This window comes from Chitinophaga oryziterrae (assembly GCF_009758125.1).
GTDB classification, from domain to species: Bacteria; Bacteroidota; Bacteroidia; order Chitinophagales; family Chitinophagaceae; genus Chitinophaga; species Chitinophaga oryziterrae.
Window position 1 is genome coordinate 173,015 of sequence record NZ_WRXO01000010.1, and the last position, 176,684, is coordinate 349,698.

The window sequence follows — 176,684 nt, forward strand, 5'->3', positions numbered from 1 at the left end:
TCGCTGGGTTGGCAGGAAAATAGGCCCACCGCGATAAATAGCAAGCCCGCCATCAATAATGATCTTTTTTTCATAGTCAAAAGTTTAATTGAGATTTACAAATAACATGCTAGAATGAAGATTATTGCACATAATTAATTGTTAATCAATCAAAACAGTTGAAATATTCAACCATTATCTGCAAATCCGGGGTACAAGGTCATGCCCCCATCAATGAACATGGTTATACCATTTACATAATCACTCTCATCGCTGGCCAGCCACACCGCTGCCTTGCCAATATCATCTGCCTCCCCTATTCTGCCATAAGGAATCAGCTCTAATAATTTTTTCTCATCCTCAGGAGTATCCCATGCGTCTTTATTAATCCGCGTCCTGATTGCCCCCGGAGCCAGGCTGTTCACCCTTATCTTAAGTGGCGCCAGCTCCTGCGCCATAGACTGCATCAATAATTTCACGCCGCCCTTACTGGCTGCATAGTTCACATGCCCCGCCCAGGGAATCACTTCATGCACACTACTCATGCAGATAATCTTCCCTGCGGCCTTAGAACGTTCCGGTATCACACCCCTGCGTTTAAACTCACGCGCGGCTTCCCGCGCGCAAAGGAACTGCCCGGTAAGATTAGTACTGATCACGGCATTCCATTGTTCCAGTGTCATATCTAAAAAAGGGGCATCCTGTTGAATGCCTGCATTCGTCACCACAATATCTACAGTTCCAAACTGGGAAAGAATCTCCGCAAACATCTTCATCACATCCCCTTCCTCACTAATATTACACTGGTGAATCACCCCATTGGCACCGGCATTTTTAACCTTCTCCAACACCTCTTCCGCACCTGTAAGACTCTTATCACTGTGATAGTTGATAATCACTGTGGCACCGGCTTCCGCGAATGCAACTGCGATGCCCGCTCCTATGCCGCTACTGCTGCCGGTGACCAGTGCTATCTGTCCTTCCAGTTGTTTTCCCATAGAGATATTTACAGTTAATGTTCAAAAAGCATACCTGTGAAAATGAAAAAGGAGAAAAGCTATAACGCCCTTCTCCTTTTTATAAGCTGATGAGAAATATACTAATTCAATACATTCTTCTCCTTCACTGTTTCCAGTCCTTTTGTCTCCTTCATATTATTATATCCACCCTCTACATTACGCAGATTATGAATGCCTTCCCTCTTCAGCATTGAGCAGGCAATAATACTACGATATCCACCCTGGCAATGTACGTACAGGTTATGATGATCATCAAAATCTGCCATCGTACCAGGATCCACCATATCACTTAAAGTAAGATTGATCGCATCTTTAATATGCCCGTCGGCATACTCTGCGGGTTTACGCACATCCAGTACTATCAGGTTCGGATCATGCGGAAGATCCATCGCCAGTTCATCCGGTTCTACCGTAATGATCATATCGATCTTTTCCCCTGCAGCAACCCATCCTTCATAACCACCTTTCAGGTAACCAGCCACATGATCAAAACCAACACGCGCTAAACGAACGATGGTCTCTTCTTCCTTTCCGGCTTCTGTTACAAGAATAATTTCCTGATCGAATGGTAACAGGCTACCGGCCCATTCCGCAAAACGGCCTTCCAGGCCAATACTCAGAGAACTGGGTACAAAACCCTCAGCAAATGTTGTTGCAGGACGGGTATCCAGTACCAGCGTTCCTTCTTTGATCTTCTTTTTAAAATCAGCTACGGATAATGCTACATTACTCTTTTCCATTACGGCTTTGAGTGTATCATATCCTTCCTGGTTTATTTTAGCATTGATAGGGAAATAAGAAGGAGGCGTACTGAGACCATCCGTTACTTCAGAGATAAACTGTGCTTTATCAGTAGCCAGCAAAGCATAGTTAGTGCTTTTCTCTTCTGCCAGGGTACTGGAAGTATTGGGACCCAGGTTTTTACCACAGGCAGAACCAGGACCATGTGCCGGATAAACAGTTACATTGTCCGGCAAAGTTTTGATCCTGGTATTTAAGGAATCGAACAGCATACCGGCCAGTTCTTCTTTGGTATGGTTACCGCTGAAAAGGTCCGGACGGCCAACATCACCAACAAAGAGCGTATCTCCTGTAAATAAGCTGGCGGGAATTCCGTTTTCATCATATAATAAATAACAGGTAGATTCCATGGTATGCCCTGGTGTATGTAATACTTCCAGGGTCAGTTTACCTATAGTGAACTTCTCTCCGTCTTTGGCAGGATAGATCGGGAAACTGGTAACAGCTTCCGGCCCGAATACAATAGGAGCTTTTGTAACAGCAGCAAGATCAAGGTGACCTGATACAAAGTCTGCATGAAAATGTGTTTCGAAGATGTACTTAATGGTAGCGTTCCGTTCTTTGGCAAGGTCAAGATAAGCTTCGATATCTCTCAGTGGATCTATCACAATAGCTTCTCCTTCTGACTCTATAAAGTAGGCAGCTTCTGATAAGCAATTCGTATAAAGTTGCTTGACGAACATCGGTTTTTGATTTCGTGCAAAATTACGAATTAATCAGCGGACGAATGTATGGGAGAAGTCATAATATGATACGACTTTTAACGTCAAAATTACACACACGTACAAACACGAGTCCTGTTATTATATATAACGGGAAATATGCAGGTAATAAAATACTACTCAATTGAGTAGTATAATTTACATTAATTGTAACCTTGGCAAATCAAAAATTGGAGCCTAACCAAAAGCAAAAATCCCTCAGTTAGGCCCGAATAATTTCTTTGTACTCAGATGACCAGTCATCCAAAACCAGATTTAGCCTACCAGCTCTTCCACAAATTTGGCAACTTCAGCTATACGTTGTTTGTTGATCGTATAGTGAATGAACTTACCATCTCTTTCTGTGATTACAATGCCGGCACGACGCAGAATAGCCAGGTGCTGTGATGCAACCGACTGCTCCAGACGCAGCTTAACGTAGATTTCAGTAACTGTCATTTTTTTGTGATCTTCCAGCAACTTAATCATTTGCTGGCGCAGCTTATGGTTTATTGCACGCAATACCATCGCAGCCTTCTTAACAGCAATGTAATCCAATTTAATTTGGTCTTTTTCATTGGTACCTCTAGAAATAATAAGAGTATTAGAAGAGGTAGTTAATAATGTTTTTTCCATCGCATAATAGTTTTTAAAGTAATGATGAAATGAAAGGGATCAACGGACAGTAAACCCACAAATTGTTAGAAAACAATAACCGGGTATCGATTTATACAAAAATATAATATTAGTCGTAATAAAAAAAACTTCTATACCTTATTTTTTAATATATAGATGGCCATTACGTGCCAATTAAATGTAATTTGACAGTTCTATGACATAATTATGTAATTGGTTCGAAAAAATCCCTATTTTTTGGGAGTAGAATGGAAGGGTTTGAGGTAAAAAGGACTGAAATATGCCACATCAGCGAAGTCCTGACGGTCAAAAGCTGCATTAGAAAGTAATGACAAATGAGCTGCGCTCATCTCATAGGGTACAAATAAGGCGTTTTGATGACCATTTAGTAGTATTTGCCATTTTCCACTGCCATCACCAAAGAAATACGTTTTTTGATGATCCAGCTGCGCCGCAAAAGCATCAGGAGTAAGAATGAGCGCCTGCGGTGCGATTACAGTTGACAGATCTGCATTATATATGGCCGTATACACTTCCATACGGCGTGCATCCAGCATCGGGCAATAGAAAGCTGCATTATCCTTTAATTGCATATACAATCCCTGAGCCATCATCTGTAAAGTAGAAATAGCTATCAACGGCTTATTCCAGGCATAACACAACCCTTTGGCTGTGGCCACGCCTACACGTAAACCGGTATAAGAACCAGGGCCTGCGCTTACAGCGATTGCATCCAGCTGCGCAGGAGTGACCCCCTGCGTTCTCATGATCTCCTGAACAAACGGGACCATCGTGGCGGCATGGTCCTTTTGCTGGTCGTTGACCAGGGTCTGTAAAGGCTGCCCGTCTTTAGAAAGACAAACAGAACCAATTTTCGCAGCAGTATCTATGTTGAGTATTAAAGACAATCTATTTTACATTTGATGTTTGCGCCTCTCTGATTAACAGCGGGCTTACCTTATATCTTTCACTTCGGGTGGCAGCATATACAGATGATAAAACATCACATACATGCTTTATGCCTATCCTTTCACACCACTCAAACGGTCCCAGCGGGTAGTTGGTCCCCAGCCGCATGGCCGTATTAATGTCCGGTCTGGAAGCGATCCCCTCCTCAGCAGCCATGTATGCTTCATTAATGATCATACATACTACACGGGGCGTGACCATTCCCACATTATCTTTCACCACTTCATACTGCCAGCCCAGTTGCCCCATGATCTCCTGTAATACCGGCAATTGCTCCTCATCTATTACAGAGACCTCCGTCACCGGCATTTCAATAAACCCCGGCAGCCAGTTGCATCCTATCAGGTTAAACCCCTGACTGAACGCATAGTTACCCATTACAGCCCCAAGAGACGTCTTTACGATGCCTGCCAGCACCGGTACTGCCGGGAACCTGGCGTACAGTGTTGCATGCTCCTGGTGATCATCAAAGACCAGGTCTATCACCAGCTGATAATCTGCCAGTGAATCAATCCTGTCCGGCGTGCTTACCTGCTCCACCTGATGCCCGTTTAAACCGCCTTTCAGCAGCAGGGCTGTATAATGTTGCGCATCTCCTATTACCAGGACCTTCATGAGCAAAATTTTCGCAAACCTATTAATTAATAACTAATAATGCTGAATTAAAAATTCCCTGTAATTTTACAACTATGGAAAAACAGATCATCAATACTACAAATGCTCCTGCTCCTATTGGTCCTTATAATCAGGCCATTAAAGCAGGTAATATGTTGTTTGTTTCCGGACAGATCGCTCTTCACGCAGAAACAAACCAACTGATGCTGGAAGATATTATCACTGAAACACACCAGGTAATGCACAATCTGAAAAACATCCTGGTCGCTGCCGGTATGGACTTTAGTGATGTATTAAAGACCACCATCTTTATTACAGATATGAAGAACTTCTCGCAGATCAATGAAGTATATGGTAAGTACTTCAGCGGCTACTTCCCTGCCAGGGAAACCGTAGAAGTATCCGGTTTGCCCAAAGGCGTAAACGTAGAGATATCAGTGATCGCATGTAAATAAAATATTAAAGCCAGGACGATGATCGTCCTGGCCTTACATTTATTTCTTTTTGCCAAACAGACTGGCTGCCAGCTGTGCATCGTGCCCATACACATCATCCCTGAAATTCAATCTGCCCTGGTCATCCACAAATGCCGTAAAATATCCAATAAACACCGGCACCTTTTCTTTTAAAGACACAACATTCTCCTTCCCGCTATTCATTGCATCCACTATCTTTTTCTTTGTCCAGGAAGGATCTTTGCGTAACAACCATTCTGCCAGGTGCTGGGGTTCGGCTATCCTGATACAACCATGACTGAAAGTACGTTTGTTCTCTCCGAACAATCCTTTGGAAGGCGTATCATGCAGGTAGATATTGTACTCATTGGGGAAAAGGAATTTCACCTTACCCAATGCATTCGCTCCACCCGGCTTCTGCCGGATAATGTAAGGGAAACTGGTCCCGCTATACTTGTTCCAGTTGATAGAGCCTATACTTACAGGCTGCCCGGAATTAGTCACAACTTCCATATTCTGACGGGCCAGATATCCTGGATTACGCTTCACAGCAGGTATCACCTCATGAGCTATAATTGAAGGGGGAACATTCCAGTAAGGACTAAACACTATAAACTTCATCTGGTTGCTGAAGATAACAGTGTTAGTACCAGGCTTGCCCACTACTACATTACAGCTCCAGTCTACCTTGTAATCATCATATACGTAAAGCTTAAATGCAGGAATATTCACAAGCAGGTATTCTGCCGGCAATGAAGCAGGCACCCAGCGCAAACGCTCCATATTGACCATCACCTGCTCAATACGTTTACGTGGAGATATGTTCAGCGCGTTCAGTAAAGGTTGCTGGATTGTACCATCTATTTTTAAACCGGTACAATGCTGGAAACTGCGGATAGCGCTGTCCAGCAGGGGCGTAAATACAGGGGAAGCATCCGCAGCAGGAAGATCTCCCAATAAATGCAGACGCTCTTTTACAGCAACAATGATATCCGCAGAATCATTCTCTTTATATATTTTCTGTGTAGCTTTTAAAGAGTCCCAGGGCATTTTTGAAAGGGCATCCAGTTGGTGCAGTTTACCGCGTAACAATTTGTATTGGATGTTTACTGGTTCTTCAAACGTATTCGCAGGCCTGCTGACCATAGAATCCAGTAAACTCTGCATATTTATTTTCTTACGGGGAATAAACCATTCCAGGTCTTTTGCATTATCGGAAGTCATGCCGCCCCATACTTTACTGCCATAGGCGAAGAATTGAGCTGTTAACTGTAGCTCTGCCTGCGGGATGGATTTATCGCCGGGTTTCAGTTTATCACCTTCCAGCATCAGCGTATCATTCAGTTCACGTAATGGTTTGCTGATGATCCCTGTATCATTCAGGCCATATGCCGCGTCGGTCTTCATGAGGTTAATGAAGTTGCCAGCTTGCTCTGTCAGTTTCCCATCGCCGTCAATCCAGGCATAGTGGTAATCACGTTCACGGTAGAAATCGCGGATATATCCTGCATAGGCAGTATCCTTTTGCAGGAAGTTGTTGACGACATTGCTATCCAGTTTCTGATCAATGTATTCCTGTTGGGTATAATTGGAGGTATCCCTTCCCATATGTGACCCTTTCTTTCCTCCTGAACGGCAGGCAGCCAGCAAAACTACGAACAACAACAATTTACGTACGGACATATGCGTGATCTCATTTTTATGAACCTCGTAAAAATATACTAAAATATTGAAGGAGTTGAGAGAGGCTGTTGCGTCACAAATAACTGATGCTGGTATGCCGGTAAAAACAGAAACGCTTAACGTTCGATGACGTTAAGCGTTTCTGTTTAAAACAATATCTTATAATTTAATTTCTTCTTCGTTGGCGTCGAAAAAGCGATATTCAGTAAGGTGGTAATTAGAATCTGCCTTTACCTTAACCCATTTCTTATACTGGAAATACCATTTCCATTGGCGGGAGGTTAAGAATCCTTTGGCTAGGAAAGCATAAAATATAGGATGAACTCTGATGGTAAGTCCTTTATGCTGATGATTTATCAGGTATTGAAGGTTCTTTTCAACCTCATCTATAATTAATACGGAGGCGCCTATTTTTCCGGTACCATGGCAGGTTGGGCAATCTTCCGCCACGGAAATCGTTACTTCTGGTTTAACACGCTGGCGCGTTATCTGCATCAGCCCGAACTTTGAGATCGGCAGAATAGTATGTTTGGCTCTGTCTTGCGCCATGAATTTCTCCATAGCTTCGTACACTACCTTTTTGTTCTCAGGCAGCTTCATATCAATGAAGTCAATGATAATAATGCCCCCAAGATCACGCAACCGGAGTTGGCGTGCTATTTCTCCCGCAGCTTCCAGGTTGGAGGCAAGCGCATTTTGCTCCTGATTGTTACTGGAGCTTTTATAACCACTGTTTACGTCTATGACGTGCAGGGCTTCCGTGGCTTCTATGATCAGGTATACGCCGCTGTCGAGGTTCACTGTTTTACCAAATGAAGCCTTCACCTGCCGGGTAATCCCGTAGTGATCAAAGATAGGAGCGCCATTATGATAATGATGAACGATGTCCTGTTTCTCCGGGGCTATCTTACCGATATAAGCCCTGGTATCAGTGTACATGTTCTTATCGTTAATGACGATACGGTTAAAGCTCTCGTTCAGGAGATCTCTTAATATGCTGGTGGTTTTGGCCTGTTCGCTCAGCACCTTTTGCGGAGGTGTTCCGCCGCGCAGGTTCGCCTGAATGTTTTTCCAGGTTTCAACCAGGGTAGTAAGGTCCTCGTGCAGTTCTGCGGTTTTCTTTCCTTCTGCGGCCGTACGCACAATAACACCGAAGTTCGGTGTCTTGATCGCTTCCACTATCTTTTGCAGTCGTTTTCTTTCTTCGGAAGAGTGTATCTTTTTAGATACAGCTACAATGTCATTAAAGGGTGTTAACACAATAAACCTTCCGGGTAATGAAATTTCGCAACTAAGACGCGGGCCTTTTGAAGAGATCGGTTCCTTTAGTATTTGCACCAGAATGTTAGGCTTACCGCCCAGCACATCTGTAATCTTACCGGTTTTAACAATTTCCGGTTCATTCTTAAACTTTGTAAAATCAAAACCCTCTGGGGTTTTGTCGGTAATAGCCTGCTGGGTAAATTTAAGTATGGAGCGTATGTAAGGGCTTAGATCTGTATAATGCAAAAAAGCATCCTTTTCAAAGCCAACATCCACAAACGCTGCATTGAGGCCCGGAATGAGTTTTTTCACTCTCCCCAGGTATAAATCCCCTACCGAGAAATTGGGATTGCCACTTTCGTGATGCAATTCGACCAGTTTCTTATCTTCCAGCAACGCTATTTCCACACCAGTAGGTGCCGCATTTATAATAAGTTCCTTGTTCAAGCGTCCAAAATTTTAACCATTATAACTTCACCTTAGTGTTATGCACAGCTATTTAATAACAGCTTACTGCATACCAGATTACACCTAACAATATGTCAGTATACGTGATGATGGATTGCTTAAGGGTTCAGCGATCTGCAGGTAATATCCGGAATACTAAGCGGGATTTGTGGAAAAACCTGCATGACTTCAGCAATTTAAGAATAATCGCTAAAATCATGCAGGATATATCAAAATTTTTGTCCGATCACCGCGCCGCAAATAAAACCTGGTTAGTATAAATGGCGGGAAACAGGAGAAAACTATTTTTTACCTTTCTTATGCCGGTTCTTTCTCAATCGTTTTTTACGTTTATGAGTGGCAATCTTATGTCTTTTTCTTTTCTTACCGCAAGGCATACGCTAAAACGTTTTTAAATGTTTAAAAAATGAAATATTATCTAATACTTTTAATATAGTTGTCAATTTCCGCTTTCAGACCCGGATCTTTCAGCAGTTTTTTACATTGCTCAAATATCTCAATGGCCTTCCTGGTATCTCCTTTACTACGGTAGGCTTCAGCCAGTACAAACATTGCTTTCGCTTCGTCAGGATGTTTCTGCAAAAGCGTTTCCAGCCTTTCGATAGCTTTGTCATACTGACCGGATTGAATAGCCAGATTTGCCAATGTTAATTGAGCTTCAATATTATCAGGATTAGCTGCCACCACATCCCTGAGTTTTTGAACACCCACCATAGGCTCGCCGGTATTCATATACAGCAGCGCCTGTTTTATTTTCAGAGAATCATTTGCAGGGCTAAGTTGTATAGCCCGATCGAGCAAGGTAATAGCCTGTTGGCTCTCCCATTTCATAACTGCAGGATCCTGTGCGTGTTCCAGGTGTTCTAAAAATAAATTGGCTGCAAAGGTGAGACTTTTTTCGGAATTTTCCAACTTGGCTGCTTCGCCAAGATAATAGGCAGCTACGGGAAGTTGGTTTAGACTATCCCAGGTGACATACAATTCTTTGTAAGCGGCTATTTGCTGATTTTTTACATCACCCCGCACAACCTTGTTTTCCAACGTAGTGATAGAAAGTAATTTTCCTGCGGGAACTTTTTGCTTGGCTGCCGCCAGCAATTCGTTGAAGGCAATAGGTTTTTCCTCCTGACCACTATGCATGTGAGTGTCAGTTGGCATCGCTTTTTTGTCCGAATGTGGTATGGTGCGGCCAAAGGCTACCAATACTATAAGTAATGCCGCAGCGGCACCTACCAGGAGAACTTGTTTTTTCTGCACGCCTATAAGATTAGGCTGCGAAATTAAGAACTTTTAAGCTTCTTTACTTCCGCAACGAATTCTTTTGACGGTTTGAACGCCGGAATAAAGTGCTCAGGAATCTCAACTGCAACATTTTTCTTAATGTTACGGCCGATCTTCGCAGCCCTTTTCTTGGTAATAAAGCTACCGAAACCACGTATGTAGATGTGCTCGCCATTAGCCAACGCTTCCTTGACCTCCTTAAACATGGCCTCTAGTGTTACTAACACGTCTACTTTAGGTATGCCGGTTTTTTCAGCAATATTGTTAATTAAGTCAGCTTTTCTCATAATTGAAGCGAAGGATTACTTGTCCCAAAATTATCTATTTTTTTTTAATTGCTGAATTTTAAGCAAATAAATTTTATCTTTTTTTCTTATACCTTACTTTTTCTTAATATTTCCCAATGCAAGTCATTAACTATGAACCTCTAGGTAAAATGTTGGGCAATGGTGAGGAAAAAAGATTTTTATGCTTTTGACCACTACATGTTCATTTTTATAGGTATGACAGGCAAATTTTCACTAAACCACTCATTAACGAATATACAAAAAATAATATTCATTTCACCTTTTTTTTCTGCACTTAAGGGGGAAATATGTGTCCTAAATAGCTGAAACAGGTGATCAAATGCTACTTTAATATAACGCATATCTTGCTATATTCGTCTATTTTTCAATAACTTCAGATATAAAACTGCTCATTTAAGTAACATAGAAATATACCTTTAACTGCTTCAAAACATGACTATATCGGCTTCTGAACAGGTTTATCTTACGTTTATCCTCCGTCTTTTAACGTAGGATAAACGTAAGATAAACCTGTTTCACTCCTGTTTTATTCCTGTTTTGAACCAATTCACACAGGTAATTCTCCCTCTCTCCTTCAACACTTGTCCTGTTTATCCCCTCACAAACATATATTTGCATTAAAATTCCAAGCCGCTCCTTCACAGGATCGTCCCGTTTATAAAAAATGAAGCAATTCTTTACCCCCGCTCTTCTTGAATGGAACCAAAATGAGAATTCCCGCTCCATGCCCTGGAAAGGTGAAAAAGACCCCTACCGGATATGGCTGTCTGAAATTATCCTCCAGCAAACACGCGTTGAGCAGGGTTGGGCATATTATGAAAACTTCATACAGGCCTATCCTACCGTGAAGGACCTGGCCGCCGCTCCGGAAGAAGCGGTCTTCCGTCTCTGGCAGGGACTGGGTTATTACGCCCGCTGCAAAAACATGCTGGCCGCTGCCCGGCAGATTGTGGATCAGTTCCATGGTCACTTCCCCAATACGTACGATGCTATACAATCGCTGAAAGGCGTAGGACCATACACCGCTGCCGCTATAGCATCATTTGCCTTCAACCTGCCACATGCAGTATTAGACGGTAACGTTTTCCGCGTACTGTCCAGGTACTTCGATATAGATACCCCCATAGACAGCACCACCGGTAAAAAACAATTCACCGCACTGGCCCAGGAACTCCTGCCACATGCTCAGTCGGCAGCCTATAACCAGAGCATCATGGACTTTGGAGCGGTGATATGCAAGCCACAGCAACCGGCCTGCTCCATCTGCCCCCTGTCTAAAAAATGTAAAGCATTACAACTCAACCTCGTTGGCCTGCTACCGGTAAAAACAAAGAAGCTCGTTATCAAAAAGAGATACTTCTACTACCTGGTATTGCAGTACAAAGACAACATCTACATACGCAAACGCACCGAAAATGATATCTGGCAAAACCTGCACGAATTCATTTTAATAGAAACACCGCAACCTGCAGATATTCCCACATTACAGGCAATGCCCGTGTTTAAAAGCACGTTTGTTGATATGAGTTACAACATAAATGGGACTTCAGCTGCATTTAAGCAGCAGCTTACACACCAAACAATTTACAGTCAATTCATCTTCATGTCAGTTACAAAACAACCGGAGATGCCCGGCTACATTGCTGTTCCACGTACACAGCTGGACGGTTTCGCATTTCCAAAAACAATTACAGACTTTCTGAAAAAAAGGGAGCTGAGCCTGTTTTGACCCGGGATTCCAGGTGGGGTCAATTGCTCTTAACTTGCTGCGGCAAGGTATTTGAAGCTAAAAGTATGCCCTAAAATTTTCCCTGCCGATTGGAAAAAAATATTAACTTTAAGAAGGTAGTTTATTTAAGAAGAAGTATATTTTCAATAGTTTAAAATCAATAGATTAAAACCTGCAACAATGAGAGGTGTTAATAAAGTAATCCTGATTGGCAATTTGGGTAGAGATCCGGATGTACAATTTTTAGAAGGTAATATTGCAGTAGCTAAGTTCTCACTTGCTACCACAGAAACATTCAAAGACAGAGCCGGAAAACTGATATCCCAAACAGAATGGCACACAGTAGTATTGTGGAGAGGACTGGCAGAACTGGCGCAAAAGTACCTGCACAAAGGTAGCCTGGTATATATTGAAGGCCGTTTACGTACCCGCAGCTGGGAAGATAAGGAAGGAAATAAAAAATTTGCTACCGAAGTGGTCGGTGATAACCTTGTTATGTTGGACAAACGGATGGATCTCAATAACTCTGAAAGCGCTATCCATCACAGTAACACCGGTAGCTCCACAGGAGACAATTTTCCCAATATGGAGATTCCACCCCAAATGAACGACGCAGCGGACGACCTACCCTTTTAACTATCCAAATAAAATATTAATTCTTTTTAATTGATAATCCTGTAATGGGACATTACTTATATTTGCATATAGGGAAAGTTATTCAATTTAATACCTGAATTTCTTTCCCTTTTTTTGGAACCTGCTTTGTAGTGTAAAGACTCAGGTTTAATATTTATCACGTCAAAGTCGTACAATTTGGACATCTATCCGGCAAGCATTCTATTTGGTAAGCTTACCCTGTTACAAGCCGCAGCGCCGATTGCCACCCCCAATGTGGCAATTTACCTCCTTGTAATATTTATATTACTATTACTGGCATTTATCGTGTCCGGAGCAGAAGTCGCCTTCTTCTCCCTCAACTATAAAGACCTCAATGCCCTTAAAACAAGGCAAAATACCAGCGGAAAGCTGATTACCAAACTGTTGGAAAAACCGCGCTCCCTGCTGGCTTCCCTCCAGATAGCAGGTATCCTCCTGTCCCTGGCATTTATACTGGTCACCAACTATCTGATCACCCAGATGGAAGACCTCCAGACCCTGCCCGTAGTATCCTTTGTAGTACGTATCGCGATCATCACCTTCGTACTCCTCTTCTTCGCACAGGTACTTCCCCGCGTATGGGCTGCCCAGAATAACATTCGCTTCGCTACCTACTTCGCCTGGTTCGTCAGCATTATACATGCTACCCTCGAACCGGTAAGCGACTTCTACGTAAGCGTCAGCGAAAACATAGAAGCCAAATTCTTCCACAGAGGCAGCGGCGCTGTCAACTACCAGGAAATAGACGAAGCCATCGAAATGAGCGTAGACCCCACCGCTTCCCAGGAAGAAAAGAATATCCTCAAAGGAATCCTCAAATTCGGCAATATCACCGTAAAACAAATCATGCACACCCGCCTGGATGTGTCTGGTATTGAATATGACGATACTTTCCCCACCGTGGTAAAACATGTGGCAGATCTTCATTATTCCCGTTTACCGGTGTATAAAGGTAACCTCGACAACATCGTAGGCGTTATCCATACTAAAGATCTCCTTCCTCACCTCGATAAAGGCAATGCCTTCGACTGGCACACCGTTATGCGGCAGCCATTCTTTGTACATGGCCATAAACTGATTGAAGACCTGCTCTCCGAATTCCAGACAAGACGTATGCACTTTGCCGTAGTCGTGGACGAATTCGGCGGTACTTCCGGTATCGTTACCCTGGAAGATATCGTGGAAGAAGTAATAGGCGATATCAAAGACGAGTTCGATGAAGAAGAATTCAACTACAGCAAAGTGGACAACTCCACCTATGTATTTGAAGGTAAAACTATGCTCAACGACGTTTGCCGTATTATGAACATTCCTCCCGATACCTTCGAAGTGGTAAAAGGAGAAAGCGACTCTATCGGCGGTCTGATCCTGGAACTGGCGGGTAAATTCCCCGAAGAAAACAGCGTGATCAGCCTCGAAAAATACGATTTCACCGTACTGGAAGTAAGCAAAATGCGTATTCAGAAAGTACAGGTGAGCATCCGGCAGAATGCAGAAGAGGAATAAAATAATAACCAGCCTGTAATGAAATTCAAAGGGAACAAGAACAGCCTTATACTGCCTGCTTATAGCTGGTTGCTTACCATTCTATTATTTACAACTGCCTGCGAACAGACATTCACTCCTAAACCACGCGGATACTTTGAAATAAAGTTCCCGAAACGGGAATACCAGGTCTTTGATAAACCAGGATATCCCTACACTTTCGAATATCCCGTGTACGCAACTATCGTGAAGGATAGCCTCTTCTTTGGTGAAAAAACCGAAAACCCTTACTGGATAAATGTGGAATTCCCCTCTCTGAACGGGAAAATATACATGAGCTATAAGGAAATAGGGAAAGGAGAGAATAACTTCCAGCAGCTGATCAACGATGCATTCAAAATGACCTATAAACACACTTATAAGGCTGAATACATCAATGAAAATGTAATCGCTACCCCCAATAATGTACACGGACTTTTCTACGATGTAGGAGGTAATGCGGCTTCTGCCAAACAATTCTTCGCTACCGACTCTGTCCGTCATTTCCTCCGTGGTGCTCTTTATTTCGATGCTGCTCCCAATGCAGACTCCCTGGCACCGGTGAATCAGTTCCTGCAAAAAGACCTGTTACACCTTGTTGAGACCTTAAAATGGAGATAACAGGTAAGATTGTTGTAAATTTGCCGGTATTGGAATAGGTGTGAATATAGATGCTAACTAACAATGATCATAATAGACGATAAATACATCAGCGATGAATTGATCGAAGAACAATTCGTTTGCAACCTGGGCGCCTGCAAAGGGGCCTGTTGTGTAGCCGGTGATTGTGGGGCTCCACTGGAAAAAGAGGAAGTGAAAATCCTCAAAAAGATCTACCCGAAAATAACTTCCTACCTGCGACCGGATGGTATTGCAGAAATAGAAAAAACCGGTACCAATACCATCGATGATGAATATGGCTACGTAACACCCATCGTTAATAAAGGGATCTGTGCCTATGCTACAATAGACGATCATGGGATTGTGGGTTGCGGTATAGAAAAAGCATACAACGACGGAGTAGTGGATTTCAAAAAACCCATCTCCTGCCACCTATACCCCATCCGGGTAAAGAAATACGAAGCTTTTGAAGCGCTGAATTACGATCGCTGGGACGTTTGTAAACCTGCCTGTAAAAACGGGAAAGCTTTACGTGTACCAGTATACCGTTTCCTGCGCGATGCGATTACCCGTAAATACGGTAAAGATTTCTATGAAGTGCTGGACAAAATAGCACTGAAGAAATACAAAGCAGAGTAGGTTTACCACCCTGATGCTATCCCTGCAATTCCCTATCTTTACTAACAGTTGTTTAGCAAAGCCACTAAACCGGAAACCGGTATGGGTTTTGCAATTCGGAACCACGAATTCAATTACGTATGCATCAGAACGCATCCACTTTTTTGGCAGACAGCGAAAAGAAAGTGGCCGATATCGGCCACCGGAATACTATTAATCATAACATCGGTAAATATAATACCGCTGTTAAAGCCGGTAAACTACAGTTTGCCGACATGCAGACTGCGCGCGAACGAGCCAAAAATATCAAGTGGAGAGCCCTGGAACATCTCGATAAACACCTGGAAGACTTTGAATCCAATTTCACACGCCGCGGCGGAAAAGTAATATGGGCAGAGAACGCACAACAGGTCCTGGAAGAAATCCTGGCCATCTGTGAAGCCAAACAATGTAAAAGCATTGTGAAAAGTAAGTCCATGGCTACCGAAGAAGTACATCTCAACAGCTTCCTCGCCAAACATGGTATCGAATGCGTGGAAACTGACCTCGGAGAATACATACAACAACTCGACGGCGAACCTCCTTATCATATCGTTACACCGGCCATGCATAAAAGCAAGGAAGATGTGGCCCGCCTGTTTGCTGAAAAGCTGGGTACTCCTCCCAACCTTACGCCACAACAACTGACACAGGTTGCACGTGAAAAACTGCGTCAGAAATACCTGGATGCGGAAATCGGTATCACCGGTGCTAACTTCATCCTGGCTGATATTGGCGCTGTTGCGGTTACAGAAAATGAAGGGAATGCGCGCCTTAGTACTGCCTTTCCTAAAACACATATCGTCCTCGTAGGCATAGAAAAGATGCTGCCGTCTATTAATGATCTGGCACTCTTCTGGCCTCTCCTGGCTACTTATGGTACCGGGCAGCAGGTAACGGTGTACAATTCTATTTTCAGCGGACCAAGACAGGAAGGAGAAGTGGATGGTCCGGAAGAAATGTATGTGATCCTGATGGATAACGGACGTACTAACATCCTGAAAGATACAGAGATGCGTGAAAGCCTGTACTGCATTCGTTGCGGTGCCTGCCTGAATGCCTGCCCTGTTTATAAAAATATCGGCGGTCACACTTATGGTACTACGTATAGTGGCCCTATTGGCTCCGTGATTACGCCTCACTTGCAGGGAATGGAAGAGAATATGCATCTCAGTTATGCTTCTTCCCTCTGTGGTAACTGTACGGAAGTATGCCCCGTACGCATTAATATCCACGAATTACTGCTCAATAACCGCCATAAAGCAGTGGAAGATAACCTCACTTCAGGTGGTGAAAAAATGTCCTGGTTTGGTTGGAAACAGGCAAGCCTGAGCCGCCGTATGATGAACCTTGTAGGCGGGAACACTAAGAATTTCTTTATGAAGAAGTTTTTTGCTGATGCCTGGGGAGATAACAGGGAACTACCCGTTTTTGCTCCTAAATCATTCAACCAGATGTGGAAAGACCGAAAAAAATAGTATCTTTTTATTTTAACCCTATCTTTTAACATTAAACTGTTGGTTCCATGATGCTGATAGCAATCCTTCTGCCCTGGCTATCTTTTTTCCTTAGAGGAAAAATCCTGACCGGCATTGTATGCCTTTTGCTGCAAATTACTTTGATTGGATGGCTGCCCGCTGCGATATGGGCTGCATTATCCCTGAACGATAGCAGAGAAAACAGAAGAAACAGGAAACTGATTAAGGCGATTAAACAGAGCAGGGGATAGCATGATGATAGCATTTAAGGGGCAAAAGGAACATCCACCTGCGCTCTTGTACTCCTTCCATCTGAAGCAGGTATCCACGCCGGCCCTTCTTTCACCACACGGATCGCTTCTGCATCACAATCCGGCTGCAGTGTACGGAGTATTTTAAAATCTTCCAGTGTGCCATCTGCATTTACAGTGAAAGCAACCCTTACAGTTCCCTTCACACCACCCGCAGATGCAGGGTAACGGACATGCTTTGCCAGATATTCTTTATAACGATCTAATCCTTCTCCTGGCTGAGGTGGCTGGTAAACAGCTCTTTTTGCCTTTTTACGACTATATCCAACAACCACTACCTCCTCATTTAAAGATTGCCTGTTCTCTGGTAATGCTATTCTAAGATTGTTTTCCTCATTGCTTACTGTCACTTTTTTGCTGGCCCACCCCACTGCTGCTAAATTCAACTGGACCTTGGCAATACTGTCAACCGCGATTGCAAAATTTCCGTCTTTGTCTGTGAGTGCGCCCTTATTCGTACCGTCAACCGCAACAGATACACCCGCCAATCCGCTGTCATTGCTCATCGCTGTTACCTTCCCCTGCAACAACCGTACTTTGCCCGGAAACAGCGTTACATTATTCCGGTTTTGAGTAATATTAACTCCCGACAACCGGCCTGCAAGCGCCTTGGAAGGACTGGACGCAGAGACGAACGCTCTACTCTCATCCGCAGTAACCTCTTTCTCAGAAGCCATGTCTGCCGATACAGGTACTACAACAGGCTTTTCAGCTACTGCGACTGATCCCGGAGCTGGTACTGAGGCTGCCTGTATAGATACAGGTGCTGGTTTGGGTGCAGTCATTATAGTACCTGGTGCCGCTTTTGATGCTGCAATACCCATTGCCGTAACACTATCACTCTGATTATACGTTCCGCGAGCCGCAGGGGACGCATTAACAATACCCGGCGCTGATTGTGGTTTTTCCTGCACAGCCGGCTGGTGGCTTTCTTTTTTCAGTTTTAAGTCCGGTATTGCTGTCGGGTGCTGCTTGTCTGCTCTTGCAGCCAGGGATTGCCCGCTTTCATCTGTAATACCACCAGAAGCAACGGAGTCATGTGCAACTTTCACATTGGCAATCTCCTGTTTCACCGGCGCCTGCCATAACTTCATTACTCCAACACCCGCCACTATCAGTACAGCAGCCGCTGCTGCCCAGCGATAGTACACAAATATCTTCCGTTCCTTAGCACCAGCTACACGCTTGTCCAGCCTGCGATCCAGATCGTCCAGGTTAACAGTCTGGTCAGCAGCATACCCGGTAAATCCATCCAACGCTTCCGCCAGGAAAGGATCTTCCAGGGCCTGCCGTTCGAGGATGTGCATAGCTTTGTCATCCAGCTCGCCGGCAAGGTAACGGCGGATCTGTTCAGGATCCACCCCGTGTTTAATATCGTTATGCTTGTGAGGCATGTTGTTGTTCCATACAAATTTTCAGGTTCCGCTTCCCGTTCTGAATATAGCTCTTCACTTTATTCATCTCATATCCCGTCATGTCTGCCACTTCCCGGTAGCTCTTTTCCTTCAGGTAAAACAGATCTACACTGCGTTTCTGCTCTTCCGGTAATGTTTCCAGACATCTCTCCATATCCTGCAAATGAGCTTCTACACTCACTCCGCTCTCATGATGTTGAAAAGAATCGTTTTCCATAAGATCTATAGAGATCACCCTCCCTTCCCGGTTCTTCATAGACCGCAAACGCATCAGGCAGTAGTTACGTGTAAGAACATGCAACCAGCTCTTAAAGTTCTGGACCTCATGCTGTTTCAGCTTTGCTATCAGCTCCTCAAAGATTTGCATCACGGCATCCTTACTGGTTTCCTCATCAAAATAACGCAGGCACACTCCATATACCAGGTTCATGTAACGCTGGTAAAGGGCTGCAAGGACATCCAGCTTACCGGAGTGTTTATACTCCTGTATCAGTGCCGCATCATCCTCCTCCTTCATGATATTGTGATGTAAAAAAGCCATAATTGCAGCCTGCAAGTTATAAAAAAAGCACCGGCATGAACCGGTGCTTTTAAATATTGTGATCTGTAACAGTTAGTGTCTGAAATGACGCATGCCCGTCATCACCATCACCATACCATTCTGTTTGCAGAACTCAACAGAGTCATTATCACGAACAGAACCACCTGGCTGTATTACGGATACGATACCTTCTTCATGAGCAATGCGTACACAGTCATCAAACGGGAAGAACGCATCAGAAGCCATTGCAGCACCTTTCAGATCAAACCGGAACTGATTGGCCTTTTCAATAGCATGACGTAATGCATCTATACGGGATGTTTGTCCGCAACCTTTACCAATCAGCTGCCTGTCTTTCACCAGCGCAATAGCGTTGGACTTTAAATGTTTACATACGATATTGGCGAACTCCAGGTCGGCCTTCTCAGCAGCAGTAGCTGGTCTTGCACCGGTTTCATTCCACTCTTTGTAGCTGCCTTTGTCGCTTTCCTGCAAGAGCACACCATTCAGTACGTTCTTGTATACATTAGCCGTTACTACAGGTTTCAACTGCTGTAACAGGATCCTGTTCTTCTTCGCCTGCAATACCGTGAGCGCATCCGCATCAAAACCCGGAGCAATCAGGATTTCGAAGAAGATCTCGCTGATAGATTCTGCGGTGGCCTTGTCTACAACAGTATTGGTCACCAGTACACCACCAAATGCGCTTTCTTTATCACCGGCCAATGCCGCTTCCCATGCTTCTTTCAATGTACTTCTGCTGGCAATACCACATACGTTCGTATGCTTGATAACAGCAAAAGTAGTCTCGGCAAACTCCTGGATCAGCTGACAGGCAGCATCTACATCCACCAGGTTGTTATAAGACAGTTCCTTGCCATGCAGTTTGTTAAATATCTCAGACAGATCGCCGTAGAATACCCCGCGCTGATGCGGGTTTTCTCCATAACGCATTACCTGGCCTTCCGCAGCAGATACCTGGAAGTAAGCAGCAGGTTCGTTATGCAGGAAATATTGTGCAATTGCAACATCATAGTTGGCACATACTTCAAAAGCCTTTGCAGCAAAAGCCCTGCGGTCTTCTATACTTGTGTTACCGTTATTCTCTGTCAGTACTTTTTCCAGGTCGGCATACTGATCTTTCGATGCCACGATCACTACATCTTTGTAGTTCTTACCCGCAGCTCTGATCAGAGATACTCCGCCGATATCGATCTTCTCGATGATCGTCTGTTCTTCCGTAGTACTCTTCACCGTTTCTTCAAATGGATAGAGGTCCACAATTACCAGGTCCAGCTCCGGAATCTCATATTGTTTTAACTGTTCAAGGTCCTGTGCATTCTCACGACGGGCCAGTATCCCACCAAATACCTTAGGATGTAGCGTTTTTACACGGCCACCCAGGATGGAAGGGTAAGCAGTCAGTTCTTCCACAGCCACACATTTTACACCCAACTCCTCAATAAACTTTTGTGTACCACCCGTTGAATAAATGGTTACACCCTGTTCACCTAATTTTTTAACGATGTTCTCCAGATTATCTTTATAGAAAACGGAGATCAATGCTGATTTGATTTGCTTTTGCATGTATAGAAAAAATTAGAAATTTACGACATAAGCTCCCTGGTCCGGAACCGAAAAGAAGCGCAAAGTTAGCGCGTAACAATCACTTTTCCATTTTCGAATGTTCTTAGACGTGTTGGAAGCATCAAATATTAGCATCCCTATTCCATACAATGAATCCAATTGTTTGATATCCACATGAGGATTATGTGACAGTAAAAGATAATCTGTCTGTAATTTTTTTCCTTCATGTTGTATGGGTATCCGCACATCTGAACTGTCGATCAGCAGCAGACGCTTGTTACCTATCATAATATAGCCCGATGAATACCGGCAATAACGGGTGATTTTATAATATGCTCTTGCTGTTTGCAGATAAGATGCATCCGGCTTATCTCCCAGGAACTGCACACTACGTCCATATATCACATCAACAGCCGTATGCGCAGGAATGTTGTAGACAATTAGTCTGCGCTGCCGCTGTGCCTGTAAATTATCTGCCATATCCCATGCAGCCCACAACAAGCCACAGACCATTGCCAGCATTACTCCTTTAGGCCAACGGTGCAGCCACCAGCATAAAAGACCCGCAATTATTCCGTAACAGCAAAACGTGCCGTACAACGTTATATGAATCTCTGTTATCAGCGCCCCCGGTAAATGCCCGATCCACGCTACAGACGTATTCATGTAATATATCAGCCACTTCAAAACTGCCCCTGTAAAATGAAGGGGCATCACCAGTAACAGGATTTCCGCATAGAGAATGACAGTTGATAAAGGCACAGCCAACAAATTTGCGGGCAGGAAGTACAATGGAAACTGCTGGAAATAATACAGGCAAACAGGGAGGGTAAGCACCTGCGCAGATAATGTAAGCGCTGTCGCTTCCCATATTTTATCCAGCCAGCGGTTACGAACATACAACAGCTGGTAAATTGGTCTGAAACAGATAAGTATACTCAATACTGCCAGGTATGATAACTGGAAACCAGCATCTGTCAGCAAATAAGGGTCATAACATAACAACAGGAAAGCGGAGCCCATCAGCGTGTTGTAGATGTTTGAGTGACGGTCCAGTGCAAACCGGCCTACGGTAATAAAGGAAAACATTACGGTAGCTCTCAGCACAGATGCAGACGCGCCGGTAAGCCATGTAAAAGCCCAAAGAAAAAAGAGAATAATACTGGCCTTGAGTATCTTCGATGGCAAATATTGCAGCAACCATAACAGACTCCCGTAAATAAGCGCCAGATGCATTCCGGAAATCGCGATAATATGCACGATCCCCGTATTCGTATAGTCCTGCACCATGCCTTTATCCAGGTCATAGCGGTAGCCTATCAGTAAAGCTGCTGCCAGTCCGGCCTCCGGCTCTCCTATATGCTGTTTAAGGATACGCAGGCAGTAATTCCTTATTATTCCTGTCTGGCTGTTTAAAACCAATTTCCACTCTCCTTCCTGCAAATAGACCTGCTGATAGATCTGCTGTGCGGCACAATACCCTCTGTAATCAAACCCGCCAGGGTTACCACTGTTCTGTATATCCCGCAACTTATTACACAGCAACAGCTGATTACCACATTGCAAAGCCCCTGCACCTTTCTCCTTTTCCAGGTATACCAGCAGCTTCCCCTTCACTGGCAACAGGCTGTCCCCACGAACGATACCATCCACCCGTACAACCGTTTTATAAGACCGTGGCTTCTCCTGCAAAGGCTCCTGCACCGTTACAAGCAGCAGGTCGGAAAAGCCTGATAAACCGGCATAATAATGCCTGCTATGCCGGATATCTGCATAGCAGGTAACAAGACAGCCCACTGCTATAATCAGCAGGTGAATGACCACTCCTTTTATCCAGCCATAAGTAAACTGTATCCATAAAGGCAACCGGGATAAAGTCAGCAATATCATCCCGGACAGGCTACATCCCACCCATAATACGACCGGTAATAAAGGCGTATATGATTGTAATACAATGCCTGTAGAAAATGGAAGGATCAAGCGTACAAAAGGTGCGCGTTTTAAAAAGGCAACAAACATAAATGGTCAATTGAGGACTACAAATATAAAACAGATGAGCTCGCGGATTTCAGGAACTTGATAAGTTTTTAGGATGAAATGTATTTCTGCAATAAGATCGATTTTAAATATCTATAAATTTTACAATTGTTATATCAATGAAAAACAGTAAATTAGTAATAACGATTTTATTGATCTGTTATTGATTAGTTAACATCTTTTTAATATTTAATATTTATAGTAAACTGCACTACCGGTCACGCTATTTATGCAAATAAATAGACGTGTCTTTAATGGTTATTTTGAGGGAAAAGAAAGAGCCTGATCTTCATCAGGCTCTGATCTTTTAATACAAGACCGCAATATTATCGCTTTGATATAAAAGTAAAAGGCCTTCCGGATGGAAGGCCTTTTACTTTTATAATATGCTTGCACCTATTTGCTCAGGTACATGCTTTTCTCTTTATATAATGTTCTGAAATAAGGATCACGCAAGTCTTTAATAAAGCGGATCGCTTCACCGGTAGACTTCATCTCAGGCCCTAATTCCTTGTTCACTCCGGGGAACTTGTTGAAAGAGAACACCGGCTCCTTGATAGCAAACCCTTTCAGGTTCTTCTCTATCGTAAAATCCTTCAGCTTTTTGGCACCCAGCATCACTTTGGTTGCAATGTTCAGGTAAGGTACCTGGTAAGCCTTGGCTATGAACGGCGTTGTACGGGATGCACGTGGATTTGCTTCAATCACGAACACCTGACCATTCTTAATGGCAAACTGGATGTTGATCAGTCCGCAGATATTCAGTGCGCGTGCTATCTTCTCCGCATAAAACTCCATGGTAGTTACTTCCAGCGGAGTAAGGTTGAATGATGGCAGCAATGCATTACTATCCCCGCTATGAATACCAGCAGGCTCTATATGCTCCATTACACCCATCACGTGGAAATCATCCCCATCAAAAATACCATCTATCTCAGCCTCCTGACAACGATCCAGGAAGTGGTCAATCAGTATCTTATTACCTGGTAAATGTTTCAGCAGGCTCAGTACAGATGTTTCCAGTTCTTCTTCGTTGATCACGATCCTCATACGCTGGCCTCCCAGTACATAAGAAGGACGGACCAGCACTGGGTAACCTACCTCTTTTGCTACTTCTATCGCATCATCTGTATTGTAAGCAGTACCATAATTAGGATAAGGGATACCCAGGTCTTTCAGCAGGTCTGAGAAACGGCCCCGGTCTTCTGCAATGTCCATGTTATCGAAAGAAGTACCAATGATCTTTACCCCTTTCTCTTCCAGGCGTTTTGCCAGTTTCAAGGCTGTTTGCCCACCTAACTGTACAATCACCCCTACTGGTTTTTCCAGCTCTATGATTTCCCACAGATGTTCCCAGAACACCGGTTCAAAGTACAGCTTGTCTGCCATGTCAAAGTCTGTAGACACCGTTTCAGGGTTACAGTTTACCATGATAGCCTCGTAACCGGATTCCTGGATCGCCTGCAGGCCATGGGTACAGCAGTAGTCGAATTCAATACCCTGACCAATACGGTTTGGACCAGAACCCAATACGATCACCTTCTTCTTATCGGAAGGCTTGCTTTCATTCTCTGTATCAAAAGTGGAGTAGAAATAAGGGGTCTTAGCTTCAAACTCTGCGGCGCAGGTATCTACCATTTTAAAGGTACGGGTAATGCCCAGCGATTTACGCTTTGCATATACCTCATCTTCCTCACAGTCCAGCAGGTGCGTCAGCTGCATATCAGAGAAGCCCATCTTCTTGGCTTCAGACAGCAGATCGTTCGGAACGGTGTTAAGATCAAATTCCAGCAGTTGCTTTTCCAGTGTAACGATATCGTTGATCTGGTTCAGGAACCACTTATCTATGTAAGTCATCTGGTGCAGATGCTTAACAGAAACACCAGCCATCAGGGCATCCTTAATACGGAAAATCCTGTCCCAGGTAGGTGTCTTCATTCTTTCCAGTAATTGCTCACTGCTCATCAGCGACTTGCCATAGTAACCTAATCCCAGGGCATCATTCTCCAAACTCTGACAGGCTTTCTGCAGCGCTTCAGGGAAAGTACGGCCGATCGCCATTACTTCTCCTACAGATTTCATCTGCAGGCCCAGCGTCTGATCAGCGCCTTTAAATTTATCGAAGTTCCAGCGTGGCATCTTTACTATTACATAGTCCAGTGCTGGTTCAAAGAAAGCGGAAGTTGTTTTGGTGATCTGGTTTTCCAGTTCATCCAGTGTATAACCAATAGCCAGTTTAGCAGCTATTTTGGCAATCGGGTAACCGGTAGCTTTGGAAGCCAGTGCGGAAGAACGGCTTACACGTGGATTGATCTCGATAGCGATCAGTTCCTCATTAGCCGGGTTCTGTGAAAACTGTACGTTACAACCACCGGCAAAATTGCCCAGGTCGCGCATCATCATGATCGCCTTGTTACGCATATCCTGGAAGGACGTGTCGCTGAGGGTCATGGCTGGTGCTACTGTGATAGAGTCCCCTGTATGGATACCCATAGGGTCCAGGTTCTCTACAGTACAAATGATCACCACGTTATCATTACTGTCGCGCAGTAATTCAAGTTCATATTCTTTCCATCCCAGTACAGCTTTTTCAACCAGTACTTCATGGATAGGGGACGCCTGTAATCCGCGTTGCAATGCTTCATCCAGTTCATCTTTGCTGTGTACAAAACCGCCACCGGTACCTCCTAATGTAAAGGAAGGACGGATAACCAGGGGGAATCCTATTTCCTGGGCAAATTCCTTCCCTTCCAGGAAAGAGTTAGCCGTTCTTGCAGGAGCCACAGGAACACCCAGTTGTATCATCCACTGGCGGAACTGCTCACGGTCTTCTGCTTTATCTATTGCTTTAATGTCCACACCTATCAGGCGCACATTATATTTCTGCCATATTCCCAGCTCATCTACTTCTTTACAGAGGTTCAGCGCTGTCTGACCGCCCATGGTAGGCAATACGGCATCTATCTGATGTTCTTCCAGTATCTGTTCTATACTTTCCACCGTAAGGGGCAACAGGTATACCTTATCGGCCATCATGGGATCCGTCATGATAGTAGCCGGATTAGAATTTATCAGCACCACTTTGATTCCTTCCTCGCGCAGCGAACGTGCTGCCTGGGAACCGGAATAGTCAAATTCACAAGCCTGACCAATAATAATAGGACCAGAACCAATAATAAGAACAGATTTGATAGAGGAGTCTTTAGGCATTTGCGTTTTCTATTGTAAAAATTAAAAACCAGACGATTTTAATACCATTCACCAGACAAAAAAATCGTGCAAAAGTACGGGTTTCGCAGTGTATTATGACAATAAAATTTTCCGCTGAAAACTACCCTTGCACCTAAACCCTTCACAGACAATAAAAAGACGACACGAATAATAATTATACATATATTATTTCTCCCCGTTCCGGTCACCCGTTATCAGATATTTTTCACATACCCCTTTTTCATAATTTATTAACACGCAATGAAGATATGTCCCTTGCAAATCACTCTTGCGTTAAAGGAAAAAGGCCGCGGATCGTGTGATCCGCGGCCTTCTTTTTTAGTTCTTTATCTTCCCGCTCATCAATGCTATACACATTCCCATCACCGCTATTATAGAGAACGAAATTCGTAAACTCGTTGCCTGCGCTACAAACCCTATCAATGGTGGTCCCAGCAGAAATCCCAGGTAACCGATCGTAGATACAGCTGCCAACGCCACGCCGGGAGACATTGTCCTGCTACGCCCGGCTGTACTGTACACCAGCGGAACAACAGAAGATACCCCCGCCCCTACCAGCAGGAAGCCGAAAATGGCTGTAGCGAAATAAGGTAATGATACAGAAATCAGTAATCCTCCGGCTGTCAGCGCTCCACTCATCTGCAACATCCGCTTTACACCAAACCGTGTGGTCAGCCAGTCGGCAATAAAACGGAAAGAAGCCATCGTACTCATAAAAGCCGTATAACCAATGCCTGCAATACCTTCCGGTGAATGGATCACCTTTCTGAAATATACACCACTCCAGTCGAACATTGTTCCTTCACAGATCATAGAACAAAATGCGATGATCCCCAGTATAAGTATAGGCATCATCACCCGTATCCTTCTTTTAAAAAAAGAGAACGCAAACTGCCTGCCCGTCGTTGTCTTCAATATCAGTAACCTGCGTGTCATCCACGGGAACAGGTACTTTATCCCTTTCCCTCCTTTCTCCTCATCTACTTTGACATCATGACGAACAGCCCATTTTATACTAACTCCTACAATGATAATCGCCATTACCATAATTATCAGGAAATGCTGATAAGGGATTACTTTACCGGCAGACATCGCAGTTCCGATCGCAGCGCCGGTAAATCCGGCCAGGCTCCACAACCCATGAAAAGAGGCCATGATAGAACGGCCATACATCGCCTCTACCAGTACTGCCTGTGTATTCACAGCTATATTAGCCATGTTACCACAAAAACCAAACAGCATCAGACAGGGAAATAACTGCCAGGATTCACCTACCAGTCCGAGCGTAGGTAACACTCCCGCATACAATAACCCAGCAATCATCACTACCTGACGGCTTCCATATTTGCTCACCAGCCATCCTGCCACAGGCATAGACAACATAGAACCTATCGGCAATGCCAGCAGCATCCCTCCCAGTTCCCCGTCACTCATATGCAACTTCTGCTGAATAGCAGGAATACGGGATGCCCAGCTTGCAAAGCAGAGCCCTGTTAAGAAGAACAATGCACTTACCGCAATACGTGCAGATCTTTTCTGAGAATAGTCTAATGTAAGTTCCATATTAGATCACTTTTATGCCTAGCTGCAGATAAGGAGTTGCCAGTGCAAGCCCCGCAGCGTCTGTAATAATGGTATCCATCTCTGTAATATCACACACCTTATAAGGTTCGGCTGTTCCCATCTTATCGCTGGTCACCAGGGAGATGACCCGGTTTGCTGATTGCACCATTACATTCTTTACGGCCGCTTCTTCCATATCCGGACCAGTAACCCCTACTTCTGTATGCAAACTGCATACCCCCATAAAACAGATATCCGCCCTTACCTTTTCCAGCATACGAATAGTATCCAGCCCTGCCGTCACCTGCGAGCTTTTGAAAATACGCCCGCCGGTAAGGATCACTTCTATTCCCGGATGCTCCATCAGCTGCATAGCAATAGGAACACTGGGAGTAATCACCGTAAGTTCTAATGAGGGAGGAAAAAGTTTTACCAGGGCATATGTTGAAGTCCCCCCGTCTATAATAAGTGTTTGTCCGTTTTCCAGGAATGACAATGCCTTGCCTGCAATCGCTTTCTTATCGTCTTCATGAATACCAATGCGTTCATTAAAAGTATAAGGATGAGGAGAGTGCGGAATAGCACCACCTCTTACTTTAATTAACAGGCCATTTTGTGCCAGTACTTCCAGGTCGCGGCGCACAGTGTCTTCAGACACCTGCAGATCATTACTCAGCTCCGTATGTAATACCTTATGATCGGTCTTTAACTTCCTGAGTATATAATCGAAACGCTCCTCTTTCAGCATGTTCTTGCAATTTTATGCAATATTATGAAATAATTTGCAACAAATGCATAACTTTGCACAAAACAGCAGAATATGGCAAGGATTGCAATAGACATGGATGGCGTTATGGCAGATACTGCACAGCAGTTCATCAACTACTATGAGCAACGTTACGGCGTGAGAATAGACAAGGAGACATTAAATGGCCATCCGGAAACAGGCGGATTCCCCCATGAAAAAGGAATCATCCGTAGCTTCCTTTTCGAACCAGGCTTCTTCAGGACCAAACCGGTAATAAAAGACAGCCAGGAAGTAATAAAAGCATTACAGGAGAAATACGAAGTATTCATAGTATCCGCTGCAATAGAATTCCCTGGTTCTTTAACAGAGAAAATCGAATGGCTGCAGGAACACTATCCTTTCATCAGCTGGCAGAATATAGTTTTCTGCGGATCGAAGACGATCGTACAGGCAGATTACATGATTGATGATCATATCAAAAACCTGCAGCATTTTAAAGGAGAAGCACTGATGTATACAGCGCCGCATAATATTAATGTGACGGACTACAAACGTGTAAACAACTGGGAAGAAGTTGGTCAACTGTTATTATAGATCAATACCGGCAACGTTATTGATACTATTGAACTCATAAAATCCGGGGTCTGTGGCATAGCCTTTTAAAACAGGCTGGTACAAAAGGTCGTAGGCGCAGCGTTCAAATGCTACCGCATCAATGATCAGCTCCTGAGAGAGGTTAGTCCAGGTACAGTTTACACCTTCAGCCACGTCACTGTCTTCCAGCTCTCCTGCAGTAGTATCCCGGAATACCGGCCACCACATTTCCAGTGATAAAGCAACTTCCCGCACGATAAGATGTATTGCATCCGGAAGAATAGTGTATTCTTCCACCTTTATTAATGCGTTACGCTGATCCCGGTTCAATCTTTTCGCAAGGATTTCACGGTTACGCTTTTGTGTAAGTAGTTCCGACGCGCCGTTAATCTGCATTCCAATATACCATATGGGAGAATCAAATGCGTTTGGCAAAAAATCCATGTGAAGTAGCTTTATAATATTTAGCAGTAGATTATACACATTATGATACTACCAGTATCCTTATGGTAACACTAGTGAAATTATAATAATTTTATGATACAATGAAAAAGGAAAGTTTCATTTCATAAGCTACAGAGTAATAAAATACAACAGGGAAGATCGATATAGGTACAATGCTCTACCGGGTAATAACCCTACTATCAGATCAGGTGCTTTTTTTAGAACGGACCTGCTTACGTAACTGGATGATATCTTTCTTTGCCAGCTCCAGCGCTTCCTTTAAGGAAGAATAACTTTTCAGTAACTGGTTATGCTCTTCCAGCAATTTGTAATACTTCTCCCGCATAGCCAGCATCTCATCATTATCAGCCTGCCTTGCATCTTCCAGTACTCCTGGGTACAGGAATCCGGCAGTAGTCATTTCCAGTGCCCTGGATACACGCTCCAGTTCTTCAGCACCAAAAACCTCCTTTTCAAACAGGTTATACATCGTTCTGCGGCTCATGCCCAGTCGTTTTGCTAACCTCGTTTTGTTAAGGCCCCGTTCTCCTATCAGTTCCATCAGGCGGCTCCCATGGTGCAAAACTGTATGCTCTCCTGCCTTATCTCCGCTGTTTACAGGTACACTGTTCCATTCATAGAATTCTTCCGGTGTTACATTGATTAATTCACAGAATTTTTCGAGCGTGCGTCTTTTCATATCGCTCTTTCGTAAATGGTAGTGGGCTATCTGGTTTGTAAAACCGGCCAGATCGGCAAAATCTACTATCTTTATTTTCTTCTGCTTTAAAATTTGTTTCAGGCGCTGGCCCATGTGGATTAACCTGGACATGTATACTTTAGATTAGTTGATAGCTTCAGTGTGTTGTGCAACTCATACAATATAATAATAATTTCCATTTCATTTTATCAAATGAGAATTTCATATAGACAATGTGGTTATTATAATGCTGATCAGGTGATTTTTCAGATGAGATAAAATTGTCACATTGCACACTTTACATCAGCCTAAAAAGTTGACAAAAATCAGAACGGACCAGACACCCACCTTCCACAACCCTTACTGGTAGCAGGTTTCAAAATTTTCATATATTCTTAAAAATATATGTGCATTTTTTGGGACAGCAAAATAAATATAAATATATTTGATTATAAGTAACCATAATGATAAATACGACAGTACTATTCTCTAAAAATTCACGTTTCCCAAAAAGCATACAATAACAACTATTAATATGAAAAAATCCATGCCATCCACACCGCCGCCCGTAAACGTGTTACAGGACGTACATTCAAGAATGATCAACCTCCCTATTTATTTCAGGGAAAGAGTTTGTGAAGAATGTGCCTGGAGTGTACCAACGTTCTACCGCAAAATGCGTAGTGTTAACAAACCCGGAGGTCTTGATAAAGACAAGATCATACCTTCGCTCAGCAACGCTGAAAAAGAAAAAATTATTGCGGTAATGGATGAGGTCTACCAGGGCTTCTGGAATTACTGTGATAAATACCGTAAGAAACCAGGCAAATAACCAGTTGGTTTTACTTCTCTCTCTCTTCAGATTTCTCTCTTTAACCCCTAATTCCTTTCCCCTACGAAATACCCCCAGGTTATCCAATTAAAAGACATAGATAATAGTCTGTCACTATTAATGCTTACTATTCCCCAATTTTATTAAATTTAAGCCGCAGATTGATATCACGTTACTCACTTAAACGACCAACAAAAAACTGATTGCAGCTATGGCTTATCCGTACCAGATCAAAAGCTTAGAAGAGTACCAACAGAACTATCAGCAAAGTGTAATGGACCCCGAAGGGTTCTGGGCTAATATAGCTGATCATTTTTACTGGCGCCGGAAATGGGATAAAGTGCTGGAATGGAACTTTAAAGACCCCAATATCAAATGGTTCGTAGGCGGTAAACTTAATATTACCGAAAACTGCCTGGACAGACACCTTGCCACAAACGGAAACACCCCCGCCATCATCTGGGAACCCAATGATCCGGAAGAACGTCACCGCATTATCACCTACCGCGATCTATACAATAAAGTATGCCAGTTCGCTAACGTGCTTAAAAACAATGGCGTTAAAAAAGGCGACCGCGTATGTATCTATATGGGTATGATACCGGAACTCGCCATCTCCGTACTGGCCTGCGCCCGTATCGGTGCCATCCACTCCGTTGTATTCGGAGGCTTCAGCGCACAATCCATCGCCGACAGGATACAGGATGCCCAGTGCAACCTCGTTATCACCTGCGACGGCGCCTTCCGCGGTAATAAAGATATTCCTCTCAAATCAGTAATAGACGATGCCCTCATCGCCTGCCCTTCCGTAAAAAAAGTGATCGTATGTACCCGCACCCGTACTCCCGTGAGTATGATCAAAGGCCGCGATCTGTGGTGGGAAGATGAAATCAAACAGGTGGAAACAATGGGCAACCCTCCCTGCCCGGCAGAAGAAATGGATGCCGAAGACATGCTCTTCATCCTCTATACTTCCGGCTCCACAGGTAAACCTAAAGGTGTTGTACATACCTGCGGCGGATACATGGTATACGCCAACTATACCTTCGTAAATACCTTCCAGTACCAGCCCGGCGAAGTGTACTTCTGTACAGCAGACATAGGCTGGATAACCGGTCATAGTTATATCGTATACGGCCCCCTCAGCGCAGGTGCTACCACACTGATGTTTGAAGGTGTACCTACTTACCCGGATGCAGGCCGCCTGTGGTCTATCACCGATAAGTTCTGTGTTAATACCCTCTATACCGCACCTACGGCTATCCGTAGTTTAATGAGCTACGGCCTTGGCCCGGTAAATCATAAAGACCTCAGCTCCCTCAAAAAACTGGGCAGCGTGGGTGAACCAATTAATGAAGAAGCCTGGCATTGGTTTAAAGATAACATCGGTAAAGGACGCTGTCCTATCGTAGACACATGGTGGCAGACGGAAACCGGTGGTATCATGATCACTCCCATCGCCGGCGTTACCAAAGAAAAACCAGGTTTCGCTACCTTACCGCTCCCCGGCGTACAACCAATACTGGTAGATGAAACAGGAAAAGAAGTAACCGGCAATAATGTGAACGGAAACCTCTGTATCAAATTCCCATGGCCAGGTATGTTACGCACTACCTACGGCGATCATGAACGCTGCCGTACTACCTACTTTGCCACTTACGATAACCTCTACTTTACCGGCGACGGATGCCTTCGCGATGAAGATGGCTATTATCGCATCACCGGCCGCGTAGATGACGTTCTTAATGTAAGTGGTCACCGTATCGGTACCGCCGAAGTGGAAAACGCCATCAACATGCACGCTGGTGTTGTGGAAAGCGCCGTAGTAGGATTCCCGCACGATATAAAAGGACAAGGCATCTACGCTTATGTGATCACAGATCGCATGACACACGATCCCGAACTCACTAAAAAAGATATCCTGCAAACAGTATCACGTATCATTGGCCCTATTGCCAAACCAGATAAGATCCAGTTCGTAAGCGGACTGCCAAAAACACGCTCCGGCAAAATCATGCGCCGCATCCTGCGCAAAATAGCAGAAGGCGAAACAGATAACCTGGGCGATACCAGCACACTCCTCGATCCCGCCGTAGTAGACGAGATCAAACGTGGTAAAATATAACTGACTATAAGGGCTGACTACCATTAGTCAGCCCTCTTTATTTTTGCTCATGAAGCTGTTGAAACGTCTCCTCTATTTTCTCCTTATACTCTTCCTGCTGCTGAACATCATCGCAGCGTTCCATGCATGGAAATTCACTCACTTCTATCCCCCCGGTACCTTTAAAAACAAAAAGCCGGAACAGATGAATACCTGGGAAAAAGTGAAGACGGTAACATTAGGTGTACGCCTGTCTAAATCCGTAATAAGACTACAACCAAACGTGCCTTTTGAAACAGTACTCCTTCATACCAAAGATGACCTGAGACTGGAAGGATGGTATATCCCCACACCCAGGGCCATAGGTACCGTTATATTATTTCACGGCTACAATGCCTGTAAAGACGGTTATCTCCCGGAAGCATATTACTTCCGCCAGCTAGGCTACAACACATTCATGATAGACTTTCGCGGCAACGGCAACAGTGAAGGTAACACCTGCACAGTTGGTTACAAAGAAGCAGAAGATGTGAAACTGGCCTACGAATATGTAAAACAAAAAGATAAACATATCATTCTCTGGGGCATGAGCATGGGCGCTGCTGCTATCATCAGAGCTGTGCCTGCCTATCAGTTACACCCGGACAAAGTGATCCTGGAAAGCTCTTTCGCTACATTAACAGATGCTGTAAAAGGAAGAATGAGAGCCGTACACCTTCCCGGTACGCCCCTCGCCCAGATGCTTACCTTCTGGGGCGGCGTGGAACAGGGCTTCTGGAGCCTGGACTTTAAACCCGAAAGAGATGCCAGGCAGATAAACATGCCGGCCCTTGTATGCTGGGGCTCCCATGATACAAGAGTAAATAAGGAAGAAACAGACCTCATATACCAGCACCTGAACAGCCGTAAAAAACAACTGGTAATATTTACAGGATCTGGTCATCAGTCCTTCTGCCGTCATGAACCGGCTAAATGGAAAAGCGCCATAAAGGAGTTTCTGCAATAAAAATGAAAAAGCACGCTCCACAAAATGAAGCGTGCCTCACAAGACCAATACCCGCTTTATGATAGTTCATGGCACTATCGTAGTACCACTACAATGCTCCGCTGTCAACAGCAGCACGGGAAAAATAATATCGGAGATTAACAGACTTCAAAGATACTCGTGAAGACTGCTACGGGAATGCTGGTTAATGTAAACTAACGTCTTATCACGACTGGTGTACCCACCTTTATGATTTCATATAACTCGGCTACATCCTGGGTTTTCATACTGATACAACCCAGTGTCCAGTTAATACGGTTCTCTACATAATTATCACGGATACCTGAGTCATATTCCACCCCATGAATACCTATCCCACCACCAATACTCGCATTAGCAGGTAACATACCTTCAGACTGTAACTGGTGAAATTTTGTCCACGAAACTTCATTCGGATAGTCCAGTAACATGAAACGGCTCCAACTCTTGTCAAAACGTTTGCTCTGGATATGAAAAGTGCCCTCAGGAGTACGGTGGTCACCTTCCAGTTGTTTGTCCGACTGATCACGGCTTCCGAACACAACTTTGTATACCTTACGCAAGGTCACATCCTCATACAGGTATAACCTGTAATCACTCTTATCGATCAGAAGAAACACCTTATCCGGATCAATGTTATCACGAGTTACCTTCACTGTATACAGGTCCTCTTCTCTTTCAGCATTTAATCCTGGTACTGAAACGCCCAGCAGCAGGAACAGCAATAAGCAATAGCAACGCATTTTCACAGGGATTTTGCTCAATCTTAACGTTGGCATTCAAGCCTTTATTGTGAAAGATAACGAAAAAGGAGAAAGAGCAACATGCCCTTTCTCCTTTCCATTTAATATTTTACTGGTACTAGTAACCGAAAATTTCCTCCAGCGTTACTTTCTTCACATCACCATATTTCTTCAGGTTATCCAGACTGATTTTCTTTTCAGAAGCCAGGATACAATAAGTGTATGGCTTGCCTGCAATATTCTGATCATGAAATAATTTCACATTATCAAAAGTGATCTTATCAATATTCTCATATACAGTTTTGCGGTAGTCTGTCGTTAAACCCAGCTTCTTGGACGCCAGGTAAGTAAAGATGATCCCGTCCTGCGTAATACGCTCTGTTTCAATATCCTGTTTCTGGCTCATCCTGGATGTTTCAAACAGTTTGTCGGAACGTGGAATATCATTCAATAACTCATTCATACCTGTAATAGCATCATCCATTTTATCTGCCTGGCTACCTACGTAAGCAACCACAGAATAACGCTCATCTTTCTTGTCTGGAGATGCATAATAGGCATAAGTAGAATATGCCAGCGCTTTGGACTCACGGATAGTCTGGAATACAATAGATCCCATACCACCACCGAAATAATTATTGAACATGCTGATAAGTGCCGTATTCTCTGGTTTATATACAGATGAATTCCTTACCCAGTTTACTTCAGACTGTACCATATCATAATCTGCAAACAGTACATTGTTCTTTGTCTGATCAGCTTTCGCAAACTTGATGGCAGCCGGGGCTTCCTTGAAAGTTGCCGGTAAAGTATGCTCTTTCTTTATAGAAGCTACAGCAGCTGTCAGTGACTGAGGACCATAATAGATCACTGTATGTTTGTAATCAGGCAGGGAATGCAGTATATCTACGAGATCCTTTGCCGTAATTGCATTCAGATCTGCATCACTCAACTGGTTATTAAAAGGATTCTTCGCTCCGTACATCCCGTAATTCACAAGCCCTTTCAGGATAGCGCCTTTATTCAGCTTATTATCTGCACGCCCTTTTTGTATACGCCCTTTTAAGGTAGCCAGTATCTGTTCGTTAGGCTGACAGTTTCTCAGCAGGTGCTCAAACAGAGATGCTGCTTTATCAAAATTTTCCTGTAAACCGGAAATAGTAATGACCGTGTTTTCTGTACCCGAACTTACACTGAAATTACAGGCGATATTGTAAAACTCTTTACTGATCTGCTCAGTAGTGTACTTGTCTGTACCCAGGTATTGCAGATACTGTGATGCCAGCGGTAATAACTTGTTATTCCAGCTTCCCATATCAAAACGGTAGTAAAGACGGAATAAACCATTATCCTTATTCTGTACATACAATACATCAGCGACCCCTGTTTTTCCTTTCTGGATATCCTTATCGAAATCCAGCCACTGTGGTTTTACCGGTGTAGCAGGAATAGCGTTTAATTTCTGGAGGAAAGCCGATTGAGCCTCGCGGTTCACTTCCACCGGAGTGATAACAGGCTTTTCTACCTTTTCGATATTCTTATCTTCCCCTTTACGTTTATACAACAGTACATAGTTGTCTTTCAGGTACTTATCAGCGAAATCTACGATCTCCTTTTTAGTGATCTTACCCATATCATCCACAGCAGATACGTCTGTCAGCCAGTTTTGCCCCCTGTGTTTAATAAAGCCGTCCATCATCGCACTTGCACGGTTGTTATTATTGTCCAGCCCCTGCAGTTCAGCCAGTTTGGCGTTGTTTACAATCGCCTTTACCAGTGTTTCGTCGAACTCTCCTTTCTTCAGAATTTCCAGCTGTCCCAGCAGCAGGTCTTTGACCTGCTCCAGTGTCTGGCCCTGCTTAGCTTTGCCACTCAGGCTAAATACGGTGTAGTCTTTCCATTGCATTAAACCGGCGCTTGCGCCCTGCACTTTCTGCTGTCTGTTAATGTTCAGGTCAAGCAATCCGGCCTTCCCATTTTCCATTATCTGTGAAAGGACGTTCAGTATAGTAGACGACTTAACGTCCAGTGCTCCAGGCATACGGAATGCAATCGTTACATTTTCAGCATCCGGCCCAAACACTTCTCTTACAATAGGAGCAGTGATAGGTGCTTCTACAGGAGCTTTATACTCCGGTACGGGCTTAGGCTGCATATAAGCGAAACTGCTGTCGATACGTTTGATCAGGTAATCAAAGTCAAAATCGCCCGCCATTACGATGGCCATATTGTTAGGCACGTAGTAAGCATCGTAGAACTGACGGATGGCTTTGAGAGAAGGATTTTTCAGGTGTTCAATAGTACCGATAGTGCTCTGTTGTCCGTAATTATGAGTAGGGAACAGGGTCTTCAGCATCAGCTCATAAGACTTGCGACCATCATTATCCAGTCCTCTGTTCTTTTCTTCGTACACAGCTTCCAGCTCTGTATGGAACAGGCGGAAAACAGGGTCCCTGAAACGTTCTGACTGCACCGCCAGGAATTTATCTATCGCATTGGAAGGAATATCTTCTTCATAGATAGTCTCTTCTGTCCAGGTGTGTGCGTTCGTCCCCTGAGAACCCATGCTGGCCATTGCCTTGTCATACTCGTTGGCGATGGCATACCTTGCTGCCAGCCCGGATACACTGTCTATCTGGTGATAAACAACTTTTCTGGCAATGGGGTCGGTTGTATGGTTGTAGTTATCATACAATCCTTCGATGTTGTCCAGGTAAGGCTTTTCCTTTGCCCAGTCAAGAGAACCAAACTGTTCGGTACCCTTGAATAACAGATGTTCCAGGTAGTGGGCAAGACCTGTATGGTCCTGTGGATCATTATTACTACCTGCTCTTGTTCCGATCAGCGTTTGGATACGTGGATCTTTCTTGTTCACGCTGAGAATTACAGTAAGGCCGTTCTTTAACGTGTAAAAGCGTGCCTTCATGGGGTCGTTGGTGATATACCGGTACTTATAGCCCCCGGACTCTCCCTCCTTCCATTCATACTTTTGCTGCGCCGATGTGGTGTTCATCAGGGCACAGGTAAACAGCAATAAACTAATTGCTTTTTTAATGAGGTTCATGTGTTGGTTTTTGACAAATAAAAAAAACATCACCAAATATAATGGTAATGTCCGGATGTCATGCAACAGGAAAATGTTAAAAGGGGCAATAAAATGAGCAGCGGAGAACTTTCTCTAATCAGGGTAAACTCTTCTGGCACTGATGTTTATAGTATCCAGATAGACTGTATGGACATAGTGAGCGTAAAGGACAGGCGAAGAACGGACCGTGTCTAAACGCAGTATTCCCTGTTTGTAAACAGGTTGAACATCAGATTCATGAGCATAGGCTTTTACCCCCACAATCCTTGTGTCACATGAATGAGCCCAGATGATAAACCCCGTACAGGCCAAAAAAGCAATAACAGAACGCATAACTAATTTAGATTATGTACACCCCAAAAACGTTAAAAACCATTAAAACGTATACCGATAGAAAATGGATATTGTTCAAGACCGTAATCATGTAATGGCGTTAAGGCAAAATTACCATACAGTTTGAATGGTCCGTAGCCGATGTCCCCTGTCAGGCTAACCTTCCATTTATTGAGGTTAAAATCGTCTACCTTCTTCACTTTCCCCCTTTCTTTACTTATCTGTTTGGTGCGTGCTTTTACAAGATATCCCCCCATTACGCCCATACTCATCTTAAATGCTTTCGACGGACGGGCAGGATTGCTGTTAAAATTTAACATAAGCGGTACGCTCAGGTATTCAGCAAAAAGCTTGTTTTTGGAGAAATTAATGGAATCCCGTATGATTTCGGTTGGATAGCCGGGTACATAGGTAATGTTCCGCGCAAAACGGTAATTATTCATTTCTATACCCAGCGAATATATAAGGTTCAGTTTGTGTCTGTAAAGATTCAGGCGTTGCTGGAACAACCAGATATTTACATTCACAGACTTCCCTGTTATCAGTTTGAATTCAGAAGGAGTCAATGGCGTACTCCCGGTACGGGGAGCCAGTGTATTCAATCCCGAAGCAGAGTAGGTATAAGACCTGTTGATATCTGCCAGATAAGGATTCGTAGCTGAATAATAAGCATAGGAAACCGCTCCTGTATAATCACTACGGTCTATATAGTTGTTGAAACCTAAGTCAAATACAAACCATTTTGTTTGCAGGTTTTTCCTGAGTTTGGTACGGGCATAGGCTGTGTCGTTATAGATCTTAAAAACACGTTTCCCTTTTGCATCTTTGCCCTGTAAGATCACCAGTCCTTTTACCTGGATCTTAACCAGGGAGTCCTTTTCCTGGGCACGTACACCCACACTTGCCAAAAGCAGCAATAATAGCCAGCGTAAAGCTTTACACTTCATATAATATATTTTCAATCTCTTACCGGTCATTTAACTCCCGGTATAACTGTTACTTTTTCTTCTTTGAAAAGAATCTTGCCACATTGGCTACACCGTTCAATAGCTTGCTGTCTCCGTTCATTGTCACTGACACGACCAGTTCTCCCTGTACAGGGGCAGGGGCCGTTACTATTTCAGATACTTTATTACTATTGGTATTGATAGCTGTTGCATTGGCCAGCACCGGAGCTTTCTGCACAGGGTTGGCAACCGCAGCGGCTATCTGCTCCTGTTGTTCATTCATCTTATCCTGCAATTGCTTCACCACTTCTCCCGACGTAGTTACCGGCTGCGCCAGTTTACTAAGTCCCGGATTGCTGTTATCGGCAACTGTTGGCTTATTGCCCGCACCGTTTATATCTGCTGCTTGTTTACCATTTACAAATACGCCCGCTTTACTGTTTGCTGCCAGACCTTCCTTAACGTTTACAGACACTCCCGAATTACTATTTACCGTAGTGGCCGGCCTGCCGTTTACAGATACACCTGGCTTACCATGCTCCGCAGGTTTTGCATTATTACTTGCCAGTAGCTCTTTCGTTGTTGCTCTGCCAGGCTGTTGCCCGTTAGTTATTGACTGGTTATTAAATGTTTGTGTCTGACTACCAGTACCTGTTTGCGCCAGACTACCTGATTGTTCGCTATTATCAGCGTCCTGATTAGCCGTTAATTGCTGGTTTGTGTCTGCCTTCCTGTTATTCACCCCACGCTCCGTGGTAACCTTGTTCACTGCCACCTGCACACTTTCTTTACCCGGCAAAACCGGTAATACCCATATCGCTACTCCGGCAACAACTGCCGCGGCGGCACTCCACCACCAGACAGGAAGTATTGTACGCCGGTTATGCCTGTAAAGTGTTTGCTTATTTCCGAACTGAAGGTTTAGATCAGGCTGTAACCTTGCCTGCTGTAATAAATTAAGCTCTTTAGATAAATACACATCTCCACGGATCAACTCTTCAAACGCCAGCTTCTCCGCTCCGTGTAACTCATTATCCACGTAATCCAGCATCTGTACAGACTCGTGATATAACTCGGTCTTACCATCAAACTGTATCCCCGTATCAGGTGTCAGCTTCACAGATTCCAGCAAAGCCATCTCTTCCCTGATATGCGGATGCTGCTCCATGAACAGCTCCAGCGCCACCATCTCCTCTCTGCTTAGTTCCCCGTCAAGGGCACTTAGCAGATATTCCTCATAGTTCGATATGTTAATATTTATCTCCATTAAATAACGTTCTCCATTTTCACCAGGTATTGCTTTAAAGATATCCGTGCCCTATGTAAGTAAACCTTCACCTGGGAAGGGTTCAACTTCATAATCTCCCCAATCTCCTCATAACTGTATCCCTCGTAATCCTTTAATAAAACCAGGGACCGTTGTACTTCCGTTAACCTTTCCAACGCTTTCTCCAGCACCTTCTTTGCATTATGCACCCGCTGCTCCGATATCTTCACTTCTTCCTTAAACTCATCCACCAGTGTAATCCGCTTTATCTTCCGGACATGATCTATCATATTGTGGTAGCCTACTGTAAACAGATAGGACTTGGCCTTTTCAAAAGGCACATCTGTACAGTGCTTCCACAATATTTCAAACGCATTCTGTACTACATCTCTTGCATCTTCTGTGTGGTCTAAGTTTTTCACAATAAACCGGAAGAGATTGTCTGAATACAGATCCACGCATTTGTTATACTCCTTTTCGGTCATCCGGATTCTGCGTGATTTTAATGCTAATGTCCGACAATTACTTTTATAACGCTTTATATCTCTTCTCTTTATCTCCCCAACAGCTACCTGTACAATATTCCTGCTCAATGATTCCGGATGATACCGCGACCACAAACTCAGGGTCCAGACATTACTATGACGCAGACCTGCTGCCAAATGTTACACTCCCGTCAAACTTTTTACTTACTTGCTATAAAACCGCGTACACCTGCCCGAATCGTAATACATTTATTCATATAACTTTGAACCAGGTTACAAAAAGCTGTCATTTATGAACGAAAAATTCGTTACCCGTCTGCAAAAGGAACTGGAAGAGATCCAAACTGCAGGTCTTTTTAAGAAGGAAAGAATCATTACTTCCGCGCAGGGAGCTGAAATTCAGGTTGGAGGAAACACGGTTATTAACTTTTGCGCGAATAACTACCTTGGCCTCTCCAGTAATCCGGAAGTCATAAAGGCAGCCAAAGATGCTATTGATACCCATGGGTACGGAATGAGCAGCGTTCGCTTCATCTGCGGGACCCAGGATATTCACCGCGAACTGGAACAGAAACTGGCACAATTCCTTGGTACAGAAGATACTATCCTCTACGCAGCTGCCTTCGACGCCAATGGTGGTGTATTCGAACCCCTGTTCAATGAAGAAGATGCTATCATCTCCGATGCCCTCAATCATGCTTCTATTATAGACGGGGTACGCTTATGTAAAGCACAGCGCTTCCGCTATGAACATAATAATATGGCCGATCTGGAAGCAAAACTCCAGGAATCTGCATCTCTCCGCAGCCGTATCATCGTTACCGATGGTTCCTTCAGCATGGACGGCACCATCGCCCAACTGGACAAGATCTGCGATCTGGCCGATAAATACGATGCCATTGTAATGACAGATGAAAGCCACTCCTCCGGCTTTTTAGGTAAAACCGGCCGTGGTACCCACGAATACAGAAATGTAATGGGCCGTATAGACATCATCACCGGTACCCTGGGTAAAGCCCTTGGCGGTGCTTCCGGCGGTTTTACCAGCGGACGTAAGGAAATCATAGATATGTTACGCCAGCGTAGCCGCCCCTACCTGTTCTCCAACTCTGTAGCTCCCAGCATCGTAGGCGCTTCTATCGCCGTATTGGACATGCTGAGCGCTGCCACCACCCTTCGCGATAAACTGGAATACAACACCAAATACTTCCGCAGCAAAATGACCGAAGCCGGCTTCGACATCAAGCCCGGAGATCATCCGATCGTACCCGTAATGCTGTATGATGCCCTGCTGAGCCAGCAGTTTGCCGACAAACTGTTAAAAGAAGGCATCTACGTTATCGGGTTCTTCTATCCGGTAGTAGCAAAAGGACAGGCCCGCATCCGTGTTCAGCTTAGCGCTGCCCACGAACAGGCCCACCTTGATAAAGCTATTACCGCCTTTACCAAAGTAGGTAAAGAATTAGGCGTGATAAAATAAACCAACCTTAAAGAAGTCCGGCCGGGGTTCCCGGTCGGGCTTCATACTACCCTCCTTCATGTCTCCTTCATGTCTCCTTCATACCTGAAGCATGGTTTAAGCATGAAGCCCGTATGAAACATGCATACCCCATGCATGATCATACTTTATACCACCTAAAAAGCTACTTTTGCAGCATCAAAAAAAGATCTGCAATGAAACTCACCGGCTGGATGCTCTTCCTGGTTGCCATACTGGCAAATGCCTGCGCACCAAATAATGTTAAAGTACAACCGTCCTGGGAAAAGTATTTTACCCAATACAAAGTAGAAGGATGTTTTATGCTGTTTGATAACGGCAAGGGCACATTTGGCGTATACAACTTGGACAGAGCAAAAGAACGCCTCCTCCCCGCCTCCACTTTCAAGATCTTCAACTCTCTGGTAGGGCTCGAAACCGGCGTCATCAAAGATACTTCCATGGTAATTCCCTGGGATGGTATTGTCCGCTCACGCGAAGAGTTAAATCATTCTCTCAGCATGAATCAGGCATTCCGCCTGTCTTCACTCCCCTATTTTCAGGAAGTGGCCCGTCGCATTACAAAACCAGTGATGCAGAAATGGCTGGATACTGTTAAATACGGTAACATGAAGATCAGCAAGATAGATACCTTCTGGGTAGATAACACCCTGCAGATTTCCCCCGACGAGGAACTTGGCTTTGTCAAGAAACTCTATTTCGACCAGCTCCCTTTCCATAAACTGACCATGCAGACCGTACGTAGCGTAATGCTGATGGAGAAAACGCCTCAATATGAACTGAGCTACAAAACCGGCTGGGGCATAGTAGGAAAGAAACAGATCGGCTGGATAACCGGTTGGATAGAAAAAAATGGCCTGCCTACCTTTTTCGTCCTGAACATAGAATCAGAAAATCCGGATATCGACATGCGCTCCATTAGGATGAATATCCTCAAAAGCATTCTTACCGAAGCCGGATATATAGAATAATATTAGAATAGCTCATAGTTGACTTACGCAACTATGGGCTATTCTACTGATACTAAGTTAATTGTCCCGGTCAACTATTTCCCGGAAACCCCTTCTACGTTAAAAAACTCCTAAATCCCAACCTTTACATACTGTAAAACGTACTAAAAAATTTATATTTGATCTTTGTGTTTCCTAGAAGACACATTTTGAAACCTGAATAGGATGATGTTACGCTTTCAGCATAGTGAATATTTATGGGCACTGGCATTGTTGCTGGTATTACAACTCGCATTTATCAGTATTTCCTGGTGGAAACGCCGCTCTGTACGTAAACTGGGAGACCCGATACTGGTAGAAAAACTCTTTACCGGCTACTCCCGACGCCGCTTTGTCCTCCGCTTCCTGCTTGTTTTCCTTGCATTCTTCTTCGGTGCATTGGGATTGGCCAATATGCAGAAAGGCAGCCGCATGGAAAAAATTACACGCAAAGGAGTAGACGTGGTCATAGCCCTGGACGTAAGTAAAAGTATGCTGGCAGGAGACGTGAAACCAGATCGTCTCACCCGGGCTAAACAACTAATTTCCAAGCTGGTAGACAAACTCGATAACGACCGCGTAGGTCTCGTTGTATTTGCCGGTAACGCTTACCTGCAAATGCCGCTCACCATCGACTACTCCGCCGCAAAAATGTACCTCACCACTGTCAGCCCCGATATGATCCCTACTCAGGGTACTGCCATCGGTCAGGCTATCCAGGTCAGTGACGACGCATTCAATAAAAAGGAACGTAAACATAAATCACTCATTATCATCTCCGATGGGGAAGATCATGACGAAGCTGCTATATCCAGGGCAAAGGCCGCTTTTGATAACGGCGTAGTGATCAATACAATAGGGATTGGCTCCCCTGCCGGTTCCCCACTCCCTGATCCGGAAACCGGTACCTTTAAAAAAGATAAAGAAGGTAATACCGTTATCTCCAGGTTGAATGAAGAAGAACTGAAATCCATTGCCTCCGCAGGCAGAGGTATCTACGAACACCTGGATAACAACACAGAAGAAGTAGTGAATTCCCTGGTCCGCAAAATAGACAGTATGGAACAGAAAGAATTCGGCGAGAATATTTTCACAGACTATAACAGCTACTACCAGTATTTCCTGGCTATAAGCGTCCTTTTACTGGTAGCAGAGTTTTTTATTCCGGAAATCAAACGCAGCACCCGTGTAAACGTTGTTACAGCTACAGAAAAACCATGAGTACACTACAATTAACTTATAAGACTATACTGGCAGGCACCTTATTATGCCTGGGAAGCAGCGCTTTTGCTCAAACCGGCAATAAATATATCCGTAAAGGAAACGAACTGTATCAACAGAAACAGTACACCGATGCGGAAGCCAATTATAAAAAAGCATTGGAAGTAAACCAGCAGTCCGTAGAAGGACGATATAACCTGGGGAACTCCCTCTATGAACAAAAACGGTATGACGATGCCCGCACCCAGTACGCAAACAGCTTCAAACTGGCTCCTAATAAACAGGAAAAGGCAGACGCCAGCTACAATATAGGCAACACCTTCATGGAAGGAAAGAAATGGGAAGAGAGTATCAAAGCCTATAAAGAAGCCCTGAAAATGAACCCTGCCGACGAACAGGCCCGTTATAACCTCGCCTATGCGCAGGCTATGCTGAAAAAACAGCAGCAAGGCGGCGGGGGAGATAACAAGGATAATAAAGACAAGAACAAAGACCAGAAAGATAAGGACAAGAACAAAGACAATAAAGATAACAAGGACCAGAAAGACAAGGATAAACAGGATCAGAACAAGAATAAAGATCAGCAGAACAAGGATAAACAGGACCAGGATAAAAATAAGGATAAAGACAAAGACCAGCAGGACCAGAAACCAGAGCCACAACCTAGTAAATTAAATAAACAGGAAGCTGAACGTTTATTACAGGCATTGGGCCAGGAAGAAAACAAACTGCAGGATAAAATGAAAAAGGCAAAAGGCCAGGCAGTACAGGTAGAGAAAGATTGGTAATTCAATTCGTTACCTTTGCTCCATAATATTTTCGAACATTATTTATGCAGCTATACAGTAATTCATTGACGGAATATAAGCGGTTGGCCACTTTAGAAGTAAAAGTAGGAGATCTGCTGATAGGTAATTTCAATCCTGTTCGTATACAAACCATGACCACCACGGATACCATGAATACCCTGGGTACCGTGGAACAAGCTATCCGCTGTATTGAAGCGGGGGCAGAACTGGTCCGCATCACCGCTCCCAGCAAAAAGGAGGCAGAAAACCTGCTCCCCATCCGCAATGAACTACGTAAAAGAGGATACACCACTCCCCTGGTGGCAGATATCCACTTTACACCCAATGCAGCCGAAATTGCAGCCCGCATCGTGGAAAAAGTACGTATCAACCCGGGCAATTACGTAGACAAAAAGAAATTCGAAACACTTACTTATACAGATAGTGAATACCAGGAAGAGATAGAGCGTATTCACAAACAGTTCACGCCTCTGGTAAAAATATGCCAGGAGTATGGGACTGCCATGCGTATAGGTACCAACCATGGCTCTCTCAGCGACCGTATCATGAGCCGCTATGGAGATACCCCTATGGGAATGGTAGAAAGCGCTATGGAATTCCTGCGTATCGCAGAAGATCTCAACTACCGCAACATCATATTAAGTATGAAGTCCAGCAACCCGCAGGTAATGGTGCAGGCCTACCGCCTTCTCATTCACACCATGCAGGAAGAACTGGGTCACGCTTATCCGTTGCACCTGGGTGTAACAGAAGCTGGCGACGGTGAAGACGGCCGTATCAAATCCGCCGTGGGCATCGGGACCCTCATGGAAGACGGTATAGGCGATACCATCCGCGTATCCCTCACCGAAGATCCTGAATTCGAATTACCCGTATGCCGCGACCTCGTAAAGAGATATACTACCCGCGAAGGACATATGCCCATCCCTCCGGTAGATCTGGTCCCTTACTCTCCCTTTGCTTATAAACGCCGCGAAACACTGGCCGTAAATAACATTGGCGGTAAACAGGTGCCCGTAGTAGTGGCCGATCTCAGCGACCTGGAGAACATTACTCCGGATCACCTGAAAGCTGTTGGTTATACCTATAATGCAGATACCGATAAATGGAACATCGCTGACGCTGCGGCCGATTATCTCTTCACAAATGAACTCCTTCCCTTCGCATTACCCGGTACATTAAAGGTTATAGTGCCTTATATAATCTGGCAAACGTCGGAGGATAAAGAGAAATACATGCCTATTCTTTCTCTCATGGAATACCTGAAGGAAAAGGATAGATCCCCCATTCTAAATTTCATCGACTTTAATACCGCTGTTGAATTTCCGGAACAGATCCTGTCTCAGCTGAAAACAGATACTACTGCTGTCCTCTGTCTGAACTCTTTCAATGCGCATGCCATGCCGGAAATCCGTCGGGCCTTCATTACATTGCTGGACAACAACATTCAGACACCCTGTATCCTGGAATGTTTTGCATCAGATGAAACAGCAGATGAACAACTGATTCATGCAGCTACCGATACCGGCGCTTTACTGCTGGATGGTTTTGGTGATGGCCTCTGGCTGGTAAATACCGCCAATGGATCGGAATCCACAGATTATAACTTACTCAATAATATTGCCTTTGGTATCTTACAGGCTACCCGTACCCGTATCTCCAAAACAGAATACATTTCCTGCCCTTCCTGTGGCCGTACACTGTTCGACCTGCAGGAGACTACCGCCAAAATCCGCGCTGTTACCAATCATCTGAAAGGCGTTAAAATCGCCATCATGGGTTGCATTGTGAATGGCCCCGGCGAAATGGCTGATGCCGACTTCGGTTATGTAGGCAGTGGCGTAGGAAAAATCACGCTCTACAGAGGAAAAGAAGTAGTAAAACGTGGACTGAGCAGCGATGTAGCTGTAAATGAACTGATAGATCTGATTAAGGAAAACGGTATGTGGGTAGAAACTAACTAAAAAATTAAGGGCTGTTGTTTCCAACAGCCCTGTAGCAGCAGTGTGCTTTTTGAGGTTAACGGACGACTAAATGATTCAATAAAGGGGTTATATAGTATCAGACAATCGAATTGTTATTTTATATATTATACCTAGTAGAGAAATATCATTGTTTAATTGTGCGATACAAAGGTACATCGGGACACTAGTCCTTGTCAAGCGTATTTATACGTAAAATACCTGCGGGAACTACGTTTTAATAACCTGTAAACCAGCGAATTGCAACACGGCTATAAATAACGCGTTTCTACTACAGCTATAATCGAAAAAAGTCTTAAATTTTCAGTAAAATCAATTGATTATGAAAAAATTCCTCACAGGAATGTTCGCATTGTTAATAGGCGCTTCTCTGTCTATGGCGCAAACTCCTGCCGCTCCTGCAAAACCTGCAAAGAAAGAGAAAGCAAAAACAGAACAAACAGCGGCTACACCTGCTCCTGCTACCGCCTCCGCTTCTAAAATGAAGAAAGATGGTACACCAGACAAACGTTTCAAAGAAAACAAAGCTGCCGCATCAGAAGGTCCAAAGAAAAAAGATGGTACTCCTGACAAACGCTACAAAGCAAACAAGGCTCCTGAGAAAAAAGCATAACCCCTAAGGGGAAATTTTTAAAGAGGCTGACAAGAAGATCCGTCAGTGCTTCCAGACCAACACGTCAGAAGCCCTGCACTGGCTTCCTCGTCAGCCTCCACTTTTTTATTTCGTACCTTTAACGCATGTTGGATTTCAGGCTAAAAGTTTTTTATACCGTTGCCAGGCGACTCAGCTTCACCAAGGCTGCTGAAGAATTATTCATCTCCCAGCCCGCTGTTACCAAACATATCCATGAACTGGAACAACAGCTTGGAATGGCAATGTTTGAACGAATCGGTAACCGTATCAAAATAACCCGCGCCGGTCAGATACTCCTGAAACATGCCGATGATATCTTCACCAGCTACCGCAACCTGGAATACGAGATCAATCAGCTGAAACATGCCCAGGGCGGCCTCCTTCCCTTGGGCGCCAGTACAACCATAGCACAATACTTCATACCGCCCGTGCTCGCACAGTTTAACCTGCGTTACACAGATGTAACAGCGTCGTTAATGAGCGGTAATACAGAACAGATAGAACAGGCCCTCTTTGATAAAACAATACAGCTGGGTCTCATCGAAGGACGTTCCAAAAATCCGGTACTGAAATACGTGGAATTTGCCAAAGATGAGATAGCCCTCATCGGCAATGTAAACTATACTTATGGGGATAATATGCCCCTTACGGCTGCTACCTTAAAAACCATTCCTCTTCTCATGCGGGAACAAGGCTCAGGTACACTCGAAGTAATTACGGATGAACTCAAACGCCTTAAGCTCAAACTGACGGATTTACAGATCGCCATGTACATGGGCAGTACTGAAAGCATAAAATCATATCTCCACCATGCCCCCTGTGCGGCATTCCTCTCTTTACAGGCAGTAAAACGGGAATTGGAAGCCGGGGAATTCAAGATCCTTCCTGTAAAGAACTTCCGCCTGGTACGTAAGTTTCATTTCATTCATTTACAGGGCCAGCAGGATAAACTGGCACAGCTATTCATGCGCTTTGCCCGCCAGAACGCTGGCACCGTAACGCAAAACGCTTAATGCCCCATGCTGTTGCATGAAACATTAAGCGCTTTGAACAGATACTGATATATTAACTGCGCTGCAGCGTATAAATAATAGCACCAGTCTTATCCTCATAATTCACACTGGCCTTCCACTCCATGGTAGTATTGCTCAGAGAACTGATTTCAACTCTGTAACCATCAGTTACGTTCTTCGCTTTCAGACCGGTTCCCACTTTCTTGAACTGGAACATGTCTACACCATTCTGTTTATATAAAGACCATACAATTGGCTGTGTAGCAGTGCTACAACCATCGTCGGTAGAAGATAACGTATAAGAACCATTCGCATTGGATGGTAATACCCACTGGCTGCCTTTAAAACAACCAAAAGCTGCCTGGTCAAAAACGGTCACTTTAGAATGTGCCGGAATACCTTCAAAACGGATATCGGTTACAATCCAGTTCCCCTTTACTGAGCCTTTGCTGATGCTTTGTGTAGTGCTGGCTGCGGACTGCGTCTTGCAGGATATGGTAAATAATGCCGCTACCAGGCATAACGTAGCAAGTGTAAGATGTTTCATGTACAAAATAGTTTGATGTTTAAGTAACCGTTTACCGGCGCAAGATGTGAAAAGACAAGAAATGTACCAAAATAGACTTCTTGTTATTTAACAACTGGGTGGCTTTTAGGTTCTGAGGTAGGATATATTTGTAGCAGACGCTGCTCCAGTTGGGAATATTTCCGGTAAAAATAAAAAGTACTGGCCATTAATGCCATGACAATTACACATAAAGCTATAAAAGCACAACGCCACCAGATACTGATGGTCATAGTCCTGTTCTGTGCCTGTATAATGTATGTATGACCCTGATTTTGTTTTTGTTTGGTGCCGGTTTTAGTGGAGACCTCCTCCCACTGAATACGTTCTGCGATCCTGTTCCACACCTGTGCGGGAGGTGCAATGCCCCCCTCTTCCCCTAATTTTTGCAGTTTGTATTCCATAGTCGCAATTTCCCCGTTCAACTGAGGATAAATATTGCGCATACGCTCAAACATCACTACCTCTTCGCGGGTAGCGAGACCAAGCAAATAGCTTTCAATAATGCCACTTTCTATGTAATCTTCCAGGTCCAAAATAGTATTGTAAATATATTGATGGTTATAATTGAGTATTCAGGTCAACTCCTTCTCCGCAGTAATCAGCCTTTCAAATGTCAAATTAACTTAATTCATTTCCAAATAAAACTCAACATTATTATGCAAGGTTTTTTATCAGATTGATTATTAATAGATTATTGTTACAACAATTAATTACTACCAGCTGTTCCTCGTTTGTATAGAAGTCATTTTGTGGGAATACGATATTCTGTCTGCGAAGAAGATTGCGCTGATTTTTCCTGCGACTGCTGATATTTGAGGTAATAATAGATAGCCGCAAACAGGCACACTTTAGACACAATGAATACCATGATAAAGAAGAGCTTCCACCACTTATGTACCGTGATATAGTCCTGATTCCTGGACTGTATATTGATGAAAGTATAGTTCGACTTATCCTTTTCCTTAGTATCTTTTTCCTCGTCCCAGTTAATACGCTGAAAAATCCTGTCCTTCAGTTTTGAGGGGGGTTGTACTCCCTCTGTTAAAGCAACCATCTCCATTCTGCGCTCCACCATACGGATTTCCGTATTTAATTCCGGATATAACTTTCTCATATGCTGCAATTCCTCTATTTCGGATGCAGTAGCAAGCCCCAGCGCGTAGCTTTCAATAATGCCACTTTCTATGTAGTGATCAAGTTCCAACTAGTTATTTAAGAATTTTCTAAATGCGATCATTGCTTCTCTCAACTGACTGGCAACTTCTTCGGGCTGAAGTCCTAACATGCGGGCTACGGCTTCTTTGGATAGTCCTTTATAGTAACATAACCGGAATACTGTCTGTATTCCTTCGGGTAAGCCCATTGTAAAGCGAAGCAATAAGCTACCGCTATTCATCATTGTTCCGTTGTCTCCCAACTCCCCGACAGCAACCTTTAAAGCCATCTGCCGGGCAACTCTCCTCATCCAGCCAAACAGGGTAATATCACCTGATTCTCTGTATGCGACAGCATCGTTGAAGATATATACGAAAACCTGGGTAAGCGCGTTTTCTGCTTTTTCATTATCTGCAATAACCTCGAGAATTATATTGTAAAGTGCAGGACCGTAATGATCATATATTAATTCCCTGGCCACGGGGTCTCCGGCCATCAAACGCTCTGTAAGTATATAATCGTCGATATGAACAGCTGATTGCTGCAAATTGTTATAGGTTTAACGCTAACTAAGATAATATTAAATCATGAATGCCATGCCTATTTGAATAATTCATTCACCTGCTGTTTCCTGTACTCAAAAATATCATCCAGCTGCTTTTTTACGAATAATCTGCGTGCAAATTGTCCTAATATGCCAAAGGGGATCTCATAATGAACGATATCGGTCATTTTTACCCCATCTGCTACAACTTCAAAATGATGCTGGTGATGCCATAGTTTATAAGGCCCTCTCCGCTGCTCATCAATAAAATACACTCCTTCCTTTACATGCGTAATCTCCGTCATCCAGCGTAATGGAATCCCCAGCACCGGCCGCACCTTATAGGTAATGATCTGACCCGCATATACCGGCTTCCCTGTTTGGGGAGATGTAACATCAAAACGCATGTAGGACGGGGTGATACGCTGCAGGTTCTCTGCTCCTGAAAAGAAGCTCCATGCCTCGTCCAGACTGGTATTTATCACCTGCACATACTCTAAACGATAGATTTTTCCCATAACTTTATACGACTTGCATTTTCAAATATAGTCATGTCTACAGACCAATACGAATATCATCCTCCGGAAGTATACAATTTACCGAAACAACCTTTTGTCCGTAAAGTCCTGACAATCATGCGCTATATTGCCTGTGAGCTGGACACGCCTCACAGCGGGGACGATCTGCTTTTCTCTATTTTACACTTTGATTTCTATAACATTCCTGCAGAAGAAATAGCCAAAGTAAGCCGGCGGGTAACGGAAAGAGCTTATAAGGATAAGACCTCGCTCCGGCAATACCTGAAGGAATGGCATAACTCCCACGGCCTTACCATGTTCACCCCCGTGGCAGAACAAACAATGATGGAATTCAGCCCTTTGCTGGAAAGCTGGATACGGGCGGCTCAGCAGGTTTCCCTGCAACAGCTGTTTACCATCATTATTAACGAAGAACACATAAGCCGCTCACCTGAAATAAATGAACACTATTTACCGGGAAAAGAGCTTCTCAGCGCATTTATTGCTGAAGAAGTCCTGCGGGAGCCCGGTCTTACACTCATCAGCTTTATAAATAAAATAGATGAAATAGAGAGGGCGGATGATACATTACCGTCTCCCTCTCCTTCTCCGGAAATTCCGGCGATGGATCCGCTTTTCATAAACCAGCTGCTGTCAGGCTTTATGATGAACGTAACTGCGCTTAACAATTATCTGGACTGCCCCCTGGGCTTCTTCTATAAAAACGTCATCCGTGCACCTTATGGCCGCTCCGAAAGCATGGAGTTCGGCTCTGCCGTACACCACGCGGTAGAAAAGCTGTTCCAGAAGATGCAGGACAACAACAACACCTTTCCATCAACAGAAGAATTCATCGAAGATTTCTTACAATATATGAGCCGTAACCGGGAATCATTCACCAGAGAAGCTTTTGAACGCAGACTGCAATACGGTAAGGAAATCCTTACCAACTATTACAACACTTACATCAACCAATGGAATAAAGTGGTAAGCGTAGAACGCAACATCCGTAACGTGCTGGTAAGCGGTGTTCCCCTGAAAGGAAAAATCGACAAACTGGAATTTGACGGCAACAAAGTAAACCTGGTAGATTACAAAACCGGTAGCTATGAGAAGGCCACTATAAAGCACCACAAATTCGATCCCCCGGGTGAACACAACCCAAATGGAGGTGATTACTGGAGACAGGCTGTCTTCTACAAAATCCTGCTGGACAACTACAAGCAAAAGAACTGGCAGGTAATCAGCACAGAATTCGACTTTATAGAACCTGACGCCCGGAACATCTACCGGAAAGAGAAAGTCATTATTACTCCCGCAGATGTAACCACCGTTACCCAGCAAATTATTTCCACCTGGAACAAAATCCAGGAAAAAGACTTCTATACCGGCTGTGGCAAGGCAAACTGCCGCTGGTGCAACTTTGTAAAAGAGAACAATCTGTATATTAACCTGCACAATAAGTAAAACAGGACAAAGAAAGATGCTGCAATTGACATAGCCATCTCTTATAAGAAGCAAGGCTATGATCCGGATTTGGATTTTACTGTTTGGAATTTGATCTTTGGTCCCGGTTTTCGGAATAATAAAATGAAAATGAAGCAGAACTTTCGTGCCGGGATATCCTGGTTGTTAATAATAGGTGCCTGTATCCTCTTATTTCCCCGCTGTGCCAACATAGTACCTCCCAGCGGTGGCCCAAAGGACACAACACCACCAAAGCTGGTAAATGCCAGCCCATTGGATTCAACCCTGCATTTCAAAAGTAAAAAGGTAGTCCTTACTTTTAATGAATATGTAGAGTTAGACAACATCTTTGATAAACTGATCGTATCTCCTACGCTCAAACGTACCCCCACCATAACAGCAAAACTGCATACCGTGACAATGGTAATCAAGGACACACTGGCTCCCAACACTACTTACACCTTTAACTTCTCCGATGCCATCAAGGATATCAACGAGCGTAATCCCATTCAGGAATACTCATACGTAGTTTCCACAGGAGACTACCTCGATTCCTTACAGGTAAAAGGTTATATTATAAATGCCGAGACCGGCAAACCAGACAGTAACGTATCCGTAATGATATACCGCCACAATGAAGACTCCGTAGTCTCCAAAGAAAAGCCGGTATACTACGCACGTTCCAAAGGAAACGGTAGCTTCTGGTTCAAAAATATGGCTCCCGGCGATTACAAACTCTTCGCACTCAAAGAAGAAGATAAAGACCTTCAATACAATCAGCCAGGAGAACTCATCGCGTCCGTAGACAGTCTCATACATCTGCGGGAACAAAATATCAAAGACGTTACCATGTTGCTCTACCTGGAAAAAGACAGTACCATAAACGCGCCGGGAGAAATGGGCAATGAACCCCCGCCAGAAGTAGAGCATAAAGAGAAAGACAAGGATAAAGAGAAAAAGAAGAAACGGCATATCACGGTCGCACCTACCCTCTCTGATAATCATCAGGACCTGGGCCTGCCTCTGCTCCTCACATTCAGCGGACCGGTAAAAACAATGGATAGTACAACGTTCCTCTTAACACAGGATACTATTAATACGCCAGTAAGGTTCTCGGTCTCCTTCGACTCCACCCGTACCAAACTCTCTGTTCAGTACGCCTGGAAAGAAGGTACACCATACAGGCTCGTCCTTCCTAAAGAATCTATCACAGATACGACAGGACTGTCGCTGGCAAAAGCAGATACCATCAAATTCGTTTCAAAGAAAGAATCTGACTACGGCAGAGCTATGGTAACCCTGCACCTTAGCGACAGCGCCAAGGCACAGATAAATGATTCTGTGCACTTTGTGGTACAGCTGATCAAAGACAAAGAGGTCAAATATTCAGGCACCCTCGTCAATGGTACCTGGGTAAAAAAACTGATCCAACCGTCTGAATATGAGGTAAGGATCCTGCTGGACAGCAACAATAACGGGAAATGGGACCGCGGTGTATACTACGGCACACCTAAAAAACAACCTGAAAGAGTAGTCAATTTCCCTAAAAAAGAAAACATAAAAGCCAACTGGGGAGTACCCATCCGCCTCACGCTTTAACAGCGGATTTTTATAACTTTGCGATATGATCTTTTCTTCAGCCCTGATAGAAAATGCGGTAAATGAATTTGCCCGGTTGCCGGGCATCGGCAAGAAAACAGCATTAAGACTGGTATTACATCTCCTGAAACAGGACCCTACCCAGGTACAATTATTTGGAGAAGTGGTAACACGCATGCGGCAACAGATCAAATTCTGTAAGAACTGCCACAATGTGTCTGACGAAGAAATTTGCAGCATCTGCGCCAGTCCTTCCCGTAACAAGGCCATTGTATGTGTGGTAGAGACCATACGGGATGTAATGGCCATAGAAAGCACGCAGCAATTTAATGGCGTATATCATGTATTGGGTGGTATTATCTCTCCGATCGATGGTATCGGACCCGAACAACTGAATATCTATTCCCTGGTAGACAGGGTACAGCAGCAGGGTGTAGAGGAAGTAATTATGGCATTAAGCCCTACGATAGAAGGGGATACAACCATTTATTATCTCTCTAAAAGGCTGAAGGAATCTCCTGTAAAAATCACTACAATAGCCCGTGGTATTGCCTTTGGCGGTGAACTGGAATATGCGGATGAAATGACCCTGGCCAGGTCTATCTCCAACAGGCTTCCACTGGAAAGTTATGTACAAAAATAAGCTGAATGCTTAATACGGGGGCGTATTACTCATTCAGCTCAAAGAAGAATACGGATGTTAAATAACACCCGTGTGTGTTTAACCTGTAATTCCACGTTATGAAAAAGGTAAAAACGGTTGGTTTTTAATTTATGTCTCTTAATGGTGTTAGCTCATCCTGTTCCCCCTCTTTCTCCTGTAACTCTCTCCAACGCTGCATCTCAGTATGGTTCAAAAAACAGATCTTAAAGATTGCGGGCTCTTCACTTACAGTCTCCTCCGGTACCGGGAACAACCCAAATTGCGCCAAGTGTTTCTGTAAGCTGTGTACATGCTTAGAAATACTCATAGTAATTAATTTGAAAACAAGGTTAATCAACTAAGCGGGCAATGGTGGGTGCACCTTTTAATTATAACAGCACTGACAATACGTGTTTCTTTGCATGGCAATTTTCTATTACCCTACAAATATAGTAGACTTTTAGGTTCTAAACAAAATTTTAGTTTTCCTCTGATAATTGTAAAATTGGGGAATAACAGTTCTGTGCAGCGTATACAGCTAATTTATAGTCAATTATTAAGTACCTTTGCAGTGCTTCCGCGGGTGGATTTGTTTATTGTTCGACCTCCGGTAACATAAACAGTAACTAATAAACGCATTAAACATATGAAATCATTATCCCAGTGCGCAGCAGAGCGCATTTTGATTATTGATGGGGCCATGGGGACCATGATCCAGCGCTACAAGCTGGAAGAAGAAGATTACAGAGGGGAACGATTCAAAAACCATCACTCAGATGTGAAAGGTAATAATGACCTGCTCTGTCTTACACAACCCCAGATCATCGAAGACATACATAAAGAATACCTGGAGGCAGGGGCGGATATCATTGAAACCAATACCTTCAGCAGTACTACGATTGCCATGGCCGATTACGACATGCAGCATCTTGCATTCGAAATGAATGTCGCCGCCGCACGTATCGCCAAAAAAGCAGCCGCTGAATATACCCTTAAAAACCCCGACAAACCCAGGTTTGTAGCGGGGGCCATAGGGCCCATGAATAAAACATTGTCCCTTTCTCCGGATGTAAACAATCCAGGTTTCCGCTCTGTTTATTTCGATGAAGTGGTTGCCGCCTATTACGATCAGATAAAAGGACTGCATGAAGGTGGCGTAGATGTTTTGCTCATAGAAACCATCTTCGATACACTCAACAGCAAAGCCGCCATTTACGCCATTAAGAAATACTTCCGCGATATTAACCAGCCGGAATTGCCTGTTATGATATCAGGTACCATCACGGATGCATCAGGAAGAACCCTGAGCGGACAAACATTGGAAGCTTTTTACATTTCAGTGATGCACATAAAGCCTTTCTCCGTTGGTCTTAACTGCGCATTGGGCGGAGCCCAGATGCGGCCACATATCGAGGAACTGTCGCAAATAGCCGCATGTAATGTAAGCTGCTACCCCAATGCAGGCTTACCCAATGCCTTCGGTGAATACGATGAGACTCCTGACGAAACAGCACATATCATAGAAGATTTTGCCAAAGAAGGTTTTGTAAATATTGTAGGCGGTTGTTGTGGTACAACACCAGATCATATCCGCCACATCGCAGAACATGTAAAATCGCTGAAACCAAGACCGTTGCCGGTACTTGCTACAGAACTTGTGTAAAAAGTAACTACTCCTCATAACTACCTCAGCAACAAATGAGCGAAACATTAACTACTGAAGATACTTTAAGGGATCAGGACGATAAAAAGGTGATTCAACCTTTCCTGCGCCTGAGTGGACTGGAACCTCTCGTGGTAAGACCGGAAACAAACTTTCTCAACATCGGTGAACGTACCAACGTAACCGGTTCTAAAAAGTTTGCCCGTCTTATACGTGAAGGATTATATGAAGAAGCGCTCTCTGTTGCCCGTCAGCAGGTGGAGAACGGTGCGCAGATCCTGGACGTGAACATGGATGACGCTCTCCTCGATGGAGAAGTTGCCATGACCACCTTCCTCAACTTACTCGCTTCCGAACCGGATATCTCCAGGATCCCGGTAATGATAGACTCCAGTAAATTCAGCATTATAGAAGCCGGCCTCAAATGCCTTCAGGGTAAATGTATCGTGAACTCTATCAGTCTTAAAGAAGGTGAAGAGAAGTTCATAGAACATGCCATGATCTGTAAGAGCTTTGGTGCTGCCGTGGTGGTAATGGCCTTTGACGAACAGGGACAGGCAGATACTGAAGAGAAAAAAGTGAGCTTCTGCCACCGCGCCTACAAGATCCTTACAGAAAAAGTAGGTTACGATCCACAGGATATCATCTTCGATCCAAACATATTTGCCATCGCTACCGGTATAGAGGAACATAACAACTACGCAGTAGACTTTATCAATGCTACCCGCAGGATCAAGCAACTGATGCCCCTCACCAGTATCAGCGGTGGTGTAAGTAATATTTCCTTCTCTTTCCGTGGTAACGACGTTGTGCGCGAAGCCATGCACTCCGCATTCCTGTACCATGCCATCAAAGAAGGCATGAACATGGGTATCGTGAATGCAGGGATGCTGCAGATCTACGATGAAATAGAACCTACCCTGCGCGAACTCTGCGATGACGCAATCCTCAACCGCAGGGAAGACGCCACGGAACGCCTCATCAACTACGCTGAAACCGTAAAGGCCAAAGGCAAAGTGATAGAGAAGGATGAAACCTGGCGCCTCGGTACAGTGCAGGCAAGACTCAGTCATGCACTGGTAAACGGTATCACAGACTACATTGAAGCAGATACAGAAGAAGCCCGTCAGTTATATCCACGTCCCCTCGATGTGATCGAAGGGCCGCTGATGGATGGAATGAACATCGTGGGAGATCTCTTCGGTAGTGGTAAGATGTTCCTGCCACAGGTCGTAAAAAGCGCCCGCGTAATGAAAAAATCGGTAGCGGTACTCACTCCTTTCATCGAAGAAGAGAAGCTGAGATTAGTGGAACAGAATGGCGGTAAAGTGAAGGCTGCGGGTAAAATACTCCTGGCAACCGTAAAAGGAGACGTTCATGATATCGGTAAAAACATCGTAGGTGTAGTGTTAGGCTGCAACGGATACGACATTATAGATATGGGCGTAATGGTCCCCGCAGATAAAATCCTGCAAACCGCCCGTCTGGAAAACGTAGACATCATTGGCCTGAGTGGGCTGATCACTCCCAGCCTGGACGAAATGGTACACGTGGCCCGTGAAATGAAACGTCAGAACTTTAACGTTCCCTTGTTAATTGGCGGTGCTACCACTTCCCGTACCCATACCGCTGTGAAAATAGCGCCTGAATATGAACATGGCGTAGTACATGTGCTGGATGCTTCCCGTAGCGTAACCGTTACCGGCAGTCTGCTTAACAAAGCGCTTAAAAAGAACTTCCTGGGAGAAGTAACAACCGAATACGATAAACTCAACGAGAGTTTCAAGAATAAAAAGTCTACCAAACAATTCCTCTCCATCGCTGATGCCCGCAAGAATAAAGCGATCACCGACTGGACCGGCTTCGTTCCTGTAAAGCCTAAAGAGCTGGGTGTACAGGTATTCCATGCATATGACCTGGCAGAGATTGCTCAGTATATCGACTGGCAGCCTTTCTTCATTTCCTGGGAACTGCACGGTAAATTCCCGCAGATCCTGACAGACGAGATCGTAGGTGTAGAAGCTACACGCCTCTACAATGATGCAAAGGATATGCTCAAACGCATTATCGAAGAGAAATGGCTCACTGCAAACGCAGTAATAGGGCTGTTCCCTGCCAGCAGGACCGCAGACGACACCATCACGGTAGAATCTCCTAAAGGTGGAAAGGTAAACCTGGAATCTATCAGACAGCAGGTGAAGAAAGCGCCGGGACAACCCAACTACTCCCTCGCCGATTTCATTGCGCCCGCAGAATCAGGTATCCAGGACTATATGGGAGGCTTTGCCGTAACAACCGGTAATGACATAGAAATATGGCTGGAAAGATTCAAACAGGACCATGATGATTATAGCAGCATAATGCTGAAAGCCCTGGCAGACCGCCTGGTAGAAGCATTTGCTGAACTGATGCATGAACGTGTAAGAAAAGAATGGTGGGGATATGCAACAGAAGAACATCTCTCCAAGGAAGACCTCATCAAAGAGGAATATCTTGGTATCCGCCCTGCACCAGGTTATCCTGCATGCCCGGAACATACTGAGAAGTACAAGCTGTTCGACATGCTGGATGCCACTGAAAACACAGGCATTTCATTAACCGAATCTCTCGCCATGATGCCCGCTTCCAGTGTAAGCGGCTGGTACTTCGCCAATCCTGCTGCCAAATACTTCGGTATCGGTAAGATCGAAAAAGACCAGGTAATAGACTATGCCGAACGTAAAGGCTGGACTGTGGAAGAGGCGGAGAAGTGGTTACGCCCGGTGCTGGAATATGATATGTAATTCCCACATTATTTAATACTGATCATGAGAATTGTTTCCTATAACGTAAATGGCCTGCGTTCCGCAATGACCAAAGGTTTTACCGATTGGTTGCGTACAGACCCTGCTGATATCATCTGCCTGCAGGAGATAAAAGCCCATAAAGACAATGTAGATCATCAGCAGTTCGACGAACTTGGTTACGAACACTACTGGTATCCGGCGCAAAAGAAAGGCTATAGCGGCGTTGCCGTGCTGACTAAAATCAAACCTACCAACGTCCAGTATGGAAACGGGTACATGCAGAGCGATGCAGAAGGCCGTGTCATCCGTGTAGACTTCGGAGATGTTACCCTTATCAATACTTATATTCCTTCAGGTACCAGCGGAGACGAACGTCAGACCTACAAATACCAGTGGCTCGACGAGTTCTACGGCTACCTGGAAGAGTTGAGGAAAACAAAGCCTAATATAATTGTATGTGGCGATTACAACATCTGTCATAAACCCATTGATATCCACGATCCTGTTGGTAATAAAAATTCTACAGGTTTCCTTCCTGAAGAAAGAGCCTGGATGGATAAACTGTTTAATAATGGATTTGTAGATACTTTCCGGCAGTTTCATCCGGAACCGCATCAATACAGCTGGTGGAGCTTTCGTGCAAACGCAAGGGCTAATAATAAGGGATGGCGCATAGATTACATCAATGTTACAGCTCCTTTACAACCACGTCTGCTGCATGCACAGATATGGCAGGATGTTAAACATTCCGATCACTGCCCCGTTTTTCTGCAATTAAGTCAACCATGATTATCTATAACGTAACTACTAAAGTAACCAACAATATCAACGAAGAATGGCTCCGGTGGATGAAACAGGAGCATATCCCCATGATAATGGCGACTGGCCTTTTCCACGATTTCCGCATCTGCAGATTGCTGGAACAGGATGATCAGGATGGTCCAACCTACTCAATACAGTACTTTACTGATACACTGGAAAACTACCAGACTTACCTCTCAGAGCATGCTCCGGCGCTAAATCAAACGTCGTATCTGCTCTTCGGAAGCCAGTTTGTATCATTCAGAACTGTGATGCAGGTAGTATAACTACCTAAACTTATCCACAGGAAATCCACTGTTTATAAGGGGTTTAGACTTTGGTACAATACTTGGATACATACAGCGTTTATTATAATTACCATGGCAAACACTCTATAGTGGCCGATTTCAGAATGCGACAGGGTAATACCCTACGTTACCATGACAATGGTGAATCTTCTGGAACCGTTACCTGTAGGCGTTTTCAGCCGATAGTTTTTTGTTTAAAAATAATTCAAAAAATTTGGTAATCTGATAAAACGCGCTATATTTGCTCACATCAAACATTTTAATTAACTAGTTAAATCTTACTAGCTATGAACAAAGCCGAATTAATCGACAAGCTGGCAAAAGACGCCGCGATCACTAAAACCCAGGCTAATGAAGCCCTGGATTCTTTTACTAAAGCTGTTGCTGATACCTTGAAGAAAGGTGGAAAAGTAACTTTAGTAGGTTTTGGAACTTTCTCTGTTTCTAAACGTGCTGCACGTAACGGTAGAAACCCACAGACTGGTCAGATCATCAAGATCAAGGCTAAGAAAGTTGCTAAATTCAAAGCTGGTAAGGCTCTGTCCGACAAGCTTTAGTCTGTTAGCTTAACTTATTCAAGCAAGGAACACTTCTGTTTCTTGCTTTTTTTTTGCCCGTATACAGGCGGAGAGTAGTATGAATTAAGCGAATTAGCGTAATTTGCGTGAAATTAGCGGACTTACGTCCCTATAGTATTAAACGTCAACAAAACTATTAACAATGGGTAGAGGTGATATCAAAACCAAAAAAGGTAAGATTTTCAGTGGTTCTTTCGGCAAGTCAAGACCTGCCAAACCAGCTAAGGCTGCCGCTGAAAAGAAAGCTGCCGCTGCTGCAAAGCAAGCTTAAAACATTTTGAATGATCAATTACTGATGACCAGTAATTGATCATTCGTAATTATTATCAGGGAGCGAGACGCTCAATCTTCCAGCTATTCCCTTCCCGACTGTACAATAAACGATCATGCAGGCGATTACTACGTCCCTGCCAGAACTCCATCTTCACGGGCTTTACAACATAACCACCCCAATACGCAGGACGCTCCGGTTCTACCAACACATATTTCTCCGCCAGTATCTGCACCTGTTCTTCCAGGAAATTTCTGTGTGGAACTACTTTACTCTGAGGAGAAACGATCGCACTCAATCGGCTACCGGCCGGCCGGCTGTTATAATATTCATTACTCATCTCAGCAGATACCTTACTAACTACACCGTCTATACGCACCTGTCTTTCCAGCTCACGCCAGAAGAACAACAACGATACATTCGGGTTAGCTGCCATTTCCTGCCCCTTACGGCTTTCGTAATTGGTAAAAAACACAAAACCATCTGCATCAAAACTCTTCAGCAGCACAATACGCGCAGACGGATATCCATCCGGAGTACTGGTTGCCAGCGTCATGGCATTGGGTTCATCCACTTCACTGGTGGTAGCTTGTTTCCACCAGCGATCAAACTGTTCTAGTGGTTCCGGAGCAACATCATGCTCATCCAGGGAGGCCAGGCGGTAATCTTTACGCAGGTCTGCAACTTGTTTATTCAACATGGGCCTATAATTTTCTGTTCCGCAAAGATAGTAGATGCAATGCAATTCTGCCGGCATGTCCCCCCTTCCTGAATATGATATTCGACGCCCTGTAACATGATTATCATCATATTCAAATATTAATATTTAGTACTTTTATAACATGAGAACTATCCTTTTTGCTATTACCTGTTGCGTCTTTATGTCCTGTGGCAGGCAAACCAAACATCATAACTCAGTAACGTTACCAAACTTTACCACCACGCCTTATTACTATGTACACCTAAAAGGTAAACTCGGTGACCAGGCAGTAACAATGGACCTGCTAAAATCCGGGCCCTGGATGTACAAGGGGTTTTATACCTACGACGGAATAGGAGAACCTATAACAATATGGGGAAGTCTTAATAACAACGGATACATTGTGCTGAATGAAAACACGGACCGGGATGATGAAAGGTTCTTTACAGGGCAGCTTGATAGCACTGGCACTTTTAAGGGCATTTGGCGGGGCAATAAAACGTCCCATCCATTTACCTTAAAGCCCGATTTTGACGACGCTATAGGGCTGGATGTGTATTATGCAGCCGATTCCGTAAAGTTGCTGCCAAACAATCCGGCTACACCGACAGGTGAGGCCAGTAACTGCATCTTATGGCCAACGGCATCAACGGAAGAACCTTTGGCAGACTTTATAAGGAGAAGCTTTGCAGACGGTAAACAGGTCAATAACGTAAGGCAGTTTATAAAAAGAGATATCGATTCCTTCCTCCTTACCTATAAAACAGGTGCAGCAGACATGGATACAACGGACGGCATTCCGGCTACCGCTAACTGGTCTGCAGATGCCGATATGAAAGTAGTCTGGAATCACTACCCGATCCTGTCTGTTGAATATTTCAATTACGAATATACGGGAGGGGCACATGGTAATTACGGAGCCTGGTACCAGGTACTTGATCTGGAAAAAAAGAAGATCCTCAAACCAGAAGATATTTTCAAACCGGAATATAAAACAGCGCTGGTCCCGGAACTGGCAAAGTCGTTCCGTAAGGCTTTTAAGATGCAGGAAGATGATTCGATAGAGAGCATGTTGTTGCAGAAAGATATCAAACCTAATGACAACTTTTATCTCACAGACAAAGGCGTTGCATTCAGCTATACACCATACGAGATAGGCCCTTATGCACTCGGACAGGTCACATTGTTCATCCCTTTTAAGGACATCAAATCGTTATTGAAATAGGCATAAAAAAAGCGGAATACAAAGTATTCCGCTTTTTTTATATCAATGATTTAACGTAAAGTTCAGCCGGTTACTAACGTACCCACATTTTTACCCATGATCACCTGTAACAGGTTACCTACTCTGTTCATATCGAACACGATGATAGGCAGTTTATTCTCCTGACAAAGCGTAAACGCTGTCATGTCCATTACGTTTAAAGACTTCTGGTATACTTCGGAGAAAGAGATCGTTTCATAACGGGTAGCGGTAGGGTCCTTTTCAGGATCTGCCGTATAAATACCGTCTACACGGGTTCCTTTCAGAATCACATCTGCCTGTATTTCTATGGCACGCAGAGAAGCGGCGGTGTCTGTAGTGAAATACGGGTTACCGGTACCGGCTCCGAATATTACCACACGGCCTTTCTCCAGGTGACGGATGGCACGGCGACGGATATAAGGTTCAGCGATCTGCTCCATTTTGATAGCAGATTGCAGACGGGTATACAACCCAGCCTTTTCCAACCCGCTTTGCATAGCCATACCGTTGATTACCGTTGCAAGCATCCCCATGTAATCTCCCTGTGCTCTTTCAATACCGGTTTCTGCTTCATTCATTCCCCGGTAAATGTTCCCGCCACCAATTACGATGGCTACCTGAACACCCAGGTCTGTTGCAGCTTTGATATCGTATGCATACTGCGAGATCACTTTGTGATCGATACCATAATTACCATCTCCCATCAGGGATTCCCCACTCAGTTTGAGTAAAATACGTTTATACTTTGGCAACATGATTATTGAAAAATGATATTGAGATTGTAGTTAGAGAATAGATTACTGGGCCCGAAGATACAAAAAATGCCGAACGCTTCGTGCTTAATACAAGCCGCTCCGTATAGGCACAAAAAAAAGGAGAGAACTAAATGTCTCTCCTTTTCTTACAGGTAAGTGAATTACCCTAATGCGATCCTGGTAAAACCTGTTACCTTCAGATCTGCGCTAACAGATTTCAGGTAATCAGCTACAGACTTATTGTTATCCTTAACAAAAGCCTGCTGTAACAGGGTATTATCCTTATAGAACTTGTTAATCTTGCCTTGTGCAATCTTTTCCGCCATTTCAGCTGGTTTGCCTTCAGCCTTGATCTGGTCAATTGCGATATCTCTTTCACGGGCAATCAGTTCAGCTGGTACGCCGTCTGCATCAACTGCAATCGGGTTCATCGCTGCGATCTGCATAGCTACGTCTTTACCTACTTCTTCAGATACAGGCTGGGAGAAACCAACCAGTACACCCATGCGGTAAGTACCGTGGATATAAGAAGTAACGGAAGCAGCAGTGATTTTTTCAAACTTAGCCAGGGTGATCTTTTCACCGATCTTAGCTACCTGATCATTCACTTTATCTGCAACGGTTGCTCCATCCAGGGAAGCGGCACCCAGTTCTTCAACTGTGTTAACACCTGTGCTGATAGCGAGATCAACTATAGCCTGAGCAAATTTGATGAAGTCTTCGTTCTTAGCCACGAAGTCAGTTTCACAACCTAATGCTACTACAACACCAGATTTACCATCTGCCGCAGTTTTAGCAATGATCACACCTTCTTTAGTTTCACGGTCGGAACGCAGCGCTGCTACTTTCTGTCCTTTCTTACGCAGGTAATCCACTGCTTTTTCGAAATCACCATCACTTTCAACCAGTGCTTTTCTGCAATCCATCATACCTGCTCCGGTTTGCTGACGCAGTTTGTTCACATCAGCGGCTGTAATTGTTGCTGCCATAAATTATAATGAGTTTAAATGAATGAGGTTTTATTGTTTATCCATTCTAATGATCAATTGCGAATCACGGATCAAAGATGTCCACGACTCGCAATTGATTATTTCTAGATTAATCAGAATTATCTTCCGCCACCAGGTCTTGGACCACCACCGGAACCAGCTGGGCGACGTTGTCCGCCTGCACCACCGCCACCGGGTCTTGTACCGCCACCACCGGGACCACGGCCAGGACCACCAGGTCTGTTACCGCCGCCGCCACCGGGCCTGTTACCACCGCCGCCGCTGCCGCCACCGGGACCACGACCAGGTCCACCAGGACCACGACCAGCGCCGCCAGGACCACCACGACCAGGACCACCTGGTTTACGACCTCTCTCTCCACGATCATCACCACCTTCCAGCTCAAATTTCAGTGCCTGGTTGTCTGCTTCTTCCTCTTCTATAACGTCGTCAGTTTTTTCGCTAGCTCTTTCAGCCAAACCTTCTGCAATTGCTGCAGCAATATAGTTGGTGATGATTGCTATTGATTTAGTGGCGTCATCATTTGCAGGAACTGCAAAGTCAACTTTGGTAGGATCTGAGTTAGTATCTACCATACCGAAGGTAGAAACACCCAGACGACGGGCTTCTGCCAGTGCAATGTGCTCATGGCTGATATCCACCAGGAATAATGCGGCAGGAACACGAGCCAGCTGAGCGATACCGCCCAATACTTTCTCCATTTTTTCCTTATCGCGCGTTAATGTCAGACGTTCTTTCTTAGTAATGCTATCGAATGTTCCGTCAGTCAGCATCTTTTCAATGCTCTGCATTTTCTTAACACTCTTACGGATAGTAGCGAAGTTGGTTAACATACCACCTAACCACCTTTCGGTAACATAAGGCATGTTCACACGTTTTGCAGCTTCTGCTACGATTTCTTTAGCCTGTTTCTTCGTGGCCACGAACATGATCTTCTTACCACTCTTCGCGATAGATTTCAGGGCAGCTGCGGCTTCCTGTAAACCTTCAACTGTTTTGTTAAGATCAATGATGTGAATACCTTTCTTTTCTGCGAAAATATAAGGCAGCATCTTAGGATTCCACTTTTTCTTCAGGTGACCGAAGTGTACACCTGCCTCCAGTAATTGCTGCTGTAATGAGGTATTATTTTCCATGTTATTGTAATCTGTTATAAAGGATCAATGTTAATAATCTGCGATCAGCGCTTAGCCTTACGCATTCACCACAACTAGCGTTTAGAGAACTGGAAGCTTCTTCTTGCCTTACGTTTACCTGGTTTCTTACGCTCAACGCCTCTAGGATCACGTTTCAGCAAACCAGCCGCTTTCAATGCAGGACGGAACTCAATGTTCACCTCGCACAATGCACGCGCAATACCCAGTTTCACGGCTTCTGCCTGACCTTTGATACCACCACCGGCAGCATTAACCTTTATATCAAATTTATCCAGTACGTCTACTGTTTTCAACGGAAGTTCAACCTGGTTCTGCAGGTAAACTAACGAGAAGTATGTTTTATAGTCCTTGTCGTTGATGATAACGTTACCAGTACCCTTGCTGATATAGATACGGGCAACAGCTTCCTTACGACGACCAATGGTATTTTTTTGCTTTTCCATGTATCAGAGAAGAATTAGAAAGTTAAGGATTTAGGTTTCTGCGCTGTGTGCGGATGTTCAGCACCGGCATATACAAATAATTTTTTGTACATAGCACGTCCCAGGCGATTCTTAGGCAACATACCCTTTACAGCCCTTTCTATTACTACTTCTGGTCTGCGGTTGATCAGCTCCTTAGCAGTTTCTGCTTTCTGGCCACCTGGATAACCGGAATATGTAAGATATTCCTTGTCATGCCACTTATTACCCGTTAACTGCACTTTTTCAGCGTTGATAACGATAATAAAATCACCACAGTCAGTATGAGGTGTGTAGTAAGGTTTGTTCTTACCTCTTAAAATGGACGCAATCTTAGCGCTCATCCTGCCCAATGTCAGGTTGGTAGCGTCTACAATGTGCCAGTCACGCGTTACGGTTGCGTCGTTGGCCGATTTAGTCTTAAAGCTTAAAGTATTCATTATAGTATATAATAAAATTTATACGTCTTACAAACTATCCCAAACAATTTGGGAGGGCAAAGCTAACTTTCTTACTTTGAATAACAATGAATTTTGGAGACTTTTTTACAAGCACCCTCACAACAGATTGATTATCAATAAATATTTTGACGATTAGTTATTAACACACATCCCCACTATTTAAAGTATACTATTTTCATACTGATAAATAAGGCTTAACACATTTATTATATACTATATGCAAAAGCCGGAAGCATAACTGCCTCCGGCCCTGATCTGATAAATATCCTAATCGCGGTGCCGGGAACCACCCATATATATTAATATATATTGAAACAAGGTAACCACAGATGCCAGCGCTGCTACCACGTAAGTCATGGCTGCCCACCACAAAGCATCCTTGGCCTTGTCATGCTCCTCCCGCTTCATCAGGTTCGTACTGTCCAGCCAGGCCAGCGCCCTGCGGGAAGCATCAAACTCTACAGGCAGCGTAATCAGGGCAAATACCGTTGTTACTGCAAACAGGATAATCCCGCCCAACAACAGTGTCGGAAATACATTGATCAGCAGGATACCGCCCAGCAATACCCATTGCACCAGGTTAGAACTAAACTGAACCGCCGGCACCAATTTAGAACGCATTGATAACCAGGGATATGCCCGGGCATGCTGCACGGCATGACCGCACTCATGCGCGGCAACTGCTGCGGCAGCCACATTGGCCCCACTATATACATCAGGACTGAGATTCACTGTTTTATTGGCCGGATCATAGTGGTCGGATAGGAACCCATCCACGGAAACCACCTGCACATCGTAAATCCCGTTCTCCTTCAGCATCTTCTCGGCAACTTGCTTACCGGTAAGACCAGACGAGGTCGGAACCAGGCTGTATTCCCTGAATTTACCCTTCAACCGCAAACTAACCAGCATGCTGATACCTATAAATATCAGCGATACGATCATAATTCCAGGTGTCATAATTATCGAATAAAGGTTTATTAACTACAAATCTACAGGTAGTAACATCAAATAAACATCCAATCCCCCCTCCTTCCAATCATTTGTGATTTCCTTAAGAAACGCCCCTTTTTTCTCTGCCAACCTGAAAATTAACACTGCCAATATGTCCTTAAAAGAAAATTACAACCCTTGTTTCCGGCCTTTCTGACAGATATAAATTATGTCACTATTAGAGATTTTTCATATATAAATCTAGGCTTCATCATTCCTATTTATCAACCTTTTACGAACTTTAATTGAACGTATTATTAAATGCTTTTCTGCCCTGAAACATGCTATGGGAGCCGATCTGTCATACCCCTACCACCCATCAAAAGTTATTAACATCTATTAAATAAACTTTTTTATTCTGTAGCCATTTAGTAATTTAGACCTGAATTTAATGGGTTAGTAAGTAGAAAGAGTCAGCAGAAAATTCTGTTGGCTCTTTTCTTTTTTACTCATTTTCCTTCTCCCACATTTTTGCAACAGATCCACGCATTTTTTTCAATCACAATTACTTTTTTCACCAACTTCTTACAACGAATTGCTTATAGTGAAAAACTTAACTTCGCGTCATGAAAATAAAAACCGCTTTTTTTTGTCAGCATTGCGGATACGAATCAGCTAAGTGGACAGGCAAATGTCCAAGCTGCGGACAATGGAATACTTTTGTTGAAGAGAAAGTGCAAAAGGATATTCCATTACGTAATATCAGCTGGCAGGAAGAAAAAGAAAATACCCGTTCCAATAATATTGTTAACCTCTCTGACGTAAGCGGTATTGAAGAAGAAAGATTATTAACGCCTGATGGAGAACTGAATCGTGTATTAGGCGGAGGCATCGTCCCGGGCTCACTGGTACTGGTTGGCGGCGAACCAGGTATAGGTAAGAGCACGCTCTTTCTGCAGAACGCGCTGATGCTGAAAGATATAACAACACTCTATATCAGTGGTGAAGAAAGTGCGCAACAGATTAAAATGCGCGCAGATAGATTACAGATAAAAAATGATAATTTCTTTCTGCTTACAGAAACCTCTACGCAAACCATTTTCCAGGAAATAAAAAAACTCCGTCCGCAATTAGTGATCATCGATTCAATACAAACATTGCAATCACCACTCATTGAGTCTGCTCCCGGCAGCGTATCACAAATAAGAGAAACAGCAGCAGAGATGCAACGCTTTGCTAAAGAAAGTCATACCCCCGTTTTCCTCATCGGACATATCACTAAAGACGGCTCCATTGCGGGTCCTAAAATACTGGAACACATGGTAGATACTGTGCTGCAGTTCGAAGGCGATCAGCACTATGCCTACCGCATATTACGTACCATCAAGAACCGCTTTGGCTCCACCGCAGAGTTGGGCATCTATGAAATGACCGGGCAGGGACTGCGGCAGGTAACCAATCCTTCCGAGATCCTGATCTCCCAGCGTGAAGACATGCTCAGTGGCGTGGCGATTGCTTCCACGATGGAAGGCATGCGCCCTATGCTCGTAGAAGTGCAGGCCCTCGTTACACAATCCGTTTACGGTACTCCGCAACGTACCGTTACCGGCTTCGACCTGCGCCGGTTACAACTGCTGCTTGCCGTACTGGAAAAACGCGGCGGATTCCACTTCGGCATGAAAGATGTATTCCTCAACATTGCAGGTGGTATCAGGGTGGAAGACCCCTCTATAGATCTCTCCGTATTATGCGCCTTACTATCCTCTTACGAAGACATTGCTATTGGGAGTAACATCTGCTTTGCAGGTGAAGTAGGATTAAGTGGAGAGATCCGTGCAGTGAACCGTATAGAACAACGCATAGCAGAAGCAGAGAAACTGGGCTTCGAAAAAATATTCATCAGTCGATATAATAAGAAAGGCGTAGACTTCAGTAAGTTCAATATTGAAGTGATAGCGGTAGGCAGGGTAGATGAAGTGTACAAAGGATTATTTTAATTCGTACTTTCAGCAGGTTAATCAATCCATTGTTGAAATGAGAAGCCTGCTGTCTTCTTTACTGCACTTATTCTATCCGCATGCTTGTGAGGGTTGCGGTACAGATCTTACATCTTCCGAAGAAATACTTTGTCTTACCTGCCAGGAGAAATTACCCCGCACCGGCTATCAGCATTACCCCGCCAATCCGGTGGCTAAAATCTTCCGCGGAAGGGCAGATATCTCTCATGCAATGGCGGCCTATTACTATAGGAAAGCATCCCTTTTGCAATCGCTTATCTACCAGTTCAAATATCACAACCGCAGGGATGTTGCGCTGCAACTGGGAAGGCAAACCGGGTACATGCTTTTGCAAAGCAAATGGTTACACGAAATCAACTGTATCATACCCGTGCCACTTAGCAAAGCAAGGGAACGCCACCGTGGCTATAACCAGGCTGCATTACTGGCTGCCGGCATTGCTGCCGTCATAAAAAAACCGGTGATTTCCCATGTGCTTACCAGGGAAAGCTACCGCTCATCCCAAACAAACAAGAACAGGATACTGAGATGGGAAAATGTAGAAGAAGCATTCTCACTGCAGCAGGCTCACGTTATCAGGAATCAACATGTACTGTTGGTGGATGATGTAATCACCACCGGGGCTACAACAGAAGCCTGCTGCCAGGTCTTATTACAGGAAAAAGTAAATGTGAGTATATGTTGCCTTGCTTACGCTAATCACTCTTAACATCTTCTATTCATTTATTTACTTAATTTTAATAACAACACATTCACCTTTACAAACCACGATAAAATTTATCCATATGTTAAAAACATTGCTCATTTCAATGCTGATATTCATGAAAGCAGGTGCTATTTATGATTTTAAAGTAGATGCTGTTGATGGCGGCAAGATCAACTTCGCTGATTATAAAGGCAAAAAGATCCTGATCGTAAATACGGCTTCCATGTGCGGGAATACGCCACAGTATGCTGAACTGGAAAAACTCTACAAAAAATATGAAGGCAAACTGGTGATCATCGGTTTCCCGGCTAATAACTTTGGCTCACAGGAACCAGGCACTAACAAAGAGATCCAGGAGTTCTGCACAAAGAAATATGCAGTTACCTTCCCAATGGCAGCAAAGATTTCTGTAAAAGGATCAGATATCCATCCTATATATAAATGGTTGCTGGAAGAAAGTAAAGCAAAACATTTTCAACCAGAGGAAGTAACCTGGAACTTCCAGAAATATCTCCTGGATGAAAAAGGTAACCTGGTTGCTGTGTTTGCCCCCAAAACACAACCTTTCGCTCCTGAGGTAATAGCTGCGATAGAAAAGAAATACTAATTACTTAAAATACCAGATTTAAAAGCAATTACGGGAGTATCCTGTAATTGCTTTTTTCATTTCTCCTTTTCTCCGTTAATTTGCACCTATGCTTTTTTCCAACATCATAGGCCAGGAGGATATTAAGGAACAACTGATCAAATCAGTAGTGCAGAACCGCATGAGCCACGCAATTGTGTTGCTGGCTCCGGAAGGGACCGGCGGCCTTCCGTTGGGATTAGCCTTTGCACAATACCTTGTATGCGAAGATAAACAGGCGGATGATGCCTGTGGCAAATGCCAGGCCTGCGTAAAAGCGGCTAAATACATCCATCCGGACATTCACTTCTCTTATCCGGTAATTCCCCGTAAACCAGGAGATAAACCTGTAAGTACCGACTATGCTGCTGAATGGAGGGAGTTTATTGTAGCCCAGCCTTATGGGAATGCTTACGACTGGCTACAGTTTATCGGGGCAGAAAACAAACAGGGGAATATCACGGCTACAGAATGCCAGGACATCATTCACAAGCTCAGCCTCAAGAGCTTTGAAAGCCAGTATAAGATCTTACTAATGTGGATGCCCGAGTATCTGGGGAACGAAGGGAACAGATTATTAAAGCTGATAGAAGAGCCACCAGCTAATACCCTTTTCTTATTAATAGCAGAGAACCAGGAACAGATCCTGGCCACCATCCTCTCCCGTACACATCTGATAAAGGTAAACCCCTTACCAAAAGAAGTAATGGTAGAGGCGTTGATCTCACGCGCCCAGATACCACCTGCCAAAGCCCGGCAGGCGGCAACGATTGCTGCGGGTAACTACCGGGAGGCATTGTACCTGTTACAGAACTCAGACGATGATTACCATGAGCTTTTACGCAACTGGCTCAACTATATCTTCACGAATAACCGCCCTGCCCTGCAGGAATGGGTAGACACCGTCGCTAAAATGGGGCGTGAAAACCAGAAACAGTTTCTCCGTTATTTCATCAACCTGCTGGAACACACCCTTCGCCTTAAATATATTGATAAGAGCCAGCTGGCATTTTCTGAAGAGGAAACAGACTTTGCTACAAAACTGCAAAAACTGGCCAACCTGCAACAGATGGAGCTGATCATGCAGGAGTTAGACAGCGCCTGTTACTATGTTGAGCGCAATGCCAACGCTAAATTATTGTTCCATGCGCTCTCTATCAAGCTACAGTACATCTTTAAAAAGAGGCCCATTCCAATGATGTAAAAGCGCCTCAGCCGCATTTCCGCGGCAACACCGCACTTTAGCACAATTTCCGCTATCTTTGTCACTTACGTCCCTTTTGTATTACAAAGGGAAAGACGTACTTTAAAGCCGCCCGGGACAGATACCGGAAGCATATTCATTTAATACTTTAAACTAATTAATATGGCTTGTGCCGGATGTGGTACAGGTGCAGAGGGGAAGCCGTCAGGATGCAAAAGCAATGGAGGTTGCAGTACTGGAGGCTGCAACAGGCTTAATGTATTTGACTGGTTGGCCAATATTCCCTTAAGTGACAGCTTAGCACCATTTGATATTATTGAAGTAAGTTTTAACAACGGTAGCCGCAAGGATTTTTTCCGCAATGTCACCAAGCAGTTTCTCGACAAGGGAGAAATGGTTACAGTAGAAGGAGTTAGCGGTTTTGATGTTGGCCAGGTGACCCTCACCGGAGAACTGGTAAAACTACAGATGAAGAAACGTCGCATAGAAGATACCCCCGAGGTGAAAAAAGTGCTGCGTCGATCTACGAATGAAGACCTTAACCGCATGGGCGATAACAAAGCCCGCGAAAAAGAAGCCCTCATCAAAGCCAGAGCAATGGCCCGTAGTATCGGTCTTGAAATGAAACTTGCAGAAGTGGAGATTCAGGCAGACGGACGTAAAGCTACTTTCTTCTACACCGCCGATGACAGGGTGGATTTCCGTGAACTGATTAAATTATACGCCGGCGAATTCAGGGTAAAGGTGGAAATGCGCCAGATAGGTGCCCGCCAGGAAGCCGGTAAAGTAGGTGGTATCGGAAGCTGTGGAAGGGAACTTTGTTGTTCCACCTGGTTAACAGACTTCAAAAGCGTAAATACTACTGCTGCACGTTACCAGAATCTCTCTATCAACCAGGCCAAACTTTCCGGCCAGTGCGGACGTCTTAAATGCTGTCTGAACTATGAGCTGGATACTTACCTGGATGCGCTGAAAGAATTCCCGGAAGATGCAGATAACATTGAAACGACTAATGGTGTTGCTTCCCTCCAGAAGAGAGACATCTTTAAAAACCTGATGTGGTATTCCTACGGAGACAGTAATAAGCAATATCCGCTTACTATTACCCGTGTAAAAGAAATACGTCAGCTGAACAGGCAGGGTATTAAACCCGAAGACCTGAAACCGGTAGAGGTTATTGCCGGTAAACCAAAAGAAACTGACCTTGGCTTTGCTGATGTAGTTGGACAGATCAGCCTTCGCTCTCTGGAAAAAACCTCTCAGAAACGCAAGCATAAGGACAAGGAAAAACAAAAGCACAAACAAAAATCCCAGGATCAACCGCAGCAGCAACAGCCGCAACAACCTGGTAAAAAAGCTGATGGTAAGCCGGATGCCCGCCCGCCACAACAACAAAGGCAGCAGGAAAACAGACAGCAACAACCACAAAAGCCTAAACAGGAACAGCGTAATAATCCAAACCCAAGGCAACAGGGTCAGGGACAACAAGGCCCCGGTAACAACCCAAAAGGACCAAGGCCACAAGGACAGGGAGGAAATAACCGCCCGCCTAAACCAAGGCAAAAACAACAATAGTACATCTCATTCATAAAAAAGAGGCCATCCTGATCGGATGGCCTCTTTTTTCATGCAAACACCTGAAAAACAAAAAGGCCGTCCGAAAGAACAGCCTTTGTTTAACAATTGGTTTTTGCTTATGAAAAAAAATTTAATCGATTACGTTTCGTTCTCGAATAGTAATTTATAGTAAGACATGTTGGTAGCTTCATCAAATCCCCGTTCTATCATCTCCCTGTCACCATGGATATAGATATGGAAATTCCTATCCAGCTTCAGTACGCTCTTGAATACTTTTTGCTGCTTCTTCACCGCGGGTGAGGAAATATCAAACTCGTCAGGGATCTGCTGCTGAGACTCATGCTGAAAGTGATCCCGGTACTCCTTAAATGAAGCAATCGCTTCCGGATTCCCTAATACTTCCTGTGCAAAATCATCCAGCTGAAACTGCTCCTTTTCCTTAAAATACGCGGCTGATTTATTGAGCAGGTCTACCTGGTCCACTCTGCTGATCTCATATTCACTGGGCAATTTATCATGTATAAACTGCTTACACATGTTCACCGCAAGCTCTGTCTGATGATAACTGTCATCCCTGCGTTGAATCTGCAGAAACGAATCTTTCCAGTATACCGCCTCATTTTGCTTGCTGATGCTGTCTATAACACTGACTTTGTACCCATTCTCTTCTTCAGTGTTGTATACAAGACACCCTTTATCCAGCTTGTTTATATTGATCCCATCATCGTAGTTTACCTGGTAGCTCTCATTGGCAAGGAATACTTTCAGGTATGTGTCCCGGGTCTCTGATTTGAAGATCCCCAATGCTTCAACATCTTCCCCATCTACCTGGCATTTACTAAAGTACGCTATGTATAGTTCTCCCCCTTTTATCTTCGGATGAGTGGAATGCTTATAGAGATGTTTTGCTATATTGACTGACTGCTCATGAAAATTGTCCCGATTCTCAAATATACGACGGCAATACTGAAATATTTCATTTAATTGTAAATCAGCTTCATGGAAAAAACGGAAATATTCAGCACTGTTGGTAAATGGCTGAATGAAATAAGTTAAAAGCAACTGGCTGATCGTTTCATCCTGCAATTCAAGCGGGGCCTGCGAGCATATCAGGGCTTCTTCCTGCGAAGGGTTACCTACCTTATGTATAGATAGTAACTCAAGATCTTTAAATTCAGAAACATGTATCATGGCGGGGCGAAAATACAGATTCCCCATATCTTTTCTTAACTTGATACTTCAACGTCAATATTTTTATCATGAAACAACATATCTGTTTATTACTGGCTGTAACCGCAGGCTACACAGCTATGGCACAGGTAAAGACTTCAGAGCTGTACAAAACACAGGACCTTACCAAAGAGAAAATGTTTTCAGTGAATATCGAAGGCCCCAACTTTGACAAAGCCGGCAACCTCTATGTAGTGAACTTCCTGCGGGATGGTACAATAGGGAAGATCAGCCTCAAAGACGGCAGCGGTGAAATCTTTGTGAGCCTTCCTGATAGCAGCATAGGCAACAGCATCCAGTTTAACAGCAAAGGGAACATGTATCTCCCGGACTTTAAAGGGCACAACGTCCTTGAAGTAAATCCCAGGACCAAAAAAGTAAGTGTATACGTACATTCAGATAAATTTCACCAGCCTAATGACCTCTGCGTAAACAGCCGTGATCAGGTATATGCTTCTGACCCCGACTGGAAAAACAACGGCGGACAGTTATGGCGTATTGATAAAGGAGGAAAGATGGTTCTCCTCGAAGGCAATATGGGTACTACCAATGGTATCGAACTTAGTCCGGATGAAAAGACCTTCTACGTAAACGAAAGCATTCAGCGCAAAATCTGGAAATATGATGTTGATAAAGCCGGGAACATCAGCAACAAAAAACTCTTTGCAGAATATCCTGATTTTGGATTTGATGGGATGAAATGTGATAAAGCAGGTAACCTCTATGTTGCCCGCTGGGGTAAAGGCACTATCGTTGTCCTCTCCCCTGCCGGTAAAGAGATCAGAGAAATTCCCCTTACAGGTAAACAGTGCAGCAACTTAACCTTTGGTGGTAAAGACGGTAAGACCGTATTTGTAACTCTGCAGGATAGAAAATGTATGGAAATGTTCCGCGTAGCAATAGCCGGCAAACGATACTAAAAAAGAGAAGGTCGGTGCAAATGCACCGACCTTCTCTTTTTATACAAAACGCTTAGATTAGATATTCAATCCACCACAGGCACTGATCACCTGACCAGTTAAATAACCGCCCATGTTAGATGCCAGGAACAGACATACATTCGCGATATCCTCAGTAGTACCGAAACGACCCAAAGGAATCTTCTCTATATAAGCTTTCGCCCCTTCACCATCTTTCAGGTAATTCGTCATATCAGTTTCTACGAAACCAGGCGCCACCGCATTACAACGGATATTACGGCTACCTAATTCTTTTGCTATAGACTTGGTAAATCCGATAATACCTGCTTTAGAAGCAGCATAACTGCTTTGTCCTGCATTACCGGTGATACCTATAATTGAACTCATGTTAATGATAGATCCACTCTTTGCTTTCATCATAGGGCGTATAACATGTTTGGTCATATTAAATACGCTCTTCAGGTTGATGTCCATCACGTCGTCCCACTGGTCAGGGCTCATGCGCAACAAGAGATTATCTTTAGATATCCCTGCATTATTTACACAGATATCAACAGCGCCAAATTCCTTTACCACATCATTCACTAACGCTTCACAATCTTCATAGATCCCGGCATTGGATTTAACTGCTTTTGCCTTTACACCTTTAGCCTGCAGTTTCTGCTCCAGCGCTTTGGCTTTTTCATCTGAACTGAGATAGGTAAAGACCACATGTGCGCCATGTTCTGCAAATTTTTCTGCAATAGCTTCACCTATACCCCGGCTGGCTCCTGTTACAATAGCTACTTTGTTCTCCAGTAATTTCATATAAGCGTGATAGTTGTTTGTTTGCGAATCAGATTACACCGGTAACACCGGCAAATTTCAGAATATCTTCCACATACTGCCTTTCGTTATTCAAACGGGGAACTTTATGTTGTCCTCCCAGTTTGCCTTTACTTTTTAGCCATTCGGTAAAAGTTCCCTTAGGCAATACATGTATAACCGGACGGCGAAGCGCCATATCCTTATAACGCTTGGCTTCGTAGTCGGAGTTGATAGATTTAAGGGTACTGTCCAGGACATCTATAAAATGTTCCACATTGTCCGGCATCACATCAAAGTCCAGCAACCACTCATGCCCACCCGATTTATTCTCACTGAAATAAATCGGAGCAGCGGTGTAATCATTCACCACGGCGCCTGTCTGCTCACACGCTTTTGCAATAGCCATATCAGAGTTCTCTACGATCAGTTCTTCACCAAAAGCATTGATGAATGATTTGGTACGCCCACTCACTCTTACACGGTAAGGCGCCAGAGATACGAACTGTATGGTATCACCTACCAGATAACGCCACAGCCCTCCGTTGGTACTGATGATAAGTGCATAGTTCCTGCCCATCTCCACGTCCTGCAGTTGTAATGTCTGCGGATTCTCTTTACCATATTCCTCCATAGGCATGAACTCGTAGAAGATGCCATGATTCAGGAATAACAATAATCCTTCTTCTCCTATTACATCCTGAGCGGCAAAGAAGCCTTCAGAAGCGTTATAGGTTTCCTGGTAGAACATGTCCGGCTTGTTGATCAGTTGCCTGAATCTTTCGCGGTAAGGCGTGAAGCTCACACCACCATGCATGTACAGTTCCAGGTTAGGCCATACATCTGCCAGATTATCTTTTCCGGTGATTTCGAAGATACGTTTGATAAGCACCAGCGTCCAGGTAGGAACACCGGCGATAGAGGTTACATTTTCATGTATTACGGCATTCGCCATACGTTCGATCTTCTCTTCCCATTCGTCCATAAGGGCGATAGAAAGATCAGGCGTACGTATCATGTTACCATAAAAAGGCATGTTCTGTAACATCACAGCACTAAGATCTCCAAAATAAGAATCACTTTCCGGGGCCAGTTTATTTACCTGGTGGCTGCCGCCTATTACGAGCGACTTCCCGGTCAGTAAACGGGATTCAGGGAAGTTATTATAATACAGGGAAAGTACATCACGACCAGAACGGTAATGACAATCATCCAGGCTCTCTACAGATACCGGGATGAATTTGCTCTTATCAGCAGTAGTACCACTTGATTTTGCAAACCATTTGATGGGCGTATTCCACAAAATATTCTGCTGGCCTTCCATCGAACGCTGGATGTAAGGCTTAAGTGTATCATAATTATGTATCGGTACACGCTGCTTGAACTCCTCTATCTTATAGATCTGCGAAAAGCTATACTGCTTGCCAAACTCTGTGTACTGAGCTGCGCTGATAAGGTTTTGGAATACCTGCTGCTGCACCTGCAGGGGATACTGCATAAAATACTCTATGCGTCCCATGCGCAAACGCGCCAGTTGTGATATTGCAGGACTTAATATTCTCATAATAGGATTAGGAACGTAGTAGTTAGTATTGTGGCTTCGCTGCTTCGTCCAGGTAATTTTTACGGCGTAAAATGAAATTCTGGCCAAGATACACTTTTCTTACCTGTTCATCTTCGGCTAACTCTTCTGCAGTTCCGGCTTTAAGTATTTTACCCTCAAAAAGCAGGTATGCTCTGTCCGTGATGGATAATGTTTCCTGTACGTTGTGGTCCGTAATCAGGATACCAATGTTCTTATATTTAAGTCGGGCAACGATAGACTGTATATCCTCTACCGCAATTGGATCAATCCCCGCAAAAGGCTCGTCCAGGAGGATAAATTTAGGGTCTACGGCAAGGGCACGGGCAATTTCCGTACGGCGGCGCTCTCCCCCGCTCAATACATCTCCCGGACTTTTACGCACGTGCGTCAGGTGAAACTCTTCCAGCAGGCTTTCCAGCTTTTCCTTTTGCTCTGCCTTTTTAAGGTCGGTCATTTCAAGCACCGCAGAAATATTATCCTCTACACTCAGCTTACGGAATACCGACGCTTCCTGCGGTAAATAACCGATGCCCATCTTGGCTCTCTTGTACATTGGCAGTTTGGTTATATTCACCTCGTTGAGGAACACCTGTCCATCATCCGGCTTAATTAACCCCACCACCATATAAAAGGTAGTCGTCTTTCCTGCACCATTAGGTCCCAGCAATCCTACAATCTCTCCCTGTGTAACTTCTACAGATACATTGTTCACCACGGTTCTGCTACCGTAACGTTTAACCAGCTCTTCTGTATGTATTTTTAATGCCATATGTTTAAACTTAGCAAAAATAAGCAATTCATTTAGCTTTCAACGGATAAGTGTCCATAACTGCTGGTTTCAACCATTCTGCTATGGATTTTTTCTGTAAAAGAGCGATGTAGGATACAATTATACGGACTATTCACTAATAAATAGATGATAATACTAAGAGATATACTATTTTTGCTCCGCACAAACTTAAGCTCACTTTTATTTTACTATGAAAGTCACAGAACATATTGCACAGGCAAAAGATACACTTATATCTTTTGAAATCCTTCCTCCATTAAAAGGAAAGAGTATTGAATCTATATATGAACATCTGGACCCTTTAATGGAGTTTAAACCGGCTTTTATTAATGTAACATACCACAGAAGTGAGCATATGTTCAAGAAAAAAAGCGACGGTTCCTTTGATAAAGTAGAGATCCGTAAACGTCCGGGTACGGTTGCTATCTGCGCGGCGGTTATGAATCACTACAATGTAGATGCTGTTCCTCACCTTATCTGCGGCGGTTTTAGCCGGGAAGAAACAGAGAATGCACTCATCGATCTCAATTTCCTTGGTGTAGATAATGTACTGGTATTACGTGGCGATGCTCCAAAGAACGAAGCTTCCTTTGAACCAGAACCTCATGGACACCGGTATGCCGATGAACTGCTGCAACAGGTAGTACATATGAATAATGGAATTTACCTGGAAGAAGACCTGCAGGGTGGTGTTAAAACCAAATTCTGCATTGGTGTTGCCGGTTATCCTGAAAAACATTTTGAAGCCCCCAATATGCAGACAGATATGAAGTATCTGAAGCGTAAAGTGGAAAACGGTGCGGATTACATCGTTACACAGATGTTCTTCGATAACCAGAAGTTCTTCGACTTTGTGGCTAAATGCCGGGAAGCAGGTATTACGGTCCCTATCATTCCGGGATTAAAACCTATCACTTCCCGCAAACAGTTAAATATTCTGCCAAGGACATTCCATGTAGATATTCCTGCTGATTTCTCTAACGAGATCTTAAAGTGTAAGACAGATAAAGATGTAGAAGAACTGGGCGCTCAATGGCTGATCCAGCAGTCAAAAGAACTGAAAGCCTTCGGCGTTCCGGTACTGCACTATTACACCTTAGGTAAACCCAACGTAATATTGAAAGCCATACAGGCAATATCATAGGCAAAAGTTTTATTATAAAGGAAAAGGGATCATGGCATTGCTATGATCCCTTTTCCTTTATAATAATGCCATCACGTGGAAACGCAGTGGCATGTCCGAATAACTGTCACACTTTTTGTTTTGTCTATGCATCTATAAGACGGCAACAGCTATTCTTACCCCTATAAGGACATAAAAAAAGCGGCCATCCGGGTAAAATGGCCGCTTATATATTTTCTTTACCCTAATAATCCTCTCTGTTCAGCAATATGCCGATACTTATCCCCAGATAACTGTTCTTGACCTTATAAGCAGCAGAATTGTCAATATCTACCATGCCGTAGCTATAATTCGCACCAATCATTACCATACTGTTAAGTTCCACACCCAACGTTGTATTTAACCCCGCATCCCAGCGGTTCAGGTACATCCCCGGAGTAACTACATTGTCTTCTTCCTCAAATGCCAGGGAACGCATGCTATGGCTTACCACTTTCCCATTGGATATCATATCTGTATTATAATTTCCGCCCAATCCATAAGCTACATAAGGGCCTCCCCCAACACATAGCTTGAACCCGGGGAAACGGAATTTGTACAACAGATTTACCGGCATCTCAATATACCGCACCTTGATCCTATTGCCGGATTCCCCATCTGAATGGGATGCCGCTGGTTCCAGGAAAGTGCCCTTTGTAATATAACGGAATGCTGGTTGCAGGTATACCCCCCCCTGCACTGGTATGTTCAGCAGAAGGTCGGCCTGTAAATTTTTTAGCTGACTGCCACTTCCTATTCCCCCGCTCTTCTGTCCGGAGGCAGATTCAAACTTCATGGCAGATAAATTAAAGCCTCCGCGTATACCTATACTAACCTGTGCATAGATTCCAGGAGACATAAAGACAATACATAAGAATAGGAGTAGAAATTTTTTCATGCATTAGTGGTTAAAGAACAGTGAAATAACCCGAAATTTTAGTTTTAAGAATACTAGTTCTAATTCAAGCTACGACAGACTCTGCACCAAATTAACGTACAAAAACAACAAACGGTTTTATTAATTTTTTTTTTGGGGAAAATGGTAGGATATACCTATAATACAAAAGGATGGACAACATTTGTCATCCATCCTTTTGTAATAAGATTATGTTACTATTTAGAACTTATAACCTAAAGAAACACCAAATGAAGTGTTCTTGAAACTTCTGTCGTTATCAGTTTTGTCATAGGCGTTCACCAGACCCAGGTCTGCATTCAGTCCAAGGTATAAACCTGCATTAAATTCATAACCGGCAACAACACCTATACCAGCATCAAAACGTTTCAGTTTCAGATCTCCTGATTCATCATCAAATGCTTTGTACTCGGCAGTAACATTCCCAATAGTTGCTTTGTTCTTACCACCAATACCATAAGCAATATAAGGGCCGGCTCCCAGGTTAAGTTTACCAGCACCTACTTCCGGTTTAAACAGGAAATTAACAGGTATCTGGAGATAAGATAATGTTGTTTTAACATCGCTGTTATCTTTATTCTTCCCTCCTTTACCTGCATATAATAATCCGGTACCGATGTAGAATTCATCTGCCAGTTGCAGATCTGCGATCACACCTGCTCTTAATCCCACAAGTAGATCACTGGTTTGCTTACCACTACCTGCAATCGTATTTTTTGATGTAATGCTTGAAAAGTTGGGACCTGCAATAATACCTACTTTAGTTTGTGCGAATGTAATACCGGCTGTTAAAAGAGCCGCGGAAAATAATAATATCTTTTTCATATCAGTTTTTTTATAAAAAGCATAGCATCCTACAGGCGTTTGGATGCTATACAATTAAAATATTCTGCGTTGCCTGTTTACGCGTTACTCGTGCTTATATACAAAATGGATGAGCAGATACTAAAACAGAAACCCTGCTGAAAGACTGAATGTGCGATTCTTGTTCTTATCATTACTACCATTATCTGAACCAGAGTTGATCTTAGCAAAACCAAGTCCATACTGGGCGGAAAGAATTAATCCGTGAATTTCAGCACCTGCCATCAGGTTACCACCATAATCAAATCTCTTATACTTATCAAAACCCTGGTTAGCATCACCTGAATTAAACGGGGTATCATCATCCCATTTAATATTGGTTTCAGTAGTGGTGGTTACACCACCTAATGAAGAGATGACTTTATTCTTACCGGCTACACCAAACGCGATGTAGGGACCGATACCAGCAAATAACCTGGTGTCTTCGCCAATGGGAATTTTACCCACGAAGTTTAAAGGGATCTCTATGTATGAAGGAGTGGTTGTGTACTTCCTGTATACAGAAGCGGAATTATTTGGATCTCCTGATACGAGTTTTGAGCCTTTAGTAGTATAAAATACTCCGGGTTGGAATGACAGAATCCTGGGTACCAGAGGTAAATCAGCTATTACACCGATATTAAATCCTGATAACGATTTGTCCTTATCAACGGAGCCATCATTACTAACTGAAATTGATGAAAGGTTCCATCCACCTTTAACACCTACACGAGCCTGAGACATTGCACCAAATGAAATCGCAAGGGCAGCAAATGAAAGGATAATCTTCTTCTTAGTCATAACCTACAAATTTTTGATTACAACATGAACTTTCCAAAGACTATGCCAAAGGCTAGTGCCACAATTATATCTATCTGGTAATAAATAAGTTATAATGTATTTTTTTCTAAACTACGCATGCCTACTTTTGTGCAGTCCCACCTCGTGCTTCCATTTTATCGATGAATTCGTTGAGCTGTTCTACTCCAAGTCGTTTAGCCACGATCTTCTTTTTTTCATCTAACAGATATACTACGGGAGTGCTGTATACATCATATAATCTGCGGAAGTTACTTTGGGCATCCGGGTCCCAGGCATGAATCCAACCGTTGAGCTTATACTGTTTGATAAAGTTCTGCCACTCTTCTTTGGTACCTTCTGTTTTAAAACCAATCATTGCTACGCCCTTGCTTTTCCAACTGGCTTTATAAGCGGAGTCTAAACGGGGAACTTCAATTTTACAATGTCCACAGGTGGGGTCCCAAAAAACAAGAACAGTATATTTTGCTTTGGTCGTATAGAGTGATACAGGTTTTAATGACGAGTCTTTTACTTCCAGTGGTGGTGCTTGTTGTCCTATCAGATTAGGCGCAATAGAATATGCACGCGAGATAACTTTATTCAGTTGTTCATCATTCAGCCAGAATGCATCTCCGGCTACATAATACTTTTCCACAAGGTGTACAAACACCGCATCCATTCCCATGTACTGCGATGTCTCATAGTTGTATGTAAGCCACCACACCACATATTTAAACACCTCTTTGTTTTTACGTGTTTGTGCTATCAACTGATCACACTCTATGTTCACAGAATCGGGATGAGGAGGTACGAGTTGCGTAAAATATTTATGCAATTTATCCTCAAGTATAGGCGTATATACAAGTCTGTCATCACCAAGGTCTACGTTGTCCCAGTAATGTGCTTTATAATAACGGTAAGCGAAAGTAGAATCTTCCGGGTTGGGATTGGTCGGGATCTCTGGTTCTTTCAATGCTTTAAACATACTACTGAGCAAACTCTGTGGATGTTTGGCAACCACATCATTGCGGTAGTCCTGTAACTTCTTGCGCAGACTTGTTTCCAGGGTCCTCAGTTCTGCGCTGTCTGCAGCTGTACGGGCAGTAGCCTGTTTAGCCTGTAACTGGATACTGATAGGGCTTATTTCATTTGTCAGGAACTTATTATATCCCAGGAAAAGATCATTTTCGGGAGAGTTCTTAAAGATCGTTTTTTTGATAAGGTCTGAAGTATCAGCGATAATACTGAACTGCTGTTGTTTATTATCCAGTAATAATTCAAAGTAACGTTGTTTACCAGGCAACAGGATCATGTAAATACCGCCAGGTAATGCCTGGGGCCCTTTTATTACGGCAATACCCTCCTCATTCAGTAAAGCAGAATCCGACATGTATTTATTTTTTCCCATGTGATGGGCCAGGTAAACCTGTCCTCCTTTATACTGCTTTAATTGAATGGTAATCTGGTACCCCTGTGCCTGTAACTGAAACTGGGATAATAGGCAGGCTAAAATGATAATTAGTTTTTGCATAGGACATCGGTTAATGTAAATGTAGCAAGGAAATGGGAAAATGTAAAATCTCAGGGTGAAACAATCCCCCGGAAAACTAAGGTTTACGTATGGCTTACAGCTTGTTGCTTGTAGCTAAAATCCTACCTTTGCACCCGTGAGGAAAAAAAATGTTATTCTGGAAAAAGTACCGGTTAGCGCTTATGCCGCAGAAGGGAAAGCACTTGCCCGTATTGACGGAAAGGTGATATTTATAGAAGGGGGTGTGGTTCCCGGGGATGTAGTGGACGTAAGGCTCGGTAAAAACAAAAAAGACTGGGCAGAGGGAAAGGCCATACATATTCATAGTTATGCGGCAAACCGCGTAAAGCCCTTTTGTGAACATTTTGGAAACTGTGGAGGCTGTAAATGGCAGATGTTGCCATATGCCCAGCAGCTGGAATATAAACAGCAGCAGGTAGCAGATAACCTTCAGCGCATCGGAAAACTGGACTTACCCCCCATGCAACCTATCATGGGCTCCCGCTTTTCTACTCATTACCGCAATAAACTGGAGTTCACCTTCAGCAACAAAGCTTATCTGCTGGCAGATGAGATCGGAGAAGATGGTGTGATCCCCCGGCGTAATGCCCTGGGATTCCACGTACCTAAGTTATTCGATAAAGTACTGGATATAAATACCTGCTACCTGCAGGCAGAGCCGGTAAATGCCATCCGCAATACCATTAAGGCATATGCACTGGCAAATGACCTCTCCTTTTATGATATCCGCGCCCAGGAAGGGTGGCTGCGCAACCTGGTAGTCAGGATCTGCACCACCGGCGAGGTGATGGTAAACCTGGTGATCCGCCACGAGAACAAAAAAGACAGGGAAGCCCTGCTGGACCACCTCCTGGCAACAGTACCGGGTATCACGACCATATTATATACTATCAACCCCAAAGGGAACGATACCATCTTTGACCTGGACCCTAAAATATATTACGGAAAAGGATATGTGGAAGAAAAGCTGGAAGATTTTGTATTTAAAATAGGTCCCAAATCGTTTTTCCAGACTAATACCTACCAGGGAGAAGCATTATACCAGGTTACCCGGGATTTTGCAGGATTAACAGGAACAGAAATTGTTTATGATCTGTATTGCGGAACAGGCAGTATTGGTATTTTTGTATCTCCACAGGCAGGAAAGGTAATAGGGATAGAACTGATAAAAGAGGCGATAGACGATGCCGTTGAAAATGCCGCAATGAATAGCGTGAAGAACGCTACCTTTTTTGCAGGCGATGTGGTGGATATTTGCAACGATGCGTTCTTTGCACAGCATGGGCAACCAGATGTGGTGATTACAGACCCGCCAAGGGCAGGAATGCACGAAAAGCTCGTAAACAAATTACTGGAAATTGCAGCTCCCCGTATTGTATATGTAAGCTGTAACCCGGCAACACAAGCAAGAGACCTGGCTTTACTGGACCAGTTATACGTTGTAAAAAAGATACAACCAGTGGATATGTTCCCGCACACCCATCATATAGAAAATGTGGTGTTGCTGGAAAAAAGGATTAATCATTAATAGAATCAGTTAATAAATGAGTGAGTTCAGGCCCAGCAGATTTGAAATTCTTCCCACCGTGATCAAAAACCTTCTGATCATAAACGGTTTGGTATTCCTTGCACAATACACGCTGGGTGCAAGTCTGGACCATAAAATTGAAGACCTTTTTGCCCTGCATTACTGGGGTTCGGACCTATTCAAGCCTCATCAGCTGATCACTCACCTGTTCATGCATGGCTCTCCGGAACACCTGTTCATGAATATGTTCACCCTGTGGATGTTTGGCTCTACGCTGGAAAATCTCTGGGGACCTAAACGTTTCCTGATATTCTATGTGGTTTGCGGCCTGGGTGCGGCTCTCTGCCACCTCGGTGTATTAACATATGAGAATATCTCACTCAACAGGGACGTACAGGCATTCCTCTCGTCCCCTTCTGCTACTAACTTCGTATTACTCCAACATAAATACGACCTTACTTTCGGTCAGTACGAATTAAGTTATCCGACCACTCCGGAACAAATGGAAGCTGCGAAAGTATTCTTACAACAGTATGTAAGTGAATACCGCGATACCGCTACCCTGGGAGCTTCAGGTGCCGTATTCGGGATCCTCTTTGCTTTTGGATACCTCTTCCCGAATAATCTTTTATATCTCTACTTCCTGTTTCCGATCAAAGCCAAATATTTCATTGGCTTCCTGATAATACTTGAACTGATATCCGGTATCCAGAACTCTGCAGGCGATAACGTAGCCCACTTCGCCCACCTCGGCGGAGTGCTGTTCAGCTACCTTTTATTGAAGACATGGAACAGAAAGAACCGACAGCACTTTTATTAACATACAATTTTATGCCATGCATCAGGAGGAAAACAGAGGAATAACACAGCTGTCACTGGGAGACCGGAGGAACATGGTTACACAGCTGTTGCTGGTAAACATTACCGTGTTCATGCTCTTGTTCTTTACACAGATTATTTACAACATTGAAGGCAATACAACCGAAAGATTTAACAGAGAAGTACTGAGCAGGATAATTTTATCAGGAAGTTTCCAGCAGGTATTACACAGCCCCTGGAGCATTATCACTTCCCTCTTTGCACATAACAGTTTCTGGATGATATTCAGTAATATGATCTGGTTATGGGGCTTTGGCTCCTTGTTACAAGGGCTGGCTGGTCACAGACGCATTCTTCCCCTGTATATCTACAGCGGTCTTTGTGGTGCTGTGTTTTATCTTTTAGGTATGCAGCTGATCCCCACTTTCCGCGAGCTACAACCTTATGCAGCCATGACAGGGGCTTCTGCCAGCATCATGGCACTGGCGATAGGGGCTACTACCATCGCCCCAAACTACCGCATCTATCCCCTGTTATCCGGGGGTATTCCGCTGTGGGCAATTACCATCCTGTTTATCATTATAAATGTAGGCACACATGTGGTTACACAACATGATATGACTTACCTGCCGGCATTATTCGGCGGCGGTCTTACCGGTTTTATTTATATGCAGCAGTGGCGGAAAGGCAATGACTTTGGCTCCGGCTTTAACCGGATTCTTTATAAGATCACACACTTTTCTCATCCTAAAGGACCTAACAGCCTTAACATGGTAAAATAAATATAACAGAGAAACATCCGGAATACCCGGATGTTTCTCTATTTTAATTAAGCCTTAAACCCCTACCAGTGTCCCCATTCAAACGTCGTGCGCTATATTATGCACATGTGCTGATAGCCTTCACACTTATCCTCAGCTCCTGGCTACCACATATCAATCCACAGTCAATATGGCTCAGTGGCGTCATTGGTCTACTGTTTCCGTTATGCTGGTGTCTTAATTTCCTCTTCATTATTCTCTGGATAATTTATAAGGAGCGGTTTCTTTGGATAGGTGTGTTTGCGCTCGCATTATCATCCCCTTCACTATATGTTAGTGTTGGACTACACCCGGGATCCGGCATAGCAGCCGAAGGCAGGAAGCAGTTCACCGTAATGACTTTCAACTCCAGCAGCATGGGATTGAAAAATTACAAAGAAGATATTTCTATTAAAAACAACATCTATTATACTATAAAAGAAAGCCAACCGGATATCCTTTGTCTCCAGGAGTTTTACACCAATAACAGGAGCGGGTATACAGATCATATATCTGATATACGGGAACAACTACATTACCGGTATTTCTATTTCACCTGTGATAAAACACGCTGGTATACCTGGCAATATGGGATCATCCTGTTCTCTAAATATCCAATTGTAAACGCTTCTGCCATCCCCTGCGGCCATAGTGCTGTTGGCAGTGGCAGCAGTATACTCCAGGCAGATATACTCATGGATGGCGATACAGTGCGCATTCTCACCGCTCAATTACAGTCCTATATGTTTAAATCAGCAGATTACTCCTTCATCGAAATGAAAGACCCTGCCGTGGGAGAAGGCAAAAATCTGGCAGGCAAAATGCGCCGTACTATTTACAAAAGAGCAGAACAGGCCCGACAGCTTGCTTCCCTGGCAGATGCAAGTCCTTATCCGGCAATTGTTTGCGGTGATTGCAATGATACACCGGTATCGTATACTTATAATACCATCAGTAATAATATGCAGGATGCTTTCCTGCGTCATGGTTTTGGATTGGGCAGGACTTTGTCCTTTTTATCTCCAACGCTACGCATCGACTATATCTTTGCCCAACCTTCTTTTAACATCCTGGACTACCGTACTTTTAAGAAGAAAGGCTTTGAACATTTCCCTGTAATGGCCACCTTCTCTCTAAAAAGAAATTAATTTCTCTCTTTCTACTATCTTTAAGCAAAATGCAATAGCAGTTGAGATTTTTGAAGCTTTTTACAAAAGGTTTTTTTCTGACAGTGAACGTCATTGTATTGCTGCTGTTCCTGGTAGCATGCCTGGCTCCTTATGTCTCTCCCGAACAGTGGTGGCCTATCAGTTTTATTACACTCCTGTTCCCTTTATTACTGCTTGCGCTGATACTCTTTTTTATCTGCTGGCTCATATTCGATTTTAAATACTGCCTCTTATCTTTACTGGCGATCGTTATCGGGTGGAAATCCATTGCGGCGTTCATTGCATTCAACTTACCTTCTGCTAAAAAACAGTTTGCCAATCCTGAAGGAAGTATAAATATCATGAGCTACAACGTAGCCCAGTTCGGACTTTACAAGGAGAAAGACAGTAAATACAACCGTCAGGCCATGTTTGCTTTGATCAATAAACAAGACATGGACATCGTTTGTTTCCAGGATTTTTATACTTCGGAGAAAAAGAATGATTTCAATAACCGGGAAGACATTTCCCGGGAAATGAGACTGCCCTACCGTTACTTTTCAAGCGATTTTAACCGGGATGGGATGCAACACTGGGGATCAATCATTTATTCCCGTTCCCCTATCATCAAATCCGGCAAGCTGAAGATGTCTACGGGGCCACTAAGTGAAAGCCTTATTTATGCAGATATTGTTAAAAACGGAGATACCATCCGCGTCTTCAATATGCACCTGGCATCCTACCGGTTCAATGAAAGGGATTACCGTTTTATAGAAAAGATAAAAAAACAGGAAGATACCGGCCTGGTGGCTACCCGCAACATTATGGAGAAAATGAAGGACGCGTATGTGGGCCGTAGCCGGCAGGCAGATATTGTAGCTGCTTTTATCAAAACAAGCCCCTATCCAACAATTGTATGTGGCGACTTTAATGATACCCCGGCCTCGTACACCTACTTCACCATCAGAGGGACTATGCAGGATGCTTTCCTTACCAGGGGCAGCGGCATCGGCCGTACCTTTGCCGGATTAGCACCGACCCTGCGTATAGACTATATATTTACCGATAAATCATTCACTATCAACTCTTTCAGAAAAATAAACTCCGATCTGTCTGATCATTACCCTGTTATTGCTAACCTGACCCTCCTGGGACATTAACCGGTTCATTTGCTTTTTCAATGGTAATGTCACTGACGAAACAATAATTATCTTTGCAATCCAACAAAAGCCGAGGAAGGTTTTTGCTATTCGAAATTATCTGATATGTCTGAGCTTAAAATATACAATTCGCTACAACGGCAAAAGGAAGTATTCACATCTCTGTATCCCGGTCACGTTGGTATGTACGTATGCGGCCCTACCGTATCGGGGGAGTCACATCTGGGCCATGCCCGTCCTTATATCACATTTGATGTTGTTTTCAGATATCTGCAACACCTGGGCTATAAAGTACGCTATGTAAGGAATATCACAGATGCCGGTCACTTCGAGGAAGAAGGTCGTGCCGCTGAAGATAAAATAGCCAAAGGTGCCCTGCTGGAAAAGCTGGAACCAATGGAACTGGTACAAAAATATACAAACCTCTACCATTGGGCCATGCACCAGTTCAACTGTCTGGAACCAAGTATAGAACCTACTGCTACCGGTCATATCATCGAACAGATTGAAATGATTAAAAATATCATGGGTAAAGGTTATGCCTATGAGAAAAACGGCTCTGTATATTTTGATGTAAAGAAATATGCGGAAACGCATGACTATGGTATTCTCAGCGGCCGCATATTAGACGACATGCTGGAAACTACCCGTGAGCTGGAAGGTCAGGATGAGAAAAAAAATAAAGTAGATTTTGCCTTGTGGAAAAAGGCGCCACCGGAACACCTGATGCGATGGCCTAGCCCCTGGAGCGATGGTTTCCCCGGCTGGCATATAGAATGTTCTGCTATGAGCAGCAAATACCTGGGTAAACAGTTTGATATTCATGGTGGTGGTATGGACCTGCAATTCCCTCATCACGAGTGCGAAATAGCACAGAGTGAAGTGGCGCATGGTGAGATGATGGCGCGTTACTGGATGCATAATAATATGATCACCATTAACGGCCGTAAAATGGGGAAGGCGTATAACAATACCATCAAACTGACAGAGATGTTTGCTGGCACCAACCCCTTGCTGGATAAGCCTTATAGTCCTATGACCATTCGCTTCTTCGTATTGCAGACACACTACCGTGGTACCCTGGACTTCTCAAACGAAGCATTACAGGCTGCCGAAAAAGGTTTGCAACGTCTGTGGGCTGCATATGAGGTATTGCTGAAACTCAACTACGACGGAGCGAAAGGTGTTCTCAATGAAGAACTGGACAAGCAGGTACGTGAATGGTGCCACGAATGCCAGGAGTTCATGAATGATGACATCAATACCGCTAAAGTGTTGGCGAATCTTTTTGAACTGGCACCCGTGATTAATTCATTGAAGGGTGGTCAGATTAAAATGCATGAGATCAGTGAAGAGACTTTCACGCTTTTACAGAAAACATGGAATACTTATCTGATAGAGATCCTGGCGTTGAAACCAGAGACTTTATCAACCGATGATAATACGCTTGATGGTGTTATGCAGTTACTCATTGAGATGAGGAAAGAAGCTAAAAGCCGTAAAGATTATGCTACTTCCGACAAGATCCGTAATCAGCTTTTAGCTGTAGGTATACAGTTGAAAGATGAGAAGGATGGTGGCGTGAGTTATAGTATCCAATAATAAACAGTACTCATTTTTATATGAATAAAATCATCAGCATTTTTACAGGTATGGCACTGTTTGCATGTGCCTGTAATCAATCAACAAACAAGAACCAGAACAATAATGCGGACAGCGCCGGTCAGCAGGTTACTACAGCGGCGAAAGTACCCGTTTTCAATGTAGACAGTGCGTATGCATTTACGGCAAAACAGGTGAGCTTTGGCCCACGTATTCCCAATACACCTGCGCAGCCTAAATGTGCGGAATGGCTGATACAGGAATTAAAACCTTTGGCCGATACGGTGTATGTGCAGCGTACTACCGTGATGGGACCTAAGAACCAGCCACTTCCCTGTATAAATATCATTGCTACTTTTAATCCGGACGCGAAACAGCGTATACTTCTTTTATCGCATTGGGATACACGTCCGCATGCAGACCAGGATGCGTTTGATAAAACCAAACACCTGGATGGTGCGGATGATGGCGCGAGTGGTGTTGCGGTATTATTGGAAACAGCCCGCGAATTGCATGCGCAGAAACAAGGTGTTGGTGTGGACCTTTTGCTGACAGATGTGGAAGATTATGGGATCAGTGAAGAGGAAAACAGCTTTTGCCTTGGTACGCAGTACTGGGCGAAGAACCCACATGTGAAAGGCTATAAAGCTAATTACGGTATCCTGTTGGATATGGTTGGCGCCCGCGGCTCACAGTTCTTTATGGAAGCAGGCTCCCAGCAGTATGCATATGGTCCTATGAAGATGTTCTGGGATGTGGCGAATCGTCTTGGGTACTCTGATTATTTCAGGTATGAGAATAATGGTTCTGCTATTACGGATGACCACGTATACGTAAATACGATGGCGAATATTCCTACTTTTGATATTATTGCATTGCAGCCTAATGGTAATTTTGCACCCCACTGGCATACGCAGAATGATAACATGAGCGTTATCGACAAACGTACACTACAGGTAGTCGGGCAAACCATTCTGCAGGTGATTTATGCACAGCCCTTCGAGTATTAGTATGGCCGGTCCTATTCTCAATACACGATAAGTAACTTAAATAACGATGCTCCTGAGCAGGCAAATATTCCTATTTTTGCTTTCTCAGGAGCATCCTGTTTTTATACCCTGGTTATGACTCAACCTTCAGAAATTTACCTGCTTCACTTAGGTAAAGACAAAAAGTTTTTACCGATCATGGCTAGTCCTCTTCCTCCTTTAGCAATCCGAAAAAACATCACTATCCGGCTGATAGCTTCTATCATGAGCCAGCAGTTAAGTGTAAAAGTAGCGGAGGTTATTTACAAGCGTTTCCTTGCTTTATATGATGGGAAAGAACCCGCTCCGCAACAGATTCTCGATACTCCTCCGGAAACCTTGCGCAGTATAGGTTTATCTAATGCTAAAGTAAGTTACGTTCACAATGTTGCGCGCTTTACGGTAGAAGAAAAACTGACTGATAAGAAGCTGCAAAAGATGGATAATGATACCGTGATTGCTTATCTCACGCAGATCAAAGGTGTAGGCCGCTGGACAGTAGAAATGTTGCTGATGTTCTATCTTGGAAGGGAGGATGTATTTGCGATAGATGATCTGGGGATTCAGCAGGCGATGATCAAATTATATAAGCTGGATAAAACAGATAAAAAAGCATTCAGAGAAAAGCTGTTAAAGATCTCTGCCAAGTGGTCTCCTTACCGGACTTATGCCTGTAGATATTTATGGGCCTGGAAGGATATGAAACCAACAGCCTAAGCAGTAAAACATTTCCGGGTAATCCTCCGGTCATTCATTCTGGCAAAGGTTAAAATATATTCCTTTTGTATAAAGGACGCTTTTCTGCAATACACAACAAAATAAAAATCCCCACCTTAAAAAAGGCGGGGATATAGGTAATACTAACTAACCCAATTGCTTATATCTAAAACTAAAACAACTCTAATTAAGAAGCGGCTTCCAGCTGCTGTGCTGCAATCTTCGCTTTGATCTTCCCTTCAATCTCATTTGCTACTTCCGGATTGTCGATCAGCAACTGCTTCACGGCATCACGGCCCTGGCCCAGCTTGTTGGTATCATAACTGAACCAGCTGCCGCTTTTTTGTACGATGCCATATTCAACACCCATATCAATGATCTCACCTACTTTGGAGATACCATGTCCGTAGATGATATCAAACTCAGCCTGGCGGAAGGGAGGTGCAACTTTATTTTTTACAACTTTCACTTTCACACGGTTACCCACAGCTTCATCACCATCCTTGATCTGTGCCATACGACGGATATCCAGACGTACTGATGCATAGAATTTCAGCGCGTTACCACCGGTAGTTGTTTCCGGGTTACCGAACATAACGCCGATCTTCTCACGCAGCTGGTTGATGAATATGCAACAGCAATTCGTCTTTGAAATGGTAGCGGTCAGCTTACGCAGCGCCTGAGACATCAAACGGGCCTGTAAACCCATCTTGCTATCTCCCATCTCACCTTCCAGCTCACCTTTTGGTACCAGCGCAGCTACGGAGTCAATTACCACCACGTCTACCGCTCCTGATAAGATCAGACGGTCCGCAATCTCCAGACCCTGCTCTCCATGGTCCGGCTGTGAAATCAGCAATGAATCAACATCCACACCCAAACGCTGGGCATAAGTACTGTCAAAAGCATGCTCAGCATCTATTATAGCACAGATACCGCCTTTCTTCTGCGCTTCTGCTATTGTATGAATCGCAAGTGTCGTCTTACCGGAAGACTCAGGGCCGTAGATCTCTACGATCCTGCCTTTAGGAAGACCGCCAATTCCCAGCGCAATATCAAGACCCAGAGAGCCTGTAGATATTACTTCCATGGCAACCACGCCCTTCTCTCCCATCATCATCACAGACCCTTTACCGAAATCCTTATCGATCTTGTCCATGGTAAGGCGCAGTGCCTTCAATTTATCTGCATTGGCTGTAGACATATTAGTAAGTGTTTTTTTACAAATTTAATGGTGTGCTAAGTTATGATCTAATTTTTAACTTTCCCAAATTTTTTAGCATTTTCACCAAAAATGCTAAATCCTATAGTAAAGAGTCCAACCTTTCACCGAATCAGAAAAAAAAGTTTAAGGGTTAACTCACAACGGTAACATATGTCAATGTTCAAATAACACTACAAAGATGGGCCACCTTTACGCACTGAATGTGCGTAGTGAAAAAAGAAAGAAAAATAATCTTACCCTACTATACCATATGCTATCCATTGCGATAGAATACCGATAATAAAACCGGTGTAGATCTCTGCGGGAGTATGCGCGGAAAGGATCAAACGGGCCGTTGCTACAACACCGGCTACGAGGAAAGTGACCACCAGCGGAAAACTTACATTCATATGCATGCCGGTCATCAGCATCAGTAAAAGACCGATTACCCCGCCCCAGCCAGTTGTGTGCATACTGATCTTCGCATAGGTATTTCCCACCATAGACAATACCACTGCTAAAAATACCCCCAGGAAAAATGCATTGAAAAAAGGAGGTGTGACCCCTTCCCTTTTAAATGCATAAAATGCCCAGAAATAATAAATGGTACAGGCTACATATGGAATAATACGATCGCGCTGCGTATGCATCTGTATAGATTCTACAAACTTCAGGGAACGTGCCAGCAGTAAAGTTAATACCGGGAAAAATATGCTGATGGTGAGTACGCGGATATAAAGCGTATCATACTGAAAACGCTTGCTGCTATGGGCAAATGCCACAAAATATTCCGGCAGTGCCCTCACGGTCAGGAACGTAATAATTAACGGTATAAATAACGGATGCGTGATATAGGAAATAACCGTTGCTACCGCACGCAATGCGGGTGAAAATACCGGACGGTTATCTGTTGTAAGTGTTGCCTGTTCCATTCAATGCCCCCTGAATATTGATTTTTTAAAGCTCTTTTCTAAGCCTTGCTACTGGTATATTTAATTGTTCCCTGTATTTGGCCACCGTACGGCGGGCAATATTGTACCCCTTATCCTGGAGCATCTTCGTCAGGTTCTCATCACTCAGCGGTTTACGCTTGTTCTCCCCTTCTATCAGATCAGACAAAATCTTTTTTACCTCACGGGTAGATACTTCTTCCCCGCTATCTGTAGATAATGATTCACTGAAAAAGAACTTGAGCTTAAAAGTACCAAACTCCGTCTGCACATATTTACTGTTCGCTACACGGCTTACAGTAGAAATATCCAGCTGGGTAATGTCCGCAATGTCTTTCAGGATCATTGGTCTCATGGTCGTTTCATCCCCTGTAAGGAAAAACTCCCGCTGATAACCCATGATAGATTCCATCGTAGACAACAACGTATGTTGCCTTTGCTTGATGGCATCGATGAACCATTTGGCTGCATCTATCTTCTGTTTGATAAACAGTACCGCTTCTTTCTGACGCTTGTCTTTCTTATCTCCACGGTCATAATCCTTTAACATGTCCCTGTAACCTTCAGAAATCCTGAGGTCAGGTGCATTCTTTGAATTAAGGGACAATTCCAGTTTACCGTTATTATTGAGAATGAAAAAGTCAGGTATTACATAACTTTCTGCCTTGTTCAGGGTAGCATAATTACCACCTGGTTTTGGCGTAAGACGGATAATCTGCCCGATGGCCTCCTTCAGCGCTTCATCACTCATATTCAATCCCTTCTGGATCTTCTCATAGTGCTTCTTGGTAAACTCATCAAAGTAGTTCTCCAGGATCTGATAGGCGCCCATCACTCCGGGATCATCCTGTATTTTGCGCTTCAGTTGCAATAACAGACATTCCTTCAGGTCTGTAGCACAGATACCCGGCGGATCAAACTCCTGGATCTTTTTAATCAGGTCCCTGATCTCTTCCTCATCTGTAGATACATTCTGAGAGAAAGAAAGGTCATCCACGATCGCGCTGATCTCTCTTCTCAGGTAACCATCATCGTCAATGCTGCCAATGATCTGTTCTGCAATGCTGGTCTGCCTCTCATCCAGTGCCAGCATACCCAGTTGTGCCAACAGATGCTCATGGAAAGATGTTTCCACTCTTACCGGGATGGTTTTGTTCTCATCCGGGTCAGGGTAGTTATCATCCCGCAATCTGTAGTCAGCTATGTCATCATCTCCTTCACTTACGTATTCGGAGATATCAATATTATCGTATTCATTCTCGCTTCCATCAGGCTCAAAATCATCCTCCTCTTCAGGGGCCGTGTATTCTTCCTGCGTTTCCTTAAATTCATCCTCCTGTGCTTCCTCTCCATATTCCAGGGCAGGGTTCTCCTCCAGCTCTTCCTTGATACGTTCTTCAAGAACAGCCGTGGGTACCTGAAGCAGCTTCATTAACTGAATCTGCTGAGGCGACAATTTTTGTAATAGCTTCTGCTGTTGTGTCTGCTTTAACATAGTCTGATCCTATCCAATGGCAAAAATAATAACAATAGTTTTAAGTATTCAACTTCCGCAGGCGGGAAACCTTATTCCACAGGTTCGTCGGCAAAATCCAGGTCCATCTCCTCTGGTAATAACCGGAAAGATTTACGGTGATAAGGACTATCTCCATATTCCCGGATTGCATTACGGTGATATACAGTAGAATAACCTTTATTCTCATGCCAGCCAAAATGCGGGAATTGCGCATGCAGGGACTGCATATATTCATCCCGGTATGTTTTAGCCAGTACAGATGCTGCTGCAATAGAAGCATATATCCCGTCCCCTTTAATAATACAGGCATGTGGGATATCTCCATACGGAACAAAGCGGTTGCCATCTACCAGTATATAACCGGGCTTTTGCTTCAGCTTTTCCAAAGCTAAGTGCATCGCCCTGAAAGATGCCTGCAGGATATTGATCCTGTCGATCTCCTCATTATCTACACTGGCAACGGCATAACATACTGCTTCTCTTTCTATTACCACCCGCAGTGTATCGCGGTTTGCCGCTGTCATCAGCTTTGAATCATTCAGGAGCTTGTGCCGGAACTTAACCGGCAATATCACCGCGGCCGCAAATACCGGCCCTGCCAGACATCCCCTTCCGGCTTCGTCACAGCCGGCTTCAAACGCAATTTTCTTTTGATGGTACGAAAGTAACACAGCGTGATAATGATTGTTGCCTGGTAAAGTTAGTTATTTTAGATTAGCCCCCACAGACCGTTACAAATTCTTAATTTACTGGAACAGATCCTTAAATTCCTGCTTGAATTCCGTCCACTCCCGGTCTGATTTCTTAAGCAGGGTATCTGCTCCTCTGCGGGTTTCCTCCCAGGTAGATGCACTGCTGTTCTTTACATCTTCCAGTTCCCTGTTGATCTGATCCCGCAATTCCAATAATTGTTTACGGGCTTTTGTACTCTTTTCTGAACCGTCTTTTTTAAGCTCTTTCATTTTCAGATCTATCTCATCCTTACGCTCCTGCAGGTCATCACGCACTTTTTTACGCTGTTCGTCCAGGTAATCTCCCGCATCTTTGGCAGTTTCCTTAACATCTTGTCCAATTTTCTCCACACCTTCTTTTAACTCTTCTTTCTTCTCCTGCTGTTTTCCACTCTCCTGGCAGGCAGAAAAGGTAGCGGCAGCAAGCAAGTACAGCAATATTCTCATAAGCAGGCTTTTAAAATGATGTTTAGTGATAATAAACGTCCCTTACAAATGCCATTCCAATTTTATAAGATACCCGCCCGTGCTTCAATACAACCACTCAGCACAGTCAATATGGCACTTAATAAAAAAAAAGCTAGGTTTGAGGTCCTTTACAAAATAGAATATTAATTATGAAGAAAAATGTATTACTCCTCCTTTTACTGCTGACGGTTAAATTTGCCCGGGCAGATGAAGGTATGTGGCTGCCATACCTATTAGGACAGCAAGTATACAACGACATGGTTAAAAAAGGTTTGAAATTAACCAAGGATCAGTTGTACAGTATTAATAAGGCCTCTTTGAAAGATGCCATTGTAATATTCGGAGGAGGTTGTACAGGTGAGATAGTGAGCAGTCAGGGATTAATATTCACCAACCATCACTGTGGTTATGATGCCATTGCTACAGCCAGTTCCATGGAACATAATTACCTGAAAAACGGTTTTTATGCCCTGAACAAACAACAGGAAATTCCTTCAAAAACATTATCCGTACAGTTCCTCGTAAGAGTGGAAGACGTTACCGCAAAGGTAGAAGAAGCCCTGAAAGGACTTTCCGGTCAGGAAAGAGTTACACAACAACAGAAAATTACGGCTGATATTATTAGTCAGACCATCGCTAATACCAACTATGAAGCAAAGGTACTCCCTATGTTCAAGGGTAACCAGTTCCTGCTTTTTGTATACGAGCGCTATAAAGATATCCGCCTGGTAGGGGCCCCGCCGGAAAGTATCGGCAAATTTGGCGGTGATACCGATAACTGGGAATGGCCTCGTCATACCGGCGACTTCTCCATTTTCCGTGTATACGTGAGTAAAGACGGCAAACCTTCCGAATATGCGGCAGACAATGTGCCTTTAAAACCCAAATACTTCTTACCCGTTTCTATAAAAGGTATCAAAGAGAATGATTACGCGATGATCTTTGGTTACCCCGGTGGTACCAACAGATACGAAAGCGCTGAAGGGGTGAAGCTGAAAATAAATGTGGAAAACCCTTCTGTAGTGACTCTCCGCGCTGTTCGTCTGAAATATATGTTTGAGCAGATGAAGAAAGACCCTGCCATTAAACTGAAAATGGCTTCTTCTTATGCCGGTATTGCCAATTACTGGAAATTCTTTGACGGGGAAACACAACAACTCCTGAAATATAAAGTACAGGAAGAGAAACAACAACAGGAAGCTGCTTTCGAAAAATGGGCACAGGGCAAACCTGAATTTGAAAATATCTTTAAGGATTATGCGAAAGCATACCAGGACTGGACTCCTTACGCTAAACATCGTATTTATATCAATGAAGGCATCTTAGGTTCCCCGCTGGCTGCTTTTGCAGCTAGTTTACAGGCGGTGGAAAAAGCAATGGTTACTCCAGGTACAGCATCTGATGTGATCAAACAGAGTATACAGGCTGCTGATAAAGCCCGTACAGCTTTCCTGGCACAGGAAGATAAAACCAGCGATCAGAAAATCCTCGCTGCTACCTGCCGTCTTTTCTACACGGATATCCCACAGGCACAACACCCTATCGGGTTCTACGATGCTGTTAAAGCTAAATTCGGGGCTTTGGATGATGATAATACTTATCGTCTCTGGTCTTCTGCGCTCATGTCCGGATCTATGATCCTGAATGATGCACGCTGGAAGGCTTTTATTGCTAATCCTGATGCAGTGACCCTTCAAACAGATCCTGCTTTTGCATATTCCAGCGCATTTATCAAGAACTTTGTAAGCAAATACATGCCGATCTATAATCAGTTCGTTACACAGAATAATGACCTGGGCCGTGTTTATCTGAAAGGTTTGTTACAGATGGAGCCAAATAAAAAATGGTATCCGGATGCTAACTTCTCTATGCGCCTTACTTATGGACAGGTGAAACCTTATTCTCCCCGTGATGCGGTGTCTTATGATTATGTGTGCACGATGAAAGGTGTGATGGAAAAATATAAAGCAGGAGATTATGAGTTTGATTTACCGGATAACTACCTGGATCTATATAAGAAGAAAGATTTTGGTCAGTATAAGGACCTCAGGAAGAATGATATTGTTACTTGTTTTATCACAACGAATGATATCACAGGTGGTAACTCCGGTTCTCCGGTATTGAATGCTAATGGCGAACTGATAGGTCTTGCTTTTGACGGTAACTATGAAGCATTGAGCCACAAAATCCAATTTGATCCGGTATATAACAGGACGATTTGTGTGGATGTACGTTATGTACTCTGGTGTATTGATAAATTAGGTGGGGCTCCTAATATTGTGAATGAGCTGAAGCTGATAAAATAATTTATTCTATTTAGAAAGGCCCGGTAGCATAACTACCGGGCCTTTTTTATTGTAATCACTTTTATTGTGCCCGCTTCTTATTTCTGCGACTCTTTATCCATCGCGCCAAACATCAGTATTATCTTGCTGCTATCGTACAACTGTAATGTCTGATCTGCTACATCAAATGTATAAGCGTGGTCTGATAATAACCGGAGAAATATTGACTCCCTTTCATTTGCGTCCTGATCTACACAAGCCATGCGGGTACTGATGACCTGCCGGAAAGTGATCACATCTCCTGCCAGGTTATAGGCTCCGGCCAGTTTGTTACAGCCGCCGTTGCCACTGATGCGATGTGCGGTGGTATCAAACTCCAGCCATATGGGAGATTGTTCCTGCAACTGCCCATTCATCTGTAACAGTTTCCATCTCTTCAGTTGTATGTAATGCCATACACTTCCTGTTAAGTTCACTTCTTTCACAGCATCCTTCACAGAAGGTACTTTCGTTGTTTCTTTTGTTGTAGCAGGCGGGTTACAGGCGATTGCCAGCATTACAGCTAAAGTGAGGGTGAGTTTGTAAAACATGATTATAGGTTTAGTAAGGTATTAGTTCAAAAATCAAACCACCGGTTATAAGAAGCGGATCTGTCTGGCTAAACAATCTTATCAACACCTGTTTCTACGCAGCAAATCCACACAACAGCCCACTCTTCCGGCCTTATAACTGCCTGATCCTTCTGATCACCTCTCTGTAATAAGCCGGTTTGTCCTTTGCTTCAATATCAATCACCTTCACATCATTGGCTGCCAGCATATCCAGTTTGAATTTTGCGCCTTTTACAAATTCCGCCGGAATATAATAATAGAGGGCATTCCTTACCGGAATAGTATTCTTCTGAAATTTCTGACGTGCACGGTAAGTCAGTAACCACCACAAATCAGTTTCTACAAAATCCAGCGACAAGCCGAATATATGAATATCCTTTGTGAAGAACAGGTCCAGCCAGGAATCTTCCCTGATGGGTTCTTTCAGGTGCATACGTCTTACCAGGGATAACTTAGGCGTCTGCGGACTGGAATAGGTAGTGCCGGACACTACATAGTTCCTCATCTGTTGCAACTGCCCGCCATAATGTTCAAATCCCAGATTAATGCTTAAAGGGTTCTGACAATCCCCATGGATATGCCAGTAGTGAATGTTATCTACTATGTATTTTCTGAAAATACTGAACACCCTTTCCGTAATGATCCCATCATAGGCAGTTGGTATAACTCCTTCAAGCGTAAACTCATAATTGGTAGTGAGAATATGTGCCGGTCTTAGACTACGGATCTCTGCATGGATTTCATTAGACTGTATGGCTAGTGTTTTTTTTGCAATAAATGTTTTTAAATCAGCTTCATTGATATGTGCTTGCCGGATGGCGGTAAGGAAGATTTCTTCGTATAACAACGGGAAAGGCTTCCGGTCGTCCAGTTGCACACTTCCTTCGGGCAGGCAGAAGTTTACGATATCCTGCAACAGTTCTTTCCAGCTCTGGCCTTTGGAAATGTTGTTGATATCATTGCCTATCAGCAATATCGGATTCCTCATGTCTTAATAGTTTTGGTGTTAACAAGGTCTTTCAATATAACAAATGTAGGCATTGGATACGCATTCAATATACGCAGGAGATAAAACAAAAAAACCGTCCCGGCTTACGCCGGGACGGTTATATCTTAAGGAAGGATTGATTAGCCTACGCTATCAGCCTTCATTACTTTTTGTTGTCTTTTACGTTCTTCTTCGTCCAGGATGGTTTTACGCATACGGATGTTGTTTGGCGTAACCTCGATACACTCATCATGCTGGATGTACTCCATACATTCTTCCAGTGTCATCAGGGTCTTAGGAGCAATGCTGGTAGCACCATCAGTACCACTTGCACGCATGTTGGTCAGTTTCTTTCCTTCATTAGGATTCACTACCAGGTCACCAGGTTTATTGTTTTCACCGATGATCATGCCTTTATAAACTTCTTCTCCCGGATCTACGAAGAAGAAACCTCTGTCCTGCAGTTTATCAATAGAGTAACCGGTAGTAGTACCGTTTTCTTTAGCGATTAACACACCGTTGTTACGGCCGGGAATTGGTCCTTTCCATGGTTTGTAGTCATTGAAACGGTGCGCCATTACTGCTTCACCGGCAGTACCGGTCAGCATCTGTGTACGTAAACCGATCAGACCACGCGAAGGAATTTCGAATTCCAGATGCTGCATGTCACCTTTGGTTTCCATGATCAGCATTTCACCTTTACGACGGGTAACCAGGTCGATCACCTTACTTGCAAACTCCTGAGGTACATCTACCACCAGTGTTTCATAAGGCTCACATTTCTTACCATCTACTTCTTTCAGGATTACCTGAGGCTGACCTACAGTCAACTCATATCCTTCACGACGCATAGTTTCGATCAATACACCTAAGTGCAGGATACCACGACCATATACCATGAAGCTATCTGCACTGTCTGTATCCAGCACACGCAGCGCCAGGTTCTTTTCAGTTTCCTTCATCAGGCGGTCACGCAGGTGACGGGATGTAACGAACTTACCATCCTTTGCAAAGAAAGGTGAGTTGTTAATGCTGAACAGCATGTTCATCGTTGGCTCATCCACCGGAATGATCGGCAATGCTTCCGGTTCGTCGAAATCAGCAATGGTATCACCAATACCGAAATCTTCAATACCTACTACTGCACAAATATCTCCTGCTAAAACTTCTGTTACTTTCTTTTTACCCAGCGCTTCGAATACATACAGTTCACGTACACGGGTCTTCTTGATAGTACCATCTGCCTTCATAAGAGAAACAGGCTGGTTTTCCTTGATAGAACCACGTGCTATTCTTCCTACAGCGATACGGCCAAGGAATGTAGAGTAATCCAGTGATGTGATCTGCAATTGCAGGGTACCTTCAGCGATCTTAGGTTCCGGAACATATTTCAGGATACCATCGATCAGTGGGGTAATATCTTCGCTTTGTGTTAATGAATCGTTGAACCAGCCATTCTTACCTGAACCATAATAGGTTGGGAAATTAAGCTGTTCTTCTGTAGCATCCAGGTTGAAGAATAATTCAAATACTGAATCGTGTACTTCGTCAGGACGGCAGTTTGCCTTATCCACTTTGTTGATAACAACAATTGGTTTCAGGTTCAGTGCTAATGCTTTCTGCAGAACGAAACGGGTCTGAGGCATTGGGCCTTCAAAGGCATCCACCAGCAATATTACGCCGTCTGCCATTTTCAACACCCTTTCAACCTCACCGCCGAAGTCGGCGTGACCAGGGGTGTCTATCACATTGATCTTCACACCTTTGTATTGAACAGAAGCGTTTTTACTGAAGATGGTGATACCACGTTCTCTTTCCAGGTCATTACTGTCCATTATCAGCTCACCTGTTTCCTGGTTATCACGGAAAACGTTAGTGTGATGGAGGATCTTATCAACCAGGGTAGTCTTACCGTGGTCTACGTGCGCAATAATTGCTATGTTACGGATATTCATAAATCTTGTTAAAATGATTCTGGCTGACGACGAAACGTCAGGCCAAAAGAAGGCGCAAAGTTACAACAAAATGTGGAAAAAAGGGGGATAAGATCTTAAATAATTGTGATCAATGTGTTAACGCGGAAGTTTATCATTCAATCTGCTGATTAGTAATGGATTATATAATTTATCGGTAGCGTCTGCTTTGACCGGTACTATATTAATCTCCATAAATCATGACCTGAGTTACTGATATAGTCTTGAACAGGAACAAAACAGGTTTATCCTCCGTTTATCCTCCGTTAAAAAACGGAGGATAAACGGAGGATAAACCTGTTTTGTTCCTGCTTTGTTCCTGTTTTGAAGCCGGTAAGGTACTATCCTTATTGTTTTATCAAATGCATCACACTATCAAATAATTGCTGATTCGCGGGATTATCCAGCGCTCCTGCAATATCTATCTTTTCCCTGGACGTAAGGTGCAGGCTCAATGCTGCCGACCTATCTTCCTTCTGCGGTACATACTGGAAAATGATCCGGTTTAACTTCCCGGGGAAATACCCCTGCAGGTAGGTCAATTCATTATCCTGTACAAAATCCTGCATAGCACTCCAATGCTGCTGCATGGTGAATAAAGGGTCAAACATCATATCACTCAGCTGCATGGTCTGTTTTATCCCCCCGATATCATTTTTCCTTGTATCCCTGATCTGTATATACACGACACCACTGGTATTCTCATTAATCCAATCCCGGAATGTATGCAGGAAACGCATAGAGGTCTCCTGTCCAAAGTTATCACGGATTCCCGCATCCATTACGTCCACAATAGGATCGCTGGGCAGGAAAACATTGGGTAATACATAAGGGAAGGTAGCGCACATACGGATAGCGCTGGTCACCCGCATATTCATGGCCCCCTGACCGGCAAAATATTCCCCGAAATCCACGCCGTCCACATCCTGGAACCCTGGCTTGGCGGGACTATACTCCGGCGCACACAAGTAACTCACCGGCTGGGGAGAGATAATCAGCCTGCGCCCGTCTGCATTAATAGTAGCCGTCCATATCAGCATCGGAATGATTGCTTTCTGCTCCGGTTCCATGTAGTAGCCCAGTGTTTTGGCCAGCACATTATCCGTATTGGTATTCAACTGCATTTCAAATGCATATCCCCGGTCTTTTGCGTACCGGTTATCCCCTATCTTAAAACTCCTGAAAGGCGTGATAAAATCATTTACTGCAAGAGAGGTAAATACAGGGTTCAGCAAATCCCTTGCCGTTCGCTCTGTATAAATGCTATCATGTAAGTTGATCTGTTTCCCCTGTTGTTTTTCAAGGTAAAGCGCCCTGAAATAAGAAGCCCCTATCATTCCCCCGGAAGCGCCCGTCATCAGAAAAGTATGATTCATCAGGTCGCCATGCATCAGCGTATCCAGACGCTGCAATACGTTCATGCTCCAGGTGGCGGCACGTAACCCTCCACCGCTGCAGTTAACAACGATCAGCTTAGGCTTTTTCCCTGCCGGGAAACGGGCCTTCCAGTTTTCAAGGATCTTCAGCGTCTCCAGTTTGTCTTTAGCAGCGCGTTCTAAGGTGAAAAACTGTTGCAGAGACGTTACGCTATAGGAAGGCCTGCCACTCTTTTCCTGGTAATTAAGCCCGTAGCCTTTATTGCGATTATCTACAAGGTTATGCTTCACCATCCAGTTAAGTCCTAACAACATTACCAGCACCATTGGTATTGCCCAGCTTTGCAACAGGTAAGCGTAAGCGCCTGCCACTCCTATCAGGAACGCAAAAAAGATCATCACATTCGCCCCTGCCGGAATACGGAAAAAGGAATGGTCCATCATATAAGCCAGGAAAACGAGGAACAACAATGCGCAGCCTACTGTAATCATGGCGGCAAAGTGATGTTGTTTCAGGATACTATCGAGGTAATGCTTGTTGTAATGCTCCACATTCCTTGCCCGGCGCATTTTCCAGGGGGAATTAAAGTAATTATGCACCGTCAGGGCGTTCTCATCTTTCTCCTGTGTGGGCTTAAGGACGGTACGCACGAAATTGCGGGTATTCCCGAATTTCTTACCCAGCCGGCGACCGATGTTCTTATCTGCATTAAAGAAATAGAAAAAAGAGAAGACGATGACGAACAGGTATCCGCAGATAAACCCTTCCGCCAGTAATAATATTTCCGGCACTGTACTTAGCTGCTGATAACGCTGGTACTCCCAACCCCGGTATATCAGGTTCCCCATGAAAGCAAGCGGGAAAATAGAGTTATTGAGACAATATTTGAAGAACGGCTGAGTCGTAGTAGCCAGGAATTTGAAACGACCGGTATGCAGGATGAAGGTGGTGATATTCCAGCTCATGGCAAACAGCCCTGTAGACAACCCCAGAATAGTAGTGCTGTAGAAATTTACTTTACCCAGGTATTCCGGCGCCAGAAAGAGCGCATCACCTCCAAATACCTTAGCAAAGTTGCCGTTCACTGTACTAAAAAGTATCGCCCAGAAAATAAGCAATACCTGGTACTTGCGAAAATGCAGCAATAACAGTTGTATCGGGAAGGAATAATAGATCTTTACCAGCAGAAGTTTCACTTTCATCCGTAACGCAATTACAACTAAACTTACGAAAAATTGTAATATGCGACTGGCCGGAACTAATTATCTTACGCGGGCACGACTGAGAAATAAAGTCCATAAGAGCGACAGTAGCAGCATCATACCAGTAAACTGATGTAAAATTGCGAGCAACATCGGAATTTTCACCTGACTGCCCAGCAATGTCAGCACCCCTAACATTACCTGTAATAATACCAGCATCAAGGGTAAGTAACGGACCCTGTGTAAAAGACTATGTTCAGGTGTTTCAGCAGCTTTCCACCACCAGATGGTTACCAGGATGGCAATAATATAGGCCAGTCCGCGGTGAATGAATTGTATGGTGATCTGATTTTGGGTGATGTTCCACAGGAAACTGTTATGCGAGAACATATTGCCTGGTACCCACATTCCATTGATATCCGGCCAGGTATTGGCAGCCAGCGCAGCATGCAGTCCGGCCATAAAAGCGCCATATATCAGTTGTAATGTAAGCAGCCCCAATATCCATATGTTCAAACGGGCCAGACGCGGCCGGGATAATATTTCAGTTCCGGGTGTACTTAATTTAAGTGCAAACCAAAGTGTATAACAAGCGAGGATAAGGGCTGCAATAAAATGGATTGCCAGCTTAATATGATCTACATACAGGTTTTCAATGTTTAGTCCGCTCTTCACCATGTACCAGCCAATAACACCCTGTAATCCACCCAGCAGAAACAGTATGATCATAGGTTTCACCATGGTACGGTCAATCATCTTCCTCATCAGGAAGTAAACGAACGGTACAGAGAACACTACACTCAATGCCCTTGCCCACTCGCGGTGCAACCATTCCCAGAGGAAAATCCCCTTAAAATCAGAGAGCGTAAAATGATTGTTCAGAAACTTGAACTGTGCGATCTCTTTATAACCGTCAAAAGCCTTTTGCCAGGCTTCTTCACTCATTGGAGGCAGCGCCCCCATCAGCGGGTCCCATTCTGTAATAGACAATCCTGAACCGGTCAGCCTGGTAATTCCCCCAAGTAATACCTGGATAATGATCATTCCCACTCCTACATAGAGCCAGATTGCTATCAGTCGTTGCTTTTGTAATGTTGAAGTTCCCATAAACGCCAGCAAAGGTAGGGAATGTCAATTAATCCTTTCTTAACATGTCGGTAATATTCAGTTAACCTTAGGCATAGATCTTTGCGGCGAAATAAGGAACCATTGTATTAGCTAATACGGCCCTAAACATCAAAACATAATCACACAAAAAAACTTTGTATGAAACACATACTGGTATTGGTAGCTATCCTGCTGAGCCTCTCATCCGTTAACGCCCAGGAAAACACATATGCTTACAACGAAAAAGCCTCTTTCATTAAGGATGAAACGCCTGTTGCAGCAGCATCTTTCAAACTGGAAATTGCCAAATTAGATCAGGAAGACCTCGTTTTCCGCATAACAGTTGAAAATCCCGGATCAGAAAAGGTGATCCTCAGCATAAAAGATGCAAACAATGTAGTACTCCACCAGGAGTCCCTTCCGGCTACCCTTGTTTACAAGGCTAAGTTCAACCTGCAGGGACTGGAAGACGGTAACTATACTTTCGAGATCAGGAAAGGGAAAACTAAACTGGCAGAAAAATCAATAGACATAAGAACAGAAACAAGTATTAACCGAACAGTATCCGTACAGTAAGATATTAATACTAAAAAAATAGCGCCAGGTGAATGGCTTTTACAGCATATTTCACCTGGCGCTATTGACTATTTAAGCCTTATTTACCTTTCTCTATCGCTTCATACAACGTTTCCATCATATTCTCCCGCACATGCATACTGCCTAATTTCTTGTTATCCCCACCGGCAGGACATACCCTGTTGCTCAGGAAAATGAATACCAGATTCGATTGAGGATCTACCCAGATACAGGTGCCTGTAAACCCGGTATGACCATAAGTAAGCGGCGAAGCGCTCTTACAGGGATAAGGATCTCCGTGTTTGCCGTTATCCTTTTCCGGTTTATCGAAGCCCAGTCCGCGGCGGCTTACATTGCTGTTATACCCGGTGAATAACTGCAACGTTTCCGGTTTGATATATTGCTTTCCATTATAAGATCCTCCGTTCAGCAACATCTGCATCAGGATGGCCAGATCTTCCGCATTGGAGAATAATCCGGCATGCCCCGCAACACCTCCAAACATAGCGGCTCCCGGATCATGTACATCTCCGCGTATCCACTGCATACGGAAAATACGTTCATTTTCTGTTGGGGCCAGCTGTGCTAAAGAGAAACGCTCCCTTGGCTTAAAGCCGGTGGTGGACATACCCAGAGGCTCATAGAATGTTTCACGTACATAATGATTCAGTTTCTTACCGGTGATCTGTTCTACCACCTCTCCCAGGAAGATAAAGTCATTGTCACTATATACATATCCCTGCTGTGGTTTCAGCGGGCTTTCCAATATCCGTTTGAACAGCGTATCCGTATAACTGCTTTTCAGGTACAGGTGTTCTGCTACCCTTACAGAATACAGGGAATCTGCATAACTGTGATAAAGTGCAGTGTCTGGTACTACGCCACCGATCAGTGTTTCCTTATAAAAGGCGATGAAAGGTACCAGTCCGGCCTGGTGTAATAATACATCCCGTATACGCAGTCCGGCTTTATTACTACCCTTCACCCAGGGCAGATAATCTCCCAGCGTGGCATCCAGGTTCAGTTTGCCCTCATCATACAAATGCATTATGGACATTGTTGTAGCACAAACCTTTGTTACAGAGGCCAGGTCATATATAGATTGGGAAGTAACCGCTTCCCGCTTGCCATAATCGTATGCGCCAAAGTTTTTGTCATATACGATCTTACCATTTTTCATTGCCAGGATCTGGCAACCAGGAGCCGCCCCCTTCCTGATCATTTCATTCGCCAATACATCTATATGTTGTAATACCTGGCTGTTCATACCTACTGCTTCCGGTTTCACATGCTGTAATTCCAGTTGTACCGGCGGCGCTGGCGGCGGAGCCACAATGCCCGTCCCATAAGGGAAGTTAGGGCATACGGTTACCGGTAATGTCCCCATTGGCGGAAGCTGTCCGAATAACAGCCTGGCAGCTTCCCGTTGTGTATTATCATCATCTTCGTAGGCTGCCACAATCGTAGGCGCATCGCAGAAATACTGGATAGCGTAAGGGTTCCCGAATACTACCGTCGCGGTTGGCATCTCCTGCTGCAATTGCTGGATCAGCAATCTTTCAGCTGTGCTGATGTTAAAGTTGTTGGCCGGACGGCGGCTATAATTATGTAAACCAATAATCACCGCCTGGTAATCCCTTTTCAGCCGTTCCACTACCTGTCCTACCTGGTTCTCCGGTTGACGGGCAGTAAAAATGTAGGTAGCCGCATCCGGGCGTAATGCTTTGATCGTTTGTAAGAACGCGTTATTCACATCTGCACCTACAGCTATTACCGCTACTTTACCCGGTGTATGTTCATTAAAGGGTATCAGGTGATTATCGTTCTTTAATAAAGTCAGCGCTTTTTCAGAGATTCTTTTGGTTAAAGAGTCTGTAGCTGCATTCAGATCATTGGTAAGATTAGTGGTATCTATTACCTGTGGCTTGTTTAGCCCCATCTGATATTTAGCATGCAATACCTTTTTCACACGCAGGTTCACCTCATCCCAGGTAATCAGGTCTTTTCTGATAGCACGTTTGATAGCGTCCACACTCCCTTCTGCCGTAGAGGGTAACATCAGCATATCATTACCTGCCAGCAGTGACTTTGCAGATTCTTCTCCGCCTGTATAAAACTTGGCGATCCCTTTCATTTCCAGTGCATCGGTAATAACGATGCCTTTATAACCCAGCTCCTGCTTTAGCAGTTTGGTAATAGTATTATAAGAGATAGAGGTAGGTGTATTAGGGGTACTGTCTATAGCCGGAACATACAGGTGTGCGATCATGATGGATCCTACGCCGGCAGCGATGGCCTGTCTGAAAGGATACAGTTCCAGAGAATCCAGTTGCGCCCTTGTTTTACGAATAGTAGGCATATCCAGATGGGAGTCCACATCAGTATCTCCATGACCCGGGAAGTGTTTGGCACAGGCCCATACGCCCTGGTCCTGCATTCCTTTGATGGTCTGTACCCCCATTCTGGCCACCTGGTATTTATCCTGCCCGAAAGAGCGGTCATTAATAACCGGGTTATTGGGGTTGTTATTCACATCCATATCAGGGGCATAGTCCATATGGATGCCCATCCGGCGGCATTGTTGCCCCAGGATCTTACCGGCATCATAGGCCAGGGTGCTATCCTTTACTGCGCCTATCATCAGGTTGCGGGGCAGGCTGATAACACTATCCAGCCGCATACCCAGCCCCCATTCTCCATCAATGGCTATCATCAGCGGTGTCTGGGAAACAGACTGGTAGTAATTGGTGAGTAGTGCCTGTCTTACAGGTCCTCCCTGGAAAAAGATCAATCCCCCCACCTTATTTTCCCGAATATCATCAACTATTTTCTTAACATGATCCGGCCCCAGGTTAGAATGTGCCCTGATCATAATCAGTTGTGCAATACGTTCTTCGGAATTCAGTGAAGCAAAGACACTGTCTACCCAGTGGTCTTCCGGGTTTTCTCTTTTGACTACCCGGGTTTTGCTTTCTTGAAGTGGTTTATCAGGTCCTTTCTTGTCCGGATTACTTGGATTTATCCTGGTTGATACTCCCGGAACACTGCCCGCCAGGAATAACCCGGAGAGCCCTAAAATCAGTAATTGCTTCATAATCATTGGCTAAACTTACGAATTAATTGTTTTTTTACATATTTCATAATTTCCCGATTGACGTGGTCCGGCAGTGTAAACAACTACTTTTACAGTAAAGTTCATAACGTTCTTTCCATATCTGTATCTATAAAATTTTTTAAGCCCCCTTAAAAATAATCCATTATTTACAGCATATCATTGAATGATATCTATTAAATTTCTTAAATATTTTACATTATTCAAGCAATATCAATTTTAGTTACCTATACATTCAATTGTTTATTATATTTGTACTCTTGCTAAAGATTTTATAAACACATGGTCAATATCATTTTATTTGGCCCTCCCGGTAGCGGTAAGGGTACACAAAGTGCTAATCTTATTGAAAAATACGGACTTATCCACCTGGCCACGGGAGATTTACTACGTAGTGAAATAGCGGATAAAACACCTTTGGGCATGGAAGCCAAGAAAGTAATAGATCAGGGCTTACTGGTTCCGGATGAAGTAGTGATCGGCATGATCAGTTCCAAGCTGGATGCCAACCCGGAAGCAAGAGGGTTTATTTTTGATGGTTTCCCACGTACAACTGCCCAGGCAGAAGCGCTTGATAAGCTGTTATCATTGAAAAAAACATCTATATCCAATGTACTGGCACTGGAAGTACCGGAAGATCAGTTGATTGCCCGTTTACTGAACAGAGGCGCAACTTCCGGCCGCAGCGATGATGCCAATGAGGATGTGATCCGTGCACGTATTGTGGAATATCATAACAAAACGGCTCCTGTTGCTGATCATTATGCCAAATATGGCAAGTTTAAAAAGATCAGGGGAGAAGGTGAAGTATCCGAAATATTTGACCGTTTAAGCAAAGAAATCGATAGCCTGATAGAAGAAAAAGTATAACAGGCAACCGCATATATTTTAAACGCAAAGATTGTAAGTATGTATTTTACTTAGTAAAATGCCTGAACTTAACGATCTTTGCGTTTTTACGTTTTATACGAAGCGTTGAAAAGCACGCAAAAATTATAAACATTGGAAAGAGGTAATTTCGTTGATTATATAAGAATATCTGCCAAGTCAGGCAAAGGTGGGGCTGGAAGTGCGCACTTTATGCGCACCAAATACAACCCCGAGGCTGGTCCGGATGGTGGTGACGGTGGCCGTGGCGGACATATCATTTTAAAAGGTAACTCGCAGTTGTGGACACTGCTGCACCTTCGCTGGTATAAGAACGTAGTGGCAGAAGACGGCGCAAACGGACGTGATAATAACAGTACCGGCCACAACGGCGCAGATGTGATCATCGAAGTCCCCCTGGGTACCCAGGCCTTTGATGAGGAAACCGGCGAAATGGAAGTGGAGATCCTGCATGATGGCCAGGAAGTGATATGGGTTCCCGGCGGACAAGGCGGCCGTGGTAATGCCTACTTCAAATCTGCAACCAATCAGGCACCTGAATATTCTCAGCCTGGTATGCCGGGTAAAGAAGGCTGGAAAGCCCTGGAACTAAAAATGCTGGCCGATGTAGGACTGGTAGGCTTCCCCAATGCAGGTAAATCTACCCTCTTATCTACCATCACAGCAGCTAAACCTAAAATTGCAGATTACGCGTTCACGACCCTTACCCCTAACCTGGGTATGGTAGCTTACCGCAACGACCGCTCCTTCTGTATCGCGGATTTACCAGGAATTATAGAGGGTGCACACGAAGGTAAAGGTCTGGGACATCGTTTCCTTCGCCATATAGAACGTAACCCTGTGTTATTGTTCCTGATCCCGGCAGATAGTCAGGATCACCGCAAAGATTTTGATATCCTGTTAAACGAGCTGGAGCAATACAATTCCGAACTGCTGGATAAGAAATTCATACTCGCGATCAGTAAAAGTGATATGCTGGATGATGAACTGAAAACAGCTATCGCGGAAGAACTGCCAACGGATATACCGCATGTGTTCATTTCTTCTGTAACCCAACAAGGGTTATCCGAACTGAAAGACCTGTTATGGCAGGCATTGAATACTAAGTAATCTCATATTCATATAATAGAAAAGGCGAAGGATATCCTTCGCCTTTTCTATTATCAGGCTATATCTCTAATGGGAATATTTTATTATTTTGTGAAAATTTTATCCTGTGAAATACATTATCGGCGCATTTTTATTTATCACATTGTTTAGCAGATGTAAATCATCTACCCACGAACATACCACATACAATATGACCGTTTTCCCCGACGCAGAAAAAGCAAGCGCGAAAGGTCTTTATAAAGGTGATTTCGCGGGGGACCCTATTTACCTGACCATTAATTTCGCCAGTGGCAAACACGTAGCCGGTTATAATGTCCACAAAGGATTACGTCGCAACCTGAGTGGTACCATGCAGCAAACCGCTAATGGCTGGGAACTGGTGATCAATGAACCAGGAGATCATCCCTTTGATGGTATATTTAAACTGGTATTTGACAGCGCCTTCACTTCCGCAAAAGGAGAATGGAAACCGTTAAATGTCCCTTCCAGCCTCAAAGAAAAAAATTTTACTCTCGCCCGCATAGAGATGCCTGACAATGGGGCTGACGGCTTATATCATGATGTACTGAATGGAGATCATTCTGATATCACTTTCCAGGAAGATGGCAACTGCATATTCAACTACTATGACAAAATCAACGATTCTACATTTGCAGAGCAGATGAATACCGTAAGAGGAACCTGGGAGAAGAAAGATACCACATTGTTGGTAACCTGGCATAAAACAGCACAATGGGATAAGGATAAAAGTGTTTTTGCGATCATGTTAGATGGCTCGTCTATCACGATTGTTACAGGAGAAGGATACGAGTTCACCACTCCTTTTTAATAAAACACCTGTCAGCAAATACAACAATGCGGATCTTCGATCTCACAAGCGCTAATATTAACCGGTGATTAAACGGATCTTACTTTATATACTGGCAGGTTTAATACTGTACGCCTCCTGGCTGATGCTGTTATTAAGCCTGCCTTATACTTCCTTCAAACCACATGTGGATTTCCTCATGACCAAACAGCTGGTCTACCATCTCCGGCTGTGGAGAGTGAGCTTTTACACACATGTATTTGTCAGTATTCTTGTACTCCTCACAGGTCTTTTGCAGTTTAACTGGTATCTCTTAAAAAAATATCCCGGCGTGCATCGCACATCCGGGAAAATATATGTTCTGATCGTCTTATTATTCAGCGGCCCCAGTGGCCTGATAATGGGCTTTTATGCCAATGGCGGATTACCGGCCCGTATCAGTTTTGTAATACTGGCAACCCTCTGGATGGTGTTTACCTATATGGGATGGCGTTATACCCTCCAACGTAACTGGCAAAAACATGCGGCCATGCTTATACGCAGTTATGCCCTTACACTATCCGCTCTCACCCTCCGGTTCTACGCATTCCTGATCGGCACCTTCCATATCCCCCTGCATCCTGTTAACAGGTATATTCTTATCTCCTGGCTGAGCTGGACATTAAACCTGCTGATTGCTGAAGCCATCATAAAATGGGGCTTCGAAAAAATCAACCGTTCATTCCCAGCAAAATCTGCTGCTTAACAAAATGCCCGTCAGCGGTAATAGAATAAGTCTCCTTATCAATCTCTTTTGATTCGAGTAACTTATTATCCTCATATCCTGCCGTATCCGGGCTCTTCTCGTATACCTGTTTGAACAATCCTATCTGGATAGTTCCGTTCTGCTGTATGGTCGCTACTTTAAAAGGTTCGTCCAGTTGTTTCTGCCCGCCAATCAACAGTTTATCAATCAGTTTACCCAGCTTATCAAAACTTACAATATAATATTGTGCTGGTGCCGATCCTTCCATTATTACATCTTTCACTGCATAGATCAGTGTTTTTACACTGTCGCTGTTTTTAACAAGTCCTACGTGATAATATTCACTTCCAACTTCACGGGAAAATTGTGCGTTCCTCATTTCAGGAACAAAGCGTTCGTAATCATATGAAATATAATCATCCCCCAATTTATCTGCATATTGCATATCCAGGGAAACAGGGAAACTCAATGGTTTAAACTCATGCCAGAAAAGGTTCCACTGTAACTTTTCGGGGTCAGTTGCACCGCTCAGGGCAGTTGTAACCACACTGCGAAATTCAAACTCATTATCTTTTCTCAATGCTTCGAGGTCCTTATCCGCAAAGATATTTTTCACATTACTATACCCGAATTCTATCGCAGATACCAGGTAATATTTAGCCCATTCATTATCACCCAAACGGGAATACGCGCAAGCCATATTGTACAGCACCTTATGTAATGGTTTATAATCCAGCAGTTCCGCTATACCATATGCCTTAATAGCCTCTCTCAGTTCCTGCTTATCAAACAAGGCGTTACCCAGTTCGTAATAAGCTTTGGCTTGTGGCTTCAGCAAAATGGATTGCTTAAATGATTCAATCCCACCATCAGGGTTTTTCTTGTTCCTGTATTTGTCTATCCCTTCAAGGAATAACTTATCTGAAGCACCGTTTTTTTCAGCAGCGCTATGTGCTATCAACAATACAGTATCCTTATCATACAGATTACCAGCGCTTAAATGAATGGCATCAACAGTAGCTGTTTTCTTTGAAGAGGGGGTACACGCAAACAAACAGGTACCGGCAATAAAGAGAAATAGATATCGCATAAGTTAAAGATAACACCAATTATCATAATGTGATAATCCCTGAGGTAGCCACATAAAAAAAGCATTCATAACCTGGTTATAAATGCTTCATACTGAGCCAACCAAGGGGCTCGAACCCTCGACCTACAATTTACGAAACTGTTGCTCTGCCAGCTGAGCTAGGTTGGCGTTATGTCTATGATAAAAATAACGTATTATACCGCAGTCCTAGAACAGTCCACCTAATCCGCCCATCATACCACCGGCAACTCCTTTCATTTCATTTTCCCAGGCATTCTCAGCATTTTTCAGGGCACGGTTCAGTGCTGTGATCACCAAATCTTCCAGTTCTTCTTTGTTGTCTTTTTCCAGCAAACGTTCTGCAATGTCTATGCTTTTTACTTCGCGGTTACCGCTAACGGTTACCTTCACGGCGCCATCTCCGGCCTCTCCGTCTACAGTAATCCCGGCAAGACGGAGCTTACTGTCTTTCATTTTTTCCTGCGCTTCCTGCAGCTTACCAAAAAGATCTCCAAACATGGTATGTCGATTTAAAGGCGCGAAGATATTCCACTTTTCTTATCTTAACACTTTAATTGTATAGGAATGTTAGAAACCAAAGTATGTATCGTTGGGGCAGGACCCGCAGGAACAGCTGCTGCGCTTCAACTGGCCCAACTGAATATCGATTGTATCATTGTGGATAAAGCAGTATTCCCGCGCGATAAAGTTTGTGGAGATGGATTGAGTGGAAAAGTAATCACTGCCCTTAACCGTATAGACCCAGCCATTGCAACCCGTCTTAAGGAGGCCAATTTCAAGTTGAACAGCTGGGGGGTTACATTTGTATCTCCTGCCCGTCATAGCCTGGATGTTGGTTATCGCCCGGACTATAACAGCAAAGATGGCAGTCATAAGGAAACTCCAATCGGGTATGTATGTAAACGCATGGACTTCGATAATTTCCTGGTAGATGAAGTGAAACGCCGGAAAGAAATACAACTGCACGAAAATGTTAACATTGAAAGCTACGAACTGACCAGCGACGGATATATCGTTACCGGTAACAAAGGCAGCTTCCAGGTGAAAGCCCAATTGCTTATTATCGCTAATGGCGCTCATTCTTCCTTTACTAAGAATGTTGCTAACATAACCATAGAACATAAACATTATGTAGCCGGCATCCGTGCCTATTACAAAAATATAAGTGGTAATAATCCTGATAACTTCATTGAACTGCACTTCCTGAAAAGTCTCTTACCTGGTTATTTCTGGATATTCCCCTTGCCAAACGGGGAAGCCAATGTAGGTGTGGGTGTACTAAGCGAAGCGGTACGCAAAAAGAAAATGAACCTGAAGAAATCTATGCTGGATATCATAGAGAATGATCCCGTTTTTAAGGAACGTTTCAAAAATGCGGAATTGACCAGCAGCATAGAGGGATATGGACTTCCTCTTGGCAGTAAGAAAAGAGTGATCTCCGGCGAGCGTTATATGCTGGTTGGTGATGCCGCTTTCCTTATAGACCCTTTCACAGGCGAAGGTATTGGCAATGGGTTGTACAGTGGCCGGCTGGCTGCCTTAGAAGCCGCAGAAGCTATCAGGGCAAATGATTTTTCAGCGGCGAAACTGGCTCACTATGATGCTGAAGTATACCGCATTATGGGACCGGAACTCAGGTTGAGCCACCGTTTGCAAAAGCTGGTCAACTTCCCATGGTTGTTTAATACGCTGATGAAAGTAAGCAGTCGTAATAAACAACTGCAGGAGTTATTATCCTGTATGTTCTATGAGGTAGACCTGCGGAAGAAGCTGGCCAAACCGTCTTTTTATCTGAAACTGCTTTTTAACAGATAACCAGTGAAACGAACATTAACACTATCCGTTTTAACCTGTTTACTTATGCCCGCAGCATTTGCGCAACAGCCACTCTACACACACAATAGTGCCGGTAACCTGGAACTTACGGTACAGGGTGCCGCTCACCTGGCCCAGTTACCGCTAAGGTGTATGCAACAGGAATTCCCTTATAAAACAGGGATCGTATTTACAGATACATCCCTGGTAACAAATCCCAGAACATACCACCCGGCGTTCTATGGCTGCTACGACTGGCATAGCAGTGTTCACGGGCACTGGATGCTGGTACGCCTGCTGAAATCATTCCCGGACCTACCACAAACAGCAGAAATCAGGACCAAACTGTCACAGAACCTGACAGCAGAACATATCCAACAGGAGCAACTCCTGTTCAACAACAAAGAAAACAGAGGGTTCGAACGCATCTATGGCTGGAGCTGGCTGCTGCAACTGCAACGCGAGCTGCTTACCTGGAATGATCCTTACGGACAACAACTGGCCGCCAATGTACAACCACTGGCCACACAGTTCTCCAAAGCATACATAGACTTCCTGGGTAAACTGATGTACCCTATCCGGGTAGGAGAACATACCAACCTTGCCTTTGGCCTCTGCCTGGCATGGGACTATGCAGAAACCGCAAAAGATGCCGCCTTACAATCGGCTATCCGGCAGGCAGCCATCCGCTTTTATGCAGCAGACAAAAACTGCCCGGTATCCTGGGAACCCGGTGGATATGATTTCCTCTCTCCCTGCCTGGAAGAAGCAGACCTGATGTGGCGTATTCTGCCTCCCGCTGAATACCAGACATGGGTACAGGCATTCATTCCGGAACTGTTCAAAAAAGACACGCACATTTTTAAAGTAGCAGAGGTAAAAGATTATACAGATGGCAAACTCGTACACCTGAACGGGCTTAATCTGAGCCGTGCCTGGTGCCTCTATAATATTGCCCGGCACAGTAAAGTAAACGCAAACAATATCCTGAAGATGGCGAACGAACATCTGGAAGCAGCCATTCCTCATGTTGCCAGCGGAGACTATGCCGGTGAACACTGGCTGGCTTCTTTTGCTGTATATGCCCTTACTACAGAAAATAAATGAAAAAGGCCGGTGTAACACCGGCCTTTTTCATTTAAATAGTTTCGGAATCAAAGATCACTACCTTTTCCCACAGGTGCTTGCAGTTCTCTATAAATGCCAGGTGTAAAGGGTGTTTCTGATATACATCGTGGCCTTCCAGATCGTTAAATATAGCCAGCTCACAGTAACTGTAACTCCTGTCAATAACAGGACGGTCTGTAGAGGCAGGTTTACCCACATTATATAATACCAGTGTCTCAATGGCGCCCAGAGAATTAGCGCTGTCTTCAAATTTTTTGATATCAGCAGCTGAAAGGCCGGCTTTCAGATAAAAATTAACAACGTGTACAAACATCTTTCAATATTTAATAAGGATACAAAATTAACTGATCTCTCCTACATACTTCCGCACATTCAGCAGGTTCACGATGTATACCAGTAACACTACCAGTATAGCGGCGCCAAATGTAAAAACAGACAACATAGGCGCAACAAACATATTATGGGTAGCCAGTATACCGGATGCCCACCATTGTAAACCAGCCAGTACCAGCAAGGCTGCAATGCCCGTCACAATATACAGCGGAATGAACTGACGCATCAGGTAACGGCGCAACTGACGGGGAGCTGTTCCCAGTGTTACCAGCAACTGGATCTCACGTTTGCAACTCGCTATTACCAGTTGAATGAACATACTGAAAACCAGCAATGCAAACAGTAATAATATAACGCCGAAGAATCCTATCACAGATACGATCGTTTGCACGATCATCTTTGTTTTGCTGTATTTTATTTTATCCTGGTTGGTCGTATACCCTTTATCATCCAGGTATTGCACCAGTATGGGATTGGAAGGGTCTTTTGTTTTGATGATCACCCGTGAAGGAGCTGCTATCTCTCCGTTACCGAATTTCTGATTGGCCCATTCCATGAAATTACCAGGCACCAGGAAAGAGGAAATACGATCAGAGAAGCCAACAATACGCCCTGTAAATTCCTGCGTGATCAGTCCTTTGGATATCGTGATCTTCATTGGCAATGCTTTCACTGTTTCCTGGGAAATCTGTGGCAGGTCCTGACTCAATGCAAATCCAAAGTTATACAGGTTCAGAAAATCATTCGGCAGGATGATAGGGATGGTATTATCACCGGTATTCCATTTCCAGTCTTCATTCTTTACATCGATAAAAGCATCTGGTACGGATTCAAAAAACATATCTGTATAGAAATGTAGTTCACCGGGAGCGGCAGCTGTTACCTTAAACTGGTTAGAGGTAATATAACCGAATGCATCTGTGAATGATTGTTTTTTAATATCGGCAATCTCCTCTGGGGAGAACTCACTTTTAGTTGGTTGCCCCATCATTGCATTGGTGATCTTTTTATTGATCACTAAAAAGTCGGCGCTTTCATTCTGGTTCTGCTGGCTATGCAGCAGCTGGTCAAAATCCGTATGTGCCTGTATCGCCAGCAGCAATAGCAGCATCGCGATAGCAAGCCCCAGTGTGGCCATCAGTAAGCGGGTTTTGCCAATGCCGGTTTGTATGATCTTCCTGAGTAAGCCAAAAAACGATTGCATCATAAGTTATAGTGTGTGTCATACGCGAACCTGGTATCATTATCCAGGTCTGTTAAAATAAAACCGGCGCCACGGGCACGGCACTCTTCTCCTATCAGGTCAGCTGCACGTTGTGCATTCTCATTATCGAGGTGACTGAATGGTTCGTCCATGATCAGCCATTTAAAGGGCTGTACCAGTGCGCGTATGATAGCGATACGCTGCCGCTCTCCGTAGGAAAGGGTTTTGCCGCTTTGAGACAGCACATGGGTAACGTTGAGGCGGGCGGCCATCTCTTTTACCTTTTCGGTTGTACAGTATGGCTGGGATATCATCACCCGTTTCAGTTCAATATTCTCTTCTGCGGTCAATTGTTCAAAGATGCGCAGGTCCTGGAATATTACGCTCACCTGCTGCTGGCGCATGGTGGCAATCACTTCTTTATTGTAAGACTGCCACAACCTGCCATCCACCAGCACCTGGCCGGTATAATCATACCTGATATGATACAGGTAATGTATCAGCGTAGTTTTACCTGTACCGGAAGGCGCTTTTATCTTAACAAAATGTCCCGGTGTAAAGGTTACTTCCCTGTTCCAGATGTCTGACGACCGCTGCAATACTTTATCCCGCAGTGGAACAGGCACCAGGTTCTCTAACTGTATCTGCATAACTGTAATGTATAAAAAACCCGGCTTCTTACGAAGCCGGGCCATATTAAAGTTTGATAAAGATTAGTGGACTATTGCAGCAGTGGTATCTGCTGTTATGGCTTCCGCTGCTTCTTTCTTCTTTTTATCCTGCATGTATTTGGCAACATTTGTTCCCAGGTTCACCAGTTGCACCAGGCTGTTCTCGTTTTCATTTTTGAAGTTCAGTACCATGTGAGAGCGTTGTACCTTACCATCAAATTTTTCAGAAAGAATAGTGGCATCTTTCAGCAGGTTCTTAAACTGAACAGCCAGTTCTTTACCGTCTGCGGGAACTTCTTCATCAGGAATATTGTTGACGATCTTTTCCACGTTTACATAACCTCCTAACGGATTACCTTTTATTTTACTTACGAAACTGTTATCCAGTCCGCCGGCTTTTGATTTACCATCCAGGTACTGTGTCAATACATCGTTATCAGATGCAACGGTCACCAGCTTGTCTGTAATAGATACAGATGGCACACCTGGCATCTGCTGAGTCATTACATAATGATCACCCTGTTTGGTGAACATACCGCCTAACATAGGAGACGCCATTACTTTATTGAAAGCAGTTTTATCGCCTACTTTCATTGCAAAGATCCATTTGGCAGAAGGGTTGGTGATGCTGTCTTCCGGGAAATAAGGGTTAGGTTTTTTGCTTACGGCAAAGTCGGATGCCACAAATACCATCTGTCCTTTAAAAGCTGCCAGGATATCGTCCATGGTGAGTCCTGAGCTGTGCAGGGTCATGTTTACGATACCGTCCATACCGGTGCTTTTTATGATATCACCCAGCATGCGGAAATCGAAACCATATACCAGGAAACCGGTAATGTTGCTGGAAGGGTATTTTTCCAGCATATCCAGGTCTGCTTCCTGCGTACCATATTTCTTGTATATAGCAGCCAGTTCTTTACCCACATAAGAGGAACCTTCCATTACGATCTTTCCTTTATCAAAGTTCACAGCACCGGTATAATAACTACCGGAGATGATTTCTTTAAGATTGGCAGGGATCATGGTAGCCTGTGTGCTATAGATTGGCTCCGGATTCATGTATACGCTTACATCAGCATCGCCTTTCAGCAGGTCTTTGAAAGCTTCAATAGTACCGGCAGTTTCCTCTTTTTTCAGGTGAAACAGGTGATCAGTTTCTGCTACCCATGTATCTTCTTCAGCGCTGGCAACAGAGGTTACCACGCGGGCCGGGGCCGCAACAGCAGAATCTACTGCTTCTGCGTCCGTACCAGGATAAGCAGGAGCTGCACCACCCGGCATACCGCTTTTCAGTTTGTCGGCGTCTATACCTTTAACATAGATCACTGTCTCTTTATTCCAGCCGATCACAGCGTGCTGGTCTTCTTCCCAAACGTATTGGAAATCCTTTTTCGTTTTCAGGGAGTAATTAGCAATATTCTTTTTCAGATATGCTTCAAACTTTGTGGCATCTTTCAAACCACCGGTCATACTAACATACGACTGCTGGCTGCTGTTAAATACAACAGACAGGAAGAAGTTACTCTGCAGGTCTACTCCGGAGTTCTCTGCATCTTTCCATGCCTTCGCTGCCGCATTGGCGGTATCTTTTTCCTGTACAGCTGTAAACAGCTTGTCCATGGTAATACCGTTTGTGATCAGCTTTTTGCTGATTTCCTTGCTGTTGATGTTCAGTACTACACCAGCTGTTTTGGGGATATACTTACTTTGTTCCGGCAGCTTGGAACAAGCAGAGAATACGACCGCTGCCGTAACAGCGGTTAACAAAACCTTGGAAATGTTTTTTGTCATAATCAGGGGATCAGATTTAATAATAATATTATTGTACGCTAAAATACTCAGTTTTTCGTTAGTACAATATAGATGCTATCTATTAAATTACTCTTTTTATGCATGTATTACATATAGCATCCAGTATTGGTTAATATACTATCAGATCTTAGGCAAGAGTCTAATTTCTAGCTATTTATTAAAAAAATTAAAGCTGCAATAGTTTTATACCTTTGTACAAATGCCATCCTGATCATGATCTTAAATCCTATTATCGAAGCGCTATTATGTACTTAATCATGTTGCAATATATCCGTCCCGTAGCTGCCGTAGAACACTATATGGACCAGCACAGAGCTTTTCTTGATAAGTTCTATAAAAGTGGACAGTTTATTCTGGCCGGACGAAGAAAGCCTAAGTCCGGAGGTGTAATTCTTTGCAAAGCCTCAAGCCGGAAAGAGGTGGAACAAATTATGAGTGAGGACCCTCTGGATAAATACCAGCTGGCACTTTATGAGATTATTGAATTTGAGCCAACGTCTTACATAAACGAACTGCAAGCTTACCTTTCATAAATAAAATGAGGAAAGACGAATTACCGGGATGTTTACTCCCTGCAATTCGTCTTTCCTTCCTTTTATTATTCCCCCTTAGTGTTTTTCTGTATAGTGCTTCTCTGCGCTCTGTGCTTTATCAAAATCCAGTATGACTGAATTGATACAGTAACGCAACCCTGTTGGTGGAGGGCCATCATCAAATACATGCCCCAGGTGTGCCTTGCAACGCCCGCACATCACTTCCGTACGCTGCATTCCGTGTTCATTGTCCGGTGCATAAATAACACTCCCCTTTGTAATAGGTTCAAAAAAGCTTGGCCATCCGCAACTACTCTCAAACTTGGCATCAGAAACAAATAAAGGGTTACCACATGCGGCACAGTAATAAGTACCTGCTTCCGTATTGTTCCAGTATTTCCCTGTAAAAGCCCATTCAGTGCCTTTTTCACGGGCAATGTTATACACCTCCGGGGATAGCTGTTCTTTCCATTTATCGTTGGATAGGCTTACCTTGTTGGTGTCTGTACGGGAGTACACTTCACTCTTTTTTCCTTCCATAGTCTTATTTTTTGCCCCGTTCTGTGAACAGCAGTAATTGCAAACTGACACAGCGACACTCAAAATTATCAGATTCCCCCTGTTCATTGCTAAAATTTTAACCGATTAACGTCTCGTTAACAAGCTTCTGATGATTAACCTTTATATTGGCTCCTTTCTTAAAACTACGATTTGTATAGTATCCCCGTTTCATATGAGAGAGCATCGTGCTGCATTTAACATTTTAGCAACCATTAAACTTTCCTAACTTTACGCTAAAAGGACACCATAAGTGGCGGATATAATCAATCTATTACCAGACAACATAGCCAATCAGATAGCAGCAGGGGAAGTGATCCAACGGCCGGCATCGGCAGTAAAAGAACTGCTTGAAAACGCTGTGGATGCAGGAGCTACTGAAATACAACTGATTATCAGGGATGCAGGCAAGGAATTGGTGCAGGTGATCGATAATGGAAAGGGAATGAGCGAGACTGATGCCCGTATGTCTTTTGAAAGACATGCTACTTCCAAAATACAAACCATTGAAGACCTCTTCCGTATACGTACCATGGGATTCCGGGGAGAAGCCCTGGCATCTATCGCCGCCGTATCGCAGGTAGAGCTGAAAACCCGGCTTCGTGGTACAGACCTCGGCACCTATATAGAAATAGACAACAGCGCGGTAAGGAAACAGGAGCCCTGCCAGACAGCAGAAGGTACCAGCATTGCCATGAAGAACCTGTTCTTCAACGTTCCGGCACGTCGTAACTTCCTGAAAAGCAATGCCGCAGAAATGCGGCACATCGTAGATGAGTTCATCAGGGTGGCCATGGCCTTCCCACAGGTACAGTTTACCCTTAATAATAATAACACCCAGCTGTTTTACCTGGAGAAAGGTTCGCTGAAACAACGCATCATCTCCATCCTGGGCCAGCATTACAATGCCCGCCTGGTGTCTGTAAAAGAAACTACAGACTATATGGATGTAAATGGCTTTGTAGGCAAACCGGAAACAGCCAAGAAAACACGGGGCGATCAGTTCTTCTTTGTCAACAACCGTTTTATCAAAAGCCCCTATCTGCATCATGCTATCATGAACGCTTTTGCGGAAATGATACCGGCAGACAGCTACCCTTTATATGTCCTGTTCATAGACCTGGACCCTGAACATATAGATATCAATGTTCACCCTACCAAACAGGAAATAAAGTTTGATGATGATAAAGTGATGTATGCATTTGTACAGTCTGCCGTAAAGCACGCACTGGCACAATTCAGTATTACGCCTACCCTGGATTTCGAACTTGATCCGGGTATTCAGCAACTGGATGCCATCAACAAACCATTTACGGAACAGCAGCAGACTCAATCCGCCAGTGGCTCCTTATATAAGACCTTTACACAGGCTAACCAGGCCCATGTAATTGATAACAGCAGCAATCTTAAGCATTGGAAGGATTTGTATGATATAGGAAAGTCTGATAGTTTTTCTACCAGCAGACCGGCTGCGGATACGGGCAGATCTTCTGTGAGCTCCCCTCTTTATAATGAAGAGCCTGTTCCTGATGCTACGCCACGCACCAGTAGCTTTTCGGCTTCTTCTTCTCTTATAGATGAACGCTGGCAGGATACTACCATAGATCAGAAAGTACCGGTACAGGTACACCAGCGATATATCCTCTCTCAGATAAAATCGGGATTTATCCTGATCGATCAGCAGGCGGCCCATGAACGCATTCTTTATGAAAGATACCAGCGTGCATTACTGGACAGTCCTGTGCCGGTTCAGCAGAACCTGTTCCCGCAGACCCTGCCTCTCCTGCCGGCAGATGCTGCGCTGATCTCTGAAATGTTACCTGACTTACTGGTATTGGGCTACGACCTGGAACCTTTCGGGAACAATACCTTTGTGGTACGTGGTACCCCCGCTGATATACAAAGCGGTAACGAACAGGCCAGCATAGAAGGCTTACTGGAGCAGTTCAAGAACTTCAGTAATGACCTGAAAGTAAACCGCCGCGAGCAACTGGTACGTTCCATGGCCCGCAACAATGCTATCCCTGCCGGTAAATCATTGACAACAAGAGAGATGCAAAACGTAATTGACGAGTTGTTCGCCTGTGCAATGCCTACTTCCTCCCCCGGCGGAAAGTATACTTATATCTCATTTAAACTGTCTGATCTTGCAAAGATGTTCGGGTGATTATATCTCTCTGAATATCTCTTTCAAAGCGCCATACAGTTTTTTATAAACTGCATATGCTGCCTGGTATGTTTGCGCATGTGCCGCATCAGGGGTAAATACCTTATCAGGCAGCACTGCTGCAATATCCGGCACGATATTCAATGCCTGGAACCCCAGCAGAACGGCCCCCATCGCCGAAGCATCCCCTTCTCTTTGCAAATACATGGGACGCTGGAAGATATCCGCCAGTAACTGTACCCATTCGGCAGAAGCGGTAAACCCGCCACTCACGGAGATCTTATTGATCGTTCCCGCTGTTTCTTCCAGTGCATTTGTAATACTTAACAGACCAAAGGCCATTCCTTCCAGCATGGCCCGCATAAAATGCCAGGCATTATGCTGTGGCTGTACGCCGATATAGGCCCCCTTGGTATGTCCATCCCATACCGGCGCTCTTTCTCCATGCAGATATGGTAAACACAACAGGCCTTCAGACCCGGGAGCAATGGCTAATGCCTGTTGCAAGGCCCCATCCACGGACATCTTCTTATCGGTTACCGCCTGCACAAAAGCATCCAGAAACCACCGGACCAGCACGCCCCCGTTATTAGATGCCCCACCTGTAATAAAATACCCTGGTGTAAGTACATAAGTAAACAAACGCCCATATGCATCCGTCACCGGTCTGTCTATCGCCATCCGCACCGCGCCACTCGTGCCTATCGTTAAGGTAGCATGTCCGGCATCCAGCGCATTACTGCCCAATTGTGCCAGGCAGCCATCACTACCTCCGGCTATAAATTTTGTTGTCACCGGTATACCCATCTCTTCTGCTACCACTGGTATTAAACCGGTTATAATGCTTTCACTGGGAACAGCTTCCGCTAACTGCTCTGTTGTAATTCCTGCCAGTGATAAAGAAAGGGTATTCCATTGCAGGTCGTGAATATTAAACAATCCGGTTGCTGAAGCAATAGAATGGTCTGTGATATAACGTTCAAAGAAATGATGGAAAATGTATTCCTTGATCCCGATAAATTTAGCGGCTGATTTGAACGTCTCAGACGCCTGCTCCCGCCACCAGATGATCTTACACAGGGGAGACATGGGATGTACCGGTACGCCGGTCTGCCGGTATAACATCTCCCGTTCGCTTATCCTGTCTGCTATCTCCTGGCTACGGTTATCGGCCCAGATAATAAGTGGTGTTAACGCCTGATGGTCCTTATCTACTGCCATCACGCTATGCATCGCACAGCTGAATGAAATAGCCAGCGGGTCCTGTTTTAATAAAAGCGCTACGCTGCGTATACCGCTCTTTACCGCTTTCAGGATTTCTTCGGGGTCCTGTTCACTATAACCGGGTTGAGGCTGTTGGGTGGGATAATCCTGCTGGTGATGCGCCATCACCTTTCCATTTGTTTGCACAGCTATTACTTTGGTACTGCTAGTTCCGATATCCACACCAATGAGATACGATGCCTCCATAGTTAACTTATAAATAATGGTTAAAAGTCTCCGTTCCTACTATTTCTCTTTTATCCCTTAAAAATAATTTATAGATTTAAAAGACACTTAAAGTTCAATTAAATTATCCACGATATGGCATTCCAAATTAAGCAAAAGGGGCCGGTGTATGATGTTTGCATCGTCGGTTCCGGGGCTGGCGGCGGTATGGCAGCAAAGATCTTATCAGAAGCAGGATTAAAGATTGCGTTACTGGAAGCAGGTCCCAAGTACGACCCTGCTAATCCGGAACAGATGACACAGCTGAAATGGCCTTATGAATCACCCAGAAGAGGCGCCAGTACCACCCGTCCATTCGGGGATTTTGATGCGGCTTACGGCGGATGGGAAATTGAAGGGGAACCTTACACTACAAAGCAAGGGACAAAATTCGACTGGTTCCGCTCCCGCATGGTTGGCGGACGTACCAATCACTGGGGACGAATCTCACTGCGCTTTAGTCCACGCGATTTTAAACACAAAAGTTATGACGGGCTGGGAGATGACTGGCCAATAGAATACGAAGAAGTAGCGCCATTCTACGACCGTGTAGATAAGATGATCGGTGTATTCGGTACAAAAGAAGGTATGCCCAATGAGCCGGATGGTTTTTTCCTGCCTCCTCCCAAACCAAGATTGCATGAACTGATAATAAAAAAGGCCGGTTCCAATCTGGGCATTCCTGTTATACCAGCAAGGATGTCTATGCTGACCCGCTCTGTTAATAAAGACCGCAGCCCCTGTTTCTATTGTGCACAATGCGGACGTGGCTGCGCTGTATATGCCGACTTCTCCTCTTCTTCCGTACTGGTAAACCCTGCTGTGAAGAGCGGGCATGTAGATCTCTATGATAATGCGATGGCCAGGGAAGTCCTTACCAACAGTGAAGGCAAAGCTACCGGCGTTGCCTATGTAGACAAAATTGATCTGGAAGAATACAGGGTAATGGCACGTGTGATAGTGCTCGCAGCCAGTGCTGGGGAAACCGCCCGTTTGCTGCTGAACTCCAGGTCATCCCGTTATCCGAACGGACTGGCCAACGCCAGTGGCATAGTAGGTAAATACCTGCATGACTCTACCGGCTCTTCCCGCGCAGCATTCCTGCCCCAGCTCATGGACCGTAAACGTTATAACGAAGATGGCGTTGGGGGCATGCACATGTATATCCCATGGTGGGGCGATAATAAAAAGCTGGACTTCGCACGTGGTTACCATATGGAATTCGGAGGCGGCCTGCGTATGCCTTCCTATGGATTCGTAAATGCGATAGAAAGCATGAACGGTAAATACCCCGGCCGGGACGGACAAATGAAACCCGCCGGTGGATATGGCACCGGCCTTAAAGACGATTACCGCCGCTTTTACGGGGCTACCATCGGCTTTGCAGGAAGAGGTGAGTCCATTGCCCGCGAAGACAACTACTGTGAAATAGACCCCAACGTAGTTGATAAATGGGGCATTCCCGTATTACGCTTTAACTATACCTGGAGCGATCATGAGATCAAACAGGCAAAACATATGCAGGATACTTTCGAACAGCTGATCCATGAAATGGGCGGTGTGCCATTAGGTAACAAGCCCGGGCCGGAAACCATGTACGGACTGGAAAACCCCGGCCGTATCATTCATGAAGTAGGAACAACCCGTATGGGAAATGATCCTAAAAAATCTGTTCTGAATAAATACAGTCAGGCCCATGATGTAAAAAACCTGTTCGTGGTAGATGGCGGATCCTTTGTATCCCAGGCAGATAAAAACCCTACCTGGACCATCCTCGCCCTGTCTATGCGTGCATCTGAGTACATTATGAGTGAGTTAAAAAAACAAAATATTTAACAATGGATAGAAGAGAAACCCTCAAAGCGCTGGCAGTCGGGTCTTTATCTGTGAGTGCCTTTCTGACCGCCTGTAGTGATGATAAGAAAACTAAACCACCGGTAGGTGCCGGCGTTAAAACGCCGGTATACGGCAGAACTGAAGACGAAAAAAAGCGGGATGTAAAACTGGAGGAAGAGCAATTCTTTACGCCGGAAGAAATGAAAACGATCACCGTACTGGCAGATATTATTATTCCTGCTGATGAACACTCCGGCAGTGCTTCAGACGCTAAAGTGCCCGAGTTCATAGCGTTCATTGTAAAAGATATACCTAAGTATAAAACGCCCATGCGTGGCGGATTGCGCTGGCTCGATCTTCACAGCTCCCGGCTCTATGACAACCGCTTTACTGATTGCAGCAGTAAGCAGCAACTGGCCCTGCTGGACCAGATTGCCTACCCGGAAAAAGCAGCGCCGGAAATGAGTCAGGGCGTGGCTTTCTTTAGCCTGATGAGAGACCTTACCGCCAATGGTTTCTTCACCAGTAAAATAGGGATCAAAGACATAGACTACCGGGGCAATACCCCTAATGAATGGGACGGTGTTCCTGCAGATGTTTTACAACAGTATGGCTTATCATATGATGAAAAAACACTCGCAGAATGCCTGAAGACAGAAGATCGCAACAAGCTGATGACATGGGATTAATCCATCCCCCCGTACGTACATCATTTAATAATATAGTTTTCTCTCATTTTCTTTTATATTGAAACGATAAATTTATTGTTACTATGGTCCAGGAAAAAAATAACCAGGGAAGTCATGTCTCCCGCAGATCATTCTTAAGAAACGGGGCCTTAACCGCCGCCGGCTTTATGATCGTTCCACGTCATGTATTAGGAGGTAAAGGCTTTATTGCGCCAAGTGATCGCTTACGTGTTGCAGGTATCGGTGTAGGTGGTAAAGGAGAAAGCGACCTTTTAGAGATTTCAAAAGGTCCTTCAGACATCGCTTTCCTTTGCGATGTGGATACCCGCCGCGCTGCCACTTCTGTAAAGCGTTTCCCCAAGGCAAAATTTTATAAGGACTTCAGGGAGATGCTGGATAAAGAGCATAAGAACTTTGATGCTGTAACTGTATCCACTCCCGATCATCAGCATGCTGTTGCTGCAATGGCTGCCATGCAGCTGGGCAAACACGTGTATGTCCAAAAACCGCTGACACATGATATTTACGAAGCCCGTATGTTATCAGCAGCCGCAAAACGTTATAAAGTAGTTACCCAGATGGGGAATCAGGGTGCTTCCGGAGATGGCGTAAGGCAGATGATGGAATGGTACAACGCTGGTACTATCGGCGATGTACATACTGTATACTGCTGGACAGACCGTCCCGTATGGCCACAGGGTATTCCCTGGTCTTCCATGAAAGCGGAAGTTCCCAGGGAACTCGACTGGAACCTCTGGCTGGGTACTGCTCCTTACAAAGACTATATCGAAAAACTGGTCCCATTCAACTGGCGTGGCTGGTGGGATTACGGTACCGGTGCTTTAGGTGATATGGGATGCCATATCATTGAACCTCCTTTCCGCATCCTGGGACTTGGTTATCCTACTTCCGTAGAAGCCAGTGTAGGCAGCGTATATGTAGATGAATTCAAACGTGGCTATTTCCCTGAAAGTTGCCCTCCTTCTTCTCACGTAATCCTGAAGTTCAAGGGTAAGAACGGAAAAGAGATCACTTTACATTGGATGGATGGTGGTATTCAGCCGGAACGTCCGGAAGAACTGGGACCAAATGAAATAATGGGTGATGGTGGTAACGGCGCTATCCTGATAGGTACAAAAGGTAAAATGATGTGTGGTACTTATGGTATGAATCCTACCCTCCTACCTACAAGCCGCACTAATGAAGTAACTGTAGCTAAAACGATTGAACGCGTACCTGAAGGACACTATGTTCAATGGGTAAATGCTGCTATTGCCGGCTATAACAGTCCAAAGGATAAACTGATCAGTTCTCCTTTCTCTATTGCAGGACCGCTTACTGAAAGTCTGCTCATGGCAAACCTGGCTATCAGGAGTTATGATATCAAAAAGGAAAAGGACGGACATACTACTTATCCCGGACGCTACATCAAGCTGCTATGGGATGGAGATAATATGACAGTGACCAACTTTGATGATGCTAACCAGTTTGTAAAACGCACCTACCGCGAAGGCTGGAGCCTTGGAGTGTAAGTTTTTAAACCATCTTATATGGAAGGGGGCTCAGATACTGAGCCCCCTTTTTCTTTGTTAATCAATCATTTATCCCCTATATTTACAATAGAGAATCGCTCTAACCCCTCCATATCCTGAGAAATATGAAATTGTTAAGATTGTCGCAGTTACTGCTGTTCCCCATATTAGTCATAACAATATGGGCTTGTAGTAAAAACAACTCCAGTGAATTATCTGCGTCCTCAACCAGGGAAACAGATAAGATATTAACCAGTATACAGGGCCGTGTATTAAATGAACAGTTACAACCTGTGCAGGGCGCCATAGTTGGATGCGGTGGAAAAACAGCGGTTACCGATGCAAATGGCAACTTTTTAATGGAACAGGTAAAAGTTCTTCCTGATGCGGCGCAGGTAAGCATTACTAAAGATCAGTATCTCAATGGTATCCGTACACTGGCCGTAAATACCAACAGCCTGCATTATGTACAAGTCATTTTACAACCCCGCGAAGCTGCCGCCACCTTCAGCGCTGCCAGTGGAGGCAATATCGATCTGCCCGGCGGTAAACTGACCATACAGCCCAATAGTGTGCTGATGAAAGACAACTCTTCCTACAAGGGAATCGTTGATATCAACTTTAAATTCACCAATCCCGAAAGTGAACATTTTGAGGATATGATGCCCGGAGATCTTCGTGGTATTGATGATAAGAAAAAACAAAGGGGATTACAATCATTTGGCATAGTAACCCTGAATTTCACTGGTCAGAACGGAGAAGTATTACACCTGGATAGCAAGCTGCCAGTAGGTTTGCTGATGAATATTCCCGGTTCCCTGCAAGGCAGTGCGCCGGCGCAAATAGCTTTATGGTCTTTTAATACAGCTTCAGGCTATTGGGAACAGCAGGGATTTGCATCAAAACAGGGAAATGCTTATATCGCAATGGTAAAATCCACAGGATTCTGGCATTTTGCGGTTCCTTATGATGTGGTGGCTCTTAAAGCAACTATCCTGGACCAGCATAACCATCCTATCCCCAATATGCAGATGAGTATTGTAAGTAAGATAGATTTCATTCCGGTATACAGTTATACAGATGCGGGCGGCAGGTTCACCGGTAAGGTGGCCTCCAATTCCCAGCTCATTCTCTCTCTTATTAATCCCTGCGGACAAATCTTTTATCATCAGGAAATAGGACCTTACTCTACTGATGCAACAATAGAACCTTTTACGGTTCCGTTACCCGGTAGCAGTACGCTGATGATAGATGGTATCGCCAATAATTGTTCAGATCAACCGGTAATGGGCAAAATAAATATCCTGGTAGATGGATTAAGTTATGCCACTGATATCAACAAAGGGTATTTTAAAATGACATTCATGCGATGCAATGCATCCGCCGCAAATGTTACTTTCTCTGCAATGGATACCGCCACCCATATCAACACCATCACCACGCTCAAAGCAAATAACGGAACCATTACACCATCCCTGGTAGTATGCAAACCATAGCGATATTGGGTTGATCGATCTGTTGAAGCACTTTCGATTATATATGCAGATCCTGAATTAGTAGTGTTCCGATATCTGTGTAAGGAAACTTTCTACTGCCCTTCTTACGTTACTTGCGCTGTTGTTATGATTATTTACCAACACACTAAAGACTAATGTTTTCTTCTTCCTGGTAATAAGGTACCCACTCAACGCTACACAACCGGATAAGGTCCCTGTTTTAGCGTGTACGGAAAGCCCTTTATAATAATTTTTCAGGGTTCCTTTTCCTCCTGTGGGGAATATGCTATACAGCCTTTCGTGATCATATGTCTTGTACATATCTGTCAGCACACTTACAAAATCCCTGGGAGTAAAAAGATTATAGCGGGAAAGCCCGGAGCCATCCACCCAGTGAGGGGTATCCGGTAAATTAGATAAGTAGGTACGCAGCATGTAATCAATCATACGGTTTGTACTGATCGTATCCCACAAACGGGCTGCACACATCATCAATGTCTGCTCCGCAAAAAAGTTATCACTGCGGTGCATCATGGGAGTAAAAAGAGAGTCTGCCGGAATACCATTTAACATAGTAAACCTGCCTGTTTTATCCGAAACAGCTACAGGCCGGTGTAATGTATCTTCCAGTCTTTTTGCAAGATCCTGTGTAGTTCCTACAATAAAAGGAACTTCTGCCTCCTGCAGGCTTTTATCATGACTGTTAAATGTCAAAGAAAACTGATTACTGCGTTCATCCCTTTCTGCCAGTAATTCTTTTAGTGTATCATCATTTTTGTAAGAGAAGCCGAATAGCTTTGGTATCATCAGACTGCTATCTTCATGATGCCTGATATGTACCACATTCCCATACATTGGCCAGTCGTTTAATTCAGACTGATAATAATCTGCATAATCATTCCATGCCCATCCCGGTCCGAAACGTTTATTCTCGTTTACAGTGGGAACTACCGCGATACGTTTAGAAGTTTGCAATAATTCCAATACCCGTTGCAGGGAATAATCCGGATGCAGGAAAGAAGGATCTCCTGTGCCTTTTACATATAAAACAGAATCTGTATTAAGATAACGGACTGCCGGAAGAGAATCTCCGAGATAACGTAAGCCCGTGTACAGTGTGAATATCTTCGTGTTGGATGCCGGTGTAAAATAGCGGTCGTCCTGATAGCTGTACCAGTATTTTCCTGTAGCCGGTTCATATATACAGATACCGGTATGTGCCTGTCGTAAAGCAGTTGTTTTAAGTAACCCATTCGCTGCCCATTTCTTTATCTCATTATACTGAGCATACACAATGTTTTGCAAACAAAACAACAGGCAACACAACATGACTCTTTTCATAAACTCTTCTTTCTTTTAAAAAAAACGGGCTGATGACGTATCAGCCCGTTTACTAATCTCTTAGCTAAAGTACCGGGTTACACCTGGTTTTGCAAATGGATAAAAACCATCCGCATCCGGTATTACCGGAGGCTTCGCGTCGAACGCATATGTTGCCGGTTGCAGGTTAAGACCAGAGTTAAGTGCTTTATCAAAAGGAATCACTTCTCCGGAATAAGTAGCCAAACGACCGATGATAGCAGTGAGGGTCGTTTTGGCCCCCCTTTCAGCATCCCAGAATTTATATTCTCCTTTTGCAATCGCAGCAAACAGTTCATCATGTTCATTCTGGTAAGGCTGGTTCTCTGTTTTCTTATCAAACTGGAACAGCACTTTTCCTTTATGGTCCTGTATCAGACCCCTGTCGCAGATAATACGTCCTTTTGTTCCTGTCAGTTCTTCATCCACACGGCTGGCGCTATCTTTCCAGTGACGGCATTCGCTGTTCATGATAACACCATTTCCGTAACGATACTCCACTGCATGGTGATCGTAGATCTCTCCGGTGTCTTTACCTGTACGCACGGTACGGCCTCCCATACCATATGCAGTTACCGGGTAATCTTTCATGAACCAGTTACCCACATCGATATTGTGAATATGCTGCTCTACGATATGATCTCCGCACAACCAGTTAAAGTAATACCAGTTACGCATCTGGTACTCCATTTCCGTATACTGCGGCTGTCTCGGTCTTATCCACAATGCGCCCTGGTTCCACCATACATTTATAGACAACAGATCACCGATAATACCATCATTAAAACGCTTGAATAGTTCACGGTAGGAAGTCTGGTAGCGGCGTTGTAAACCAACCACTACATTCAGTTTTTTAGACTTCGCTATCTCTGCGGCGTCCAGTACTCTTTTAATACCGGCAGGGTCTGTAGCCACTGGTTTCTCCATGAAAATATGTTTCCCCTGTTTCACAGCCTCTTCGAAGTGAATAGGGCGGAAACCCGGAGGAGTAGCAAGAATGACTACATCCGCCAGCGCTATCGCTTTCTGATAAGCATCAAAGCCGGTGAACTTGTGTTCTTCTTTAACATTTAAACGGCTGGCATTCTCACCCAGCTCCTCTTTAATATTATTGTAACTGTCATTCAGCCTGTCTGCAAAGGCATCTGCCATAGCCACCAGCTGTACATTCTGTTTAGTTCTTAATGCCTGAACAGCCGCGCCGGTACCTCGGCCACCGCAACCTATCAACGCTATTTTAATTACATCACCTGCACCTGAAAAGAAGTTGGCCTTAGATAAAACAGGCATTGCTAACAGACCGCCTGCCAACATAGACGATTGTTTTACAAAATCACGCCTGCCTGCGTGGAATTCTTGTTGTTCTTCTTGCATGATAGATAGTTTTTAATAATTGTTAATTATAGGGGAATGATATACCTGTAACATTTTTATTCTATCGGGAACCCAGATATTTATCTACTACGTCTGCAAAAAACTGTTCTGCTTCTTCTTTAGTGGGTTGCTTTACGGGTCTTACGATCCTGAATCCTATAAATGGTGCATCTGCATTCCACCATTTGCTCTTGGGGATCTGGGGATCTCTCCGGTTCCAGTCTGTATTTGATTTCAGGCGACTGGCACTCCGCAGGTGCGTAGCATCATCCTGATAGTTACCGCCTTTTACGGTACGTGGTGTTCTGGCGGTTGGTTTATTCCATGGATCTGTATCTGCTGCCTGTGCCAGGAATGCAGGGTCGTATTGATCGAGCGTCCATTCTGCTACATTTCCCAGCATATCGTACAGGCCCCAGGCGTTAGGGCGAAGCCCTCCTACTTTATGGTATTTATTCTCACTGTTGGCGGCGAACCAGGCATAGTCTTTCAACTGTGCTGCATCATTACCAAAAGGATAAGCGGTAGTTGCTCCTGCCCTGCAGGCGTATTCCCATTCAGCTTCTGTCGGCAGGCGGTAAAAGACGCCGGTTTTTGCATATAACCAGCGGCAGTACATCAATGCACCGTACTGGCTCATACTGTTGGCGGGGAATCCGCCCAGTTTACCCATGCCCAGGGTAAGATCTATGTACGGAGGGCTTGGGCGCGTCATTCCATCAGGAACAGGTGTTTTGTCCTTTTCAGCATCTGCATAAATATCATATTCATCAAATGTCACTTCATGGGCCCCCATCCAGAAAGCAGCAATCTTTACTTTCTTCTGTGGTCCTTCATCTTCCCCTCTGCCCTTTTCTCCTGCCGGGCTACCGAAGGAAAATTCTCCGGCGGGTATGGGCATCATTTTAAAGGTTAAATCCGTGCCTGGCAACTTCTCATCATAGGCCGTAAATGGAGCGTTCTGCGCGAAAGCTGCACCTGTAAGCATGCTTCCCAGCGACAGCGCCAAAAGTCTGTTTTTCATAACATTCATTAATACAGGTCAATTTATTAAATCCATCTCAGGGATGCAACGTTTTTTACATGAATGTTTAAACATTGGCAAAAAAATGCACTGTATTGCATTTACGCTTAAAACCTGCTATTTTTAGAATTCAACTTGTTAACGTTATGGAAAGAAGACAATTCCTTCAACAGGGTTCCCTCGCAGGTCTTTCTACACTGGCCTTTAGTAGTGTTACCGCAGCAGCCTCCCGCACGTCTGCAGACGGGAAGGTATTCAATATGAACTATGCCCCGCACGATGGTATGTTTAAGAACAGTGCCGGCGAAAATGTACTGGATCAGATCAAATTTATGTATGATCAGGGTTTCCGTGCCTTTGAAGATAATGGGATGATGAACCGGGATGTAGCTGAACAGGAAAAGATTGGTAACCTGCTGGCCAAGCTGGGTATGCACATGGGCGTGTTCGTAATTGATGGCGGCGATAACTGGAAAACATCCCTTACAACAGGTAAACAGGAGTTCAAGGATAACTTTGTAAAAGTTTGTCGTAAATCTCTTGAAACGGCAAAAAGGGTGAATGCGAAATGGGCCACTTTCGTTCCTGGTTACTTTGAACGTAATCTTCCTATTGGTATTCAAACAGCAAATGTTATCGAGGCCCTGCGACTAGCAGCACCTATCCTGGAACCATCCGGACTGGTGATGGTACTGGAACCACTCAGTGACAACCCCGATCTCTTTCTACGTACTGCGGAGCAGACTTATATGGTGTGCAAAGCTGTCAATAGCCCCAGTGTTAAAATACTGTATGACATTTACCACATGCAGCGTAATACCGGTAACCTGATCCCTAACATAGATCTTTGCTGGAGCGAAATCGCCTATGTCCAGATCGGGGATAATCCGGGAAGAAAAGAGCCTACTTCCGGCGAGATCAATTATAAGAACATATTCAAACACCTGCATACAAAAGGGTTTACAGGTGTACTGGGTATGGAGCATGGGAATGCGAAGCCGGGAAAAGAAGGAGAACTGGCACTGATAAAAGCATATAGGGAAAGCGATGACTTCCTGTAGGATTTGAGTTCAATGTTGTTTAGTTATGACCACATTGGATTTAACTTTACAGAAAACGAACTTTTTTTAAGTTTATAAGGTTATATAAAAGAAGAGCTTTTGCAGATAAAAACAGCAAAAGCTTTTCTTATTTCAAATCGTTACCTTCCCCTTAAATTTGTTGCCATGAAACTTCTACTCCGCTTGCTGGTAACGGCTCTGGCCGCAATGGTTACCGCATATTTATTACCAGGTGTAAGACTAAAGGATTTTGTTACAGCCCTTATACTGGCCGTAGTACTATCATTGCTTAACCTGCTGGTAAAACCGATACTGATCATATTTACACTACCCGTTACTATTATTACCCTGGGTCTTTTCCTGCTGGTAATCAATGCTATTATCATTCTGCTGGCATCAAAACTGGTAGACGGGTTTAAAGTTGATGGCTTCTGGTGGGCGCTTCTGTTCAGCCTTGTATTAACCATCGTCAGTGGTATCATGAACAGCATTGCAGGTAGTAGTGATAATGACTAAGCCCCATGTACTTTGACCGCACACATATCAGTGACGAACAATTACTGAGTTTTTATAACGCACTGCTATATCCGCGGCTGGTAGAAGAGAAAATGCTCTTACTGCTACGCCAGGGCAGGATAAGTAAATGGTTTTCCGGCATTGGCCAGGAAGCCATTGCTGTTGGGGCTACGTTAGCCCTGGATGAGGATGAATGGATATTACCCCTGCATCGTAACCTGGGGGTATTCACGACCCGCAAGATGTCCCTGCAGCAGCTTTTCCATCAATGGCAGGGAAGCCCTCAGGGCTTCAGCAAAGGACGGGAACGTTCTTTTCATTTTGGGAGTCAGACCCATCATATCTGTGGTATGATCTCCCACCTGGGACCACAGCTTTCCGTGGCTGATGGTCTTGCACTTGCTCATAAACTGAAAGGAGAAAACAAAGTATCTCTTGCTTTTACCGGCGAAGGCGGCACCAGCGAAGGGGAATTCCACGAAGCGCTGAATGTGGCGGCTGTATGGGACCTCCCGGTGATCTTCCTGGTAGAGAATAACGGCTACGGCCTAAGCACACCTGTAGAAGAACAATACCGCTGTGAACAGCTTGTTCAGCGGGCAGTAGGATACGGAATGCGGGGCATGCGCATCGATGGCAATAACCTGCTGGAAGTATATCACGCTGTGAGGGAAGCCAAACGACACGCACTACAGGAGCAGCAACCCGTCCTGATAGAAGCCGTTACCTTTCGCATGCGCGGGCATGAGGAAGCCAGCGGTACTAAGTATGTTCCCCCTGCCCTCTTTGAAGAATGGGCCTTGCAAGACCCGATACAACACTTCGAAGACTTCCTGAAATACCTGGAGCTGCTGACTCCGGAGCTGATCACCAACACCCACGAAACACTGAAGCATCAGATAGACGCAGACATTACAGTGGCGCTGAAAGAAACGGAGATGCATGCAGATACAACTACGGAGTTAGGGGATGTGTATGCCGTACGGACGAATCAGATTGATGTAGTGTCAGATAGCACGCATCCTTCAAATGAAGACGCCGGGTCAGAGAATAAAGAACAAACTGAGATCGCCTCTGATAGCACGCTTCCGGTAAAAACAACGGACAAACGCTTTATCAACGCCATCTCAGACGCCCTGCATCTGGCGATGGAAAAATACCCCAACCTCGTTCTGATGGGGCAGGATATTGCCGAATACGGCGGGGCCTTTAAAATAACAGAGGGTTTCCTGGAGCAATTCGGTAAAAGCCGGGTGCGTAATACCCCTCTTTGCGAAAGCGCTATTATAGGAGCCGCGCTGGGCCTTTCCATAAAAGGATTCAAAAGCATGGTCGAAATGCAGTTCGCAGACTTCGTCACCTGTGGCTTCAACCAGATCGTGAATAACCTTGCCAAAATCCATTATCGCTGGGGACAGGCCGCTGACGTTGTTATCCGCCTCCCCGCAGGAGCAGGTGTAGGTGCCGGCCCATTCCACTCTCAAAGCAATGAGGCCTGGTTTACGCATACCCCGGGACTGAAAGTCGTATATCCTTCTACACCCGAAGACGCCAAAGGGCTGTTGCTCGCAGCCTTTGCAGACCCCAACCCTGTACTCTATTTTGAACATAAAGCACTATACCGCAGTATATCCGGCCCGGTAAAAGACGACTGGTACACCATAGAGATCGGTAAGGCAAGACTGGTACAGGAAGGAGAAGATCTCAGCGTTATTACCTACGGTAGTGGTGTACACTGGGCACAGGAATATGCCCATCAACACCCCGAAATCTCCCTGCACATACTGGACCTGCGTACCCTGTTACCACTGGACTATCCGGCCATAAAAGCCGCCGTTGCACAAACCGGCAAAGTGCTGATCCTGCATGAGGATACACTTACCGGCGGTTTAGGCGGAGAAATTGCCGCCTGGATAGCAGAACATTGCTTCCACATGCTGGATGCACCTGTTATGCGCTGCGCAAGCCTGGATACACCGGTACCTTTTGCGGCTGCACTGGAGAAAAATTTTCTCGCCAAAACGCGTCTGCATCAATATATACAACAACTCAGTGCATACTAATAACATTCATGTGTTGGGATTTTTAAAAGTAATGCGCTAACTTGCACGATAGATCACTAAACGTATTTTTATGTTGCTTTCAGTAGTTAATAATGTAGAGGTTTCTGATTTTTACAGAAATGGAGACAAGTTCTTTCATTATCTTACTTTTTTCATGGTTGGCCTGTTTGCGCTGATGTTCCTGTACGCAGCTGTGAAATACGCAAAACGCTAATTATTAATTTATTACAATATTACAAGGCAGTCTTACAATGTAAGACTGCTTTTTTATTGCCTGAAAGATCCTTCCTGATTCAGCATGACGGTGTTTCATCCCACTCATAAATTCCCACCTTCAATGTACTGACCATCTGACCTTTATAATTAACTTTGTGGCATGGATCAGTCGTCGGGAAGAATCTATTCCTTCCACTTCATTATGCTATGTCTTAGCAACGCCCTGTTTTCCGCCAGCTTTAATATGTTGCTTCCGGAATTACCAGGTTACCTCAGCAGTATGGGCGGGGCACAGTACAAAGGGTATATTCTCGCCCTCTTCACTCTCATGGCCGGACTCTCCCGCCCTTTCAGCGGAAAATTGACAGATACTGTAGGCCGTGTACCCGTAATGATTTTTGGTTCTGTTGTTTGTGTAGTATGCAGCCTGTTATACCCGCTGGTAAGCAGTGTTGCCGCTTTCCTGCTGTTACGTTTCTTCCATGGCTTCAGTACGGGGTTCAAACCTACTGGTACAGCCGCTTACGTATCAGACATCGTCCCTGCGAACCGCCGGGCGGAAGCAATGGGGATGGTAGGATTGTTCAGTACGATCGGTATGGCTGTCGGCCCCGCTATCGGGGGTACGATCTCTCCTATCTGGGGTATTACGGTTATGTTCCAGGTATCAGCAGTATTTGCACTATTATCTGTTGTGATACTGGCAGGAGGAATGAGGGAAACATTGCCCAACAAGCAGCCCTTCAGTTTCTCCGCACTGAAAATCTCAAAAAATGAACTATTTGAACCATTGGTACTGGCGCCAGTAATTATTACCTTCTTAACTTATCTCAGCTACGGTGTACTCTTTACTATTATCCCCGATTTCAGCAGTTATCTGGGCATACATAATAAAGGTCTCTTCTATACTTATTTTACCGCCAGCTCTATTGGTATACGCTTACTGGCAGGTAAGGTCTCTGATAAATACGGACGATTGCCCATTCTGAAATTATCTTCTACCATTATGGCATTCGCTGTTTTCATACTGGCCATTAGCACTACGCCGGCCATGATGTTAACAGCGGCTGTGATCTATGGCATATCAGTCGGGTTAAACTCTCCGGCTGTTACTGCATGGACTGTAGATCTCGGCAATCCGCTGTACAAAGGCAGGGCACTCGCCAGTATGTATATTGCGATGGAAGCCGGGATAGGCCTGGGCGCCTATTTATCCGTTTTTGTCTATAGAAACGATCCTCACTTATTTCCCACAACTTTCTATTGGACAGCAGGAGTAACCTTACTGGCATCCGTTTATCTCCTGTTCATTTATCCCAATCGCCAGCCACAAGTTGTAAAGTAAAAGTTTACCTTAAATGGATTGAAACGAATACTTTCAAAAAAATCCCGGTTACCTCTTGCGGGATAACCGGGAAATATTTTCAACTCCGTTTTAAGTAACCTTCCGATCAGCTTATTTCAGGAGGATTATAATTGCTCATACAAAGCACGTAAACGTTCGCGGGTCATTTTCTCTTTCCAATCTTTACCCAATGCATTCTCCCACAGCGGGGCCATACCCAGGGACACATCAATCATGATGTTAAACTGCTCATCGGTAAGTCCTTTTGTGATATGCTGAGGAATATCGATCTTATGCTTCTCCACCATCAGCTTAAATTCTCTTACCCCTTCAGGATAAAACTCTTCCAGCTTATCAAATACGATACAGTTACCAATACCATGTTTAGTACCTAATAAATAAGCAAGACCATAACTCACCGCATGTGCCACCCCTACCTGGGAATAAGCGATGCTCATACCACCGGCATAAGACGCCATCATCAGTTTCTCATCTGCATCATCATCCCATTTATCTTTCTCCAGGAAAATCTCCTGACACAAGCGCAGGGATTCTTCTCCATAAGAACGGCTGAAAGCATTCAGGTAAGTACCTGTGAGGGATTCTATACAGTGAATATAACAGTCCATGGCCGTGTAGAACAACTGATTAGTTGGTACCCCTTTGATCAGTTCAGGATCCAATACGATCTGGTCAAAAGGTGTAAAGTCAGAGTTCATTCCCAGCTTACGGGTAGGACCAGTCAACACGCAGGTACGGCTTACTTCAGCGCCCGTACCGGAAATGGTAGGAATACCTGCCTTGTATACACCCGGGAACTTTACAAGGTCCCAACCCTGATAGTCTGCTGAAGAACCGGGGTTAGTCATCATCAGCGCAACCGCTTTCGCCATATCCATTACAGAACCGCCGCCGATACCAATGATACCGCTCACTTCACCAAATTCAGCCTTCAGCTCATCACGTACTTTATCCACATATTTCGTCTTCGGCTCGTCAGTAACATCAATGAACACGATCTTATCTTTTCCTCTTACCGGTATACGGGCAGAAAAAGCAGGTTTATCCTGGAAAAAATGATCTACAAAAAATATCATGGGCGCATCACCTTTGCGTTGCGGTTCCAATATCTCGTCTAACTGGTCAAATGCTCCGCGGCCAAATACCACATAGTCGACCATTTTAAAGTTCCTGAATTTCATCTTAGCCAATTAAGTTTATAGTAATTTTTCAGCTTTCAGCAGATCTTCCGGTGTATCTATTTCTACCCCCATATATTCTGTTACCACCATCTTCAACGGAATACCATTTTCCAGATAACGTAAACATTCTATCTTTTCCGCAGCTTCCAGCGGACTTACCGGCATTTGGGTAAAGTCCAGTAAGGTTTGTCTGCGGAAAGCATAAATACCAATATGTTCGTAGTAAACTGTTTGCACCGCTTTATCACGGGGATAAGGTATTACTGAACGGGAAAAGAAAAGTGCATTAGACTGTTTGTCCACGGCCACCTTCACGTAGTTTGGGTCTTCAATGGCTTTCCAGTCTTTCAGCTCCTGCATGAGGGAGGCAACCTGTACTTTTTTACCAGCTTCACCTTCAAATACCTGCAGCAGTTTTTCCAGGGGCTCCTTTTGCGTAAAAGGTTCATCTCCCTGTACATTCACTACGATGTCGATATCTGTTCTGTCGGCGATGGCCTCTGCGATACGGTCTGTTCCACACTCGTGTTCTTTTTTGCTCATAACGGCGTTACCACCATTATTAACAATCTCGTTGTAAATGATCTCACTGTCACATACCACCATCACCTCATCAAATACACCGGTGTTCACGGTGCTTTCATATGTACGCAGTATCACTGATTTATTCCCCAGTTTCGCCATTAGTTTACCCGGAAACCGGGTAGCACCATAACGGGCAGGAATCAAGGCTATTTTCTTCATGAATTGATTATAAAGCGCTCTTTACTGCATTCACCAGTTTCTCTGCACGTTGTTTCACTTCTTCTTCATTCCACCCCAGGTTAATAGGGGTACAGATACAACGGCTCATCAGTGCATCTGAAACAGGGAATTGTTTCACTTTATACAATTCCATTGCTTGTTGTAATCCGGGAGCAAAACGGCTCATTACGGAGCTTTGTTTAAAGTGCTCCCAGTTGCGGATATAATGCCAGTTGTTATCAAACCAGTAAAAAGCGGCCAGGCCGGCAGCTTTCATGGCAGCAGCAGCAGCTCTTGCCTGACTTTCTTCCGGCAGGAAGAAGCCAAGGAAAGTGGCGCTATCACCGGAAGCGTCCGGCAAACGGCGGAAGCTCACTTCTGGTATGGCAGACAATGCATCTTTGAAGATCTTCTTTGTTTTGCGCTGTATTTCCAGGAAGGTATCCAGCTTGCGAACCTGTGCGAGACCAACTGCAGCATGTAGTTCGGAGATACGGTAGTTGTAACCAACATACGGGTGAAGGTCGGCACCACGGTCTACACCAAGGTGATCATGTCCATGATCCGCATAAGCATCACATTTAATGTACGTTTCCTCGTCGTTGGTAACGATACCACCCCCTTCAGCGCAGGTGATCGTTTTTACAAAGTCGAAAGAGAAAGCACCGGCATGGCCGATAGTTCCCAACGCTTTGCCTTTATAGGAAGCGCCGAATGACTGACAAGCGTCTTCTAATAATATCAGTTTGTATTTTTCGCAGATCGCTTTCAATGCATCCATGTCTGCCATAGCACCGCACATATGAACGGGCATAACAGCTTTGGTACGCGGAGTAATGGCAGCTTCTACCGCTTTAGGGTCCAGGGTCAGTGTATCATCTACATCCACCAGTACCGGAGTGGCACCAACAGAGAAGATACATTCAAAACTGGCCACAAAGGTAAATGTAGGCATGATCACCTCATCTCCGGCACCAATTCCCAATGCAGCCATAACGGTTGTAAGGGCAGCAGTACCGCTGGACACAAGGTGCGTATGGGCAACATTCAGCTTTTGGGAAATGGCTTGTTCCAGTTCCTTTGCTTTCCAGATGCCTTTACGAGGGCCGTCGAACCCATAGCGCATAAAAATGCCGGTATCCAGCACATCATTTATCTCTTTGCGTTCTTCCGGTCCAAAAAATTCATATCCGGGCATAAGTTGTAGATTTTTGCAAAGGTAGTATAATCATGTTGCCTTACATCGCAAAAACTGTTTATCTTTTACTAAAAAATTAACATGCGTTTTGTATTGTACCTTATCCTGTTGATAGCACCGGTTACCGTCCTACGGGCACAACAGCCGGAAACGGCAATTAAGGCATTGCTACAGCAACAGACCCGGGGCTGGAACCAGGGCAACCTCGAAGCTTTCATGCAAACCTACTGGCAATCAGATTCTCTCGTATTTATTGGCAAACATGGGCCTACTTATGGCTGGCAGAAAACACTGGACCGGTATAAGCAATCCTATCCGGATACATCGGCTATGGGTAAATTGAATTTTAATTTATTGGAGATCAGACCATTATCATCAGAAGTATATTTTGTAGTGGGGAAATGGCATCTGCAACGTACTGCGGGAGATCTGGAAGGTCATTTTACCCTGATCATCAAAAGGATCAAAGACGCCTGGAAAATTATAGCCGATCATAGCAGCTAAAAAAGAAAACCATCCCATGAATGGGACGGCCTGCTATACACCACAACATTAAAGAAGAACATTACAAATAACATTGGGGGTTACTCATTATATATGGTAATGTCTTTAATCTTTTGAATTTTTATCCTGATCGCGTACCACTTTATTTTCATCTTCCGGTTTTTCGGAAAGATCTCCATGGAGCGGGTTACGATTATTATCGGCTTTACTTGTCTTTAGTATCTCTACCGGTTTCTGCACATCCGGCTTATATTCTTCCGGTTTCTTCTTATGCTTACCGGATGATTTATCGTGTAGCATATCTTTCCGTTTCAATATACTTTGCAAAGTTTATTCCATGCCTGAAATGCTTGTCAATAGTACATTACATAAGATTAATGAGTAACAGGTTCCACAGATTGCCCAACAAAATGTTGTTTTTCCTGCGCAGCATGCTCCACAAGAGACCCCGGCAGAGGCAGATGCAATAGATTGCATTTTTTTATTTATATTCTTATTTATGGCGTTTTATGCCTTTTTCAAGTTCTGTTGCTAAACCCATTTCTGTACAATCCCTTTACCACACAGGGTTTCAACAACTTTCGTATAGGCATTGACCAGGGTTTCCCCTGCTGCCTGATGGCATAGATGTTGAGCTATATAACATCCAGCCGTGATGTTAACGCTGCGTAATAACCGGGGATAACCGATTGAATAACATATAAATAGTCTATGAACATCAGTGGATATCAGTGGTCCGTACTAAAGCCACTGTTGAAGCAGCGCTTCACACAACTTTCAGATGAAGATCTGATTTTTGAACGTGGTAAAGAATTAGAACTGTTTATGCGACTAGAGAGAAAAATAGGCAAACCGCAGGAAGATGTTGCCCGTATTATTAAAGGGATGCAACAATGTTATCTTCAGCAATCACTGCTGTAATAAAGTTTTTATGGAAAATGGCCAATTACGACCTGTACAAGTCGTGGTTGGCTATTTTATTTGTAATTATCCTGTACCGGGGCTTTCTTTCTCCATAACCGGTATACCAGGTACAGATATCCGGCAAGACTTATCACAAACCAGCTGTAGAAAAAGATCATCCTCCCCGGAGTAGATTCCTCCGGAACAGCAAAGCCCAGATATAACCCAAAGAATACATTGATCATCATCCAGAAAAAACCAATGAATAACGTACGCATGATCCTGACAAAATATGCCACGATCCCCATATCGAATGGTTCCTTTTGGTCATGTTGTTCAGGTGATTCCATGTTCCTAAGGTATGCATAAGTTTCTGAGGGCAAGACTATCCCCGCTGAAAACATTAAAATCTACAGTAGACGTAATCCCATTTACACGCCCCATATCATTATGTTGCCAGAAAGTCCATTTACGACTGGCAGATGGCCGCTCTTCCTGATAGTAATGGGCTATCCAAAGTGGATAACTGTCAAATTCGTCTCCCAGGTAAGTCTCATAGAAATGGACATTCGTATAAATGATAGGTTTTACACCATATGCCTTCTCCATCTCCTCCAGCCAGATCCTGGCCGTACTCCTTATTACTGCGGCCGGTTGGTTATTATTAACCTCTATATCCAGTACAGGAGGAAGATCTCCTGATTCCAGCTGTACTACATTCTGAAAATTGATGGCCTGCTTTAAAGGGTCGCGGGTAGAATAAAAGAAATGATAGGCCCCCCTGATAATCCCTGCCTTTTTGGCTTTCTGCCAGTTCTGACGAAAAGCCGCATCCTGCCGGGTAATTCCTTCTGTTGCTTTTATAAATGCAAATGAAATATGAATATTATCTACCTGCATCTGCTCTACGGCAGACCAGTTAATATTCTTCTGAAACTTGGATACATCAATACCATGCATGGAGTAATTTACAGGCATATCTATTCCAAACTCCTCATACCGCACAAAGTTAATTGAATCCCTCTGTTGCCACCAGTACCAGGCGCCAACAGTTAAACACATGAGAACCACCAGGATAAACGGCAGACGCCATGCTTTCCGGACCCTAACTTTTGCTACTTTCTTTTTATTCCGCATTTCGCTTTTCTATATAGGCCTGAACACTTCCCCTGCCTCCGCAATTTTACAGCAAGTATAATATTAATTACACATAACCGCTATAGTTATCTTATTTTTACAACAACAAGTATTGTGAATATGCCGGATTTTAATTTGAACGATACACTGAACCTTTTCTCCAAGTTTACCCTGCGCCGTGCCTGGAACGCCGGCAAAGTACTCAGTGGCTACTTCGTAAGCAAATGGTTCAATAAACCCACTCAATGGGGTTATCCTATTTCCGTATCATTTGAACCGACCACATCCTGCAACCTGCGTTGCCCGGAATGCCCAAGCGGACTACGGGCTTTTACCCGGCCTACCGGCATGCTGCAACAGGACCTCTTTAAGAAAACGATAGACGAAATATCCAAAGACCTTTTATATCTCATTTTCTACTTCCAGGGAGAACCATACCTGAACCCAAGTTTCCTGGATATGGTAAAATACGCCCATAACAAAGGCATCTATACCGCAACTTCTACCAACGCACATTATCTGACAGATGAGAATGCACGAAAAACAGTGGAAAGCGGATTAGACAGATTGATTATTTCGATTGATGGTACTACTCAGGATGTGTATACACAATATCGTATAGGCGGTAACCTCGAGAAAGTAATACAGGGTGCCAGGAATATCGTGAAGTGGAAAAAAGAGCTGAATTCAAAAACGCCGTTCGTATTCTTCCAGTTCCTGGTAGTGAAACCGAACGAACACCAGATAGAAGATATTAAAGTACTGGCGAAAGAAATTGGTGTAGACCAGGTACGTTTCAAAACGGCGCAGGTATACGATTATGAAGAAGGCAACCGCCTTATTCCTACCATCGATAAATATAGCCGTTATCAAAAAAAGGAAGACGGTACCTATAAGATCAAAAATAAAATGGGAAACCATTGCTGGAGACTATCACATGCCCCTGTAATTACGTTCGACGGGTTGGTAGTTCCCTGCTGCTTTGATAAAGATGCACAGCATAAACTGGGAGATCTCAAGAAACAATCCTTTAAGGAACTATGGCACAACGACCAATACGTAAAATTCCGCACCCAGTTAAAAGAGGGACGGAAGAATATAGATATTTGTGCTAACTGTAGTGAAGGAACAAAAGTCTGGGGCTAATCTTCTTCTGTTTCCGCGGCTGCTTTTGCCTTCTTCTTTTTACTACGGCCTTTACGGTATTTATCAAACAGGTTGATACCCATTCTTACACCCGCAAATTCAAGTACCGTCATAATAGAACTGGTAGCAAACGATTTGAATTTACCGCTTTCCCATGCAATTTTGGCAATGCGCCCTGCCATACCAATCCAGCCGCTATGTTTAGCGCTACCAGGTATTACAGTGTTCAGTGCCATTTTTTTGTAATTGCCCTTGAAGAACTCAACGCGATCCCCTAATTCCACTTCAAGATTACGTGTGCGTTTTTTAAGACGGGCTATTTCCTTCTGCAGTAATTCTGTAGAGGTGACTTTCACCTTAGGCATGTGTAAAGGTTTATCATTTTCTTGTAATGTATTAAAGTTGTTCGTATGCCTCTTCTTCTTCCTCTTTTTTGCTTAATACCTCTTCATCCTCACCAGCGTTCATTTCACTCAGCAATTCTGTAACAAGCATGTTAGATAAAGGCCTTTGTATAAGGGATTTACGGAACAATAGAATGATGGCCAGCAGAAACACAAATAATCCTGCAGAGCAGGAAAACCCTATTGTATAACTGTGAGTCATTTCACCGATCCAGAAACCTACGACCATACCAAGGAAAACAACGACAAAAAAGAACAACAGGAAAGCTAAGATCAAAGAGAAAAATAGTCCTAACGCATTGGATAGCTTTCCTGCTGCCTGGAGCTTAATCAGGTCCAGGCGGGTTTCCAAATATTCTTTGGCAACCTTGCCTGTCTGATTGAAATAATTGCTGAAATTATCTTCCATGCAAATGTTTTTAGTGCAATAAGGGATTAAGCCAGCTCATTTTCAAGAGCGTCCTCATATTGCTCTTTCTTCTTGTTGAACTTGTCTTTTAATTTGTCTGCCTGAAATTTCAGTTTGTCAACCCATTCGTCCTTTTTATCAGAGTTCAGGAAATAACCTACTGCTACACCCACTGCAGCTCCAACAATAAATGATACAACTGCTTTTGAACTGTTGCTTGCCATAATATTAGTTTTTAAAGATTAACATTTATTACCGTGATTCGGTATGATACAGATACAAACACTATTCCAATAATCGCCAGATGATAAAATGAACCTGTTAAATTGCAGTGAACGGTATCTTTTTTGCAAGATTATAAATATCAACTGACATATTAACATTAACCTAATGAGTGTAATCGACAATCAGCGCCTCAAACAAATCAGCTTTTTATTACTGATTATACTACTGGCTGCACTTCTCTTTTCAGAACTGTACACCTTTTTTCCCGGATTTCTTGGGGCCATAACGCTTTATATCATTGCCCGCAAGTACATGTTCCGGCTGGTAGAAGAACGTAACTGGAATAAAAGCCTTGCAGCAGCAACACTTATGCTCCTGTCGTTCATCATTATCTTACTTCCTTTTGGTTTGATGATCAATATGCTGACTGATAAAATAGTCTATGCGATATCACATTCCTCGGAAATGATGAACAGCATCCGCGCTGCAAATTACCGCATCTACACCTCTACTAAAATAGATCTTCTTTCACAGGTACGCCTGCAAAAGCTGCAGGAATATCTTACTACCGTTTTACCTGCATTACTGGGCGCTACATTTAACACCTTAACTACCATTGCTATACTATATTTTATCCTCTATTTCATGCTGGTGAACGGCCGGGAACTGGAAGCACGCCTCTACGAATATATTCCTCTGAAAGATGAAAATGTACTCCGACTGGGTAATGAATTTCGCAAACTGGTGATCGCCAATGCAGTTGGTATCCCACTTATTGCTGTTATTCAAGGCATTGTATCGTTGATAGGGTATTTTATTTTCAGTGTACCTCAACCTTTTTTCTGGTTCGCTGTTACCTGTTTCACCGCCATGTTGCCAGTAGTGGGAGCCGCAGCGGTATATGTTCCTATGGGTGTTTATCTGATCGCTGCCGGAAATACCTGGCAGGGAATCGGTATTCTGATCTATGGTTTTGCAATAGTCGGTACTTCGGATAATATCTCCCGTTTTATGCTGGCACAGAAGATCGGCGATGTTCATCCCCTCATTACTGTATTTGGTGTGCTGATAGGAGTAAACCTCTTTGGTTTCATTGGTCTTATATTCGGGCCATTGCTAATTTCCATGTTCATCCTGTTACTGGAAATATATGCCAATGAGTACCTTACCAAGAAAAGGGAAGTACTGGTTAAACGATAGGTTATTTATAGTAATTGTTCTCTGCAATATACGCGGCCACATTATCAGGTACCAGGTAACGGATAGATTTTCCCTCCTTTACCCATTGCCTGATGCTGGTAGCAGAAATGTCCAGCAGTGGTGCTTTCAGGATCTCTACCTTTGCTCCGTAAGTATCCTTCACTTCATGTCCGGGACGTTCGTATATGTAGATGGGATAATGCTTTATTAATTGCTCATAATTCTTCCAGCGGGTAATGTTCTGGAAACTATCGCTTCCCATGATCACCGTGAATTCCTGTGTAGGAAATTTCTCTGACAGATACGTGAGTGTATCAATGGTATAAGATGGCCGTGGTAATGTAAATTCAATATTACTGGCCCTTAGCCTGGGCTCTCCCATTACACCCAGTTCTACCAGGTGAAGACGGTTATGTTCATTCAGTAATGATCCGGATGGTTTTAATGGGTTATGTGGTGATACCACCAGCCATACTTTGTCCAGGTCTGTATTGTATGCCACGTAATTGGCAATAATGAGATGTCCGGTATGTATAGGATTAAAGGACCCAAAGTACAAGCCTATCTTCATGCCCCTGCTTTTTTTGAGCGTGAAAGTAAACAATAATGCGTTACGAGAGAGGCTTAAATTGCTCGAACATCATCCCGCAATGTTTACAGAAATGAATAGCACGGCAGAGTGTGGAACCGAACGGGGAGCGCAGGTACGTATTCTCACTACCACAATGCGGGCAGTTTGTATGTATCATCATATCTATCTCCACATCTCCGTCATGTTTCTGCGGGGGAGCTATTCCAAAGTTTCGCAGCTTTTCTTTGGCTACGGCAGTTAACCGGTTACTGTTCCACTGTACTTCTTTATCTACAGATACCTTTACAGGTACCTGCAGATCCTTTTCCAGTGTAGTCCTGATATTTGTCTTTATCACTTCCACTGCCGGACAGGCAGCAAAAGTGGGGATCATTTTTATCAGCAGGTATTCATCTTCTATGATCACATCCGTAATCATTCCCAGTTCCAGTACATTTAATACTGGTATCTCCGGGTCCATTACCTGTTCCAGGGATGTATAAACTGCTTGTATTGTAATCGTGCTGTCCATGTATTCTTCTTTCTACCAGGTAGCTTCAGGATTAAGCCTGAATACTTCTCCCATTTCATTCAGTAATGGTTGCAGGTATGCAGTATGTTTGCCGTAGCGGCCGCCATACACAGGTTCCTTTCTTTCGGGTACATTCAGTGATGCCTTTACCAGCACCGGGTAAATATTTTCTATCCATTGCCCGTACAGGGCTTCTTCCCCAGGATATACTTTTTCATCCGCCAGCAGCTTATCATCCGGTCCTGCCTCGAAAATACCACAGGCCAGCTGGAAGCAATTATCCAATGCCGTCTGCATTTTCAGGTAACTCTCTTCTCCTGCCCTGCAAAGCTGTATGATCCATGCATCCGCATGCAGTGTGTGGTACTTCAGCTCTCCTCTTACTTTCCTGGCCAGCTGTTGCAATGGTAAGAAACTGCTTTGCAACATACTGTTGTAGCGTACTGTTTCTGCATGATCAAACAGAAAATGACGCATCAGGCTGAAGTCGTAAGAACCTATAGGCATTTCTGTAAGATGACAACATTTGAATTCCTTTTCACTGCGCATAAATGCAAACTGATCAGGGTCTTCCCCTCCCAGCTCTTCATGTAAAATGCGGTACAGCGCCCAGGAATGACCTATTTTATCCTGTGCCATAGAGGAAAAGGCAATGTCTTCTTCCATAATAGGTCCTAATCCTGTCCATTCCGAATTGCGATGACCTATAATAAGTTCATCATCGCCCATTTTAGTAATAAGCTCTTTTATTAACTGATTTAATAACATCTGGGAGTTATTTGTCGTTGGCTGGTTTAGCCTGTGCTTTAAATTTATTGATCTTCTCCATTACTTTGAAGCCACTGGCATCTCTGTAGGTTTTCTCGAGGTTGTTGGCAAACATATCTTCATCTTCCACATCAAAGGCAAGGATATCTGCGCTGCGTACGACCCATAGGTTCACACACTTTTTACGGCGACCGAACTGCTCTTTGGCAAAGACGAGTGCCAGTCCGGCATCCGGTGCATGCACGCAGCCAACATGCTCATGGTGGGCTCCTCTCTTTTCCTGATGAAATACTTCGAATACGTTCCAGTTTTCCCCCTCTTCTACTTTGCAGGGATCGTCTGTTTTATTCAGCTTAAGGCGGTTTATACGTGGATCTAATGAGTCATTCATAATCGTGTGAAATTTATATCTCTTTCCGGGGGTATTCTATGCCACGGGCATTGCCTTCTTCTCAAAAGTCCCTTCTTTCATAAGGGCTTTTCTGATCCAGCGGCCATGTTCTTCTGCCCATTTCCTTACATCAAGTCTTTCTTTATTACATGGCCCATTTCCTTTTATCACTTCAAAGAAAAGGTCCCAGTCGGGGTCTGAATATTCCCAGCGGCCGGTTTCCTCATTCTTATTCAGCAGGGGATCCGGTAAGGTAAGTCCGAGTTCACGGATCTTGGGTACATATGCCTCCAGGAACTGGTTGCGCATATCATCGTTACTCGCCATCTTCACTTTCCATTGCATCAGCTTTTCACTATGCCCGGAAACTTTATCCGGCGGGCCAAAGAAATGCATGATGGGCTGCCACCAGCGGTTAAGCGCATCCTGCAGCATTGCTTTCTGACCAGGAGTTCCTGTTGCCAGTTCGATAAAAGCATCATGCCCCTGTTTCAGGTGAAAGCTTTCTTCGTAACAGATGCGTTCCAGCGCCCGGCAATAAGGACCATAAGACCCTTTTGCATTGGCTACCTGGTTTACAATAGCAGCAGCATCTATCAGGAAACCTATTACAGTTACATCTGCCCAGGTTTCTGCAGGATAATTGAATACATTGGAATATTTGGATTTACCACTCAACAGATCGTTGATCATGGCTTCCCGGGATTTACCCAGCGTTTCTGCCGCATTATACAACAGTTGTCCATGGCCGATCTCATCCTGGACCTTGGCAATGAGCGCCAGCTTACGCTTGAAACCTGGTGCCCTGGTTATCCAGGTGCCTTCAGGCAATGCTCCTATAACTTCGGAATGTGCATGCTGTTCGATCAGCCGGATCAGCTGTCTGCGATATTCTGCCGGCATCCAGTCGCCGGGTTCTATTTTTTCCCCATTGGCTATCCGCATTTCAAATGCCGCCAGTTTTTCAGGATCGTCATGCAACTGCTCTTCCCGCTGTTGCACCCTGTTGGGCTCTTCGAAGATATATCCGCCACCGTACATAGTGCGATTGTTTTGGTAACCCGTAAGTTACGAAAAATGTATCTTTAAATACATTTAGACGATATGTTTTTGCCACTTCGCACCATATTGTATTGTTGCCTGCTACCGGTGTTAACGGCAACCCAGCCGTCTCATATAAAACCCGTAACACAGGTAATAAAAGTGACGTTTCTGCCTGACAGGCGGCCGGAAAACCCAAACTCGGACAGTCTGTTCTATCATACTTCCAGAAAACTACGCTGGTCGGATTTCAAAGCCATTCCTCCCATGCGCAGTAAAAGCGCGGCCGTTAGTTATACCAGTTTTGCCTATGAAGGAAACAGCCTGCATAAAAAAGATACTTTATTACTGAATCTTACCCTGCAGGTCTTCTTCATAAAAAGCGCTTCCTGGTCGAAGCCCATTGTTATGGATGCCGTCGGGCTGGCTCATGAACAGTTACATTTTGATATCACCTGGCTGGTAGCATTGCGTTTTCAACAGCGCATAAAGACGATGCCTCTTACAATAGAAGACTATGACAGCATTATTCAGTATCAGTACCTGGAGTCTTTCCGGGAGATGAACCGTTTACAGGAAGCTTATGATGACGAAACCAATCATGGGCAAAACCCGGCAGCGCAGGCGAAATGGCAGCATATAATAGCTGAAGCCATTACCATATTAACAATGGATGGCGCAATTACCGGTTCAATTCCTTTTGCCAGTATTTAAATCCCATTATCCGCAGCCAGTATTACTTTTAAAACACGCTGGGTTGCCTGGTAATAAAAAGAAGGCTGGATATGTTCAAACTCATCAGATAACTGATGATAATCCGGATGATCTTCCACGCCAAAATATAAAGCAGGGATCTTCATCTTATAAAATTCATAATGGTCGCTCTGGTTAATCCAGTTCTGTGCGCCATCTTCTTTATGGTCGTGTCCGGAGAGTAGTTTCACGTTCCCGTCCGGGGACAGGTCTACATATTTTTTCAACTGGGGGAACTGGTTAAGTCCGCATACATACAGTTCATTTTTATCATTACGACTCACCATGTCCATATTAATATTCAGGACCATTTGGGTTACCGGTACAGGGGGCTGTTTCAAAAATGCCTTCGCACCCTGTAAGCCTTCTTCTTCCCCGTCAAAAGTGACAATGAGCAGTGTATGTTCAGGAGTATGTTTTTTAAAATAAGCGGCTATTGCCAGTAAGGCCCCTACGCCCGAGGCATTATCATCAGCACCATTATATATACTATCTTTACCGGCCTGTTCTTTTTTGATTCCCAGGTGATCATAGTGGGCAGATACTACGATAATGGAATCTGTCTTCCCCTTGATATAACCAAAGAGATTAGTGCCCATGGTTTGCTTCTCGCCCTCAGAGAAAAAGAAAGGATACTCAAAAGTATTGTGGTAAGGTTGGATACCGATTTGCTTAAAACGGTCTTTCAGGTAGAACTGTGCCATACGGCTTCCCTTGCTGCCTGTGCGGCGGCCTTCAAACTTATCAGAAGAAAGTGTACGGATATCCTTTATTAATTGCAGGGAATCTATAGAAGATTGGGCTTGTGCTGTAAACCCCATAAAGAGAAATAAACAAACGGGTAGTATTTTCATGCCTTATGATTGACTATTGCAATATAAGGTATTTCCCTGCGTCTGCATTTCGCAACGCCTATTTAAATAACTGGAAAGCAAGCAGACTAAAACCATAAGCAAGGGTTGTCATATAGAGAAACTGTATGACAGGATATTTCCAGGATTTCGTTTCCCGCTTCACTATCGCCAGCGTACTCATACACTGCATAGCAAAAGCATAGAACAGCATCAGGGATAATCCACTGGCCAATGTATATACCGGGCGGCCATCTCTCCAGGTAGCGCCGCTCATTTTCTGCCGGAGAGTAGCATCATTATCTTCCGGGTTTTCCCCTACGCTGTACAATGTAGCCATTGTGCCTACAAACACTTCACGTGCAGCAAAGGACGTAATCAGTGCGATACCTATTTTCCAGTCGAACCCAAGCGGGCGGATAGCCGGTTCAATAGCATGACCTAATATACCGGCATAGGAATTAGCCAGTTTCTCTGATTCCTTTTCTCTTTGCAGCTCATCTTTTTGTGCAGGATTGGCGGTTGTAAGCTGTTCATATCTTTTATCAACCGCATGCATTTTCTCTGTAGGTCCATAACTGGCTAGAAACCAGAGAATCACGGAAATGACCATGATCACTTTACCGGCGTCTGTGATAAAGATCTTAGCTTTTTGTACCATGGTAGTGCCCACATTCTTCCAGCGGGGAGCCCGGTACACAGGCAGCTCCATAATAAAATAGCTCTTTTCCTTAATAGCAATGAAGAACTTCATGATGGCAGCAATGACCAATGCCATTACAAATCCTAAAAGATACAGGCCCATCATTACCAGGCCCTGCAAATTGAGGATGCCAAGGAATGGTTTATTGGGAATCACCAGTGCGATCATTATAGTATAAATGGGCAGGCGGGCAGAGCAACTCATTAAAGGAGTGATCATAATGGTGATCAGACGTTCCTTTCGGTTCTCAATATTACGCGTAGCCATAATAGCCGGGACTGCGCAGGCCACCCCACTGATCAGGGGCATTACGGATTTACCGTTAAGGCCCACCTGGCGCATCAGTCTGTCCGTGAGGAAACTTATACGGGCCATGTAACCGGTATCTTCCAGGATGGTGATAAACCCGAAAAGGATCATGATCTGCGGAACAAATACTGCAATTCCGCCCAATCCCGCAATAATCCCTTTCACCAGGATATCTGTTAACTGGCTTTCGGGCAGGATATCTGTCAGCTTGCCGCTCAATGCGCCAAAGGCGGCTTCTATCCAATCCATAGGAAAGGATGCCAGCCAGAAAATGCTCTGGAACATGATGAACATTACACCCATCAGGATAGCATATCCCCAGAAACGGTGCAACAGGAGATTGTCCAGCTTTTCTGTCTGTAACTGTTTTTGTAACGGATCGGCTTCCACCACCGCTGTCTTCATAATATGTTTAATGCGGGCATATCGCTGCATGATCTCTTCTGCCTGCACTTTGGTCTTATTGAAGTGATATTCCTGGATAGCGTTGGTAATGGCCAGTTTTTGTCCGCCGTTCAGGAATTGCAGTTCCTGGTAATTAACAGCCATGTGCAGGGCCGCATAATCACTACGGGTAGTTACGAATTGTTTGACCACCTGTATTACTTCCGGCGCCAGCGTACGGCTGTCTATAAAATCACGGGGAGGGGCCGCATGTTTTTCTCTGGCGAGCAGCTCTATCGTTTTCTTCAGTTCTGCGAGTCCTTTGTTCTTACGGGGATTGATAATCACTACTGGAACGCCCAGTTCCCTTTCCAGGCCGGCCTCATCGATTTCCACACCCTTTTTACGGGCAATGTCCATCATGGTAAGCCCGATAATTACTGGTATTTTAAGGTCTATGATCTGGGAGCAAAAGAGAAGGTTCCGTTTCAGGTTGGCCGCATCGGCAATGATCAGGATCATATCCGGCTGTTCTCCGTTAGGGTTTACCAGCACGTCGTAGGTTACAAATTCGTCGGCACTTTTAGGATACAGGCTGTAGGTTCCCGGCAGGTCAATGATATTGGCGTGCAGATTGGCAGAGATATTGGCACTACCTGTTTTTTTATCAACTGTTACTCCCGGAAAATTACCCACTTTCTGGTTGAGGCCAGTCAATGCATTAAACAGCGAACTTTTCCCACTATTCGGATTTCCTACCAGCGCAATATTAATCGATGCGTTTTTTGTTGCCTGCAGCATTCCTTATCCTTATCCTGATAAAACGATTAAAAAAGCAAAACTATGAATTAATACGGGAGGGTAGTGATCGTATCCGGAAAAAGTTCTGCGGAGACTATTTTAAATGAAAAACCACGGTAAAAACCGTGGTAATTTTCATTTCTTTAACTATTGAACTTATTGTGATAAACATGTTTGATCAGCAACTGACTACATCCATTCATCACTTAATCAGGTCGTACAGACTATTGAAAACGACATCAATATCCATTTCTGTGTCTTTTGCTGGTTTCGGATGGTCTTTACTATCCTCTATAGGTGTGGTATTCTGTTGTTCATGACTTTTATAATGATAACTATTATTGTCCAGAGAATCTTTTGACTCTTTCAACCCCTCCTTATTGACGTTCTTTTCTATGTGGATGCTATTAACCCCGTCTGTGGTCATCGTCCATTCTATATGTCCATGGTTATCATCATCATACTCATCATCCATGCTATTCCCGTTTCTGTCCCTGATGAAATGATAGTGATCGTATACATCATTATCAACATCGATCTTTTTGCCTACCGGAACCCTGATGATTACAACAAGACGCTGACCACGGTATTTGGAATTCCGGGGAATTGAAAACCCTGACGGCATATACAGAATTGAATCCTGCTGTGTAATCTGGAAACTGATTTGCTGTGCCAGCATTCTCGCCTGAGAGATATTCCTACCGCGGGAAGTACGCTGTACTTCAACCTGGAAGCTATCATTAGGGCTCTTTTCCATTTTAATCCGCACGTCTCCAATAATCACTGTATCCTCTGTCATTCGAAGGTTTCCGTCGAAAAAGCCCATATCATCCACATCAACGATGTCCTCTCCTCTCTTAAGGACGAGCTTTCCGTTAGAAGGTTGCATGATTGAAATTTTTTCTTTTACAGGATAACCATAACCGGCCCTGAAGTCCTTCCCGACAGACACAACAAGCAGTATCGTACCGAATACGCCTATCAGCCATAAAAAGCTAAGGGTGTATCCTACGTAACGGTTCGTTTCCCTTATCCCGGTCAACTTGCGTATGAAGAATACGATCAACCCTACGATCGGAACTCCGATCACTAAAAACAGGGTTGGCCAGAAGATCAGGTTTTGTAAGGTGCCTGACAGTAACAGGTCTTTCAGCGGGAAAAGGACCGGAGAAGCCACTGCGATCATGATTCCTGTGACAAACAATACCAGCAGGATAATGGCAGCAAAGAAATAAAAGAAGCCTTTAGTCAGGAATACGATTGCTTTTGCCAATCCTCCTACGAGGTTACGGAAAAAGCGTTCTATATCATTACCAACTTGTCTTCCCCGGCCCTGAGAAAAATTTCGCACGTCCTCCCCTACATTCTTCAGGTGACTTTTCATGGCGTTGATTTCGTCCTGAACAGTAGCCTTTATATTGTTAACGTCTATGCGTTCTCCTCTCATTTCCAGTTTTTCCGTAGCGGTATTCGCTTCGGGAGTAGCCATCCATAATATGAAGTAGATGAGGATACCGGTACCAAAACCACCTACAGCCAGTAAAGCAAAGATAATTCTGAAGATAACCGGGTCTACGTTCAGGTAAGCACCCAGCCCACCACATACACCACCCAGTACTTTACTATCCGGATCGCGGTAAAGACGTTTACGCGGGCGGGGCTTATCAAATAAAGACTCCTGTGCGAAATCCTTTGTTTGCGTGCCGGTATCTGATACGCCGTCAAACTGCTCCGGGGTACCCATGGCAGATTTCATCGCCTGTACATCCTCATCGGTAATACAATGAGCGCCTTTCTTCAATGTGTCCTGGAATAATTCTGCTATACGGCTTTCAATGTCTCCTACAATCTCATCAGCTCCTTCTTCACGGGCAAAGTACCGCTTCAGACTGTCCAGATACTGCCGCAATATCTCATATGCGCTATCCTCAATGGGAATAAGGCGGCTGGCCAGGTTTATGTTAATAATCTTTTTCATTTGCTGATCAATGTTTAATTAAGGTTTTGGTATTTGGATGGATTTATTCTTTGTTACTCGTGAGCTGATGGACCGCATTGGCCAGCTCGTTCCAGGTTGTTTCCAGTTCTTTGTAGAAGTTTTCCCCTTTCTCTGTCATGGAAAAATATTTACGTGGGGGCCCCGAGCTGCTTTCTACCCATCTGTACGTCAGTAACTCTGCGTTTTTCAATCTTGTTAGCAGCGGGTAAAGGGTTCCCTCGAGGGTGTCCAGCTTTGCTTCTTTCATTTTTTCAATAATGTCTGAAGGATAAGCCTCGCCTTGCTTGATCACAGAAAGAATGCAGAATTCCAGCACCCCCTTTCTCATCTGTGATTGTGTGTTATCTATGTTCATGGCAAGTGAGCTTTATTAAAAACATATAAAACATTGGTGTTTGATAATTACAATACAAAGATAGAGAAAACATACTACTATGCAATACACAATACCATAGAAAGCAAAATAACTTGCTTAGAACATTACCAGAAATTCAGAGGTGTTGAGGCCACCATTGGTCATCCTGAGTCATTTTTACTAACATAAGTAGCATTGGGCGATTGTGATGAGCGGTCATATATCATGATGGAATGAACCGGTTTAGTTGTTCCAACCTGTTTTAACATTTTTTTAATCCGTATATTTACCAAAGTGAATCAGGCTTGCATACTTTTGTAACAACATGATGAAAAAGGTTTTAGGCATATTTCTTCTGGTACTGATGAGTACACAACTCCTTCCAATAAAGGAGATGGGAAGATTATTGTTTAACAACCAGATTGTTGAAGAACATCCGGTAGATGGTTGCAATGACGTCGTTAAACTTGCTAAAGAACTAAAGTTCTTAAAGATATACGATGCCTCTCTCCAATATGCACCATCATTGTTCCTGACCAATACTCATTACAATTTCTTTGCAGAAATTCCCCTGGGCCCTGCAAGAGAGATCCACTGCCCTCCTCCCAATTGTTAATCTGTTTGTAGTCTTTTAAACAACATTCATTTATTCTGCATGCATGCGCATGTGATTGTCATTATCTGTTTATAGGCTATAAACTACTACCTGTGGGTGCATACCTTTCGTATGTCGCCTGTTTCTCTATTTCTTTTTATTAATTAATTAGTGTCCGCAGGACTTTGCTTTACCACGTTAGCGAACAGGTATAGCTATGCCCTGTCGGAACAGTCAATTCCTTTGTACTATGAGTAAGCCATCTGTTTTTGCCAATATAAAAAGTGATTTTTCTTCAGGTCTTGTTGTATTCCTGATAGCCGTTCCATTATGCCTGGGTATCGCCCTGGCTTCCGGAGCTCCATTATTTTCCGGTATGATTGCCGGGATAGTAGGTGGTATTGTAGTAGGTGCGCTAAGCGGATCACAACTGAGTGTAAGCGGTCCTGCTGCCGGTCTTACTGCCGTAGTATTAACGGCCATCACCAAGCTGGGCGCATTTGATGTGTTCCTGCTGGCGCTGGTAATAGGAGGAGCTATGCAGCTGCTGTTGGGAATAATAAAAGCCGGTACAGTAGCCAACTACTTTCCCTCCAATGTGATCAAGGGTATGCTTTCGGCTATCGGTATCATCATCATATTAAAACAATTGCCCCATGCTTTCGGATATGATGCAGGTGGTATGACTGACGATGATAACAACCAGATTGCCTTATTATCAATATTGAGTCATGTTCATCCCGGTGCAATATTAATTACGGCCATCTCCATACTGATCATTCTTTACTGGAGCAAAATACCTAAAGCGGGGATTATCCCTTCAGCACTGGTAGCTGTGATTGTAGGGGCCGGACTGAATGCGCTGTTCATTTCCATCGGTAGTCCGCTGGCAATTGCCCCGTCTCATCTTGTAAGTCTTCCGATACCGGATAGCTTCAATGCTTTTATCGGGCAGTTCACCACTCCAAACTTCAGCGCTATTGGTAATAAGGAAGTATGGATCACTGCCGCAACAATAGCAATTGTTGCGTCTGTAGAAACACTGCTGAACGTAGAGGCAACGGATAAACTGGATCCGCTGAAAAGGTATACTTCACCTAACAGGGAACTAAAAGCACAGGGTATCGGTAATATCGTGAGCGGATTAATTGGTGGCCTACCCATCACCTCTGTGATTGTACGCTCTTCCGCCAATATCAATGCAGGCGGTAAATCCAAACTGTCTACAATTGCACATGGTTCATTACTGCTGATATGTACGGCACTGATCCCGGTATTGTTAAACAAAATACCGCTGGCCACCCTGGCAGCGGTGTTACTGGTGACCGGCTACAAACTGTGTAAGATTTCCATATTCACAGAAATGTTTAAAAATGGTAAGTACCAGTGGGTTCCCTTCCTGGTAACCGTGATTGCAATCGTATTTACAGATCTGCTGATCGGTATCGCACTGGGTATGACTGTTAGCGTTTTCGCCATATTAAGAGGTAATATCAAGAGTTCTTACTTTTTCCGCAAAGAAAAATACAAGAACGGGGACAGTATCCGCCTGGAACTGGCAGAGGAAGTTTCCTTCCTGAACAAAGCCAGCATTCTCCTTACCCTCGATCATATGCCCGAAAATACAACCGTGATCATTGATGCCGGTAAAACAACCTATATAGACTTCGACGTGCTGGAAAGCATTCGTGAGTTTAAGGATGTAAAAGCGCCACAGAAAAACATCCTTGTTGTACTGAAAGGATTCAAGGAAGCGTACAAGATCGCTAATACAGATGATGCAGGGCATGAGGCCGCATTAAGAAGCGGACATGTCCACACAATTTCGACTGGTAATCACAAACAATTGTTGAAAGAGTTGCAATTAAATTAATTGTTCATTCATCTCCTTAAAATGAAAAAAATGAAAACATTAAATAAGATATCACAGAAATCTATCTCTCCTGAAGATGCGCTGAATTTACTCAAAAAAGGTAATGCCCGTTTTGTGGATAACCTGCAACTGCATCGTAACCTGCTGGAACAGGTGAACGATACCCGCGACGGTCAATGGCCAATGGCCGCCATAGTGAGTTGCATGGATTCCCGTACTTCTGCAGAACTGATATTCGACCAGGGACTGGGAGATGTTTTCAGCATCCGTTTGGCAGGTGCTGTCATTTCTGATAATGTATTGGGAAGCCTGGAATATGCATGTAATGTTGCCGGCTCTAAATTCATAGTGGTACTTGGGCATAGCAAATGTGGCGCTATCAAGGGTGCATGTGATAAGGTAGAAATGGGTAATCTTACAGGTTTGCTGAATAAGATCACACCTTCTGTGTATGCAGAAAAAACGATTAAACACAACAGAACATCCAGCAATCCTGAATTTGTAGAGGCAGTAACACATATCCACACGGAACGTTCTGTACAGGCTATCATGGAACAGAGTCACATCCTGCGCAATATGATCCTGAATGGTGAAATAGGCATTGTGGGCGCTTTATATGATGTGGAAACAGGAGTAGTGACATTCCTGGAGAATACCCTTGTTATAGGCAGGGAAAACTTCAGGGAACAGCACGAAGCTATTGCTGTTTAGGGCTGAACAAACGAACAAGCTACGCTTGTAGTCATATACAAAGGATAAGCCGCTCTTTTTCTGGAGCGGCTTTTTCGTTTTATATCTTTCTCAGTCTTTCTACAGCCTTTTCCAATGTTTCTGTTCTCTTCGCAAAACAGAAGCGTACCACATGATCGTCTTTCCCTTCCTGGTAAAATGCGGATACCGGGATACTGGCGACTCCAAACTCTTTTGTAATTCTTATGGTAAAATCTTTATCCCCTTCATCAGAAATACGGTCATACCGCATTAGCTGAAAATAACTACCACATGATTGTAAAGGCGTAAACCGGCTGTCTGCCATCAATTGCAGGAAATGGTCCCGTTTCTGTTGAAAAAATGCCGGCAGGGAAAGGTAATGTTCAGGGGTTTTCAGGAATCCGGTTATACCATACTGCATGGGAGTATTCACAGAGAAACACAGATACTGATGCACCTTACGGTATTCCTGCATCAGGTGAGCCGGCGCCACACAGTAGCCCATCTTCCAGCCTGTGATATGAAATACTTTTCCAAAAGAGAAGGTTACAAAGCTATTGCGGAACAACGCCGGGTAACGCAGTATACTAAGATGTTTTGCACCATCGTATACCAGGTGTTCATATACTTCATCTGATAATATTAAGATGTTAAACTCTGTGACCAGTTTTTCCAGTTCCTGTATATCTGCTTCCGTTAAAATACTGCCGGTAGGATTATGAGGCGTATTCAGCATAATCATTTTTGTACGGGGAGTGATCCGGCTTCGCACAAGTTGCCAGTCGATATGATAATCAGGATAAGAAAGCGGGATCAGTACCGGTACACCACCGTTCACCAGTACATTTGGAATATAGCTATCATAGGCCGGTTCAAAAATGATCACTTCATCACCAGCACTAATACACGTGGCTATCGCTGTAAAAATAGCGTAGGTACCTCCGGGTGTAATTGTAATTTCTGTATCGGGGTTTACGTTTTGTCCGTAAAGATTGCTGATCTTTTCTGCTATTGCTTCCCGTAATGGCATAATGCCTGGCATGGGGGCATATTGATTATGGCCTTGTTCCATGGCTTCATTTACCAGTTGCTTTAATATTTCGCTGCAATCAAAATCGGGGAAACCCTGTGAGAGATTAATGGCTTTATGTTGTGCCGCCAGGGCAGACATGACAGTGAAGATGGTAGTTCCTACATTCGGTAGTTTGGACATAATCAGTTGCGAATTATTAAATCTGTTCCTGAAATTAATAATTCGCAACTAATCCGCCTTATTTAAAGGTATTTTTCTCCTTTATTTCGTTTTACTTCTGCTACGTACTCTTTGATCTGTTGCTCGTTTTCCTTTTTACAGATCAGCAGCACATCTGTAGTATCCACTACGATGAATTCGTCCAGTCCCTGCACGACCAGTAGTTTATCCTGCGGTGCTTTTATCATACAGTTGGTAGCATCTACCAGCATTACATTCTTTCCCTGCACAGCATTACCTGAATCATCTCTTTCCAGGTTCTCGTAGGCAGAAGCCCAGGTACCCAGGTCACTCCATCCGAAGTTGGAAGGGATCACATATACATTATCCGCTTTTTCCATAATTCCATAGTCAATGGAGATATTAGAGCATTGCGGATAAATTGTTTCTATTGCTTTCTTTTCTTCCGGCGTATTTAATACCGGCACACTTTGTTCAAACAGCTCGTCTATTTCCGGCAAATATGTTTTGAATGCAGCGATGATGGTTTTTACATTCCACACGAAAATGCCGGCATTCCAGAGGAAGTCGCCACTTTGCAGGAATGTTCTGGCCAGCTCCAGGTCGGGCTTTTCGGTAAAGGTCTTTACCGGGTAAACATTATCCGCTACCTGTTGTGTTTCGTGCTGTATATATCCATACCCGGTATCAGGGCGTGTTGGCTTTATGCCAAGTGTAACCAGCGCACTATGCTTTTGCACGAACATCAGCGCGTTCAGGCAGGTGGTCGTAAAAGACATTGGGTCCATAATAAGATGATCCGCCGGCGCACAGATAATGTTTGCCCTGGGGTCCTGTTTATGGATCTTATGAGAAATATATGCAATGCAGGGTGCAGTATTTTTACGGGAAGGTTCACTTACAATATTCTCTACCGGCAGACCAGGAAGTTGTTCCTGTACTTTCGAAATATAGTGCTGGTGAGTAACTATGAAAATGTTTTCCTGTGGAATGAATTGTAAAAACCGCTCAAAGGTCCATTGCAATAATGTTTTTCCCGTATTGAGAATGTCCAGAAACTGTTTGGGGTAATCTGTACGGCTATAGGGCCAGAACCGGCTCCCTATTCCCCCGGCCATTATGGCCACATAAAAATGCCTGTTCACATTTGTCATCTCAAATAATTCCTTCCCTGATTAAATCATGTAAATGAATGATACCAATATATCGTTTATCTTCCAAAACCAATAGTTGTGTAATATCATGCTGGCGCATCATTTCGAGCGCATTGATAGCCAGTTCATCCTTCTGAATAGTTTTCGGATGCGTAGACATGATATTTTTTGCGGTAACGCTGCTTGCCGGGATTTCCTTTTCCAACATACGGCGTAAATCACCATCTGTGATAATACCAGCTAACACTCCATCTTTATCCAGCACCGCAGTTACTCCCAGCATGCCGGAGGAGATATTCACAATTACCTCTTTCAAGGTACTTTCCAGTTGCACATGTGGAGCCTGATGCTGCCGGCTAAGGTCTCCCACCTTCAAATATAGTTTTTTACCCAGTGTTCCACCAGGATGAAACTTTGCAAAGTCTCCTGCCGTAAAGCCATGCCACTCTATTAAGCATACAGCCAGGGCATCGCCCATTGCCAGTTGAGCCGTAGTGCTGGTGGTAGGCGCCAGGTTATTAGGACAAGCCTCCTGGGTCACAGTAGTATCCAGGATCAGATCTGCTTCACGCGCCAGGAAAGATGAAGCGTTCCCTACCATGGCAATCAGCTTGTTACCGAAGTTCTTTACCAATGGCACTAATACCTTGATTTCCGGGGAGTTTCCGCTTTTTGAGATACAGAGGATAATATCTTCTTCCTGAATCATTCCCAGATCTCCGTGAATGGCGTCTGCAGCGTGCATGAAGGATGCAGGTGTTCCCGTGGAATTAAGCGTAGCAACTATCTTCTGTCCAATGATCGCACTCTTCCCAATACCGGTGATTACCAGACGGCCAGGGCAATGAGCTATCAGCTCCACTACCTGCTCGAAATCAGCGTTTATGTACTGCTGTAAATCATCTATTGCCTCAGCTTCGAGCCGGAGTGTCCGCTTTGCTACCTCCGCTATATTTATGACCGTTCTGTTTTTCATTAGCATCACAAAGTTAACTAGGATTCAGGAGATTAAATCGAATGTATTGCCTAAATTTATAATAGATATGTTTCTTTCTTATATCCTAAAAAGCTGTTAAGACATCTATTCGGGATAAATTTAATTGCGGGGCAGTGCATTTTTAGCTAACTTCGTGTCCCCTAAAAAACACATAAACAATATCCATAATTTGTTACTTTTCTTTAGAGTTTATTGTTTAAATATTGAATGCAATGGCTGTTGTAAAGGTAAGTTTGATAGATGCATTAAAGGAACACTTTGGGTTTGATTCCTTCAAAGGAAATCAGGAAATCATCATCAAGAATATTCTTGCCGGTAAAGATACTTTTGTTATTATGCCAACTGGCGGGGGTAAATCCCTATGTTATCAATTACCGGCATTGATGAGTCCTGGCTGTGCGCTTATTGTTTCTCCGCTGATTGCTTTAATGAAAAACCAGGTAGATCTGGTTCGTTCATACAGCAGCAAGGACAATGTGGCACATTTTTTAAATTCAACCCTGTCCAAAGCACAGATAAAGAAAGTACGGACCGACCTGACCTCTGGTAAGACCAAGATGCTGTATGTAGCACCTGAGACGCTTACCAAACAGGAAAACCTGGACTTTTTCAAGGAACTGGATATTTCATTTATCGCCGTGGATGAGGCGCACTGTATTTCAGAATGGGGACATGATTTCCGTCCTGAATACCGTCGTTTAAAGGAAATGATAGAACAGATCAACGGAGATCTTCCTATTATCGCCCTTACCGCCACAGCTACCCCCAAGGTACAAAGCGATATCGTGAAGAACCTGGAACTCCGGGACCCCCAGATCTATCTGTCGTCTTTTAACAGACCCAATCTTTATTACGAGATCCGTCCCAAACGCAAAAAAGATCAGACCATCCGTGAGATCGTCAAGTTCATCCACTCGCATAAAGGTAAAAGTGGTATTATATATACCCTGAACCGGAAAACGACAGAAGAGCTGGCAGATATGCTGATGGCCAACAATATTAAAGCGGTGGCCTACCATGCCGGACTGGACTCCAATACCAGGGCTATGCGCCAGGACCAGTTCCTGCACGAAGATGTAGACGTGATCGTGGCCACTATTGCCTTTGGTATGGGTATAGACAAGCCGGATGTGCGCTTCGTTATACACTACAACATTCCCAAGAGCCTTGAAAACTACTACCAGGAAACTGGTCGTGCCGGTCGTGATGGCCTTGAAGGCATTTGCGTTTGCTTTTATTCATATAAGGATGTGCAGAAACTGGAACACCTCATGCGGGATAAACCCCTTAGTGAGCGTGAAATGGGGGCACAACTGATCAATGAAACGGTTGCCTACGCAGAAAGTTCTGCCTGCCGCAGAAAAGTGATCCTCCACTATTTTGGTGAAAAGTATGAAGAAGGGAATTGTAATGGAGCCTGCGATAACTGCCGTAATCCAAAAGAGAAGATAGAAGTAAAGAACCGGGTAGTAATTGTACTGAAAGCGATCCGCTCCCTGGAAGAACGCTTTGGCAGCGACTATGTGGTGAGTGTAATCACCGGTAAGGCTAATCCCCAGATCGCTACTTTCCAGCATAATCTGCTGGAGGTATTTGGTGAAGGGAAAGAGTTTGATGCTCACTTCTGGAATTCCCTTATCCGGCAGATGATGCTGGAAGACCTGATAGAAAAGGATATTGAAGAATATGGCCTGCTGAAGATTACAGAGAAAGGCCATGCGTTCCTGAAAGAACCTTACAACATCATGGTATCGCTGAATCATCAGTTTGATGAAGAAGCCGGAGAAGAGGAAGAAATAGCTGCTGAAGCCCAGGCTTCTGCGGATGTTGTGCTGGTTGAGATGCTGAAGGAACTGCGTAAAAAAGTAGCCAAAGAAAAGAATCTGCCTCCGTTTGTCATCTTCCTGGAAACTTCCCTGGAAGACATGGCCACTCAATATCCTACTACTGTACAGGAACTGGAAAAGATCCAGGGTGTAAGTAAAGGAAAAGCAATTCGTTACGGTAAGCAATTCGTAGATGTTATCTCTAAATACGTAGAGGAAAATGATATTGTAAAGCCGGACGACTTCGTGATGAAGAGTGTGGTGAACAAGAGCGGTCTTAAAGTATTTATCATTCAGAACATCGACAGAAAGATGCCATTGGAAACCATTGCCAAGAACAAGGAACTAACAACTTCCCAGCTTCTGGACGAAATGGAAACTATTGTAGCCAGTGGTACCAAACTGAACCTGGATTATTGTCTTGATGAAGAACTGGACGATTATGCGCAGGAAGAGATAATGGAATACTTTAAAGGATGTGAAACATCCAGTCTTGCACTTGCACGTGAAGAATTATCCGATGGTGATTATACGCTTGAACAATTGAAGCTGATGCGTATTAAGTTCCTGGTTGTATATGGCAACTAATTTTTTTTAGATGAACGGGATTCAACAAATAAAAGAAACGATAGCTCCCGTAAGGGAAACCATAGTAACACACCCTCTTTACAGTCACATGCAATGCATGGACGATATCAGGGTATTCATGCAGTATCATGTTTTTGCCGTTTGGGACTTCATGTCCCTGCTTAAATCTTTACAGCTACACCTTACCTGTACCAGCGTTCCCTGGATTCCCGTAGGGAGTGCGGCTACACGTTTCCTGATCAATGAAATAGTTACAGGAGAGGAAAGCGATGTGGCGCCGGACGGCACAAGGGTAAGTCATTTTGAACTTTACCTGCAGGCGATGGAACAGGCAGGGGCAGATGCACAGGGGATCCGCAATTGCATTCTTCAGATTCAACAGGGACATTCCCTGGCTTCGGTAATAGCATCTTTACCTTCTGCTGCCAAGTCATTTGTACAATATACATTTGATCTGATCGCTAATGCTCCCGTACATGTTCAGGCTGCCGTATTTACTTTCGGCCGGGAAGACCTGATTCCGGATATGTTCCTCGCACTGGTAAATGACCTTGATAAACAATTCCCCGGACAGATCAGTCTTTTCAAATATTACCTGGAAAGACATATAGAAGTGGATGGAGATCATCATAGTCATTTAGGTATGGAAATGGTACAGGAACTGTGTGGGAACGATGCACAGAAATGGGCAGAAGCGGCAGAGGCGGCAAAGATTGCGCTGGAAAAAAGACAGGCTTTATGGAACGGTATTCTGGATGAAATTAATGTTCCTGTATAAATTTGATCGAAGAATATTTGGAAGTTAATATTGAATTTTATTATCTTTGCAATCCCTTCACAGGAAGGGGCTTAAAAAATAAGATGGTGCGGTAGCTCAGTCGGTAGAGCAAAGGACTGAAAATCCTTGTGTCGGCGGTTCGATCCCGCCTCACACCACCTGATAGTAAAGGCTTTGAGAGGAAACTCTCGAAGCCTTTTTCTTTTGGGTACAACATAGGTACAACAATTCCTGTTTTCGTTTTCTTGACTGTCGTGTTAAGGAAATCATTAATTTAGCTAGGAAATTGCTTTACCAAAGTAATGGAATTCTATACCCTTTCACAATAAGTCTGCTTTTATTAGAATAGCCCCCCTTTTCAGCAGAAAAGATTATCCTGTTCCGATAAAACTCATCAAGTGAAGCAAAATTTTCGTTCTTCATAAGGCAAAAAAAATGGATAATTCGCTTAAAGCTAGTATTGAAGCACTGATTAGAGCCAAAAGAGGCTTTGAATTTGAAGCGCTAATCAGTGAAATTCATTTGATTCAGTATGGCTCTGATGGATTTCAACCTACCAGAGAAAGAAAAGATGATGGAGCTGAAGGTATTATACTTAGCTCCAAAACCGTCATCGCCGCTTATGGGCCTGACGCCTATGATGAGAAGAGGTTTCTTAAAAAAGTAAATGATGATTTTGATGATTTTCTAAATAAATGGGCTGCTGAAAATCCAAACTGGAAAATGCACTATAACGGTTCTCTTGCTCCGGAGCAAATTCGTATTTCTGAAACATTAAAATCAAAAGCGGCTTCCAAGCAAATAACTGTGAATATTATTTTGGTCAAAGGAGTTGATCAAATTATGCAGTTAGTAGAAGAAGAATTTTCAAATAAACAGCAAAGACAATTAGCAACATATTTAGGCGTCGCCAAAGAGCTTATAATATTTGATCATATCCGCTCAATAATTGATGACTTAATTCGAGGCATAGAAATTGACCCTGAAAATATCCGCTATGATCTAAAAATTGATATAGAAGAAAAAATCAATCTCAATTACACCCCCGAAGATGCCATTTTGGCATCGGAGGAATATCAAGATTTTGTAGTGAATGGAACTTTAAAAAAAATATGGGGTATTTTATCGACATATGAGAATGAAGAAATAAACTCTCTTAAAATGCGCATCAAAAGAGAGTTTAACAATTTGACAGGAACATTTAAGGATAAGCTGAATAGATTGACGGAAAGTTATTTGAATAAATATTCCAGTGGCCAAGATGACGATTTTGAGTATTTTACAAGAGCTTTACTCGTGTATTCTTTTGAGCAATGTATGATTGGAGACAAAATCAAATCAGAAGAAAAACAAGCGCCATGATTCGTCCACATCCTGAAAGTGACTTACAATTGAATGTAATGGTCTTAGGATCAAATGTTATCACATTGCTTAAATCTAAAAGCAAAAATGGGGATTATATTCTTTTAGAAAATATAATAAACGACTTTTTAAAAGCAGATAAGAAAAGAACTCCTGATTTGTTTATATATACATTATTGTTTCTTTACTCTATCGGCCTCATAGATTATAAAGGTTATAAAATAAAACTTACGCCGAATTTAGAGAAACATCCAAATTTATTTGATTGACATGCTAACAAGGCTTCACTCTGAAACAAATCTATTGGTTCAAAATATAACCTTTGAGCCTGGCATAAATATAATTTACGGCAAATATTCTGGTTCAAAAGAGGCAAGAGGCATAAACGGCATTGGAAAGTCCTCATTAGTTAGGCTAATAAACTTTATGCTTCTAAGTGATTCTGCCGAAAGGGAGTTTAATAAACCCAAATACAACTTCCTTAGAGATGAGAACCACTCCCTTACTTTAGAATTCAAAATTGACAATAATCCATATTTTGTTCGTCGTCATTTTAATGATGTTGAAGTAATTTATTTTGGTTCTGATATTCTTCAGTTGGCTGAATATTCTAAATCGGAGCTGCTTCTTGTTTTTTCCAGCCTATTATTCCCTGTTGAGAACAACGAAGTTTATATTGAAGGGAATAGGTTTAGAACTCTGATGCAGTTCTTTATTAAGGATGATATCCAAAATAAGGGAAGGAAAGATGCAACCAATTTTTTCAGCTTCACACCAAGCGCCGCCGATAAGGCTGCATATAACTTTTACCTTTTAGGGCTTCCTACGAAAAACATCCTTTCATTCAATGAAATTTCAAAGGAATACAAGAAGTATTCAGAGGCATTGAATACATATGAAGAAAAACTAAGAAATGAAGGTGGACACACCGTTGAAGAATACAGATCAGAAAAGCTGCGTATTAAAGCAAATATTGACACTTTGAGAAGCCGTCTGAAGGGATATGATTTTAAGGAGTCACATAAAGAAGTTGAAAAACAATTATCAGACGTGATTTCTAAGATAAACGATAAGTCACAGGAATTTCATTCGCTTAGCCAAAAGTTGAAAAATATCAAAGAATCATATCAACTGAGTTATGATATAGACACTAAACACATTCGTAAAATTTATAATGAGGTTTTAGAAACCTTTGGTGACGCCGTTAAAAAGACATTGGATGAAGTAAATCAGTTTAAAGCAGACATTCTTGGAAACAGGAACAAATTTCTTGTAAACAAGGAGAAAGAACTTCAAGCTTCTATTGATGCTGTTTTTAAACAACTGTCGATACTTGAGGCAGAAAGAACCAAATTGCTTAAAACTCTTCATGAGCGGGGGGTACTAGACAAATTGGAGTCAACTTATGAGGAGCTAATGAAAGAGCAAGCCTCATTTGAAAAACAAAATCAAATTTTAATCCAGGTCGATGAATTTAACAGAATTTTGTCTGATCAAGAAATCGTATTGAGTCAAGTTAAGAAAGATATTTCCGATGACGTTTCGAAGGCAGAGAACAGTCTAAATGAACTTAGACAATTATTTATAGAAATATTGAACTCGGCTATTTTTATGGGCGATGAAGATGCTTCTGGTTATTTCGATGTTGCCATTGACCATAAGAGCAAAAAAACATCCCTTCCATTCAAAATCGATGTTAATATTCCAAAATCAAGTTCGGTAGGGCAAGAGGTTTTGAAAATTATTGCTTATGATTTAATGATCTTCATTAATTCTATCACAAATAAGCGCGCACTCCCTGACTTTCTTATACATGATGGCGTTTTTCACGGTATGTCACATAAAACAATGGTGAATATTCTAAATTATATTTACCGAACTCATCTTACTCTTTATGAAAAGAAAAATTTTCAGTATATCGTTACGTTTAGTGAAGATGAAATTGAAGTGCCGATAGATAAAAAAGATTTGTATGGTGAATTTGCTTTCCCTTTTAGTGATAAAAAAATAATTGAACTTGAGGATATTGAAAGCAAAATGCTTTTCAAAAGAGATATAAGATAAAAATCCCAGTTTATAATATTTGTCTATGGAAGTGATCTGCCTTGAAGATGCAGCCTTTTATACCTTGATTGAAACCGTGGTGGAGCGGATAAAAGAGAAACTAAGTACCACCGAAGATAAATGGATCGGCGGCGAGGAAGCGATGCGCAAACTGCGGATCACCAGCAAGACAACGTTGCAGAAGCTCCGCGACGAAGGAAAAATCCGTTTCAGCCAACCAGAGAAGAAGATTATCCTGTATGATGTGGATTCAATTAATGAGTACCTAGAAGAACACGCAAAAGAGAGATTTTAATAGAAAAGTGCGTTAGAACCGTGTGCTGTAATCCAATAAAGTACTTCTTTTCGATCCTTCTTAAATGAGATAAAATGCTATCAAACATTCTTCAAATACAGGATTTAAGAACTTTATTCCCAGATGTACGGGAAAGATCTTTTTTACAGAAAAAGGATCTTTATATAATCCAGCAAAATTATAACGACAAATTGCACGCCCTAGGATTACATCAATGGGATCGAATTTGCGAATGGGGCCCTGCAAAAGTAGAGAAATTTGCAATTGCTGAATATGCGAGGACAGGAAAGCCAGGAATTATAGCGGCCATCGATGATTTGATTAGTGCCCCATTGGTCATTGATATTATCTATCACCACTTTACTGTTGAAAGGAACGGCAGAGATATGACTGTTGCAGAAATAATGATAGCCCACTTATATCCCAATGAGCTTCATCTTTCTGATGTGGAGTTCAGTAATCCTGATAAACCATTACCTCCAAATAAACAACGAAGATACCAAGAATTTGAAGGGTTGGGGTTACTCAAACCGACAATTCAAGGGCTTTTGCAAACAGCCCGTGATTTAAATTGTCGTGCTTTAACGCTTACGGCCGCCGATCTTGGACTAATGAAATTATTCACAACACTTGGCTTCAGTATTTCGGATACATTTATTGGTCGTCGCTGTAAAGCGAATAGCAATATTACGGAAGGGTTTCCAATGGAAATTCGCTTGTAATATTCTCTTATACGTTACAGGTTTTTATTTTTCAATTCTTCTATAAAAACATCATCTAAGTATGTTGCATAAGTTTGCATCATTTCAGTCCGTTGCTTAAGGAATTGCGCTCGATCATACGCCCGATCCGTACTGCTTTTAGGTACATGCGCTAATTGCCTATCCGCGATCTCATGGGAATACCCCAACTTTTCTTTCAGAATACCTAATGCAAGCGATCTAAAGCCGTGTCCTGTCATTTTTCCAGTGTAACCCATCCGCCCAAGGGCCACGAGTATCGTTCCATTGCTCATGTGTTTTTTGTGACGGTAAAAACCGGGAAACACATATTCGCTTTTCCCGTTCATCTGCTTTAATTCTTCAAGAATGCGAGTAGCTTGCTTTGAAAGCGGCACAAGGTGGGGAGAACGCATTTTCATGCGTTCGGCAGGAATGATCCACAATGCTTTATCAAAATCAATCTCCGTCCATTTAACCTGAATAAGCTCTTTCGTGCGGACAAAGGTCAAAAACATAAGACGAATGGCTAGATATGTTTGCCTCGTTAACCGTCCCTGGTAGTTATGGAGATCAATCAAAAACTTTGGAAACTTGTCTACGGATAATGATGCAAAGTGGCCACGCTTGTACTTTTTCAGTGCTACTTCAACCCCATGGCTTGGGTCAGATTCCATTCGTGCGGTTACGATGGCATATTTGAATATATGGCTAAGCAGTCGCAATATCTGTCTATAACGGTGATGATGGGCCAGTTAAAACGGAGGATACTGGGCCAGGTATTTCGGGAGTCATTGGGCCACTTTCCATATGCAATAATAAGAGTTTAAGTTAATCAGTTCAACTGTTTTTTCTT

General features: G+C 43.9%; 167 protein-coding genes and 2 tRNA genes (1 of these 169 cut by a window edge). 79 read left to right on the plus strand and 90 right to left on the minus strand.

Translation table 11 applies throughout. The features are described from left to right. From GO495_RS26520 to GO495_RS26545, 6 genes are all read right to left on the minus strand, one after another. Positions 1-74, minus strand: the 5' end (the start) of a protein-coding gene (locus GO495_RS26520) for a BON domain-containing protein (RefSeq protein ID WP_157302976.1). It extends 418 nt beyond the left edge of the window; only the first 74 of its 492 coding nucleotides appear in the window; it begins with the start codon at positions 72-74; its stop codon lies beyond the left edge, outside the window. A gap of 93 nt (positions 75-167) precedes the next feature. After that, on the minus strand, positions 168-977 hold the full coding sequence (locus GO495_RS26525) for an SDR family oxidoreductase (RefSeq protein ID WP_157302977.1): 810 nt from the start codon (positions 975-977) through the stop codon (positions 168-170). A gap of 101 nt (positions 978-1,078) precedes the next feature. Beyond that, complete coding sequence (locus GO495_RS26530; RefSeq protein WP_157302978.1) at positions 1,079-2,482, minus strand: MBL fold metallo-hydrolase; 1,404 nt, start codon at positions 2,480-2,482, stop codon at positions 1,079-1,081. Positions 2,483-2,776: 294 nt separating this feature from the next. After that, on the minus strand, positions 2,777-3,136 hold the full coding sequence (locus GO495_RS26535) for an ArsR/SmtB family transcription factor (RefSeq protein WP_012788619.1): 360 nt from the start codon (positions 3,134-3,136) through the stop codon (positions 2,777-2,779). 230 nt (positions 3,137-3,366) lie between these two features. Next, entirely contained in the window at positions 3,367-4,044 is a 678-nt protein-coding gene (gene tsaB, locus GO495_RS26540; protein ID WP_157302979.1) for a tRNA (adenosine(37)-N6)-threonylcarbamoyltransferase complex dimerization subunit type 1 TsaB, read from the minus strand. Position 4,045: 1 nt separating this feature from the next. Then, positions 4,046-4,720, minus strand: coding sequence for a 3-hydroxyacyl-CoA dehydrogenase family protein (locus GO495_RS26545; protein WP_157302980.1), 675 nt, complete (start codon positions 4,718-4,720; stop codon positions 4,046-4,048). Positions 4,721-4,794: 74 nt separating this feature from the next. On the opposite strand from GO495_RS26545, the gene GO495_RS26550 reads away from it, so the two are divergent. After that, complete coding sequence (locus tag GO495_RS26550) at positions 4,795-5,175, plus strand: RidA family protein (RefSeq protein ID WP_157302981.1); 381 nt, start codon at positions 4,795-4,797, stop codon at positions 5,173-5,175. A gap of 39 nt (positions 5,176-5,214) precedes the next feature. Here the strand turns inward: GO495_RS26550 and GO495_RS26555 are convergent, their stop codons facing one another. From GO495_RS26555 to GO495_RS26570, 4 genes are all read right to left on the minus strand, one after another. Next, positions 5,215-6,858 (minus strand): L,D-transpeptidase family protein, encoded by a 1,644-nt coding sequence (locus GO495_RS26555; RefSeq protein ID WP_157302982.1) that lies wholly within the window; start codon positions 6,856-6,858, stop codon positions 5,215-5,217. A 159-nt stretch (positions 6,859-7,017) separates the two neighbouring features. Beyond that, positions 7,018-8,568, minus strand: a complete 1,551-nt coding sequence (locus tag GO495_RS26560) for an Rne/Rng family ribonuclease (RefSeq protein WP_089781908.1) — start codon at positions 8,566-8,568, stop codon at positions 7,018-7,020. A gap of 435 nt (positions 8,569-9,003) precedes the next feature. After that, positions 9,004-9,846: a tetratricopeptide repeat protein gene (locus GO495_RS32560; RefSeq protein ID WP_157302983.1), complete on the minus strand. Its 843-nt coding sequence runs from the start codon at positions 9,844-9,846 to the stop codon at positions 9,004-9,006. A 23-nt stretch (positions 9,847-9,869) separates the two neighbouring features. Next, positions 9,870-10,157, minus strand: a complete 288-nt coding sequence (locus GO495_RS26570) for an HU family DNA-binding protein (RefSeq protein ID WP_073084475.1) — start codon at positions 10,155-10,157, stop codon at positions 9,870-9,872. A gap of 685 nt (positions 10,158-10,842) precedes the next feature. Here GO495_RS26570 and mutY point away from each other — a divergent pair. From mutY to GO495_RS26605, 7 genes are all read left to right on the plus strand, one after another. Further along, complete coding sequence (mutY, locus tag GO495_RS26575; RefSeq protein ID WP_157302984.1) at positions 10,843-11,907, plus strand: A/G-specific adenine glycosylase; 1,065 nt, start codon at positions 10,843-10,845, stop codon at positions 11,905-11,907. 180 nt (positions 11,908-12,087) lie between these two features. After that, positions 12,088-12,543, plus strand: a complete 456-nt coding sequence (locus tag GO495_RS26580) for a single-stranded DNA-binding protein (protein WP_089781904.1) — start codon at positions 12,088-12,090, stop codon at positions 12,541-12,543. Positions 12,544-12,720: 177 nt separating this feature from the next. Further along, on the plus strand, positions 12,721-14,070 hold the full coding sequence (gene gldE, locus GO495_RS26585) for a gliding motility-associated protein GldE (RefSeq protein ID WP_157302985.1): 1,350 nt from the start codon (positions 12,721-12,723) through the stop codon (positions 14,068-14,070). A gap of 18 nt (positions 14,071-14,088) precedes the next feature. Further along, the gene (gldD, locus tag GO495_RS26590) at positions 14,089-14,709 is read left to right on the plus strand and encodes a gliding motility lipoprotein GldD (RefSeq protein WP_157302986.1); all 621 of its coding nucleotides are present in this window, start codon (positions 14,089-14,091) and stop codon (positions 14,707-14,709) included. A 63-nt stretch (positions 14,710-14,772) separates the two neighbouring features. Continuing rightward, a complete protein-coding gene (locus GO495_RS26595; protein WP_157302987.1) occupies positions 14,773-15,348 on the plus strand; it encodes a DUF3109 family protein in 576 nt (191 codons plus the stop codon). A 119-nt stretch (positions 15,349-15,467) separates the two neighbouring features. After that, the gene (locus GO495_RS26600; RefSeq protein WP_157302988.1) at positions 15,468-16,844 is read left to right on the plus strand and encodes a LutB/LldF family L-lactate oxidation iron-sulfur protein; all 1,377 of its coding nucleotides are present in this window, start codon (positions 15,468-15,470) and stop codon (positions 16,842-16,844) included. Between the two features lie 47 nt (positions 16,845-16,891). After that, positions 16,892-17,095: a YqaE/Pmp3 family membrane protein gene (locus tag GO495_RS26605; RefSeq protein WP_157302989.1), complete on the plus strand. Its 204-nt coding sequence runs from the start codon at positions 16,892-16,894 to the stop codon at positions 17,093-17,095. Positions 17,096-17,109: 14 nt separating this feature from the next. Here the strand turns inward: GO495_RS26605 and GO495_RS26610 are convergent, their stop codons facing one another. From GO495_RS26610 to GO495_RS26640, 7 genes are all read right to left on the minus strand, one after another. Further along, positions 17,110-18,549 carry a TonB family protein gene (locus GO495_RS26610; protein WP_157302990.1) on the minus strand — a complete coding sequence of 480 codons (1,440 nt, stop codon included), beginning with the start codon at positions 18,547-18,549 and terminating at the stop codon, positions 17,110-17,112. Next, the gene (locus GO495_RS26615; RefSeq protein WP_240915340.1) at positions 18,533-19,087 is read right to left on the minus strand and encodes an RNA polymerase sigma factor; all 555 of its coding nucleotides are present in this window, start codon (positions 19,085-19,087) and stop codon (positions 18,533-18,535) included. Before GO495_RS26615 ends, GO495_RS26610 begins: the two co-directional genes overlap by 17 nt. A 96-nt stretch (positions 19,088-19,183) precedes the next feature. Beyond that, entirely contained in the window at positions 19,184-20,698 is a 1,515-nt protein-coding gene (gene purH, locus GO495_RS26620) for a bifunctional phosphoribosylaminoimidazolecarboxamide formyltransferase/IMP cyclohydrolase (RefSeq protein ID WP_157302992.1), read from the minus strand. Between the two features lie 12 nt (positions 20,699-20,710). After that, complete coding sequence (locus tag GO495_RS26625; protein WP_157302993.1) at positions 20,711-22,717, minus strand: ComEC/Rec2 family competence protein; 2,007 nt, start codon at positions 22,715-22,717, stop codon at positions 20,711-20,713. A 414-nt stretch (positions 22,718-23,131) separates the two neighbouring features. Next, positions 23,132-25,945, minus strand: coding sequence for a carbamoyl-phosphate synthase large subunit (gene carB / locus GO495_RS26630; RefSeq protein ID WP_157302994.1), 2,814 nt, complete (start codon positions 25,943-25,945; stop codon positions 23,132-23,134). 339 nt (positions 25,946-26,284) lie between these two features. Continuing rightward, entirely contained in the window at positions 26,285-27,529 is a 1,245-nt protein-coding gene (locus GO495_RS26635; protein ID WP_157302995.1) for an MFS transporter, read from the minus strand. Position 27,530: 1 nt separating this feature from the next. Next, on the minus strand, positions 27,531-28,277 hold the full coding sequence (locus GO495_RS26640; RefSeq protein ID WP_157302996.1) for a DeoR/GlpR family DNA-binding transcription regulator: 747 nt from the start codon (positions 28,275-28,277) through the stop codon (positions 27,531-27,533). Positions 28,278-28,349: 72 nt separating this feature from the next. Between GO495_RS26640 and GO495_RS26645 the strand changes: the two genes are divergently transcribed. Further along, positions 28,350-28,871, plus strand: coding sequence for a 5' nucleotidase, NT5C type (locus tag GO495_RS26645; RefSeq protein WP_157302997.1), 522 nt, complete (start codon positions 28,350-28,352; stop codon positions 28,869-28,871). Here the strand turns inward: GO495_RS26645 and GO495_RS26650 are convergent. Continuing rightward, entirely contained in the window at positions 28,866-29,315 is a 450-nt protein-coding gene (locus GO495_RS26650) for a hypothetical protein (protein WP_157302998.1), read from the minus strand. The genes GO495_RS26645 and GO495_RS26650 overlap by 6 nt on opposite strands. A gap of 205 nt (positions 29,316-29,520) precedes the next feature. Continuing rightward, entirely contained in the window at positions 29,521-30,147 is a 627-nt protein-coding gene (locus tag GO495_RS26655) for a helix-turn-helix transcriptional regulator (RefSeq protein WP_157302999.1), read from the minus strand. A 403-nt stretch (positions 30,148-30,550) separates the two neighbouring features. Between GO495_RS26655 and GO495_RS26660 the strand changes: the two genes are divergently transcribed. The 3 genes from GO495_RS26660 to GO495_RS26670 all read left to right on the plus strand — a co-directional run bounded on the left by GO495_RS26660 (position 30,551) and on the right by GO495_RS26670 (position 33,957). After that, a complete protein-coding gene (locus tag GO495_RS26660) occupies positions 30,551-30,847 on the plus strand; it encodes a hypothetical protein (RefSeq protein WP_143056555.1) in 297 nt (98 codons plus the stop codon). A 211-nt stretch (positions 30,848-31,058) separates the two neighbouring features. Beyond that, entirely contained in the window at positions 31,059-32,972 is a 1,914-nt protein-coding gene (acs, locus tag GO495_RS26665) for an acetate--CoA ligase (RefSeq protein ID WP_157303000.1), read from the plus strand. Between the two features lie 49 nt (positions 32,973-33,021). Then, on the plus strand, positions 33,022-33,957 hold the full coding sequence (locus GO495_RS26670) for an alpha/beta hydrolase (protein WP_157303001.1): 936 nt from the start codon (positions 33,022-33,024) through the stop codon (positions 33,955-33,957). 194 nt (positions 33,958-34,151) lie between these two features. Here GO495_RS26670 and GO495_RS26675 read toward each other — a convergent pair whose 3' ends face one another. The 5 genes from GO495_RS26675 to GO495_RS26695 form a co-directional block, all read right to left on the minus strand. Further along, positions 34,152-34,718: a L,D-transpeptidase family protein gene (locus tag GO495_RS26675; protein WP_157303002.1), complete on the minus strand. Its 567-nt coding sequence runs from the start codon at positions 34,716-34,718 to the stop codon at positions 34,152-34,154. Positions 34,719-34,836: 118 nt separating this feature from the next. After that, positions 34,837-37,782: a M16 family metallopeptidase gene (locus GO495_RS26680; RefSeq protein WP_157303003.1), complete on the minus strand. Its 2,946-nt coding sequence runs from the start codon at positions 37,780-37,782 to the stop codon at positions 34,837-34,839. A gap of 386 nt (positions 37,783-38,168) precedes the next feature. Continuing rightward, a complete protein-coding gene (locus GO495_RS26685; protein WP_157303004.1) occupies positions 38,169-39,083 on the minus strand; it encodes an outer membrane beta-barrel protein in 915 nt (304 codons plus the stop codon). A gap of 49 nt (positions 39,084-39,132) precedes the next feature. Next, the gene (locus GO495_RS26690; RefSeq protein WP_157303005.1) at positions 39,133-40,350 is read right to left on the minus strand and encodes a hypothetical protein; all 1,218 of its coding nucleotides are present in this window, start codon (positions 40,348-40,350) and stop codon (positions 39,133-39,135) included. After that, a complete protein-coding gene (locus tag GO495_RS26695) occupies positions 40,350-41,012 on the minus strand; it encodes an RNA polymerase sigma factor (RefSeq protein ID WP_240915341.1) in 663 nt (220 codons plus the stop codon). Before GO495_RS26695 ends, GO495_RS26690 begins: the two co-directional genes overlap by 1 nt. Before the next feature lie 115 nt (positions 41,013-41,127). On the opposite strand from GO495_RS26695, the gene kbl reads away from it, so the two are divergent. From kbl to GO495_RS26730, 7 genes are all read left to right on the plus strand, one after another. Continuing rightward, positions 41,128-42,315 carry a glycine C-acetyltransferase gene (gene kbl, locus GO495_RS26700; protein WP_157303006.1) on the plus strand — a complete coding sequence of 396 codons (1,188 nt, stop codon included), beginning with the start codon at positions 41,128-41,130 and terminating at the stop codon, positions 42,313-42,315. 194 nt (positions 42,316-42,509) lie between these two features. Continuing rightward, a complete protein-coding gene (locus GO495_RS26705) occupies positions 42,510-43,304 on the plus strand; it encodes a penicillin-binding transpeptidase domain-containing protein (protein ID WP_157303007.1) in 795 nt (264 codons plus the stop codon). Positions 43,305-43,508: 204 nt separating this feature from the next. Then, a complete protein-coding gene (locus tag GO495_RS26710; RefSeq protein WP_157303008.1) occupies positions 43,509-44,543 on the plus strand; it encodes a VWA domain-containing protein in 1,035 nt (344 codons plus the stop codon). Beyond that, entirely contained in the window at positions 44,540-45,331 is a 792-nt protein-coding gene (locus GO495_RS26715; protein ID WP_157303009.1) for a tetratricopeptide repeat protein, read from the plus strand. Before GO495_RS26710 ends, GO495_RS26715 begins: the two co-directional genes overlap by 4 nt. A 44-nt stretch (positions 45,332-45,375) precedes the next feature. Beyond that, positions 45,376-47,316, plus strand: a complete 1,941-nt coding sequence (gene ispG / locus GO495_RS26720) for a (E)-4-hydroxy-3-methylbut-2-enyl-diphosphate synthase (protein ID WP_157303010.1) — start codon at positions 45,376-45,378, stop codon at positions 47,314-47,316. Positions 47,317-47,656: 340 nt separating this feature from the next. Continuing rightward, positions 47,657-47,947, plus strand: coding sequence for a hypothetical protein (locus GO495_RS26725; protein WP_157303011.1), 291 nt, complete (start codon positions 47,657-47,659; stop codon positions 47,945-47,947). A 125-nt stretch (positions 47,948-48,072) separates the two neighbouring features. Next, the gene (locus tag GO495_RS26730) at positions 48,073-48,981 is read left to right on the plus strand and encodes a LysR substrate-binding domain-containing protein (protein ID WP_157303012.1); all 909 of its coding nucleotides are present in this window, start codon (positions 48,073-48,075) and stop codon (positions 48,979-48,981) included. 52 nt (positions 48,982-49,033) lie between these two features. Here GO495_RS26730 and GO495_RS26735 read toward each other — a convergent pair whose 3' ends face one another. From GO495_RS26735 to GO495_RS26755, 5 genes are all read right to left on the minus strand, one after another. After that, entirely contained in the window at positions 49,034-49,528 is a 495-nt protein-coding gene (locus GO495_RS26735; RefSeq protein WP_157303013.1) for a lipocalin family protein, read from the minus strand. 83 nt (positions 49,529-49,611) lie between these two features. Beyond that, the gene (locus GO495_RS26740) at positions 49,612-50,082 is read right to left on the minus strand and encodes a hypothetical protein (RefSeq protein WP_157303014.1); all 471 of its coding nucleotides are present in this window, start codon (positions 50,080-50,082) and stop codon (positions 49,612-49,614) included. Positions 50,083-50,291: 209 nt separating this feature from the next. Beyond that, positions 50,292-50,753: a hypothetical protein gene (locus GO495_RS26745; RefSeq protein WP_157303015.1), complete on the minus strand. Its 462-nt coding sequence runs from the start codon at positions 50,751-50,753 to the stop codon at positions 50,292-50,294. Then, positions 50,754-51,251: an RNA polymerase sigma factor gene (locus GO495_RS26750; protein WP_157303016.1), complete on the minus strand. Its 498-nt coding sequence runs from the start codon at positions 51,249-51,251 to the stop codon at positions 50,754-50,756. A gap of 53 nt (positions 51,252-51,304) precedes the next feature. After that, positions 51,305-51,766, minus strand: coding sequence for an SRPBCC family protein (locus tag GO495_RS26755; protein WP_157303017.1), 462 nt, complete (start codon positions 51,764-51,766; stop codon positions 51,305-51,307). 33 nt (positions 51,767-51,799) lie between these two features. On the opposite strand from GO495_RS26755, the gene GO495_RS26760 reads away from it, so the two are divergent. From GO495_RS26760 to recR, 3 genes are all read left to right on the plus strand, one after another. Continuing rightward, positions 51,800-53,233, plus strand: a complete 1,434-nt coding sequence (locus tag GO495_RS26760; protein ID WP_157303018.1) for a RecB family exonuclease — start codon at positions 51,800-51,802, stop codon at positions 53,231-53,233. Positions 53,234-53,362: 129 nt separating this feature from the next. Further along, on the plus strand, positions 53,363-54,832 hold the full coding sequence (locus GO495_RS26765) for an Ig-like domain-containing protein (RefSeq protein ID WP_170302730.1): 1,470 nt from the start codon (positions 53,363-53,365) through the stop codon (positions 54,830-54,832). A 25-nt stretch (positions 54,833-54,857) separates the two neighbouring features. Next, positions 54,858-55,475 (plus strand): recombination mediator RecR, encoded by a 618-nt coding sequence (gene recR, locus GO495_RS26770; RefSeq protein WP_157303020.1) that lies wholly within the window; start codon positions 54,858-54,860, stop codon positions 55,473-55,475. A 124-nt stretch (positions 55,476-55,599) separates the two neighbouring features. On the opposite strand, the gene GO495_RS26775 is transcribed toward recR, so the two are convergent. Beyond that, complete coding sequence (locus GO495_RS26775; protein ID WP_157303021.1) at positions 55,600-55,803, minus strand: hypothetical protein; 204 nt, start codon at positions 55,801-55,803, stop codon at positions 55,600-55,602. A 318-nt stretch (positions 55,804-56,121) separates the two neighbouring features. Here GO495_RS26775 and GO495_RS26780 point away from each other — a divergent pair, with 318 nt between their 5' ends. From GO495_RS26780 to GO495_RS26805, 6 genes are all read left to right on the plus strand, one after another. After that, positions 56,122-57,138 carry a homocysteine S-methyltransferase family protein gene (locus GO495_RS26780; RefSeq protein WP_157303022.1) on the plus strand — a complete coding sequence of 339 codons (1,017 nt, stop codon included), beginning with the start codon at positions 56,122-56,124 and terminating at the stop codon, positions 57,136-57,138. Positions 57,139-57,173: 35 nt separating this feature from the next. Further along, entirely contained in the window at positions 57,174-59,921 is a 2,748-nt protein-coding gene (metH, locus tag GO495_RS26785) for a methionine synthase (protein WP_157303023.1), read from the plus strand. 24 nt (positions 59,922-59,945) lie between these two features. After that, a complete protein-coding gene (locus GO495_RS26790; protein ID WP_157303024.1) occupies positions 59,946-60,713 on the plus strand; it encodes an exodeoxyribonuclease III in 768 nt (255 codons plus the stop codon). Beyond that, a complete protein-coding gene (locus GO495_RS26795; RefSeq protein ID WP_157303025.1) occupies positions 60,710-61,012 on the plus strand; it encodes a DUF4286 family protein in 303 nt (100 codons plus the stop codon). Before GO495_RS26790 ends, GO495_RS26795 begins: the two co-directional genes overlap by 4 nt. 308 nt (positions 61,013-61,320) lie before the next feature. Continuing rightward, positions 61,321-61,590: an HU family DNA-binding protein gene (locus GO495_RS26800; protein ID WP_029465307.1), complete on the plus strand. Its 270-nt coding sequence runs from the start codon at positions 61,321-61,323 to the stop codon at positions 61,588-61,590. 163 nt (positions 61,591-61,753) lie between these two features. Further along, entirely contained in the window at positions 61,754-61,882 is a 129-nt protein-coding gene (locus GO495_RS26805) for a 30S ribosomal protein THX (protein WP_089781824.1), read from the plus strand. Positions 61,883-61,937: 55 nt separating this feature from the next. Here the strand turns inward: GO495_RS26805 and pdxH are convergent, their stop codons facing one another. Then, entirely contained in the window at positions 61,938-62,582 is a 645-nt protein-coding gene (gene pdxH, locus GO495_RS26810) for a pyridoxamine 5'-phosphate oxidase (protein WP_205691331.1), read from the minus strand. Positions 62,583-62,724: 142 nt separating this feature from the next. On the opposite strand from pdxH, the gene GO495_RS26815 reads away from it, so the two are divergent. Beyond that, positions 62,725-63,807 (plus strand): DUF3298 and DUF4163 domain-containing protein, encoded by a 1,083-nt coding sequence (locus GO495_RS26815; protein ID WP_157303026.1) that lies wholly within the window; start codon positions 62,725-62,727, stop codon positions 63,805-63,807. A 62-nt stretch (positions 63,808-63,869) separates the two neighbouring features. Here the strand turns inward: GO495_RS26815 and pyrH are convergent, their stop codons facing one another. The 6 genes from pyrH to GO495_RS26845 all read right to left on the minus strand — a co-directional run bounded on the left by pyrH (position 63,870) and on the right by GO495_RS26845 (position 68,632). Continuing rightward, complete coding sequence (gene pyrH, locus GO495_RS26820) at positions 63,870-64,583, minus strand: UMP kinase (RefSeq protein WP_089781821.1); 714 nt, start codon at positions 64,581-64,583, stop codon at positions 63,870-63,872. 161 nt (positions 64,584-64,744) lie between these two features. Beyond that, positions 64,745-65,572: a translation elongation factor Ts gene (gene tsf / locus GO495_RS26825; RefSeq protein ID WP_157303027.1), complete on the minus strand. Its 828-nt coding sequence runs from the start codon at positions 65,570-65,572 to the stop codon at positions 64,745-64,747. 119 nt (positions 65,573-65,691) lie between these two features. Then, entirely contained in the window at positions 65,692-66,729 is a 1,038-nt protein-coding gene (gene rpsB / locus GO495_RS26830; protein WP_157303028.1) for a 30S ribosomal protein S2, read from the minus strand. 74 nt (positions 66,730-66,803) lie between these two features. Next, complete coding sequence (gene rpsI / locus GO495_RS26835) at positions 66,804-67,193, minus strand: 30S ribosomal protein S9 (protein ID WP_089781816.1); 390 nt, start codon at positions 67,191-67,193, stop codon at positions 66,804-66,806. Between the two features lie 14 nt (positions 67,194-67,207). Continuing rightward, the gene (gene rplM / locus GO495_RS26840; RefSeq protein ID WP_157303029.1) at positions 67,208-67,651 is read right to left on the minus strand and encodes a 50S ribosomal protein L13; all 444 of its coding nucleotides are present in this window, start codon (positions 67,649-67,651) and stop codon (positions 67,208-67,210) included. A 288-nt stretch (positions 67,652-67,939) separates the two neighbouring features. Next, the gene (locus GO495_RS26845; protein WP_157303030.1) at positions 67,940-68,632 is read right to left on the minus strand and encodes a zinc metallopeptidase; all 693 of its coding nucleotides are present in this window, start codon (positions 68,630-68,632) and stop codon (positions 67,940-67,942) included. 599 nt (positions 68,633-69,231) lie between these two features. Between GO495_RS26845 and radA the strand changes: the two genes are divergently transcribed. The 5 genes from radA (at position 69,232) to GO495_RS26870 (ending at position 74,733) form a co-directional block, all read left to right on the plus strand. After that, entirely contained in the window at positions 69,232-70,602 is a 1,371-nt protein-coding gene (gene radA / locus GO495_RS26850) for a DNA repair protein RadA (protein WP_157303031.1), read from the plus strand. Positions 70,603-70,639: 37 nt separating this feature from the next. Then, positions 70,640-71,332, plus strand: coding sequence for a ComF family protein (locus GO495_RS26855; RefSeq protein ID WP_157303032.1), 693 nt, complete (start codon positions 70,640-70,642; stop codon positions 71,330-71,332). Between the two features lie 76 nt (positions 71,333-71,408). Further along, positions 71,409-71,936, plus strand: coding sequence for a glutathione peroxidase (locus GO495_RS26860; RefSeq protein ID WP_157303033.1), 528 nt, complete (start codon positions 71,409-71,411; stop codon positions 71,934-71,936). Between the two features lie 88 nt (positions 71,937-72,024). Further along, complete coding sequence (locus tag GO495_RS26865; RefSeq protein WP_157303034.1) at positions 72,025-73,158, plus strand: DNA polymerase III subunit; 1,134 nt, start codon at positions 72,025-72,027, stop codon at positions 73,156-73,158. A gap of 162 nt (positions 73,159-73,320) precedes the next feature. Beyond that, positions 73,321-74,733 carry a PSP1 domain-containing protein gene (locus GO495_RS26870; protein WP_157303035.1) on the plus strand — a complete coding sequence of 471 codons (1,413 nt, stop codon included), beginning with the start codon at positions 73,321-73,323 and terminating at the stop codon, positions 74,731-74,733. A gap of 141 nt (positions 74,734-74,874) precedes the next feature. On the opposite strand, the gene GO495_RS26875 is transcribed toward GO495_RS26870, so the two are convergent. After that, entirely contained in the window at positions 74,875-75,954 is a 1,080-nt protein-coding gene (locus tag GO495_RS26875) for a nucleoid-associated protein (protein ID WP_240915342.1), read from the minus strand. A gap of 41 nt (positions 75,955-75,995) precedes the next feature. Between GO495_RS26875 and GO495_RS26880 the strand changes: the two genes are divergently transcribed. Then, on the plus strand, positions 75,996-76,886 hold the full coding sequence (locus GO495_RS26880; protein ID WP_157303037.1) for an SMP-30/gluconolactonase/LRE family protein: 891 nt from the start codon (positions 75,996-75,998) through the stop codon (positions 76,884-76,886). 57 nt (positions 76,887-76,943) lie between these two features. On the opposite strand, the gene fabG is transcribed toward GO495_RS26880, so the two are convergent. Genes fabG through lptB form a run of 3 tightly spaced genes read right to left on the minus strand, consistent with a single transcriptional unit; the run spans position 76,944 to position 80,044 of the window. Then, positions 76,944-77,693 carry a 3-oxoacyl-[acyl-carrier-protein] reductase gene (fabG, locus tag GO495_RS26885; RefSeq protein WP_157303038.1) on the minus strand — a complete coding sequence of 250 codons (750 nt, stop codon included), beginning with the start codon at positions 77,691-77,693 and terminating at the stop codon, positions 76,944-76,946. A gap of 28 nt (positions 77,694-77,721) precedes the next feature. Continuing rightward, the gene (locus GO495_RS26890; RefSeq protein WP_157303039.1) at positions 77,722-79,254 is read right to left on the minus strand and encodes a GH3 auxin-responsive promoter family protein; all 1,533 of its coding nucleotides are present in this window, start codon (positions 79,252-79,254) and stop codon (positions 77,722-77,724) included. Positions 79,255-79,276: 22 nt separating this feature from the next. Further along, positions 79,277-80,044 carry an LPS export ABC transporter ATP-binding protein gene (gene lptB, locus GO495_RS26895; protein ID WP_157303040.1) on the minus strand — a complete coding sequence of 256 codons (768 nt, stop codon included), beginning with the start codon at positions 80,042-80,044 and terminating at the stop codon, positions 79,277-79,279. A gap of 211 nt (positions 80,045-80,255) precedes the next feature. On the opposite strand from lptB, the gene metF reads away from it, so the two are divergent. Further along, positions 80,256-81,209, plus strand: coding sequence for a methylenetetrahydrofolate reductase [NAD(P)H] (gene metF, locus GO495_RS26900; protein ID WP_157303041.1), 954 nt, complete (start codon positions 80,256-80,258; stop codon positions 81,207-81,209). 223 nt (positions 81,210-81,432) lie between these two features. Here metF and GO495_RS26905 read toward each other — a convergent pair whose 3' ends face one another. The 4 genes from GO495_RS26905 to GO495_RS26920 all read right to left on the minus strand — a co-directional run bounded on the left by GO495_RS26905 (position 81,433) and on the right by GO495_RS26920 (position 85,318). Next, positions 81,433-82,086: an outer membrane beta-barrel protein gene (locus GO495_RS26905; RefSeq protein WP_170302731.1), complete on the minus strand. Its 654-nt coding sequence runs from the start codon at positions 82,084-82,086 to the stop codon at positions 81,433-81,435. Positions 82,087-82,344: 258 nt separating this feature from the next. Further along, positions 82,345-82,968, minus strand: coding sequence for a porin family protein (locus GO495_RS26910; protein ID WP_157303043.1), 624 nt, complete (start codon positions 82,966-82,968; stop codon positions 82,345-82,347). Between the two features lie 120 nt (positions 82,969-83,088). Further along, the gene (locus tag GO495_RS26915) at positions 83,089-83,787 is read right to left on the minus strand and encodes a porin family protein (protein WP_157303044.1); all 699 of its coding nucleotides are present in this window, start codon (positions 83,785-83,787) and stop codon (positions 83,089-83,091) included. Between the two features lie 121 nt (positions 83,788-83,908). Further along, positions 83,909-85,318, minus strand: coding sequence for a TlpA family protein disulfide reductase (locus GO495_RS26920; RefSeq protein WP_157303045.1), 1,410 nt, complete (start codon positions 85,316-85,318; stop codon positions 83,909-83,911). A gap of 136 nt (positions 85,319-85,454) precedes the next feature. Here GO495_RS26920 and rlmD point away from each other — a divergent pair, with 136 nt between their 5' ends. The 8 genes from rlmD (at position 85,455) to GO495_RS26960 (ending at position 94,141) form a co-directional block, all read left to right on the plus strand. Continuing rightward, a complete protein-coding gene (gene rlmD, locus GO495_RS26925; RefSeq protein ID WP_338075472.1) occupies positions 85,455-86,867 on the plus strand; it encodes a 23S rRNA (uracil(1939)-C(5))-methyltransferase RlmD in 1,413 nt (470 codons plus the stop codon). A gap of 58 nt (positions 86,868-86,925) precedes the next feature. Then, positions 86,926-87,687, plus strand: a complete 762-nt coding sequence (locus GO495_RS26930) for a rhomboid family intramembrane serine protease (RefSeq protein WP_205691332.1) — start codon at positions 86,926-86,928, stop codon at positions 87,685-87,687. Between the two features lie 16 nt (positions 87,688-87,703). Continuing rightward, positions 87,704-88,468 carry a rhomboid family intramembrane serine protease gene (locus GO495_RS26935; RefSeq protein ID WP_157303047.1) on the plus strand — a complete coding sequence of 255 codons (765 nt, stop codon included), beginning with the start codon at positions 87,704-87,706 and terminating at the stop codon, positions 88,466-88,468. A gap of 68 nt (positions 88,469-88,536) precedes the next feature. Next, positions 88,537-89,634, plus strand: a complete 1,098-nt coding sequence (locus GO495_RS26940; RefSeq protein WP_157303048.1) for an endonuclease/exonuclease/phosphatase family protein — start codon at positions 88,537-88,539, stop codon at positions 89,632-89,634. A gap of 41 nt (positions 89,635-89,675) precedes the next feature. Then, the gene (locus GO495_RS26945) at positions 89,676-90,794 is read left to right on the plus strand and encodes an endonuclease/exonuclease/phosphatase family protein (protein ID WP_157303049.1); all 1,119 of its coding nucleotides are present in this window, start codon (positions 89,676-89,678) and stop codon (positions 90,792-90,794) included. A gap of 105 nt (positions 90,795-90,899) precedes the next feature. Further along, positions 90,900-92,396: a cysteine--tRNA ligase gene (gene cysS / locus GO495_RS26950; protein ID WP_157303050.1), complete on the plus strand. Its 1,497-nt coding sequence runs from the start codon at positions 90,900-90,902 to the stop codon at positions 92,394-92,396. A gap of 20 nt (positions 92,397-92,416) precedes the next feature. Next, on the plus strand, positions 92,417-93,406 hold the full coding sequence (locus tag GO495_RS26955; RefSeq protein ID WP_157303051.1) for a M28 family peptidase: 990 nt from the start codon (positions 92,417-92,419) through the stop codon (positions 93,404-93,406). Between the two features lie 114 nt (positions 93,407-93,520). Continuing rightward, on the plus strand, positions 93,521-94,141 hold the full coding sequence (locus GO495_RS26960; RefSeq protein WP_157303052.1) for a DNA-3-methyladenine glycosylase family protein: 621 nt from the start codon (positions 93,521-93,523) through the stop codon (positions 94,139-94,141). A gap of 187 nt (positions 94,142-94,328) precedes the next feature. Here the strand turns inward: GO495_RS26960 and recA are convergent, their stop codons facing one another. From recA to GO495_RS26985, 5 genes are all read right to left on the minus strand, one after another. Continuing rightward, a complete protein-coding gene (gene recA, locus GO495_RS26965) occupies positions 94,329-95,345 on the minus strand; it encodes a recombinase RecA (protein WP_089781768.1) in 1,017 nt (338 codons plus the stop codon). Between the two features lie 254 nt (positions 95,346-95,599). Further along, the gene (locus tag GO495_RS26970) at positions 95,600-96,277 is read right to left on the minus strand and encodes a phosphatase PAP2 family protein (RefSeq protein ID WP_157303053.1); all 678 of its coding nucleotides are present in this window, start codon (positions 96,275-96,277) and stop codon (positions 95,600-95,602) included. A 25-nt stretch (positions 96,278-96,302) separates the two neighbouring features. Then, the gene (gene rpoN, locus GO495_RS26975; RefSeq protein ID WP_157303054.1) at positions 96,303-97,790 is read right to left on the minus strand and encodes an RNA polymerase factor sigma-54; all 1,488 of its coding nucleotides are present in this window, start codon (positions 97,788-97,790) and stop codon (positions 96,303-96,305) included. 71 nt (positions 97,791-97,861) lie between these two features. After that, complete coding sequence (locus GO495_RS26980; RefSeq protein WP_338075473.1) at positions 97,862-98,482, minus strand: ribonuclease HII; 621 nt, start codon at positions 98,480-98,482, stop codon at positions 97,862-97,864. Between the two features lie 75 nt (positions 98,483-98,557). Beyond that, positions 98,558-98,989, minus strand: coding sequence for a hypothetical protein (locus GO495_RS26985; protein WP_157303055.1), 432 nt, complete (start codon positions 98,987-98,989; stop codon positions 98,558-98,560). Between the two features lie 170 nt (positions 98,990-99,159). Between GO495_RS26985 and GO495_RS26990 the strand changes: the two genes are divergently transcribed. Continuing rightward, the gene (locus GO495_RS26990) at positions 99,160-101,316 is read left to right on the plus strand and encodes a S46 family peptidase (protein WP_157303056.1); all 2,157 of its coding nucleotides are present in this window, start codon (positions 99,160-99,162) and stop codon (positions 101,314-101,316) included. A gap of 77 nt (positions 101,317-101,393) precedes the next feature. Here GO495_RS26990 and GO495_RS26995 read toward each other — a convergent pair whose 3' ends face one another. The 5 genes from GO495_RS26995 to GO495_RS27015 form a co-directional block, all read right to left on the minus strand. After that, complete coding sequence (locus tag GO495_RS26995) at positions 101,394-101,885, minus strand: META domain-containing protein (RefSeq protein ID WP_157303057.1); 492 nt, start codon at positions 101,883-101,885, stop codon at positions 101,394-101,396. 133 nt (positions 101,886-102,018) lie between these two features. After that, the gene (locus GO495_RS27000) at positions 102,019-102,894 is read right to left on the minus strand and encodes an SIR2 family protein (protein ID WP_157303058.1); all 876 of its coding nucleotides are present in this window, start codon (positions 102,892-102,894) and stop codon (positions 102,019-102,021) included. Between the two features lie 140 nt (positions 102,895-103,034). Continuing rightward, on the minus strand, positions 103,035-104,849 hold the full coding sequence (gene typA, locus GO495_RS27005; RefSeq protein ID WP_157303059.1) for a translational GTPase TypA: 1,815 nt from the start codon (positions 104,847-104,849) through the stop codon (positions 103,035-103,037). Positions 104,850-105,214: 365 nt separating this feature from the next. Continuing rightward, a complete protein-coding gene (locus tag GO495_RS27010; RefSeq protein ID WP_157303060.1) occupies positions 105,215-107,446 on the minus strand; it encodes a hypothetical protein in 2,232 nt (743 codons plus the stop codon). A gap of 60 nt (positions 107,447-107,506) precedes the next feature. Further along, positions 107,507-108,553, minus strand: coding sequence for a COX15/CtaA family protein (locus tag GO495_RS27015; RefSeq protein ID WP_157303061.1), 1,047 nt, complete (start codon positions 108,551-108,553; stop codon positions 107,507-107,509). 159 nt (positions 108,554-108,712) lie between these two features. On the opposite strand from GO495_RS27015, the gene GO495_RS27020 reads away from it, so the two are divergent. Beyond that, positions 108,713-109,129, plus strand: a complete 417-nt coding sequence (locus GO495_RS27020; RefSeq protein WP_157303062.1) for a hypothetical protein — start codon at positions 108,713-108,715, stop codon at positions 109,127-109,129. A 79-nt stretch (positions 109,130-109,208) separates the two neighbouring features. On the opposite strand, the gene GO495_RS27025 is transcribed toward GO495_RS27020, so the two are convergent. Next, entirely contained in the window at positions 109,209-112,223 is a 3,015-nt protein-coding gene (locus GO495_RS27025) for a serine hydrolase domain-containing protein (RefSeq protein WP_240915343.1), read from the minus strand. Positions 112,224-112,523: 300 nt separating this feature from the next. On the opposite strand from GO495_RS27025, the gene GO495_RS27030 reads away from it, so the two are divergent. The 4 genes from GO495_RS27030 to GO495_RS27045 all read left to right on the plus strand — a co-directional run bounded on the left by GO495_RS27030 (position 112,524) and on the right by GO495_RS27045 (position 115,792). Then, positions 112,524-113,111, plus strand: coding sequence for an adenylate kinase (locus GO495_RS27030; protein ID WP_157303064.1), 588 nt, complete (start codon positions 112,524-112,526; stop codon positions 113,109-113,111). Between the two features lie 132 nt (positions 113,112-113,243). Beyond that, the gene (gene obgE, locus GO495_RS27035) at positions 113,244-114,239 is read left to right on the plus strand and encodes a GTPase ObgE (RefSeq protein WP_157303065.1); all 996 of its coding nucleotides are present in this window, start codon (positions 113,244-113,246) and stop codon (positions 114,237-114,239) included. A gap of 106 nt (positions 114,240-114,345) precedes the next feature. After that, the gene (locus GO495_RS27040) at positions 114,346-115,068 is read left to right on the plus strand and encodes a hypothetical protein (RefSeq protein WP_157303066.1); all 723 of its coding nucleotides are present in this window, start codon (positions 114,346-114,348) and stop codon (positions 115,066-115,068) included. Between the two features lie 64 nt (positions 115,069-115,132). Beyond that, a complete protein-coding gene (locus GO495_RS27045; protein WP_338075474.1) occupies positions 115,133-115,792 on the plus strand; it encodes a DUF2306 domain-containing protein in 660 nt (219 codons plus the stop codon). Here the strand turns inward: GO495_RS27045 and GO495_RS27050 are convergent. The 3 genes from GO495_RS27050 to GO495_RS27060 all read right to left on the minus strand — a co-directional run bounded on the left by GO495_RS27050 (position 115,758) and on the right by GO495_RS27060 (position 117,401). Further along, the gene (locus tag GO495_RS27050) at positions 115,758-116,882 is read right to left on the minus strand and encodes a tetratricopeptide repeat protein (RefSeq protein WP_157303067.1); all 1,125 of its coding nucleotides are present in this window, start codon (positions 116,880-116,882) and stop codon (positions 115,758-115,760) included. The two genes, GO495_RS27045 and GO495_RS27050, sit on opposite strands and share 35 nt — an antisense overlap. A gap of 95 nt (positions 116,883-116,977) precedes the next feature. Further along, a tRNA-Thr gene (locus tag GO495_RS27055) sits at positions 116,978-117,050 on the minus strand. 39 nt (positions 117,051-117,089) lie between these two features. Then, positions 117,090-117,401 carry a YbaB/EbfC family nucleoid-associated protein gene (locus GO495_RS27060; protein ID WP_157303068.1) on the minus strand — a complete coding sequence of 104 codons (312 nt, stop codon included), beginning with the start codon at positions 117,399-117,401 and terminating at the stop codon, positions 117,090-117,092. 66 nt (positions 117,402-117,467) lie between these two features. On the opposite strand from GO495_RS27060, the gene GO495_RS27065 reads away from it, so the two are divergent. Continuing rightward, entirely contained in the window at positions 117,468-118,718 is a 1,251-nt protein-coding gene (locus tag GO495_RS27065; protein ID WP_157303069.1) for an NAD(P)/FAD-dependent oxidoreductase, read from the plus strand. Positions 118,719-118,763: 45 nt separating this feature from the next. Next, a complete protein-coding gene (locus GO495_RS27070; RefSeq protein WP_157303070.1) occupies positions 118,764-119,825 on the plus strand; it encodes a DUF2891 domain-containing protein in 1,062 nt (353 codons plus the stop codon). A 31-nt stretch (positions 119,826-119,856) separates the two neighbouring features. Here GO495_RS27070 and GO495_RS27075 read toward each other — a convergent pair whose 3' ends face one another. The 4 genes from GO495_RS27075 to GO495_RS27090 all read right to left on the minus strand — a co-directional run bounded on the left by GO495_RS27075 (position 119,857) and on the right by GO495_RS27090 (position 123,845). Continuing rightward, entirely contained in the window at positions 119,857-120,159 is a 303-nt protein-coding gene (locus GO495_RS27075) for a Dabb family protein (protein WP_157303071.1), read from the minus strand. 27 nt (positions 120,160-120,186) lie between these two features. Next, on the minus strand, positions 120,187-121,386 hold the full coding sequence (locus tag GO495_RS27080; protein WP_157303072.1) for an FtsX-like permease family protein: 1,200 nt from the start codon (positions 121,384-121,386) through the stop codon (positions 120,187-120,189). Beyond that, positions 121,383-122,033 (minus strand): ATP-binding cassette domain-containing protein, encoded by a 651-nt coding sequence (locus GO495_RS27085; RefSeq protein ID WP_157303073.1) that lies wholly within the window; start codon positions 122,031-122,033, stop codon positions 121,383-121,385. The genes GO495_RS27080 and GO495_RS27085 overlap by 4 nt, the downstream gene beginning before the upstream one ends. Before the next feature lie 63 nt (positions 122,034-122,096). Beyond that, positions 122,097-123,845, minus strand: a complete 1,749-nt coding sequence (locus GO495_RS27090; protein ID WP_157303074.1) for a DUF4836 family protein — start codon at positions 123,843-123,845, stop codon at positions 122,097-122,099. A gap of 266 nt (positions 123,846-124,111) precedes the next feature. Here GO495_RS27090 and GO495_RS27095 point away from each other — a divergent pair, with 266 nt between their 5' ends. Further along, the gene (locus tag GO495_RS27095) at positions 124,112-124,399 is read left to right on the plus strand and encodes a YciI family protein (protein WP_157303075.1); all 288 of its coding nucleotides are present in this window, start codon (positions 124,112-124,114) and stop codon (positions 124,397-124,399) included. A 75-nt stretch (positions 124,400-124,474) separates the two neighbouring features. Here the strand turns inward: GO495_RS27095 and msrB are convergent, their stop codons facing one another. Next, on the minus strand, positions 124,475-124,939 hold the full coding sequence (gene msrB / locus GO495_RS27100) for a peptide-methionine (R)-S-oxide reductase MsrB (protein ID WP_157303076.1): 465 nt from the start codon (positions 124,937-124,939) through the stop codon (positions 124,475-124,477). Positions 124,940-125,210: 271 nt separating this feature from the next. On the opposite strand from msrB, the gene mutL reads away from it, so the two are divergent. Then, complete coding sequence (gene mutL, locus GO495_RS27105; protein WP_338075475.1) at positions 125,211-127,124, plus strand: DNA mismatch repair endonuclease MutL; 1,914 nt, start codon at positions 125,211-125,213, stop codon at positions 127,122-127,124. On the opposite strand, the gene GO495_RS27110 is transcribed toward mutL, so the two are convergent. Then, positions 127,125-128,594, minus strand: coding sequence for a gluconokinase (locus tag GO495_RS27110; RefSeq protein WP_157303077.1), 1,470 nt, complete (start codon positions 128,592-128,594; stop codon positions 127,125-127,127). A gap of 114 nt (positions 128,595-128,708) precedes the next feature. On the opposite strand from GO495_RS27110, the gene GO495_RS27115 reads away from it, so the two are divergent. The 4 genes from GO495_RS27115 (at position 128,709) to GO495_RS27130 (ending at position 134,165) form a co-directional block, all read left to right on the plus strand. Further along, a complete protein-coding gene (locus tag GO495_RS27115; RefSeq protein WP_157303078.1) occupies positions 128,709-130,448 on the plus strand; it encodes a GMC family oxidoreductase in 1,740 nt (579 codons plus the stop codon). A 2-nt stretch (positions 130,449-130,450) separates the two neighbouring features. Next, positions 130,451-131,137, plus strand: a complete 687-nt coding sequence (locus GO495_RS27120; RefSeq protein ID WP_157303079.1) for a gluconate 2-dehydrogenase subunit 3 family protein — start codon at positions 130,451-130,453, stop codon at positions 131,135-131,137. 83 nt (positions 131,138-131,220) lie between these two features. After that, entirely contained in the window at positions 131,221-132,669 is a 1,449-nt protein-coding gene (locus tag GO495_RS27125) for a Gfo/Idh/MocA family protein (protein ID WP_157303080.1), read from the plus strand. Between the two features lie 125 nt (positions 132,670-132,794). Further along, the gene (locus GO495_RS27130; protein ID WP_157303081.1) at positions 132,795-134,165 is read left to right on the plus strand and encodes a carboxypeptidase-like regulatory domain-containing protein; all 1,371 of its coding nucleotides are present in this window, start codon (positions 132,795-132,797) and stop codon (positions 134,163-134,165) included. 57 nt (positions 134,166-134,222) lie between these two features. On the opposite strand, the gene GO495_RS27135 is transcribed toward GO495_RS27130, so the two are convergent. From GO495_RS27135 to GO495_RS27145, 3 genes are all read right to left on the minus strand, one after another. After that, entirely contained in the window at positions 134,223-135,506 is a 1,284-nt protein-coding gene (locus tag GO495_RS27135; RefSeq protein ID WP_157303082.1) for a D-alanyl-D-alanine carboxypeptidase/D-alanyl-D-alanine-endopeptidase, read from the minus strand. 60 nt (positions 135,507-135,566) lie between these two features. Further along, positions 135,567-136,898: a Gfo/Idh/MocA family protein gene (locus GO495_RS27140; RefSeq protein ID WP_157303083.1), complete on the minus strand. Its 1,332-nt coding sequence runs from the start codon at positions 136,896-136,898 to the stop codon at positions 135,567-135,569. 61 nt (positions 136,899-136,959) lie between these two features. After that, positions 136,960-137,922, minus strand: coding sequence for a formylglycine-generating enzyme family protein (locus tag GO495_RS27145; RefSeq protein ID WP_157303084.1), 963 nt, complete (start codon positions 137,920-137,922; stop codon positions 136,960-136,962). A gap of 146 nt (positions 137,923-138,068) precedes the next feature. Here GO495_RS27145 and GO495_RS27150 point away from each other — a divergent pair, with 146 nt between their 5' ends. The 5 genes from GO495_RS27150 (at position 138,069) to GO495_RS27170 (ending at position 143,123) form a co-directional block, all read left to right on the plus strand. After that, positions 138,069-138,983, plus strand: a complete 915-nt coding sequence (locus GO495_RS27150) for a hydroxypyruvate isomerase family protein (protein WP_157303085.1) — start codon at positions 138,069-138,071, stop codon at positions 138,981-138,983. 165 nt (positions 138,984-139,148) lie between these two features. After that, complete coding sequence (locus tag GO495_RS27155) at positions 139,149-139,499, plus strand: phage holin family protein (protein ID WP_157303086.1); 351 nt, start codon at positions 139,149-139,151, stop codon at positions 139,497-139,499. Between the two features lie 5 nt (positions 139,500-139,504). Beyond that, complete coding sequence (locus tag GO495_RS27160) at positions 139,505-141,562, plus strand: alpha-ketoacid dehydrogenase subunit alpha/beta (protein ID WP_157303087.1); 2,058 nt, start codon at positions 139,505-139,507, stop codon at positions 141,560-141,562. Positions 141,563-141,632: 70 nt separating this feature from the next. Next, complete coding sequence (locus GO495_RS27165; RefSeq protein WP_157303088.1) at positions 141,633-141,776, plus strand: hypothetical protein; 144 nt, start codon at positions 141,633-141,635, stop codon at positions 141,774-141,776. Between the two features lie 162 nt (positions 141,777-141,938). Next, positions 141,939-143,123 (plus strand): MFS transporter, encoded by a 1,185-nt coding sequence (locus tag GO495_RS27170; protein WP_157303089.1) that lies wholly within the window; start codon positions 141,939-141,941, stop codon positions 143,121-143,123. A 125-nt stretch (positions 143,124-143,248) separates the two neighbouring features. Here GO495_RS27170 and GO495_RS27175 read toward each other — a convergent pair whose 3' ends face one another. From GO495_RS27175 to GO495_RS27185, 3 genes are read right to left on the minus strand one after another with little or no spacing between them, the layout of a single operon-like run. Next, entirely contained in the window at positions 143,249-144,325 is a 1,077-nt protein-coding gene (locus GO495_RS27175; protein WP_157303090.1) for an iron-containing alcohol dehydrogenase family protein, read from the minus strand. A 15-nt stretch (positions 144,326-144,340) separates the two neighbouring features. Continuing rightward, entirely contained in the window at positions 144,341-145,069 is a 729-nt protein-coding gene (gene kdsB, locus GO495_RS27180; RefSeq protein WP_157303091.1) for a 3-deoxy-manno-octulosonate cytidylyltransferase, read from the minus strand. Positions 145,070-145,076: 7 nt separating this feature from the next. Continuing rightward, a complete protein-coding gene (locus tag GO495_RS27185) occupies positions 145,077-146,267 on the minus strand; it encodes a DegT/DnrJ/EryC1/StrS family aminotransferase (protein WP_157303092.1) in 1,191 nt (396 codons plus the stop codon). Between the two features lie 81 nt (positions 146,268-146,348). Between GO495_RS27185 and GO495_RS27190 the strand changes: the two genes are divergently transcribed. Next, positions 146,349-146,771 carry a YybH family protein gene (locus GO495_RS27190; protein WP_157303093.1) on the plus strand — a complete coding sequence of 141 codons (423 nt, stop codon included), beginning with the start codon at positions 146,349-146,351 and terminating at the stop codon, positions 146,769-146,771. A gap of 105 nt (positions 146,772-146,876) precedes the next feature. Here the strand turns inward: GO495_RS27190 and GO495_RS27195 are convergent, their stop codons facing one another. Continuing rightward, on the minus strand, positions 146,877-147,071 hold the full coding sequence (locus tag GO495_RS27195; RefSeq protein ID WP_157303094.1) for a hypothetical protein: 195 nt from the start codon (positions 147,069-147,071) through the stop codon (positions 146,877-146,879). A gap of 411 nt (positions 147,072-147,482) precedes the next feature. Between GO495_RS27195 and GO495_RS27200 the strand changes: the two genes are divergently transcribed. After that, positions 147,483-147,692 (plus strand): general stress protein CsbD, encoded by a 210-nt coding sequence (locus GO495_RS27200; RefSeq protein ID WP_157303095.1) that lies wholly within the window; start codon positions 147,483-147,485, stop codon positions 147,690-147,692. A 56-nt stretch (positions 147,693-147,748) separates the two neighbouring features. Here GO495_RS27200 and GO495_RS27205 read toward each other — a convergent pair whose 3' ends face one another. After that, positions 147,749-148,024, minus strand: a complete 276-nt coding sequence (locus GO495_RS27205; RefSeq protein WP_157303096.1) for a hypothetical protein — start codon at positions 148,022-148,024, stop codon at positions 147,749-147,751. A 4-nt stretch (positions 148,025-148,028) separates the two neighbouring features. Then, on the minus strand, positions 148,029-148,811 hold the full coding sequence (locus GO495_RS27210; protein ID WP_157303097.1) for a glycoside hydrolase family 25 protein: 783 nt from the start codon (positions 148,809-148,811) through the stop codon (positions 148,029-148,031). Positions 148,812-148,931: 120 nt separating this feature from the next. Between GO495_RS27210 and GO495_RS27215 the strand changes: the two genes are divergently transcribed. After that, positions 148,932-149,957 carry a radical SAM/SPASM domain-containing protein gene (locus GO495_RS27215; RefSeq protein ID WP_157303098.1) on the plus strand — a complete coding sequence of 342 codons (1,026 nt, stop codon included), beginning with the start codon at positions 148,932-148,934 and terminating at the stop codon, positions 149,955-149,957. Here GO495_RS27215 and GO495_RS27220 read toward each other — a convergent pair. The 3 genes from GO495_RS27220 to GO495_RS27230 are packed head-to-tail and all read right to left on the minus strand — an operon-like array spanning position 149,954 to position 150,994. Beyond that, positions 149,954-150,322, minus strand: a complete 369-nt coding sequence (locus GO495_RS27220; RefSeq protein WP_157303099.1) for a hypothetical protein — start codon at positions 150,320-150,322, stop codon at positions 149,954-149,956. The genes GO495_RS27215 and GO495_RS27220 overlap by 4 nt on opposite strands. Before the next feature lie 31 nt (positions 150,323-150,353). Beyond that, positions 150,354-150,770: a hypothetical protein gene (locus GO495_RS27225; protein WP_157303100.1), complete on the minus strand. Its 417-nt coding sequence runs from the start codon at positions 150,768-150,770 to the stop codon at positions 150,354-150,356. A gap of 26 nt (positions 150,771-150,796) precedes the next feature. After that, positions 150,797-150,994: a YtxH domain-containing protein gene (locus GO495_RS27230; protein WP_157303101.1), complete on the minus strand. Its 198-nt coding sequence runs from the start codon at positions 150,992-150,994 to the stop codon at positions 150,797-150,799. A gap of 166 nt (positions 150,995-151,160) precedes the next feature. Here GO495_RS27230 and GO495_RS27235 point away from each other — a divergent pair, with 166 nt between their 5' ends. Beyond that, positions 151,161-152,195, plus strand: coding sequence for an AI-2E family transporter (locus GO495_RS27235; protein ID WP_157303102.1), 1,035 nt, complete (start codon positions 151,161-151,163; stop codon positions 152,193-152,195). 1 nt (position 152,196) lies between these two features. Here GO495_RS27235 and nadD read toward each other — a convergent pair whose 3' ends face one another. From nadD to paaA, 5 genes are read right to left on the minus strand one after another with little or no spacing between them, the layout of a single operon-like run. Next, positions 152,197-152,766: a nicotinate (nicotinamide) nucleotide adenylyltransferase gene (gene nadD / locus GO495_RS27240; RefSeq protein WP_157303103.1), complete on the minus strand. Its 570-nt coding sequence runs from the start codon at positions 152,764-152,766 to the stop codon at positions 152,197-152,199. 40 nt (positions 152,767-152,806) lie between these two features. Beyond that, complete coding sequence (gene paaD / locus GO495_RS27245) at positions 152,807-153,298, minus strand: 1,2-phenylacetyl-CoA epoxidase subunit PaaD (protein ID WP_157303104.1); 492 nt, start codon at positions 153,296-153,298, stop codon at positions 152,807-152,809. 12 nt (positions 153,299-153,310) lie between these two features. Beyond that, entirely contained in the window at positions 153,311-154,066 is a 756-nt protein-coding gene (gene paaC / locus GO495_RS27250) for a 1,2-phenylacetyl-CoA epoxidase subunit PaaC (RefSeq protein WP_157303105.1), read from the minus strand. A 7-nt stretch (positions 154,067-154,073) separates the two neighbouring features. Next, a complete protein-coding gene (locus GO495_RS27255) occupies positions 154,074-154,457 on the minus strand; it encodes a 1,2-phenylacetyl-CoA epoxidase subunit B (protein ID WP_157303106.1) in 384 nt (127 codons plus the stop codon). A gap of 36 nt (positions 154,458-154,493) precedes the next feature. Beyond that, a complete protein-coding gene (gene paaA, locus GO495_RS27260) occupies positions 154,494-155,498 on the minus strand; it encodes a 1,2-phenylacetyl-CoA epoxidase subunit PaaA (protein ID WP_157303107.1) in 1,005 nt (334 codons plus the stop codon). 63 nt (positions 155,499-155,561) lie between these two features. Between paaA and GO495_RS27265 the strand changes: the two genes are divergently transcribed. Further along, positions 155,562-156,212 carry a hypothetical protein gene (locus GO495_RS27265; RefSeq protein WP_157303108.1) on the plus strand — a complete coding sequence of 217 codons (651 nt, stop codon included), beginning with the start codon at positions 155,562-155,564 and terminating at the stop codon, positions 156,210-156,212. Here the strand turns inward: GO495_RS27265 and GO495_RS27270 are convergent. The 4 genes from GO495_RS27270 to GO495_RS27285 form a co-directional block, all read right to left on the minus strand. Then, positions 156,209-157,105 carry a M28 family peptidase gene (locus tag GO495_RS27270; RefSeq protein ID WP_157303109.1) on the minus strand — a complete coding sequence of 299 codons (897 nt, stop codon included), beginning with the start codon at positions 157,103-157,105 and terminating at the stop codon, positions 156,209-156,211. The genes GO495_RS27265 and GO495_RS27270 overlap by 4 nt on opposite strands. Before the next feature lie 58 nt (positions 157,106-157,163). After that, complete coding sequence (gene feoB / locus GO495_RS27275) at positions 157,164-159,299, minus strand: ferrous iron transport protein B (RefSeq protein ID WP_170302732.1); 2,136 nt, start codon at positions 159,297-159,299, stop codon at positions 157,164-157,166. 202 nt (positions 159,300-159,501) lie between these two features. After that, entirely contained in the window at positions 159,502-161,277 is a 1,776-nt protein-coding gene (locus GO495_RS32475) for a PspC domain-containing protein (RefSeq protein ID WP_157303110.1), read from the minus strand. Between the two features lie 43 nt (positions 161,278-161,320). Beyond that, positions 161,321-161,653 (minus strand): PadR family transcriptional regulator, encoded by a 333-nt coding sequence (locus GO495_RS27285; protein WP_157303111.1) that lies wholly within the window; start codon positions 161,651-161,653, stop codon positions 161,321-161,323. 325 nt (positions 161,654-161,978) lie between these two features. On the opposite strand from GO495_RS27285, the gene GO495_RS27290 reads away from it, so the two are divergent. The 3 genes from GO495_RS27290 to GO495_RS27300 all read left to right on the plus strand — a co-directional run bounded on the left by GO495_RS27290 (position 161,979) and on the right by GO495_RS27300 (position 164,832). Next, complete coding sequence (locus GO495_RS27290) at positions 161,979-162,269, plus strand: hypothetical protein (RefSeq protein WP_157303112.1); 291 nt, start codon at positions 161,979-161,981, stop codon at positions 162,267-162,269. 229 nt (positions 162,270-162,498) lie between these two features. Further along, on the plus strand, positions 162,499-164,121 hold the full coding sequence (locus tag GO495_RS27295; RefSeq protein ID WP_157303113.1) for a SulP family inorganic anion transporter: 1,623 nt from the start codon (positions 162,499-162,501) through the stop codon (positions 164,119-164,121). 30 nt (positions 164,122-164,151) lie between these two features. Next, positions 164,152-164,832 (plus strand): carbonic anhydrase family protein, encoded by a 681-nt coding sequence (locus GO495_RS27300; protein WP_157303114.1) that lies wholly within the window; start codon positions 164,152-164,154, stop codon positions 164,830-164,832. Between the two features lie 79 nt (positions 164,833-164,911). Here GO495_RS27300 and GO495_RS27305 read toward each other — a convergent pair whose 3' ends face one another. Genes GO495_RS27305 through GO495_RS27315 form a run of 3 tightly spaced genes read right to left on the minus strand, consistent with a single transcriptional unit; the run spans position 164,912 to position 168,175 of the window. Continuing rightward, positions 164,912-166,093, minus strand: a complete 1,182-nt coding sequence (locus GO495_RS27305) for a methionine aminotransferase (RefSeq protein ID WP_276611841.1) — start codon at positions 166,091-166,093, stop codon at positions 164,912-164,914. A 14-nt stretch (positions 166,094-166,107) separates the two neighbouring features. Then, a complete protein-coding gene (locus GO495_RS27310; RefSeq protein ID WP_157303116.1) occupies positions 166,108-167,199 on the minus strand; it encodes a mannose-1-phosphate guanylyltransferase in 1,092 nt (363 codons plus the stop codon). A gap of 1 nt (position 167,200) precedes the next feature. Further along, the gene (locus GO495_RS27315) at positions 167,201-168,175 is read right to left on the minus strand and encodes a KpsF/GutQ family sugar-phosphate isomerase (RefSeq protein ID WP_157303117.1); all 975 of its coding nucleotides are present in this window, start codon (positions 168,173-168,175) and stop codon (positions 167,201-167,203) included. Positions 168,176-168,408: 233 nt separating this feature from the next. Between GO495_RS27315 and recQ the strand changes: the two genes are divergently transcribed. The 8 genes from recQ (at position 168,409) to GO495_RS27355 (ending at position 175,831) form a co-directional block, all read left to right on the plus strand. After that, positions 168,409-170,610, plus strand: coding sequence for a DNA helicase RecQ (gene recQ, locus GO495_RS27320; RefSeq protein WP_157303118.1), 2,202 nt, complete (start codon positions 168,409-168,411; stop codon positions 170,608-170,610). A 10-nt stretch (positions 170,611-170,620) separates the two neighbouring features. Continuing rightward, entirely contained in the window at positions 170,621-171,388 is a 768-nt protein-coding gene (locus GO495_RS27325; RefSeq protein ID WP_157303119.1) for a DUF3050 domain-containing protein, read from the plus strand. A gap of 85 nt (positions 171,389-171,473) precedes the next feature. After that, a tRNA-Phe gene (locus GO495_RS27330) sits at positions 171,474-171,546 on the plus strand. A gap of 277 nt (positions 171,547-171,823) precedes the next feature. Next, complete coding sequence (locus GO495_RS27335) at positions 171,824-172,750, plus strand: hypothetical protein (RefSeq protein ID WP_157303120.1); 927 nt, start codon at positions 171,824-171,826, stop codon at positions 172,748-172,750. Beyond that, positions 172,747-173,019, plus strand: a complete 273-nt coding sequence (locus tag GO495_RS27340) for a hypothetical protein (protein ID WP_157303121.1) — start codon at positions 172,747-172,749, stop codon at positions 173,017-173,019. Before GO495_RS27335 ends, GO495_RS27340 begins: the two co-directional genes overlap by 4 nt. 1 nt (position 173,020) lies before the next feature. Beyond that, positions 173,021-174,814 carry a DUF2326 domain-containing protein gene (locus GO495_RS27345; RefSeq protein ID WP_157303122.1) on the plus strand — a complete coding sequence of 598 codons (1,794 nt, stop codon included), beginning with the start codon at positions 173,021-173,023 and terminating at the stop codon, positions 174,812-174,814. 25 nt (positions 174,815-174,839) lie between these two features. Beyond that, positions 174,840-175,109, plus strand: coding sequence for a helix-turn-helix domain-containing protein (locus tag GO495_RS27350; RefSeq protein ID WP_157303123.1), 270 nt, complete (start codon positions 174,840-174,842; stop codon positions 175,107-175,109). Positions 175,110-175,183: 74 nt separating this feature from the next. Continuing rightward, positions 175,184-175,831: a hypothetical protein gene (locus GO495_RS27355; protein WP_157303124.1), complete on the plus strand. Its 648-nt coding sequence runs from the start codon at positions 175,184-175,186 to the stop codon at positions 175,829-175,831. A 14-nt stretch (positions 175,832-175,845) separates the two neighbouring features. On the opposite strand, the gene GO495_RS27360 is transcribed toward GO495_RS27355, so the two are convergent. Then, positions 175,846-176,505, minus strand: coding sequence for a tyrosine-type recombinase/integrase (locus tag GO495_RS27360; RefSeq protein WP_240915344.1), 660 nt, complete (start codon positions 176,503-176,505; stop codon positions 175,846-175,848). Positions 176,506-176,684 lie beyond the last annotated feature (179 nt).

Coding starts and splice junctions, on each gene's coding strand:
- GO495_RS26525 (WP_157302977.1), bottom strand. CDS start 977: ATGGGAAAACAACTGGAAGGACAGATAGCACTGGTCACCGGCAGCAGT.
- GO495_RS26530 (WP_157302978.1), bottom strand. CDS start 2,482: ATGTTCGTCAAGCAACTTTATACGAATTGCTTATCAGAAGCTGCCTAC.
- GO495_RS26535 (WP_012788619.1), bottom strand. CDS start 3,136: ATGGAAAAAACATTATTAACTACCTCTTCTAATACTCTTATTATTTCT.
- GO495_RS26545 (WP_157302980.1), bottom strand. CDS start 4,720: ATGAAGGTCCTGGTAATAGGAGATGCGCAACATTATACAGCCCTGCTG.
- GO495_RS26550 (WP_157302981.1), top strand. CDS start 4,795: ATGGAAAAACAGATCATCAATACTACAAATGCTCCTGCTCCTATTGGT.
- GO495_RS26555 (WP_157302982.1), bottom strand. CDS start 6,858: ATGTCCGTACGTAAATTGTTGTTGTTCGTAGTTTTGCTGGCTGCCTGC.
- GO495_RS26570 (WP_073084475.1), bottom strand. CDS start 10,157: ATGAGAAAAGCTGACTTAATTAACAATATTGCTGAAAAAACCGGCATA.
- mutY (WP_157302984.1), top strand. CDS start 10,843: ATGAAGCAATTCTTTACCCCCGCTCTTCTTGAATGGAACCAAAATGAG.
- GO495_RS26580 (WP_089781904.1), top strand. CDS start 12,088: ATGAGAGGTGTTAATAAAGTAATCCTGATTGGCAATTTGGGTAGAGAT.
- gldD (WP_157302986.1), top strand. CDS start 14,089: ATGAAATTCAAAGGGAACAAGAACAGCCTTATACTGCCTGCTTATAGC.
- GO495_RS26595 (WP_157302987.1), top strand. CDS start 14,773: ATGATCATAATAGACGATAAATACATCAGCGATGAATTGATCGAAGAA.
- GO495_RS26600 (WP_157302988.1), top strand. CDS start 15,468: ATGCATCAGAACGCATCCACTTTTTTGGCAGACAGCGAAAAGAAAGTG.
- GO495_RS26605 (WP_157302989.1), top strand. CDS start 16,892: ATGATGCTGATAGCAATCCTTCTGCCCTGGCTATCTTTTTTCCTTAGA.
- GO495_RS26610 (WP_157302990.1), bottom strand. CDS start 18,549: ATGCCTCACAAGCATAACGATATTAAACACGGGGTGGATCCTGAACAG.
- GO495_RS26615 (WP_240915340.1), bottom strand. CDS start 19,087: ATGAAGGAGGAGGATGATGCGGCACTGATACAGGAGTATAAACACTCC.
- purH (WP_157302992.1), bottom strand. CDS start 20,698: ATGCAAAAGCAAATCAAATCAGCATTGATCTCCGTTTTCTATAAAGAT.
- GO495_RS26625 (WP_157302993.1), bottom strand. CDS start 22,717: ATGTTTGTTGCCTTTTTAAAACGCGCACCTTTTGTACGCTTGATCCTT.
- carB (WP_157302994.1), bottom strand. CDS start 25,945: ATGCCTAAAGACTCCTCTATCAAATCTGTTCTTATTATTGGTTCTGGT.
- GO495_RS26635 (WP_157302995.1), bottom strand. CDS start 27,529: ATGGAACTTACATTAGACTATTCTCAGAAAAGATCTGCACGTATTGCG.
- GO495_RS26640 (WP_157302996.1), bottom strand. CDS start 28,277: ATGCTGAAAGAGGAGCGTTTCGATTATATACTCAGGAAGTTAAAGACC.
- GO495_RS26645 (WP_157302997.1), top strand. CDS start 28,350: ATGGCAAGGATTGCAATAGACATGGATGGCGTTATGGCAGATACTGCA.
- GO495_RS26650 (WP_157302998.1), bottom strand. CDS start 29,315: ATGGATTTTTTGCCAAACGCATTTGATTCTCCCATATGGTATATTGGA.
- GO495_RS26655 (WP_157302999.1), bottom strand. CDS start 30,147: ATGTCCAGGTTAATCCACATGGGCCAGCGCCTGAAACAAATTTTAAAG.
- GO495_RS26660 (WP_143056555.1), top strand. CDS start 30,551: ATGAAAAAATCCATGCCATCCACACCGCCGCCCGTAAACGTGTTACAG.
- acs (WP_157303000.1), top strand. CDS start 31,059: ATGGCTTATCCGTACCAGATCAAAAGCTTAGAAGAGTACCAACAGAAC.
- GO495_RS26670 (WP_157303001.1), top strand. CDS start 33,022: ATGAAGCTGTTGAAACGTCTCCTCTATTTTCTCCTTATACTCTTCCTG.
- GO495_RS26675 (WP_157303002.1), bottom strand. CDS start 34,718: ATGCGTTGCTATTGCTTATTGCTGTTCCTGCTGCTGGGCGTTTCAGTA.
- GO495_RS26680 (WP_157303003.1), bottom strand. CDS start 37,782: ATGAACCTCATTAAAAAAGCAATTAGTTTATTGCTGTTTACCTGTGCC.
- GO495_RS26685 (WP_157303004.1), bottom strand. CDS start 39,083: ATGAAGTGTAAAGCTTTACGCTGGCTATTATTGCTGCTTTTGGCAAGT.
- GO495_RS26690 (WP_157303005.1), bottom strand. CDS start 40,350: ATGGAGATAAATATTAACATATCGAACTATGAGGAATATCTGCTAAGT.
- kbl (WP_157303006.1), top strand. CDS start 41,128: ATGAACGAAAAATTCGTTACCCGTCTGCAAAAGGAACTGGAAGAGATC.
- GO495_RS26705 (WP_157303007.1), top strand. CDS start 42,510: ATGAAACTCACCGGCTGGATGCTCTTCCTGGTTGCCATACTGGCAAAT.
- GO495_RS26710 (WP_157303008.1), top strand. CDS start 43,509: ATGATGTTACGCTTTCAGCATAGTGAATATTTATGGGCACTGGCATTG.
- GO495_RS26715 (WP_157303009.1), top strand. CDS start 44,540: ATGAGTACACTACAATTAACTTATAAGACTATACTGGCAGGCACCTTA.
- ispG (WP_157303010.1), top strand. CDS start 45,376: ATGCAGCTATACAGTAATTCATTGACGGAATATAAGCGGTTGGCCACT.
- GO495_RS26725 (WP_157303011.1), top strand. CDS start 47,657: ATGAAAAAATTCCTCACAGGAATGTTCGCATTGTTAATAGGCGCTTCT.
- GO495_RS26730 (WP_157303012.1), top strand. CDS start 48,073: ATGTTGGATTTCAGGCTAAAAGTTTTTTATACCGTTGCCAGGCGACTC.
- GO495_RS26735 (WP_157303013.1), bottom strand. CDS start 49,528: ATGAAACATCTTACACTTGCTACGTTATGCCTGGTAGCGGCATTATTT.
- GO495_RS26755 (WP_157303017.1), bottom strand. CDS start 51,766: ATGGGAAAAATCTATCGTTTAGAGTATGTGCAGGTGATAAATACCAGT.
- GO495_RS26760 (WP_157303018.1), top strand. CDS start 51,800: ATGTCTACAGACCAATACGAATATCATCCTCCGGAAGTATACAATTTA.
- GO495_RS26765 (WP_170302730.1), top strand. CDS start 53,363: ATGAAGCAGAACTTTCGTGCCGGGATATCCTGGTTGTTAATAATAGGT.
- recR (WP_157303020.1), top strand. CDS start 54,858: ATGATCTTTTCTTCAGCCCTGATAGAAAATGCGGTAAATGAATTTGCC.
- GO495_RS26775 (WP_157303021.1), bottom strand. CDS start 55,803: ATGAGTATTTCTAAGCATGTACACAGCTTACAGAAACACTTGGCGCAA.
- GO495_RS26780 (WP_157303022.1), top strand. CDS start 56,122: ATGAAATCATTATCCCAGTGCGCAGCAGAGCGCATTTTGATTATTGAT.
- metH (WP_157303023.1), top strand. CDS start 57,174: ATGAGCGAAACATTAACTACTGAAGATACTTTAAGGGATCAGGACGAT.
- GO495_RS26790 (WP_157303024.1), top strand. CDS start 59,946: ATGAGAATTGTTTCCTATAACGTAAATGGCCTGCGTTCCGCAATGACC.
- GO495_RS26795 (WP_157303025.1), top strand. CDS start 60,710: ATGATTATCTATAACGTAACTACTAAAGTAACCAACAATATCAACGAA.
- GO495_RS26800 (WP_029465307.1), top strand. CDS start 61,321: ATGAACAAAGCCGAATTAATCGACAAGCTGGCAAAAGACGCCGCGATC.
- GO495_RS26805 (WP_089781824.1), top strand. CDS start 61,754: ATGGGTAGAGGTGATATCAAAACCAAAAAAGGTAAGATTTTCAGTGGT.
- pdxH (WP_205691331.1), bottom strand. CDS start 62,582: ATGTTGAATAAACAAGTTGCAGACCTGCGTAAAGATTACCGCCTGGCC.
- GO495_RS26815 (WP_157303026.1), top strand. CDS start 62,725: ATGAGAACTATCCTTTTTGCTATTACCTGTTGCGTCTTTATGTCCTGT.
- pyrH (WP_089781821.1), bottom strand. CDS start 64,583: ATGTTGCCAAAGTATAAACGTATTTTACTCAAACTGAGTGGGGAATCC.
- tsf (WP_157303027.1), bottom strand. CDS start 65,572: ATGGCAGCAACAATTACAGCCGCTGATGTGAACAAACTGCGTCAGCAA.
- rpsB (WP_157303028.1), bottom strand. CDS start 66,729: ATGGAAAATAATACCTCATTACAGCAGCAATTACTGGAGGCAGGTGTA.
- rpsI (WP_089781816.1), bottom strand. CDS start 67,193: ATGGAAAAGCAAAAAAATACCATTGGTCGTCGTAAGGAAGCTGTTGCC.
- rplM (WP_157303029.1), bottom strand. CDS start 67,651: ATGAATACTTTAAGCTTTAAGACTAAATCGGCCAACGACGCAACCGTA.
- GO495_RS26845 (WP_157303030.1), bottom strand. CDS start 68,632: ATGACACCTGGAATTATGATCGTATCGCTGATATTTATAGGTATCAGC.
- radA (WP_157303031.1), top strand. CDS start 69,232: ATGAAAATAAAAACCGCTTTTTTTTGTCAGCATTGCGGATACGAATCA.
- GO495_RS26855 (WP_157303032.1), top strand. CDS start 70,640: ATGAGAAGCCTGCTGTCTTCTTTACTGCACTTATTCTATCCGCATGCT.
- GO495_RS26860 (WP_157303033.1), top strand. CDS start 71,409: ATGTTAAAAACATTGCTCATTTCAATGCTGATATTCATGAAAGCAGGT.
- GO495_RS26865 (WP_157303034.1), top strand. CDS start 72,025: ATGCTTTTTTCCAACATCATAGGCCAGGAGGATATTAAGGAACAACTG.
- GO495_RS26870 (WP_157303035.1), top strand. CDS start 73,321: ATGGCTTGTGCCGGATGTGGTACAGGTGCAGAGGGGAAGCCGTCAGGA.
- GO495_RS26875 (WP_240915342.1), bottom strand. CDS start 75,954: ATGGGGAATCTGTATTTTCGCCCCGCCATGATACATGTTTCTGAATTT.
- GO495_RS26880 (WP_157303037.1), top strand. CDS start 75,996: ATGAAACAACATATCTGTTTATTACTGGCTGTAACCGCAGGCTACACA.
- fabG (WP_157303038.1), bottom strand. CDS start 77,693: ATGAAATTACTGGAGAACAAAGTAGCTATTGTAACAGGAGCCAGCCGG.
- GO495_RS26890 (WP_157303039.1), bottom strand. CDS start 79,254: ATGAGAATATTAAGTCCTGCAATATCACAACTGGCGCGTTTGCGCATG.
- lptB (WP_157303040.1), bottom strand. CDS start 80,044: ATGGCATTAAAAATACATACAGAAGAGCTGGTTAAACGTTACGGTAGC.
- metF (WP_157303041.1), top strand. CDS start 80,256: ATGAAAGTCACAGAACATATTGCACAGGCAAAAGATACACTTATATCT.
- GO495_RS26905 (WP_170302731.1), bottom strand. CDS start 82,086: ATGTCTCCTGGAATCTATGCACAGGTTAGTATAGGTATACGCGGAGGC.
- GO495_RS26910 (WP_157303043.1), bottom strand. CDS start 82,968: ATGAAAAAGATATTATTATTTTCCGCGGCTCTTTTAACAGCCGGTATT.
- GO495_RS26915 (WP_157303044.1), bottom strand. CDS start 83,787: ATGACTAAGAAGAAGATTATCCTTTCATTTGCTGCCCTTGCGATTTCA.
- GO495_RS26920 (WP_157303045.1), bottom strand. CDS start 85,318: ATGCAAAAACTAATTATCATTTTAGCCTGCCTATTATCCCAGTTTCAG.
- GO495_RS26935 (WP_157303047.1), top strand. CDS start 87,704: ATGCATCAGGAGGAAAACAGAGGAATAACACAGCTGTCACTGGGAGAC.
- cysS (WP_157303050.1), top strand. CDS start 90,900: ATGTCTGAGCTTAAAATATACAATTCGCTACAACGGCAAAAGGAAGTA.
- GO495_RS26955 (WP_157303051.1), top strand. CDS start 92,417: ATGAATAAAATCATCAGCATTTTTACAGGTATGGCACTGTTTGCATGT.
- GO495_RS26960 (WP_157303052.1), top strand. CDS start 93,521: ATGACTCAACCTTCAGAAATTTACCTGCTTCACTTAGGTAAAGACAAA.
- recA (WP_089781768.1), bottom strand. CDS start 95,345: ATGTCTACAGCCAATGCAGATAAATTGAAGGCACTGCGCCTTACCATG.
- GO495_RS26970 (WP_157303053.1), bottom strand. CDS start 96,277: ATGGAACAGGCAACACTTACAACAGATAACCGTCCGGTATTTTCACCC.
- rpoN (WP_157303054.1), bottom strand. CDS start 97,790: ATGTTAAAGCAGACACAACAGCAGAAGCTATTACAAAAATTGTCGCCT.
- GO495_RS26985 (WP_157303055.1), bottom strand. CDS start 98,989: ATGAGAATATTGCTGTACTTGCTTGCTGCCGCTACCTTTTCTGCCTGC.
- GO495_RS26990 (WP_157303056.1), top strand. CDS start 99,160: ATGAAGAAAAATGTATTACTCCTCCTTTTACTGCTGACGGTTAAATTT.
- GO495_RS26995 (WP_157303057.1), bottom strand. CDS start 101,885: ATGTTTTACAAACTCACCCTCACTTTAGCTGTAATGCTGGCAATCGCC.
- GO495_RS27000 (WP_157303058.1), bottom strand. CDS start 102,894: ATGAGGAATCCGATATTGCTGATAGGCAATGATATCAACAACATTTCC.
- typA (WP_157303059.1), bottom strand. CDS start 104,849: ATGAATATCCGTAACATAGCAATTATTGCGCACGTAGACCACGGTAAG.
- GO495_RS27010 (WP_157303060.1), bottom strand. CDS start 107,446: ATGAAAGTGAAACTTCTGCTGGTAAAGATCTATTATTCCTTCCCGATA.
- GO495_RS27015 (WP_157303061.1), bottom strand. CDS start 108,553: ATGGGAACTTCAACATTACAAAAGCAACGACTGATAGCAATCTGGCTC.
- GO495_RS27020 (WP_157303062.1), top strand. CDS start 108,713: ATGAAACACATACTGGTATTGGTAGCTATCCTGCTGAGCCTCTCATCC.
- GO495_RS27025 (WP_240915343.1), bottom strand. CDS start 112,223: ATGAAGCAATTACTGATTTTAGGGCTCTCCGGGTTATTCCTGGCGGGC.
- GO495_RS27030 (WP_157303064.1), top strand. CDS start 112,524: ATGGTCAATATCATTTTATTTGGCCCTCCCGGTAGCGGTAAGGGTACA.
- GO495_RS27050 (WP_157303067.1), bottom strand. CDS start 116,882: ATGCGATATCTATTTCTCTTTATTGCCGGTACCTGTTTGTTTGCGTGT.
- GO495_RS27060 (WP_157303068.1), bottom strand. CDS start 117,401: ATGTTTGGAGATCTTTTTGGTAAGCTGCAGGAAGCGCAGGAAAAAATG.
- GO495_RS27065 (WP_157303069.1), top strand. CDS start 117,468: ATGTTAGAAACCAAAGTATGTATCGTTGGGGCAGGACCCGCAGGAACA.
- GO495_RS27070 (WP_157303070.1), top strand. CDS start 118,764: ATGCCCGCAGCATTTGCGCAACAGCCACTCTACACACACAATAGTGCC.
- GO495_RS27075 (WP_157303071.1), bottom strand. CDS start 120,159: ATGTTTGTACACGTTGTTAATTTTTATCTGAAAGCCGGCCTTTCAGCT.
- GO495_RS27080 (WP_157303072.1), bottom strand. CDS start 121,386: ATGATGCAATCGTTTTTTGGCTTACTCAGGAAGATCATACAAACCGGC.
- GO495_RS27085 (WP_157303073.1), bottom strand. CDS start 122,033: ATGCAGATACAGTTAGAGAACCTGGTGCCTGTTCCACTGCGGGATAAA.
- GO495_RS27090 (WP_157303074.1), bottom strand. CDS start 123,845: ATGACAAAAAACATTTCCAAGGTTTTGTTAACCGCTGTTACGGCAGCG.
- GO495_RS27095 (WP_157303075.1), top strand. CDS start 124,112: ATGTACTTAATCATGTTGCAATATATCCGTCCCGTAGCTGCCGTAGAA.
- msrB (WP_157303076.1), bottom strand. CDS start 124,939: ATGGAAGGAAAAAAGAGTGAAGTGTACTCCCGTACAGACACCAACAAG.
- GO495_RS27110 (WP_157303077.1), bottom strand. CDS start 128,594: ATGGAGGCATCGTATCTCATTGGTGTGGATATCGGAACTAGCAGTACC.
- GO495_RS27115 (WP_157303078.1), top strand. CDS start 128,709: ATGGCATTCCAAATTAAGCAAAAGGGGCCGGTGTATGATGTTTGCATC.
- GO495_RS27120 (WP_157303079.1), top strand. CDS start 130,451: ATGGATAGAAGAGAAACCCTCAAAGCGCTGGCAGTCGGGTCTTTATCT.
- GO495_RS27125 (WP_157303080.1), top strand. CDS start 131,221: ATGGTCCAGGAAAAAAATAACCAGGGAAGTCATGTCTCCCGCAGATCA.
- GO495_RS27130 (WP_157303081.1), top strand. CDS start 132,795: ATGAAATTGTTAAGATTGTCGCAGTTACTGCTGTTCCCCATATTAGTC.
- GO495_RS27135 (WP_157303082.1), bottom strand. CDS start 135,506: ATGAAAAGAGTCATGTTGTGTTGCCTGTTGTTTTGTTTGCAAAACATT.
- GO495_RS27140 (WP_157303083.1), bottom strand. CDS start 136,898: ATGCAAGAAGAACAACAAGAATTCCACGCAGGCAGGCGTGATTTTGTA.
- GO495_RS27145 (WP_157303084.1), bottom strand. CDS start 137,922: ATGAAAAACAGACTTTTGGCGCTGTCGCTGGGAAGCATGCTTACAGGT.
- GO495_RS27150 (WP_157303085.1), top strand. CDS start 138,069: ATGGAAAGAAGACAATTCCTTCAACAGGGTTCCCTCGCAGGTCTTTCT.
- GO495_RS27155 (WP_157303086.1), top strand. CDS start 139,149: ATGAAACTTCTACTCCGCTTGCTGGTAACGGCTCTGGCCGCAATGGTT.
- GO495_RS27160 (WP_157303087.1), top strand. CDS start 139,505: ATGTACTTTGACCGCACACATATCAGTGACGAACAATTACTGAGTTTT.
- GO495_RS27165 (WP_157303088.1), top strand. CDS start 141,633: ATGTTGCTTTCAGTAGTTAATAATGTAGAGGTTTCTGATTTTTACAGA.
- GO495_RS27170 (WP_157303089.1), top strand. CDS start 141,939: ATGGATCAGTCGTCGGGAAGAATCTATTCCTTCCACTTCATTATGCTA.
- GO495_RS27175 (WP_157303090.1), bottom strand. CDS start 144,325: ATGAAATTCAGGAACTTTAAAATGGTCGACTATGTGGTATTTGGCCGC.
- kdsB (WP_157303091.1), bottom strand. CDS start 145,069: ATGAAGAAAATAGCCTTGATTCCTGCCCGTTATGGTGCTACCCGGTTT.
- GO495_RS27185 (WP_157303092.1), bottom strand. CDS start 146,267: ATGCCCGGATATGAATTTTTTGGACCGGAAGAACGCAAAGAGATAAAT.
- GO495_RS27190 (WP_157303093.1), top strand. CDS start 146,349: ATGCGTTTTGTATTGTACCTTATCCTGTTGATAGCACCGGTTACCGTC.
- GO495_RS27195 (WP_157303094.1), bottom strand. CDS start 147,071: ATGCTACACGATAAATCATCCGGTAAGCATAAGAAGAAACCGGAAGAA.
- GO495_RS27200 (WP_157303095.1), top strand. CDS start 147,483: ATGAACATCAGTGGATATCAGTGGTCCGTACTAAAGCCACTGTTGAAG.
- GO495_RS27205 (WP_157303096.1), bottom strand. CDS start 148,024: ATGGAATCACCTGAACAACATGACCAAAAGGAACCATTCGATATGGGG.
- GO495_RS27210 (WP_157303097.1), bottom strand. CDS start 148,811: ATGCGGAATAAAAAGAAAGTAGCAAAAGTTAGGGTCCGGAAAGCATGG.
- GO495_RS27215 (WP_157303098.1), top strand. CDS start 148,932: ATGCCGGATTTTAATTTGAACGATACACTGAACCTTTTCTCCAAGTTT.
- GO495_RS27220 (WP_157303099.1), bottom strand. CDS start 150,322: ATGCCTAAGGTGAAAGTCACCTCTACAGAATTACTGCAGAAGGAAATA.
- GO495_RS27225 (WP_157303100.1), bottom strand. CDS start 150,770: ATGGAAGATAATTTCAGCAATTATTTCAATCAGACAGGCAAGGTTGCC.
- GO495_RS27230 (WP_157303101.1), bottom strand. CDS start 150,994: ATGGCAAGCAACAGTTCAAAAGCAGTTGTATCATTTATTGTTGGAGCT.
- GO495_RS27235 (WP_157303102.1), top strand. CDS start 151,161: ATGAGTGTAATCGACAATCAGCGCCTCAAACAAATCAGCTTTTTATTA.
- nadD (WP_157303103.1), bottom strand. CDS start 152,766: ATGAAGATAGGCTTGTACTTTGGGTCCTTTAATCCTATACATACCGGA.
- paaD (WP_157303104.1), bottom strand. CDS start 153,298: ATGGACAGCACGATTACAATACAAGCAGTTTATACATCCCTGGAACAG.
- paaC (WP_157303105.1), bottom strand. CDS start 154,066: ATGTTATTAAATCAGTTAATAAAAGAGCTTATTACTAAAATGGGCGAT.
- GO495_RS27255 (WP_157303106.1), bottom strand. CDS start 154,457: ATGAATGACTCATTAGATCCACGTATAAACCGCCTTAAGCTGAATAAA.
- paaA (WP_157303107.1), bottom strand. CDS start 155,498: ATGTACGGTGGCGGATATATCTTCGAAGAGCCCAACAGGGTGCAACAG.
- GO495_RS27265 (WP_157303108.1), top strand. CDS start 155,562: ATGTTTTTGCCACTTCGCACCATATTGTATTGTTGCCTGCTACCGGTG.
- GO495_RS27270 (WP_157303109.1), bottom strand. CDS start 157,105: ATGAAAATACTACCCGTTTGTTTATTTCTCTTTATGGGGTTTACAGCA.
- feoB (WP_170302732.1), bottom strand. CDS start 159,299: ATGCTGCAGGCAACAAAAAACGCATCGATTAATATTGCGCTGGTAGGA.
- GO495_RS32475 (WP_157303110.1), bottom strand. CDS start 161,277: ATGAAAAAGATTATTAACATAAACCTGGCCAGCCGCCTTATTCCCATT.
- GO495_RS27285 (WP_157303111.1), bottom strand. CDS start 161,653: ATGAACATAGATAACACACAATCACAGATGAGAAAGGGGGTGCTGGAA.
- GO495_RS27290 (WP_157303112.1), top strand. CDS start 161,979: ATGATGAAAAAGGTTTTAGGCATATTTCTTCTGGTACTGATGAGTACA.
- GO495_RS27295 (WP_157303113.1), top strand. CDS start 162,499: ATGAGTAAGCCATCTGTTTTTGCCAATATAAAAAGTGATTTTTCTTCA.
- GO495_RS27300 (WP_157303114.1), top strand. CDS start 164,152: ATGAAAACATTAAATAAGATATCACAGAAATCTATCTCTCCTGAAGAT.
- GO495_RS27310 (WP_157303116.1), bottom strand. CDS start 167,199: ATGACAAATGTGAACAGGCATTTTTATGTGGCCATAATGGCCGGGGGA.
- GO495_RS27315 (WP_157303117.1), bottom strand. CDS start 168,175: ATGAAAAACAGAACGGTCATAAATATAGCGGAGGTAGCAAAGCGGACA.
- recQ (WP_157303118.1), top strand. CDS start 168,409: ATGGCTGTTGTAAAGGTAAGTTTGATAGATGCATTAAAGGAACACTTT.
- GO495_RS27325 (WP_157303119.1), top strand. CDS start 170,621: ATGAACGGGATTCAACAAATAAAAGAAACGATAGCTCCCGTAAGGGAA.
- GO495_RS27335 (WP_157303120.1), top strand. CDS start 171,824: ATGGATAATTCGCTTAAAGCTAGTATTGAAGCACTGATTAGAGCCAAA.
- GO495_RS27340 (WP_157303121.1), top strand. CDS start 172,747: ATGATTCGTCCACATCCTGAAAGTGACTTACAATTGAATGTAATGGTC.
- GO495_RS27345 (WP_157303122.1), top strand. CDS start 173,021: ATGCTAACAAGGCTTCACTCTGAAACAAATCTATTGGTTCAAAATATA.
- GO495_RS27350 (WP_157303123.1), top strand. CDS start 174,840: ATGGAAGTGATCTGCCTTGAAGATGCAGCCTTTTATACCTTGATTGAA.
- GO495_RS27355 (WP_157303124.1), top strand. CDS start 175,184: ATGCTATCAAACATTCTTCAAATACAGGATTTAAGAACTTTATTCCCA.
- GO495_RS27360 (WP_240915344.1), bottom strand. CDS start 176,505: ATGGAATCTGACCCAAGCCATGGGGTTGAAGTAGCACTGAAAAAGTAC.